The organism is Methylobacterium durans, assembly GCF_003173715.1.
In the GTDB taxonomy this organism is placed as follows: Bacteria; Pseudomonadota; Alphaproteobacteria; order Rhizobiales; family Beijerinckiaceae; genus Methylobacterium; species Methylobacterium durans.
In genome coordinates this window covers 627,696-855,044 of the sequence record NZ_CP029550.1, presented here as the reverse complement: position 1 = coordinate 855,044, position 227,349 = coordinate 627,696, and the positions used below count along the sequence as shown (strand labels likewise).

The 227,349-nt window shown below is 66.9% G+C and carries 207 protein-coding genes, 4 tRNA genes, 1 other RNA gene, 14 pseudogenes and 1 other annotated feature (2 of these 227 running past the window's edge); of the genes and pseudogenes, 96 read left to right on the top strand and 130 right to left on the bottom strand.

What is annotated here, in order from left to right:
• The 5 genes from DK389_RS03995 to DK389_RS03970 all read right to left on the bottom strand — a co-directional run.
• On the bottom strand, positions 1-124 hold the 5' end (the start) of the coding sequence (locus DK389_RS03995) for a hypothetical protein (RefSeq protein WP_109887536.1). It extends 620 nt beyond the left edge of the window; 124 of the gene's 744 nt are visible here — the first part of the coding sequence; the start codon lies at positions 122-124; the stop codon falls past the left edge of the window.
• A gap of 53 nt (positions 125-177) precedes the next feature.
• On the bottom strand, positions 178-816 hold the full coding sequence (locus tag DK389_RS03990; RefSeq protein ID WP_109887535.1) for a hypothetical protein: 639 nt from the start codon (positions 814-816) through the stop codon (positions 178-180).
• 787 nt (positions 817-1,603) lie between these two features.
• The gene (locus DK389_RS03985) at positions 1,604-4,699 is read right to left on the bottom strand and encodes a plasmid replication protein, CyRepA1 family (protein ID WP_109887534.1); all 3,096 of its coding nucleotides are present in this window, start codon (positions 4,697-4,699) and stop codon (positions 1,604-1,606) included.
• A gap of 440 nt (positions 4,700-5,139) precedes the next feature.
• Positions 5,140-6,288 (bottom strand): tyrosine-type recombinase/integrase, encoded by a 1,149-nt coding sequence (locus DK389_RS03980; protein ID WP_109887533.1) that lies wholly within the window; start codon positions 6,286-6,288, stop codon positions 5,140-5,142.
• Positions 6,289-6,878: 590 nt separating this feature from the next.
• Positions 6,879-7,775: a DUF3102 domain-containing protein gene (locus DK389_RS03970; protein ID WP_109887532.1), complete on the bottom strand. Its 897-nt coding sequence runs from the start codon at positions 7,773-7,775 to the stop codon at positions 6,879-6,881.
• An 820-nt stretch (positions 7,776-8,595) separates the two neighbouring features.
• On the opposite strand from DK389_RS03970, the gene DK389_RS33840 reads away from it, so the two are divergent.
• The 3 genes from DK389_RS33840 to DK389_RS31985 all read left to right on the top strand — a co-directional run bounded on the left by DK389_RS33840 (position 8,596) and on the right by DK389_RS31985 (position 9,857).
• Positions 8,596-8,853, top strand: a complete 258-nt coding sequence (locus tag DK389_RS33840; protein WP_335645520.1) for a DUF6522 family protein — start codon at positions 8,596-8,598, stop codon at positions 8,851-8,853.
• A 45-nt stretch (positions 8,854-8,898) separates the two neighbouring features.
• Positions 8,899-9,111, top strand: a complete 213-nt coding sequence (locus DK389_RS33835) for a hypothetical protein (RefSeq protein WP_109887529.1) — start codon at positions 8,899-8,901, stop codon at positions 9,109-9,111.
• A gap of 530 nt (positions 9,112-9,641) precedes the next feature.
• The gene (locus DK389_RS31985) at positions 9,642-9,857 is read left to right on the top strand and encodes a hypothetical protein (RefSeq protein ID WP_162560481.1); all 216 of its coding nucleotides are present in this window, start codon (positions 9,642-9,644) and stop codon (positions 9,855-9,857) included.
• Between the two features lie 937 nt (positions 9,858-10,794).
• Here DK389_RS31985 and DK389_RS03945 read toward each other — a convergent pair.
• A complete protein-coding gene (locus DK389_RS03945) occupies positions 10,795-11,496 on the bottom strand; it encodes a sigma-70 family RNA polymerase sigma factor (protein WP_109887527.1) in 702 nt (233 codons plus the stop codon).
• 167 nt (positions 11,497-11,663) lie between these two features.
• Here DK389_RS03945 and DK389_RS03940 point away from each other — a divergent pair, with 167 nt between their 5' ends.
• On the top strand, positions 11,664-11,900 hold the full coding sequence (locus DK389_RS03940) for a hypothetical protein (protein ID WP_162560391.1): 237 nt from the start codon (positions 11,664-11,666) through the stop codon (positions 11,898-11,900).
• Between the two features lie 211 nt (positions 11,901-12,111).
• Here the strand turns inward: DK389_RS03940 and DK389_RS03935 are convergent, their stop codons facing one another.
• Both DK389_RS03935 and DK389_RS03930 read right to left on the bottom strand, forming a co-directional pair.
• Positions 12,112-12,321, bottom strand: coding sequence for a hypothetical protein (locus tag DK389_RS03935; RefSeq protein ID WP_109887525.1), 210 nt, complete (start codon positions 12,319-12,321; stop codon positions 12,112-12,114).
• A gap of 199 nt (positions 12,322-12,520) precedes the next feature.
• The gene (locus tag DK389_RS03930; protein WP_162560480.1) at positions 12,521-13,921 is read right to left on the bottom strand and encodes a hypothetical protein; all 1,401 of its coding nucleotides are present in this window, start codon (positions 13,919-13,921) and stop codon (positions 12,521-12,523) included.
• Positions 13,922-15,081: 1,160 nt separating this feature from the next.
• On the opposite strand from DK389_RS03930, the gene DK389_RS03925 reads away from it, so the two are divergent.
• From DK389_RS03925 to DK389_RS31980, 7 genes are all read left to right on the top strand, one after another.
• Positions 15,082-16,043, top strand: a protein-coding gene (locus DK389_RS03925; protein WP_109887523.1) for an IS630 family transposase whose coding sequence is annotated in 2 segments (ribosomal slippage) — positions 15,082-15,430 and positions 15,430-16,043 — 963 coding nt in all. Because the reading frame shifts where the segments join, the coding sequence is not laid out codon by codon here.
• Positions 16,044-16,305: 262 nt separating this feature from the next.
• Positions 16,306-16,578, top strand: coding sequence for a hypothetical protein (locus tag DK389_RS03920; RefSeq protein WP_194075157.1), 273 nt, complete (start codon positions 16,306-16,308; stop codon positions 16,576-16,578).
• Positions 16,547-17,730, top strand: a protein-coding gene (locus DK389_RS03915; protein ID WP_418291967.1) for an IS3 family transposase whose coding sequence is annotated in 2 segments (ribosomal slippage) — positions 16,547-16,841 and positions 16,841-17,730 — 1,185 coding nt in all. Because the reading frame shifts where the segments join, the coding sequence is not laid out codon by codon here. Before DK389_RS03920 ends, DK389_RS03915 begins: the two co-directional genes overlap by 32 nt.
• A 5-nt stretch (positions 17,731-17,735) precedes the next feature.
• Positions 17,736-17,882: a hypothetical protein gene (locus DK389_RS03910; RefSeq protein WP_194075156.1), complete on the top strand. Its 147-nt coding sequence runs from the start codon at positions 17,736-17,738 to the stop codon at positions 17,880-17,882.
• 126 nt (positions 17,883-18,008) lie between these two features.
• Complete coding sequence (locus DK389_RS03905; RefSeq protein WP_109887521.1) at positions 18,009-18,251, top strand: hypothetical protein; 243 nt, start codon at positions 18,009-18,011, stop codon at positions 18,249-18,251.
• Positions 18,252-18,468: 217 nt separating this feature from the next.
• Positions 18,469-19,026: a hypothetical protein gene (locus DK389_RS33830; RefSeq protein WP_236960592.1), complete on the top strand. Its 558-nt coding sequence runs from the start codon at positions 18,469-18,471 to the stop codon at positions 19,024-19,026.
• 33 nt (positions 19,027-19,059) lie between these two features.
• Positions 19,060-19,206, top strand: a complete 147-nt coding sequence (locus DK389_RS31980) for a hypothetical protein (RefSeq protein WP_162560479.1) — start codon at positions 19,060-19,062, stop codon at positions 19,204-19,206.
• A 142-nt stretch (positions 19,207-19,348) separates the two neighbouring features.
• Here the strand turns inward: DK389_RS31980 and DK389_RS03890 are convergent, their stop codons facing one another.
• Positions 19,349-19,597, bottom strand: a complete 249-nt coding sequence (locus tag DK389_RS03890) for a hypothetical protein (protein ID WP_109887520.1) — start codon at positions 19,595-19,597, stop codon at positions 19,349-19,351.
• Positions 19,598-20,277: 680 nt separating this feature from the next.
• Here DK389_RS03890 and DK389_RS03885 point away from each other — a divergent pair.
• Together DK389_RS03885 and DK389_RS03880 are read left to right on the top strand one after the other, a co-directional pair.
• On the top strand, positions 20,278-21,078 hold the full coding sequence (locus tag DK389_RS03885) for a hypothetical protein (RefSeq protein WP_109895993.1): 801 nt from the start codon (positions 20,278-20,280) through the stop codon (positions 21,076-21,078).
• A 123-nt stretch (positions 21,079-21,201) separates the two neighbouring features.
• Positions 21,202-22,431: pseudogene (locus DK389_RS03880) on the top strand (IS3 family transposase).
• Positions 21,483-21,600, top strand: a sequence feature (AL1L pseudoknot). Its footprint overlaps the pseudogene before it by 118 nt.
• A gap of 220 nt (positions 22,432-22,651) precedes the next feature.
• Here the strand turns inward: DK389_RS03880 and DK389_RS03875 are convergent.
• The 3 genes from DK389_RS03875 to DK389_RS03865 are packed head-to-tail and all read right to left on the bottom strand — an operon-like array spanning position 22,652 to position 23,907.
• The gene (locus tag DK389_RS03875; RefSeq protein ID WP_109887519.1) at positions 22,652-23,383 is read right to left on the bottom strand and encodes a Crp/Fnr family transcriptional regulator; all 732 of its coding nucleotides are present in this window, start codon (positions 23,381-23,383) and stop codon (positions 22,652-22,654) included.
• 39 nt (positions 23,384-23,422) lie between these two features.
• Complete coding sequence (locus DK389_RS03870; protein ID WP_162560478.1) at positions 23,423-23,653, bottom strand: hypothetical protein; 231 nt, start codon at positions 23,651-23,653, stop codon at positions 23,423-23,425.
• Between the two features lie 17 nt (positions 23,654-23,670).
• A complete protein-coding gene (locus tag DK389_RS03865) occupies positions 23,671-23,907 on the bottom strand; it encodes a DUF6894 family protein (protein WP_162560477.1) in 237 nt (78 codons plus the stop codon).
• Between the two features lie 303 nt (positions 23,908-24,210).
• Between DK389_RS03865 and DK389_RS03860 the strand changes: the two genes are divergently transcribed.
• Entirely contained in the window at positions 24,211-25,347 is a 1,137-nt protein-coding gene (locus DK389_RS03860; RefSeq protein WP_162560476.1) for a DUF2336 domain-containing protein, read from the top strand.
• Positions 25,348-25,815: 468 nt separating this feature from the next.
• Here the strand turns inward: DK389_RS03860 and DK389_RS03855 are convergent, their stop codons facing one another.
• Complete coding sequence (locus DK389_RS03855) at positions 25,816-26,112, bottom strand: hypothetical protein (RefSeq protein WP_109887515.1); 297 nt, start codon at positions 26,110-26,112, stop codon at positions 25,816-25,818.
• A 367-nt stretch (positions 26,113-26,479) separates the two neighbouring features.
• A complete protein-coding gene (locus DK389_RS03850; protein ID WP_109887514.1) occupies positions 26,480-27,133 on the bottom strand; it encodes a hypothetical protein in 654 nt (217 codons plus the stop codon).
• 120 nt (positions 27,134-27,253) lie between these two features.
• Between DK389_RS03850 and DK389_RS03845 the strand changes: the two genes are divergently transcribed.
• Positions 27,254-27,889 carry a hypothetical protein gene (locus DK389_RS03845; RefSeq protein ID WP_109887513.1) on the top strand — a complete coding sequence of 212 codons (636 nt, stop codon included), beginning with the start codon at positions 27,254-27,256 and terminating at the stop codon, positions 27,887-27,889.
• 951 nt (positions 27,890-28,840) lie between these two features.
• Positions 28,841-29,956 (top strand): helix-turn-helix transcriptional regulator, encoded by a 1,116-nt coding sequence (locus DK389_RS03835; RefSeq protein WP_109887511.1) that lies wholly within the window; start codon positions 28,841-28,843, stop codon positions 29,954-29,956.
• A 674-nt stretch (positions 29,957-30,630) separates the two neighbouring features.
• Here the strand turns inward: DK389_RS03835 and DK389_RS31975 are convergent.
• The 7 genes from DK389_RS31975 to DK389_RS03805 form a co-directional block, all read right to left on the bottom strand.
• Positions 30,631-31,071: a hypothetical protein gene (locus DK389_RS31975; RefSeq protein WP_162560475.1), complete on the bottom strand. Its 441-nt coding sequence runs from the start codon at positions 31,069-31,071 to the stop codon at positions 30,631-30,633.
• Between the two features lie 548 nt (positions 31,072-31,619).
• Complete coding sequence (groL, locus tag DK389_RS03830) at positions 31,620-33,269, bottom strand: chaperonin GroEL (protein WP_109887510.1); 1,650 nt, start codon at positions 33,267-33,269, stop codon at positions 31,620-31,622.
• A gap of 91 nt (positions 33,270-33,360) precedes the next feature.
• Positions 33,361-33,648, bottom strand: coding sequence for a co-chaperone GroES (gene groES, locus DK389_RS03825; RefSeq protein ID WP_109887509.1), 288 nt, complete (start codon positions 33,646-33,648; stop codon positions 33,361-33,363).
• Between the two features lie 239 nt (positions 33,649-33,887).
• Positions 33,888-35,147, bottom strand: coding sequence for an extracellular catalytic domain type 1 short-chain-length polyhydroxyalkanoate depolymerase (locus DK389_RS03820; protein WP_109887508.1), 1,260 nt, complete (start codon positions 35,145-35,147; stop codon positions 33,888-33,890).
• Positions 35,148-35,226: 79 nt separating this feature from the next.
• Positions 35,227-35,646: a CopG family transcriptional regulator gene (locus tag DK389_RS03815; protein ID WP_109887507.1), complete on the bottom strand. Its 420-nt coding sequence runs from the start codon at positions 35,644-35,646 to the stop codon at positions 35,227-35,229.
• Between the two features lie 162 nt (positions 35,647-35,808).
• Positions 35,809-36,483, bottom strand: a complete 675-nt coding sequence (locus DK389_RS03810; RefSeq protein ID WP_109887506.1) for a dienelactone hydrolase family protein — start codon at positions 36,481-36,483, stop codon at positions 35,809-35,811.
• Between the two features lie 607 nt (positions 36,484-37,090).
• Positions 37,091-37,342 (bottom strand): hypothetical protein, encoded by a 252-nt coding sequence (locus DK389_RS03805; RefSeq protein ID WP_236960591.1) that lies wholly within the window; start codon positions 37,340-37,342, stop codon positions 37,091-37,093.
• A 163-nt stretch (positions 37,343-37,505) separates the two neighbouring features.
• Between DK389_RS03805 and DK389_RS03800 the strand changes: the two genes are divergently transcribed.
• On the top strand, positions 37,506-37,862 hold the full coding sequence (locus DK389_RS03800) for a hypothetical protein (RefSeq protein WP_236960589.1): 357 nt from the start codon (positions 37,506-37,508) through the stop codon (positions 37,860-37,862).
• Positions 37,863-37,871: 9 nt separating this feature from the next.
• Here DK389_RS03800 and DK389_RS03795 read toward each other — a convergent pair whose 3' ends face one another.
• From DK389_RS03795 to DK389_RS03770, 6 genes are all read right to left on the bottom strand, one after another.
• The gene (locus DK389_RS03795; protein ID WP_109887505.1) at positions 37,872-39,446 is read right to left on the bottom strand and encodes a SpoVR family protein; all 1,575 of its coding nucleotides are present in this window, start codon (positions 39,444-39,446) and stop codon (positions 37,872-37,874) included.
• A gap of 43 nt (positions 39,447-39,489) precedes the next feature.
• Complete coding sequence (locus DK389_RS03790; RefSeq protein WP_109887504.1) at positions 39,490-40,791, bottom strand: YeaH/YhbH family protein; 1,302 nt, start codon at positions 40,789-40,791, stop codon at positions 39,490-39,492.
• 113 nt (positions 40,792-40,904) lie between these two features.
• Positions 40,905-42,857, bottom strand: coding sequence for a PrkA family serine protein kinase (locus tag DK389_RS03785; RefSeq protein WP_109887503.1), 1,953 nt, complete (start codon positions 42,855-42,857; stop codon positions 40,905-40,907).
• Positions 42,858-43,088: 231 nt separating this feature from the next.
• The gene (locus DK389_RS03780; protein WP_109887502.1) at positions 43,089-43,544 is read right to left on the bottom strand and encodes a 4-aminobutyrate aminotransferase; all 456 of its coding nucleotides are present in this window, start codon (positions 43,542-43,544) and stop codon (positions 43,089-43,091) included.
• 126 nt (positions 43,545-43,670) lie between these two features.
• Positions 43,671-44,090, bottom strand: coding sequence for a hypothetical protein (locus DK389_RS03775; RefSeq protein ID WP_236960587.1), 420 nt, complete (start codon positions 44,088-44,090; stop codon positions 43,671-43,673).
• Positions 44,091-44,302: 212 nt separating this feature from the next.
• Entirely contained in the window at positions 44,303-45,010 is a 708-nt protein-coding gene (locus DK389_RS03770; protein ID WP_109887501.1) for a glutathione S-transferase N-terminal domain-containing protein, read from the bottom strand.
• 143 nt (positions 45,011-45,153) lie between these two features.
• On the opposite strand from DK389_RS03770, the gene DK389_RS03765 reads away from it, so the two are divergent.
• The 3 genes and pseudogenes from DK389_RS03765 to DK389_RS03755 all read left to right on the top strand — a co-directional run bounded on the left by DK389_RS03765 (position 45,154) and on the right by DK389_RS03755 (position 46,518).
• The gene (locus DK389_RS03765; RefSeq protein WP_109887500.1) at positions 45,154-46,047 is read left to right on the top strand and encodes an alpha/beta hydrolase; all 894 of its coding nucleotides are present in this window, start codon (positions 45,154-45,156) and stop codon (positions 46,045-46,047) included.
• 58 nt (positions 46,048-46,105) lie between these two features.
• Positions 46,106-46,182, top strand: a tRNA-Pro gene (locus tag DK389_RS03760).
• A 25-nt stretch (positions 46,183-46,207) separates the two neighbouring features.
• Positions 46,208-46,518, top strand: a pseudogene (locus DK389_RS03755) (ETC complex I subunit).
• Between the two features lie 7 nt (positions 46,519-46,525).
• Here DK389_RS03755 and DK389_RS03750 read toward each other — a convergent pair.
• From DK389_RS03750 to DK389_RS03740, 3 genes are all read right to left on the bottom strand, one after another.
• Entirely contained in the window at positions 46,526-46,987 is a 462-nt protein-coding gene (locus DK389_RS03750) for a nucleoside deaminase (protein ID WP_109887499.1), read from the bottom strand.
• A 68-nt stretch (positions 46,988-47,055) separates the two neighbouring features.
• A complete protein-coding gene (locus DK389_RS03745; protein ID WP_109887498.1) occupies positions 47,056-48,123 on the bottom strand; it encodes a spore photoproduct lyase family protein in 1,068 nt (355 codons plus the stop codon).
• A gap of 54 nt (positions 48,124-48,177) precedes the next feature.
• The gene (locus DK389_RS03740; RefSeq protein WP_109887497.1) at positions 48,178-48,906 is read right to left on the bottom strand and encodes an SHOCT domain-containing protein; all 729 of its coding nucleotides are present in this window, start codon (positions 48,904-48,906) and stop codon (positions 48,178-48,180) included.
• Positions 48,907-49,079: 173 nt separating this feature from the next.
• On the opposite strand from DK389_RS03740, the gene DK389_RS03735 reads away from it, so the two are divergent.
• A complete protein-coding gene (locus DK389_RS03735) occupies positions 49,080-49,628 on the top strand; it encodes a DUF533 domain-containing protein (RefSeq protein WP_109887496.1) in 549 nt (182 codons plus the stop codon).
• A gap of 7 nt (positions 49,629-49,635) precedes the next feature.
• Here the strand turns inward: DK389_RS03735 and DK389_RS03730 are convergent, their stop codons facing one another.
• Entirely contained in the window at positions 49,636-50,058 is a 423-nt protein-coding gene (locus DK389_RS03730; RefSeq protein ID WP_109887495.1) for a CBS domain-containing protein, read from the bottom strand.
• A 153-nt stretch (positions 50,059-50,211) separates the two neighbouring features.
• Here DK389_RS03730 and glgX point away from each other — a divergent pair, with 153 nt between their 5' ends.
• The 3 genes from glgX to DK389_RS03715 all read left to right on the top strand — a co-directional run bounded on the left by glgX (position 50,212) and on the right by DK389_RS03715 (position 55,016).
• Positions 50,212-52,491, top strand: a complete 2,280-nt coding sequence (gene glgX, locus DK389_RS03725; RefSeq protein WP_109895986.1) for a glycogen debranching protein GlgX — start codon at positions 50,212-50,214, stop codon at positions 52,489-52,491.
• A gap of 112 nt (positions 52,492-52,603) precedes the next feature.
• A complete protein-coding gene (locus DK389_RS03720) occupies positions 52,604-52,987 on the top strand; it encodes a response regulator (RefSeq protein ID WP_109887494.1) in 384 nt (127 codons plus the stop codon).
• A gap of 61 nt (positions 52,988-53,048) precedes the next feature.
• Entirely contained in the window at positions 53,049-55,016 is a 1,968-nt protein-coding gene (locus tag DK389_RS03715) for an AI-2E family transporter (protein ID WP_109887493.1), read from the top strand.
• Between the two features lie 10 nt (positions 55,017-55,026).
• Here DK389_RS03715 and DK389_RS03710 read toward each other — a convergent pair whose 3' ends face one another.
• Positions 55,027-55,281, bottom strand: a complete 255-nt coding sequence (locus DK389_RS03710; RefSeq protein WP_162560474.1) for a hypothetical protein — start codon at positions 55,279-55,281, stop codon at positions 55,027-55,029.
• A 307-nt stretch (positions 55,282-55,588) separates the two neighbouring features.
• Between DK389_RS03710 and DK389_RS03705 the strand changes: the two genes are divergently transcribed.
• Both DK389_RS03705 and DK389_RS03700 read left to right on the top strand, forming a co-directional pair.
• On the top strand, positions 55,589-57,211 hold the full coding sequence (locus DK389_RS03705; protein ID WP_109887491.1) for a hybrid sensor histidine kinase/response regulator: 1,623 nt from the start codon (positions 55,589-55,591) through the stop codon (positions 57,209-57,211).
• Positions 57,212-57,244: 33 nt separating this feature from the next.
• The gene (locus DK389_RS03700; RefSeq protein ID WP_109887490.1) at positions 57,245-57,565 is read left to right on the top strand and encodes a plasmid stabilization protein; all 321 of its coding nucleotides are present in this window, start codon (positions 57,245-57,247) and stop codon (positions 57,563-57,565) included.
• Between the two features lie 6 nt (positions 57,566-57,571).
• On the opposite strand, the gene DK389_RS03695 is transcribed toward DK389_RS03700, so the two are convergent.
• The 6 genes from DK389_RS03695 to gap all read right to left on the bottom strand — a co-directional run bounded on the left by DK389_RS03695 (position 57,572) and on the right by gap (position 63,357).
• Positions 57,572-58,612, bottom strand: a complete 1,041-nt coding sequence (locus DK389_RS03695) for a tetratricopeptide repeat protein (RefSeq protein WP_236960585.1) — start codon at positions 58,610-58,612, stop codon at positions 57,572-57,574.
• Positions 58,609-59,268 (bottom strand): thiamine phosphate synthase, encoded by a 660-nt coding sequence (locus DK389_RS03690; RefSeq protein WP_109887489.1) that lies wholly within the window; start codon positions 59,266-59,268, stop codon positions 58,609-58,611. Before DK389_RS03690 ends, DK389_RS03695 begins: the two co-directional genes overlap by 4 nt.
• 18 nt (positions 59,269-59,286) lie before the next feature.
• Positions 59,287-60,360 (bottom strand): class II fructose-bisphosphate aldolase, encoded by a 1,074-nt coding sequence (fba, locus tag DK389_RS03685; protein WP_109887488.1) that lies wholly within the window; start codon positions 60,358-60,360, stop codon positions 59,287-59,289.
• Between the two features lie 158 nt (positions 60,361-60,518).
• Positions 60,519-61,718, bottom strand: a complete 1,200-nt coding sequence (locus tag DK389_RS03680) for a phosphoglycerate kinase (protein WP_109887487.1) — start codon at positions 61,716-61,718, stop codon at positions 60,519-60,521.
• Between the two features lie 25 nt (positions 61,719-61,743).
• Positions 61,744-61,935, bottom strand: coding sequence for a hypothetical protein (locus DK389_RS35480; protein ID WP_236960583.1), 192 nt, complete (start codon positions 61,933-61,935; stop codon positions 61,744-61,746).
• Positions 61,936-62,349: 414 nt separating this feature from the next.
• Complete coding sequence (gene gap / locus DK389_RS03670) at positions 62,350-63,357, bottom strand: type I glyceraldehyde-3-phosphate dehydrogenase (protein WP_109887486.1); 1,008 nt, start codon at positions 63,355-63,357, stop codon at positions 62,350-62,352.
• A 383-nt stretch (positions 63,358-63,740) separates the two neighbouring features.
• Here gap and DK389_RS03665 point away from each other — a divergent pair, with 383 nt between their 5' ends.
• The 7 genes from DK389_RS03665 (at position 63,741) to DK389_RS03635 (ending at position 68,309) form a co-directional block, all read left to right on the top strand.
• Positions 63,741-64,034 (top strand): DUF4164 family protein, encoded by a 294-nt coding sequence (locus DK389_RS03665; RefSeq protein ID WP_109887485.1) that lies wholly within the window; start codon positions 63,741-63,743, stop codon positions 64,032-64,034.
• Between the two features lie 148 nt (positions 64,035-64,182).
• Positions 64,183-64,545, top strand: coding sequence for a cell division protein ZapA (locus tag DK389_RS03660; protein WP_109887484.1), 363 nt, complete (start codon positions 64,183-64,185; stop codon positions 64,543-64,545).
• Positions 64,546-64,613: 68 nt separating this feature from the next.
• Positions 64,614-64,771: non-coding RNA, 6S RNA (gene ssrS, locus DK389_RS03655), on the top strand.
• Complete coding sequence (locus DK389_RS03650; RefSeq protein ID WP_109887483.1) at positions 64,761-65,381, top strand: 5-formyltetrahydrofolate cyclo-ligase; 621 nt, start codon at positions 64,761-64,763, stop codon at positions 65,379-65,381. The genes ssrS and DK389_RS03650 overlap by 11 nt, the downstream gene beginning before the upstream one ends.
• Positions 65,359-66,177: a TIGR00282 family metallophosphoesterase gene (locus tag DK389_RS03645; protein WP_109887482.1), complete on the top strand. Its 819-nt coding sequence runs from the start codon at positions 65,359-65,361 to the stop codon at positions 66,175-66,177. Before DK389_RS03650 ends, DK389_RS03645 begins: the two co-directional genes overlap by 23 nt.
• A gap of 137 nt (positions 66,178-66,314) precedes the next feature.
• Positions 66,315-67,292: a MotA/TolQ/ExbB proton channel family protein gene (locus DK389_RS03640; protein ID WP_109887481.1), complete on the top strand. Its 978-nt coding sequence runs from the start codon at positions 66,315-66,317 to the stop codon at positions 67,290-67,292.
• Between the two features lie 3 nt (positions 67,293-67,295).
• Complete coding sequence (locus DK389_RS03635) at positions 67,296-68,309, top strand: peptidoglycan -binding protein (RefSeq protein ID WP_109887480.1); 1,014 nt, start codon at positions 67,296-67,298, stop codon at positions 68,307-68,309.
• A gap of 372 nt (positions 68,310-68,681) precedes the next feature.
• On the opposite strand, the gene DK389_RS03625 is transcribed toward DK389_RS03635, so the two are convergent.
• From DK389_RS03625 to DK389_RS03610, 4 genes are read right to left on the bottom strand one after another with little or no spacing between them, the layout of a single operon-like run.
• Positions 68,682-69,173, bottom strand: a complete 492-nt coding sequence (locus tag DK389_RS03625; protein WP_109887478.1) for a pyridoxal-phosphate dependent enzyme — start codon at positions 69,171-69,173, stop codon at positions 68,682-68,684.
• A 4-nt stretch (positions 69,174-69,177) separates the two neighbouring features.
• On the bottom strand, positions 69,178-70,551 hold the full coding sequence (locus tag DK389_RS03620) for a transposase (RefSeq protein ID WP_109887477.1): 1,374 nt from the start codon (positions 70,549-70,551) through the stop codon (positions 69,178-69,180).
• Between the two features lie 33 nt (positions 70,552-70,584).
• Positions 70,585-71,235, bottom strand: a complete 651-nt coding sequence (locus DK389_RS03615) for a pyridoxal-phosphate dependent enzyme (RefSeq protein WP_109887476.1) — start codon at positions 71,233-71,235, stop codon at positions 70,585-70,587.
• A gap of 10 nt (positions 71,236-71,245) precedes the next feature.
• On the bottom strand, positions 71,246-73,087 hold the full coding sequence (locus DK389_RS03610) for an ABC transporter transmembrane domain-containing protein (RefSeq protein ID WP_109887475.1): 1,842 nt from the start codon (positions 73,085-73,087) through the stop codon (positions 71,246-71,248).
• Between the two features lie 165 nt (positions 73,088-73,252).
• On the opposite strand from DK389_RS03610, the gene rpmE reads away from it, so the two are divergent.
• Positions 73,253-73,507 carry a 50S ribosomal protein L31 gene (gene rpmE / locus DK389_RS03605; protein ID WP_109887474.1) on the top strand — a complete coding sequence of 85 codons (255 nt, stop codon included), beginning with the start codon at positions 73,253-73,255 and terminating at the stop codon, positions 73,505-73,507.
• A gap of 77 nt (positions 73,508-73,584) precedes the next feature.
• Here the strand turns inward: rpmE and rcdA are convergent, their stop codons facing one another.
• The 6 genes from rcdA to DK389_RS03575 form a co-directional block, all read right to left on the bottom strand.
• Positions 73,585-74,112 carry a protease adaptor protein RcdA gene (gene rcdA / locus DK389_RS03600; RefSeq protein ID WP_109887473.1) on the bottom strand — a complete coding sequence of 176 codons (528 nt, stop codon included), beginning with the start codon at positions 74,110-74,112 and terminating at the stop codon, positions 73,585-73,587.
• Between the two features lie 371 nt (positions 74,113-74,483).
• Positions 74,484-75,164: a phosphoribosylformylglycinamidine synthase subunit PurQ gene (purQ, locus tag DK389_RS03595; RefSeq protein ID WP_109887472.1), complete on the bottom strand. Its 681-nt coding sequence runs from the start codon at positions 75,162-75,164 to the stop codon at positions 74,484-74,486.
• A complete protein-coding gene (purS, locus tag DK389_RS03590) occupies positions 75,164-75,403 on the bottom strand; it encodes a phosphoribosylformylglycinamidine synthase subunit PurS (protein WP_109887471.1) in 240 nt (79 codons plus the stop codon). Before purS ends, purQ begins: the two co-directional genes overlap by 1 nt.
• Before the next feature lie 146 nt (positions 75,404-75,549).
• Entirely contained in the window at positions 75,550-75,783 is a 234-nt protein-coding gene (locus DK389_RS03585; RefSeq protein WP_109887470.1) for a hypothetical protein, read from the bottom strand.
• Positions 75,784-75,946: 163 nt separating this feature from the next.
• A complete protein-coding gene (locus DK389_RS03580) occupies positions 75,947-76,549 on the bottom strand; it encodes an ActR/PrrA/RegA family redox response regulator transcription factor (RefSeq protein WP_109887469.1) in 603 nt (200 codons plus the stop codon).
• Between the two features lie 36 nt (positions 76,550-76,585).
• The gene (locus DK389_RS03575) at positions 76,586-77,968 is read right to left on the bottom strand and encodes an ActS/PrrB/RegB family redox-sensitive histidine kinase (RefSeq protein ID WP_109887468.1); all 1,383 of its coding nucleotides are present in this window, start codon (positions 77,966-77,968) and stop codon (positions 76,586-76,588) included.
• A 160-nt stretch (positions 77,969-78,128) separates the two neighbouring features.
• Here DK389_RS03575 and DK389_RS03570 point away from each other — a divergent pair, with 160 nt between their 5' ends.
• Positions 78,129-79,403 carry a polyhydroxyalkanoate depolymerase gene (locus DK389_RS03570; RefSeq protein WP_109887467.1) on the top strand — a complete coding sequence of 425 codons (1,275 nt, stop codon included), beginning with the start codon at positions 78,129-78,131 and terminating at the stop codon, positions 79,401-79,403.
• A gap of 134 nt (positions 79,404-79,537) precedes the next feature.
• Here DK389_RS03570 and DK389_RS03565 read toward each other — a convergent pair whose 3' ends face one another.
• Positions 79,538-82,348, bottom strand: coding sequence for an EAL domain-containing protein (locus DK389_RS03565; RefSeq protein ID WP_236960581.1), 2,811 nt, complete (start codon positions 82,346-82,348; stop codon positions 79,538-79,540).
• Between the two features lie 256 nt (positions 82,349-82,604).
• Here DK389_RS03565 and DK389_RS03560 point away from each other — a divergent pair, with 256 nt between their 5' ends.
• The gene (locus DK389_RS03560; RefSeq protein ID WP_194075155.1) at positions 82,605-82,985 is read left to right on the top strand and encodes a cupredoxin domain-containing protein; all 381 of its coding nucleotides are present in this window, start codon (positions 82,605-82,607) and stop codon (positions 82,983-82,985) included.
• Between the two features lie 18 nt (positions 82,986-83,003).
• On the opposite strand, the gene DK389_RS03555 is transcribed toward DK389_RS03560, so the two are convergent.
• Both DK389_RS03555 and DK389_RS03550 read right to left on the bottom strand, forming a co-directional pair.
• Positions 83,004-84,272: an efflux RND transporter periplasmic adaptor subunit gene (locus DK389_RS03555; RefSeq protein ID WP_109887465.1), complete on the bottom strand. Its 1,269-nt coding sequence runs from the start codon at positions 84,270-84,272 to the stop codon at positions 83,004-83,006.
• A 137-nt stretch (positions 84,273-84,409) separates the two neighbouring features.
• Positions 84,410-84,484, bottom strand: a tRNA-Val gene (locus DK389_RS03550).
• A gap of 141 nt (positions 84,485-84,625) precedes the next feature.
• On the opposite strand from DK389_RS03550, the gene gltX reads away from it, so the two are divergent.
• Positions 84,626-85,957, top strand: coding sequence for a glutamate--tRNA ligase (gene gltX, locus DK389_RS03545; RefSeq protein WP_109887464.1), 1,332 nt, complete (start codon positions 84,626-84,628; stop codon positions 85,955-85,957).
• Positions 85,958-85,975: 18 nt separating this feature from the next.
• Here gltX and DK389_RS03540 read toward each other — a convergent pair whose 3' ends face one another.
• The 4 genes from DK389_RS03540 to DK389_RS03525 all read right to left on the bottom strand — a co-directional run bounded on the left by DK389_RS03540 (position 85,976) and on the right by DK389_RS03525 (position 92,063).
• Positions 85,976-87,265 (bottom strand): hemolysin family protein, encoded by a 1,290-nt coding sequence (locus DK389_RS03540; protein ID WP_109887463.1) that lies wholly within the window; start codon positions 87,263-87,265, stop codon positions 85,976-85,978.
• A 153-nt stretch (positions 87,266-87,418) separates the two neighbouring features.
• Entirely contained in the window at positions 87,419-88,633 is a 1,215-nt protein-coding gene (locus tag DK389_RS03535) for an MFS transporter (RefSeq protein WP_109887462.1), read from the bottom strand.
• A 111-nt stretch (positions 88,634-88,744) separates the two neighbouring features.
• Positions 88,745-90,865, bottom strand: a complete 2,121-nt coding sequence (locus DK389_RS03530) for an OmpA family protein (protein WP_109887461.1) — start codon at positions 90,863-90,865, stop codon at positions 88,745-88,747.
• Positions 90,866-91,040: 175 nt separating this feature from the next.
• On the bottom strand, positions 91,041-92,063 hold the full coding sequence (locus DK389_RS03525) for a DUF2865 domain-containing protein (protein WP_109887460.1): 1,023 nt from the start codon (positions 92,061-92,063) through the stop codon (positions 91,041-91,043).
• Between the two features lie 143 nt (positions 92,064-92,206).
• Here DK389_RS03525 and DK389_RS03520 point away from each other — a divergent pair, with 143 nt between their 5' ends.
• Positions 92,207-92,728, top strand: coding sequence for a CreA family protein (locus DK389_RS03520; protein WP_109887459.1), 522 nt, complete (start codon positions 92,207-92,209; stop codon positions 92,726-92,728).
• A gap of 19 nt (positions 92,729-92,747) precedes the next feature.
• Here the strand turns inward: DK389_RS03520 and DK389_RS03515 are convergent, their stop codons facing one another.
• Positions 92,748-93,077 carry a hypothetical protein gene (locus DK389_RS03515; RefSeq protein ID WP_109887458.1) on the bottom strand — a complete coding sequence of 110 codons (330 nt, stop codon included), beginning with the start codon at positions 93,075-93,077 and terminating at the stop codon, positions 92,748-92,750.
• A gap of 233 nt (positions 93,078-93,310) precedes the next feature.
• Between DK389_RS03515 and cysS the strand changes: the two genes are divergently transcribed.
• Entirely contained in the window at positions 93,311-94,693 is a 1,383-nt protein-coding gene (cysS, locus tag DK389_RS03510) for a cysteine--tRNA ligase (RefSeq protein ID WP_109887457.1), read from the top strand.
• Positions 94,694-94,893: 200 nt separating this feature from the next.
• Here cysS and DK389_RS03505 read toward each other — a convergent pair whose 3' ends face one another.
• On the bottom strand, positions 94,894-95,496 hold the full coding sequence (locus tag DK389_RS03505) for an LOG family protein (RefSeq protein WP_109887456.1): 603 nt from the start codon (positions 95,494-95,496) through the stop codon (positions 94,894-94,896).
• Between the two features lie 234 nt (positions 95,497-95,730).
• Between DK389_RS03505 and DK389_RS03500 the strand changes: the two genes are divergently transcribed.
• The 5 genes from DK389_RS03500 to mscL all read left to right on the top strand — a co-directional run bounded on the left by DK389_RS03500 (position 95,731) and on the right by mscL (position 101,624).
• On the top strand, positions 95,731-97,368 hold the full coding sequence (locus tag DK389_RS03500) for a LysM peptidoglycan-binding domain-containing protein (RefSeq protein ID WP_109887455.1): 1,638 nt from the start codon (positions 95,731-95,733) through the stop codon (positions 97,366-97,368).
• Positions 97,369-97,489: 121 nt separating this feature from the next.
• Positions 97,490-99,409, top strand: coding sequence for an ABCB family ABC transporter ATP-binding protein/permease (locus tag DK389_RS03495; RefSeq protein WP_109887454.1), 1,920 nt, complete (start codon positions 97,490-97,492; stop codon positions 99,407-99,409).
• 106 nt (positions 99,410-99,515) lie between these two features.
• Positions 99,516-100,226: a phosphatidylserine decarboxylase gene (locus DK389_RS03490; protein WP_109887453.1), complete on the top strand. Its 711-nt coding sequence runs from the start codon at positions 99,516-99,518 to the stop codon at positions 100,224-100,226.
• Between the two features lie 12 nt (positions 100,227-100,238).
• Positions 100,239-101,084, top strand: a complete 846-nt coding sequence (locus DK389_RS03485) for a CDP-alcohol phosphatidyltransferase family protein (protein ID WP_109887452.1) — start codon at positions 100,239-100,241, stop codon at positions 101,082-101,084.
• Positions 101,085-101,195: 111 nt separating this feature from the next.
• Positions 101,196-101,624, top strand: a complete 429-nt coding sequence (gene mscL / locus DK389_RS03480; RefSeq protein WP_109887451.1) for a large conductance mechanosensitive channel protein MscL — start codon at positions 101,196-101,198, stop codon at positions 101,622-101,624.
• On the opposite strand, the gene DK389_RS03475 is transcribed toward mscL, so the two are convergent.
• The 4 genes from DK389_RS03475 to DK389_RS03460 form a co-directional block, all read right to left on the bottom strand.
• A complete protein-coding gene (locus DK389_RS03475; RefSeq protein WP_109887450.1) occupies positions 101,598-101,915 on the bottom strand; it encodes a hypothetical protein in 318 nt (105 codons plus the stop codon). The two genes, mscL and DK389_RS03475, sit on opposite strands and share 27 nt — an antisense overlap.
• A gap of 181 nt (positions 101,916-102,096) precedes the next feature.
• The gene (locus tag DK389_RS03470) at positions 102,097-102,510 is read right to left on the bottom strand and encodes a DUF1236 domain-containing protein (protein ID WP_109887449.1); all 414 of its coding nucleotides are present in this window, start codon (positions 102,508-102,510) and stop codon (positions 102,097-102,099) included.
• A 150-nt stretch (positions 102,511-102,660) separates the two neighbouring features.
• Positions 102,661-103,401 carry a NepR family anti-sigma factor gene (locus tag DK389_RS03465; protein ID WP_109887448.1) on the bottom strand — a complete coding sequence of 247 codons (741 nt, stop codon included), beginning with the start codon at positions 103,399-103,401 and terminating at the stop codon, positions 102,661-102,663.
• Positions 103,402-103,527: 126 nt separating this feature from the next.
• A complete protein-coding gene (locus DK389_RS03460) occupies positions 103,528-104,355 on the bottom strand; it encodes a class II glutamine amidotransferase (protein WP_109887447.1) in 828 nt (275 codons plus the stop codon).
• A 223-nt stretch (positions 104,356-104,578) separates the two neighbouring features.
• Here DK389_RS03460 and DK389_RS03455 point away from each other — a divergent pair.
• From DK389_RS03455 to DK389_RS03445, 3 genes and pseudogenes are all read left to right on the top strand, one after another.
• A pseudogene (locus DK389_RS03455) lies at positions 104,579-107,169 on the top strand (P-loop NTPase family protein).
• Positions 107,170-107,280: 111 nt separating this feature from the next.
• The gene (locus DK389_RS03450) at positions 107,281-108,507 is read left to right on the top strand and encodes a L,D-transpeptidase family protein (protein ID WP_236960579.1); all 1,227 of its coding nucleotides are present in this window, start codon (positions 107,281-107,283) and stop codon (positions 108,505-108,507) included.
• Positions 108,508-108,709: 202 nt separating this feature from the next.
• Positions 108,710-109,615, top strand: a complete 906-nt coding sequence (locus DK389_RS03445; RefSeq protein WP_418292004.1) for an MBL fold metallo-hydrolase — start codon at positions 108,710-108,712, stop codon at positions 109,613-109,615.
• A 4-nt stretch (positions 109,616-109,619) separates the two neighbouring features.
• On the opposite strand, the gene DK389_RS03440 is transcribed toward DK389_RS03445, so the two are convergent.
• The 4 genes from DK389_RS03440 to DK389_RS03425 form a co-directional block, all read right to left on the bottom strand.
• Positions 109,620-111,098, bottom strand: a complete 1,479-nt coding sequence (locus DK389_RS03440; protein WP_109887446.1) for an amino acid permease — start codon at positions 111,096-111,098, stop codon at positions 109,620-109,622.
• 134 nt (positions 111,099-111,232) lie between these two features.
• Complete coding sequence (tenA, locus tag DK389_RS03435) at positions 111,233-111,913, bottom strand: thiaminase II (protein WP_236960575.1); 681 nt, start codon at positions 111,911-111,913, stop codon at positions 111,233-111,235.
• Between the two features lie 32 nt (positions 111,914-111,945).
• The gene (locus tag DK389_RS03430) at positions 111,946-112,620 is read right to left on the bottom strand and encodes a response regulator transcription factor (protein WP_109887445.1); all 675 of its coding nucleotides are present in this window, start codon (positions 112,618-112,620) and stop codon (positions 111,946-111,948) included.
• The gene (locus tag DK389_RS03425) at positions 112,617-114,047 is read right to left on the bottom strand and encodes an ATP-binding protein (protein ID WP_236961128.1); all 1,431 of its coding nucleotides are present in this window, start codon (positions 114,045-114,047) and stop codon (positions 112,617-112,619) included. The genes DK389_RS03430 and DK389_RS03425 overlap by 4 nt, the downstream gene beginning before the upstream one ends.
• A 146-nt stretch (positions 114,048-114,193) precedes the next feature.
• Here DK389_RS03425 and DK389_RS03420 point away from each other — a divergent pair, with 146 nt between their 5' ends.
• The 5 genes from DK389_RS03420 (at position 114,194) to DK389_RS03400 (ending at position 118,197) form a co-directional block, all read left to right on the top strand.
• Positions 114,194-115,159 (top strand): DUF6925 family protein, encoded by a 966-nt coding sequence (locus DK389_RS03420; protein ID WP_194075154.1) that lies wholly within the window; start codon positions 114,194-114,196, stop codon positions 115,157-115,159.
• Positions 115,160-115,360: 201 nt separating this feature from the next.
• Positions 115,361-116,224 carry a hypothetical protein gene (locus DK389_RS03415; RefSeq protein WP_109887443.1) on the top strand — a complete coding sequence of 288 codons (864 nt, stop codon included), beginning with the start codon at positions 115,361-115,363 and terminating at the stop codon, positions 116,222-116,224.
• 469 nt (positions 116,225-116,693) lie between these two features.
• Positions 116,694-116,915 carry a hypothetical protein gene (locus tag DK389_RS03410; protein ID WP_162560473.1) on the top strand — a complete coding sequence of 74 codons (222 nt, stop codon included), beginning with the start codon at positions 116,694-116,696 and terminating at the stop codon, positions 116,913-116,915.
• Positions 116,916-117,058: 143 nt separating this feature from the next.
• The gene (locus DK389_RS03405) at positions 117,059-117,871 is read left to right on the top strand and encodes a universal stress protein (RefSeq protein ID WP_109895974.1); all 813 of its coding nucleotides are present in this window, start codon (positions 117,059-117,061) and stop codon (positions 117,869-117,871) included.
• A complete protein-coding gene (locus tag DK389_RS03400) occupies positions 117,871-118,197 on the top strand; it encodes a c-type cytochrome (protein ID WP_109887441.1) in 327 nt (108 codons plus the stop codon). The genes DK389_RS03405 and DK389_RS03400 overlap by 1 nt, the downstream gene beginning before the upstream one ends.
• Before the next feature lie 17 nt (positions 118,198-118,214).
• On the opposite strand, the pseudogene DK389_RS03395 reads toward DK389_RS03400, so the two are convergent.
• The 10 genes and pseudogenes from DK389_RS03395 to DK389_RS35470 all read right to left on the bottom strand — a co-directional run.
• Positions 118,215-118,964 (bottom strand): annotated as a pseudogene (locus DK389_RS03395) (Crp/Fnr family transcriptional regulator).
• 213 nt (positions 118,965-119,177) lie between these two features.
• Positions 119,178-119,990 carry a universal stress protein gene (locus DK389_RS03390; protein ID WP_109887440.1) on the bottom strand — a complete coding sequence of 271 codons (813 nt, stop codon included), beginning with the start codon at positions 119,988-119,990 and terminating at the stop codon, positions 119,178-119,180.
• Between the two features lie 96 nt (positions 119,991-120,086).
• Positions 120,087-120,302, bottom strand: coding sequence for a hypothetical protein (locus DK389_RS03385; RefSeq protein ID WP_109887439.1), 216 nt, complete (start codon positions 120,300-120,302; stop codon positions 120,087-120,089).
• A 240-nt stretch (positions 120,303-120,542) separates the two neighbouring features.
• On the bottom strand, positions 120,543-121,586 hold the full coding sequence (locus DK389_RS03380; protein ID WP_109887438.1) for a ketopantoate reductase family protein: 1,044 nt from the start codon (positions 121,584-121,586) through the stop codon (positions 120,543-120,545).
• 511 nt (positions 121,587-122,097) lie between these two features.
• On the bottom strand, positions 122,098-124,071 hold the full coding sequence (locus DK389_RS03375) for a glycosyltransferase family 2 protein (protein ID WP_109887437.1): 1,974 nt from the start codon (positions 124,069-124,071) through the stop codon (positions 122,098-122,100).
• A gap of 5 nt (positions 124,072-124,076) precedes the next feature.
• Positions 124,077-125,288: a hypothetical protein gene (locus DK389_RS03370; RefSeq protein WP_194075216.1), complete on the bottom strand. Its 1,212-nt coding sequence runs from the start codon at positions 125,286-125,288 to the stop codon at positions 124,077-124,079.
• A 38-nt stretch (positions 125,289-125,326) separates the two neighbouring features.
• On the bottom strand, positions 125,327-126,460 hold the full coding sequence (locus tag DK389_RS03365) for an HlyD family secretion protein (RefSeq protein WP_109887436.1): 1,134 nt from the start codon (positions 126,458-126,460) through the stop codon (positions 125,327-125,329).
• A 12-nt stretch (positions 126,461-126,472) separates the two neighbouring features.
• A complete protein-coding gene (locus DK389_RS03360; RefSeq protein WP_109887435.1) occupies positions 126,473-126,904 on the bottom strand; it encodes a hypothetical protein in 432 nt (143 codons plus the stop codon).
• Positions 126,905-127,443: 539 nt separating this feature from the next.
• Positions 127,444-128,847, bottom strand: coding sequence for a transcriptional regulator (locus DK389_RS35475; RefSeq protein WP_418292003.1), 1,404 nt, complete (start codon positions 128,845-128,847; stop codon positions 127,444-127,446).
• Positions 128,826-129,008 (bottom strand): annotated as a pseudogene (locus tag DK389_RS35470) (winged helix-turn-helix domain-containing protein); the annotation flags it as partial. The pseudogene DK389_RS35470 and the gene DK389_RS35475, both read right to left, overlap by 22 nt.
• Positions 129,009-129,173: 165 nt before the next feature.
• On the opposite strand from DK389_RS35470, the gene DK389_RS03350 reads away from it, so the two are divergent.
• The gene (locus DK389_RS03350; RefSeq protein ID WP_109887434.1) at positions 129,174-129,386 is read left to right on the top strand and encodes a tautomerase family protein; all 213 of its coding nucleotides are present in this window, start codon (positions 129,174-129,176) and stop codon (positions 129,384-129,386) included.
• A gap of 116 nt (positions 129,387-129,502) precedes the next feature.
• Here the strand turns inward: DK389_RS03350 and DK389_RS03345 are convergent, their stop codons facing one another.
• Positions 129,503-130,564 (bottom strand): patatin-like phospholipase family protein, encoded by a 1,062-nt coding sequence (locus DK389_RS03345; RefSeq protein WP_109887433.1) that lies wholly within the window; start codon positions 130,562-130,564, stop codon positions 129,503-129,505.
• 189 nt (positions 130,565-130,753) lie between these two features.
• Here DK389_RS03345 and DK389_RS31970 point away from each other — a divergent pair, with 189 nt between their 5' ends.
• Entirely contained in the window at positions 130,754-130,930 is a 177-nt protein-coding gene (locus DK389_RS31970) for a hypothetical protein (protein WP_162560472.1), read from the top strand.
• A gap of 64 nt (positions 130,931-130,994) precedes the next feature.
• Here DK389_RS31970 and DK389_RS03340 read toward each other — a convergent pair whose 3' ends face one another.
• The 3 genes from DK389_RS03340 to DK389_RS03330 all read right to left on the bottom strand — a co-directional run bounded on the left by DK389_RS03340 (position 130,995) and on the right by DK389_RS03330 (position 135,772).
• Complete coding sequence (locus DK389_RS03340) at positions 130,995-132,731, bottom strand: bifunctional protein-serine/threonine kinase/phosphatase (protein WP_109887432.1); 1,737 nt, start codon at positions 132,729-132,731, stop codon at positions 130,995-130,997.
• Between the two features lie 63 nt (positions 132,732-132,794).
• Positions 132,795-133,631 carry a formate/nitrite transporter family protein gene (locus DK389_RS03335; protein ID WP_109887431.1) on the bottom strand — a complete coding sequence of 279 codons (837 nt, stop codon included), beginning with the start codon at positions 133,629-133,631 and terminating at the stop codon, positions 132,795-132,797.
• A 275-nt stretch (positions 133,632-133,906) separates the two neighbouring features.
• Positions 133,907-135,772 (bottom strand): chloride channel protein, encoded by a 1,866-nt coding sequence (locus tag DK389_RS03330; RefSeq protein WP_109895970.1) that lies wholly within the window; start codon positions 135,770-135,772, stop codon positions 133,907-133,909.
• Between the two features lie 76 nt (positions 135,773-135,848).
• Here DK389_RS03330 and DK389_RS03325 point away from each other — a divergent pair, with 76 nt between their 5' ends.
• Positions 135,849-136,274 (top strand): MarR family winged helix-turn-helix transcriptional regulator, encoded by a 426-nt coding sequence (locus DK389_RS03325; protein WP_109887430.1) that lies wholly within the window; start codon positions 135,849-135,851, stop codon positions 136,272-136,274.
• A 12-nt stretch (positions 136,275-136,286) separates the two neighbouring features.
• On the opposite strand, the gene DK389_RS03320 is transcribed toward DK389_RS03325, so the two are convergent.
• The 4 genes from DK389_RS03320 to DK389_RS03305 form a co-directional block, all read right to left on the bottom strand.
• Positions 136,287-136,565, bottom strand: a complete 279-nt coding sequence (locus DK389_RS03320; protein WP_109887429.1) for a hypothetical protein — start codon at positions 136,563-136,565, stop codon at positions 136,287-136,289.
• A 198-nt stretch (positions 136,566-136,763) separates the two neighbouring features.
• Positions 136,764-138,761: a sensor histidine kinase gene (locus DK389_RS03315; RefSeq protein ID WP_109887428.1), complete on the bottom strand. Its 1,998-nt coding sequence runs from the start codon at positions 138,759-138,761 to the stop codon at positions 136,764-136,766.
• Positions 138,754-140,124 carry a sigma-54-dependent transcriptional regulator gene (locus DK389_RS03310; RefSeq protein WP_109887427.1) on the bottom strand — a complete coding sequence of 457 codons (1,371 nt, stop codon included), beginning with the start codon at positions 140,122-140,124 and terminating at the stop codon, positions 138,754-138,756. Before DK389_RS03310 ends, DK389_RS03315 begins: the two co-directional genes overlap by 8 nt.
• Positions 140,125-140,245: 121 nt before the next feature.
• The gene (locus DK389_RS03305) at positions 140,246-141,883 is read right to left on the bottom strand and encodes an OFA family MFS transporter (RefSeq protein WP_109887426.1); all 1,638 of its coding nucleotides are present in this window, start codon (positions 141,881-141,883) and stop codon (positions 140,246-140,248) included.
• 733 nt (positions 141,884-142,616) lie between these two features.
• On the opposite strand from DK389_RS03305, the gene DK389_RS03300 reads away from it, so the two are divergent.
• Positions 142,617-142,865: a hypothetical protein gene (locus DK389_RS03300; protein ID WP_109887425.1), complete on the top strand. Its 249-nt coding sequence runs from the start codon at positions 142,617-142,619 to the stop codon at positions 142,863-142,865.
• A gap of 232 nt (positions 142,866-143,097) precedes the next feature.
• Here DK389_RS03300 and DK389_RS03295 read toward each other — a convergent pair whose 3' ends face one another.
• Positions 143,098-143,979: an aldo/keto reductase family oxidoreductase gene (locus DK389_RS03295; protein ID WP_109887424.1), complete on the bottom strand. Its 882-nt coding sequence runs from the start codon at positions 143,977-143,979 to the stop codon at positions 143,098-143,100.
• A 93-nt stretch (positions 143,980-144,072) separates the two neighbouring features.
• Between DK389_RS03295 and DK389_RS03290 the strand changes: the two genes are divergently transcribed.
• Positions 144,073-144,981 (top strand): LysR family transcriptional regulator, encoded by a 909-nt coding sequence (locus DK389_RS03290; RefSeq protein ID WP_109887423.1) that lies wholly within the window; start codon positions 144,073-144,075, stop codon positions 144,979-144,981.
• A 164-nt stretch (positions 144,982-145,145) separates the two neighbouring features.
• Here DK389_RS03290 and DK389_RS03285 read toward each other — a convergent pair whose 3' ends face one another.
• The 8 genes from DK389_RS03285 to DK389_RS03255 form a co-directional block, all read right to left on the bottom strand.
• Positions 145,146-145,898, bottom strand: coding sequence for a sulfite exporter TauE/SafE family protein (locus tag DK389_RS03285; RefSeq protein WP_109887422.1), 753 nt, complete (start codon positions 145,896-145,898; stop codon positions 145,146-145,148).
• Positions 145,899-146,096: 198 nt separating this feature from the next.
• On the bottom strand, positions 146,097-146,312 hold the full coding sequence (locus DK389_RS03280) for a hypothetical protein (protein WP_109887421.1): 216 nt from the start codon (positions 146,310-146,312) through the stop codon (positions 146,097-146,099).
• 412 nt (positions 146,313-146,724) lie between these two features.
• Positions 146,725-150,318, bottom strand: coding sequence for a VCBS domain-containing protein (locus tag DK389_RS03275; RefSeq protein WP_109887420.1), 3,594 nt, complete (start codon positions 150,316-150,318; stop codon positions 146,725-146,727).
• 279 nt (positions 150,319-150,597) lie between these two features.
• On the bottom strand, positions 150,598-150,765 hold the full coding sequence (locus DK389_RS31965; protein ID WP_162560471.1) for a hypothetical protein: 168 nt from the start codon (positions 150,763-150,765) through the stop codon (positions 150,598-150,600).
• A 118-nt stretch (positions 150,766-150,883) separates the two neighbouring features.
• Positions 150,884-151,786: a S1C family serine protease gene (locus DK389_RS03270; protein ID WP_236960569.1), complete on the bottom strand. Its 903-nt coding sequence runs from the start codon at positions 151,784-151,786 to the stop codon at positions 150,884-150,886.
• A 9-nt stretch (positions 151,787-151,795) separates the two neighbouring features.
• Positions 151,796-152,173: a response regulator transcription factor gene (locus tag DK389_RS03265; RefSeq protein ID WP_236960567.1), complete on the bottom strand. Its 378-nt coding sequence runs from the start codon at positions 152,171-152,173 to the stop codon at positions 151,796-151,798.
• Positions 152,170-153,051, bottom strand: a complete 882-nt coding sequence (locus DK389_RS03260) for a S1C family serine protease (protein ID WP_109887418.1) — start codon at positions 153,049-153,051, stop codon at positions 152,170-152,172. Before DK389_RS03260 ends, DK389_RS03265 begins: the two co-directional genes overlap by 4 nt.
• Positions 153,052-153,141: 90 nt before the next feature.
• Positions 153,142-153,882: a 3-oxoacyl-ACP reductase family protein gene (locus DK389_RS03255; RefSeq protein WP_109895966.1), complete on the bottom strand. Its 741-nt coding sequence runs from the start codon at positions 153,880-153,882 to the stop codon at positions 153,142-153,144.
• 211 nt (positions 153,883-154,093) lie between these two features.
• Here DK389_RS03255 and DK389_RS03250 point away from each other — a divergent pair, with 211 nt between their 5' ends.
• On the top strand, positions 154,094-154,507 hold the full coding sequence (locus DK389_RS03250) for a VOC family protein (RefSeq protein ID WP_109887417.1): 414 nt from the start codon (positions 154,094-154,096) through the stop codon (positions 154,505-154,507).
• A 181-nt stretch (positions 154,508-154,688) separates the two neighbouring features.
• Here DK389_RS03250 and DK389_RS03245 read toward each other — a convergent pair.
• Positions 154,689-155,335, bottom strand: a pseudogene (locus tag DK389_RS03245) (transposase).
• Between the two features lie 644 nt (positions 155,336-155,979).
• Between DK389_RS03245 and DK389_RS03240 the strand changes: the two are divergent.
• The 3 genes and pseudogenes from DK389_RS03240 to DK389_RS31960 all read left to right on the top strand — a co-directional run bounded on the left by DK389_RS03240 (position 155,980) and on the right by DK389_RS31960 (position 158,039).
• Positions 155,980-157,040 (top strand): IS630 family transposase gene (locus DK389_RS03240; protein WP_109887384.1). Its coding sequence is split into 2 segments (ribosomal slippage): positions 155,980-156,466 and positions 156,466-157,040, totalling 1,062 coding nucleotides; the frame shifts between segments, so codons are not numbered across the junction.
• A gap of 348 nt (positions 157,041-157,388) precedes the next feature.
• A pseudogene (locus tag DK389_RS33815) lies at positions 157,389-157,638 on the top strand (IS3 family transposase); the annotation flags it as partial.
• Positions 157,639-157,793: 155 nt separating this feature from the next.
• On the top strand, positions 157,794-158,039 hold the full coding sequence (locus DK389_RS31960) for a hypothetical protein (protein ID WP_162560470.1): 246 nt from the start codon (positions 157,794-157,796) through the stop codon (positions 158,037-158,039).
• Positions 158,040-158,310: 271 nt separating this feature from the next.
• Here the strand turns inward: DK389_RS31960 and DK389_RS03230 are convergent, their stop codons facing one another.
• The 5 genes and pseudogenes from DK389_RS03230 to DK389_RS03210 all read right to left on the bottom strand — a co-directional run bounded on the left by DK389_RS03230 (position 158,311) and on the right by DK389_RS03210 (position 162,864).
• Positions 158,311-159,240 carry a histone deacetylase family protein gene (locus tag DK389_RS03230; RefSeq protein WP_109887415.1) on the bottom strand — a complete coding sequence of 310 codons (930 nt, stop codon included), beginning with the start codon at positions 159,238-159,240 and terminating at the stop codon, positions 158,311-158,313.
• A gap of 170 nt (positions 159,241-159,410) precedes the next feature.
• Complete coding sequence (locus DK389_RS35465) at positions 159,411-159,788, bottom strand: DUF1810 family protein (RefSeq protein WP_109895964.1); 378 nt, start codon at positions 159,786-159,788, stop codon at positions 159,411-159,413.
• Positions 159,686-160,894, bottom strand: a complete 1,209-nt coding sequence (locus DK389_RS03220; protein ID WP_109890153.1) for an IS256 family transposase — start codon at positions 160,892-160,894, stop codon at positions 159,686-159,688. The genes DK389_RS35465 and DK389_RS03220 overlap by 103 nt, the downstream gene beginning before the upstream one ends.
• A 158-nt stretch (positions 160,895-161,052) precedes the next feature.
• A pseudogene (locus tag DK389_RS35460) lies at positions 161,053-161,788 on the bottom strand (5-formyltetrahydrofolate cyclo-ligase).
• A 335-nt stretch (positions 161,789-162,123) separates the two neighbouring features.
• Positions 162,124-162,864, bottom strand: a complete 741-nt coding sequence (locus DK389_RS03210; protein ID WP_162560469.1) for a class I SAM-dependent methyltransferase — start codon at positions 162,862-162,864, stop codon at positions 162,124-162,126.
• A 339-nt stretch (positions 162,865-163,203) separates the two neighbouring features.
• Here DK389_RS03210 and DK389_RS03205 point away from each other — a divergent pair.
• A pseudogene (locus DK389_RS03205) lies at positions 163,204-163,386 on the top strand (IS3 family transposase); the annotation flags it as partial.
• 77 nt (positions 163,387-163,463) lie between these two features.
• Here DK389_RS03205 and DK389_RS35455 read toward each other — a convergent pair.
• Both DK389_RS35455 and DK389_RS03200 read right to left on the bottom strand, forming a co-directional pair.
• Positions 163,464-163,964: a methyltransferase domain-containing protein gene (locus DK389_RS35455; protein ID WP_418292096.1), complete on the bottom strand. Its 501-nt coding sequence runs from the start codon at positions 163,962-163,964 to the stop codon at positions 163,464-163,466.
• A 643-nt stretch (positions 163,965-164,607) separates the two neighbouring features.
• Positions 164,608-165,318: a hypothetical protein gene (locus tag DK389_RS03200; RefSeq protein ID WP_109887413.1), complete on the bottom strand. Its 711-nt coding sequence runs from the start codon at positions 165,316-165,318 to the stop codon at positions 164,608-164,610.
• 502 nt (positions 165,319-165,820) lie between these two features.
• On the opposite strand from DK389_RS03200, the gene DK389_RS03195 reads away from it, so the two are divergent.
• The 3 genes from DK389_RS03195 (at position 165,821) to DK389_RS03190 (ending at position 167,414) form a co-directional block, all read left to right on the top strand.
• On the top strand, positions 165,821-166,057 hold the full coding sequence (locus DK389_RS03195; RefSeq protein ID WP_109887412.1) for a hypothetical protein: 237 nt from the start codon (positions 165,821-165,823) through the stop codon (positions 166,055-166,057).
• A 174-nt stretch (positions 166,058-166,231) separates the two neighbouring features.
• A complete protein-coding gene (locus DK389_RS31955; RefSeq protein ID WP_162560468.1) occupies positions 166,232-166,423 on the top strand; it encodes a hypothetical protein in 192 nt (63 codons plus the stop codon).
• A 631-nt stretch (positions 166,424-167,054) separates the two neighbouring features.
• Entirely contained in the window at positions 167,055-167,414 is a 360-nt protein-coding gene (locus tag DK389_RS03190) for a hypothetical protein (RefSeq protein WP_109887411.1), read from the top strand.
• A 6-nt stretch (positions 167,415-167,420) separates the two neighbouring features.
• Here the strand turns inward: DK389_RS03190 and DK389_RS03185 are convergent, their stop codons facing one another.
• The 3 genes and pseudogenes from DK389_RS03185 to DK389_RS33805 all read right to left on the bottom strand — a co-directional run.
• Positions 167,421-167,897: a Ros/MucR family transcriptional regulator gene (locus tag DK389_RS03185; protein WP_109887410.1), complete on the bottom strand. Its 477-nt coding sequence runs from the start codon at positions 167,895-167,897 to the stop codon at positions 167,421-167,423.
• A gap of 173 nt (positions 167,898-168,070) precedes the next feature.
• Positions 168,071-168,376, bottom strand: a complete 306-nt coding sequence (locus DK389_RS03180; protein ID WP_109887409.1) for a hypothetical protein — start codon at positions 168,374-168,376, stop codon at positions 168,071-168,073.
• Between the two features lie 139 nt (positions 168,377-168,515).
• Positions 168,516-168,635: pseudogene (locus DK389_RS33805) on the bottom strand (SOS response-associated peptidase); the annotation flags it as partial.
• A 73-nt stretch (positions 168,636-168,708) separates the two neighbouring features.
• Between DK389_RS33805 and DK389_RS35450 the strand changes: the two are divergent.
• Positions 168,709-168,843 (top strand): annotated as a pseudogene (locus DK389_RS35450) (IS3 family transposase); the annotation flags it as partial.
• A 1-nt stretch (position 168,844) separates the two neighbouring features.
• Positions 168,845-169,020, top strand: a pseudogene (locus tag DK389_RS03170) (integrase core domain-containing protein); the annotation flags it as partial.
• A gap of 54 nt (positions 169,021-169,074) precedes the next feature.
• Here the strand turns inward: DK389_RS03170 and DK389_RS03165 are convergent.
• On the bottom strand, positions 169,075-169,284 hold the full coding sequence (locus DK389_RS03165) for a cold-shock protein (protein ID WP_109887408.1): 210 nt from the start codon (positions 169,282-169,284) through the stop codon (positions 169,075-169,077).
• Between the two features lie 242 nt (positions 169,285-169,526).
• Here DK389_RS03165 and DK389_RS03160 point away from each other — a divergent pair, with 242 nt between their 5' ends.
• Positions 169,527-169,742 (top strand): hypothetical protein, encoded by a 216-nt coding sequence (locus tag DK389_RS03160; RefSeq protein WP_162560467.1) that lies wholly within the window; start codon positions 169,527-169,529, stop codon positions 169,740-169,742.
• 122 nt (positions 169,743-169,864) lie between these two features.
• Here the strand turns inward: DK389_RS03160 and DK389_RS03155 are convergent, their stop codons facing one another.
• The 3 genes from DK389_RS03155 to DK389_RS03145 form a co-directional block, all read right to left on the bottom strand.
• Complete coding sequence (locus tag DK389_RS03155; protein ID WP_109887406.1) at positions 169,865-170,617, bottom strand: CDP-diacylglycerol diphosphatase; 753 nt, start codon at positions 170,615-170,617, stop codon at positions 169,865-169,867.
• 606 nt (positions 170,618-171,223) lie between these two features.
• A complete protein-coding gene (locus tag DK389_RS03150) occupies positions 171,224-172,417 on the bottom strand; it encodes a cupin domain-containing protein (RefSeq protein WP_236960565.1) in 1,194 nt (397 codons plus the stop codon).
• A 548-nt stretch (positions 172,418-172,965) separates the two neighbouring features.
• Entirely contained in the window at positions 172,966-174,030 is a 1,065-nt protein-coding gene (locus tag DK389_RS03145) for a c-type cytochrome (RefSeq protein WP_236960563.1), read from the bottom strand.
• Between the two features lie 95 nt (positions 174,031-174,125).
• Between DK389_RS03145 and DK389_RS31950 the strand changes: the two genes are divergently transcribed.
• Positions 174,126-174,380 carry a hypothetical protein gene (locus DK389_RS31950; RefSeq protein WP_162560466.1) on the top strand — a complete coding sequence of 85 codons (255 nt, stop codon included), beginning with the start codon at positions 174,126-174,128 and terminating at the stop codon, positions 174,378-174,380.
• A 531-nt stretch (positions 174,381-174,911) separates the two neighbouring features.
• Here the strand turns inward: DK389_RS31950 and DK389_RS03140 are convergent.
• Positions 174,912-175,106 carry a hypothetical protein gene (locus tag DK389_RS03140; RefSeq protein WP_109887404.1) on the bottom strand — a complete coding sequence of 65 codons (195 nt, stop codon included), beginning with the start codon at positions 175,104-175,106 and terminating at the stop codon, positions 174,912-174,914.
• Between the two features lie 632 nt (positions 175,107-175,738).
• Here DK389_RS03140 and DK389_RS03135 point away from each other — a divergent pair.
• The 3 genes from DK389_RS03135 to DK389_RS03120 all read left to right on the top strand — a co-directional run bounded on the left by DK389_RS03135 (position 175,739) and on the right by DK389_RS03120 (position 178,068).
• Positions 175,739-176,308 carry a sigma-70 family RNA polymerase sigma factor gene (locus tag DK389_RS03135; protein ID WP_109887403.1) on the top strand — a complete coding sequence of 190 codons (570 nt, stop codon included), beginning with the start codon at positions 175,739-175,741 and terminating at the stop codon, positions 176,306-176,308.
• Positions 176,298-177,032 (top strand): anti-sigma factor family protein, encoded by a 735-nt coding sequence (locus DK389_RS03130; RefSeq protein ID WP_109887402.1) that lies wholly within the window; start codon positions 176,298-176,300, stop codon positions 177,030-177,032. The genes DK389_RS03135 and DK389_RS03130 overlap by 11 nt, the downstream gene beginning before the upstream one ends.
• A 661-nt stretch (positions 177,033-177,693) precedes the next feature.
• Positions 177,694-178,068, top strand: coding sequence for a DUF3768 domain-containing protein (locus DK389_RS03120; protein WP_109887400.1), 375 nt, complete (start codon positions 177,694-177,696; stop codon positions 178,066-178,068).
• A gap of 864 nt (positions 178,069-178,932) precedes the next feature.
• On the opposite strand, the gene DK389_RS35105 is transcribed toward DK389_RS03120, so the two are convergent.
• From DK389_RS35105 to DK389_RS03100, 5 genes are all read right to left on the bottom strand, one after another.
• Complete coding sequence (locus DK389_RS35105) at positions 178,933-179,706, bottom strand: calcium-binding protein (RefSeq protein ID WP_269467329.1); 774 nt, start codon at positions 179,704-179,706, stop codon at positions 178,933-178,935.
• A 194-nt stretch (positions 179,707-179,900) separates the two neighbouring features.
• On the bottom strand, positions 179,901-181,421 hold the full coding sequence (locus DK389_RS03110; RefSeq protein WP_109887398.1) for a DUF4214 domain-containing protein: 1,521 nt from the start codon (positions 181,419-181,421) through the stop codon (positions 179,901-179,903).
• A 168-nt stretch (positions 181,422-181,589) separates the two neighbouring features.
• Positions 181,590-181,811 (bottom strand): hypothetical protein, encoded by a 222-nt coding sequence (locus tag DK389_RS31945; protein WP_162560465.1) that lies wholly within the window; start codon positions 181,809-181,811, stop codon positions 181,590-181,592.
• A 283-nt stretch (positions 181,812-182,094) separates the two neighbouring features.
• On the bottom strand, positions 182,095-182,364 hold the full coding sequence (locus DK389_RS35445; RefSeq protein ID WP_162560464.1) for a response regulator transcription factor: 270 nt from the start codon (positions 182,362-182,364) through the stop codon (positions 182,095-182,097).
• A gap of 536 nt (positions 182,365-182,900) precedes the next feature.
• Positions 182,901-190,013 (bottom strand): peroxidase family protein, encoded by a 7,113-nt coding sequence (locus DK389_RS03100; protein ID WP_109887396.1) that lies wholly within the window; start codon positions 190,011-190,013, stop codon positions 182,901-182,903.
• Positions 190,014-190,550: 537 nt separating this feature from the next.
• On the opposite strand from DK389_RS03100, the gene DK389_RS03095 reads away from it, so the two are divergent.
• The 4 genes and pseudogenes from DK389_RS03095 (at position 190,551) to DK389_RS35440 (ending at position 192,291) form a co-directional block, all read left to right on the top strand.
• Positions 190,551-191,231 carry a universal stress protein gene (locus tag DK389_RS03095; RefSeq protein WP_109887395.1) on the top strand — a complete coding sequence of 227 codons (681 nt, stop codon included), beginning with the start codon at positions 190,551-190,553 and terminating at the stop codon, positions 191,229-191,231.
• Entirely contained in the window at positions 191,228-191,368 is a 141-nt protein-coding gene (locus DK389_RS33785; protein ID WP_109887394.1) for a universal stress protein, read from the top strand. Before DK389_RS03095 ends, DK389_RS33785 begins: the two co-directional genes overlap by 4 nt.
• Positions 191,369-191,416: 48 nt before the next feature.
• Positions 191,417-191,605, top strand: a pseudogene (locus DK389_RS03085) (hypothetical protein); the annotation flags it as partial.
• 350 nt (positions 191,606-191,955) lie between these two features.
• Entirely contained in the window at positions 191,956-192,291 is a 336-nt protein-coding gene (locus DK389_RS35440) for a Rap1a/Tai family immunity protein (RefSeq protein ID WP_162560463.1), read from the top strand.
• A gap of 216 nt (positions 192,292-192,507) precedes the next feature.
• Here DK389_RS35440 and DK389_RS03080 read toward each other — a convergent pair whose 3' ends face one another.
• Positions 192,508-193,161, bottom strand: a complete 654-nt coding sequence (locus DK389_RS03080; protein WP_162560462.1) for a LuxR C-terminal-related transcriptional regulator — start codon at positions 193,159-193,161, stop codon at positions 192,508-192,510.
• 654 nt (positions 193,162-193,815) lie between these two features.
• Between DK389_RS03080 and DK389_RS03075 the strand changes: the two genes are divergently transcribed.
• Positions 193,816-194,877, top strand: coding sequence for a polysaccharide deacetylase family protein (locus DK389_RS03075; protein ID WP_109887391.1), 1,062 nt, complete (start codon positions 193,816-193,818; stop codon positions 194,875-194,877).
• Positions 194,878-195,417: 540 nt separating this feature from the next.
• On the opposite strand, the gene DK389_RS03070 is transcribed toward DK389_RS03075, so the two are convergent.
• From DK389_RS03070 to DK389_RS03065, 3 genes are all read right to left on the bottom strand, one after another.
• Positions 195,418-196,284 carry a 3'-5' exonuclease gene (locus DK389_RS03070; protein ID WP_418292095.1) on the bottom strand — a complete coding sequence of 289 codons (867 nt, stop codon included), beginning with the start codon at positions 196,282-196,284 and terminating at the stop codon, positions 195,418-195,420.
• Between the two features lie 213 nt (positions 196,285-196,497).
• The gene (locus DK389_RS31935) at positions 196,498-196,725 is read right to left on the bottom strand and encodes a hypothetical protein (RefSeq protein WP_162560461.1); all 228 of its coding nucleotides are present in this window, start codon (positions 196,723-196,725) and stop codon (positions 196,498-196,500) included.
• A gap of 80 nt (positions 196,726-196,805) precedes the next feature.
• A complete protein-coding gene (locus DK389_RS03065; protein WP_109887390.1) occupies positions 196,806-197,225 on the bottom strand; it encodes a hypothetical protein in 420 nt (139 codons plus the stop codon).
• A 301-nt stretch (positions 197,226-197,526) separates the two neighbouring features.
• Between DK389_RS03065 and DK389_RS03060 the strand changes: the two genes are divergently transcribed.
• From DK389_RS03060 to DK389_RS03050, 3 genes are all read left to right on the top strand, one after another.
• Positions 197,527-197,718, top strand: coding sequence for a hypothetical protein (locus DK389_RS03060; RefSeq protein WP_109887389.1), 192 nt, complete (start codon positions 197,527-197,529; stop codon positions 197,716-197,718).
• A gap of 1,549 nt (positions 197,719-199,267) precedes the next feature.
• On the top strand, positions 199,268-200,485 hold the full coding sequence (locus tag DK389_RS03055; RefSeq protein ID WP_109887388.1) for a hypothetical protein: 1,218 nt from the start codon (positions 199,268-199,270) through the stop codon (positions 200,483-200,485).
• Positions 200,475-202,472, top strand: a complete 1,998-nt coding sequence (locus tag DK389_RS03050) for a plasmid replication protein, CyRepA1 family (protein ID WP_109887387.1) — start codon at positions 200,475-200,477, stop codon at positions 202,470-202,472. The genes DK389_RS03055 and DK389_RS03050 overlap by 11 nt, the downstream gene beginning before the upstream one ends.
• A gap of 604 nt (positions 202,473-203,076) precedes the next feature.
• Here the strand turns inward: DK389_RS03050 and DK389_RS03045 are convergent.
• Together DK389_RS03045 and DK389_RS03040 are read right to left on the bottom strand one after the other, a co-directional pair.
• Positions 203,077-203,370 carry a hypothetical protein gene (locus DK389_RS03045; RefSeq protein ID WP_109887386.1) on the bottom strand — a complete coding sequence of 98 codons (294 nt, stop codon included), beginning with the start codon at positions 203,368-203,370 and terminating at the stop codon, positions 203,077-203,079.
• Positions 203,371-204,013: 643 nt separating this feature from the next.
• On the bottom strand, positions 204,014-204,688 hold the full coding sequence (locus DK389_RS03040) for a hypothetical protein (protein ID WP_162560460.1): 675 nt from the start codon (positions 204,686-204,688) through the stop codon (positions 204,014-204,016).
• Positions 204,689-205,213: 525 nt separating this feature from the next.
• Here DK389_RS03040 and DK389_RS03035 point away from each other — a divergent pair.
• From DK389_RS03035 to DK389_RS03005, 7 genes are all read left to right on the top strand, one after another.
• Positions 205,214-206,274 (top strand): IS630 family transposase gene (locus DK389_RS03035; RefSeq protein WP_109887384.1). Its coding sequence is split into 2 segments (ribosomal slippage): positions 205,214-205,700 and positions 205,700-206,274, totalling 1,062 coding nucleotides; the frame shifts between segments, so codons are not numbered across the junction.
• Positions 206,275-206,284: 10 nt separating this feature from the next.
• Positions 206,285-207,256 (top strand): hypothetical protein, encoded by a 972-nt coding sequence (locus tag DK389_RS03030; protein WP_162560459.1) that lies wholly within the window; start codon positions 206,285-206,287, stop codon positions 207,254-207,256.
• 73 nt (positions 207,257-207,329) lie between these two features.
• Positions 207,330-207,581: a hypothetical protein gene (locus DK389_RS03025; RefSeq protein WP_109887382.1), complete on the top strand. Its 252-nt coding sequence runs from the start codon at positions 207,330-207,332 to the stop codon at positions 207,579-207,581.
• Positions 207,571-208,800, top strand: coding sequence for a site-specific integrase (locus DK389_RS03020; protein WP_109887381.1), 1,230 nt, complete (start codon positions 207,571-207,573; stop codon positions 208,798-208,800). The genes DK389_RS03025 and DK389_RS03020 overlap by 11 nt, the downstream gene beginning before the upstream one ends.
• A gap of 248 nt (positions 208,801-209,048) precedes the next feature.
• Positions 209,049-209,753 (top strand): ParA family protein, encoded by a 705-nt coding sequence (locus DK389_RS03015; RefSeq protein WP_109887380.1) that lies wholly within the window; start codon positions 209,049-209,051, stop codon positions 209,751-209,753.
• A 231-nt stretch (positions 209,754-209,984) separates the two neighbouring features.
• Complete coding sequence (locus DK389_RS03010; RefSeq protein ID WP_236960559.1) at positions 209,985-210,455, top strand: Ros/MucR family transcriptional regulator; 471 nt, start codon at positions 209,985-209,987, stop codon at positions 210,453-210,455.
• Between the two features lie 60 nt (positions 210,456-210,515).
• Positions 210,516-210,752, top strand: a complete 237-nt coding sequence (locus DK389_RS03005) for a hypothetical protein (protein WP_162560458.1) — start codon at positions 210,516-210,518, stop codon at positions 210,750-210,752.
• A 58-nt stretch (positions 210,753-210,810) separates the two neighbouring features.
• Here the strand turns inward: DK389_RS03005 and DK389_RS03000 are convergent, their stop codons facing one another.
• A complete protein-coding gene (locus DK389_RS03000) occupies positions 210,811-211,239 on the bottom strand; it encodes a hypothetical protein (protein WP_109887378.1) in 429 nt (142 codons plus the stop codon).
• Between the two features lie 408 nt (positions 211,240-211,647).
• Here DK389_RS03000 and DK389_RS02995 point away from each other — a divergent pair, with 408 nt between their 5' ends.
• Together DK389_RS02995 and DK389_RS35165 are read left to right on the top strand one after the other, a co-directional pair.
• Complete coding sequence (locus tag DK389_RS02995) at positions 211,648-212,214, top strand: Ros/MucR family transcriptional regulator (protein WP_109887377.1); 567 nt, start codon at positions 211,648-211,650, stop codon at positions 212,212-212,214.
• A 62-nt stretch (positions 212,215-212,276) separates the two neighbouring features.
• Positions 212,277-212,855: a hypothetical protein gene (locus tag DK389_RS35165; RefSeq protein ID WP_335645517.1), complete on the top strand. Its 579-nt coding sequence runs from the start codon at positions 212,277-212,279 to the stop codon at positions 212,853-212,855.
• Between the two features lie 231 nt (positions 212,856-213,086).
• Here the strand turns inward: DK389_RS35165 and DK389_RS02985 are convergent, their stop codons facing one another.
• Positions 213,087-214,151, bottom strand: a complete 1,065-nt coding sequence (locus DK389_RS02985) for a ketopantoate reductase family protein (protein WP_109887376.1) — start codon at positions 214,149-214,151, stop codon at positions 213,087-213,089.
• 249 nt (positions 214,152-214,400) lie between these two features.
• Between DK389_RS02985 and DK389_RS02980 the strand changes: the two genes are divergently transcribed.
• Positions 214,401-215,021, top strand: coding sequence for a class I SAM-dependent methyltransferase (locus DK389_RS02980; protein WP_109887375.1), 621 nt, complete (start codon positions 214,401-214,403; stop codon positions 215,019-215,021).
• Between the two features lie 295 nt (positions 215,022-215,316).
• Here the strand turns inward: DK389_RS02980 and DK389_RS02975 are convergent, their stop codons facing one another.
• The 3 genes from DK389_RS02975 to DK389_RS02965 form a co-directional block, all read right to left on the bottom strand.
• Positions 215,317-216,570 (bottom strand): IS701 family transposase, encoded by a 1,254-nt coding sequence (locus tag DK389_RS02975; RefSeq protein ID WP_109886678.1) that lies wholly within the window; start codon positions 216,568-216,570, stop codon positions 215,317-215,319.
• 466 nt (positions 216,571-217,036) lie between these two features.
• Entirely contained in the window at positions 217,037-217,522 is a 486-nt protein-coding gene (locus DK389_RS02970) for a hypothetical protein (RefSeq protein WP_109887374.1), read from the bottom strand.
• 1,469 nt (positions 217,523-218,991) lie between these two features.
• A tRNA-Gly gene (locus DK389_RS02965) sits at positions 218,992-219,066 on the bottom strand.
• 199 nt (positions 219,067-219,265) lie between these two features.
• Between DK389_RS02965 and DK389_RS02960 the strand changes: the two genes are divergently transcribed.
• From DK389_RS02960 to DK389_RS02950, 3 genes are all read left to right on the top strand, one after another.
• Positions 219,266-219,940, top strand: coding sequence for a Maf-like protein (locus DK389_RS02960; protein WP_109887373.1), 675 nt, complete (start codon positions 219,266-219,268; stop codon positions 219,938-219,940).
• The gene (locus DK389_RS02955) at positions 219,922-220,122 is read left to right on the top strand and encodes a DNA gyrase inhibitor YacG (protein ID WP_109887372.1); all 201 of its coding nucleotides are present in this window, start codon (positions 219,922-219,924) and stop codon (positions 220,120-220,122) included. Before DK389_RS02960 ends, DK389_RS02955 begins: the two co-directional genes overlap by 19 nt.
• A 115-nt stretch (positions 220,123-220,237) precedes the next feature.
• Positions 220,238-220,313 (top strand) — tRNA-Phe (locus DK389_RS02950).
• A 129-nt stretch (positions 220,314-220,442) separates the two neighbouring features.
• On the opposite strand, the gene DK389_RS02945 is transcribed toward DK389_RS02950, so the two are convergent.
• From DK389_RS02945 to DK389_RS02925, 5 genes and pseudogenes are all read right to left on the bottom strand, one after another.
• Entirely contained in the window at positions 220,443-221,006 is a 564-nt protein-coding gene (locus tag DK389_RS02945; protein WP_109887371.1) for a hemerythrin domain-containing protein, read from the bottom strand.
• Positions 221,007-221,149: 143 nt separating this feature from the next.
• Positions 221,150-221,734: an NAD(P)H-dependent oxidoreductase gene (locus DK389_RS02940; protein WP_109887370.1), complete on the bottom strand. Its 585-nt coding sequence runs from the start codon at positions 221,732-221,734 to the stop codon at positions 221,150-221,152.
• A gap of 27 nt (positions 221,735-221,761) precedes the next feature.
• A pseudogene (locus DK389_RS02935) lies at positions 221,762-223,035 on the bottom strand (lytic murein transglycosylase).
• 200 nt (positions 223,036-223,235) lie between these two features.
• Positions 223,236-223,538, bottom strand: a complete 303-nt coding sequence (locus DK389_RS02930; RefSeq protein WP_109887369.1) for a hypothetical protein — start codon at positions 223,536-223,538, stop codon at positions 223,236-223,238.
• A 155-nt stretch (positions 223,539-223,693) separates the two neighbouring features.
• A complete protein-coding gene (locus tag DK389_RS02925; RefSeq protein WP_109887368.1) occupies positions 223,694-224,446 on the bottom strand; it encodes a class I SAM-dependent methyltransferase in 753 nt (250 codons plus the stop codon).
• 139 nt (positions 224,447-224,585) lie between these two features.
• Between DK389_RS02925 and DK389_RS02920 the strand changes: the two genes are divergently transcribed.
• Positions 224,586-225,191 carry a sulfite oxidase-like oxidoreductase gene (locus DK389_RS02920; protein WP_109887367.1) on the top strand — a complete coding sequence of 202 codons (606 nt, stop codon included), beginning with the start codon at positions 224,586-224,588 and terminating at the stop codon, positions 225,189-225,191.
• On the top strand, positions 225,184-225,903 hold the full coding sequence (locus DK389_RS02915) for an FAD-binding oxidoreductase (protein ID WP_236960555.1): 720 nt from the start codon (positions 225,184-225,186) through the stop codon (positions 225,901-225,903). The genes DK389_RS02920 and DK389_RS02915 overlap by 8 nt, the downstream gene beginning before the upstream one ends.
• A gap of 24 nt (positions 225,904-225,927) precedes the next feature.
• Here DK389_RS02915 and DK389_RS02910 read toward each other — a convergent pair whose 3' ends face one another.
• Positions 225,928-227,016 (bottom strand): calcium:cation antiporter, encoded by a 1,089-nt coding sequence (locus DK389_RS02910; protein ID WP_109887365.1) that lies wholly within the window; start codon positions 227,014-227,016, stop codon positions 225,928-225,930.
• 287 nt (positions 227,017-227,303) lie between these two features.
• On the opposite strand from DK389_RS02910, the gene DK389_RS02905 reads away from it, so the two are divergent.
• Positions 227,304-227,349, top strand: partial view of a DEAD/DEAH box helicase gene (locus tag DK389_RS02905; RefSeq protein WP_109887364.1) — the start only. 1,667 nt of this gene lie beyond the right edge of the window; 46 of the gene's 1,713 nt are visible here — the first part of the coding sequence; the start codon lies at positions 227,304-227,306; its stop codon lies beyond the right edge, outside the window.

Genomic DNA, 227,349 nt, shown 5'->3' with positions numbered 1-227,349 from the left:
GGGCGGCACTCGGAATGCCGACGTTCAGTTTATGAAAGATCTTGGCGTTACCGGTCTTGTTGTCGATAACGATCTTGACGTTATCGGTCTGGGGATCAGTTACGAGCAGTGTGGTCTCCTGCATGGTTGGGGAGATGATGGGCCCGACGCCCCGACAGACGTCGGGTCCAAACGGACTTACCGGGACAGCTCGGAGAGAGCCCGGGGCAGGATGACGACGCCGGCGTCGATGCCGATCTGACCCCGGCAGACGGCCTTGAGGCAGTACCGGGCCACCTTCAGGATATCGCCGTGCTGGATCGGCCGAACGTCGATCCGGGCGATGCCCCCACCGCGACGGTAGAGACCGTCGTTCTCGGTGAAGTGCTCGACCGCCGTCTGGCCCTTCAGGCGGGACCGGGGCGGCAGCGCCAGGAGGCCGTGGAAGTGCAGACCACCGTCATTGCCGGAGACCTCGACGGACCGTCCCTTGTAGACGGGGATGTCGACGCCACCGATGAGGATCGGCCTCTGAGTCTTCGGGGTGACCGTGGCTGAGCGGGGTCGACGAACAACCCGAGAGATCAGCCTGGCGTAGGTCCGCGTCACCGGGTCATGAGCGAGGGTGGGAATCAGCCGGATATCGAGGCTGATCTTCTCGGGCATGATGGTGACGAGGTCGACGGACCAACCCTGGTCGGATCGGTCCTGCACGATCTCGGAGAGGGATCGCACGTAGAGGTCGATGTCGAGACGGGGTGGTGGGGAGATCTTGATCTTCCCGGTGATGATCCCGCTCGTGGTGTTCCCATGATGATCGACGGGGGTCTGATTCAATAGGGTATAGGACTCCATATGCGGACCGGGACGATCCACACCGGGTGATGGATGTCGGGACCTGAGACCTCGAGGCTGATCCTCGGAGACCCGCCGGGTCCGTCCTGCCATCACGATCGGTCTGCTTCGCCTCGGGCGGGGTGTCGTTCTCGGACGACCCAAGCAGACTAGAGCAACTCATCCACGAATAGCAATAACTTTCTTCAATATTCTGACGGGCATGCAGTTATGACAAAATGTTGACATTCTTTTCATTCGAAGTATCTGCTTGTGACATCAATGCAATGTACAAGATGATATCAGCAGAGCTGTGGCCATCTCCTATTTAGGTCTGACAGGCCCTCCGACCGCGTGACCCTTCAACCGAGCACAGGCTCTGCGTCGGAGATGCTCGCTCGCACAACTTGAAGAAAATTGATTCGAATCGAATCGACCTTGAGTCGCACTTCAGTCCAATATGGGAATGGAGCTGCTATGGTTCTGCGGCCGATCTCTCGCCCGGATCCTTCCGCGGGCTCCTTCAGGGTTCCTGCCCGCGCCCGACCCTGCCGTTCCAGAAGACCTTTCGATGATCAGGACCGCCTCGTCGCAGCCGTCCTCGCTCGATGATATTTTGGGGGGACCGAGGATCTGAGCTCCTGAAGGCACCCCGACAGGTCGTCGACGAGGAGGACAACGGCCCAGTGATGATAAGAAAGGAATACCGTTGTCCTCTCCTCTTCCTGAGAGTGACTGTCCCTGTGAGTGGTGGCTCGGGGCGTCCGGGCCGCCATCCCGAACGGGGATCTCAGGCGTCGAATTCGTCTTCGCCGTCATCGGCGAAGGGATTCATCCTGGGCCCATAGTGCCCGGTCATGAACTGCCAGGCTTTGATCGCTCCCCGGGTCTCGATGACGCGCTCCATCTCCCCGCAGGCATCAGCATCGATCCCATAGCGTCGAATCTTCTGGCCCGAGAGCGTGACCGACTTCGGCTTCGCGAGGGGCAGACCGACCATCCCGAGAATTCGGCCGAGCTGCTGCATCGGTTTCTTCACTACGTCGGCCTGGATCGGGATACCGAGCTGCGTCTCCAGGGCTGCCTTGTTGGTCTGCACGAACTTGGCGAAGTCCTGCAGGTCGCGTGCGTCGATCACGGCGTCGATAACAAGGCCGCTTAAAGCCGATGCGCCGCCGTCGGCCTGTGCGATCCTCGCGGAGGCGGAAGGTGGGCAGAGCGGCGTCAAGCGCAACAGCCGCGCGATGGCGTAGGCTCCGCCCCCCGCATTGCGCATGAAGCGGAGCTGCTCGGCGAGCGGCTCCGCGGGATCCTGTCCGAACCGGTCCAGATTGATCAGCCCGCGGGTGACCATCGTGAGCAGACGCACCTGTCCGCGATGACGCCCGCGTTGGTCGAGGCGGATCAGTTCCATCGAGGCTGGTTGCCGATACGACAACTCGATACCGGTGCGCTGAAAGGCCCAGAGCTCATCGTCCGGGACCGTGTCGCCGTTCTCCAGCCTCCTTTTCACCGTCTCGAAGGCTGGGCGGGGGAGCACGTCGGCACTCATGATCCGCTCTGCGTATGCCTCGTCGCGGATCTGGGCGCCGACCTGCATTAGCCCGTAGCCGCATGCTGCGGCTCCGAGATCCTTGTTCACGTGGACGATCGTGCAGCCCTGCGCCTCCTTGTGCCGGATGAAGTTCGCCTTGAGCGCATTCTCGGACGCGCGCTCTTCGGCCGTGATCAGGGCCGCCATCCGGATGAGCGGGATGTCCTCACGGTAGATCTCCTGCCCATCGTCGTCGAAGCCGACCAGCTGATCATGGTGCCGACCGAGCCGGCGCAGGTCTGCCCTCACCACGTCGAGGTTCGTCTCGAAGTTGAAGGTCTGCGGTGAGACCCAGACCTTGACCGCGCCCGGGTGACGGACGCGGCCGAGCTGCTGATCGAACTGTGTGTGGGTGATCACCAGCGGCTCGCAGAAGCCGAACACAACGTCGATGAGCTTGGCGTTGTCGGGAAACGTGAAATCGACCCCCGTTCCCACCGCGGGCGAAGTCATGATCGCATCGAATTCGAGGGCATGCACCTTCGGGTGCATCAGGAACTTCTGGACATCCTCGTTCGGGATTGTCTCGGAGGTGATCGCGATGATCCGCTTGTCGGGTGCAATCTCGCGCAGGCCGGCCTCGAGCTTCTCGATCAGGGTGCGGGAGTTCGCCGTCACGAAGACGCGCTTGCCGTCGAGTGCCGCCTGCTTCAACTCGCCGATCAAGTGCTCCTTGGAAGCATGGACCTCGACTTCCTGACGAGCCGGCTGTGCCTCGTTGAGCCAGACCCGCGCGACCTTCTCAGGACTCGTGCGCGCAAGCCATTGATCTGCGATCATGCCGAAGAAGGTGTCGAAGCTGACCCATCCGAGATCGGCATCGAGGGCGACGATGTACGTGGCGTGTCGCACCAGGTGCGTCAGCAGCGTGAAGATGCGGTGCGGCCCCGGCCCGTCCGGGCGTCCCATCGTCTCGGACAGGAAGTGCGCGCAGACCTGCTCGCTTTCATCGAAAACGATGACTTTGTACTCGGCACTCGGGCTGATCTGCATCAGCGAGTCGACGCAGATGGCAAGGCGCTTCTGGTTGAACGTCTGACGGCGGGCATGCCCCTTCTGCGCCTGCAGAACCTCATACAGGAACTCGCCCCCAGGCCAGGGGCCTTCGTCCGGGGACACGTCGCTGGTGTCAGGTGGTTCGGAACGGGAAGCCTTTCCGTCCACCCTACCCGGATCGTCGAGATAGTAGCTGATCCCAAGCCGGCGGCTGGCCTCTGCCAGGAGCGAACGGCGATGACCGACGACGAGAACGGACCGCTTGTCGCGCAGGAACTCGATGAGGCCCTCGGTCTTGCCTGAACCCTTCGGGCTCTTGATGAGCGTCAAGTGCTTGTGGACGAGCGATGGTGTCGCCCGCCCGGACACGATCCGCGTGTCCGGCCCCATGAGGATCCGCTGAGCCGGCGATCCGTTCACCAACCGGTCGGGCGGGCTCGATCCGGTTTGCCGGGCCGCCTGAGCCCCCCGGAGGGTCTTCTCGAAATCCGCGAAGTCGTAATCCGCCTGGTGCCCTTCCGGCCAGAACGTCTTTGCGCAGGCCTTGCAGTGCACACCCTTGGCGCCCCGCCGGCTCACGGTCACGAACGCGCTGGCGTTCCGGTCATCGTGGAACGGACAATGCACTTTCGTGGTTTGCGGGAGATCCCGCAGGCTCGCGGAGTCGCCGTTGGCCACCCGCAGCGCCTGATCGAACATGAGTTCAAGGGCAGATTGGGTGGTTTCGGCCGGTCTCGTGCCGCGCCCGGGATGGGCCGGACCCTTGCCCACCTGGATCAGCTCGCTGAGGACCTCGGGGCTCATCTCGCGGCCGATGGCATGGACGATCGCGCCCGGGTTGCCGAAGGAGATCCGGGTCGGATCGACGGCCGCCAGATCACCGCCGAGCCGGCGGGTGGCGCCGATTGTAGCCGCCCGCATCTCCTGAGCCTTGGTGATGGTGCGCGGAGTGGCGAACACCACGCGGAAGCGATGGTTGTCCTCCGTATGGTTTTCGGTCGTGTAGACACAGAGGGCGTGATCCCGCACGAGCGGGTGGGTCATGGCTGCCTCGAGACGCGTGCCCTGATCGACGTCGACCGCTACGAGGTCGGAGGCGACGAAGTTGGCGCTGCATCGAGGGGTGGTGTGCTGTGCGCAGAAGGCCCAGCCCTCCTCTTGGACGGCTCGGATCAGTTCGGCTAGGACCAACTCGACGTTGACCCAGCCGTGGCTATAGAACCAGTTGTCGGCTACGCTCTTGCCGACGAACCCCGTGTTGAGCGCAGCCTTCAGCGCTCTATCTGAATTGATCATGCCGTGTCCTTGCCGAAGAGCATGTCTCTCCGGGCGATTGCTGGTGATGGGGAAGCACGCGCGTCGGGTCAGCCCGCTCAAGGCATCGAAGGCCGTGGACGGCTGACACTCGGACGAACGGCAATAAGGTTAAACTTGAGCCTTGCCTCACGCAGCTGATGCTCGCGTGAATTACGGTTGCGCACCGACTACGCCGCACTGGATGCGACCGGCCGGAATGGCAAATTCAATGTAAAGTGCTAAATATTCGACGGCAACACATAATTTGTTGTCATTATTGGTCGACGAGGCGGCCATGCTATTTGCTCGGCACGACCATCTCCTGCGCATACTCTGACTTTGGCCCACCCATCTGGGTTCCCCGTAAACCTGCGCTGGGCGCAGACGACCGGAGACAGTACATCTTCTTGGAAGGCTTGCCTTGAGCGACGATCCGGCATTCAGCCGGTACGAGAAGGGGATGCTGCACGGCTTGCTTCCACCGCCTCCAAGCCGGCGCGAATGTCGTCAAGCAGGACGTGCGCGTAGCGGGTGGTCGTCTCCACCCGCTTGTGCCCGAGTAGACGTTGAGCGCCCTTGAGGTTGCCGGTGGCACGCAGGTAGCGCGTGCCCGCGATGTGGCGGGCGTCGTGCCGGCGAAAGCCCTTCGCGATCCCGGCTTCGGTCACACGGCGTCGCCACTGGGTCTTGAAGCCGCCGTCCGTGATCGGGCGGCGCTCGCCCCGACCGACGCTCCCTCGGCTGCGCTTGGCGGCGTAGGTGAACACGTAGACGGGATGATGTCCGGCGCATTCGTCCAGTATGGCGAACTGCGCGTCGGTGAGCGGGATCGTGTACCATTGTGCTTGCCCGGTCCGGGACTTGTTGCGGATCCGCGCCAAACGATTGACGCGGTCCACTTGGGACCAGGTCAGCAGCGCGCCACTCACGCGCGTGCCGGTGCTGATCAGGAAGCGGAACAGGCGACCGTAGTCCGGCCCGAGCGCCCGCACGATTCTGGCTTCCTCGTCACCGACGGCTTCACGAACACGCTCCTGCGGTTCGGGCAGCAGGAGGTTCGCCCATTGCGGATAGGTGACCGGGTAGAGCCAGACGTCCCGCGCGCGCCTGAAGAGCTTGCGCAACGGCTCTGTCGCGTAGCGGTTGACGGTTGCGTTCTGCACGCGATTGCAGGGGATCTCGATGAGGGCCCTTGTCGCTGGATCCCGCCTCACCCGAATGGTGCGCCGATGCGCCACCATGGCAGCGATGCGTTCCGAGGTGATGTCGGTGAGGAGGGTTTCCTCGCCGAAATAATCAACCAGCCACTCGAGCGACCACCACGTCGTCTGCGCCGCGGCGTGGTGCCGACCGACCTCGTTCCAGTAACGCGCGGCGAGGTTCCCAAGAGTGGGCCTCTCCTTGCCACCCCAGGCCGCGCGGCGCTCCTTCTCGGCCCTGGTCTCCGAGCGCGCCTCATCTCTCAGGCGCCGCTGGACGGCTTGGGCGGAGCGCCGGTCAGTCTCGCCCGTAGAGCACCGAATGCGCTGTCCTTCGACCCGGATGTCGCACCAGAGGAACGGCGAACCTTTGCGCGTGTAGAGGGACATTCCCGGCGACGCTCCGATTGGAGGAACTGCACCAGGTCGCAGAGAAGGAACCGCCGCCTCGCGCGCCTCTCGCCCTGTCCGTGGATGAGGTACCCCACACGACCAGCCCTTACGGCCGACCGAAGGTGTCTCTTGTCCATTTCGAGGGCTGCTGCCGCCTCCCTCAGGTTCAGCGTCGTGCGTCCGGTGAAGGCACGCGCGAGGCGATCCGGAATGGGACCGGTCATCGGCTCGCTGTCAGCCATTGTCTGGCTTCCAGCAGGCTCGCGTCAGCACGGTGCTGGTCGGCCTTCTCCCTGCAAACTGGTTTTCCACGCCCGCCGGCGCACGTCCGAGCGCACCGGGGTGTGCGAGGAGGGGGCCGATGTGGCGGCGGACGATGGTCTGGCTTGCCTGCATGATGCCGCAGACGTTTTCATCTGGGAGCCCGCCTCGGGCGGGAAGTGAGGGCATAGCGGCTATCCGTGATGCTCTTACCGGGCGCTCATCGGTGCATACCGAGGCATCGGTGGTAGGCCGGCTGTTATGTCGGCGAGGGCGTGCGATGATGGCCAATCCTGTATGACCATCCACCTCTCGAATTCAGAAATTCAGCGTGGCTTGGGGCAGGCCCCGCGCAAGGCGTCGCAGAATTTCTGTGGATCTACTTCGTTGAGTCCGGTCAGAAGCTTGTCGAATTCGCCGTTGAAATGCTCAACGACGTATTTCGCCAAAAGGAATTCCGGCTCGTCTGTCTCGGCTCTCCCTTCGAAACCATCCCCTGACAGAACCGGGTCCTTCTCTGTTGCTTCTTTGCTTGACGGGCGCTTGGTTCCAGCAGACGGCGTGGGCTCGCTGGAGGATTGGGGGTCGGCTTCCGGTCCAACCACACCTTTCGTATCAAACCCGGCTCCCGGCCGCTCTCCGGCACCCGGCGGATCGTCGGCTCCCGGCCGCTCTCCGGCACCCGGCTGATCGTCCGCTCCCGGCCGCTCTTCGGCACCCAGCTGATCTTCAGCTTGCGACTGCGGCGCAGCGTCTGACGGAGGATTAAACCTAGTTCCCGGTTGGTGAGTGCGCCCTTCAGCATCAATCAGTTGCTTGACCTCTCTGATGCTGAGCCGCTCGCCTTGCTGCAACCGGACCTCAACGCTGTCTCGGACCGTTTGAGGCACTGAAGGGGCAGCCAGCAGGTAAAGTGCAGTCGGCCCGAGAACCGACACGATGTCGGATTTGTCCCTGAAGGTCTCGTGGACGTTCATGAAACGTTGTGCCGTTCGCTCGGTCCATCCGAACTCGCGCTCCAAGTACGAGCCCCACTCCCCATGGCGGACGATGCCCTTGGCGGTTCCGAGCCGTTCGCCGATCTCGAAAATGATCTCTGACGTGGTTCTGGTCAGCTTCCGAATATCGTTAGTGAGCGCCTGCAGTCTCGTGGCTGATTCAGGATCCATCCCGTCATAACTGAACTTGTGGGGGGCCGAGTTTGGCTGATCGTGAGGGTTCATGGTTGGGCCTTTCGACGCACGGCATCAGCGCTGCCCCACGGATTCGCCGGGGGCTGCGTTCGGCGGCTGCCGGTTGATCACAACAATGGGCGCAGGCCGGCGATTAAGCCGCGGTGGCCGCAATCGTCATTGCTTGAAGTATCGTAAACTGACCCGTTCCGAACGCTTGTCAAGAGTAAATCCGCCGCAAATCCGAATAGGATCTCAGACAAATGAAAGGTAAACTCGCTCTCGTTATTACAGAGCCGGAAACAGAGAATCGAAAGCGCCGTGTGAAACAGGCCCTGTTCGAGAAATCGAGAGTCACTACGAACGAGTCAGCGAGCGCACTGCTTCCGCCCGCGCAAGGTACCGTTTCAGCGTGGCCTCGGACGCCCTCACTCACTCCGGAGCCAACTCGGGCTAATGGTGGTTCAGAATGCGCATGCTCTGCCCTCGCTTCCCTGCCGAGGGCGAGAGGCGGAGGCGCATGCGGGAACCCGACGCCTTCGACGTGCTTCGCCGTAAGCAGCATCTGGCCCTACGCTTCGCGGTGCGCGAGGACCGGTCAGTGCCAAGCTTTGTGCAGGGAGGAATCTGGAACTACGGCGCCCCGGTTAGGGGAGGGGAGGCAACGCCGCCCGGCTTCCGCTCAGAGGCTGCGATGAGGGCCACCCGGCAGATCAGGTGGTATCTGCTCCACGCTCTGGATGGCTGAGCGCAACCGACGCGAAGAGACCAGCTGCCGATCAGGCGAGCAAGGCTCCGCCTCCCGATCAGGCTCCGGCTCTCGCACTTTGTGTGGTATAGTCAGCCTTAGCCCGCATCTGCCGCTGAGCTGATGGAGGGACGCCCCATGCACTTGGATCGCAATGGGCAGGGCAGCTGGTTCATCGATCCGGAGCAGCTCGCCGCACGACTAGACATCCTCCCCGGCCACCTGCGGCACAAGATGAGGCTGGGCCTCGTCACGAGCCGCGTCGAGGCTGGGCAGGCGGAGGATGCCGGCCACTGGCGTGTCACGGTTCGCGTCGACCGAAAAGCCTGGCAGGGCATCTTCGATGAGGCTGGCAATCTGGCCAGTGAGCGCATGCTCTAACAGCGAGACCCGTGCGCCCGGGCGGCAGCCTTCCAGGGAGAAGCCATGATCACTCCCGTCAACGAAACCCCGCTCGAAGGGGCGACCCGGCATATCGTCGAGGCTGAGCGGCGCTGGGACCGACAGATCGATCTGGTTGCGAAGCTCGCCGGAAACGAAGCGGCCCGCGCCGCCGCCGAAGAGAAGCTGCTTGAGATCCGAACGACCCTCAGGCTCGCACGGGTTAAGCAGGCGCTTCTCCGCGCTCTTGGGGATTGAAAGCTGCGGGGCAAGGTCCTGCCCCGCCATCAGCTCAAGTGCGCTGATTAGGCGAGGTGGATCTGCCGGGCTCAACGCCCACTTCGCCAGCGTCCTGACCAACTCCGCTAGGCCGTTTCTCGCTCGCCGCAGCAGCCCGCGGTCAACTCTCAGGAGAGCGGTGCTTCGGCGGCTGGATGGTCACGAGCTTTCCGGTGACCGGGTCGAGGATGACTACCGCCATGGCGCACCTCCTCGGGTTCAGTCCTTCTGGGCCACACTCCCAAAGGCATGGCAGAACCTGTGTCCGCACGGCTCCCTTAAGCCGCGATCGGCTTTCGCGCATTCGGCCCCGCATTTGTTAAAGCCACGCTTCCCGACCAAAGAGACGATGCTGTGGTCGATCCCCAATCGACACTGGCCTTGCTAGCGGTTTCGTCCTTCCCAAGGTCGCGCTAGCGATGCCGCCTCGAGACGTACTCGCCCCGCAGCCTCACGGTTTGCGGGGCCTTTCGTTTCGATCGGGGCTGAAAGCCGCGCTCAAGGCACCCGTGAAGCTCCTGCCTGCCAATCGCATCGTCGCCGCTTCCCTGGCTGAGGCGATGGCGGACGAGCTTGCCGCAGTAGCTCACGCTCACCGGCAGGAAGGCCGGCCGGAGACCGCAGATGGGCTTCTCGACCAAGCCCGGCACCATCGTGTGCAGGCGATCCGGCTGCGTGCCCAGGCAGGAGCCGAGGACTACATGCGGGCCGCGAGACCGTGGTAAGGCGCGGCGCCGCGTAAGCCCGCCATACTCGCGTAGCGCGCTCGCTCCCTTCGCGTAAGCGCGTTTATGGGATCGGAAAACGCCCCTCCGAACAGTCTCCGGAAGCTCAATTCGCGCCGCGCGGACCGTGCCAGTAGAGGCATAGAAAAGCCGCCCGCGAAGGGGGACACGCGGGCGGCTTCTACACTCGCGACGACTGCGGGGTCCATCACTCGTATGGGGCCGAGGATAGAACCATTCCGGGCGCCGCGCGAGGTTCAGTACCGCCGCGAACCGGCCCGGTGGAGAATGCCCCGGGGCGAAGCTTGAAGCAGTCGCCCGCCGATTGGGCGTTATGGAGCCTTTTGCCCTTGATGGACTATGGCCCCGGCCGAGGTTGGGAGCGGGTCTGACGAGCCGTCTTCGATAAAGGCGTCACTGGCGCGCTTCGCAGGGTTGATCGGGTTCGACGCTGCGGAGGCTCTGCGCTTGCCGCGTTGAGCACGCGAGCCAGAGCGTCAGCCTCCAACCGTGCGGCTTCCTCGGTGGGATAGGCGTGCGAGGATCGGCTATGCGGGATCCCGGTATCGGACGGGACCAGAACCCAGCAGAAGTAGCGCGGGTCCTTCACGCACCGCTCCGTCGTAACTCTGAGAACGCGGGTCTCTCGGCCGGGCATACGCCATCCTTTCACGGCCGTTTGCTGAGGCCAAGGCGGGGCGCCACCGCGGCGCTGAGCACCAATGGCACCTGCGAGGCCCAGGAAGCGGCGCGCTAGGAGCATCCGGCCGCGGCTGGATCCTGCTTGGTTGGCGAGTGCCCTGCCTGTGCGATCAGGCGGGCCATGGTCAAGCAGACGAGCAAGCAGATCGAGCGACGAGGCCACCGATGAGCAGGTTCCGACTGCACCAAGACTGGCGCGAGGTGGACGGCCTCGTCACCGATCACGTGTCAGCGCCTAGGCGGACACCCGTGTCGCAGGCATCCCGAGCAGGCTCGTTAAAAGCGAACGCGCCCGGCTGACACGGCTCTTCACCGTTCCTGTCTGACAGCCGATCACCTCGGCTGCAGCTTCGTAGGTCAGGCCCTGCGCGCCCACGAGCAGCAGGGCTTCGCGCTGGACCGCTGGCAGCTTGGCGATGTGCGTCCAGATGGTGCGCAGATCCGTGCCATGTTCCTGAGCGGCGGGTGCGGTCAGGGTGCCGGCCATAATGCCGTCCGCGTCCTCGACCTCGCGCTTGGTCTTGCGGCACTCGGTGTAGAACTGGTTGCGCAGGATCGTGAAAGCCCACGCCTTGAGGTTCGAGCCCGGCAGGAAGCGATCCTGAGCTGCCCACGCTCTAACCAGCGTCTCCTGCACGAGGTCGTCGGCGCGTGCCGCGTCCGGGACGAGCGACATCGCGAACGCTCGCAGGTCAGGAAGCATCGCGATCAGGCCGTCGCGGAAGGCTTCTGCGTTCCCACCCTGCACGGCGAGCGCGCTGTCGAGCTGCGCGATCAGGTCGAGCAACCGCTGCGGCGGTTGAGCCTGCATCAGCGCGCCGTAGGCCGCCTGCAGCTCGAAGCCGAGGCGATCGAGGACGGCCACAGACAGGGGAGCCGAAGCTGTTGCGTCCCGCACATCTGGCTGATGCGCACCGAGCCCGCTTGGTATCAGCATGTCCTTCAACCTGCTGTTTTTTCTCAGAGTCATGCGCGGAGGCGTACGCCGAGCACTCTGACTGTACAGTGAACACCTAACTAGGCCGTTGGAGGATCGTTCCGCGTGGCGCTCGCGTTCCTGCCGTCCTCTGCAAGCCAGTGCGATTGGGGTTAATGGCGCGCTCAGTGACCTACAGCATCGTCGACCATCCAGACGGGCGGTTCGCGGTCGTGGCTGCTTCTGCGGCCGGTTCGGTGCACTGGCGCTGCGGGTTCCTGACGCTTGCCGAGGCCGAGCGGTGTGTTGAGGACCTGCGCGCCATAATGGCGGCCTGTGGCGCCGTGCTGGTGCGCTGGGAAGCGGAGCTGCCGGATACGGACCTACGGGCAATGCTCAGAGCACTCAGGCCACCGTTCCAATAGGGCTTGCCCATGTGAGAGGGCCGGAAACCAATCAGTTCGCCTCTCACACACGCCGCTTTCGGCATTTTGATAGCCGAATGCGGCAACATCCTAGACCCTAGTGAGAGATGCCGGGCAGGGCTGGCATGTAGCTCCGGCCGTCTGTTCTCGGCAGTTTTCGCCACCTGCCGAGTGGCCGAGGCACCGCCTCGCCACGCCTATTGAGGATGCCTTACTCCGCTTCCGAGACAAACAGGTACGTCGCAGTCGGGTGGGCCGCCCCGCTTGCGCGATGGGTCACGCTGTCGACCCTGAAATGCTGGTAGCCGTCGCCGCTCTGCTTCGGCACCGAGATGGTGTCGCCGGGTCTCGGAAGGTTGGCGAACTCGTACGGCCCAACCTCGGTCTTCGCATCCTTCCAGACGTCGCACGCGATCGACATTCCGCTCTCCTGATGCACGCGGAGCTGACCCCACCCGCCAGGCCAACCACCCTGCGCGCTCGCAGCTCCGTTGCTTAGCGGCACAAGAATGCCATGCACTGCCGTCGGTTCGGTTTGGGCATGCCGCAACGGACATTTCGTCCTTGGCAGGCAGTATGGGCCTGTCGCAAACGGGATCGCGCGCTTTCCGACACCCGCGTCAGGGGTGCGTGGAGCCGAGTTCGATCGTTGTGCAGTTCAAGTGCATCGGGTTCGTAGTGGCAACCCCCGCATTGCAGCCGCGCTGCTCGCCGATGAAGACGCGTGTTCCTCCCGTCCCGAGCGGGAGGAGAAAGCCGATCGGACGTGTGTCCCCGTTGAGGTGGCGCGGGTTGGTGCTGACCACGCCGGCATTCACGCCCGCCGTCAGACCTACGTACAGTGCCGCTCCTCGCCCCGGATCCGTCTTCACCGTCGAGCCGATCGGGCGGGTGGCGCATTGCATATGCCCCGGATTCGTCGTCACGACGCCCGCATTGCAGCGGGGCTCCGCCCCCACGAAAAGGGCCTCGCCGACGATGGCGGAGGGGGGTGCTTCGCCAGCCCGGCCGGAAGCGGGCGCCGGCTCGACTGGGCGTTCTGCCCGCGGCGTTCGCGTCTCCGCCGCTCCGTGTGCCCGGTGCAGGGCCTCGATGCCGTTGCGCACATCGTCCAGGGTGCCGACCAGCGTGAAGCACCGGAATGTCCGATCGCCGGCCGGGACATCCGACTCGCGGAACACGCAGTTCCACTTGACCGTCGCGTTCCCGGGGCCCGGCAAATCCGCGAAGCTGAAGCGGCCATAGCCGACGGCGGGCTGCCCGCCCCTCGGCGGATCCGGGGTGAAGACACCCATGGCGTGCGTGCCATCCGGCGTGGCCAGGATAACCGGCAGGGGCTGTTCGCCCGGCCCTTCGGACAACGGCGCCATCTGCTGGGTCGCAGGATCGTAGGTCCAGAACTGCGAGAAGTCCGGCGGCATGTAGCCTGTCAACACTTCGAAGGCCCCGGTCGCGTGAGGGCGCGGCAGGTGAAACGTCGCCACGTACTCGATCGCGTTCTCCACGCCGCCGAAACCGAGGGTGACGCGCTTTGTCAGCGTGTAGTCCGAACGGGGACTCGCGTAAGGCCCTGGTCCTCTGGAGCAGGAGCCCAATGTTTCCCGCGGGCCGAGCCAGAACGCCATCTGGCTCTCCGTCTCGAGCGTGCGGGCTGTCATGCGAAGGGTGCGGAGCAGCGTGGTGCTCGCCTGTCCCGCACCGTCGCGGTTGCTGCCTGCCTCCGTGGGGTTCAGGCATTCGCCGTAGCCGTCGAACGACGCCGCCGATTGCAGTTCGCGGCCATGGTCGAAGGCATTGATGAACTGCCGCCCTTCCCAGGTCAGGCTGTCGATGGCGCCCGCCGTCCGAGAGGAGATGCCGAGGACGATCTCGGATCGGCCGAAGGGTTGCCGGATCTCCAGCCGCCGGTCGGCACCGGGCCATCTGACGGACGGCGCATCCTCTGCGCGGAGAGTCATAGGCTGCAGGGCCAGGATCGGGAGCGCAAACATCAGCGCGCGTGCGGCGGTGGAAATGCTCATGGATGCTCGCTTCGCTTTGATCAACGCGTCCTGATTTCGCCAGCTTGCACAGAGCGTAAGGGATAGATGGGCGGTTCCAATAGAGCTTACCTCAGGGGACACTCCATTCCAGGTGAGCCCTCTCACGGCAGCCGTCGATGAGCTTTCGGGGCCTGCTACCTAGTAGCGCGAAGCACATGGCTGCAGAGGGCTGCGCTGCATCAGCTAGCGGCCACGGGTGGCGAGGCTGAACTCGATCGGCTCTGGTTCGAGAGAGGTTGGCGCCGGCTCGCTGACAGCCGCAACGGCCGGTGACTGAGGCGGTTCGCGTCGCCGTCTCTCCCGGGCAGGTGGGAGGGCAACGTAGCGGCTGAGTTGGTGAGGTCGGATCATCTTGGCAGCACGCAGGCCGCGACGATGGGCCTGCTTCTGCGAGGGAGCCGGCGCAAAGACCAGAGGCGGTGTAGCGCTAGCAACCAACTCAGGTGAGGAGCTCCCGGCCTCCACCGTTGCTGCGGCCAGGGCAGGAACGTCCTCGCGTCGTGCCGGCGGGTCAGCCCAGGTGTGAGCCGCTGCCCCGGGCCGACCAGCTTCAAGGCTGATAGTGCCCGTCCGCTCCAGCATAGCCGGGCGCGCAACTGTTTCGCGACGGTTTGGAGCCGCGACGTAGATCCCGATCAGAAGGGCTACAGCCGCCAGGGACATTCCAATGATGGCTGCAAGCTTCATCGTCGAGCAACAGACCGTCGCGGGCTTGCGTTCCCAGCCGCCTTGGTCATGGCCGCGATGGGGTTTTCGAGGGTGTCGCGGAACGAGCGGTCCCGCTACCTCCGCCGAAAATCGGCCGGCAAAGCCGACGGAGCCGCTCTCGATCACCGCGAGTAGCAAGGACCGCCACATAGAGCCGCCGACTGACCCCGCGGTGAGGCTGATCACTGGCGCGTGATTGGCCAGCTCGGTTCCAACATGTCTCTGAAGAACCGCGATACGAGACTATTGTGCAGCGCGGTCAGAAGGTTGTGGCCTGGCTATAACAGATGATGGCGTATGTCATAAATTAATTTGGATCAAATTGGAGCTCTGCGCCTTGAATGGCCGTATTCTGTCGCGACTTAGAGCAGGTCCCGCGCTGCTTGAGACGGTTTTGCGGGCGCGGCGTTGATGGGTGAAGGAGCATGCCCATGCCTTCACCTTTGTCTGTGGACCTGCGCGAGCGGGTCGTGGCTGCCGTGGCGGCAGGTGCCTCCTGCCATCGCGCTGCAGCCCGCTTCGGGGTCAGCGTGTCGAGTGCCAGCCGCTGGTGCGGGCAGTCTGCCCGAGACGGGCACGTCGCGCCAAAGCCGATGGGCGGCGATCACACCTCACAGCGGATCGAGGCGCATGCCGGGCTGATCCTGGCGATCTCTAGCCACGAGCCGCGTCTCTTCCTGCGTGAGTTGCGCGACCGGCTCGCTGAGCAGGGCGTGCAGACCAGCACGAGCGGTCTGTCACGCTTCTTTGCCCGCCACGGGATCAGCTGGAAAAAGGGGCGACGCACGCAGCCGAGCAGGAGCGTGCTGACGTAAGAGCGGCCCGCGAGGCTTGGTTTGAGGCCCAGCCCGAGCTCGACCCGGACCGGCTGGTGTTCCTGGACGAGACGGCCGCGGCCACCAACATGGCGCGCCGCTACGGCTGGGCCCCGCGCGGCGAGCGCTGCCGGCTCGCAGCCCCGCAGGGAGATTACAAAACCACGACCGTCACGGCCGCCCTGCGCACCCGCGGGCTGTGTGCCACCGCGCTGTTGGATGGCCCCACGAACGGCACGCGCTTTCGCAACTACGTCACCGAGACCCTGATCCCGGTGCTGCAGCCTGGTGATATCGTCGTCATGGACAACCTGCCCGCCCACAAGGTTGCCGGCGTGCAGGACGCGATCGAGGCTGCGGGAGCGCGGCTCATGTACCCGCCGTCCTACAGCCCTGATCTCAACCCGATCGAACGAGCCTTCGCCAAGCTCAAGGCCCTGTTGCGCACCGCGGCGGCTCGCACGATCCCAGATCTCTGGGCGGCGATCCGGCAGGCTTTCACCCGCTTCACCCCGCAGGAGTGCCGCAACTACCTCGCCGCAGCTGGGTACGAGGACGACTTGGCCGTCGCTACGTGACCGGGAACAGCTCTAGTTGCGGTGCGTCAGGGGTCGCGAACTCCTTCGCTGCCTAAGGTCAGCGCGTATATATTCTCATAAGTGCTGACTGAATACATAATCCTTACAGGCAGGAGACAACATGGCTCTCGACCAGAACAACGCCCAGGCCAAGTAGCGCGAGCAGAACGAGAAGGCCGCCGATACCGCCAAGGCGAACATCGACCGGACTGCCGAGCAGGGCACGCAGTTTGCGGATGCCGCCCGCGATGGTGTGAACAAGATGGTCGATCTCAGCGAGCGGGCGACCGAGAACACCAAGCAGGTCGTGCAGCGGAGCGTCGAGACCGCTTCGCAGCAAGCGCGGGAGGCGGCCGAGCGCTTCACCAAGACACTTGGCTTCACCGGCGAGGACAGCGAGCGGCTGGCCCGTCAGTCCAAGCAGAACATGGAGGCGGTCACTGATCTTCCTCTGAATGAGTGGACACCTCTGCTACGCTCCTACGGGGGCTGGAAGGTGTCTGATGGGGACAACGAAACGAACGTTCACGCCTGAGTTCAAGCGTGAGGCCGTGGCCCTTCTGGAGAGCAGCGGCCGGCCGCAGATGCAGATCGCAGCCGAGCTTGGCATCCAGCCCTCGATGCTGCGGGCCTGGCGCGCGAGCCTACAGGACAGCCCGCCACGTGTGGTCGGCAGTGGGCCTACGCCTGTGGCGGCTTCGCCTCTGACCTCACCGGCCGATCAGGCCGCCGAGATCGCTCGCCTGCGGCGCGAACTCGATCGCACGCGCATGGAGCGCGACATACTAAAAAAAGCCATCGGCATCTTCGCGGAGGTGCCGAAATGACGTTTCGCTTCATCGAGCAGCATGGAAGCATCTGGCCGGTGCGTCTCATGTGCCGCGTGCTCGGGGTCTCGGCCAGTGGGTATTATGCCTGGCGCTCCCGGCCTGAGAGCCGCCGCGCCCAGGAGAACCGTACCTTGCTGGCGGACGTGCGACGCCTGCAGGAACAGCACAAGAGCCGCTACGGCTCACCGCGGATGCATGCCGCTCTGCGCGCGGAGGGACGCGGCGTCAGCCGAGGCCGCATCGAGCGGCTGATGCGCCGACACGGCATCCGGGCTCTGGCAGGCCGCCGCTATCGCCCGTGCACCACCGACAGCAATCATCCCCTGCCGCTCGCTCCCAACCTCCTGCAGCAGACCTTCGTGGCGGCAGCCCCCAACCGCGTCTGGCTAGCCGACATCACCTACCTGGCGACTGGCGAGGGCTGGCTCTACCTCGCGGCCGTGCTGGATCTGGCCACCCGCAAGCTCGTGGGATGGGCCATGCGCGAGCACATGCGCATCGAGTTGACCCTGGCCGCGTTGATGATGGCCACCCAGCGGCAACGGCCAGCTGCCGGGCTCATCTGTCATTCGGATCGCGGGAGCCAATACGCTGCGGCAGCTTACGGCGAGCAACTCGCCGTCGTAGGGGCGGTCGCCTCGATGAGCCGGACAGGATGCTGCTTCGACAATGCCCCGATGGAAAGCTTCTTCCACACACTCAAGGTCGAACTCGTCCATCAGCGCCGATGGGCAACCCGCGACGAGGCACGTCGCGACCTGTTCGCCTACATCGAGGGCTACTACAACCGACAGCGCCTCCACTCCGCCCTCGGCTACCGTACGCCTGAGCAAGCTGAGCAGCGCTGGGCAACGTAACCTCCGTGTCCACTGAAACAGGGGAGGATCACGAGAGCCTGCAGCACATCGTGCAAGACAGCCGCTCCATCACCGAGACCTCGGCCCGCGCCGTCGAGGAAGCCAGCAAGGCCTTCACCAACGCCACGCAGACCCCGACGCTCGTGCGCTGAGGCGCGGAAGCATCTGAACCCGGGCCACGATCCTGGGTTCACCACAAGCCAGAGGGGCGGTCGTTTCGGCCGCCCTCCTCTTTTGTCTCAGGCGCAGGCCTCGCAGACGCGCCACGTGGAGCATGCATGTACAACCCCTTTGCTGTAGCCCTTCTCGCTCTGGAGGCGCAGAAGGTTGTCGAGCTTCGGCTCATGAAGCTCGCTTGGGGTGGTTCTGAGGGCTGCGCCGAGGCCCAGCAGATGGTGAGCGAGAAGGTCGGCGCCTTCATCGAGGCGTCCGGCACGCTGCTGACGGGCGGCTCCTGCGACATGGTGGTGGCTCGCTACCGTGAGCATGTGGCTGCGAACACCAAGCGCCTGACGAGCTGAGACAAAGCCTAGAACGAGCACAGAGCCTCATAGACGGCCAAGAGTGCCGCGCAGTTGTCAGCCGCCTGCCGCGATGGAGCAGGTGCGCAGCAAACCTGCCACTCTATCGGCTCGAGGATTATTACTGACCTGCTCAGGCTGCCGCTGCGCTCGAGGGTTGGCGCTTTAAAGGGAGTGTCGCAAACTTTTCCGGAGCGCTCCTCTCGAAGGTTTCGATATGCCAGAGCCGTTAATCGTCCGAGTGCCGACCGATGGGGGGAGTCTGTCGGAAGAGTGGACTGAGGCAGCCACCATCGTTGCCCGCAACCTCGGCTTCGACAGGGCGCTGCCCGAGCTTGCCCCCGAGCACTGGCAACTCGTCCTAGCCGGGGTCGCTGATCGCATGCGCCTTCGCGGCGTCGCGCCGCCGCCCGGATGGCGACGTGCCCTTACGCGGCAGGTTGGACGTTCGGACACCAGCAGCGGCGCGGAAGCGCTCGTGCTCGCCATCAAGGCCAAGCGCGAGGAGATCGCCGCCCATGTGGCCCAGGACCTCGGGCTCGGAGATCTGGCGGGGCTCAGCCGTGAGGATCGCGCAGCAGTCGATCAGCAAACCGACGAGACGATCGAGGGATGCACTGCCGACAGCCCAGAGGCAGCTGACTGCTCGGACGCAGATCGAACAATGCGGCGGCTGCTCTCTGAGCATCGTGCCCTGGCAGAGCAACAGGCAGACGAGGACAACACGCGCTTGGCAGAGCAAGGCGAGGTCTTCGCTACAAAGGACGATGCCTGAGATATTCCCCTGCGTGTCATAGGCGCTCTGCCGATGAAGATCCCGGATCGATGGCTTGTCTGGATCGGTGCACTCGCGGGACTGGTGGGGTTCTTCATTCTCAATTTCGCACCGCTCGACGGCTTGCTGCCCATCAACCAAGGGCTGTTCGCAGCCCTCTGCAGCCTTTTGGTGAACTGACTGCTCCTCTTCCTGATCCAGACCATGAGGGACCGGCTTTGACCGCTGCCTGATGATTGCAGGCGGCAGTGTCACGCGCGGCCAGCGCCTGCCGCCCCGTGGCACCTGCCGGAGTGCACATCCCTGGAACTTACCCTCGGCTCTACCGCAGCTGCCTCTTTCTCAGAACCCAGTCGGTCGTTCTGATGCCGCCGTCGTGCTTGGTCCAAGGCAGCCGCCACGTGACTTCGCCAAACCACCACCCGAAGTGGCTGAGCGGGCCGTTGTCCCAGCTCTTCCGGTAGCCCCAGTACCGGCGGCCTTTGAGTAGGCTCTTCCACCAGGACAGCAGGAAGCGATCACCGCGAGAGCCGCCACAGGCAATGCCGCTGAAGCGCAGGTTCAATTGCATGCCCTGTCCTCCGAGGGCGCACGACGCAGCACCCGGCTGCCTGCGGCTTCATCCCCATGGCTCAGGCCGTCCGCCGAAGCGTCAGGTGCGACTCGCAGGATGAGCAGACCGCGCCTGTCTCAGAGTTTCGGCCGCGGCTTCGGCGTCGGCGTCGGAACGTCGAGGAGCTGGCCAGTGAGCGGATTGAGGATCACCATGACGGTCTCCTGAACTCGTGTGAGCTCAAGTTCAGGGAGCTAAACGGGCGAAATCTTGGCGGTTTCCGGAGCGCGCAAAGACTAGGTAAATGGTCTGTAAACCACGGGGCGATGCGCCGGGCTGCACGCTCACAGCCGCAGTCCTGCCATTCAGCCCCTGCCGAGCCGTAGCTGGCCAATGATCAGGCCGGTGAACAGGAAGGTCATGAGGAGCAGCGCGAGGCCGAGGATCGTTCGGAGCGCTCGCTCGTCTCTCATCCCTGTTTGGTCGGGCCAGCAGGATTGCGGTGCGCAAGTATATGGCCACAACGCAACGTCACTTGCTTTCTCCCGCAATGAGCGCCGTCAAATGTGACCCTCGTCACAGCTAAACCACGTTAGTTGATCCACATCTGCTGCCGGTAGCTCTGGACATCGCAAGCACCGAGAGGAGCAGCTCTGCAGGTCCTCTCGTTCAGCTCGCTCCGAACCATGGTGAGGCTCATGCTCGGTTTTTTGAAATCGCGCCTGTCCACTCCCCAGCCGCGCCGGGTCGCGGAAGTCGGCTGGGCGATCGCTGAGGCCAAGGCCGCCCTGATCTGGGACGATCCCGAGCCGTTCCGGCGGGACCTGCCCAAGCCCGCTTCCGCCAAGTCCGTGCAAGGCTGCCCCGCCGCCATCGACTTCGACGCACGCCACATCGTGGTCCGCTGCCCGGTCGACCTGAACCTGCGGATTCGCTTGGAAGAGGGCAAGCCGCCGGCCCTGGAGAATGCGGACGGCCTGCGCAGCACGGTCCGCTCCCGTCACCTCGGCCAGATGGTCAGTGTCGTCAGTCCGGCGGAATGGCGCCATCCGAAGCGGCCGATCATCCAGATCGTCACCCCCTACGTCTTCCTCGCCGACGAAGTCGTCTACCTCAACCAAGTGCCGCCCTACCTCGACTACACGCCGGAGGCTCTGCCCGGCGTGCTGATCAGCGGACGATTTCCGGTTCACGTGTGGCCGCGTCCGCTCATGTGGGCCTTCGAGTGGCACGACACGTCCAAGAACCTTGTGCTGCGTCGCGGGCAGCCGTGGTTCTATGTCCGGTTCGACACACCCGATCCGTCCAAGGCGACCCGGCTCGTGGAAGCGGAGATCACCCCTGCGGTGCAGCGCTACATTGACGAGCTCAGCGGGGTCACGAACTATGTGAACCGCACCTACAGCCTGTTCGAACGCGCCCGCAGACGCCGGCCCGAGCGGCTGCTTGTCCGGCGTGCGGCTCGAGGCGCGGTCTGTCCGATGGCTGCGCAGGCTTGAGCAGATAGCGCAGGTCAGATCCGATTGCTGGACGATCGTCCTTGATCCTCACGCCCAGCCGAAGATGAGGCTCTGAACCACCCCGGGATTTTCGGAGGCTCCAACTCTTGAGAGACTGGAGCCATGACGAAGCATATTCCACCCTTCTCCCCTGAGGTTCGCGAGCGGGCAGTCCGGCTGGTTCGGGAGCATGAGAGCGAGCACGGTTCACAGTGGGCGGCGATCCAATCGATCGCGGCCAAGATCGGCTGCTCGGGTGAGACGCTGCGGAACTGGGTCAGACAGGCCGAACGCGACGGCGGCGTACGAGCCGGGCCGACGACCGATGAGCGCGAACGGATCAAGGCGCTGGAGCGGGAGAACCGCGAGCTCCGGCAGGCCAACGAGATCCTGAGGAAGGCGTCGGCGTATTTTGCTCAGGCGGAGCTCGACCGCCGGTCCCGGTCATGATCGCGGTCACTCGATGAGCACCGCGCCACCTACGGGGTCGAGCCGATCTGCAGGGTCCTGCCGATCGCCCCGTCGACGTACCACGCTCATGCCGCGCGGCGGGCCGATCCCGGCAGACTGCCGGCTCGAGCCAAGCGGGATGCCGTGCTCATGGCCGAGATCCGGCGCGTGTACGAGGCGAACTTCCGCGTCTACGGCGTGCGCAAGGTCTGGCGGCAACTGGCTCGTGAGGGGATCGCGGTGGCCCGGTGTACGGTCGCGCGGCTGATGCGGGCGACGGACTTGGCCGGCGTCGTTCGAGGGCGCAGGGTCCGCACCACCGTCCCCGATCCTGCCGCAGCCTGCCCCCGCGATCGGGTCAACCGCCAGTTCAAGGCAGACCGCCCGAACAGGCTGTGGGTGGCGGATTTCACCTACATCGCCACCTGGGGCGGCTTCGTCTACGCGGCCTTCGTGATCGACGTCTTCGCCCGCCGGATCGTGGGCTGGCGTGTGTCGCGCTCGGCCCGGGCGGACTTCGTGCTCGACGCCCTGGAGCAGGCCCTTCATCAACGTCGGCCCTTCCCCGGCAGCGGCCTTGTGTGTCACTCAGATCGCGAATCGCAGTATGTGAGCATTCGCTACACCGAGCGCCTGGCCGAGGCTGGCATCGAGCCTTCCGTCGGCAGCGTCGGCGATTCCTATGACAATGCTCTCGCCGAGACGGTGATCGGCCTGTTCAAGGCCGAGGTGATCCATCGGCGCGGGCCGTGGCGCTCGTTCGAGGCGGTCGAGTACGCCACGCTCGAATGGGTGGATTGGTTCAATCACCGCCGGCTTCTCGAACCGATCGGCCACATTCCTCCCGCCGAGGCGGAGGCACGCTATTATGCCCAGGCCGAGGTGCAAGCCTTGGCTGCCTGACCCAAACCAAACAGCCTCCGGAAAGCTCGGAGCGGTTCACTCGCACAACGTTCAGCAGTGATCGGCAAGCGCGGAGTTCTGCCTTGGAACATCCTTGAGGACGGGGCAGACCCGTAAGGCCCTTCCGAGCGGAGCGACCCGCCTCACCCAGCCGGGACCGAGCACCTCGTGCAAGGCTCAGGGCGGACGGCATGTCTCCCGACCGGTGCTCTGGGCAGCCTCAGCCACCACCGAGCAGATCGTCCGCCGCGAGCTCAGCCACCCCAGCGGCGAGATAGCCAGGATCGAACCCTGCCAGAGCCCGCAGCCTCGGCACGTCCGTGAGGGTCAGCTTCTGGTGGCCCAGGGACACGAGCCGTTCGCTGAAGAGCGTCTGCAGGACGCGGCTGACGTGCACATGCGAGATCGCCGCGGCGTCGGCCAGATCCGCCTGCGACAGGCTCAACTCGCCTTGTCCGGTGAGCCCGACAGCTTCAAGGCGGGCCTGCAGCTCACACAGAAGGTGCGCCACGCGTTGCAGGGACGGCTGGCTGTCGTTCAAGAGCCAGGCACGGACGCGGTTGAGCTCGTCCTGCATCAGCCACCGAAGGGCGCACCTGATACCAGGATAGGTTCTGGTCAGCGTGCACAGATCGGGTCGGGACAGTTCGGCAACGCTGCATCGGGTCAGGGTGCCGACGTGCCAGGGAAGTCCGGAGGTGAAGCCTGCCGACGATCCGACGAGATCTCCGGGGATGATGAAAGCGGCAATCCGCCGTGTGCCGTCCGGCAGTGTTGCGTAACGGCAGGCAAGGCCGCTCATCAAAAGAAAGACGGGCGCAGCATGCTGGCCGATGATGTCCTGCCGGGCCGCCACGTCCTGCGGATTGACCACGAGCGACAGCAGCACGTCCTGCTCCAGATCCGAGAGCGGGCCCGCCTGTTTGAGCCGGCGGATGAAGGCGCTAGCCAAGGCGCGCCCTCTCTCGACGCGGCGTGAGCGCGTCGTCCTTCATTCCGCGCCTGTCCGAGGCGTCTCAGCCGTTGAGGGAGCCGGCTTCCGATCGCTCTCCGGCGCGATCTCGGCGTCCTGTTCGCTCTCCACCGGCTGGGCGAGCAAGTAGGTGGCCGCTCCGATGGCCGAGATGCTGCCGCCGAGCGGCGCCCACAGGAGCGCGGTCCATTCACCCATGGGCCAGAGCAGGATGATGGTCGCCACACCGCCCAGGATCGCGGCGAACATCAGGAGAAACATCCGACCTAGTCCGGCCATTCCGTCGCGAGTGATAACCTCGCGCGGAAGACGACCATCCCGCTCGCGTCCCTCACGCTGGCCGCCAAATCCCCCTGGTCGCAGTCGCCGAGCGCATCGCGGGAGATCTCAAGCAGGACCCCGATGGCCTCTTTGCGCACGGCGCGAAGGCTGAGGAGCTCCTGCCCGCCGCAGTCGAGGCTGTGCCGGCCCAGGCCGTCCACGTCGATGTAGTAGCGTGCCACGGTGCCTCTCACCCCGACGGGTGAGAGAAACGCAACCCTCACCCTCCCCTCGAGCCCATGATGAGCCACGTTGCTTCGTGGTCGCCGAAGCTATTATCGCACCGGCTGTAAGATTATAACAAGCATTTGTTAAGATTTGTACGTTTGCGATCCGAGGTTGCGCGAATGGTTAACGGATAAATTTGCTATAATTTACTCAAGCATTGCTGGCGCGTGCTCGGTTTATAACTCGCAGAGGCGAAGCGGGAACGAACGTGGGGGTGGATGGCTGTTACCCCTCGCGGAGGGGAGAGGGGCGCCGCTATGGCATCTGCCGCCGACGAGATCGCGGGTCTGAAGACCTTCCTTGCTGAGCTCGCTGTGACCGCGCACGCCTCAGCCGCCTTGAGGCTCGCGGACAGCTTCAGAGGGCCAATGAGCCCGACAGCGGCTCGGGTCTATGACGAAGCCCTCCTGCGCCTGGCTCGAGCGGAGCGCACCGAGCACCGTGTGCAGCTGTCGCGCCGCTTGGCCCCCGTCGAAGCTGGCCCCGTGCGCACCGTCACCGACCTCGCCTATGACCTCGATCCTGAGGTTGCCGCTCCGGTGCTGCGCCACTCCGTTCTTCTACGCGATGAGGATCTGGTCGCGATCGCGCAGACCCGCGGCCAAGGCCACCTCGGTGCGCTCGCGGAGCGGCGCGAGGTCAGCGAGCCTGTGACCGACGTGGTAGGCATCCGCGGCTCCTGGCCCGTGCTGCGCCAACTGGCGGCGAACAGGACGGCTCACCTGTCCGCGCGGGGCCTGGCCCGGCTTACCGTGCTCTCACGCGGAGATGGCCATATCACGGTCGCGCTGACCAAGCGCAGCGATATGCCAGCCGCGGCCAAAGGGGAATTGCGAGCCCAGTTCAAGGAGATGGCGGTAGCCCGGCGCTCCTCGTTTTGCGGCGAGCACTCGGGCGTGAGCCTCGATGCAGCGACCTCGGATGCCGTCCCGAGCTCGGCCGCTCAGGGGAGTACGGACCCGCTCTCGACCGAGAAGCTTCGCGCTGCCGGCATCCGGGTCGATGCGATCGCTCAATCGCGCCCGCTCACATGCGCCGAGGTGTCCCGATCTCTCGCGAGAGGAGAGCTGGCCGAGTCCATCGTCATGGTTGCCCGCCTCGCGGAGCAGGAGCCGGACAGCCTCGTTCAGGCGCTCAGGGGGCTGAGCTCAGTCAAGAACTTTGCCCTGCTGGTGATGCGCAGTGCCGACCTGAGCTGGGCGATGGCCGAGCGGATCCTGCGCGAGGTTGGGAGTAGGACGGATCGCGAGGGCAACCGGCCGGCCCTGAACGTAGTAGGCCAGAGAGAGGCGTATGTCGGTCTATCGAGCCAAGCGGCGCAGCGTGCTCTGCAGGCCGTCCGGCTGCGCACCGGCTTCACGATCCTGGAAGGCGGGCGATCTGAGGCGGGTTGAGAGCTTGGGGCGGCCAGACCCTGCCCGCCTGCCACCGCGGATTGGACGTTAGGGAGCCGCTCGGTTCGCATAAGGTCGCTTTATGGGACGCAAATCCGCCCCTCCGGATAGTCTCCGGAAGTCGAAAATTGCGCTGCGCAGGCCGAGCCAGTAGTGAGCCAGAAAAAACCGCCCGCAGCGGGGCGCGCGCGGACGGTTCTATACTCGCGGGCATTGTCAGGAGAGCGGCCGCGTGTATGCCGCTAGCGTGCGCCTCCGAGCCGAGTCTGTCCACGGTCGCGAGCGCACCGAAATCGGCGGCCGGTCGTGCTCGTCCAGCCGCTGGGGAACGCCGGATGGTTCGGCGCTTTGAATCCGTGCCCGGACTACTCCCCATCCCCACTTCGAGGCCGGGTACCGAACGAGCCACCTGCCCCGGTTAAGGCTGGGGCTTTTCTTTGCGCTCACATGAAGGGCCGGCTGGCTCGTTCAGGGATAGGCGGGTCTGAAGCCGCGTCTGCGGCTCAGGATCGGCCACCAGCGTCGCTTCTCTGGAACAGGAGCGGGGGCGGTCTCGGGCGGCGAATCCATTTCAGCAGCCAAGCGGTCGCGATAGGCCGTCATCCGAAATTGGATGCGCTCCATCGCCATTAGGGTCGTGGCCGCCATCAGCCGGTGCCCCTCAGAGGCGCCGGCCTTGTGCAAGCGGCTCGTGCATTCCTCTGCTTGGCGGAGCAGGTCTGCGCCTTCGGCGAGGTAGGCGTCGATCTCGGCGCGCGTGGACATCTGCAGGCTCCCTGATGCTCCAGGATTGCCAGCCAACACCCTGCTGCCGGCACCCTACTCGCGATCCAGATCGCTTGCACGTCCGATGGTATCGCCGCCCGGACGAACAGCGGCGAGGTTTAATCCGTACCCCCACAGAAGAATAATGGCGGCGTCGGATCTAGGCGTGCTAGCAAGTTGGCGTTCGGATGGTCCACAGCCAGCCGGGCGTTTCATCCAACTGCCTCAGCCTGCCCGGTTCCCCTTCCGTGGCGGGCCTTTCTTTGCCCGCCGGACTCCTGTCCTATCCTTTAGGGTATGCCCTTGTGGACGATCTGTTCGCTGCTGCAGATGCGGGGCCTCAAGGATCGAACCCCTACCTGGTTCCTCACGGCGACATGCTGGTTTGGCTGCTACCGGCCAATCTTGTGAACTCAGGCCCCACCCAAGGATGCTGCGCTTCTTCGATCGAGCAAACTGCCTTGAGGTGTGCAACAGCCGCGTCACCTCGTGCCTTGAGATCAATCCAAGCCATGGCCCAACGCGAAGAGGACGCCCAGTCCGGATCCGCATCCTCTCTGGGTAAGAACTCATAGCCAAGGTCCTGCATGAGGCGCGTCCGCGCGCCGCCCATGACCACGTATCCGTATAGGCGTTCGTAGCCGCTCTTGATCGAAGCCTCGATGAAGCGCAGCCGCAGCAGTGAGTTGAGCCCGCTACCGGCGCGCGACCGCACTGTGGCTCCGCGAGACAAGATCGGCGAAGGCCAGACGGCATGTTGCATAGGCAGAGCCATGCCATCGAAGTGCACCTGGGCATCCGCCTGATCCGTGATGACGTCGCAGCGCATGGTGGCCACGAGCACGCCGTCGCTCCAGAAGCCCAGGACATCGCCTCTCTCGTCCTCCCTGCTCCACGCGAGCTTATCGAGCAGGTCGGTGTTGCAGAGCGTGAAGTCCGGCGAGATTTTATAGGCCGCCTGCCGCAATTCAGAGACCGCTCGCGCGTCCTCGTATGTTGCGCGCCGCATGAAGTGCTGCATCAGGCAGGGAGCGATCCAAGTTTCTGGAGTGGTGAATATCTGGCAGGAGTGCGGCTGAGCCGCTCAACGAGATCTCAACTCGCTTACTGCTACGCTTAGGCAGCGACGGAGGCGATTGTCATGCTGATGAAGGCCGGGCTCACATGTGTCGGTCTAGCCCTCCTTGGCACGGCCACCTTCCAGAACCCGCAGGTGCTCGTTGGCCAGCCCGTGGCCAAGCACAACTGCCTGTTGCGAGGCCAGGAGGTCAACGACAAGCCGTTCGTCTCCTACGGCTGCTTCGAAACCTATCTGGAGGCGAAGGCCGCGTGGAAGCAGAACATCCGCTTCTTGACGGAGGTGTTCCACGCCCTCGACCGGCTGCAGTGCGAGCCCCTGATGCGCTCGGCCGAGGATTTTCGCGACAGTGGGTCAACAGAGAACCGCCTCGCCTTGGTGCGCGACCTTCGCACGCTCTCTGAGCTTCTGCACCTCGCGGCCGAGACGGCGCGCCTGACCGAGGCCTATCTGCCCGAGGCGGCATCAGGAGCGCGGGATCTGGAGCGGAACTACCTCTGGGCCGCCGCCGTGCTGGATGGTCCGCTGCGCTGGACCCTGCCGTCCGAGCCATCCGGCATGGAGAAATGGGCTCTCGCGCTGCGGACACTGATCCATGGCGTTCGCCCGAGCGTCGAGGAGCACTACCGGCTGACCCGGAACGAGTTGGACGAGTGCGACCTGGTCGAGGAGGATACCTTCCAGGTGGCCCTGCGATAGACACGGCTGACGAGATCCGGATGAGAGCGCATCACCTCGGCCTCGCCCTCGGGTTCCTCGTGACGCCAGCCCGAGCTTCCGATCTGATTGAGCTCTACCGCTGCCTGGATAGTCGCGTCGCGTGCCATCGGGAGTGCCCGCGCTGGCCCATCCGGGAGATGCAGGAGCGCTGCTTTGAGACTTGCACCGATCACCTGATGCAGTGTCGGGCGTGGGCACGCGAGGAGCGGTGAGCTCCATAGGACCGCATACGCCCCCCGCCTTCAGCTCTGAGGGCAGGGCATCGGAGTGGAGGCCGGCTCGACTGCCGTGCGCTCAGCTGCAGCCGCTTTCGCATGACGCCTGAGCGGGCGAGGGAACGGTGACAACCGCCATGCCTGCACCGAGCAGGGCCAGCGTGAACAGGGACACGATCAGGACGCGGATCATCGGGCGGTATCCTCTCCAGGTCAGCTGCAGCCGCCGTCGCAGCCCGCCTGAACAGGCGTGTGCGACAGGGTGAGGGCGGCGGCGCCGAGACCGAGCACCGACAGGGCGAGCAGGGCCGCTACAAGCAGACGGGTCATTAGACGTCCCCTCAGTTGCAGCCGCCACATTCGGCGTGGGCCAGCGTGGGAGCAAGCGTGAGAACGGCGACACTCGTGCCGAGCACAGCCAGGGTGAGCACGAGGGCGGCGAGGAAGCGGGTCATAGGGTCCTCTCCTCAGCAGTTCAAGCACTCGGCATGCGCCGGCGTGTGCGAGAGGGTCAGGGTGGCAGTGACACTGGCCCCGAGAAGCAGGGCGGCGAGAAGAACGCGGGAGAGGAAGCGCATCGAGGTTCCCGAGGTTCAGGCCGAGCGCTGATACTCGCCCGTCGCCGCGAAGTTATCAGTGTGCGGCTTTGATGCCATATCCCATTTGAGGTATGCGCAGTTATCGTGGCCCGGCGGCGCCCGGGTATGACTGCACGATGAACTTCTCCGCTTGGAACGATGCGATCGACACTATCTACGCCGCTGCCGCGGCCCCGAACCTCTGGCCGAACACACTCCAGACAATCGCTGAGTTGCTCGATGCGCGCGGCGCCCTTCTGCTCTATCGGCATGACAATGGGCGTTTCGGCGTAATTGTCTCGCCCACTCTCGTGATGATGGCCAAAGAGTATGACGAGCACTGGCAGCATCTCGACGTGCGCGCCGACCGCGTCTTCCAAGCCATCGCCAGTGGATCCCGCGATGTCTGGGCAGACCACACCATCTTCACCGACGAGGAGGTGGCGCGCCTGCCGATCTACCAGCAGTTTCTGCTGCCACACGGCATCTGCTGGGGCATGACGGTGCCGGTGTCGCCCTCTCCGGCTGTCCACGTCATCCTCACGCTGCTGCGGGCCCGAGAGAAGCCCGGCTACTCCGACGCGTTGCAGAATCAGCTTCTGGCGCTCAGCCGCCACGTCGAACGCTCGCTCAGCCTCTCGATCCGTCTGATGGATGCCGAGGCTGAGCGCGTCGGGCTGGCAGCAGCGCTCGACCGAATCGACTGCGGCGTCTTGGTTTTGGGGGCGGACCAGCGCGTGCTGCTTGCAAACCGCATGGCGGATCGGCTGCTCGGCTCAGGGCTCGCGATATCAAGCGGACGTCTGCGCGTCACAGACCGAGCCGCGAACCAAGTCTTTCAGGACCGTCTTGCCGCCGTTGAGAGCGGCACGGTGCCAGGGCCCGAGGCGCAAGAGCCACTGATCGTGCCGAACGGAGAGCGCGGCCTCATCGTGCAGGTCCTGCCGCTGCCTACATCGATCGACGTCCCTGCGCTGCAGACAGCGAGCGCCATCGTTCTGGTGCAGGATCCAGCCCGTGAGCGGCCCTTCGACCCGGCCGTGGTGCGAGACGCGTTCAAGCTGACGTTGGGCGAGGCGCGGCTAGCAGTCCTCGTCGGCGCAGGTGCGGCTCCGGCTGACGCTGCGGAGACCCTCGGCATCGCATTGCCGACGGCGCGGACCGTGCTCAAGCGCGTGTTTGAGAAGACGGGCGTGTCGCGCCAGAGCGAGCTTGCTGCGCTCATGGGCAAGCTGTTCATGCTGCGCCAGTAGTAAGTTCATGCCGCCAACTGACGTCACCAGGGACGAGCCCGCATCGCAGCCAGACTTCCCTCGGTTGCATTGAGGCGTGCCTGTAGCGCGCGTTCGCATAAGTCTGCTTCCCTCACGAGTCTTGCTATCGTTGGCCAATCCTGGGCTGCTTCCTGCCAAACGATGGCGGCCGGGAACGCGAGCTTCATTGAGTTTTAGAGCGCCGCTGGAACACGTATGCGTCTTGTGCATGCTCTAGCTTGTCCATTGAGGTGGCAACGAGAACGTTCCGGCTGCGGCCGCCAAGCTCGCCGCCGAAGCGAGCCCTCGCGCAGCACCGACGCTGCAAGACGATGAGCCCTGCCAGATCCTGATGGGGCTCCTTTTTGCGTCTGCGGGCTGCTCAAGAGCTGCGAGGATCAGGTGATCTGCAGAGCCGTTGATCTGACGCACGGTCCGCTTCCCCCCGCGGCCGTGCTTTTGGTCCCCAGAGACGACCTTTAGCCCCGGCCCCGCCGGGGTTTTTCTTTGCGCGCTAAGCCCAAGGGCGCAGGCTGATCGCCGATTGAGCGTCATGGAGCTCCAAGCTTCCCTCACAGCATGGATCTTCTGGCGCCCCTTCCTGAATGCTGGTCCTCCCAGAAAGAGCCAAGCCCCCGAAGCCGAAGCGACTTGGTCGCGGAACTGCTACCGCTTCACGAACCCGATGTTGGCAGCCACCGCCCCCAACCGATCGGGCTCCCGTTCCTTGCGCGGCTTTCCACCGGTTCCCTCCTGCCGTGCCTGGGCTTGCAGGCGGTCACAGTCCTCATGAGGCCAATTTCGCGAACCGTGCGATGATGGTTGAGCGACAAGAGGAGATTGATCATGGCCTCGGAGAAGAAGCACGGAAACCGCGAAGCTAAGAAGCCGAAGAAGCTAGTACCGAAGACGATCGCGGCAGCGCCATCCACGAAGGACATGGTCAGCGCGGCCGTCAAATCGGCCAACAGGAAATAGGCTTCGTCACTTCGGGCCTGGTCGATGACCTCAGCCCGGTGAAGGGGACGAACATGATGATTTCCGCACCTGCGGACGGTCATCTGCGCCAGGTCCTCAACCGCCGCAGCGAGTGGTGGATGAGGACGCGCGATCACCCGAATTGCTTCTCGCCATCGGCTCAAGCTGGCCCCATGCGGCTCGGAATGCTTGTCATCGCAGCATTCACCTCCCTCTCGATGCTCACCGCAACGCCGGTGGCAGCCACGCCAGGGCTGCCCAGGCTTCAGCCCCGCGCTGCGGCGGTGCTCAACGGACTCGAATGGGGGACGAGCTTAGGTGGAGCCGACTGCAAGCGCCGGGACTGCTCAACGGATTTCGCTCTGTCCATGGAGCTCAAGGAGCGGCCTGCGGGCACGCCCGAGCAGCGCCTGCGCGGTGAAGTCGCTCGGACGGATCATCCTGGCGGCCCTGGGCGGCTCGTGGGGTCGATCCACCGTGCCGGCCGAATCTGGACGGCGCGACGGGACCGCGGCTTCGTCGGCCTCGTGGAGATCGGCGAGCGCGACTTGTGGCTCTGGCTCGTCTCGCCTGCCGATCGCGATAGAGAGGAAGGCGACTGGGAGGAAACCGGCTTTGGGTCCATGCCGGGAGTAGACCGGCCGCCGCGAGGCGGCCGGTCTGGTTGGATTGATGCTGGTCGGCTTCAGAAGTCCATGCCGCCCATGCCACCCATGCCGCCGCCGCCCGGCATCGGGGGAGGCGCGTCCTTCTTCGGGGCATCGGCAACCATCGCCTCGGTGGTGACGAGGAGGCCGGCGACGGAGGCGGCACCCTGGAGCGCCGTGCGCACGACCTTGGCCGGGTCGACGATGCCCGCCTGCAGCATGTCCACGTACTCTTCGGTCTGGGCGTTGAAGCCGTAGGTCTCGGAGCCCTCGTTGTCGGTGATCTTGCCGACCACGATGGAGCCCTCGACGCCCGCGTTCTGGGCGATCTGACGGACCGGAGCCTCAAGCGCCTTGAGGACGATCTTGATGCCGGCCGCCACGTCCGCGTTGTCGCTCGAGAGGGCGGAGACCGCCTTCCTGGCGCGGAGCAGCGCGGTGCCGCCGCCGGGGACGATGCCCTCTTCCACCGCGGCGCGGGTGGCATGCAGCGCATCCTCCACCCGATCCTTCTTCTCCTTGACCTCGACCTCGGTCGAACCACCGACGCGGATGATTGCAACACCGCCCGCGAGCTTGGCCAGACGCTCCTGGAGCTTCTCGCGGTCGTAGTCCGAGGTGGTCTCCTCGATCTGCGCCTTGATCTGCCCGACCCGGGCCTCGATGTCCGCCTTCTCGCCGGCACCGTCGATGATCGTGGTGTTCTCCTTCTCGATACGCACCCGCTTGGCGCGGCCGAGCATGTCGAGCGTGACGTTCTCAAGCTTGATGCCGAGGTCTTCCGAAATTGTTTGTCCCTTGGTTAGCACCGCAATATCTTCCAGCATGGCCTTGCGGCGGTCGCCGAAGCCGGGCGCCTTGACGGCCGCGACCTTGAGGCCGCCGCGCAGCTTGTTCACGACGAGGGTGGCCAGCGCCTCGCCCTCGATGTCCTCGGCGATGATGAGGAGCGGCTTGCCCGTCTGCACCACGGCCTCGAGAATAGGGAGGAGTGCTTGGAGTGAGGACAGCTTCTTCTCGTGGATGAGGATGTAGGGGTCATCCAGATCGGCGACCATCTTCTCCGCGTTCGTGATGAAGTAGGGAGAGAGGTAGCCGCGGTCGAACTGCATGCCCTCGACGACGTCGAGCTCGGTCTCGGCGGTCTTGGCTTCCTCAGCCGTGATCACGCCCTCGTTGCCCACCTTCTGCATGGCCTCGGCGATCATCTCGCCGATCTCCTTGTCGCCGTTCGCCGAGATCGTGCCGACCTGGGCGATTTCCTCGGACGAGGCGACCTTCTTGGCGCGGCCCGTGATGTCCTTGACGGCGGCCTGCGTGGCGAGGTCGATGCCGCGCTTCAGGTCCATCGGGTTCATGCCGGCGGCGACGTACTTGGCGCCCTCACGGACGATCGACGCGGCCAGCACGGTCGCGGTGGTGGTGCCATCGCCCGCCAGATCACTCGATTTCGAAGCCACCTCGCGCACCATCTGCGCGCCCATGTTCTCGAACTTGTCGGCGAGCTCGATCTCCTTGGCGACGGTGACGCCGTCCTTGGTGATGCGGGGAGCGCCGAAGCTCTTCTCGATCACGACGTTGCGGCCCTTCGGGCCGAGCGTCACCTTCACGGCATTGGCGAGAAGCTCGACACCATGCAGCATCTTCTCGCGGGCATCCGACGAGAAGCGTACATCTTTGGCAGCCATAGGGTAGATCCTCTTTGTTAAGTTTCAGCCCCAAGGCACCCAGAGGGGCAGCCTCAAAGGGCAATGGTCACGAGATCGTGGAGCGGCCGCCTCAGGCGACGACGCCCATGATGTCGGATTCCTTCATGATCAGGAAATCCTGGCCGTCGATCTTGACCTCGGTGCCCGACCACTTGCCGAACAGCACGCGGTCGCCGGCCTTCACGTCGAGAGGCGTCACGCGGCCCTGCTCGTCGCGGGCGCCGGGCCCGACGGCGACGATCTCGCCCTCCTGCGGCTTCTCCTTGGCGGTATCCGGGATGATGATGCCGCCCTTGGTCTTCTCCTCGCCCTCGATGCGGCGGACGACAACACGGTCGTGCAACGGACGGAACTTCATGGGGCCTCCGGCTTCCTGCCTGAACGGTGAGCGGCTTGTCAGCGCCGTTTGAGAGGGGCAAACGCCCCTCCTGCGGAGAGCTTAGCACTCGTCGCGGACGAGTGCTAACGATTGTGGGCCGAATTCGCTCACCGTGTCTAAGCTGACCGTTTGCGGCGTCCGCTCAGCGCGCCTCTGATGTGCTCCAGCCAAGACGCGAGATGTGATCTCCTGCTGATCTGACGTGCGCCCTACGGACTTCAGTGCCGTGTCTGGGCAGCTGTGCTTGCGTGAGCCAGGAAGAAGCGCAACATCTCCAGACTCGCATCGGGGCCGCGCGGGTCGGTGTACGTCCCGCTCTCACTGCCCCCCGACCAGGCGTGCCCGGCACCGTGCAGGGTCCACTGCTCCAACAGCGCCGGCTCGCCGCGTTCGCGCTGAACCGTGCATGTGTAGGCCATCCCGCCCTCGGATGTACCCCGAGTGACCGCTGCATCCAGCGTCCTGCCGGGCGCTGCTTGGGCGATGACCCGGTCACCGTTGACGGGATTGACCGTGCGGTCGGCGTCGCCGTGAAAGACAATGGTTGGCACCGTGCGTCGCGTGCCTCTCGGCTGGACCGCACCTCCTCCGTTCATGGCCGCAAACGCGGAGGGCATGTCCTTGGCCGCGCCGGAGGGAAGCCCCGAATGCACCCCGACTGCCGCGAACAGATCGGGGTAGGTCGCCGCCAAGATCGCCGCAGCCGCGCCGCCGGCCGAGAGTCCCGCGGCATAGATCCGAGTCGGATCGGCCGAGAACTCGCGGATGACCTCACGGGCGATGCCGGCGATCAGCGAGGGCTCGCCGGCATCGCGCTGCTGATCAGACACGTTGAACCAGTTCCAGCACTTCTGCATGTTGGCCGACTGTGTTTGGCCTGGGTACACCACCAAGAAGGTTTGCTCCTCGGCAAGCTCATTCATCCGCGTGCCGGCAGCGAAGTCGTCGGGTGACTGGGTGCAGCCGTGCAGCATGATCACGACAGGAAGCGCCTGGCCCGTGTAGCCACTCGGGACGTAGACCTTGTAGGGCCGGCTCCCCGCCCCGTTGGAGAAGCTGCGCTCCTCGAACCGCGCTCCATCCGGTACCGGGATTGGGAGACGTTGCGGCGCTCCGAGGCCGTCCCCGAGGCCGGGCATTGAGCTCATCTTGGGGAAGCGCTCGCGTAAGGATCGTAGTGTCTCCGCGAGCCCCTGCCGTTCTGAGGCGGCCGCTCTGCCAATCGGCGCATCACCGACGCCCGCCTTTCCGGAGCCGGGCGCCGTCCAGGCTCCTCGCGGAGTCGAGGGTGCGACCATGTCGATGGTCGGCCATGAGCGCGCGGCACTGCCTCCGGTGCGGGGCGCTGCCTTTTGCGTGGCTGCTTGTGGGTTGGCGGTTGCCGGGCGCCCCTGAAGCAGTGCCATTGCCTCAGTCAGCTGGCCGGCCCGGGTGAGGCGGGTCACCTCGGCCATGTCGATGGTGGAGAATGCGTTCATGGTCATGATCCTGGATAAGGTGGATGAGCCAGCGCAGGAGGACTGGCCTTCACCGCGAAAGGGCAGGGAGGGTGAGGGGTCAGGCGGTACGGTCGGCCAGCGCCGCCTTGACCGCCGGTGAGGCGTGAAAGGCGCCGAGGACCTCGACCGAGGCGATGGCTTCGCGGGCGAGCTCGGGAGTGACGTCCAGGGCGATGCTGGCGAGGCCGAGAACGTGGATGTGAAGCGGTGTGCCAGCGTCCCTGGCCGCCTCCAGATCCTGCCGCGTGTACTGGGACAGACCGAGAGTTAGCTGCTTGCGGGCCACGGACTGGCGGACAGCGTCGCCCTGGCGCTCGAGCTGGTTGCGCACGGCGGTGCGGATGAAATCGGCTCGGTTGGCGTAGAAGCCGTCGCGAACCATCAGGTCGATACGGCCGAGATCAACGAAGCCGAGATTGATCGTCAGCTTCTCGCTCTCGGGCGCTCTCGGCCGAAGCTCCCGCAAATTGTCTGTCATCCTGCTGCCATCCTTATACCATCCCACTGGATGGTCTAAAGATGGTGCCGCGTACCGGCACCGCAAGGGGCTTCGGATTTTCGCTATCGAATTGTCTCACGCGAGCCCTGAGAACTGACGGCAGATTCAGGCGTGTGAAGGAGCAGTCCCGCCGAAGCGATCTCAGGCATGCTTCAGGCCGAGATGTCGGTCCAAAAAGGTCGTCACCTGGGCAGCCGAACCAAACTGCGCCGTTCCCGTGAAGCCATGCCCTTGCCCAGGGTAGATCTGGATCTCGTAAGGTGTGTCCTGCTGCTTCAGGAGACGCTCGATCGCGTACGCCTGCGCGACGGGCACGATCGGATCCGAGGCGCCGTGCAGGATCAGGGTTGGCGGCAGCCGCGGCCGACGGGCGGCTAGGCCCTCAGGCAGCGGGCCAAAGTAGTCCACGATCGCTTTGACCGGGGCGTCAGATGCAGCAACCTCGAACGCCAGCGCTGCTCCGAGCGAAACTCCTACGATCCCGAGCCGCCGCGCATCGACACTCGGCTGCAGGGCAAGCCAGCTCACGCCATCTCGCACGGTGGTGGCCCAGAGCGGAAATTCCTGGCGCAGCCGCGAGTAGGCGACACGCCGGCCGCCCGTGCGGTCGAGGTAGTGCAAGAAGGCGACGTGATAGCCCGAGGCCGAGATTGTGCGAGCCGCGAGGCGGTAGCCTTCCGCATAGGTCAGCCCGTCTGCACCGTGCAGGAGCAGAACGGCCGGGCCGTTCGTGCCTGTGCCTCCTGCTGCAGAGCCGCCCGAGGCGGCAAACCACTCGACCTCGATGCGCTGGCCGTGACTCGTGAAGCTCTGCATGCCTCGCGCGGTACTCCTGGTGAGGCTGCGCCCGGCCGCCGAGCCGGTGGCGCATGGCCAGCATCAACTCTCACCGCGGATTGAGGATGCATCCGGCTGCCCAATGCCGAGGGTCAGCCGTTCGCGACGCGGCGGCCGGGTCGCGGCAACATCTGCTGCGGGGGGACTGCCAGGACTACGGCCCGGCTATGATAGGAGAATTACGGTGTTGTCTGTCTCCTTCTCCTTCTCGGTCGTGAGTGGTCCCGGGGGAGGGGGCACAGGCCGCCCTGGTGCGGTCTCATGCGCCGACCTTCTCGGCACCATCGGCGTGTCTTCCCTCTGCTGCGTCACTTTACTGCCGATCCGCAGATCCTGCTCGCAATCGGTGTCCGCTTGTGATGGTGACGCACCGACTCCCCGCAATACTACCCACACGAAGCCGTGAGGAGTGAAATAATGCAGCAGATTCAGGCGCTTGCCTGAATGGATGCGTGTTCTGGGGGACTGGGGGTCGGAGGTTCGAATCCTCTCGCTCCGACCATTCGATCCTCCCCGCATCCTTTGGATCGATCGCCGCTCCGCGAAGCGGCCCACCACCTCGCGCTCGGACGGTTCGTTGCCTCCATCACGGCGTCTTGGTGCCGATGGCGACGCAAGCCCTCACCATCTCTTCCAGGCGCAGATCCTTGGTGTCGCCGATATTGGCGGTCTCCTCCAGGCAACGCATGAAGAAGCGGTTGTCGAGTTCCGGCGACAGCGCGACGAACGCCTTGCCCATCCGGTTCGTGAAGTCGATCTTCTCCTGCATGCTGGCTTTCGGCCAAAGCGATGCCTTGTCGTCCATGGTGAGCAGGGCAGATTGCGCAGATGAGGCCACCCAGATCGTCCCTAATAATGATATTATAAACGACCTTATCACATCATTCTCCTCGCATCCGGTCATTTCGACTGATTCGCGTCTGGACGTGAGAAGTCAATCCTGGCTCTATCCGTCCGGATGATCGGTGCCGCACTCGCGCCGATCGGGAGGAAACACGACGATGGCTGTGATGCGTCTGGCGGCTCTGATGTGGCTCGCTGCGACCCTCGGCGGCGCCTCCATGGAAGCGCCGGACGGCGCGGCGGCACCGAAGGGCGAGACCGCGGCGAAGCTCGCCGGCCTCGCCGGCTTCGTGAACCTGTCCTGCCCGGACCTTCGCAGCGATCCGGAGCGCCTCAAGGCCGTCATCCACTCCCTCGGCTACGAGATGACCGATCTGGAGCGGGGGACGATCAGGCTCTCCGCGCACGGCTACATGGAAGCCTACCGGAGGAACGTGCCGGAGAGCTGCGCGCGGGCCGCCGCCTTGTTCGGGCAGACGGGGAGCGTCGTGCCCGGCCTCGTCGTGCCGCGCTGAGGCGCTGCCTCAGAAGAAGATCGGCCGCGCGCTCGCCGTGTGCTCGGCGAGCACCGCGCCGGTCGCCGGATCGACCTCCTTGAGGACCGTGTCGTAGCCCCAGAGGTCGGCGAGGTGCTGCAGGACGCGCCGGGCGTCGTCCTTCTGCAGGGTGATGCGATTGAGCGCCTTGTGATGGAGGATCAGGCGGCGGTCGCCCTCGAGGTCTACGTCGACCACCTCGATATCCGGGTCGAGCCACGCCACGTCGTATTGGCGGGCGAAGGAGCGGCGCAGGCGCCGATAGCCGCGCTCGTCGTGGATCGCCTCGACGCGCAACTCCGGCTCGTCGGGATCGTCGACGACGTGGAAGAGGCGCAGATCCCGGATCAGCTTCGGCGACAGGAACTGCGCGATGAAGCTCTCGTCGCGATAATTCTCCCAGACGTTGCGCAGGACGCCCATGCCGTCGCCGACGCCCGCGATCTCCGGGAACCAGGCCCGGTCCTCGTCGGTGGGATTCTCGGCGATGCGGGCGATGTCCTGCATCATCGCGAAGCCGATCGCATAGGGATTGTGCCCCCCGTAGGACCGGTCGTCGTAATTCGGCTGACGGATGACGTTGGTGTGCGATTGCAGGAATTCGAGGTAGGCGGCCTCGCCGATCTGCCCCTTCTCCGAGAGCGCGTTCATGATCCGGTAATGGACGTAGGTCGCGCAGCCCTCGTTCATCACCTTGGTCTGGCGCTGCGGGTAGAAATACTGCGCCACAAGCCGGACGATGCGCAGGATCTCGCGCTGCCAGGGCCGCAGCCGCGGCGCCACCTTCTCCAGGAAGTAGAGGATGTTCTCCTGCGGCAATTCGAGCAGCGCGCGGCGGCGCTCGGCCGCCGCGTCCGAGCGCGTGGCGCCGGGCTTCGAGGGGAGGGTGCGCCAGAGATCGTTGTAGATCTGCTCGCCGTGCTCGATCCGCTCGCGCTCGCGGCGCTGCTCGGAGGCGAGGTCGGGCCGCTTCTTGCGGGGATAGCGGTGCACCCCCTGGCTCATCAGGGCGTGCGCGGCGTCGAGCACCTGCTCGACCGCCTGATGGCCGTGGCGCTCCTCGCAGCGGCTGATGAAGCCCTTGGCGAAGTCGAGATAGTCGAGGATGCCCTCGGCGTCGGTCCACTGCCGGAACAGGTAATTGTTCTTGAAGAAATGGTTGTGGCCGAAGGCGGCGTGGGCGATCACGAGCGTCTGCATCGTGGCCGTGTTCTCCTCCATCACGTAGGAGATGCACGGGTCGGAATTGATCACGATCTCGTAGGCGAGCCCCATCAGCCCCCGGCGGTAGCCCGCCTCGTGCTGGGCGAAGTGCTTTCCGAACGACCAGTGCTTGTAGAACAGCGGCATGCCGATCGACGCGTAGGCGTCGAGCATCTGCTCGGCCGTGATGATCTCGATCTGGTTCGGGTACCAGGACAAGCCGAGTTCCGGCCCCGCGATCGCCTCGCAGGCATCGTGGATGCGCCGGATCGTGTCGAAATCCCAGTCGTTGCCGGTGAACAGGGGCCCGGTCGATCCCGCGATCGTCCGGGACGTCGAGCGGCTCAGGCTGCCGACCATGAACGGGCCTCTCTCACTGTTACCCCCTCCGGTGAGGAGCGGCTCAAGCCTCGGCCTCCGTGCGCGCGTCCTTGCGCCCGAACAATTCGCGGAAGACCGGGTAGATCTCGCGGCGGTGGTTCACCTTGCGCATCGCGATGGCGCCGCCGGACTTGGCGATGCTCTCGTAGGTCCGCCACAGGGTGGTGCGGTGCTCGACGAAGCCCGCGCGCGGCCCGTTCTCGTCGCCGACCTCCAGGTAGGCGAAGTGCTGGCAGGCCGGCAGGATGTGGCTGCGCAGGAGCTCCGTGGAGGTCGGGCCGTCCGAGGAGACGTTGTCGCCGTCGGATGCCTGGGCGGCGTAGATGTTCCAGTCGTTCGGGTCGTAGCGCTCGGTGATGACGCGCTTCATCTCGACGAGCGCCGAGGAGACCAGGGTGCCCCCTGTCTCGCGGGAGCCGAAGAAGGTCTCCTCGTCGACCTCCGTTGCCCGGTCGGTGTGGCGGATGAAGACGATCTCAACGTGCCGGTAGCGGCGCGTCAGGAAGATGTGCAGCAGAATGTAGAACCGCTTGGCGAGGTCCTTCATATGCTCGGTCATCGAGCCGGACACGTCCATCAGGCAGAACATCACCGCCTGCGCCACGGGCCGCGGATACGGCTCGAAGCGGCGGTAGCGCAGATCGATCGGATCGACGTAGGGGATGCGCTTGGAGCGCTCGCGGAGCAGTTCGAGGCTGAGCTTGAGGTCGGGCAGGGCGGGGTCGCCCTCGCGCAGCCCGGCGATCCGGGCCTCCAGCGCGGCGAGCTCGTCCGGCTTCGGGCGCTTCAGCGCAATGCGGCGCGACATCGAGTTGCGCAGGGTCCGGGTCAGGGCGAGATTCGCGGGCGAGCCGGTTACCGTGTAGCCGGCGCGGCGCAGGCCTTCCGTCTCCACGACGGCGAGGCGCCGCTTGGCGAGGTCCGGCAGTTCCAGATCCTCCAGGAAGAGTTCGAGGAACTCCTCCCGGGTCAGCACGAACTGGAAGGCATCCTCGCTGTTCTCGCCACCCTCGCCGCCCTCTCCGGCGCCGCCCCCGCCGCCGCCACCCGGCGGGCGCTCGATCAGGTCGCCCTCCACGTAGGTCTTGTTGCCGGGCAGGATGTGGTCCTGCAGGCCGCTGCCGGGCTGGCGGGAGAAGCGGGGCTCCCGCACCCCGTCGACGGGCACGGAGACGCGACCGTCCTTGCCGAGGTCCCGGATGTCCTTCTCGCGGGCGGATTCGCGCACCGCGCGTTGGGCGACATCCTTGACCCGGCGCAGGAAGCGCTGCCGATTGGCGAGGCTCTTGCCGCCTGGATTGAGCCGACGGTCGACGATGTGCATCCGGTGTCTACGCCTTCGCCCTCATGTCCCGACCGGTCCGTTCGTCCCGGCCGGTCGCCCGCAACGCTGGCGGCGGAGGGTTCTCCGGAACCGTGCCCCCGACGGGGGCGACCTCACCCCGCCTGCTTGACCCGCATGTACCACTCGACCAGGCGCCGAACCTGCCGCTCGGTGTAGCCGCGATCGACCATGCGCTCCACGAACTCGCCGTGCTTCTTCTCGGTCTCGCCGTCCTTCTTTGAACCAAAGGAGATGACGGGGAGCAGTTCCTCGACCTGGCTGAACATGCGCCGCTCGATCACCTCGCGCAGCTTCTCGTAGCTCGTCCAGCTCGGGTTGCGGCCGCCGTGCTGCGCGCGCGAGCGCAGGGCGAACTTCACGACCTCATTGCGGAAGTCCTTCGGGTTCGCGATGCCGGCCGGCTTCTCGATCTTGGTCAGCTCCTGGTTGAGGAGCTCGCGGTTGAGGAGCTGACCCGTCTCGGCGTCCTTGAAGTCCTGATCCTCGATCCAGGCGTCCGCATAGTCGATGTAGCGGTCGAACAGGTTCTGCCCGTAATCGTGGTAGGATTCGAGGTAGGCTTTCTGGATCTCGTGGCCGATGAACTCCGCGTAGCGCGGGGCGAGCTCGGACTTGATGAACTCCAGGTAGCGCTTCTCGGTCTCCGGCGGCAGCTGCTCGCGGCGGAGCGACTGCTCCAGCACGTACATCAGGTGCACGGGGTCTGCGGAGACCTCGGTGGTGTCGTGGTTGAAGGTCGCCGCGAGCACCTTGAAGGCGAAGCGGGTCGAGATCCCGTCCATGCCCTCGTCGACGCCGGCTGTGTCCTTGTATTCCTGCATCGAGCGGGCGCGCGGATCGACCTCGCGCAGGGACTCGCCGTCGTAGACCCGCATCTTCGAGAACAGATTCGAGTTGGCGTGCTCGCGCAGGCGGGAGAGCACCGAGAAGCGGGCCAGCATCTCGAGCGTGCCCGGGGCGCAGGCGGCGTCCGAGAGTTCCGAGCCCTTGATGAGCTTCTCGTAGATGTGCTGCTCCTCGTTGACGCGGAGGCAGTAGGGCACCTTGATGACGTAGATGCGGTCGATGAAGGCTTCGTTGTTCTTGTTGGTCTTGAAGCTTTGCCACTCGGCCTCGTTCGAGTGGGCGAGGATGACGCCCGTGAACGGGATCGCGCCGATGTTCTCGGTGCCGACGTAGTTGCCCTCCTGCGTCGCCGTGAGCAGCGGGTGCAGCATCTTGATCGGCGCCTTGAACATCTCGACGAATTCGAGGATGCCCTGGTTCGCCCGGTTCAGGCCGCCCGAGTAGGAATAGGCGTCGGGATCAGCCTGGCTCAGGGTCTCGAGGCGGCGGATGTCGACCTTGCCGACGAGCGAGGAGATGTCCTGGTTGTTCTCGTCGCCCGGCTCCGTCTTCGCCACCGCGATCTGGCGGAGCCGCGACGGTCGCACCTTGATGACCGTGAACTTCGAGATGTCGCCATTGAACTCGTCGAGGCGCTTGAGCGCCCAGGGACTCATCAGGCCGGTGAGGCGCCGCCGCGGGATGCCGTAGCGGTTCTGGATCTCCTCGCCCATCGTCTCGGGATCGAACAGGCCGAGCGGGCTCTCGAAGACCGGGGAGACCTCGTTGCCCGCCTTCAGCACGTAGATGGGGTGGACTTCCATCAGCGACTTCAGGCGCTCGGCGAGGGACGACTTGCCGCCGCCGACGGGGCCGAGGAGGTAGAGGATCTGCTTGCGCTCCTCCAAGCCCTGCGCCGCATGCCGGAAGAACGAGACGATCCTCTCGATCGTCTCTTCCATGCCGTAGAACTCGGCGAAGGCGGGGTAGGTGCGGATGGTCCGGTTCATGAAGATCCGGCCGAGGCGGGAATCCTTGGCCGTGTCGATGAACTCCGGCTTGCCGATCGCCGCGAGGATGCGCTCGGCGGCGCTCGCGTACATCAACGGCTCGTCGCGGCAGGCGTCGAGATACTCGGAGAGGCTCATCTCTGTGTCGCGCCGGGCCTCGTACCCGCGGGCGAAGCTCTGAAACAGGTCGTTCGTCGACTGCAACGGCATTCGATAACCCCTTTCACGACGAGGACAGCTTCATCCTGTCTCGCCTCGGATGCAACTGACAGGCCCGCTTTTGTCGCAGTGCGGTCAACACGCCGTGTCGGCGTGTGATGCTTGCAACACCGAGCCCGCCGCTGCCCCGCTCAGACGAAATGTCCGTTCCGGCGCGACACGGAGCTCCGTAGTCCAGCGCGCCGGAAATCTGTGCACAAGCTGAGCGAGCCTGCCCAAAAATCAGAGGTCGGTGCTCTCCTTCTTGGCATCGCCTTCTTTCTTCGATGGAGCCGCCTCGACCGTGATCCTGATATTCTGCTTCTGCACCTGACCGTCCGCGTTCTTGATCTCGAACGTCACCTCGTCCGAACCGGTAAAATTGGGCTTGGCTTGGTAGAACAGGGCCTGAACGGAGGCCTCCTTGTTCGGGCAGCGGAAACTCGCGGGCGTCTTCTGCTTTCCGGTCTTCGAGATCGTGGCGCCGTTCTTCGGGGCCACCGTGATCCGGAATTCCGGCATCGGCCCTTCCGAGCAATCCTTCTTGAGGTTCGGCGCGATGGCGAGGCGCACGGACTTGCCGCTCGCGACGGTCTCGCTCTTGGTGATCGTGGTCTGCGCTGTCGCCGAGGTGGCATGCGACGCGGCGAGGAGCAGGCTCGCGGTCATCAGGGCGACGAGCGGGCGCACGGCTGTCATAGGGCGGGTCTCCCACGCTCAGCTAACGTCCGGTCGGATTCCACCGCCGACGGGATCGATGCTGGCCCTTTCGATGTGGGGATGGCGCCGTCGGGCGTCGAGGTGAGGCCGCGGAATTCGGGCGGTCTATTCCTGAAGCACCGCCGCGACCGCCCCGGTCACGCGGGCGATCTGCGCGGCGTTGAACTCCCCGGCGAGGGCGAGGGCGAGACCCCGCTCGATCCGCTCGCGCTCCCCCACGTCGGCGATGGGTGTCGATGGGATCTCGCTCTCCTTGAGCCGGCACGCCTTCCGGATCGTCTCCGCGGCCCTGAGGAGGGTCTCGCGCTCGGCCGGGCTCAGGTCCCAAAGGGGGTTGCGCAGGCGGCTGATCACGCGGCGCGCGTCGCGGTACTCGCGGTCGACGGTGGTCAGGGCCTCGATCTGGCTGACGAGGAACATCAGCTCCAGCACCTCGGCCGCCGCGTCCGGGCAGATCCGGACGATCCGCATGACGCGGCTGATGAGCTCCTGGGTCGGCGACATCGGGCGACGGGGCGCGGTCATGGGCCGGTAACGCCGACGCAACCGCAAAGTTCGATCGACCGAGCCGCGAAAAGCGCGTCGGGGAAAGGAGATACGGCGCCGAGGGCCGTGACGGCCCTCGTTCGCGAGGGGGACCGCCCCCTGTCCCCGGTGCCGACGCGGATGCTCCGGCGCCGGGGATGTGTGATCTGAGAACGTCCGTTGTGGATGCCCGGGTCCCGCGGGGCGGCCGGTCAGCGGAGCGTGTTCGCGGCGGTCTGTCCGAACATCACCTTCTTGGCGTCCGCGCTCATCGGCTGGCCGTAGTTCGGATTCACCTCCACGGCGCGGGCATAAGCCGCCTTGGTGGCCGGCCGCTCCTCGATCGCCTCGAACCAGCGCTTCAGGTTCCGGTGATCGTCGAGATTCTGTCCCTGCTTCTCCCAGGGCACGATCCACGGATAGGCCGCCATGTCGGCGATGGTATAGTCCGCGCCCGCCACGAAGGGCCGGTCGGCGAGACGGCGGTCGAGGACGCCATAGAGGCGGTTGGTCTCGTTGAGGTAGCGGTCGATCGCGTAGGGCACCTTCTCGGGCGCGTACTGGGTGAAATGGTGGTTCTGGCCGAGCATCGGCCCGAGGCCGCCCATCTGCCAGAACAGCCATTGCAGCGTCTCGGCCCGGCCGCGCAGGTCCGCGGGCAGGAAGCGCCCGGTCTTCTCGGCGAGGTAGAGAAGGATCGCGCCCGACTCGAAGAGCGACAGCGGCGCTCCACCACCGTCCGGCTCGTGGTCGATGATGGCCGGCATGCGATTGTTCGGCGCGATCTTCAGGAAGTCGGGCTGGAACTGCTCGCCCTGGCCGATATTCACCGGCCGGATCCTGTAGGGAAGGCCCGTCTCCTCCAGGAACAGCGTCACCTTATGACCGTTCGGCGTCGGCCAGTAATAGAGATCGATCATCGGGACTCCCGGACTCTCGCGTCGCGCCCTCGCGGCGCAGGTGGGACGCATCCGTACCGAGGTCAAGCCGGCGCCGCGCCTCCCTTGGACCGACCCGCGTCCCGTGACAGCCTCGGCGGCCGCGTCTGGCGGGGAGAAGCGAGATGGCGTCATCCGAGATCGACCGCGTGCGCGCACTCCTCGTGTCGCGCCCGCGCCCGAGTGACCTCGCCGAGCGCCGCGAGAGGCTCGACTGGCTCGGAAGCCTCTCGACGATGCCCGGGGACGTGCGGGTCGAGCCGGCGGAAGCCGGCGGGGTCCCCGCGGAGTGGACCTCCACGCCCGGCGCGGACCCCGCCCGGGTGCTCCTGTTCCTGCACGGCGGCGGATACGTCTCGGGCTCGCTCGCGAGCCACCGGGTCATGGTCGCCGAGGCCGGCCGCGAGGCCCGGGCGCGGACGCTCGCACTCGCCTACCGGCTCGCCCCCGAGCACCCGTTCCCGGCAGCGCTCGAGGACGCCCTCGCGGCGTACCGGTTCCTTCTTGGCTCTGGCATCGCGGCGGAGCGCATCTGCCTCGGTGGCGAGAGCGCGGGCGGCGGCCTCGCGCTCGCGACCCTGATCCGCCTCCGGGAGGCGGGGGAGCCACTGCCGGGCTGCCTCTGGTGCGCCTCGCCTTGGGCCGACTTGGAGATGAGCGGCGCCAGCATCGAGACGAAGGACGCGGTCGACCCGATCATCCACCGCCCCTATCTCGCCGAACTGGCCACCGCCTACCTGAACGGAGCCGACCCGCGCGGGCCCCTCGTCTCGCCGCTCCATGCCGACTTGGCGCGCCTCCCACCGACGCTGATCCAGGTCGGCTCGGCCGAGACCCTCCTCGACGATTCCGTTCGCCTCGCGGGTGCGCTGGCGGCAGCCGACGTCGCCGTGACCCTCTCGGTCTGGCCGCACATGATCCACGCCTGGCACCTGTTCCACCAACAGCTCGCGCAGGGACGCGCCTCGCTCGCGCAGCTCGGCCGTTTCGTCCGGAACCATCTGGCCGAAGAGGTTTGAGACTCGCCGAAACCCGACTTGCCGGGTCGCCGGCGAGTCCCTAGAAACCGTCAGATGTCGGGGTGTAGCGCAGTCTGGTAGCGCACCTGGTTTGGGACCAGGGGGTCGTAGGTTCGAATCCTATCGCCCCGACCATCAGCTTCGGAGCCTGTCAGTCCCCATGTCGAGCGCCCGCATCTTCCAGCCCTCGAAGGATGCCTCGCAATCGGGCCTCGCCCGGACGAAGGCGTGGCTACTCGAATTCGACCAGACGAGCCCCGCGAGACCGACCCCCTGATGGGATGGACCGGCTCGTCCGACATGCTGCAGCAGGTCAGGTTGGAATTCGAGACGCGGGAGGAGGCGGTGGCCTACGCCAAGCGCGCGGGCATCGCCTACCGGGTCGAGGAGCCGCACAAGCCGATCATGCGCAAGGGCCTCTCCTACTCGGACAATTTCAAGTTCAACCGGACCGGGCCCTGGACCCACTGAGCGCGCCTCAGGACGACCTTCGGTCGCGCCAGACCGCGTAGGGCGGCGTCTCGTCCGCGGGCCGGAGCTGGGCGAGATGCATCGGCTGCTCGGCCAGCGGCCGGCAGAGCTCCGCGTAGAGCCCGGCCGTTTCGAGCCCGTAGGTGTCGGCCTCCTCCGCCGCGTAGGCGAAGTAGCCCTCGCGGATTCCGGACAGACGCATCGCCGCGTGGCACATCGGGCAGGGCTGGCCGCTCGCGTAGACGATGCAGCCGGCGAGGTCCCGGCTGCCGAGCCGCCGGCTGACCTCGCGCAGCGCCACCATCTCCGCGTGCTCGGTCGGGTCGTTGGTGCGGTGGACATTGTTGACCGAGCGCGCGAGCACCGTGCCGTCCCGCACGACGACAGCGCCGTAGGGCGAGCCGCCCGCCGCCGCGTTGTCGCGGGCCAGGGCGACGGCGTCGCGGATATGCGTCTCGTGGTCGGTCATGGGAACTCCCGGGCAGGCACGCGCTCGGCAACGCGCGCCGCGCCGGCCGGGTTCGTCAGCTCGGTTCGTCAGAACGCGTAGCGCACCGTGCAATAGGGCATTCGCTGGGCCAGCAACGTCTTGAAGCGGGCGAGCCAGCGGCCCTTCCAGCCGCTGCGGTAGCGGAGGTTGTCGCCCCCGCCCTCGGAGCGCTTGGCCTCCTGGATGTCGGGGCGCCAGAGTAGCGCCTCGGCCTTCGGGTGCCAGCCCAGATTGACCTCGTGCAGGGCGGCGTTGTGCGTGAGCAGGATGATCTCGCACTTCAGCTGCGCCTTGGCATTGGGCGAGAGGGCGTCGTCGACCGCCTCGAACAGGGCCCGCCAGTCGGCCTCCCAGCCCTCGTAGAGGATGACCGGCGAGAAATTGACGTGGACCTCGTAGCCGGCCGCCACGAAATCGTCGATCGCGGCGATGCGCTCGGGGATCGGCGAGGTCCGCACGTCCACGATCCGGGCGATGCGCTCCGGCATCAGGGAGAAGCGGATCCGGGTGCGTCCGCGCGGCTCGTAGGCGAGAAGGTCGCGGTTCACAGCCTTCGTGGCGAAGGAAGCCTTGGCGTTCGGGATCGTCCGGAACTGCGCGACGAGGTCGCGCGGGCCGCTGCCAATCATCGCGTCCACCGAGAGATCGCCGTTCTCGCCGATGTCGTAGACCCAGGATTGTCCGTCGATCTGGTCGGGCTCCGGCAGCGGACCCTGGCGCTCCGCGTGGCGCCGGATTGCCGCCCCGATCGCGTCGGTGTTGACGAACAGCGAGATCGGGTTGGCGTAGCCCTTCCGGCGCGGCACGTAGCAATAGGCGCAGGCCATCGCGCAGCCATTGGACGAGGAGGGCGCGATGAAGTGGGCGCTGCGGCCGTTCGGGCGCATCGCGAGTCCCTTCTTGATGCCGAGGACGAGGACGGAGCGCTTGATGCGGGTCCAGTCCTCGACCGAGCCGGCATTGCCGTGCAGCGTCGGGATGTTCCAGTGGGAGGGGACGACGATCCGCTCGGCCTTCGGATAGCGGTCCAGGATCTCGCGCCCGAGCGGGAAATCGGTGGCCGCGGGCTCGTGGTAGATCGTGCGGATGTCGATGAGGTCGCGGATGTCGGCCATGCGGAGCCCGGCGCGGCGGGCAGCGGCCGCATCGTCCCATATGGGGCCGCCGCCTCAGAGGCGGGAGAGCAGGTCGGCCTTCTTCCCCGTGAATTCCGCTTCCGTGAGCACGCCCTTGCGGTGGAGTTCGGCCAGGGCCTCGATCGTGCGCAGGATCTCCGAGGCGCCCTCCGCAGGACTTGAATCGGCACACTCCGCCGGACTTGGCTCCGCAGCTTCCGGCTCCGATCTCGCCTCGGAGTCCGGGCCGTCGACGCGCCTCAGATCCGCCAGATCGACGGCGCCGAGCGCGGTCGTGAAGCGAACGAGCCCATTCGCCTGTGAGACGCCGGAGATCGCGTGCTCGCCGGTGTCGTAGAGGCTGATCCCGTCCCGCGACGCGACGGCGAGGCGGCGCGCGAGCGGGAAGTAGGCGTAGCGCAATCCGTCCTGGGACCCGGTGATCGACGGCGCGCCGAGATCGTTGGGCCACCAAGAGCCGGCGCTCGCCGTGCTCGCGGTGGTAAACGCGCTCCAGCCGCCGGGCGGTAGTGAGCGCGCGAGTTCCGCGCAGAGGGCGGCGACGCGGGCCTTGAGCTCGTCGTCGAACATCCGGCCGACCATCACCATGCCGCCCGCGAACCACTGCCCCATCCCGCCGAGCTCCGGGTGGTCGAACTGCGCCATCGTGCCGTGGCCGGCCTCGAGCGCCCGCATCAGGTGGCGGACCGCGTCGAGGCTGACCCCGTGCCGGTCGGCGATACCCTGAAGGCCGGATCGCTTCTCGGCGCCCTCGTCGTTCATGTCTCGGCTCCGTCGGACCGCGTCCGGCCCTGGTCCGGCCGCGTTCCACACCCTATCACGGGCGGACCGCGCCGCGGACAAGGGTGCCGGGAGCAAGGGCGCCGGGAACATGGATACCGAGGTCCGGGCGTCCGCGGGGCGGACCGGCCGTTCCGGCGCGGCGGGAGATGACGATGTTCGGCGAGAGGATCCAGAGCCTGTTCCGCAGCGCGGCGCCGCCGGAGATGGAGCCTCCTCCGACGCCGAGCCGCGGCGTGCCCGGCGGGAGACGGCCGGACGCCCGAACGGCTCTGATCGGCAGCCTCGGGCAGAAGGTTCTGCACGCGTGGCTGCAGAACCGCCATCAGACGCTCGTGCCGCTCACCCTCGACCTTCGGTCGCTCAAGCCGGAGGAGCGCCTCCTCGTCCTGCGGGTCGTGGCCGCCTCCGTCGCGGCGTCCGGCAGGGCGCCGGATCTCGGCCTCGCCGACGCCGCGCTCGAGCGGATCGGCGCGGGCGATGACGGTCGACGCGTCCTGCGCGAACTCTTGGAGCGCGGCGACGGGCCGGCGCCGTTCGCGGAGGTCCAGGCCGCGGGGCTCGGCACCGTGGCCTACGGCGCCTCGCTGCTCGCCATCGATCAGCGCAGCAGGATCAACCAGCTCTATCTCGCCTATCTCGCGGCGCGCCTCGCGGTCTCGGACGACGCCGCGTCGAGCCTGCACCGGCGTTACCGGATGTGAGCGGGCCTCACGCCTCCTCGGTCATCGCCTTGAGCGAGGTCTGCAGGGCATCGCTGCCGAGGAGTAGCGCCCGGGAGAGGTCCGCCAGGGTGATCCAGCCCGTCACCGCCCCGGCCGCGTCGCGCACCGGCATCCGCCTGACGTTGTGGGTCGCCATCATGTCCATCACCGCGCGCACCGTATCGGCCTCGCTGCAGGCGACGACCGGGCGCGAGAGCACCGCGCCGACGCGCGTCTCATTCGGGTCGAGCCCCGCCGCCACCACGCGGTAGAGCAGGTCGCGATCGGTGACGACGCCCTCGATCTCGGCGGCGCTCCCGACCGGCAGGGCGCCGACGTCGAGCTCGCCCATCAGGATCGCCGCGTCCCGCGCGCTGGCATCCGGCCCGATGAACTCGACGTCCCGGCTCATCACCTCCGACACCCGCATTCCCGACCTCCTGTGCGCCTGTTGTGCAGCGCGAAATTTTCCACGGCCGACGGAGCTTCACCGCGACCGGCACGTTCTGTTCGGGTTCGGGCGCCTCGCCTGCGATGCGAGGGCGGCCTCGCCGCCGGGCCGAACCGATCCTCCGGAGTGATCATGGTCGAGCATACCAGAAACGGGTCGGCGCAGGCTGCCTCCCAGCGCGCCGCCCGGTCCCGCATTCGCGAGGGACTGCCCTATCCGCTTGGGGCGACCTGGGACGGGCTCGGCGTGAACTTCGCTCTCTTCTCGGCCCATGCCACCAAGGTCGAGATCTGCCTGTTCGACGACGCGGGCGAGAAGGAACTCGAGCGGATCGAGCTGCCCGAGTACACGGACGAGGTCTGGCACGGCTACCTGCCCGACGCCCGCCCCGGCACCATCTACGGCTATCGCGTCCACGGCCCCTACGAGCCCGATGCCGGCCACCGCTTCAACCCGAACAAGCTGCTGATCGACCCCTACGCCCTGGGGCTCGTCGGCTCGATCGAGTGGAACCCGGCCCTGTTCGGCTACAAGATGGAGACCGGCGACGACCTCAGCTTCGACGACCGCGACAGCGCGCCCTACACCCGTCGCTCCCGCGTGATCGATCCGGCCTTCACCTGGGGGCGTGATCGCAAGCCCAACGTGCCGTGGGACAAGACGATCATCTACGAGGCCCACGTGAAGGGCCTCACCAAGCTGCATCCGCAGGTGCCCGAGCGCCTGCGCGGTACCTATGCCGGCCTCGGAAACCCGGCCGTGCTCGACTACATCAGGAGCCTCGGCGTCACCTCGGTCGAGCTGCTGCCCGTGCATTCCTTCGTGCAGGACGATTACCTGCAGCAGAAGGATCTGGTGAATTACTGGGGCTACAACACGATCTCGTTCTTCACGCCCGCGCGCCGCTACGCCGCGGTGCCGGATTTCGCCTTCTCCGAGTTCAAGGAGATGGTGGCCCGCCTGCACGGCGCCGGCCTCGAGGTGATCCTCGACGTCGTCTACAACCACACCGCGGAGGGCAACGAGAAGGGGCCGACCCTCTCGTTCAAGGGCATCGACAACGCCTCCTACTACCGGCTGCTGCCCGGCCAGCAGCGCTACTACATCAACGACACCGGCACTGGGAACACCCTGAACCTGTCGCATCCGCGGGTGCTGCAGCTCGTCACCGATTCCCTGCGCTACTGGGCGACGGAGATGCGCGTCGACGGCTTCCGCTTCGACCTCGCGACGATCCTCGGCCGTGAGCCCTACGGCTTCGACGAGGGCGGGGGCTTCCTCGATACCTGCCGGCAGGATCCGGTGCTCAATTCCGTCAAGCTCATCGCCGAGCCCTGGGATTGCGGGCCGGGCGGCTATCAGGTCGGAGGCTTCCCGCCCGGCTGGGCGGAGTGGAACGACCGCTTCCGCGACGACGTGCGCGGCTTCTGGAGGGGCGACGAGGGCCTCCTGCCGACGCTCGCCTCCCGGATCACCGGCTCGGCCGACAAGTTCAACAAGCGCGGGCGTCGCTCGTGGGCCTCGGTGAACTTCCTCACGGCCCATGACGGGTTCACGCTGAACGACACGGTCTCGTACAACGAGAAGCACAATGAGGCGAACGGCGAGGGCAACCGCGACGGCCACTCGCACAACCTCTCCTACAATCACGGCGTCGAGGGTCCGACGGACGATCCGGACATCCGCACCGTCCGCCTTCGCCAGATGCGCAACATGCTGGCGACCCTGTTCCTGTCTCGCGGCACGCCGATGCTGCTCGCGGGCGACGAGTTCGCCCGCACGCAACGGGGCAACAACAACGCCTATTGCCAGGACAACGAGGTCTCTTGGATCGACTGGGGCGCGATCGGGGCCGAGGAGCGCGATCTCGCCGAGTTCGCGCAGCGCCTGATGCTGCTGCGGAACGCCCTGCCGATCCTCACCCGCGGCCGCTTCCTGACCGGCGCCTATGACGAGGATCTCGGCGTCAAGGACGTCACCTGGCTCCGCCCGGACGGTGCCGAGATGTCCTCCGAGAACTGGAGCGACGGAGGGGCACGCTCGATCGCCGTTCTCCTCGACGGCCGCGCACAGGCGACCGGCATCCATCGGCGGGGCGGCGACGCGACCCTGCTCCTCCTTTACAACGCCTATCACGACCTCGTCTCGTTCACCTTGCCCGAATCCGTCGGCGGCAGCGCCTGGACGCGCCTCCTCGACACGAATCTGCCCGACGGTCAGGCGGCGGAGAGCTTCGCGGTCGGCGGCCGCTACGACGTCACCGGCCGCTCGATGCTGATGTTCGTGCTGAAGCCCGAGGACACGCCCGGCGACGAGCCGACCGAGATGGAGCGCTCCTACCAGCACGTCCTGCAGGCCTACGAGCGCGCGAACATCGAGACGGTACGCTTCCATCTCGACGCGGAGTCGTGAGACCGGCCCTGCCGGAGGGGATCCGGATTCGCTCTCGGATATGCGACGTTTGCAAGCCGCCGCGCGTTGGGTTTCGGCGCGCGGCGGCTCGCGCGAAAGGGGTTACCGCGTCATGGCCAAGATTTTGCTGGTCGAGGATCACGAGGAGATCTGGGATTTCCTGTCCCGCCGCCTGAAGCGGCGCGGACACGAGGTCGTGCTCGCCCATGACGGGGAAGCCGGCGTGCAGCAGGCGCGGGCCGCCCGGCCCGACGTCATCCTCCTCGACATGAATCTTCCGGTGCTCGACGGCTGGTCCGCCGCGCGGGCCCTGAAATCGGGCAGCGACACGCAGCGCATTCCGATCATCGCGCTCACCGCGCACGCCATGTCGGGCGATCGCGACAAGGCGATCCAGGCCGGCTGCGACGATTACCACCCGAAGCCCGTCGACTTCTCCAAGCTCCTGAGCCAGATCAGCGCCGCCCTCGGGGAGGCGGCTCCAGCCGCCGACTGACCGGCCCGCTCGGGGCAGACCGCTCCGCTGTAACGAGGCGTACCGAGGTGAGGCGTGACCCATGACCGATGATCCCGTCACGGCCCAGCGCCTCCGGCGGGCCCTGCCGCTCTTTGCCGCGCTCGCGTCATTCCTTCTCGTCGTCGCCGTGATGGCCGCCCTCTATTTCGGGCGGGAAATCCTCGTTCCGGTCACGCTGGCGATCCTCCTCAGCTTCGTCCTCGTTCCGGCGGTGCGCGCGCTGCGGCGCATCGGCCTGCCCCGGATCCCGGCGGTGATGCTGGTCGTGACGGTGGCGTTCGGGGCGCTCGTCGGCGTCGGCGTCCTGATCGCCAATGAGGGCGCCCAGCTCGCCTCCGACCTACCGCGCTACCAGATCACCATGCGCGAAAAGATCTCGTCGCTGCGCGGTGCCACCGAGAGCCAGGGCACGCTCTCGCGCTTCATCGACATGGTGCAGGACCTCGGCGCTGAATTGCAGCCGGATAAGACGGCCGGGGAGGCGAAGAACGGCGAGAAGCCGCTCACCGTCGAGATCCGCCAGCCGAAGGCGGGCCTCATCGAGACTCTGGGCACCTTCGCGGCACCTGTCCTGCACCCGCTCGCCACGACCGGCCTGATCCTGATCTTCACGATCTTCATCCTCCTGCAACGGGAGGATCTGCGGAACCGGATGATCCGGCTGGCCGGTTCGGGCGACCTGCGCCGGACGACCGCCGCCATCGACGACGCGGTGAGCCGGCTGAGCCGGTTCTTCCTGGCACAACTCGCCCTCAACGTCGCCTTCGGCGTGGTGATCGGCGCCGGATTATGGCTGATCGGCGTGCCGAGCCCCACCCTGTTCGGCGTCCTCGCCGCGATTCTCCGCTTCGTGCCCTATATCGGCGGCGCGATCAGCGCCCTCCTGCCGCTCGTCCTCGCCGCCGCCGTCGATCCGGGCTGGAGCATGGTGATCGCCACCGCTGCCCTGTTCCTCGTGGTCGAGCCGATCTGCGGCCACGTCATTGAGCCTCTGCTCTACGGGCACTCGACCGGCCTCTCGCCCGTCGCCGTCATCCTCGCCGCGACGATCTGGACCTATCTGTGGGGCCCGATCGGGCTCGTTCTCGCGACCCCGCTGACGGTTTGCCTCGTGGTGCTCGGCCGCCATGTCGAGCGGCTCTGGTACCTCGACGTGCTCCTCGGCGACCAGCCGGCGCTCGAACCTGCGGCGATCTTCTACCAGCGCATGCTCGCGGGCGATCCGGCCGAGGCAATCGACCAGGGCCGCGAATTCCTACGGGAGCGGGCGCTTGTCACCTACTACGACGAGGTCGCCCTCGCGGGTCTCCTGCTGGCGCAGGACGATCTGTCCCGCGGCTCGCTCGACCGCACCCGCCAGGACGAGGTCGGATCGGCGATCCGGACGGTGGTCGACAGGCTCGGCGCCGTGCCGGTCGCCCGCCGCACACGCCGCGGATCGTCGCGCTCCGGAAGCTCCGAGACGGCCGCCGCCGTCGCTGCGGCCGGTCCCGACAGGCAGGCCGCCGGCATCCTGCTCCGGCCCGAGGATCTCGCGCCCCGTTGGCGCACCGAGACGCCGGTGCTCTGCGTGTCGAGCCGAGGCCCCTTCGACGAGGCCGCGACCCTGATGCTGAGCCAGATCCTCGGGCGCCACGGCCTCGCCTCCGAGGTGATTTCGATGAGCGCCCTGCGGGAGGGCGAGCGCCCGCGCGGCAGATCCTTCGCGCTGATCTGCTTCTCCTATCTCGAGCCCGTGAGTCTCTCCCAGATCCGCTTCACGGTCCGTCAGGCCCGGGCCGCGGTGCCGGGCGTGCGCATCCTCGTGGGATTCTGGCGCGAGCGGGACCCGGCAACCCTGGAAAGGCTGCGGCGCGCGACCTCCGCCGACATCCTCGTGACCTCGCTGAACGACGCGCTCGCCGCCTCGATCGAGGAGGCGCGCGGGCCGGTGGCGCCGGCCTCGGCCGGGCGCGCTGCCGGTTCCTCCGCCTTCGCGCCGGAGCCTGCCGCCGCCTCGCTTGCGTGAAGGCGCGCGCTCAATCGATGGGCTGCATCAGCTTGATGGCGACCCCGTGCGACTCGCTCTCGAAGACGTGAGCGACGTCCTGCACCTGCCAGCGCGCGGGCTCGGCCCCGAAGGCCAGGATGACGCACTCGCCCACGCGAGGAATCGGCTGTCCGGGCTGGAACACGATCGTTCTACGATAGGTTGTGGCACCGGCGCCCAAGTTGCCAGTACCGGCGATGAAGACGACGTCGATTCCGGACATGCTGAAACTTGCGCGTGTCATGTCATCCATGTCCGCACCGGAAAGTGTACCATCGACGACCAAGGTCCGACGCCCTCGAAACGCGATTTGTCTGACTAGGGCGGCCCCTGTTCAAAATAAAGCCTTCCCGCGCCGAGCCAGGCCAATTTGTCGAGGGCGCGGGGTCGGCGCACGCCTTCCGCCCAGCACGGTCCCGAGTTTCCGGGCGCCGCACTCCAGGACTCGGCCGGGGACCCGTCGACAGCGAAGCCCGTGCCCCGTAAAACCGCCCCGTCGCAGCTCAACGCCTCGGGCAGAGCGTATCGGATCAGGTCAGACGCGCCCCAGCATGTCAGAGTTGCCCGAAAAGCCCCCCGTCAACGTCTCATTCCGGATCTCGTCGGCCGGTGCCGACGATATGGAGGATCCCCGGCACGACATTTTCTTCGCGGCGGTCGAGACCACGCGGATGCCGATGATCGTCACGAATCCTCGCCAGCCGGACAACCCGATCGTCTTCGCCAACCGGGCCTTCATCGCGATGACGGGTTACGCGAAGCACGAACTGCTGGGGCGGAATTGCCGCTTCCTGCAGGGGCCGGAGACGGATTCTCGGACGATCGCGGAGTTGCGCGCGGCGATCGCCGAGCGGCGGGATTTCGCCGCCGAGATCCTCAACTACCGCAAGAACGGCTCGACCTTCTGGAATGCCCTGTTCGTCTCGCCGGTCTTCGACGCGAAGGGGGAGCTCGTCTACTTCTTCGGCTCGCAGCTCGACGTGTCGCGCCGCCGCGACGCGGAGGATGCGCTGGGCCAGTCTCAGAAGATGGAGGCCCTCGGCCAGCTCACCGGCGGCATCGCCCACGATTTCAACAACCTGCTCCAAGTCATCGTCGGCTACGTGGACATCCTCGCCGCGGGCCTGGAGAACCCGAACGCCGATCGCGGGCGCCTTGGGAGGGCCACCGAGAACATCCGGCAGGCCGCCGACCGGGCGACCACGCTGACGCAGCAGCTCCTCGCCTTCGCCCGCAAGCAGCGCCTTGAAGGGCGGGCGGTGAACCTCAACGCGCTCGTCGACGGCATGAGCGAGATGGTCGAGCGCGCGCTCGGGGAGGCCGTCACCGTCGAGAAGCACCTTGCCGAAGGGCTCTGGAACTGCCGGGTCGACCCGACCCAGGCGGAGGTCGCGATCCTCAACGTGCTCATCAACGCGCGGGACGCGATGCCAGAGGGCGGCAAGGTGACCATCGTGACGGAGAACCGGGAGGTCGAGGCGAGCGAGATCACCGGCGTCGGGCCGCTTCGATCCGGCCGCTACGTCACGATCAGCATCATGGACAAGGGGTCCGGCATACCGCCGAACGTCCTCGCCCGCGTGATGGACCCCTTCTTCACGACGAAGGAGGAGGGCAAGGGCACGGGCCTCGGCCTATCCATGGTCTACGGCTTCGCCAAGCAATCGGGCGGCGCGGCGCAGATCGAGTCGACGTTGGGGGAGGGCACGACGGTGCGGCTGTCGTTCCCGGCGACCTCGGGCACCGAGCGCGAGCCGAAGCGGGCGGGCCAGCAAGCCTTCGACAGGCCCGGCACGGAGACGATCCTCATCGTCGACGACCGCGAAGACGTGGCGGAACTCGCCCGCACCATCCTGCGCGATTACGGCTACACGACGCTGATCGCGCGCAACGGACGCGAAGCGCTCGACGTGCTCGACAACCACGAGACGGTCGACCTTCTCTTCACGGACCTGATCATGCCGGGCGGCATGAACGGCGTGGTTCTGGCCCGGGAGGCGCGGAGGCGCAGGCCCCGCCTCAAGGTTCTGCTCACCACGGGCTACGCGGAGGCGAGCCTGGAGCGAACCGATGTCGGGGGTTCGGAGTTCGACCTCCTGAACAAGCCCTACCGGCGCTCCGAGCTCATCCGCCGCGTGCGCGCGGTCCTCGACGGGCCGAGCGGCGTCGACTGAGCGCTGGCGGGGCGATCGATCAGGAGTCGAGCCATGTCCCGAGGCGACAAGTCGAAATACACCGACAAGCAGATCCGCAAGGCCGAGCACATCGCGGATTGCTACATGGACCGAGGCGTCCCCGAGAAGGACGCGGAGGCGCGCGCCTGGGCCACCGTCAACAAGGACGACGGCGGCGGCAAGAAGGCCGGCGGTTCCGGGCGCGGGCGCGAGACGGGCCGCCCGGCCGCGCATAAGGGCGGCGCCACGGGCGGCAAGGCCTCCGCCTCGCGCACGGCGGCCGAGCGCTCCGCCTCGGCCAAGAAGGGCGCCGAGACGCGCAAGCGCAATGCCGCCGCCCACGCGCCGCACTGAGCCGGCCTATTTCACGTTCGCCCGGTCGTTCGCGAGGCGTTCGGCACGGGCGCGCTCGTCGGCGTTCAATCCGGTCAGCGCCTGATCGAGCCACGCATCCGACAGGCCCTGGGCGGCCGCCGCGAGGTTCCAGGCGGCGGCCTCCACGAGGTTCTTCGGCACGCCGCGGCCGACCGCGTAGAGCCGGGCGATCCGGTTCTGCGCGATCGCGTTCCCGCGCGAGGCCGCGTGCAGGAAGTAGCGGGCGGCCCGCGCCTCGTCCTTCGGCAGCCCGGTCCCGTTGAACAGCAGGATCGCGAACTCGAGCTCGCCCGCGAGATCGCCGTTGTCCGCTGCGCGCCGAAACCACTCGGCCGCCTTCGAGGGGTCCTTGGGGACGCCGCGTCCCTGCAGGTAAAGCACGCCGAGCCCGTGCTGGGCGGGCCCGATCTCGCCATCCGCGGCCTTGCGGAACAGGGCGGCGGCGCGGGCCTGGTCGGCCTCGGTGCCGGTGCCGATGAGGATGAGCGCCAGATTGTAGGCCGCGGTCGGCTGCCCCTTCTCGGCCGCCTGTTCCAGCCAGCGGCGGCCCGCCTTGGGATCCTTGGCGATGCCCCGCCCGTCCATCGCCATCAGGCCGAGGGAGGCCATGGCGGCCGATTCGCCCTGCGCCGCCGCGAGCCGGTACCATTCGGCCGCCTTGACCGGATCCTGCTTGGTGCCCAGCCCCTGATTGTAGAGCTCGCCGAGCAGCGTCATCGCAGCGCCGTCCTTGCTGTCGGCTTCGATCCGCTTCGTCGCCTCGCGGAAGGCGGTGACGTACTGGCCGCGCTGATAGGCACCGTAGGCGAAATCCGGCGGCTGGCCGGTCGCGGGCGGCCGCGCACCGCCGACATAGTTCGGCGTGTAGGGGCTCGGCAATTCGCGGGCCGGGGCTTTCAGCACCTCCGGCGACCCCGACGGACGCGGCGTCTGCGGAGCGTTGGCGGCCGGGCTCGGCGCGGCCAGCGCCGGCAGGGGCGCGACGAGGCCGGCCGCGACCGCCGCGACCCCGGCGATCCGCCTCAAGAAGAGGCTCCTGCGCGGCCGACGAGGGCCTGCGCCCGCTCGACGACCTCGAGCCCCGCCATCCAGATGGCGCTCTCGAGCCCGACGAATTCCGCGCCCGTGCCCGCGAGGCCGGCGATCTCCGCCTCCGACGCGGCCACGGCGATGCAGGGCGTCTCGAAGATCTCGGCCCACCATGCGGCGCGCTCCCGCACGTCTTCCGGGTCCGGGGCGGCGCCGTCCGCATAGAGGCCGCCCACCATCAGGTAGTCGATGCCGACCTCGCCCGCCTCCATCGCCGCGTGCCGGCTCTCGATGCCGCCGGCTCCGAGGATGCGCCCGTCGCGCAGGCGGTCGCGGAGGTCGCGCAGGGCATCCGTGCCCGCTTTGTCGAGATGCACCCCGTCCGCCCCGCCGCGCGCGGCGACACTCACGATGTCGCCCGCGAGGCCCGGACAGGCGACGACGAGCGCCGCGCCGTGCGTCTGGGTCACCCCGACGACGCGTTTCACCAGCCCGACGAGGCCGCGCTCGTCCGCCGGCGCGAGCCGGAGGATAACGGCCGCGACGTCGCCGACGCCGCAGGCCGCCTCCAGGCCGGGAAGAAGCGCGTCGAGTGCGTCCGCCTCGACGCGGTGCGGCGTGAGAAGGGCGAGCCGGGTTTGCGTGTCCGTCATGTCGCCTTTGCCCTGCCGTCAGCGGGCCGAGTCGATCTTCTGAGCGAGCGAGCCGTCGGCGTATCGCTTGGCCATGGCGGCGGTCGAGAGCGGGCGGATCTTCGAGCCCTGTCCGGCCGTGTTGAACTCCTCGAAGCGCTGCTTGCAAAGCTTCGTCATCGCGTCCATCGCGGGCTTGAGGTACTTGCGCGGGTCGAACTCGGCCTTGTTCTCGGTCAGGACCTTCCGGATCTGGCCGGTCATCGCCATCCGGTTGTCGGTGTCGATGTTGATCTTGCGCACGCCGTGCTTGATGCCGCGCTGGATCTCCTCCACCGGCACACCCCAGGTCGGCTTCATCTCGCCGCCGTACTGGTTGATGATATCCTGCAGGTCCTGCGGCACCGACGAGGAGCCGTGCATGACGAGGTGGGTCGTCGGCAGGCGGCGATGGATCTCCTCAATGACGTTCATGGCGAGAACCGCGCCGTCGGGCTTGCGGGTAAACTTGTAGGCGCCGTGGCTCGTGCCCATCGCGACTGCCAGGGCGTCGACCTGGGTGGCGGCGACGAATTTTACGGCCTCCTCCGGGTCGGTCAGCAACTGGTCGTGGGAGAGTTCGCCCTCGGCGCCGTGGCCGTCCTCGGCTTCGCCCTTGCCGCTCTCCAGCGAGCCGAGCACGCCGAGCTCGCCCTCGACGGAAACGCCGGCCCAGTGCGCCATCTCGGAGACATTGCGGGTGATCTCGACATTGTAGGCGTAGTCGGCCGGGGTCTTGCCGTCGGCCTTCAGGGAGCCGTCCATCATCACCGAGGTGAAGCCGTACTGGATCGCGGTTGCGCAGGTGGCTTCGTTGTTGCCGTGGTCGAGATGCATGCAGACGGGGATGTGCGGATAGATCTCGACGAGCCCGTCGATCATCTTCGCGAGCAGGATGTCGTTGGCGTAGGCGCGCGCACCGCGGCTCGCCTGCAGGATCACGGGGCTGTCGGTCGCATCCGCCGCCGCCATGATGGCGAGGCCCTGCTCCATGTTGTTCATGTTGAAGGCCGGGACGCCGTACTCGTACTCGGCCGCATGATCGAGAAGCTGCCTCAACGTGATCCGTGCCATCTCACAACTCCTCGTCGACGAAAGACCTGCCGTCAGGCCGTATATAGGCGCGGCGGCGCTCCGGACGGAGCATGCCGCGCGATCTTTTCTGGGCGTGCCTCGCCCTGCGTGGGACGAGGCGAGCAGGTCGCGGAAAGCGGCCGCGTTGGGGGCGACGCCTATCGGGCGCGCAAAGCCTCGACGCCGGGAAGCGCCTTGCCTTCCAGCCATTCCAGGAAGGCGCCGCCGGCCGTCGAGATGTAGGAGAAGTCCTCGCCCACGCCTGCGTGGTTGAGGGCCGCGACCGTGTCGCCGCCGCCCGCCACCGAGACGAGCTTGCCGGCCTTGGTGCGCTCGGCCGCGTGGCGCGCGGCTGCCACCGTCGCGGCGTCGAACGGTGCCAGTTCGAAGGCGCCGAGGGGACCGTTCCAGACGAGGGTCGCGGCCGCGTCGATCGCCGCGTCGATCTCCGTCACCGAATCCGGACCGGCGTCCAGGATCATGCCGGATTCCGGCACGTGATCGACGCCGACCGTCTCGTGGCTGGCATTGGCCTTGAATTCGGAGGCCACCACAGCGTCCACCGGCAGGATGATCCGGCACTTCGCCGCCTTGGCCGCTTCGAGGATGCGGGTCGCGGTCTCGGCGAGGTCGCGCTCGCAGAGCGACTTGCCGACCGCCTTGCCCTGGGCGTGCAGGAAGGTGTTGGCCATGCCGCCGCCGATCACCAGCATGTCGACCTTCGAGACGAGGTTCTGCAGGAGGTCGATCTTCGAAGAGACCTTGGCGCCACCGACGAGGGCGATGACCGGGCGGCTCGGCGCCTCCAGTCCCTTCGTCAGCGCGTCGAGCTCGGCCTGCATCAGCCGACCCGCATAGGATGGGAGGCGGTGGGCGAGGCCCTCCGTCGAGGCATGCGCCCGGTGGGCGGCCGAGAAGGCTTCGTTGACGTAGATGTCGCCGTTCTTCGCGAGCGCGTCCGTGAAGGCCGGATCGTTCTTCTCCTCGCCCGCGTGATAGCGGGTGTTCTCAAGGAGCAGCACGTCGCCGTCCTTGAGCGCAGCGACGGCCTTCTCCGCGACCTCGCCCACGCAATCCTCCGCGAAGGCGACCGGGCGCCCGAGATGGCGGCCCAGGGTCTTGACCACCGGCCTCAGCGAGTCCTTCGGATCGGGCTTGCCCTTCGGCCGGCCGAAATGGGCGAGCAGGATCACCTTTCCGCCGCCGTCGGCGATCTCGCGGATCGTCGGCACCACGCGCTCGATGCGGGTGGCGTCGGTGACGCGGCCATTCTCCATCGGCACGTTGAGATCGACCCGCAGCAGGACGCGCTTGCCCTTGAGCGAGCCGGCATCGTCGAGGGTTCGGAATGCGTTCATGGAATCCTGCGTCGGTCGGCGGCGCTCAGCGCTGCGGAATCAGGGCGTCGAGATGGAGGCGCTGCACCGCGATCATCAGCACCACAGTCACGACCGCCGTGATGATGGCGGTCAGCACGAGGGCGCCGGCGCCGGGCAGGCGTTTCGTCCGGTCTGAGACGGCACGCACCTCCGTGCGGAGCGCGGCGAGGTCCGATTGGCGGGCGGCCTCGTTCATGCGGGATGAGGCACTCTCGACCTTGTCCTCGACGCGGGTGAGCAGCGCCTCGGAGCGGGCGTACTTGTCCTCGATGCGCGAGCACTTGTCCTCGATCCGCGCGAGCTGATCGATGAGCTGGGACGCGGAGAGGGGCCTCCCGCCATCGGCCGGCCGGGCGCGGGCGAGGCCTGTGCCGGCCGCGCCTCGGGAGCCGGCGCGGGCTTCGCCTCGGCGCCCGGGGGCGGTGAGGGGGGCGAGGTCGGCGGCGTCGGCGGGATGAAGTTCGGTCCGGTCGGGGAGTTCGGCGAGGCTTCGGTCATCGCGCGCGCACCTTCCTGTCGCGTGGGTCCTTCGATGTTCGGGTCGACGGGGCGACCGTGCGCGGGAGGCGGACGGAGCCGCCCGGCCGCCCGCGCACGGTCCTTCCGCCGATCAGATCAGCTTCGCCATCGCCACGGCGGTGTCCGCCATGCGGTTCGAGAAGCCCCACTCGTTGTCGTACCAGGACAGGATGCGCACGAAGGTGCCGTCCATGACCTTGGTCTGGTCGAGGTGGAAGGTCGAAGAGTGCGGATCGTGGTTGAAGTCGATCGACACGTTCGGCCGGTCGGTCACGCCGAGGACGCCCTTGAGCGGGCCGTTCGCGGCCGCCTTGATCGCCTCGTTGATCTCCTCGACCGAGGTGGCGCGCTTTGCGGTGAAGACGAGGTCCACCGCCGAGACGTTCGGGGTCGGCACACGGATCGCGGTGCCGTCGAGCTTGCCCTTCAGCTCCGGCAGCACGAGGCCGACGGCCTTGGCGGCACCCGTCGAGGTCGGGATCATCGAGAGCGCGGCGGCGCGGGCCCGGTAGAGATCCTTGTGCATCTGGTCGAGCGACGGCTGGTCGTTCGTGTAGGAGTGGATCGTCGTCATGAAGCCGCGCTCGATGCCGACGGTCTCGTTGAGGACCTTGGCGACCGGCGCGAGGCAGTTCGTGGTGCAAGAGGCGTTCGAGACGACGAGGTGCTCGCCCGTCAGCTTGTCGTGGTTCACGCCGTAGACGACGGTGAGGTCCGCGCCGTCGCCGGGCGCGGAGACGAGCACCCGCTTGGCGCCGGCGTCGAGATGGGCCTTCGCCTTGTCCTTGGCCGTGAAGATGCCCGTGCACTCGAGCGCGATGTCGACGCCGAGGTCGCGGTGGGGCAGTTCGGCCGGGTTGCGCACGGCCGTGACCTTGATGCGCTTGCCGTCGATGATGAGGCTGTCGCCCTCGACGCCGACCTCGCCCGGGTAGCGGCCGTGAACGGAATCGTAGCGCAGCAGGTGGGCGTTCGTCTCGACCGGCCCGAGATCGTTGATCGCGACGACCTCGATGTCGCTGCGGCCGGCTTCGTGGATCGCGCGCAGCACGTTGCGGCCGATGCGCCCGAACCCATTGATGGCAACCTTCACCGTCACGGCGTGACTCCTTCCTGTAGGGGGGCGCCGGTCAGCGGCGCGCTCCGGTCTTGCGAGCGTCGCGGCCCGGCCGCCCGGCCGTGCCTGCTCTGTGCGAAACGGGGGTGAACCTGCGATGAACCGGGGCCGTGCCGGGCCCCGCGCCAGCGCGGGATCGCATCCGGTCGACGGATGACGCGCGCGGGGGCCTCGGGTCTGTCACGGGATCAAGTTCCGGCTCTGCGCCGCCTCGCGGCTTCGCTGTCAGCGGCGGCTGTCTAGCATGCACCCCCACCTAGTCAAAGGTTGCGGTGTGACAATCCCTCGGCGATGAACAGGAGGCATGCACGGCGCGGGCGCGCCGCCGGTTGGAGAGCGCCCGAAGCGTACCGGGAGTCCCGCTGATGACCGTCTCGATCGACGACGCCCTCGCGCGCCTCGACAGCGCCCTGAACCGGCTGGAGGCAACGGTGACGCGCCGGCTGGAGGCGGCGCGCAGCCCGGACGACCGCGACGTCGAACTCGCCATCATGGGCGAGGACCGGGCGCGGCTCGCCGCGGCCCTCGACGCCGCCCAGGCCCGGCTGGCGCAGGTGACGGCGACGGCCGACGACATCGGCGAGCGGCTCGACCGGGTGATCGACACGGTCGAGGGGGTGATGGCGGATCAGGACGGGGCCGCCCGCCCGCACCGGTGAGCGCTCTTCGGGACGGCCGGAGCGATCATCGCGGCGACCAGGGCGCGTTGATCGCGATCATCGGCCCGCCGCGGCCTTGACCCGCCCCGCGCCGCCGCCCAATCCCGTCTTCCCGCCGATATCCCCGCAACGGACCGCCAGGACACCGATGCCCCAGATCAACGTCACCATCGACGGCAAGAACTACCGGATGGCCTGCGGCGAGGGCGAGCAGGAGCATCTGGCCGAGCTCGCCGCCACCTTCGACGCGCGCATCGGCGACATGCGCCGGGCCTTCGGCGAGATCGGCGACATGCGCCTCCACGTCATGGCGGCGCTCACGGTGACGGACGAACTCGCCGAGCTGAAGCGGCGGATGAGCGCGCTGGAGGCCGAGACCGCGGGGCTTCGCGCCCTGACCGAGGGCGCCGAAGCGGAGCGCTCGGAGCGGGAGGCGCGCCTCGCCGACGGCGTTAACCGGGCGGCCGAGCGCATCGAGCGCCTGTCGCAGGCGCTCGTGGCCGGCCCGTGAAATCGTGGCCGTGAAATCGTCCCTCCGCGCCCCTGGCGCCGCCCCGCGGCGAACGCTACATGAGGTGGGCGGGGCTGCAGGGTTCGTCAGGAGAACTTTTCCCCGGGGCCTTATCGACTCCCTCGGGAGCTGTCCCTGGCCTCGTCCCTGGACTTGGCCAACACGGCGCCCACCTACGCTGTAGGTTTCCCGGGATCGACACTCCAACGGCTCACGTGGCTCCGCACTCCTCCTCCCCGACCTCCGCCCTGAAGGCCGACCTCCGCAACGGGGCGCTCGCCCGGCGCGACGCCCTCGATCCGGACGCGCGCAAACGCGGGTCGCTAAGCATCGCCGAGGCGGTGCTGCGGATCCCAGCCCTCGCCGACGCGCCGATCGTCGGCGCCTTCTGGCCGATCCGCAGCGAGGTCGATCCCCGCCCGATCATCGAGCGCCTGTTCGCCCGCGGCCAGCGCGTGGCCCTGCCCAAGGTGACGCCCGACGGCCTCGTCTTCCGCGAGTGGAAGGCTGGCGAGGCGCTGGTGCGCGGCGGCTTCGGCCTCAGCGAGCCGCGCGACGAACTCCCGCCCCTCGATCCCACCGCCCTGATCGTGCCGCTCGCCGCCTTCGACCGGCGCGGCCAGCGCATCGGCTACGGCCGCGGCTACTACGACCACGCCATCGCGCGCCTGTCCGGCAACGGCCCGGTGCTGACGATCGGCATCGCCTACGCGGTCCAGGAGATCGACACGGTGCCGGCCGAGCCGCACGACCGGCCCCTGGACCACCTCGTGACCGAGGCCGGCCCCGTTCCTCTCGTCAAGACAGCGACCGATGCGCCTCCTCTTCCTCGGTGACGTCGTCGGGCGGCCCGGCCGCCTCGCGGTGGCGGACCGCCTGCCCGCCCTGCGCGAGCGCTGGCGGCTCAATTGCGTCGTCGTCAACGGCGAGAACGCCGCCGGCGGCTTCGGCATCACCGAGACGATCTGCGACGAGATCCTGCAGGCCGGCGCCGACGCCGTGACGCTCGGCAACCATTCCTTCGACCAGCGCGAGGCCCTGGTCTTCATCGCCCGCCAGCCGCGCCTCATCCGGCCGGCCAATTACCCGCCGGGGACGCCGGGGCGCGGCGCCACCGTCGTCGAGACCCGCGACGGCGCCCGGATCCTCGTCGTGAGCGTGATGGGCCGCCTCTATATGGACGCGCTGGACGATCCCTTCGCGGCGGCCGAGCGGGAACTTTCGGCCTGCCCGCTCGGGGACGCGGCCGACGCGGTCATCGTCGACGTCCACGCCGAGGCGACGAGCGAGAAGCAGGCGCTCGCCCATTTCCTCGACGGGCGGGCGAGCCTCGTCGTCGGCACCCACACGCACGTGCCGACCGGCGACCACCGCATCCTGCCGGGCGGCACGGCCTACCTGTCGGATGCCGGGATGTGCGGCGACTACGATTCTGTGCTGGGCATGCAGAAGGACGAGCCCCTGCGCCGGTTCCTCCAGAAGACGCCGGGCTCGCGCCTGGAGGCGGCCACGGGGGAGGGGACGCTCTGCGGCCTCGCCGTCGAGACCGACGCGCGCGGCCTCGCCACCCTCGTCGCGCCTGTGCGTTTCGGGCCGCACCTCGAGGAAACCTGGCCCCGCGCCTGGGATTGAGGCCGGCCTGCCGCCGGGACCGTACGCGCCGCGACTTGATCGGGTGCGCCCCTGCCGCCAGAGTGACGGCAGCATCGATCCGGCACGCCGTTTAACCTTCAAGCGGTCCTGAGCCACCCATCAGAGAGTTGCGACCGATGGCGGCCCGTCCCGCGTCCCCTCCGCTGGCCAAGCCCGGCATCTACCTCGTGCGGATGCTGGTCTTCCTGATCCTGATCGGGTTCCTGGCCTTCGTCCTGTTCAAGCAGATCACCCCGGCCTTCCTCGCCAATCCGGGGCTCAACGGGCTCATCCTCGGCGTCCTCCTCATCGCGACGCTGCTCGCCTTCGGGCAGGTCTTCCGCCTGTTCCGGGAGGTCTCCTACGTCAACGCGGTGGCGGCCGGCGAGACGGTGCCGAAGGCGCCGAACCTCCTCGCCCCCCTCGTCCCGGCCATCGAGGCCCGGCGCGCGGGCGCGACGCTGCCCGGCACGCGCTCCTTCCTCGACACGGTCGACGCCCGCCTCGACGAGGGCCGCGACATCCTCCGCTACGTCGCCGGGCTCCTGATCCTGCTCGGCCTGCTCGGCACGTTCTGGGGCCTCATCGACACGCTCTCGGCAGTCGGCTCGGTCATCAGGTCGATGCGCGGCGGCGGCGGCGAGGCGAGCGTGATGTTCGACGAGCTGAAGAACGGGCTCGCGGTGCCGCTCGGCGGCATCGGCCTCGCCTTCTCGGCCTCGCTGTTCGGCCTCGCGAGCTCGCTGGTCGTCGGCTTCCTCGACCTGCAGGCGGGCCAGGCCCATGCCCGCTTCCACAACGAGTTGGAGGATTGGCTGACCTCGGGCGTGGTCGAGGCGGCGGGCGCCCCAGTCGGCGTGCTGCCCGCGCCCCAGGATCCGGCGGCCGCCAGGGAGCTGAAGGAGGCGGTCGACCGGCTCACCACCATCATTTCGGAAGGGGCCAACAGCCGGGCCGCGACCCAGGCCATGACGAACCTCGCCGAGGGCATCCAGGGCCTCGTCCAGCACATGCGGGCCGAGCAGCAGATGATCCGCGACTGGGTCGAGGCGCAGGCGAGCCGCGAGCGCGAGCTGAAGCAGGTGCTCGACCGGCTCGGCCGCGAGCGGGTCTGAGCCGTGGCCTCCCGCACGGCCCGGCGCGAGCGCGCCCTCAACGTCTGGCCGGGCTACGTCGACGCCCTCGCGACGTTGCTGCTCTCGGTGGTGTTCCTGCTCACGATCTTCGTCGTCGGGCAGTTCTTCCTGTCGCAGGAGATCACCGGCCGCGACACGGTGCTGGACAAGCTGAACCGCCAGATCGCCGACCTCACCGACCTCCTGGCCCTGGAGCGCTCGAACCGGCGTGCGCAGGAGGAGGGCGCGCAGAATCTGCGCACCACGTTGCTCACGGCGGAGGCCGACCGCGACCGGCTGAAGGCGGAGGTGGAGGCGGGCGCCGCGGCGCAGGGCCAGACGGGCGCCCTCGACAAGCAGCTCCAGGCCGAGCGCGGCGCGACCTCCCGCGCCCTCAACCAGATCGACCTCCTGAACCAGCAGATCAGCGCCATGCGGCGCCAGCTCGCGGCGCTGGAGGACGCGCTCGCCGCCTCCGAGACGCGCGACCGCGAGAGCCAGGCCCGCATCGCCGATCTCGGCAGCCGCCTCAACGTGGCGCTCGCGCAGAAGGTCCAGGAACTCGCCCGCTATCGCTCGGACTTCTTCGGGCGCCTGCGCCAGATCCTCGGCAACCGCAGCGACATACGCGTGGTCGGCGACCGCTTCGTGCTGCAATCCGAGGTGCTGTTCCCGGCGGGCTCGGCCGCCCTCAAGGCGGAGGCGGGGCCGGAGCTCGACCGGATCGCCGGCGCGATCCTCGATCTCGCCAAGCAGATCCCGGCGGATCTGCCCTGGGTGCTGCGTGTCGACGGCCACACCGATGCGCGCCCGATCGCGAGTTCTCAGTTCCCGTCGAACTGGTCGCTCTCGGCGGCCCGCGCCATCGCGGTGGTCCAGTACCTCGCGGGAAGGGGCATCCCGCCCCAGCGGCTCCTCGCCGGCGCCTTCGGCGAGTTCCAGCCCCTCGACGCGGGCACGACCGAGGAATCCTACGCGCGCAACCGGCGCATCGAGCTCAAGCTGACGGAGCGGTAGGGTGTCTCACCTCTCCCGTTCGGGAGAGGTCGAGTCGGCGTCAGCCGACCGGGTGAGGGGTGCGACCTATCCGGAGAGGTCGCACCCCTCACCCTGTCCCTCTCCCGAAAGGGAGAGGGGACCCGCGACCCACCTCTCCCGTTCGGGAGAGGTCGAGTGCGCGTCAGCGCACCGGGTGAGGGATGCGCGTTATCCGGAGAAATCGCACCCCTCACCCTGTCCCTCTCCCGAACGGGAGATGGGACCCGCGACACCACCTCTCCCGTTCGGGAGAGGTCGAGTGCGCGTCGGCGCACCGGGTGAGGGGTGCGCGTCATCCGGAGAGATCGCACCCCTCGCCCTGTCCCTCTCGGAACGAGAGGACACCCGCGCCTATTCGTCCTCGAAGGCGCCGCGGTAGGCGAAGAGGCCCGGGACGCCGCCCGTCATGACGTAGAGCACGGTCGAACCCGCCGGGTAGCGGCCGGACCGGATGTCGTGCAGGAGGCCGGCGAAGGCTTTGCCGCTGTAGACCGGATCGAGGAGGAGACCCTCCGTTCGGGCCATCAGGCGGACCGCCTCGCGCATGGCGTCGGTCGGGATGCCGTAATCCGCGCCGCGATGGGCGCCGTCCACATCGATCGCGCCGGGCTCGAGGCGCGTGCCCGGCGCCACGAGGTCGAGGGTGGCGTTCGCCTTCGCCAGGGTCGTCGCCGCCGCCTGCTCGGCCGGGGCGAGCACCGTGTGGGAGCGCGCGAGCCGGGGGTTCCGGCCGGCCGCCTTGAGGCCCGCGGCGAGGCCCGCGTGGGTCCGATTTCGTTGAAAAACTCGCGGTTGGCCTGGATTGAGATTTGACCGGGTGCTTGGCCGGGGGGCTCCCGCCAGCCGGTCAGGCTAGGCTCGGCTGCCCCAGCGGGATCAGCTTGGCCAGCTTCCATAGGTTCTGGGCGGCGGCCGCGAGGTGGAACTCGTCTCGGGCCCCGTCTGGCCCCCGCAACCGAAGCCGATCCAGCCGCAGGATCCGCTTAAGGTGGGCAAACAGCATCTCGACCTTCTTGCGCTCACGCCGCGAGGTACGGCCCGCCTCCGAGGCGCAGATGTCGCGCGCCATCTGCCGGGCGCCCTCGTGGATCGAGCGTGGGATCTTGCGGGCGGATGCGTTGGGGCAGCATCGTGGCTTCAGCGCGCAAGCTTCGCAGTCGTACTTGCTCGCGCGGTAGCGCAGCATCCCGTCTGCGTCGACGAGCGGGGGCGGTGACCGATAGACCTTCTGGCGTTGCCGCAGGTGCTTGCCGGCCGGGCAGGTGTAGGCGTCGGCGCCAGGGTCGTAGGTGAAGGCCGACCGGCTGAAGGTGCCGTCGCGGCGCTCGGACTTATCGAAGACGGGGATGTGCGGCTCGATGCCCTGCTCGTGGGCGAGCCAGCCCAGCATCGCGGCCGAGCCGTAACCGCTGTCACCGGCGAGCCGGGCCGGGTAGAGGTCGAAGCGCTCGCGCGAGCGCACGATCATGCGCTTGGCGGCCGTGACCTCGGCCTGCCGGATCGCGGTGGTCGGCTCGACGTCCACGATGACCGCGTGGTCGAGGTCGATCAGGTAGTTGGCCGCGTAGGCGAAGTAGGCCAGCCCACCGTCCGCACCCGTCCAGCGCGCGGCCGGGTCGGCGGGGGAAACGAGCTTAGGCACGACCGGCGTCGCAGCTCCGAACGCGGCGTCGTCGAGCACAGCCAGGTACTCCCGGGCGGCGCGGCTGACGCTCTCGGGTGGCAGGCCGTTCGTACCCTCAACACCCTTCTGCCGGTTGGCATCAGCCTTGATAAGGCTGGCGTCGACCGCGAAGCCCTCGCCGCCCACGAGCCCCTCGGCGATGCAGCGGGCGAGCACGGTCTCGAACAAGCAGCGCAGCAGGTCGCTGTCGCGGAAGCGGCCATGGCGGTTCTTGGAGAAGGTCGAATGGTCCGGCACCCGGCCGTCGAGCCCGAGCCGGCAGAACCAGCGATAGGCGAGATTGAGGTGGACCTCGTCGCACAGGCGGCGCTCGGATCGGATGCCGAAGCAGTAGCCGATGAGCAGCATGCGGATCATCAACTCGGGGTCGACCGAGGGCCGGCCCGTCGAGCTGTAGAACGGCTGCAGGTGCGCGCGTAGACCCGACAGGTCAACGAAGCGGTCGATGGCGCGCAGCAGATGGTCGGCTGGGATATGTGTATCGAGCGAGAACTCGTAGAACAGGGCACCCTGCTCGACTTGCCGAGGTCCCATCATCTGCTTCGGTCTCCGTCTCTCGACAGAAGTGAATCACCTCACGACTACCGCCGCAACACCCGAGTTTTTCAACACAATCGTCCCGCTGCTGCCGTTCGGCACCACGATGTTCGCGAGGGCGAGGCCCATCGCGTCCGCCTGCCGCAGGATCTCGTCGGCGCAGGCCGCGTAGCCGAGGCAGCCGACCGCGCTCGATCCGCCGGAGGGGAAGACGTAGACCCGGCGGCCCTGCTCGCGCAGCCGGGTGGCCCGCTCCTCGGCGGCGGCGAGCGCGTCGGCCTCGCCGGGCAGAACGTGGACGCGGGCGCCGAACAGGTCGTCCAGGAAGCGGTTGCCGGAGCCGGTGTAGTCGGCATCCTCCCGCTTCACGGTGCGGGTCAGGACAAGCTCGCAGGCGAAGCCCGAGCGCGCCGCGGCGGCGGCCGTGAGCCGCGCGTGATTCGACTGGAGGGCGCCGACCGTGATCACCGTGTCGGCTCCCTCCCGGCGGGCGGCGCCGAGCAGGAATTCGAGCTTGCGCAGCTTGTTGCCGCCGCCGCCGAAGCCCGCGAGATCGTCGCGCTTCACGAGGAGCCGCACGCCGGACAGGGCCGACCCGAGGTGGCGGCTCAGGCCCTCCAGCGGCTCGATCGGCGTCGGCAGGCCGATGAGCGGCAGGCGCGGGAAGCGGGACAGGTCGGCCAAGGCGGGCGCTCTACTCCGCGGCCGGCAGCGCCGCGCGCAGGCGCGGCTCCTTGCCCCGGGCGGTCTCGTCGAGGGCGTCCGTGAACTGGAGCGCGGCGAGCTGCGCGTAGAGCGCGCCCTGCGCCAGCAGGCTCTCGTGGGTGCCCTCCTCGACGATCCGCCCCTCGTCGAGGACGAGGATGCGGTCGGCGGCGCGGATCGTGGCGAGGCGGTGGGCGATCACCAGGGTGGTGCGGCCCTGCATCAGCGTGTCGAGGGCCGATTGCACCGCGCGCTCGCTCTCGGCGTCGAGGGCCGAGGTCGCCTCGTCGAGGAGCAGGATCGGTGCGTCCTTGAGGATCGCCCGGGCGATCGCGATGCGCTGGCGCTGACCGCCCGACAGGGTGACGCCGCGCTCGCCGACGCGGGTCTCGTAGCCCTCGGGCAGCGCTGCGATGAAGCCCGCCGCGTTGGCGAGCGCGGCCGCCCGGCGCACCTCGTCCTCGCTCGCCTCGGGCCGGCCGTAGCGGATGTTCTCCAGCACCGAGCCCGAGAACACGGTCGGGTCCTGGGGGACGAGGGACAGGCGCGTCCGCACCGCGTCCGGATCGGCCTGCGCGATGTCGATTCCGTCGATCCGCACCGTGCCGGATTGCGGATCGTAGAACCGGAGCAGCAATTGCAGCACCGTCGTCTTTCCGGCGCCGGAGGGGCCGACGATGGCGATGCGCTCGCCCGGCGCCGCCGTGAAGCTGATGCCGTTCAGCGAGGCGTATTCGGGCCGCGTCGGGTAGGCGAAGCGGACGGCGTCGAAGGCGATCTCGCCGCGCGGGGGCTGCGGCAGCGGACGCGGGGCGGCGGGCGCGCGGATGGCGGGCTCGGCGGCCAGGATCTCGCCGAGGCGCTCGGCGGCGCCGGCGGCCTGCGAGAGTTCGCCGTAGACCTCCGAGAGCTGGCCGAGCGCGCTCGCGCCGAAGACGGCGTAGAGCACGAACTGGGAGAGCTGGCCCGCCGTCATCGTGTGGCTGAGCACCCCTTGGGCGCCGTACCACATCACCCCGACGACGCTCGCCGAGATGAGGAAGATGGCGACGCCCGTGAGCAGCGCGCGGGCCGTGATGGAGGCGCGGGCGGCGCCGTAGGCGTTCTCGGAGGCCGTGGCGAAGCGCTTGGCGGTCGCCGGGCCCATCCCGAAGGCCTGCATCGTGCGTACGGCGCCGACCGCCTCCGCCGCGTAGGCCGAGGCGTCGGCCAGCCGATCCTGCGCGGCGCGGGAGCGGCGGCGCACGCCCCGCCCGGACAGGATCAGCGGAAAGACGATGAGCGGGATCGCCGCGAGGACCAGAACGGAGAGCTGCGGGCTCGTGATCACCATCATGGTGACCGCGCCGACGAACAGGAAGGCGTTGCGCAGGAGGATCGAGATCGAGACGCCGAAGACGGATTTGACCTGGGTCGCGTCCGCGGTCAGGCGCGAGACGATCTCGCCGGACTGCGCTTTGTCGAAGAAGGCGGGGTCGAGGATCGTCAGCTGCCGGAACACGGCCGAGCGCAGATCGGCGACGACGCGCTCGCCGAGGCTCACCACGGTGTAGTAGCGCGCGGCGCTCGACAGGGCGAGGACGGCCACGACCCCGAGCAGCGCCATGAAATAGGCGTCGATGACGCTGTGGCCCTCCGGCGAGAAGCCGTGGTCGATGACGCGCCGCATGGCGATCGGCACCACGAGCGTCGCGCCCGAGGCGAAGACGAGGGAGACGAAGGCGGCCAGGATCCGCCCGCGATAGGCCGCGGCGAAGGGCACGAGCGGTCGCAGCGCGCTCAAGGACGCCTTGCTGCGGTCGGCGCCGCGATTCGTCTCAGGGGCGGCCATCGTGCCTCGCCATCATCGTCGCACACTCACTCAAACTCGGGTTTCGTCCACGCTTGTTCGCCGGAACCGGCTGCGGTATACGCGCGCCTTCATCCGATTGCGCGTGTTCAATGGCCGCGGGCCGCCGAAACGGGCCGGTCGGCGTGGCTATTCGAGGACTTCGTCATGGCAAAGAATGCGGCCGCCAAGGCCAAGGGGACCGAGCATCCCGACTACCACTTCATCAAGGTCGTGATGACCGATGGGTCCGAGTACACGACCCGCTCGACCTACGGCAAGGAAGGCGACACGCTCAACCTCGACATCGACCCGCTCACCCACCCGGCCTGGACCGGCGGCGAGCAGAAGATGCTCGATCGCGGCGGCCGCGTCTCGCGCTTCAACTCGCGCTTCGGCAGCCTCAGCTTCGGCAAGAAGTAAGCGCCGCGGACCAGCGCGGGCGAATCGGCGGGCGGCTCCGGACGGGGCCGCCCGTTCTCGTTTCGGGGTGCCTCGGCTCAGTGCGGGCCGGCGAAGGCGGAGCGCAGCAGCCCCTGCTGGGCGGCGACGGGGCTCTCGCGCGATTCGGGGGTCGGCCGGTCCTCCGAGATCAGACCGTCGAGATGCAGGATGCGGTCGTGCAGGCGGCGCGCGCGGCGGGTCAGCTCCTGCAGGCGCAGCGGCAGCAGGGAGAGGGTGTCCGCCCGCGGCGCGTCGAGGGTGCTGAGCCGGACGCGTGTCTTCTCCTCCACCGCCTGGACGGCGGTGATCTCGCCCTCGGCCACCGCGCGCTGCACGAGGAGCCAGGAGGCGATCTGCATCAGGAGCGTGGTCAGCCGCATGCTCTCGGCCGCGTAGCCGAGGGTGGCGTCCCGCGAGATGAGCCGCGATTCCGCGCGGCCCTCGCCGTCGAGATAGGCCGCCGTCTCCTCGACGAGGGCCATGCCGTCGCGGAACAGGGACCGGAAGGCTTCCGAGGCGACGTAGGTCTCGCCGAAGCTCACCCAGTCCCGCTCGTCCCGGAACGTGACGTCGTACCCGTTCATCGTGCCTCCTGTGCCGCGGCCGGCTCGTTCCGTCCCGAAATGGGACGCGTCCGGCGCCTCCGACATGCTTCGGCGCAAATCTAGCGCCCCGCACGAAACTCCGCTGGGTTAACCGGTCGGTAAGGTTAACGCGCGAGAAGGCGTCCCGGCTTCTCAAGAACGCGAGATGGCGGGCCGGGCGGCAGGGCGCTCCCTCGCCTCAGGCAGAAACAAAGGTCAGAGCCCAAGAAAAAAGCCGCCCGAAGGCGGCTTGAGAAGAGTCTACAGGGAGGCATCAAACAGAGTGGACGGAGGTCCCACTCGACATCCAGATCACTGGATGCCTCCTTTATGCGGCGGAAAGGTTAACGAAGCGTTAAGGCCGTTGACGATTAGGCCGCGAGGCTCTGGAACAGGCCGCGCCCGTCGGTGCCGCCGACGAGCCCTTCGACGAAATTCTCAGGATGCGGCATCAGCCCGAGGACGTTGCGATTGTCCGAGTAGATGCCCGCGATCGCGTTCAGCGACCCGTTGCGATTCGCGTCGACGGTGAGTTCGCCCGAGGCGTCGCAATAGCGGAAGGCGACGCGCCCCTCGCCCTCGATCCGCGCGAGCGTCTCGGGATCGGCGAAGTAATTGCCCTCGCCATGCGCCACGCAGACGTCGATCACCTGTCCCTTGGCGTAGGCCGAGGTGAAGCGGGTGTCGTTGCGCTCGACCCGCAGGGTCTGCCGGTGGCAGATGAAGCGGCGGTTCACGTTGCGCATCAGCACACCGGGCAGGAGCCCCGATTCGCAGAGGATCTGGAAGCCGTTGCAGATGCCGAGCACGAGGCCGCCCCGCGCCGCGTGGGCGCGCACCGCGTCCATCGCCGCCGCGCGGCCCGCGATGGCACCGCAGCGCAGGTAGTCGCCGTAGGAGAAGCCGCCCGGCAGGACGGCGAGGTCGGTCCCCTCCGGCAGCGCGGTGTCGGCGTGCCAGACCTTGCTCACCTGCGCCCCGGCGAGCCTGAGCGCGCGCGCGACGTCCCCGTCGCGGTTCGAGCCCGGGAAGACGACGATCGCCGCGCGCATCAGGCGATCTCGATCGCGTAGTTCTCGACGACCGTGTTCGCGAGAAGCTTCTCGCAGGCCGTCTTCAGGGTCGCCTCGGCGGCGGCCCGGTCGGTGCCCTCGACCTCGATGTCGAAGACCTTGCCCTGCCGGACGCCCCCGACATCCTGGATGCCGAAGGATTTCAGCGCCGACTCGATCGCCTTGCCCTGGGGATCCAGCACACCGGTCTTCAGGGTGACGATGATGCGGGCTTTCATGATCGGGGACTCACCTGGGGACGGGGCGAACAGCGGATAGGGGGTATTCGATGCGGTGGCAACGGACGCCGCGCGCGGCACGCATCCGCCCCGTGGGCGCTCGGTGGGAGGGCCCGCCGCGCACGCCCCTCGCGATGCGGCTGCGATCAGCGCCGCACGGCTCTCGGGCGGATCGGTTCGATGCTGACAGCGCGCCGCCAGAGCTGCAGCATGATCCAGGCGGCGAGCAGGCTGAACAGGCCCATCAGGACGTGACCGACTCGGTCGCCAAGCTCGAACAGGCCGGCGAGCGCCCAGCCCGACGCGATGGCCGCGGCGAAGACCTCGGTCCCGACGAGCACCATCATGCTCACGATGGTGATGAGGTTGCGCGTGTTCACTGGCAGAAGCTTCCCGTCGCGATGCCACGTTCGAGCCACGTCCGAACGAGCCGAAGGGTGGTCCCGCGCAGTAGCGCGATTGCTCCCCTGGGCGCAACCGGGCCGCGTTCCTTTCGGGGGAGGAGCAGCCGAACCGCGGCGGGCCCCGGGCCCGCCGCGATCCTCAGCGCGGCGCGCGCTTGGCGAGGATGCGCTGGAGCGTGCGCCGGTGCATGTTGAGCCGCCGCGCCGTCTCGGAGACGTTGCGTCCGCACAATTCGTAGACGCGCTGGATGTGCTCCCAGCGGACGCGGTCGGCCGACATCGGATTTTCGGGCGGATCGGCCCGCTCCCCCGGCTGCGCCATCAGCGTGCCGTGGATCTCGTCGGCGTCGGCGGGCTTGGCGAGGTAGTCGAACGCCCCGAGCTTCACGGCCGTGACGGCGGTCGCGATGTTGCCGTAGCCCGTCAGGATCACGCCGCGGGCCTCCGGACGGCGCTCCTTCAGTCGCGCGATCACGTCGAGCCCGTTGCCGTCGGCGAGCCGCATGTCGATGACCGCGAAGGCCGGGGCCCGGCTCTCCACGGCGGAGACGCCCTCGGCCACGCTCTCGGCGACCTGCACCGCGTAGCCCCGGGCCTCCATGGCGCGGGCGAGGCGGGTCGAGAAGGGCTTGTCGTCGTCCACGATGAGGAGGCTGCGATCGGAGAAAGCCGCCAGCGGATCGTTCTCCGAGAGAGTCACCCCCTCCGGCGCGGGCGCCGAGGTCCCCGTTTGCGTCAGCATGCGACGCTCCTTGTTTCGTCGTGGTGGATCAGAGGTTTATATAGGTGTCACGCTGGGTTCCGTTAGGGGTTCGGCTGCAACTTCCGGGACGAGTCGGGGGGCTGCACCGCGCTCGAAGATGTGGCGTGCCCAGGACACGCGGACGGCCGCGCCGGTCGTGCCCGGCGCGGAGGCGTTCGACAGGGTCAGCTGCGCACCCGAGCGCTCGATCAGGGTCTTGGCGATGAACAGGCCGAGGCCGAGGCCGGCGCCGACGGTGTCGCCCTGAACCGGCCGCTCGGGACTGCGCGTGGTCACGTAGGGCTCGCCCGCCCGCAGCAGCACCTCGCTGGAGAAGCCCGGACCGTCGTCGCGGATCTCCAGCGAGACGCGGTCGAGGGTCCAGCGGGCCTCGATGACGACGCGGGCATCCGCGAAGTCGACCGCGTTGTCGACGATGTTGGCAAGTCCGAACATGACGCCGGGGTTGCGCCGGCAGACGGGCTCGGGCCCGTCGCCTTGGCTGGACACCGCGAGGTCGATCCCGAGGGAGCGCTGGGGCGCGGCGAGCTCCTCGACGAGGTGGCTGAAGGTGACGGTCGCCAGGAAGCCGGTCTCGTCGCTATCGAGCGAGGTGAGCTTCTGCAGGATGCCGCGGCAGCGGTCGACCTGCTCGCGGAGCAGGTGCAGGTCCTCCGCCACGCCCGGCGAGGCGTTCGGCCCGAGCTGGCGCACGAGTTCCTTCGTGACGACCATGATGGTGCCGAGCGGCGTGCCGAGCTCGTGGGCGGCCGCTGCAGCGAGGCCGTCGAGCTGCGACAGGTGCTGCTCGCGGGCGAGGACTAGCTCGGTCGCCGCGAGCGCCTGGGCGAGCTGGCGCGTTTCCTCGGCGACCCGCCACGCGTAGACACCAGTGAAGGCGGTTCCGAGCAGGATCGCGGTCCAGACGCCGGAGATGTAGAGGAACGGAAGCTCGATCCGCCCATCCGCGAACCAGGGCAGGGGGCGGTGGACGAGGGCGAGCAGCGTCGCGAGGCCGATCGCGAGGAGCCCGAGCGCGAGCGTCCGCTCCGGCGGCAGCGCGGTCGCCGAGATCAGCACGGGGGCCAGGAACAGCAGGGAGAACGGGTTCTGCAGGCCCCCCGTCAGGAACAGGAGGGCGGCGAGCTGGATGATGTCGAAGGCGAGCAGCAAGGCCGCGGAATCGTCGCTGAGCCGGTAGCTCGCCGGAAACCGGATGCGCAGCGCCAGATTCAGCCAGGACGAGGCCGCGATGACGAGGAAGCACCAGCCGAATGGCAGCGCCAATCCGAGCCCGAACTGCGCGCCGACCACGGCCGCGCTCTGGCCGGTGATCGCGAGCCAGCGCAGGCGCACGAAGGTGTCGAGTCGGAGATGGCGGGCGTCGCGGACGAATCCGCTCGTACTCGTGTCGGACATCGCGTGGAAACGATAGGGCCGGGCATCGCACCGTCCAGGGCGCCCCGCACGTCGTTATGCGACGATTCATCCAGGAACGTGTAGGCTCCCCTTCCGTTGCCGAAGGCGTGGCACGGGGGTGCGCGACGGGGTCGCGCGACGCGCGGCAGGGACGACGGTCATGGACCTCGCATATTTCTGGTACGAGGGCGCCCGCCTGATGCTGTCGCCTGCCCGCGTCGCCGCCGACGTGACGCGCCACAGCCTGCGCCACCCGGGCAACCCGGCCGCCTACACGCCCTACGCCCGCTCCATCGCAGCCGGCTGCGAGATGTTCGAGCGGGTGACACGCCGCTACGGCAAGCCCGCCTTCGGGCTCGACGAGACGGTCGTCGAGGGCGAGCGCGTGCCGGTCACGGAGCGGATCGTCTGGGAGCGGCCGTTCTGCCGGGTCATCGCCTTCGACCGGGGCTTCCTGCGCCGCCCGGCGGAGCCGCAGCCGAAGCTCTTGATCGTCGCGCCGATGTCCGGCCACTACGCGACGCTCCTGCGCGGCACCGTCGAGGCGATGCTGCCGAGCCACGAAGTCTACATCACCGACTGGACGGATGCCCGGATGGTGCCGCTCACCGCCGGCGGCTTCGACCTCGACACCTACATCGACTACCTGATGGAGATGTTCCGCGATCTCGGTCCGGACCTGCACGTGATGGCGGTCTGCCAGCCTGCGGTGCCGGTCATCGCGGCGGTCGCGGTCATGGAGGCGCAGAACAGCCCCGGCCTGCCGGTCTCGATCACGCTGATGGGCGGGCCGATCGACACCCGCCGCTCGCCGACGGCGGTGAATTGCCTGGCCCAGGAGCGCGGCGCCGGCTGGTTCGAACGCAACTGCATCACCTTCGTGCCGCCGATCTACCCGGGCGCGTGGCGCCGCGTCTATCCAGGCTTCTTCCAGCTGTCCGGCTTCATGGCGATGAACCTCGACAGGCACGTCACGGCCCATGCCGACATGTTCGACCACTTGGTGAAGGGCGACGGCGACTCGGCCGAGAAGCACCGCGAGTTCTACGACGAGTACCTAGCCGTGATGGACCTCACGGCGGAATTCTACCTGCAGACCGTGCGCACGGTCTTCGTCGACCACGCCCTGCCGCAGGGCACGATGATGCATCGGGGCGCGCCGGTGGACCTCTCCGCGATCCGGCGCTGCGCGATCCTCGCGGTCGAGGGCGAGAACGACGACATTTCCGGCGTCGGCCAGACCCGCGCCGCCCTCGACCTGACGCCGAACCTGCCCGAGGCGCGCAAGGCCTACCATCTGCAGACAGGCGTCGGGCATTACGGCGTCTTCAACGGCAAGCGCTACCGCGCCGTGATCGCACCGCGGATCGCCGCCTTCATCCGCGAGATGGCGGGCAAGACCGCGACCGTGCCGCACCTGAGGCGGGTGGTCTGAACCGTCCGGACGGGAGATCCGAGGGGCCATCTTTCCCGAACGGGAGAGGGGACCTGCGCTCCTCATCCCAGCGCCGAGACATCCCCGGAACGACGTGTGAATCCTTCGGTCCACAAGGTGGAAGGGGCCGCCCCTCACGCGATGGCGCGCCGCTCTCCGTTCAAGCGGCGGAGGAGGGCGGGCAGGTCGCCGGCCGGGACGGGGCGGCTGATCAGGTAGCCCTGCACCTCGTCGCAGCCCTCCGCCCGAAGGCGCTGAAGCTGGTCCGGGGTCTCGACGCCCTCGGCCGTCGTCGTCATGCCGAGGCTGGCACCGAGACCGATCACCGCCCGCACGATGTAGCCCGAGCCCTCGGAGGCGTTGAGGTCGCGCACGAAGGACTGGTCGATCTTGATCTTGTCGAAGGGGAAGCTGCGGAGGTAGCTGAGCGAGGAGTAGCCGGTCCCGAAATCGTCCATCGAGACGCGCACGCCCAGGCTCTTCAGGCTGTGCAGGATGGCGGTCGTGGAGCCCGGATTCGCGACGAGAACCGATTCGGTGATCTCGAGCTCGAGGCGGCGCCCTGGCAGGCCGGCCGTCTGGAGCGCCTCGCGGACGGCGGTGATCAGCCGGGCCGAGGTGAATTGCACCGCCGACACGTTGACCGCGACCTTCAGCTCGTCGGGCCACGCGCTCGCCTGCCGGCAGGCGGCCCGCAGCACCCACTCCCCGAGCGGGATGATCAGCCCCAGCTCCTCGGCGAGCGGGATGAACTCCGCCGGCGAGACGGTGCCCCGCTTCGGGTGCTTCCAGCGGAGCAGGGCCTCGAAGCCGCAGACGCGCTCGACGGACAGATCGTAGATCGGCTGGTAATGTAGCTCGAACGCCTCGTCCGCCACAGCCTCGCGAAGGTCGCGCTCCAGTTCCCGGCGGGCCTGCAGCCGCGCGTCCATCTCCGGCTCGAAGAAGCGGAAGGAGCCGCGCGCCTCGGCCTTCGCCCGGTCGAGGGCGACGTCGGCGTGCTTGAGGAGCTTCTCGCAGAGCATGCCGTCGCCGGGCGCCAGCGAGATGCCGATGCTGACCCCGATCGAGACGGTGTGTTCGGAGAGGGCGTAGGGGGCGCTCAGGACGTCGACGATGCGGCGCGCCAGCACGCCCACGTCCTCGGGCCGCTCGATCCCGCGCTGGATCACGGCGAACTCGTCCCCGCCGAGGCGGGCGACGGTGTCGATCTCGCGTACGCAGGCGGAGAGCCGGTGCGCGACGGCGCGGATGAGCTCGTCGCCGGCGGCGTGGCCGAGGGTGTCGTTGACCGGCTTGAAATCGTCGAGGTCGAGGCAGAGCACCGCGAAGCCGCCCTCGCGCCCGGCCTGGGCGATCGCCATCTCGATCTGCTCGCCGAGCAGCACTCGGTTGGGCAATTCGGTGAGGGCGTCATGGCGGGCCATGAAGGCGATCCGCTCCTCGGCGAGGCGCCGTTCGGTCACGTCCTCGTAGGTCGCGACGAGGCCGCCATGCGCGGTCACCCGGGTCTCGATGGCGACGAGGCGGCCGTCCCCGAGCTCCTGCACGAGGCGATGGTGCGGCTTGCCGACCGAATCCGCGCCCTCGGCGAGGAGGTCCGCAAGGCTGCGCCCCGGATGGTTGCCGGCCGCGAGGCAGACGCCGATGACCTCGGTGGCGCTCATGCCGACGGCGAGCGAGCCCGGCGCGAGGTCGTAGATCTCGTAGTAGCGCCGGTTGACCACCATCAGGCGGTGCTCCGCGTCGTAGAGGCACAGGCCCTGAGACATGTTGTCGAGGGCCGCATCGAGGCGCAGGTTCGTCTGCGTGAGGCGGGCTTCCTGCTCCTTCAGCACGCTGATGTCGCTGCACACCGCCACGAAGCCGCCCTCGCGCGTGGCGCTGCGGCTGACCCGGAGCCAGCGCCCGTCGGCGAGGCGGATCTCGCCGCCCTGCGCCAGGCTCCGGGCATCGTCGAGGACGGAGGCGGCCGGGTCCGCGCCGCGCTCGGGCAGCCCCGCCACAGGGGTGCCGCAGGCGATCTGACCGGAGGCCCCGTCGAAGAAATCCGCGGCCTGCGCGTTGGCGAGCGCGATGCGGCCTTCCGCGTCCACCACCACGACGCCCTCGCGGGAGCTCTCCAGGGCGTCGGCGAGCAGGACCTGCGCCGAGCGGCGTTGGCTCACCTCGCGCTCCATCATGGCGCGGATGTTGTCGCGCATCGTCGCCATCGCGCGCAGGAGCGCGCCGAGTTCGTCGCGGCCGCCGACCGGCACGGCGTCGTCGAGGCGGCCCGCGGCGATCCGCTCGGCCACCGCCGAGGCCGCCGCCACCGGGCCGATGATGCGCCGGTTCAGGAACCACGCGACGAGCCCGGAGAGCAGGAGGGCGACGAACGTCGCGACGGCGTAGAAGCGGATCTCGTCCGCCACGATCGTGCGGGCGGTCTGCCGATAGGTGAAGCCGTCGCCCGCCGTGTAGTTCACCAGGATGTCGATCTGGCCGTCGACCGCCGCCGCCTGCCGGTCGAGGGCTTCCCAGGCCGGGCCGGCGCTGATGGCGGCGTCGAGCCCGCGCCGGATCTCGTCCCAGTTCTGCACGGCCGCCTGCACGCCGATGCCCGCGCGCGCCGCGCGGTCGGACTGGGAGCGCTCGACCGCGATGGTGAGATCCTCGAGCAGCGTCGTGAGGAGCTCCGCGATCTCCTCGTCGAGCTTGGCCCGCGCCGCCGGATCTGTCGCGAGCGCGCGTCGCGCGAAGGCGGCGCGCATCTTGGCGAAATCCGCCGCGGCCGCCCGCGCGTAGTTGATCGACATCAGGGACTGGTCGTAGGTGCGCTGGACGAGGTCGCCCGCCTGCCGAATCCCGAGCGTCGCGAAGATGCCGAGCGCCGCGGTGATCAGGCTCATGATCAGGAAGGCGACGAAGATCCGGCCGCGGATGGAGGCGACCTGAACTGACATGCGCCGCGGCAGCGCTGCCGATGCCGGCCCCTGCCACGGTTTTGTGCGGTCCCGTCGCATCGGATCGAAGCTGCACTCTCCCTCGGATACCCCGAAGGCTAGGCCCCACATGTTAAGACGTACTTAGCCCACAGGGGACGAATTCGTACCGATCTCCCGGTCCGCGCTCGCCAATCCCCGCCCTGCACCGAGCGCTTCGGGAATTTGTTAAGACTTTTCGGGCTCTCTGGCGCGACGGCATCCGCCGGAGATTGCCATGCACGCCGCCCTCCACCTGCCCGCGCTTCCCGGCCTGTCGCGACGCCTCGTCCTGACCCTCGGAGCCGCGCTCGCTGCGGGATGCCTGACGGGCGCGCTCCTCGTCACCGGCGTCCAGGCGACCGGGCACCTCGTGTCGCAGAAGGGCCGCGCCTTCCAGCCCGGCAGCCTGACGATCCAGCGGGGCGAGACCGTCGTGATCGTCAACGACGACAGCGACCTCCTCCACCACCTCTACGTGGAATCGGAGGCGTTCAGCTACGATTCGGGCGATCAGGTCCCGGGCAGCCGCACGGCGGTGACCTTCCCGCAGACGGGTATGTTCCAGGTGCTCTGCGGCATTCACCCGAAGATGAAGCTCAACGTCCGGGTGAATTGAGGCGCCCTGGCCCCGCGCTCAGCGGGAGGCGGCCTGCACCGCGTTGCGCCCGTCCGGCTCCCGCTCGATCGGCTGGCCGTCGAGGAGATCGGCCGGCGGGCTCAGCACAACACGCTCGTGGCCGGACAGCCCCTGGTCGAGCTCGACGCTCCGGCCGAAATCGCGCCGGATATGCACCTTGCGCCACTCGGCCCGGCCGTCGTCGCGGGCCACCGCCACCTGCGTGCCGCCCTGGTTGAAGACGAGGGCCTCGGCGGGGACGATCATGGCGGGCTCGGGCCGCGGGATCTTGAGCGTCACGTAGACGTAGAGGCCGGCGCGCAGCGTTCCCTCCGGATTCGGCACATCGACCTGGGTCGTCAGGGTCCGCGAGGCGCTGAGCAGTGCCACCGACGAGCGCTCGACCCGCCCGACGAAGGTGCGGTCGGGCATCTGCGGCACGCGGATCGAGGCCTCGACGCCGGGCGCCACGCCGACAGCGGCGTTCTGGGGCACGTTGACCGAGATGCGCAGGATGTCGTCCCTGTCCATCGTCAGGAGCGGTGTGCCGCCACCGTCCGCCTTCACGAGATCGCCGACATCGACGCTGCGGGTCGTCACCACGCCGTCGAAGGGGGCGACCACGTCCTTGAAGCCCGTCAGCGCCTTGAGGCGATCGACGGTCGCGCCCTGCGCCTTGATGTTGGCCTCCGCCACCTTCACGCCTGCCTCGGCCGAGGCGAGGTTGGCCGCCTGGCTCAGCACCCCGGCCTGAGAGGTGTCGGCATTCTGCTTCGAGGCCCAGCCCTGGACCGCGAGGGTCGAGGTGCGGCTGTTCGTGACGTTGGCGAGGTTCACGTTGGCGCGGGCCTGATCGACCATCGCCCGCGCTTGAAGGAGCTGTGCCTCGAGCTGCCCGAGCTGCGCCTCGGCCTGGGCGAGCTGCTGGTCGAGATCGGGCGCCGCGACCTTCAGGAGGATGTCTCCGGCCTTGACGCGGGTGCCGATGTCGACGCGCCGCTCGGCGATGTAGCCGGTGGCCCGCGCCGAGATCGCCGCCTTGGCGAAGGCCTGGGTCTCGCCGGGCAGCGTGAGGTCGACGGGCTTGTCGGACCGCTCGACCGCGATCGTGCGAAGGCGGGGCACGAAGTCCTTCGTCCTGCGCTGCGTCTCGGTGGCCGCTGCCCGCTGCTGCCAATGACCGTATCCGCCCCAGCCGAGGAGGCCGAGGGCCACGAGCCCGACCAGGATGAACGGACCCTTGCGCGGCGGCGGCGGGATCTCGTGCGCGTCACCGTGCGCCTTCATGGGCCTCATTCTCGCTGGGGAGAGCCGGTCTCTGGCAGACCATATACCGCAAGGCCGCGCGCGTCACAGGGCACCCGATTGCCGCAGCAGGGCCGCGGGCAGAGCCTGTGGACGAAGGACATGGCCGAGGGATGGGATGGTGGGCGCGACAGGGATCGAACCTGTGACCCTTCGCGTGTGAAGCGAATGCTCTCCCGCTGAGCTACGCACCCGGACCGAGGGCCTTCTAGGTCCACGCGCGCTCGCCCGTCAAGGCCCCCGAGGACCGAAGGCGGGACGCCGACAGGAAATCACCCGGCCGTCGCGCGCGTGAACATTCCCAACGGCCCGGGTTTTCCAGTAGGAGTGCCGGCATGGCTCCCCTGGTCCGTTTCGCTCCGTCGCCGACGGGCTATCTCCACATCGGCAATGCCCGGCCGGCTCTGCTCAACGCGCTCTATGCCCGCGCGACCGGTGGGCGCTTCCTGCTGCGCCTCGACGACACCGACCGTGAGCGCTCGACCGAGACCTTCGCGGCGGCCATCGCGGAGGATCTCGCCTGGCTCGGGATTGTGCCCGACCTCCACGCCCGCCAATCCGAGCGGGCGGACCGGCACGACGCAGCGGCCGAGCGGTTGCGGGCCCTCGGGCGGCTCTACCCCTGCTACGAGACGCCGGACGAGCTGGAGCGGCGGCGCAAGCGCCAGCTCGGCCGCGGCCTGCCGCCGATCTACGACCGGGCGGCGCTGAGCCTCTCGGCCGAGCAGCGCGCGGCGCTGGAGGCCGAGGGGCGGCGCCCGCACTGGCGCTTCAAGCTCGATCACCGGATCGTGGCGTGGCACGACCTCGTGCGCGGTGAGGCGCATGTCGATTGCGCATCCCTGTCCGACCCGGTCCTCGTGCGGGCGGACGGAAGCTACCTCTACACGCTGCCGTCCGTCGTCGACGACGCGGAACTCGGCGTCACCCACGTCATCCGCGGCGAGGATCACGTCACCAATACCGGCGTGCAGGTCCAGATCTTCGAGGCGCTCGGCCACCGCGTCCCGGTCTTCGGCCACCACAACCTCCTCACCACCGCGGACGGTGAGGGGCTCTCGAAGCGCCTCGGCCACCTGTCGCTGCGGGGCCTGCGCGAGGCCGGCTACGAGCCGGCGGCCGTGCGCTCGCTCGCCGTGCTGACCGGCTCGGCCGAGTCCGTGCGGGCCGTGGCCGGGCTCGACGAGCTCGCCGCCCTCGTCGATCTGTCGCATATCTCGCGAGCCCCCGCGAAGTTCGACCCGCATGAGCTCGACACGCTCAACGCGCGCCTCGTCCACGAGATGCCGCCGGAGGCCGTGCGGGACCGGCTTGCCGGCCTCGGCGTCCCGCCGGACGCGGCCGAGCGGTTCTGGCTCGCGGTGCGGGCGAACCTCGTGAAGGTCGACGACGCGAGGACATGGTGGCGGGTGGTCGCCGGTCCGGTCGAGCCCGTCAGCGCCGACGCGGGCATCGTGGCGGCGGCGGCCGAGACACTGCCGCCCGAGCCCTGGGGGCCGGAGACCTGGAAGGCGTGGACGAGCGCCGTGAAGGATCGGACGGGCGCGAAGGGCAAGGCGCTCTTCATGCCCCTGCGCCTCGCCCTCACCGGTCTCGACCACGGGCCGGACCTCTCCGCGCTGCTGCCACTGATCGGGCGGGAGCGGGCGGCGCAGAGGTTGAAATAGAAGGCACTCCCCGGCGCGTCAGGCCGCCGAGGCGTCCTCCGTCAGGCGGGTCACCAGGATCTTGTCGACGCGCCGCCCATCGAGATCCACCACCTCGAAGCGCCACCCCGAGATGTCGCAGGTCTCGCCCGTCTCGGGCAGACGCTGCAGGCGCTCGATGACGAGGCCGGCCGCGGTCTCGTAGTCGCGGGAGGCTTCGAGCCTGATGCCGAGCTGGTCGGCCATCTCGTCGACCGGCATCCAGCCGGCGATCAGCCAGGACCCGTCCGCGCGCTGCACCGCCTCCGGCTCCGGATCCTCGGAGTGGAAGGCCCCCGCGATGGCGTCGAGGATGTCGGCCGGCGTCACCAGCCCATCGAAATGGCCGTACTCGTCGTGGACGAGGGCCATCGGCACCTCGGCCGCCTGCAGGGCGTTCAGCGCGTCGAGTGCGTCGAGGGTGTCGGGCAGGACCGGCGCGCGCCGGACGTGACGGCGCAGGTCGATGCCCTCGCCCGCCATCAGCGGCTTCACGAGGTCGCGCACCTGCACCACGCCGATCATGTTGTCGGCCCCGCCCTCCGCCACCGGCAGGCGCGAATGCGGGCTCGCCAGGATCGCGGCGCGGATCTCGTCGTCGTCGCGGTGAAGGTCGATCCAGTCGACGTCGGTGCGCGGGGTCATCACGCCGCGCACCGCCCGGTCGCCGAGGCGGAGCACGCCCGCGATCATCTTGCGCTCGCCGGTCTCGATCACGCCCGCGGTCTCGGCCTCGGCGACGAGGTGGCGGATCTCTTCCTCGGTGACGGCGCTCGCGCTCTCGGTCTCCTGGCCGATCAGGCGGAACACCGCCCGTGTCGAGGCATCGAGCAGCCAGACCGCGGGCTTGGCCACCCGCGAGACGAGGCGCATCGACGGGCTGACGAGGCAGGCGACGCCCTCGGGATCGCGCAGGGCGAGGTGCTTCGGCACGAGTTCGCCGATGATCACCGACAGGTAGGTGATGATCCCGATGACGAGGCCGTAGCCGATCGTGTCGGCCCAGCCCTTGGCGAGGCCCGCATCGACCAGAATGCCGGTCAGCCGCTCGCCGAGGGCCGCGCCCGAGACGGCGCCGGACAGGATGCCGACCAGGGTGATGCCGATCTGGACGGTGGAGAGGAAGCGTCCCGGCTCCTCCGCGAGCGCGAGGGCGGCGTGGGCGCCGCGGCGGCGCTCTTCGACCATCGAGCGCAGGCGGCTCTTGCGGGACGAGACGACGGCGAGTTCGGAGAGGGCGAACACGCCGTTGAGGGCGATGAGGGCAACGGCGACGGCAAGCTCGAGCACGGCTGCGGAACATCAAGCCGGAGCCGCCGATCGGGCGCGCCGGGCTTCCTCTGTTGATGACGGGCGGCGCTCTTGATGGAGGCCGCGCCCTGCCGGGTCAACCGGCCGAGCCGCGTTCCGATCCGCGGCCAACCGGAAACTGGCGCGTGCCGCTCACCCGGCCGGCCTCTGCAGCGGCGGCAGCCGCGAGAGGCGCAGGGCGACGGCGAGGGCGATCCCGTAGAGGCCGCCCACATACGCGACGACGCCCGGCCAGCCGGCATGGGCGAAGAACCAGCCGCCGGCCGTGCCGAGCACCGACGAGCCGAGATAGTAGAGGCTGAGATAGACCGAGGAGGCCTGCGCCCGGTCGCGCAGCGCGCGCCGGCCGATCCAGCTGCTCGCCACCGAATGCGCGCCGAAGAAGCCGATCGTGACGACGGCGATGCCGGCGATGATGACGGCGAGGTTGTCCGAGAGCGTCATCAGGATGCCGACGAGAGCGAAGGTGATGGCGAGCCACAGCACCTTGCGCCGGCCGAGCCGGCTCGCGATCTCGCCCGTCACGGCCGAACTCGCCGTGCCTGCGAGATACACGACGAAGATCGCGCCGATCGCCGCCTGGCTCAGGGAGAAGGGCGGGTCGAGCAGCCGGAAGCCGATGTAATTATAGACGCAGACGAAGCCGCCCATCAGCAGGAAGGCTTCCGAGAACAGCCACGGCAGGCCGGCATCCCGGAAATGCTGGGCGAAGGTCCCGGGCACCTCGCCCCACCGCATCCGGTGGGGCGTGAAGTGGCGCGATTCGGGGAGCGCCCGCCAGAAGGTGATGGCGGCGATGAGCGCCAGCACGCCGATCGTTCCGAGGCCGAGCCGCCAGGAGCCGAAATCGGCGATGACGCCCGCGATCAGCCGCCCGACCATGCCCCCGAGGGCGTTGCCGCCGATGAGCAGCCCCATCGACAGCCCGATCGCCCGGCCGTGCATCTCCTCGCTCAGATACGCCATCGCGACGGCCGGCAGGCCGCTCGCGGTGAGGCCGGTGAGCGCCCGCAGGATGAGGAATCCGTGCCAGCTCGGCACGAGGCAGGCGACGATGGTGAGGATCGCCGAGGCGAACAACGAGATCGTCATCACGGGCTTGCGCCCCCAGACCTCGGACAGCGGGCTGACGATGAGGAGGGCGATGGCGAGCGTCGCGCAGGGGAGTGAGAGGGCGAGGCTGCTCTCGGCGGGCGAGACGTGGAAATCATCCGCGTATACCGGCAGCAGGGGCTGCACCCCGTAGAGGACGGCGAAGGTCGAGAACCCGGCGGCGGCCAGCGCCACGGTGGTGCGCCGGAAGACCGGCGTCCCGGCCTCGATCAACCGGTCGTCCGGCTCCGACATGGTTCCTCGCTGGCGCTGTCCCGAGAGCGGCCCCGTTTGGTCGCCGCGGGCGGGCGCGTCAACCGCGGACGGGAGGCGCGCCCCTCCCGCGCGGGGAGGGGCGCGCGAGCCTCAGCGCGGGGGCTCGCCCTGGGCCTGACCCTGCTGGATCAGCGGCGTGATCCGCCGGACGGTCACGCGCCGGTTCTCCCGAGAGGCCCCTTGCGTGTTCACCTTCAGGTACTGCTCGCCGTAGCCCTGCGTGGTCAGGTTCTCCGGCGGCACCTGGAATTGCTGGGTCAGCACGGTCGCCACCGATTGCGCCCGGCGGTCCGACAGGGACAGGTTGTCGACGTCGGCCCCGACTGCGTCGGTGTAGCCCTCGATCAGGAACACCTCCTGCGGGTTGTTGCGGATCGCCTGGTTGATCGCCTGCGCGATCGTGGAGAGGCGCGCCGCCTGGTCCGGCGTCACCGTGAACGAGCCGGTGTCGAAGTTGATCGTGTCGATGTCGACGCTGCGCATGCGGGCACGCAATTGCGGGCTGTAGCGCACCTGATCGAGCGTGTAGCGCCCCTCGATCGGCACCACCGGCGGCGCGGTCAGGGCCTCGTAGACAGATCGCTCGTCCGCGCCCTCGTAATCCACCACGTAGCGCTCGCGGGGGATGCGGATGTCCGGCGGCGGCAGCACGACGACGTCCTCGTAGATCGGGCGCGGGCGCCCGCCGAAGGCATTGTCGATGATCACCACCTCGCGCCCGTCGCGGAAGCGGCGGGAGCGGCGCAGGAGCCGCCCGTCGTCGTCGACCACCGTGACGATCTGCTCGCCGCCCGGCCGGTCGAGGTAGGTCACGGTCTCGCTGCCGCGCCGCTCGCTGCGGTAGCGGCCGCGGTCGAGATCGCGGAAGCGCTCGTTCTCGTCGTGGCGGATGAAGTAGCCGTCGCGGTCGCGCACGATGATGCGGCCGGGCTCGCGGATGTAGGTGCGCCCGCCCTCGTTGAACTCGCGCCGGTCTCGCCGGATGCGCTCGTAATCGCGGACGTCCTCGTCCTCCTGGCGGAAGCCGCCCGGCACGTAGCCGGGGCGGCCCGGCTGGTTGAAGCTGTCGCGCCGGTCGCGGTCGCGGTCGCGGTCGCGCTCGTCGAGGCGGGCGCCGCCGGGCTGGTCGGGCGCCACACCCTGCGGCGGGACCGGGCGGCCCGGCAGACCGGGCTGGGCGTTCGGCGCGGTGGCGGGTGCGCCGCGATTCTGCGCGCCGTCCGGCGGCGCGGCACCGGGCTGACCGGGCTGCACGGGACGCCCCGGCACGCCCGGCTGGGCGTTGGGGGCGGGCGGCTGCGCGCTGGGAGGCGGGGTGCCGGGCTGGCCGGGCGCCACGCCCTGCGGTTGGACCGGCCGACCCGGCACGCCGGGCTGGGCATTCGGGGCGGCGCCGGGGCCGCCGGGCGGCGCGGACGGTTGGCCGGGCGCTGGGGACGGATTCCCGGGCTGGACGGGTCGTCCCGGCACGCCGGGCTGGGCGTTCGGGGCGGCGCCGGGACCGCCCTCGCGGCGTCCGCCCGGCTGCGCCGGGGCGTCCGGTGCCGCGTTCGGCTGGACCGGTCGGCCGGGCGTTCCGGGCTGCGCGTTCGGCACGGCCGCCGGCGGTTGGCCGGGCGTGCGCTGGGCCGGCGGCTCGGCACCCGGCGCGCGGCGTCCGGGCTCGGGCGTTTCGCGGCGCTCCTCGTTGCGCTCCTGGCGGCGCTCGGTCGGCGCGGCGGGGCGCTCCGGTGCGCGCTCGCGCTGGGCTGGCGGCGCGGCGCGCTCGGCGGGGGCCCGCTCCGGCGTCCTCTCGGGCGCGCGCTCGCGCTGGGCAGGCGCCTCCCGCGGCTCGGGCCGCTCTTGGCGTTCCTGACGCTCAGGACGTTCCTGGCGCGGCTGCGGCCGCTCCGGCGCCGCACGCTCCGGCCGGGGCTCGGGCCGCTCGGGTCGTTCCGGACGCTCGGGCCGCTCGCGCGCGGCGGGCGGGGCGGCGCGTTCCGCCGGGGCGCGCTCGGGGCGGCCGCCGCCGGGCGGACCACCCCGCGGACCCTCGCCGCCGCCGCGGGGACCACCCTCTCCGCCGCCGCGCGGCCCGCCCTCGCCGGGCCCGGGCTGGCCGCTCTGGGCGAGTTGCAGGATCCCGTCCGCCGCCCGCGAGACCTCCGGACCCGCCAGGAGCAGGCCGGGCAGAACGGTGCCGGTCAGGAGCAGGAGTCGGGTCTTCCGCATCGGAACAATCTCACGCTTCGGGTTCGGACGGCGCCGAACGGGGTCGGGCGCGATATGGTTCCCGGGAGCGCGAGGTCAAATTTCCGGAGCGCGAAACGGGCCCCTGAGAGAGTCCTTTCGCCTGTGATCACAAAGTCTTGCGCGAGACCTCCCTGGGTTCCCGCGCGGGCCGCCGCTAGGGCGTGCCGGTCCGGGTCGGGACCGCGATCACGTTGGGGGCGATCACCCGGATGGCGGGCTTGGTATCCGCGGCGGCTGAATCCGTCGAGGCGGTGGTGGCCGGCGCGCCGTCCGCGGCGCTCCCCTCCGCGCCCGGCGCCCCCGTCCGGCCGGCCGCGTCCGCCGCGAGTCCGGCAGCGGTCTTGTCGGCGCGCCCGACTAGCGTCAGGCGCACCTTCGGCCGGGACAGCGCCTCGGCCTGCATCGGCGTGACGAAGATGTCGCCCTTGTGCCGCACGAGCATGCTCTCGGCCTTCACGAGGGATTGCGCCCAGGTCTGCCCCTCCTTCTTGCAGGAGCAGTTCGGCACGAAGGCCTTCTGAAACTTGAAGGCGTTCGGCAGCGAGGCGTAGGAGCGCCGGCCCTGGATGGTGGCGGCGTGCTTCAGGGCGTCGTCGCCGTGCGGCATCGAGTAGGCGGCGGATTCGGTGCCGGGGCAGAGCGCCTGGCACATCTCGTTCGCGCCCTCGCGCCCGTCCGGCAGGTTCGGCATCGGGAAATAGGCGCCGTCGCAGGTGCGCACGCAGATCACCTGCGCGCCGCCCCGGGCGTACTGGCCGGCCGGCGACCCGTCGGGGTTGGTCGGCAGGTCGCCGCAGGAACTCGCCACCGCCGCCTGGAGCTGGCGCCGGCGCGCGGCGACCACCTCGCCGTTCTCGCCCCCGTAGCCGGCGTTCAGGGCGCGGATCCGCTGCTCGACGGCGCCGCATTGCGGGGGCCGCGTGTCGAAGAACAGGAACCGGCCGCCCTCGCAATTGAGCGTGCGGTAATAGGCTTCGAGGCGGGAGATCTCACCCTGCAGTGCGCGGGCGACGTTCGCATTGTTGCTCAGGCTCGTCAGCTCGGCGCGATAGCGCTGGCAGGCCGGGTTCGGGGCCTGCTGCTGCGCGCTCGCCGGCAGCGGCGCGAGCAGCGCGGCGAGGACGCTGGCGGCGAGCGTGCGGGCGAGCTGACGAATCTGAGATCGGATCAGCGGCATGGCTCTGTCGATGACGGGTCCGGCCCGAACGCCGGATACGGAACGCGGGCGTTCGAGGCTTAACATATTTTTACGCGGCCTCGCGGCTCAGGGACACCCTCCCTACATGCGCCACGGTGCATCAGCGGGGGAAAGGTTGAACCATGTGGCTTCGGAGTCTCACAGGCGCGGTCGGCGCGGGCCTCGTCGCGCTCGCTAGCCTCTCTGCGCCGGCGATGGCGGCCGACGATCCCGACCGGATCTTCGACAAGTCGACTGTGTGGCGGCCGCTGACGCCGAACGACAAGCTCGTCGTCTACGGCATCGACGACCCGATCGTCGGCGGCGTCGCCTGCCACTACACGCAGCCCGAGAAGGGCGGCATCAAGGGCACGCTCGGCCTCGCCGAGGACGTCTCGGACATCTCGCTGGCCTGCCGGCAGGTCGGCCCGGTCCAGTTCAAGGACAAGTTCAAGCAGGGCGAGGTGGTGTTCAGCGAGCGGCGCTCGCTGATCTTCAAGTCGATGCAGATCGTGCGCGGATGCGACGCCAAGCGCAACACGCTGATCTACATGGTCTACTCGGACAAGGTCATCCAGGGATCGCCGAAGAACTCGACCTCGACGGTCCCGCTGATGCCCTGGGGGACGGAGCCGCCGCCGAAATGCGCCGACTTCCTGAAGTGAGGCCGCGCGGCGGCCGCCCTCAATCCTGGCAGGTGATGCGGATCGGGCGCTCGTCGCGCTTCGGGGAGGGCACGGTGTCGATGGCGCCGGTGTAATCCTCCTGCGCGGCGATGCCGTAGGAGGCCGCCGCGGCGAAGCCCTGCGACTCGCACCACGCGTTGGCGACGACCTGGCCGCACTCGCTCTGGCCCCCGGTCAGGCAGTCGCCGACGCCGTAGCCCTCGCTCGACGGGATCAGGAAGGTGCGCTCGACGGGGGCGGCCTCGGTTCCGGCGCGCGCGGGCTGCGCGACAGCGGTGAGAAGAAGAGCGCCGAGAAGAGCGCTGAGGCCGGCAGCCGTGCGACGCATGAAGGTCTCTCCTGACCAAATCATCCACAATTGCGCTGAAGGTCCGACGGGACGGTAAACAAAGGCTTTCGATCGTCGGTCGCGCATCTCTTCGAGCGGCCGGGCCCGAGGCCCGTCGTCGTTCTCGAAAAGCTCACCGTTTTGGGTTAGCGCAGGAGAGCCGGCAGGGCCGTCGCTCCCGCGCAACAGGGGCGGGCGACCGGCCGGCGACCGAAGGGACGAGAGTGGGTTTCATGGCCTCGATGTTGCGGCTCTACAACACGCTGACCCGCGAGAAGGCGGTCTTCGTGCCGATCGATCCCGCCCATGTGCGCATGTACGCCTGCGGGCCCACGGTCTACGACGCGGCCCATATCGGCAACGCGCGCCCGATCATCGTCTTCGACCTGCTGTTCCGGCTGCTGCGCCATCTCTACGGCGCTGCGCAGGTGACCTACGCCCGCAACGTTACGGACGTGGACGACAAGATCAACGCGCGGGCCCTGGAGCGGGGCGTCACGATCCGCGAATTGACGGACGGCACCCTCGCCGCCTTTCACAAGGACATCCGCGCCCTCGGCGTCCTGATGCCGGAGGATGTGAACCGGCCGGGAGAGCGCCCCAGCTTCATCGAGCCGCGCGCCACCGACCACATCGTCGAGATGGTGAACCTGATCGAGGGTCTGGTCGCGGCCGGTCACGCCTACGTGGCGGAGGATCACGTCCTGTTCGACGTGCCCTCGATGCCCGATTACGGCGCGCTCTCGAAGCGTCCTCTCGACGAGATGGAGGCCGGCGCCCGTGTCGAGGTCGCGCCCTACAAGCGCTCGCCCCTCGATTTCGTGCTCTGGAAGCCCTCCAAGGCGGGCGAGCCCTCCTGGCCGTCACCCTCGGGGATCGCGGCGCCAGGCCGGCCGGGCTGGCACATCGAGTGCTCGGCGATGTCCTGGAAGCATCTCGGGACCACCTTCGACATCCATGCCGGCGGGATCGACCTGATCTTCCCCCACCACGAGAACGAGGTCGCGCAGTCGCGCTGCTGCTTCGGCACCGACGTGATGGCCAATGTCTGGCTGCACAACGGCTTCCTGCAGGTCGAGGGCGAGAAGATGTCGAAGTCGCTCGGCAACTTCGTGACGCTCCGCGAGGTGCTGAACGACTGGCCCGGCGAGGTGGTGCGACTCGCGATGCTCAAGACGCATTATCGTCAGCCGATCGACTGGACGCTGCGGGGCCTCGAAGACGCCGCCCGGATGCTGGAGCGCTGGTACGGCCTGGTCGGCGATGCCCAGGCCGTCGCCGTGCCGCCCGATGCGGTCCTCGAGCCTCTGCTCGACGATCTGAACACCGCCGCGGCCCTGGCCGAGATCCACCGCCTCGACGATCCGGCCACGCTGAAGGCCGGCGCCAACCTGCTCGGCTTCCTGGCGCAGACCCGCTCGGAGCGCGAGGCGGCGAGCGTGCGTGCCTCCGGCGTCGACGTCTCGGCCGTGGAGAGCCTGATCGAGGCCCGCCGCGCCGCCCGCGCCGCCCGGAACTGGCCGGAATCGGACCGCGTCCGGGATGCGCTCGCCGCAATGGGCGTGACCGTGAAGGACAACAAGGACGGGACGACGACCTGGAGCGTCGTACCGTGACGGGCACGGCCGACCGGCCGCCGATGCGAGAGAGCTGCCGACACGCCGCTCGGAGATCCACCGGCCGGCGCGACCGGCCCCCTCTCCCGTTCGGGAGAGGGCTGGGGTGAGGGGTGCGACCGCTCCGGAGTTGTCGCATTCCTCACACGGTCGGCTCACACCGCGTCGACCTCTCCCGAACGGGAGAGGTGCGGCAGTAATCAGAACCGCTCCTTGATGAACTCCTCGGCCTCCGGTGCCGGCTCGCGGCGGGCGGCTTCCCGGCGCAGCATCGGCACGACATCGGCCGCGTCCTTCGCCACGAGGTAGTTCAGGTCGAGGCCCTCGCGGATGAAGCCGTGGCCGCGCATGTGGTCGAACAGCGTCAGGAGCGGGCGCCAGAATTCGGCGATCGAGACGAGCAGGATCGGCTTGGCGTGCTGGCCGAGCTGCGCCCAGGTCAGCTGCTCGACGAGTTCCTCCAGCGTGCCGATGCCACCGGGCAGCGCCACGAAGGCGTCCGAGCGGTCGAACATCATGCGCTTGCGGGTGTGCATGTCGCCGACCACGACTGTCTCCTGGATGTCGTCGAGCATGCGCTCGCGCGACTTCAGGAAGTCCGGGATGATGCCGGTGACATGGCCGCCGCCGTCGAGGACGGCGCGGGCGACCGTGCCCATCAGGCCGACATTGCCGCCACCGTAGACGAGGCCGATTCCGGCCGCGGCCAGCGAGCGGCCGAGCGTCTCGGCGGCCTGCCGAAATGCCGGATTCTCGCCGAATCCCGAGCCGCAATACACGCAGACCGTCTTCACCGGCGCCATCCGGCGTCCTCCTGTCTCAGTTCGCCGCGCCTCCGCCGGCCCGTGCGCGTTCCTCGCGTCCGGCTGTGCCAAACTGCTGAATATGCGCGGGATTCACCCCTACCTGGGCGTCGGCGGCTTGGTGTCTCGGTCATGTACGTTAATATGCCGCGACCAGTCGACGGTTTTGTCAGTGCCCCGCGCGTGTCCGCGGCAGGCCGCCCGGCCCCGTCGACGCCACGGGAGTAGGACGCCATGACGGCGGAGTTGCGGCGGAGTCTCGGTCTCGCGGGCATCGGCCTGCTGGGCGGGTTCCTGCTCGTGGTCGGCCTGTTCGGAGCCGGCGAGTTCATGAAGCGGGCGACAGAGCCGGCACGCGCGCCGCAAACGGACGCGCGCCCGCCGGTCGCCGCGCTGGAGACGCCCGCGGGCCGCGGCACCGCCAGCGAGCCCGATGCGGCCTCCGAGGCCTCAGGCAAGGCTCGGGCCGGTTCCGCTGGCGCGGCACCGGACGCGAAGCCTCTCGCGAACCTCTCGCCCGATGCGATGCCGGGCATCGCGCCCGAGGCGAAGGGGGAGCCGCGCAAGCCCGCGGCCGCCGGCCCGGAGAGCGGCCCGAGCTTCGACCTGATCCGCGTGGAGCCGGACGGCGAGGCCGTGGTCGCTGGGCGCGGGTTGCCGAACACCTCGGTCGAGATGCTCGTCAACGGCAAGATCGTGGCCCGGGCCCTCGCCGATCCCAACGGGCAGTTCGCCATCGTGCCGCCCGCGCTCCCGCCGGGCAACAGCGAGATCGTCCTGCGCTCGACCGGGTCGGAGGGTCGCGAGACGCGCTCGAAGCAGAGCGTGGCCGTCGTGGTGGCGCCGACGCGCGACACCAAGCCCCTCGTCGCCCTGACCTCGCCCGATCAGCCGACCGTCGTGCTCTCGCAGCCCGAGGCCAAGAACGAGGTGGCGGAAGCCCGGCCCGGAGCAGAGCGCGCGCCTGCCGGCGCGCCGCGCGGTGATCCCCGCGCCGCCGAAGCGAGGGCGAAGACAGAGGCGCAGGGCGCCAACCCGGTCAAGATCGTCAGCGTCGACGCGCAGGAGAACGGGCGGCTGTTCATCACGAGCCGGGCGACGCCGGGCTCGACCGTGCGCCTCTACCTCAACGACACGCTGGTCGCACCGGGCAGTGTCGGCCACGACGGGACCGTGACCTTCACGATCGGCCGCGGCGTGCGCCCGGGCGATTACAAGATCCGCATCGATCAGGTCGATACCGTCACCGGCAAGGTCCGGGCACGCTCCGAGGTCGCCTTCAACTACCCGGTTCCCGCCCGGGTCGCGAGCCGGGAGCCCGAGGCTGCGGGCCTGCCCGCACCGGCCTCGCGGCCCGCCGCCGAGCCGCCCGGCCCGACGGCCGCCGCGGAGCCGAAGCCGCCTTCCGCCACGGCGAGCGGCCCCCACACGCCCGCTCCGCCCGGCCCGCGGGAGAGGCCACACGCACAGGCAGGGCCGCAGGCGGATGCGGGGCCGCAGGCGCATGCACGGGCGGACGCGACGCCGCGGGCCGAGGCGGCGCCGGGTGCGGCCGCGCCCGAGGACCGGGCCGCCGTCGCCACCGCCCCGGCGCAGGGGGGCGTGCAGATGTCCGCGCAGGTCGAGACGCCGGCGGCGCGGTCCGAGGGGACGCCGGGCGTGTTCGTCGCCGAGATCAGCACCGCCCGGATCACCCGCGGCGACAGCCTTTGGCAGATCAGCCGTCGCACCTACGGCAAGGGCGACCGCTACACGGTGATCTACGACGCCAACCAGCAGCAGATCCGCGATCCCGACCTGATCTACCCAGGACAGATCTTCGTCCTGCCGACCGACGACGGCACGGCGCAGCGGCAGAAGAAGCGCGGCTGAGCATGGGCGGGGCCCACGCCCCGTCCTGCCCGCAGGGCGGCCCTGCCGGGACGGAGCGTGCATGCGGGGGCGGGCGCGCCTATATGCCGGCCGAGCACCCGCATTCCCGGACATGTCACCCATGAGTTCCGATTCTGGCCCGGCCGCGCCGCCCGAGCGCCCCGGCCTCGTCACCACCTATCGCCGGCTCTGGCCCTATCTCTGGCCCCACGGCCGGCTCGACCTGCAGCGGCGCGTCTTTCTCGCCTTCGGCCTCCTGCTCGTCGCCAAGCTCGCGACGATGGTGGCGCCCTTCACCTTCAAATGGGCGACCGACGCCCTCGTCGCCGCTGCCAATGCCAAGCCCGGCGAGGCCCTGCCCACCGGCCTCTTCGCCGCGCCGGTGCTGATGATCGCGCTCTACGGTCTGGCGCGCATCGTGATGAGCGCATTGACGCAGGTGCGGGACGGGCTCTTCGCCAAGGTCGCGATGCATGCCGTGCGCCGGCTCGCGCTGGAGACCTTCGAGCACATGCACCGCCTGTCCCTGCGCTTCCACCTGGAGCGCAAGACCGGCGGGCTGACGCGCGTTCTGGAGCGGGGCCGCGGCGGCATCGAGGAATTGTCGCGGCTGATGGTGCTCACCCTGGTGCCGACCATCGTCGAGTTCGTGCTCGTGATCGGCGTCCTCGCCTACGAGTTCGACTGGACATACTCGGCCGTCGTGCTGGTGACGGTGCTCGCCTATCTCGGCTTCACCTACAAGGCGACGGAGTGGCGGATCGCGATCCGGCGCCGGATGAACAATTCCGACACCGAGGCCAATACCAAGGCGGTCGACTCCCTCCTGAACTTCGAGACGGTGAAGTATTTCGGCGCGGAGCGGCGCGAGACCGAGCGATACGACGCCTCGATGGCGAAGTACGAAAAAGCCTCGACCCAGACCTACGTCTCGCTCGCCGTGCTGAATGCGGGTCAGGCCGTCATCTTCACCATCGGCATGACGATCGTGATGTGGCTGTCCGCGCGCGACATCATGGCCGGGCGGACCACGATCGGCGGGTTCGTGCTCGTCAACACGATGCTGATCCAACTCTCGATGCCGCTCAACTTCATGGGCATGATCTACCGCGAGATCAAACAGGCCCTGATCGACATCGACGACATGTTCCGGATCCTGCACCGCAACCCCGAGATCGCGGACCGCCCGGGCGCACCGGCCCTGCGCGTCGCGGAAGCTGCCGTGCGCTTCGAGGACGTGCGCTTTGCCTACAACCCGGACCGGCCGATCCTGCGCGGGGTCACCTTCTCGGTCGCCCCCGGCAGGACGGTCGCCATCGTCGGTCCCTCGGGGGCCGGCAAGTCGACCCTGTCGCGGCTGCTGTTCCGGTTCTACGAGACGCAGGGCGGCCGCATCACGATCGACGGGCAGGACATCGCGCAGGTCCGGCAGGACAGCCTGCGCGCCGCCATCGGCATGGTTCCGCAGGACACGGTCCTGTTCAACGACACGATCGGCTACAACATCCGCTACGGCCGCTGGGACGCGAGCCTCGAGGAGGTTCGCGAGGCCGCCCGCCTCGCCCAGATCGACCGCTTCATCTCCGGCCTGCCGGAGGGCTACGACACGCCGGTCGGCGAGCGCGGGCTGAAGCTGTCGGGCGGCGAGAAGCAGCGGGTCGCGATCGCCCGCACCATCCTGAAGGGGCCGCCGATCCTCGTCCTCGATGAGGCGACCTCAGCGCTCGATTCCTTCACCGAGCGCGAGATCCAGGACGCCCTCGAACGGGTGTCGCGGGGACGCACCACCCTCGTCATCGCGCACCGCCTGTCCACCGTCGTCAACGCCGACGAGATCATCGTGCTCGACCGCGGCCTCGTCGTGGAGCGGGGCGACCACCCGAGCCTGCTGGCGAGGGGCGGCGTCTACGCGGCCCTGTGGAGCCGCCAGCGCGAGGCCGACGAGGCCCGCGAGGCCCTCAAGCGCGCGGAGGACGAGGACGACCTTCCGGGTGCCGCGGAGCCCCGCATGCGCGCGCCCGAGCCGCTGCCCGCCGAGTAGGGGGCGGGGCCCCGGCCCGGCGTGGCGGTTGACGGAATCCCCGGGGCTGCCATCCGGCCCCGCCGGGGCGCGTGCTGCCGGCGAGAGCAGGAGTGCCTGAACCTCCATGACCGATCTCTTCGAGACGATCCGCCGCGTCCTCGTGCCGATCCACAAGGAGGGCTATCCCTTCATCCTGATCGGCATCGTGCTGACGGTGCTGGCGGGCTACTTCTCGCAGTTCTTCGGCTGGATCTTCCTGATCCTCACCCTCTGGGTCTGCTACTTCTTCCGCGATCCGGAGCGCGTCACGCCGGTGGCCGAGGGCCTCGTGGTCTCGCCGGCGGACGGGCGCGTGAACCTGATCGCGACCGTGCTGCCGCCGCCGGAACTCGACCTGCCGCAGGTGCCGATGACCCGGGTCTCGGTTTTCATGAACGTGTTCGACTGCCACGTGAACCGGGTGCCTGTGACGGGCCGGATCGGGCAGATCCACTACACGCCGGGCCTGTTCCTCAACGCCGAGCTCGACAAGGCGAGCGAGGACAACGAGCGCAACGGCCTCGTGATGGAGACCCTGCACAAGGGCGCGCCGGTGCGCATCGGCGTGGTGCAGATCGCCGGCCTCGTCGCACGCCGCATCGTCGGTTTCGTGGCGGCGGGCGATTCGCTCCAGGTCGGCGAGCGCTTCGGGCTCATCCGGTTCGGATCGCGGGTCGACGTCTACCTGCCGGCCGGAACCCGCGTCCTCGTCGGGCTCGGCCAGAAGGCGGTCGCGGGCGAGACGGTGCTCGCCGATCTCTCGGGTGGTCCCGAGCGGACCTTCCGCCGGATCTGAGGGGAGGCCCCGATGGACGATCTGTTCCCGCCCTTCGCGCCGGACCCGAACGAGCCGAAGCCGCGCCGCTTCAAGCCGGTGCCGTTCCGGATGATCGCGCCGAACATGATCACCCTGATGGCGCTTTGCCTCGGGCTCACCGCGATTCGCCTCGCCTTCGAGGGCAAGTTCGAGCCGGCCGTGATCGCTATCGTGGTGGCAGCGCTCCTCGACGGCGTCGACGGGCGCGTCGCCCGTCTCCTCAAGGGCACGTCGCGCTTCGGGGCCGAACTCGATTCGCTGGCCGACTTCGTCAATTTCGGCTGCGCGCCGGCCTTGATCCTCTACGGCTTCGCGCTCTTCCACTTGCGCTCGGTCGGCTGGATCGTGGCGCTGATCTTCGCGATCGCCATGGGCCTGCGGCTCGCCCGCTTCAACGCGATGCTAGACGATCCCGACCGGCCCGAGTGGAAGAAGGACTATTTCGTCGGTATGCCGGCGCCTGCCGGCGCGCTGACGGCGATGCTGCCGCTCTACCTGCACTTCCTCGGCTTCTCGTTCGAGAAATGGGCGGCGCCGCTGGTCCTCGTCTACCTGCTCGCCATCGCCCTCCTCGTCGTCTCAACAGTGCCGACCTTCTCCGGCAAGACCATGGGCAAGCGGGTGCCGCGCGGGTGGGTTCTGCCGATCTTCCTTCTCGGCGTCGCGATCTTCGGCATCGCCATCAGCTTCCCCTTCGAGGTGATGGTCGCCGTCAGCCTCGCCTATCTCGCGGTGATTCCAGTCGGCGCGATCCAATATCGTCGCCGGGCGAAACTGGAATCGCTGAGCCGCCCGGTCCTGCCGGACGAGCCGACAACCGGTCCTCAGGCTCCGTGACCGGGCCGCGATTGGGCGTGGATGGAATGTCCACGGCCTGTTGCGGTGCGATCATCTTGCCTAAGCTCGCATGGGTCGCGAGAAGTGGCCCTGTCGATGCGGAGGGGTGCGATGCTGGAGGAATTCAAAAAGTTCGCGCTGCGCGGGAACGTGGTCGATCTCGCCGTTGGCGTGATCATCGGCGCGGCCTTCGGGGCGATCGTCACCTCCGCCGTGCAGGACGTGTTCATGCCGGTCATCGGAGCGATCACCGGCGGTCTCGACTTCTCGAACTACTACGTTCCGCTCTCGTCGAAGGTGCAGAGCGGCCTCGCCTATGCCGAGGCCAAGAAGCAGGGCGCGGTTCTCGGCTATGGGCAGTTCGTCACCGTCGCCATCAATTTCACCATCGTCGCCTTCGTGCTGTTCCTCGTCATCCGCGCCATGAACAAGCTGCAGACCCGTGAGGAGCAGAAGCCCGAGGCCGTCGCCGAGGTGCCGGCGGACGTGAAGATCCTCGGCGAGATCCGCGACCTACTTGCCACTCGCCCGCGCCCCTGACGCGGCCGGGTCCGGCACGCGGCCGCCGGCCTTGGCATCGGGGTCGAGGCCGAAGGCGTCGAGGATACGCTCGAGGGCGCCTTCGACCGCGATCGTTCCTTCCTCGTGCGTCTTCAGGCGCGTCTCGAGGCGCTTGATCTGCGGCTCGAACGCCTGCGGCACCGCCTCGTCGCCGAGATATTGCGGCTTGCCGGCATCGACATTGTAGACCGTCCGCAACTGCTGGCCGAGGTGATCCCGGACCGGCTCCGGCAGGACGGGATCCGAAGCAGCGTCCTCGTCGTCACGCATCGTCTGGATCTCCCGTTACTTGACGACAGAAACGTGTCGGCAAGGTCAGGCGTTGCGCAGCGGCGACAAAGAAAAGCTCAGACCGAGCCTCTGCTCACGGCCTCGTGTAAACGACGAAGGCCCCGGCGCGGCGCGCCGGGGCCTCCAGTCCGGACGGCGCCCGGTGGGCGCCGCGATCCGGTCAGTCGATGACTTCGACGATGCGGTGGCCGCGATCGACCAGCACCGGGCGATCGTTCACGACCGTATAGCGGTAGCCGGGCTTCACGCGATAATCGTCCGGCACCTCGTAGTAGGTCACGCCGCTGCTCGGCAGCGTGGTGCCGACCGCCACGCGTCCATCGTAATCGTAGGAGCGGACGCGACGCTCGTTGACGTAGCTGCGGAAGCGCGGACGGTCATCGACACCGAGGATGCCGCCGACCGTGCCCGTCGCGGCACCGACCGCACCACCGACGATCGCACCCACCGGGCCCGCCGCGTCGCCGCCGTCGCGAGCGCCCTGCTCGGCACCGCGCACGAGGCCCTGGGCCTGGGCCGCCATCGGCAGCGCGAGGGCGATCGCGGAAGCCGCGAGAAGGGTCTTGACGTTCATAGAAAACTCTCCGTTTCCAAGGGACCGCCGCGCCAGGGTACGAACCCGTCTGCACAGCGGAGCTTGGGCCGGTAACGCGCGATCCTTCGAAAGGGATGCGTCGAAATTTCCTATGCCTAAAATTTGGTCAAGCCGATCCGCGGGCCGCGTTCAGGCCTCCTTCGGCATCGCCGACTGGATGAACCGGTCGGAGCCGAGATCCTCTTCGTCGTAGCCGAGAAGCTCCGCGAGACGACCGCGCGCGCGGCTGACGCGGCTCTTCACCGTCCCGACCTTGCAGCCCATGATGGTCGCCGCCTCCTCGTAGGAGACGCCCTCCGCGCCGACGAGGACGAGGGCCTCGCGCTGGTCCGGCGGCAGCTTGGCGAGCGCGCTCTGCAGATCCTCGACGTCGAGGCGGTCGCCCTGGTGCGGGGCCGTCGCGAGCCGGGCGGCGTAGGAGCCGTCCTGATCCTCGACCTCGCGCACGCGCTTGCGATGATCCGAGTAGAAGATATTGCGCAGGATCGTGAACAGCCACGCATTGAGGTTCGTGCCCGGCTGGAAGCGAGCCCGGTGCTGCCAGCCCTTCAGCAGCGTGTCCTGCACGAGATCGTCCGAGCGGGCGGGATTCGAGGTCAGCGAGAGCGCGAAGGCGCGCAGGCTCGGCACGGCCGCGAGCAGCCCGTCGCGGAAATCGGGCTCGACGGCCTCGCCCTGCGCACGCAGGGCCGCTTCGAGCTTGTCGATCAGCTCCACGAACCGGTTCGGCATCTCCGCCTGTCCGATCGCCTCGTAGGCGGTGCGCAGGTGGTCGCCGAGATGGGTGCGGATGCTCGCCGACAGGTTGGGCCGCGCGTCCGCGTCCCGGTCCGGGTGGTCGGGGATTGTCTGAATCTCGTCGCTTCGCATGGCTCGTCTGGGAATGTTTGATCTTGGGCGCCGTCCGGTGGTCCTGGTCCGGAAGGCCTCTGGTTGACGTCTTTGTAGCGCATCGTGCCCCTGCGCGCACCTTCCGGAGGTCCGCGCCGGGGGCGATCAACAGGCGTGCGGCGCGCTTAAGGGGGCCGCGAGCGTGCGGGCTGGCGCGTGGCCGGGCTTGATGAGGCGGATGCCGCCGTCGCGCAGGACGAGCACGTCGCCCTTGTCGAGGTCGGTCCAGGTCTCGTCACGGGTCAGGGCCTGCGTGGCGATCACGGTGACGATGTCGCGCTCCGTCGTCTCCTGCGCGAAATCGACCCGCCAATCCTCGTCGACGAGGGTCGCCGTGCCGAAGGGCGCGCAGCGCGTCAAGTAACAGAGGCGCTTGCCGCAATGGGCGTAGAGGGAGCGGCTGTCGGACAGGAGCATGTTGAAGACGCCGCGCCCGTGCAGCTCGGCACACAGGTCGGCGACCGCCCGGTCGAGGGCGGCGGGCTTCGGCAGGGCGCGCCAGCGACACTGGAGCTGGCCCATCATCCAGCAGAAGGCGTGCTCGCTGTCGGTCGTCCCGATCGGGTGGAAGCCCGTCAGCGGCAGCCGTTTCACGCCCTTCAACTGCCCGTTGTGCGCGAAGGTCCAGCGGCGGCCCCAGAGTTCGCGGGCGAAGGGATGCGTGTTCTCCAGCGAAACCCGCCCGCGATTCGCCTTGCGCACGTGCGCCACCACGATGCGGCTCTTGATCGGGTAGTTGCGCAGGAGCTTGGCGAGTTCCGACCGGGCGCTCGGCTCCGGATCGTGGAAGGTCCGGCAGCCCCGTCCCTCGTAGAAGCTGATGCCCCAGCCATCCGCGTGCGGGCCGGTCTCGCCGCCGCGTCGCGCCAGCGCGGCAAACGAGAAGCGGATATCGGTTGGCACGTTCGCGCTCATGCCGAGCAATTCGCACATCGTGGGGTGTCGGAGATCGGGTGAAGGACAGCGGACAGCGAGATGTAGAAGTCTCGGCGCCTCCGAACAACCGCCGCGCTTCACCGCGCGACGACTTCGCTCGGCGTGATGCCGATCAACCGAGGCGATGCTCGAAACGCCGGCGGGTGCGCCGCCGCGCTTTGCGAGCTCCCACCTGCACCATTAAGACCGCCCTGGACCCGAGCTCGATCCACGGACGGCGATGGAACGCGATCCGATCCTCTACGCGTGGCGCGCGGCGCCCCGCCGCCACGCAGCCGCGGTCGCCCTCGCGCTCGGACTCGGGGGCCGCTCGCCGCGCTAGCGCTCCTCTGCCTTCGCGACCTCGCCGACACGCTGGGCCGCGACACGGCCGCGATCCTGCCCTACCTCCGGTTGTCCATCCCGACCCTGAGCGGCGAGGTTCTGCTCGCGGAGGGCTGGTCGCTGACGCCGGTCGCCCTCGAACTTGCCGCCTTCCTGACGCTCGCCGGTACCGCCCTCGCGCTCGCCGCTCTCGGCTGGGTGGTGGCGCGACTGTGCTTCTCCGCCGAGGCGCGGGCCGCCTGGCACCTCCGCCGGTCGGCGACCGACGCGATCCTGCACGCGCCCGTCGGCGCCCGCGACGAGGCGCGCAACCTCGCGCATCTCGTCGGCGACCTGCTCGGGCGGATCGATGGGCTTCTGGCGGTCGGGATCCTGGTTCCCGCGCTGACGCTCGGGGCGATTCTGATGGCGGGGCTGGCGGCGCTTCTCGCGGCGCCCCGCCTCCTGCCGGTCGCCGTCGTCGGCCTCCTCGCCTCGGGCCTCGCCGGCGCCCTCATCCTGCGGAGCGGGCGGGCTCGGGCGGCACTGCGGCGGAACGTGAGCGGGCTCGCGGAGCGAGCCCTGGTCGATCTCGTGCGCCGTCTCCCCGCCGTGCGCAGGCACGGGGCCGCCGCGCAGGAGCGCGCGCGGCTCCGCGCGAAGGCGGTGGCGAGCCGCGGCGCGCTCGGTCGGGCGGAGGCGCGCCTCGCCTACGCGCGGGCGCCCGCCGCGGCGCTCGCCGTGCTGCTGCCGGCGCTGGCGCTCGGCGCGGCCATGTGGCGAGGCGGCGGGGCGCCGGGCTCCGCCCCCGCTTCGCCCGTGACGCCGGGCGCCCTCGCTGCCGCGGGCGGCGCCTTCGGCCTCGCCGCCCTGCTGGTCGCGGTGTCGCTCCGGCTCTGGTTCCTGAGGGCCGACGTCGCTCCGGCCTTCCGCGAGATCGCGCGGGCGCTGAGCGATCTGGAGCGACGCCGGCCGCGCGGCACCGCCCACCCCGTCGCCGTACCGGAAGCCGGCCCGCTCGCGCTTTCGGGCGTGAGCGCCTACGAGCCGACCTCGGGCGAGCGCCTCGTCGGCGCCGATCTCGTCCTGCCGATGCCGGCGCATACCGCCGTCACGGGCGGGCGCGGCAGCGGGGCGCGGGTGCTCGCCGGCGTTCTCGCGGGCCAGCTCGAGCCGACGGTCGGCTCGGTCACCTTCGACGGGCTCGACATGCGGACCTTCGACCCGGCCGAGCGCGCCCGCCGGATCGCCTTCGCGTCGGGCGAGGCGATCCTCATAGAGGGCACGCTGCGCCAGAACATCCTCTACGGCACCGACCCAGCCGCGGCGATCCAGGAGCCCGTCTTCGTCGAGACGCTGCGCATCACGGGCCTCGACAGCTTCGTCTACGCACGCGGCCTCGTCGGCCGCATCGATCCGGCCGCGGATCCGGACCTCGCCGGCGCCGTCGTCGCCGCCCGCCAGGCCGTGCGAGCGGCGCTTGCCGCAGACAACGCGGAGCGCCTCGTCGAGCCCTTCGATCCCGACCGCTACAACCACCAGGCGACGGTGGGCGAGAACATCCTGTTCGGCGAGGCGGTCGGCACAGCCTTCGCGTCAGGCAACCTCGGCCGCCACCCCTACCTGCGGGCCGTGCTGGAGGCGGAGGACCTGACCCGCCCCCTCGTCGAGATCGGCCTTCAGGTCGCGCGGAGCACGGTGGAGATCTTCGCCGACCTCCCGAACGACCATCCGCTCTTCGATGCCTTCTCGCTCTTCCCGGCCGCCGAGCGGGCCTATTTCGAGGATCTCGTCGCCCGTCAGTCGGAGGCGAGCGGCTGGCGCCGCGGTCCGGCCGGGCAGCGCGACCGGGAGCGGCTCATCGGCCTGTCACTCCGCTACAGCGAGACGCGCCACCGCTTCGGGCTGATCGACCCGCCCTTCGAGGAGCGTCTCGTCGCGGCGCGCCGCTCCTTCGCGGCGATGCTCCCCATTCACTTGACGGGCCAAGTGGAATTCTACGATCCCGCCCACGTCAATTCCGCGGCGAGCCTGGAGGAGAACCTTCTTTTCGGCCGCATCGCCTACGGCGAGGCCGGCGCCGAGGCCCGCGTGCGCGCCCTCGTGCGGCAGGTGCTGGCCGACGAGGGTTTGGAGCGGGCGGTCTACCGGCTCGGCCTCGAGAGCAGCGTCGAGCCCGGCCTTCCAGGCACGGGCAGCAGCCTTGGGGAAGGGGCCATCGGTCCGCGCGAGCGAATCGCGATCGACCTCGCGCGCTGCCTGATCCGGGACCCGGACATCCTCGTGGTCGCAATCCTCCTCGACGAGCGCAAGGCCGAGGATTTCCGCGAGCGGCTCGCCCGGCTGCGCGCCGCCCGCGCCGGCCGCGGCCTCGTCGTCTGCCTGCCCGAGGCCGCGGATCTCGCCGCGCTGCCCCCGTTTCACGCGGTGGCGCGGATGGCCCGCAACACGGTGTCGATGGAAGACGAGCCGCACAGGACGGATTTGGCCGCCGTGCCAGTCATTTGACGTGGGCGGGCGGCCTCAACCGCGCCGCATTGCGCCGCCACGCTCTCGAATCGTGCGCGCTTCGCGCCGCACCGCCGGGCCGCCCGGTGCCTTCGTCTCCTCGGGCCGCTCATGCTTCCTGCCAAAGCCGGACAGCTTCTTCGCGCCGAAAGCCTTCTCGTGCTGTGCGTGTGGCTGCATGCGGGGGATGCGCGGGCGCAGAACGCCAAGGCCGAGGCGCCGATCCCGGCGGCGACCCTCGCGTTGATGGCCGCCAAGGGCACCAGCGCCTCCGCGCCCGTGCTGTTTCGCGCCTTCAAGAAGGAATCCGAGATCGAGGTCTGGAAGAAGACGGCCGGCGGCCGCTTCGTCCACCTGAAGACCTTTCCGATCTGCCGCTGGTCCGGCCAGCTGGGGCCGAAGCGCAAGAACGGGGACCGGCAGACGCCGGAAGGGTTCTACAGCGTGGCCAAGGGCCAGATGAACCCGAATTCCCGCTACTACCTGTCCTTCGATGTCGGCTACCCCAACGCCTTCGACCGCGCCCATGGCGGCACCGGCTCCGCCGTGATGGTCCACGGCGTCTGCTCCTCGATGGGGTGCTTCGCCATGACCGATCAGGTTGTGGGCGAGATCTACGCCATCGCCCGCGACGCGTTGGCCGGCGGGCAAGCGGCGTTCCAATTTCAATCCTACCCGTTCCGGATGACGGCCTCGAACATGGCGCGCCACCGCACGGACCCGAACATCGCGTTCTGGCGGCAGTTGAAGGAAGGCTTCGACCGGTTCGAGGCGACGGGAGACGAGGTTCAGGTGAGCGTCGAGGGTGGCCGCTACGCGTTCGCACCGGTGAAGGATCCGGCCAAGGAACGCGCCGTCGCGATCCGGCGCGCGGCTGAGGAGGCGCGCATCGCCGCCCTCGTCGACGATGGCGCGGCGGCGGTCCGGACGACCTATTCGGACGGCGGGCAGAACGCCTTCTGGGCGGCGCTCGCCTCGAAGGGCGTCTCGCTCGGGGAGGTCAGCCGGCCGGAAGCGCTCGCCTATGCGGGGCAGGAGGTCGTGGTGATCCCAGCGCGCCGGCCGACTGCGCCGATCCCGGAAGCGACCTGGGCCGCCTGGATCGCGCCCGGCACCGGCCTATCGTTCGATCGGGCCTCGGCCCGGTTCGTCGCGGCCTACGAGCGCGCGCCGGACCCTTTCGCACCGGTCGCCGCGACCTACGCGGAGACGCTGCCCCTGCTGGTCCGCCTCGCGCTCGACGCCGCCCCGAGCGCCGATCGCGCCGGTCATTCGAGCGGCGCCTGGGCGGGAATGGCCAATCCGCTCGGGGCGTCCGGGCGACTGGCGCAGCGCTGAGACGAGGCGGGAAAACCGGAATGAAGAGCCAGCGTCGTGTGCGCGCACGCACATCCGGGACGAACCGGAATTCCCACCTCAAAGGGCATCGAGAGCGCGAGGCGCTACCCACCCGCCGGCCGAGCCGTCCAAGTGCATTGACGCCGTCGCGTCGAATGGGTCCTGATCGTGAGGGATCAGGAGAGTTGGTAAAACGACCCCGATGATGATGTCGAAACGTCCTACCCCAGACAGCGCCCTGACGCTGCGATTCTGGGGTGTCCGCGGCTCCACCCCGGTCAGCGGACCCGATTACGTCGAGTTCGGCGGCAGCACTCCGTGCCTGGAGATCCGCTGCGGCGAGCGCCTGTTCCTGATCGACGCTGGATCGGGCCTGTACAATTGCGGCCAGTTCCATCGGGAAACGCTTCCGAAGTCGGTCGACCTCCTGTTCAGCCACCTGCATCTCGACCACACCGGCGGCCTGCCCTTCTTCAAGCCCGCGGTGTTCGATCCGGAACGGACCGTCCACACCTATTGCGGCAATCTCGACGGCGCGTCCGCCGAGGAAGCCCTCGGGCGCCTGTTCGCGCCGCCGCTCTTCCCGGTTACACTCGACGTGCTGCCCTGTACGCTCAAGCACCACGGCTTCAAGGCTGGCGAGACGCTGACCTTCCCGGACGGCATGCAGGTCGACACGATCCTCCTCAATCATCCGCAGGGCTCGGTCGGCTATCGCTTCCAGCACGGCGGCAAGCGCCTCTGCGTGATCAGCGACATCGAGCACAGCGATCCCTGGCCCGACCCGGCGCTCAAGGCGTTCGTCGCGGGTGCCGACCTGATGGTCTACGACGGCATGTTCACGGATTGCGAGTATCCGACCTGCCGGGGCTGGGGCCATTCTACCTGGCAGAAGGGCGTCGAGCTCGCCCGCGCGGCGAACGTGAAGGCGCTCGGGATCATCCACCTGCATCCCTGCCATTCGGACGCCCGTCTGCGGAGCGTCGAGGCCGAGATGCAGGCCGAGATGCCCGCCGCCTTCATCGCCCGCGAGCGTCAGGTGGTCGAGGTGGGCGCGCCGGTGCGCAAGGTCCGCAGCAAGGGCCTCGCGCTCGCGGCGATCGCCTGACGCGTCACGCCTTCCCGGCCGCTTCCTCGCGGCCGATGCGGCTGTGGCGGCGGCTCCAGGCGAAGTAGATCACGAGCCCGATCCCGAGCCAGACGACCAGGCGGATCCAGGTCTCGCCGTCGAGGGAGACCATCATCGCCCCGCAGCTCACGATGCCGAGGATCGGCACCAGCGGCACGAGGGGCGTCCGGTACTCGCGCTTCGCGTCGGGCTGGGTGCGCCGGAGGATGATCACGCCAAGGCAGACGAGGACGAAGGCCAGCAGGGTGCCGATGCTCGTCATGTGGCCGAGCTGGCTGATCGGCAGGAAGCCGCCGAGGGCGCCGGTGAAGACCATGAAGAACAGGTTCGAGCGGTAGGGCGTCTTCCATTCCGGGTGAATGCGCGAGAACAGGCCGGGCAGCAGCCGGTCCTGGGACATCGTGTAGAAGACCCGGCTCTGGCCGAGCAGCAGCACGAGGATCACGGTCGAGAAGCCGGCGATGATGCCCAGCGTCACGAGGTTCTTGAGCCAGGGAAACGGCGTCTGCGCAATCGCGGTGTTCACCGGCGCCGCGTCGCCGCGCATCGCGTCGTAGTGGACGAGGCCGGTGAGCACGCCCGCGAACAGGATGTAGATGACCGTGCAGATCGCGAGCGACCCGAGGATGCCGATCATCATGTTCCGCTGTGGGTTCTTGGCCTCCTGCGCCGCGGTCGAAACCGCGTCGAAGCCGATATAGGCGAAGAACACCACGCCAGCGGCACGCATGATCCCGCTCCAGCCGTACTCGCCGAAGGTCCCGGTGTTGTCGGGGATGAAGGGCACGTAATTGGCGGGCTTGATGTAGAACACGCCGACGCCGATCACCGCCGCCACGACGGCGAGCTTCACCATCACGATCACCGCGTTCACCCGCGCCGATTCCCGGATGCCGATCATCAGGAGGTAGGAGCAGGCGCAGATGATGAGGATCGCCGGCAGGTTGACGAGGCCGTGCGCGGTGCTGCCGTCCGCGAGCTGATAGGTCTCGAAGGGCGAGTGGACGAGGTTGCCCGGCAGGTCGATCCCGAACTCGTGCAGGAAGCGCACGACGTATTTCGACCAGCTGACCGACACCGTCGCGGCGCCGACCGCGTATTCGAGCACGAGGTCCCAGCCGATGATCCAGGCGACGAACTCGCCCATCGTTGCGTAGGCGTAGGTGTAGGCCGAGCCCGCCACCGGGATCATGCCCGCGAGCTCGCTGTAGCACATGCCGGCGAACGCGCAGCCGATTGCCGCGATGGCGAAAGAGATCACGACTGCCGGTCCGGCATGCTCGGCCGCGGCGATGCCGGTGAGCGAGAACAGGCCCGCCCCGATCACGGCGCCGATCCCGAGGCCGATCAGGCTCCACGGCCCCAGGGTCCGCTGCAGCTTGTGCTCGCCGGCCTCCGCATCCGCGTTGAGACGGTCCAGGGATTTCGTTCGCAGGAGGTCGCTCGTCAGGCCGGCCGTCATTCCGTCTGTCCCTTGCTTCGCATGCGGGCCTGCGCCCTCGCCGCCGATCGGCCGTCTCCGTCAAGCTAGCAGCGCGGAGCCGGCCGACCAGCCCGAGGCGGAATGCGATCCGAGGATTTGATCGGACCGGCGCGTCACACGGGCCAGGCCGTTTCCCGGTAGGCGCCGTCCCAGAACATCCATTCGAGGCGGGTGGCGTGCGTGAAGGCCCGGAGCATCCGCGCGAGGAGCGCCGGCGCGGCGGACGCCGCTGCTTCGTCCGTCGCCGCGATCATCTCGGCAACGGCCCGGGCGAAATCCTCGCCCGCATAGGTGTCGATCCAGGCTTGGTACGGGTTGTCGGGCACGGCCCGGGCGTGAATGTCGCGGCCGACCTCGGCGTAGATCCAGAAGCAGGGCAGGAGGGCGGCGAGCACGACCTCGTAAGGCTCGGCGTAGGCCGTCGCCAGGAGGTAGCTGACGTAATGGTCGCAGGACGGCGAGAGCGGCGTGCCGGCGAAGGTCGCGGCGTCGATCCCGTAGTCGCGGAAGAAGCCGCCGTGCAGGGCGCGCTCGACCACGATCGCGGTCTCGGCCGCACGGGCGAACTGCACCATCCGGTCTGGATCCGGCGCCTTCGCGGCCGCGAGGCTCAGGGCGCGCCCGAAGCCGACGAGGTAATGCGCGTCCTGCAGGATGTAGTGCTGGAACCGGGCCCGGCCGAGGGTGCCTGCGGCGAGCTCGGCGTTGAAGGGCATGGTGCGGATGGTCTCGTAGGTTTCCGCATTGCGGGCCCAGGCCTCCGCCGAGAAGGGAGCAGCGACGTTCCGATCCAAACCCGTTCTCCCAGCGCCGACGCGGCGACGGTTCAGCCCTGCCGCTGCGCCTGCGTCACCGCCACGTGGATCAGCTCCGCGAGCGTGCGCACGCCGAGCTTCTGGCGCATCTGCGAGCAGGCGTTGGTGATCGTCTTGTAGCTGACCGACAGGTCGGTCGCGATCGCCCCGTAGGATTTGCCCTGGGCGAGCCGCGCCAGGATCTGCTGTTCGCGCGGCGTCAGCTGCGATTCCGGCGTGCGCCGCGCATCGGTGCGCAGCATCGCGACCTCGGTGGCAAGGCGCCGGTCGAGGTAGACCTCGCCGACCCGCACCCGCTCGAAGGCGTCGTACAGCTCGGCCGAGGCGTGGTCCTTCAGCACGTAGCCGAGGGCGCCGGCTTCGAGCGCGCGCGCGACGATGACCGGATCGTTGTGCATGCTGAAGACGAGGATACGGGTCCGCGGCTCCACCGCCTTCATGCGGCGGATCAGGCCGAGCCCGGCCAGACCGCTGCCCTGAAAGGTGAGGTCGCAGATCACCACCGGGGGGCGCAGGCGGTGGAACAGGCGGTAGCCCGCCACCACGCTCGTCGCTTCCGCGACGGTCTCGATGCCTGCATCCTCCAGCACCCGGCGGCATCCCTGCAGGACGATCGGATGGTCATCGATCACCAGCACCGGCAGGCGCGTGGAGATTGCGGTGGCGTTGGTCGCGATGGCGTTCATGGCGGCACGCTGGCCCCTGCTTCTTCACCCCGCTCGGCATCTGCGGGTATGGTGATCCGGACAACCGTGCCCGGAGCTGCGTTGTCAAGTTCAAATGTCCCGTCAAGCGCTTCCACGCGCTCGCGCATCCCCGAGAGTCCGAGACCGATCCGGTGATCGGGCGCCAGTCCGGCCCCGTCGTCCCGCACCGTCACCTCGATCGTGTGCCGGACGGTCTCCCGCGCCTGTGCCGTCACGTGGGCGGCCTGCCCGTGGCGGACGGCGTTCGTCATGCTCTCCTGGATGCAACGGAAGAGGGTCAGGTCGACGAGGTCGCCGTATCCCCGCGCGAGATCCTCGAACTGTCCGGTGAAAGCGGTCGCGGGGTGGCGACGGGCGAAGTCGCGCAGCAGCAGGTTCAGGCACTCGTTGAGCGGCACTTCACCGAGCGCGTGCGGGCGGAGCCTGTTGAGGAGATCGCGGTTCAGCGTCTGGACCTGCCCGACGATCATGCTGATGTCGGCCGCGCGCGCCGCGAGCTTCTCGGGGTCGGGGCCGTGCGGGCTCCGGGCGAGACGACCGACGGAGGCCGCATTCGCTTCGAGCGCGAACAGGCAGGGCCCGAACTCGTCGTGCAATTCGAGCGCGGTGCGCCGCCGCTCGTCGTCCTGCGCGGTCAGGAGCTGGCGGTTGAGGCGCCCGTTCGCCGAGCGCGCCTCGGTCAGCGCCTCGGCGACACCGTTGAAGCGGTCGGCGATCACCGCGAGCTCGCGGGAATTGGGCGGCTCCAGCCGCGCCGTGTAATCGTGCCGCTCGAGCTGCGTCAGGCCCTCGGCGAGGCTGCCGAGCGGGGCGAGGACGCGGCCCAGCGCCAGGAAGAGGGCTGCCAGCATCGCGGCGTTGATGCAGAACGTGGTCACCGAGAGTGCGACCGCGTAACCCCAGACCTCGTCGATCTCGTCGAGGGGTTCGGTGACGATCTGGGCGGTTCCGATCCGCTGGCCGGCGACTGAGATCGGCAGCACGTGCTCCTGGATCTCGGGGGCGATCAGCCACGCGAACCATGACGGCGCCATGTGCTTGTCCGAGCGGATCCGCGTCAGAGCGACGCCGACCTTGCGCCCGGCCTCGTCGAAGACCGAGACGCGCACGTGCCGCAGGGCTTGAAAACGCAGGTCGAGCGTCTGCAGGACGCGCTCCGACGGGGAATCTTCGGCCAGCCGGATCGTGTCGGCCACGAGGAGTTCGACCGTGGCGAGCGAGGCGCGCGTCTCCACCGTCACGGCCGAGCGCGCGTTCAGCACGATCACGGCGCACGAGACGAGGGCGGCGATGACGTCGATCGCCAGCACGACGGCGATGAGGCGCGTCCGCGTCGGCAGGCTGGCCCAGAAGGCGCGGTGCCGCAGTACGGGGGTCGTCGGAGCCGTGTGGGCGGTGTGCGTCATCGTCATGGGGCAGGGCACCTGCGCCCAGGGACGCAGAATCGCCGAGGGCGCCTGGGAAGTCCACGCACCGGGCGCAGGGGTCCACAGCCGGTGCCGCTCCGCGAGAGCTTGTCGAGTGGCCGCCCGCCCGTTAGCCCAAAGCGGTCATGTGCGACAGCAGCGCGATCGCCGATCTCCTGCGCGCGGGACTCGCGGACGCGGGCACCGCGTGGAGCCTCGGCACCTTCGGCGCCGCGGCGGAATTCCGGCGCTCGGACGACGAGGATGTCGCGCCGCTCGATGGCGGGCGCCTCGGCCTCGTCTCGCCGCGCGGCGGCATCGGCCTGCGCCTATCCGAGGCGCTTGTGCCCTTCGCCTACGAGACCGCCCTCGGCGAGACTTGGAGCCACGCCGTCGCCCTCTGCCTGCCCGATGCGGAGGAGATTGCCGAGGCCCGGTCCACCGTCACGGCGCTCGGCGCGGATTCGGAGGCCCTTCGCGGCGAGGACAGGGACGCGCTCATGTTCGATCTCGGGTTCGGCCTCCGAACCTGCGTCGTCGGCCTGCGCACGCGACACCCGGACGCGGTCGATGTCTTGCGCGCGGCCTGCGGGACGCCGGCCCTGGACCCGCAGGATCCGCGCCTCGCCGCGCTCCCCCGGAGTGCCCTGACGCTCGTCTTCGACGGCCCAATCGGCCGGATCGAGGTAGCGGGCGACGCGGGTGCCGGCGGGCCGCGCGCCCACGTTGTGGCGAGCGTGCTCCGGCTCGGGCGCACTCACCCGGCTACCGCGCCGATCCCGGCAGGACTCGTTCCGCACGCGCACATGCTGCCGCCGCATCCCTGCAAGAACGCGTCCGGCACCGCGATCCCCTTCGATCCGGCCCGCCACGACGCTTTCCAGGCGCTGCTCGGCCGCTGGGGAGATCCCGCGCTCTTCGCCCTGAAGCAGCACGGGCTTGGCCAGGGTGAGCGGCCCGATCGGATGCCGGACCGGTGGTCGCGCAGCGTCGAGAAGGTAGCGCAGGCGCAGGCGGAACGGCTCCGAGCCTGTTGTCCACAGGCCGAAGAAGTGGCTCAGGATCAGTCCGGGACAGGGCAAGTCGTGAGCGGACACCAAGCCTTAAGCTGATCGGGGTTAATCCGCAGGTCATGAACCCTGCTGGCACGATGACTGCCGAGGAGCGTGCGGACATCTTTGCGCCGTATTGTCACCCTCAGGTCTTGGACCGCGGCTCGCGTCAGGCGGCCGACGGCGCCGCAGCGCCGGGATCGGTGAAGGGGAGCGCCGATCCGCTTACCGTGCGTAGCGTGTAGGAAGAGACCTCGCCCGATGATGAACGTCGCGATCGATCCGTCGGAAGCCCGGACGTCCCAGGCACCGGGCCCATCGCCCACCAAGTCCAAGCTCAAGTCCAAGCTGCGGCTCGTCCTCGTGGGCGGCCTCGCAGTCAGTGGCGTTGCCGCTTTCTCCACAGCCTCGATGTCGCTGCTCGGCAGCCTCGCCGGACCGCCGCCGAAGCCGATCGCGCGCGTCAGTTCCGCGGCGAGCTGGCCCGACCTGAAGGATGGAGTGCCGGCGCTCGCCACTGGCAGTGTGGCCCGCGACACCGCGCCGTCGCCTGCCCCCGCCCCAGCGACGCTGATCGCACCCACGCCTGAGGCGCCGGCACCGCTACGCGCCGCCCTAGACACGGAGGCCCAGCCGGTCATGCCCTCGCCCGTGCCGAGCCAAAGAGCGAGCGCGGCTCCGGCGAAGCGGGCGCCGATGATCGAGAACGTCGCGACACTCAAGCCCACCCGCGAGGCCGCGCTGGTGTCCACGGTCAGGACTATTCACGCCCTGGGCCCGACCCGGGCGGAAACGGTGAAGGCCCGCTCGACCGACGCGACCTTTGCAGCCCTGCCGGCGGCCCCTGCCGCGGTGGCGGAGAAGGAGGTCGCGAAGGATCCGGCGAGAGAGCCGGCGAAGGAGGCTGCGAAGCCGCGCCCCAAAATTGTCGCCGCGAAGCCTATCGCCGCGAAGAAGGCTGAGGTCGCCTCCGCGGAGGCAGTTCCCGCGGCCACGGCCGAGGAGCCCGAGACCACCGAGGTGTTCGGCCTGAAGGTCCCGTCGCTCGCCCCGGCTGGCCGCAGGATCCGCGAGAGCGTCGAGGCGTTGGGCGACGCCGTGAAGGGCCTGCCTGAGAAGTTCTGAGGCGCCGAGCGCGCCTCGACATGGCGTCGCGCGTTCGAGCAGCACCTGGTCTGAGCGGCGGCGCCCGGAAGACCCATGGCGGTATTGGCCGCCGTCCAGCCATCGGCGCCCGCCTGGACGGGCCGCCGATGGCAGCAGGCCAGCAGCGCGACCGCCGTGCCGACGCGGTGCGTTAAGCTACGGCGGTTCAGCGAGACGCGCGTCCATCCCATTGCAGGCAAGCTCCGTGACGCTTGGCGAACTGCTGAAACGCTGCGCCTGAGCCGAGAGGGCGGACCTGGCCGCGGCGCGCCAGCGACGCCGCCTTCAGGGGCTGCGCCGGGCTTTCGGGGCATCGGGCCGTGATCGCCGCGCCATCGCCCGATCCGGAACCGCTCCGCACCCGTCGCGGACGCCGCATTGCGCTGAATCAAGGCGTGTCCGTTCGCGCTCGGCACCATGGCTCCCGTATCGAGCACGGGAGACGACGATGAGATCGACGGCGGGGATCCATCCCATGGTGGCGGAGGGTGTCGAGGCTGCGCCTCCGCGCGTCTTCGCGAGGGCAGCGCGAGGCTCGGGCCAAGCGGTCCACTCCGAAACCTTCATCCGTGACGGATATCGTCACCGCAGCATCGCCAGCGTCCATGCGCTCGCCCTGGCGGCAGCATCCGCCTGCGTCACGACGCTCGCGATGTGGGCGGCGCTCTGACGCTCATGGATTGAGCCGCGATCGGCCTTCCCGCACGGTGGTCAACTGAGCGCTCCCGCATCATTGCGCTGGATCAAGGTTTCGGACGCGGGCGCACGGGACGATGGACACCGGTCCGGCACGTCCGACCGATGGAGGCAATCATGACCTACGCAAGCTTCGCGGTATCCCTCGACCCGGGTGCGACCACCGCCGACCGCGTCCAGCTCGCCGCAGACCTCGCACGCCGTTTCGAGGTGACGTTGACCGGCGTCGCCGCCCGGTGCCTGCCGGCCCCGATCGCCGTCAGCGACATCCGCCAAGCGGAGGCGCTCTACGCCGAGGAAGAGGCACGTCTGCGCGAGGAACTGGCCCGGGTGAAGGCCGCTTTCGAGACGAATGCCGCGGGCGCGGAGACGGATTGGCGCTCCGCCGCTGGAGGCCCGCTCACCCTTCTCATCGAGTGCGCCCGCGCCTCCGACCTGATCCTGATCGGCCGAAGGGGCGCAGAGGACCCCGATCCCGGCGACATGGGCGTGATGCCGGGTCCCGTGCTGATGGAGGCCGGGCGGCCGGTCCTGATTGTGCCGCCGGGACTTGAGCGTCTGGAAGCGGCGCGGATCGTGGTGGCCTGGAAAGACACGGTGGAAGCCCGTCGCGCGATCTCCGGCGCCCTTCCGTTCATCCGGCGCGCCGACCGCGTCTTCGTCGCGACGGCCGGAAGCGGCGCCCGTTTCGAGGGGGCGGAGGACGTCGCGCGGTTCCTCGCCCGGCACGGCGCTCACGCGACGACGCACCTGCTCGCCCGACCAGCCGTGAGCGACGCCGACGAGATCCTGCGCTTCGCGCAACGCCAGGATGCCGACCTCCTTGTCATGGGCGCATACGGCCACTCACGTCTGCGCGAGTGGATCTTCGGCGGCGCGACGCGCGACATCCTGCAGACGACGCCGATCTGCAGCCTGATGGCGCATTGATGCGCGGGCTCGCACGCGCACTGGTCGCGGGGGCCGTGGTGATCCTGTGGGCGGCTCCAGCCCCGGCGCAGGAGGCCCGGGTCAGGCGCGGGGAGACCATCGCCCTGACGACCTGCGCCCGTTGCCACGCGGTGGGGCGCGTCGGCGTGAGTCCTCTCGCCGAGGCGCCCACGTTCCGCACGCTCCACCGGCGCTACCCCGTCGAGGATCTCGGCGAGGCTCTGGCCGAGGGCATCGCGTCGGGGCACCCCGCGATGCCGGAGTTCCGCTTCGATGCGGACGAGGCGGACGCGCTCATCGCCTATCTCAAGTCTCTCGAACGATGAGGTCACGCCCGGCGTCGTCAAGCTGCGGCGAGACGCTCCAGTCGGCCGAGATCGAGGAAGCGCACGCCGCCCGGCACGATCAGGATGATCCGCTCCCGGTCGAGGCGGGTCAGCATCCGGCTCACCGTCTCGATCGTAAGCCCGAGATGGTCGGCGATGTCCTGGCGCCCCATCGGCAGTTCGAGGGTCACGGAGGTTCGCCCGATCCGCGCACAGCGCTCCCGCAGGGCGAGGAGGAAGCTGGCGACCTTCTCCTCGGCTGTGCGGCGACCGAGGAGAAGCATCTGATCCTAAGCCAGGGTGAGTTCATGGCCCGCGCGTTCGTGGAGGCGGCGTAGCAGATGCGGCTTCTCATCGATGAGAGCGGTGAAGGCTCGCCTCTCAAAACGGCAGACCGTGACTGGGGTCAGTGCCTCGGCCGAGACCGAGAAATGCGTCGGTAGCGAGAGGCCGAGAAAATCGCCCAGGAGCGCGAAGCCCATGACGTGCCGCCGGCCATCCGGCAGGAGGCGCGTGAGGCGCAGGACGCCCTCGGTGACGTTGAAGAGGGCCTTCGTCGCGTCGCCCTGCCCGAACAGGGTCTGGCGCGCGTCGAGGGCGACATGCTGACTCAGGGCCTCAAGCGTGTCGAGCTCCTCGTCCGTGAGCGCGGCGCAGACGCTGATCAGGCGCACCTTGCACTCGGCACAGCCGCTCTCGGCGCGCCCGTGCTCGCAGGATCGCCGACGGGCGTCGTCATGTTCGGAGACGATTGAGGTTGGCAGCATGCCGCCGCTCCTGGAAGGCCCATGCGCGAGGGTACGGACGGGCGGACACCGGCCGCGATCGGCGAGGCCGCCCGTCGAGGCGGCCGTGACGGCGACCGCCCGGCCAGGATCGATCATAGGCGATTTGGCAGCGCGGGGGGAGCCGCGCGTCGAGGATCAAGAGCGATCTGATCGCCATTTTCGGGCCGGTGCGGTCCCGCTCAGGATCATCCGTCAATGGCTCATCAGGCAGCAGATCGGACAAGTCGCCAGGAGATCGCGCGTGACGCCGCCGAAGGCCCACTCGCTCAGGCGGGAATGTCCGTAGGCGCCCGTGACGAGAAGGTCGGCCGCGTTCTCGCAGGCCGCGTCGATGAGGGCGTCCGCCGTATCGACCCCCTCGGCGTCCACGCCGATGGCGGTCGCGTCGATTCCGTGCGCCGCGAGATACGCGACGAGCGTCGGGACCCGGTCGGCCGCGTCACCGACCGACAGGATCAGGATATGCTCGGCCCTTCGCAGGAAGGGCAGGGCGTCTGAGACCGCCCGTCGCGCCTCGCGGGTGTTCGTCCAGCCGATCGCGATGTAGCTGGCTTCCAAGTGCTCGACGCCGGTCGGCGTGATCAGGAGCGGGCGCCCGAGGCCGAGAACAATCCCGGATGGATCGATAGGTGACGCGAGGGTCGATGCGTCCGCGAGGCTGGGGCGGCCGATGACGACGAGATCGGCCGCCGCGGCCTGCGCGAGGAGGAAGTGGACGGGAGAATCGACGCCGTCGCACCATTCTCTGCGGCTGCGGCCGGCGGACTCCACTTCGAACAATGTGCGTGCCCGCAGCAATCCGTCCCTCGTGGCTTCGTGGAGCCTCGCCAGGACGTAGCTGCTTCCGGGCGTCGGGCCGAACGAGACGTTCGCGTCATTCGGCTGGTCGACGTCGATGCCGATCAGGCGAGCCCGGAACTCATCGGCGAGCCAACCCGCGAGGCGGACGCGCGCCCGCGCACCCTCGTCCGCGTCGACCACCACCATGATGCTCGCGCAGGTCATCGGATGCCCCCTCCCGTCTGAGGTGACGAGGTCAGCGAGAGCCGTTACGCGAGTGCCGATTCCTGCGGGTGATCACGAAGCCGGGGATGCCCGTGCTCAGGCCGCCAGATCCGCGATCTCGGCGATGTCGCAGGTGTCGGCCCGCAGGCTCCAGTCTCCGATGCCTCTTTGCCGGCAGAAGAGCGTTTTCGCCTCGACGAGGGCGGCGGCATTCGAATCTGCGCGCACCAGCACGCTCTGCTGGAGCACCCTGTGATCGTGCCCGGTATCGTCGCTGACGACCTTGTGGAAGGAGACGAGGAATTCTCGCATCGCGCCGGCTCCCGCTGAAAGGGACCGGGCCAGCATAGAGGCGACGGGCGCCGCTGCCTTGATCCAACGCAAAGACGGCGCGTCACCGGGGCCTGACCGGACAGCGTCCGCCCTGCGCCGGATCCCGTCCGGGAACGGAGAACGGACCGCAAGCCCGTTGTATCGCGGTCACGCGCGTCGGGTTCACCGATGCGGCCCGCGACCGGCTCGGCGGAGAGCGCCGAGCCGGTCGGTCCCGTCCTACAGGATCCTGTCGCCAAGCTTCCGATCGACGACCTCGACCGTCCGGTCGATCTCGGCATTCGGCATCTCGATCTGATGCGCGATCAACTTCACCAAGAGGTCCACCCGCTCGATGAACGGCGCTCCGCTCGCGACGGCCCGAGCCGCCGACGACGGCTTGAGAAGCCCCTCTGCCGCCTTGGCGTATTTCTCGAAGGGGACCTGATCCTGCGGATCGGCGCCGAGGCGCCGGGCGACCGCATCGACATGCTCGTAGATCGACTGCGACAGAGCGAGATCGTTGTGCACGGCCTCGCGGATCGATTGCGGGTCCTCAGGGGTGATGCAGCGGTAATTGCCCGTCAGGAGCATCGACCACTTCGCCAGCGGGACGAACAGCGAATCGAATACCTTCAGCTTCACCGGCACGTCCTGTCCATCGAGCTTGACCGCATCGATGTCGGCTTCCAGCTCGCGCAGGAGGCGGTTGTGCGCCTCGTCCTCGAACGTCGCTGCCTTGAAGTTCGTCGGCAGGCCGACATGGAGGACGTTCGCTTCCTCGTCCGGCGGGCGGAAGGCCTGCGGGTCGGGCGAGCAGAGCGACATCAGCCCCGGCTCGAATCGCTCCCAGACACCGGCGTTCGTGTAGGCCTCTTCCAAGTCCATCCCCGCCAGCCCGGGGATCCGCTTCAGGTAGGGCAGGGGCGGCATGTTCATGATCGAGAGGCACGGCAGCCGCGCCGCGGCGATCTTGATCATCAGGACCCGGATCGTGTGGTTCGTGTACTGGGGCTCCTGCATCGCCAGACCGACGAGGTCGTATCGGGAGACGTCGACGTTCTCGGGCGGCGTCGCATCCAGCTTGCCGGGTAGGTCGCGCGACAGGATGGACCGGTGTGTCGGCTCGCCGCGCAGCTGGATGCGGACCTCGGTCCCCTCGCGATTAATCAGATCCGCTGTCTTCTTCCGGCAGACCAGGGTCACGTTGTGACCGGCCATCAGCAGCTTGGTCGCGAGCAAGGAGCCGTACGACGCTCCGAGAATCAGAATGTTGCGCGCCACACTCTCTCTCCCTTGGGTGATGTCACGTTGTTTGTTTTAGCCCCAGGCCGAGCGAGTTCGGTGACCTGTGAAGGTATTCGCTCGGGCTGAGGCGCGGAATCGGTCGGGTCTTACATCGTGCGGGGCCGACCCGCTGGGGTGCAGAATGCCACCATTTACCGCCCGTCAGCCGGCGTTACAATCACAGAGTGGTTCTCACCTTCACTCTCCGCAGCGGATCAATTTATTTTTGTTCGACTGACAATTTTTTCTTGGGTTAGCCACTACGCGAAAGCGATCGGACGCCCGTCTCGTCAGAGAGAGCCACTTGGTCGCCGGCGAGAAATCTTCAAGGGTTCGCGCATCAAGTACGAAGACGAAAGACCGTGATCAACGTCCCTCGACTTGCTGCGCGCGTGTATCCGGCCGCCGGCCGGCAGTGAAGATCCGGTTCGCGACCCGCAGTTGCTGGTTCATGGAAACGGGCGCAGACGATCGCCGCCGCCACGCATGGTCTGGCAGTTAACCGGGCTCACGCTGCCCGGAAGCAGCGCCGGGCGAGCCCCCGCAGAGCCACGCCGAGGCTTGCCGTTCTGGCGATCGGGTCGACCGCCGTGGTGAACAGGCGAAGGATGAGGGCTTTGCGCTGGGCCGGTTCCGGTTGGAGGGCGAGGCTTACCGCGTTGCCGCCCAGGCGCTCGACCCGGGCTGCGATCCAGCCGGCCCCCTTGACATAGAGATGCAGGGGCATGCCGGCCGCGAGGGCCGGGACTGCGGACGGAAGAAGCAGGAGCGCGGATTCCATGCCGATGCGGTCGATGGTGCAGGCCTGCGCCGTGCCCTCCAGGCCGATCCAGCTCGCCTCGTCGATGCGGAAGGCCTCGGGTTCCCGGGGCCGCTCGAAGCAGACCAGGAACGCGACGAAAGTGAAGAGCATCGCCACTCCGGCCCAGAGCAGGTTGAAATAGTCGAGCGGCGAGATCTCGCTGGCGCTGGAGGGTGAGACGAACGACCAGACGATCGAGCCGGCCGACAGGAGCGAGATGGCGCCGAACCCGGCAGCCATCCGCCAGCGCACCATCGAGACGGACCGGTCCCCGCCCTTGTCGGTGACCTTGAACGGCCGCCCGAAGGGCCGGATCGCCGCGGAGATCAACGTCAGGGTGATGGCGAGCGCCGTCATGGTGTGGGTGACCTCCATGAACAGGGGCAGCGTCCGCCCTCCCGAGACCCAGCCGCTGTAGATCCAGAGCGCCATCAGGGCGGGCAGGCCGTAGCGCAGGAAGGAGAGGTAGTCGGCGTGGAAGGCCGGCATGTCGAGGAACCAGTAAATCGACGGCGCCACCAGCATCAGGACGATGAATGGCTTGCACAGCCAGTTCAGGACGCCGTGCAGGTAGTGTAGGCGCTGCATCAGCGTGTAGTTGCGGCCGAGAAACGGGCCCACCCGCAGGAGCGCCACCTGCATGGTACCGAGGCACCAGCGGGTGCGCTGGGTAATGTATTCCGGCAATCCCTCCGCCGAGAGGCCGGCGCTCAGGCGCTCGTTGAGCCAGTGCGTCTCGTAGCCGTCGCGCATCAGCGTGTAGGTGAGGTTGATGTCCTCGCAGATCGCATCGTGCGGGAACCCGCCCGCGTCCGTTACCCGATCGCGCCGCACCAGGAAGGACGTGCCGACGCAGAATGCGCAGCCCCAGGCGTCCTTGGCCGGCTGGAACACGTCGAAGAAGATGCGCTGGTCGTCGACCCAGGCCTCCGCCGCCATCAGGTTGTGCTGGATGGGGTCCGCATTGAAGAAGAATTGCGGCGTCTGCACCACGGCCGCCCGCTCGTCGTGGAAGAGACCGACGGTGCGGCGCAGGATGTTCGGCGCGACGGCGAAATCCGCGTCGAGGACGAGGATGATCGGCGCGTTCGTGAGGCCCGCCGTATGGGCGAGCGCGTTGTTGAGGTTACCGGCCTTCGCGCCCTTGTTGTCGGGGCGCGTGATGTAGTTCGCACCGACCCGCTCGCAATACTCCTTCAGCCAGCCGCGGCGGGTGTCGTCGCAGACCCAGACCGTCGCGTTCGGATAATCGACCGCGAGAGCCGGGATAATCGATTTCTCGACCACCTCCTGCGGCTCGTTGTAGGTGCAGATGAAGATGTCGACAGCCGGCCACGCGCCGCTCACGTGCAGCCGAGCCTCCTCGCGGTCGGCCTCCGGCGCGCGATCCTTGAAGCGGAACAGGATCACGATCGACATCAGCGTGTAGAGGATGGCCACCATCTCGAATGAGAAGAACAGGTAGGGCCAAAGGTGGTCGAGGCCGGGCTCGAAGCGCGGCAGGGTGTCATGCCAGCGCCACGCCGCATAGCAGAGGATCAGGGTCGCGGTGGCGGATCCGAACAGGATGCGGGACGCCGCGCTCGCACGGTCGAGCAGACCTGCCATGACGAGGAGGCCGAGCAGGATGCCGAGGTCTGTCGTCAGGACGGCAGAGACGTCGGGGGACGAGGGAAACATGCGGGCTAATCCACGCTCCGTCCGGTGAAGGGGTTCCAGCCCAGGGCCGCGAGCGCTCCCCAGGCGGTGGCGCCGAGATGCGGGCGCCGGTAATAGAAGAAGTCCGGCTCGGTGCTCGCGGGCCCGATCGCGATGCCGGTGGTGATGCGGGGCTCGCGCGCCGCGAACAGGTATCCGGACGGAGAGATCTGGCCAGCCAGCGTGGCGAGGAGAGCGCGGGCTTCCTCACCGCGTCCGAGTGCCTTCAGGATCAGGGCGGCCTGTGCCGTGCCCTCCACCCAGAGCCCGTCGCGATCCTCGTTGAAGTCGAAGCCGCCCGGGACGGCGAGGCGCTCGTGCGCGCCCGCAATCGCGCGACGCCAGGCGTCCGGCGGGCTCGCCACGCCGAGAAGCGGCCAGAGTTGCGTGTCGAGGGCGAGGTGCTCCAGATTCTGGAGGCCGCCGTCCGGCCGGGTGCCGAGCCGGAACAGGCCGGGCCCCTCCGCGAACGCGGCGTCGAGGAAGCCCCGGGCGATCTTGGCCGCCTCGGCACTCGCACCGTCGCCGGTCACGCGCGCCAGCCAGGTGGCGACAGCGTGAACGTCGAGGTTGTGCTCCGTCGACTTCCACCGGAGCTTCGTCTGGGACGGGTCGAATCCATCGACCCCGCCCGAGAAGCCTGCGGGCTCGCGGTCGTCGCGCGTGTTGGCGGTGATCCATCCGAGCATCCGCTCCGCCCCCGCGCGGTAGCGCCGGTCCGGCGTGCCCTGGTCGAGCGTCAGCAGCGCGAGCGCCGACCAGGCGACGTTTCCGGTGGCTGTACCGTCCTGATAGGGATCTTCGGCCCAGAGGTTCTGCCGGGCGTCCCACCAGCCTGGCAGCGCCGGGTGGCCTGCTTCGAGGGGGCCTGCCCGGTAGGCGTTCCGGATGCGACCGTCCTGGAAGGTCCGATCGCGATCGAGGGCCTGCAGCAACCCATCCCCGATCCGCCGGGCTTGCTCGCGTGCGCCACACGCCGTCAACGCGATGGCGGCGAGCGCATTGTCGTAGGTAAAGGCCGATTGGCGCAGGGCCGGCGGCAGTTCCTGGCCGTCTGGCCCGGGTGCGTAGCTCACCAGGAAGACGGGGCCGCCCCTCTCGCCCCCCGCCGCATCGACAGCGGACCCGAGCGCGGTGCAGAGCCGGTGCGCCAGGGCCTCGCGCGGGGGCGTCGGCTCGGCGTCGGCCGCCCGCGTCACCGCGACGAGCGCGAGACAGCCGAGTGCGATGCGGCCGATCAATGGGCGTTCTCCGCGCGACGCCGATCCTGCTCATCGGCCTGTGCCGGGCCCGTGACCTTCGGCGGCGAGACACTCTCGACCAGCGCCGAGGCACCATTCGTGACGAGATTCGCGGTGCGGCGCGCGCCGCTATAGACGGCACCCCACGCCTCCTTCGCCTCCGGCGAGGTGACGCCCCTCATCACGGCCGCCGATGCGCTGGACACACCCCCGGCGACCGCGCTGAGGGCGTTGCCGATCTCCTTGCCTGACACACCGTCCGCGACCGCCTTCCAAGCCACCGAGGCGGAGGGCAGCCAGCTGTTCTCGCGGGTGATCGTCACCCACTGGCCGACCGAGCAGGGGCTGCTCTGGGTCGGCGCGAGCACACTCGCGGCCGGACGGGCTGCCCCGTCGCGGTCCAGGCTCACGAGGACGTACATCTCGCGCCGCTCCGTCTGCGGGAACGGGACGGCGTACTGCTCGTCGGTCTTGTCGCTCGTCTTCGGCAGGATCTCGCTGACCGTGCCCCGGCGCGGACCGTCCGGATCCGATCCCGAGATCCGCACCGGCGTGCCGACTGCGAGGTCCTGCGCCTGCCGGTACGAGAAGATTCCGACGACGAAGGCCTGGTCGCAATCGATCAGCGTCGCCACCGAGTCGCCGGGATTGACGTGCCGGCCCGGCGCAACCCCAAGATTCATCACGACGCCGCCATTCATGGCGCGCATCTGCGCATCGGTGAGGCTGTCCAGCCGCTTCTTCTCCGCGCCGAGGAGCATCTTCTGCGCCTTGTGGCTCGCGGCGAGCTGGCTCTCCTCGATCGCGAGGCGCTGCGCATCGAAGGCGAGATCACGGCGCTTCTGGGCGAGCACCGCGAGGCTGTTGAGTTCGTTGCCGACGAAGACGCCCTTCTTCACGCCGTCAAGCTGCGAAAGCTTCTGGTTCAGCTTGGCCGTCTCGGCGTCCTTGTCGAAGCGGGCGGCCTCCAGCTTGTGCTGGGTCGGGCGAAGGAGGTCGATGCTGGCGGTGTTCCGATCGACCATCGACTGCTGACGATCAACGACGGCCTTCGTCGACTGTCCCTCCGCATCGGCCGACGAGACGCGAGCGCGGGCTTCGGCGACCTCGCCCTGGAGACGGGCGACCATCTGCTCGGTCTGCTAGCGGATCTCGCCGTCCAGAGCCGCGATGTAGCGGAGGTCGGACTCCTTCTTCTCGCGCGCTGCGACGAGGGAGCCCTGCAGTTCGTCGACCTTGCTGTCGAGGCCGATCAACGTGCTGCGGTCGACGCGTCCGTTGTGGAGGTAGGCGACCGCTTGCCCCGGTTCGAGCCGCTGCCCCACACGGCCCAGGAGGTCGGTGACCTCGCCGGCGATGGGTGCCGTGAGAAGCGTGATCGGCGCGTTGATGACGGCGCGGTCCGACTGATCGGCGAGGAGCGGAGGCAGCGTCGCCGTGGTCATCAGGACCGCGAGCACACCCGCGACGGAGTACGAGGAGATCCGCACGATGCGCGTGTGCGCCCGCTGGCGGTTCGCTTTCGCCGCGTCTTCGGATGCAGACCCGGCGTCTGCGGCAAGCTTCTGCGGCATCGAAAGCTCCGATACGATGTGTCTTGAGACCGGCGCGGGGCCGATTGATCAGTCGAAGATTGGGTTTCTCAGTAAATCAGCGCAGAGAAACCGCTCGACAGTTGCACCCGTGCGGTGGCTGCCGGTGATCGTGGATCGCGAGTTTGATAAACAATTTTGCTGCAGTGCACAACCGCGTCAAATGTACACGGCTGATAAAAGGTCGATAAGTTTCAGTATGGAAAGCAGGCGCCACGATTAGACGGAGCCCGTGTCGATGACACGCAGCAGGCGCGAAATGCCGGGGATTTGATCTGTGTTTAATGGATATCTTTGAAATTACATGAATATCTTTGCTTTCAACCCGCCTCCGGCAATCGAGGGATTCGAGCCGGAGCGAAAATTTCGAGCGCGTTGCGTTGGCACGGTCGAGGCCGAGGAACGGCGGTGCACCAACGACCGTTCCGAAATTTCTTGGCATCGCGTCGCGGCCGGTGCCCACTCCCTGTGGGTGGGCGGATGGTCCGGACGGTGGAATTGGCCTTCGGATCGTCGCGCGGTCAGGAAAATCCGTTGTCGGCCAGCGCCTTCGCGATCCGGCGCCGCACCGCGCCGTCCCGGAAGGGGAACGATGCGAAGAAATGGGCCTGAGTGACATCGCCGCGCCGCCCGATCACGTCGGCGAGCCAGATCGCGGCCCGCTGCGGATCCCCGTTGAGGGTGTGGGCGATCACGGCGATCAGCGAGATCATCACATGCGCGCCAGGAGACCGGGCCGCCTTGTCGGCCCAGGCTGCGGCCTGCTCGGCGTCGCCAGTGATCAGGCACGCGAGGGCACGGGTCGCCAACATGGCGTAGAGAAAGGGATCGAGCGGGCTGAGGGCGATCGCCGCGTCGACGTTCTCGCATCCATCCCGGTCCCGCTCGGCGACCGTGTCGGCCCAGGCGCGGGCATAGAAGCCATGCGCGTAGCTCGGGCTGAGCTCCGTCGAGCGCTCCAGCCAGGGGAGACTGCGATCGACCTCGCCGGATAGCCAGAACGCGCGCCCCAGCGTGACGTTAGCGAAGGGATCGAGTGGGTCGAGTTCGACGCCGCGTTCGGCGTGACGCCGTGCGGCCCGCGCCTCTCGGTCGGGATCTCCGGAATAGCGCAGGAAGGCGCTCTGGAAATGCGTCGCTGAGAGGCCGGCATTGGCCCGTGCGAAGCTCGGGTCCAGAGTGACGGCGCGCGCGAACAGGGCAGCCGCCGCCGCATTGTCGTCGGGGTTGAACCGGTACAGGTGCCTCAGGCCGAGGTGGTAGGCGGACCACGCATCGAGGCTGTTCGGGACGGCAAGCGCTGCCCGCGCAGCCTCGTGCAGGGGGACCCGGATCTCGAGCGCCGCGATGATGCTCGCGGCGATGCGGGCGCGCAGGTCGTGAATGTCGTCGATCGCGCTGGCGAAGCGATCGCCCCAGAGGACTCCGCCCGTCCGCGTCTCGGCGAGTTCGACGGTGATGGTCACCCTGTTCGCGAAGGCCTCGATGAAGCCGGACAGCGCGTAGCGCACGTGGAGCGAACGGCCGACGCGGACGGCGTCGACGTCGTCCTGCCGGAAGCGGAACGATGACCCACGCGCGATGACGAACAGCCAGCGCAACCGGGACAGGGCGGTGATCAGATCGTGGGCGATCGCCTCGCCGGTGGCAGGGTGCAGGGGTGACAGCGCGGCGAGCCGGAAGGGGAGGATCGCGATCGACGGCCGGTCCGCGTCGGCCGATCCGGCCGTATCCTCCACGACAGCCTGAGGGGTTGCGTGGACGATCCGTTCCGGAGCGTCGATCCGGACGTCGGCGACGAAGCGAAAACCCTGGCCGTGCAGGGTGCGGATGAACCGCTGCCCCTCCCGTCGTCCCCGAGGATGCGGCGGGCCGACTTGACGCGGCTGGAAATGGCGGCATCCGAGATGACGCGCCCGCGCCACACCTTCTCGACGACCTCGTCCTTGGAGACCACGCGGTCCCGGTTTTCGACGAGGAGACGGAGCAGGGCGAAGACCTGCCGCTCGACCGGAACGACGGTTCCGCTCAGGCGCAGCTCGATCTGGTTGACATCGAGCTCGAACGCGTCGAACCGATAGAGCATCGCCGGCGCTCCGTGGACGAGCCCATGCGGCGCTGGGATCCTAGCACATCTCCAGAAAATCTCCCCGATCCCTGCAGGCCAGCTCCAAGCGCGGGCCGGATGAAGCGGCTAGACCTGGGCTCGCAGGCCACGGAGGCATTCCGGGCCAGACACGGGAGAACGGCCATGCCGCTCGTCGACATTCAGCTCATCGAAGGCGTTTTCACACCGGCCCAGAAGAAGGAGATGATCACGAAGGTGACCGACGCCATGGTGGCGATCGAGGGCGAGGCCATGCGCGGCGTCACCTGGGTACGGGTGCAGGAACTCCGCAGCGGCGACTGGGGCATCGGCGGCAAGGGCCTGACGACCGAGGACGTGAAGGCCCTGCGCGCCTGATCGGAACGACGCCCTCCCGGCGCGGCGCGTGCTTCGCGGCAGGCCACACGCCTGCGTCCCGCTGAGCCCGCACCCGCGTCGCGCGGTCCATTCCGTCGGGCTTTCCCGCGCCCGCGTCACAGGTAGCGGTCCTGCAGATCGACGGTGGAGCGCCGGCCAACCTCAGCGAAGGCGCCCGCGAGCCACGCTTCAGCGCTCGCACGCCCGATCGCGTGCAGGTGCAACAGGAAGTCGAGGTCCGCATTGAGCTTCGAGGCGACGCCGAGCGTCTGCATGACGCTCTCGGCATCGATCGCGTGCATGCGCATCAGCTTCATGTCGTTGCTGCACAGCGTCCCGTTCTCGATCAGCCTGTTGACGAAGCCGATTGCGCGCATCTCGCGCATGAGCGACGAGTTGAAGCTGATCTCGTTGATCCGGTTCATGATTTCCGGTGCGGTCGTCGGCACGTCCGGGCGGTAGATCGGGTTGATGTGCACGACGACGACATCCGCGCATTCGCACTCGTAGATCAGTGGAAAGACGGCGGGATTGCCCATGTAGCCGCCGTCCCAGTAATGCTCGCCGTCGATCTCGACCGCTTGGTACAGGAACGGCAGGCAGGCCGAGGCCAGGACGGCGTCGGCGCTGATCTCGTCGGCGCCGAAGACCCGGACCTTGCCCGTCCGCACGTTGGTGGCCGAGAGGAAGAGCTTGACGGCGGAGCCGCTCCGCAAAGCGGCGAAATCAACGCTGCTCTCCAGGAGTTGCCGCAGCGGGTTGAAGTTCAGCGGATTCGATTGATAGGGCGAGACGATGCGCGTCAGAGCGTCGAAGAGCGGAAAGGCGATCGAGGTTTCCAACCCGTAATTGCCAGTGAACCGATCCCACGGCGAGGGCTGGAGGGGGCTGAACAGGGCCACCTGCGCGATCCGTCGCCAGAACAGGTCGAGAGCCTGCCGCGCGCCCGCGCGGCCTCCGACCGTCAGTCCGTAGGCGAGGATCGCGGCGTTCATCGCGCCGGCGCTCGTCGCGCTGATACCCTCGATGGCGAGTCCATCCTCTTCGAGCAGGCGGTCGAGAACGCCCCATGCGAAGGCGCCGTGGGCGCCCCCGCCCTGAAGGGCAAGATTGATCGGTTTGACCCCGTCCCCGCTGTTGCCGGCCGCGACTTGGGTCCCGTCCAAGTGCTCGGCCATGGCGTGGGCTCCCCTCTGCGGATCGAACAGGAGGATAACGTCACCGAAACAGGAGCGAATCCGCAATCTCTGCCCGGTCTCTCTGTCCGCGCGATATCGGATTGAACCCTCCGCGACTTGACCGGTTGGTCGGCAAAGCGCTCGCGATCCGCGGCAGGCTCCTCGCGAGCGCGGGCCCAAGGAGGCGGCATGTCGAAGATCTGCGTGAAGCTCGGGTGCGACGGCACCCATTCCGTGATCCAGGGACGCGAGCCGGTCGTGACCGGCCTCAGCCTCGACGATGCGGAGAATTACGCGACCTTCATGCGGGCTTCGGCGCGCGTCCGGAAGACGCGGCGGATTCCCGAGCTCCTGCGCTCGCGCTGAGACGACGCTTCGGCCAAGGGCACCGTCCAGAACGGCGACCGGATCCGCGCGATCACCTGATCGTTCAGGCCGCGCGCGTCACCAGAAGATAGAGCACGGCCAAGCCGAGCATCAGCGAGACGAGCTTCCAGAACAGGACCGGATTGCGCTTCAGAAGCGCGCCTCGCCGCACACCCGGCAGCGACGGATTCGCGTGGCGCAGATCCTCCACGAAGGCGGAGAGAGCGTCGTAGCGCAGTGCCGGGTTGGGATGCACCGCCTTGCGCAGGGCCGCGTCGACGTAGAGCGGCAGGCCTGGGCGCGCGGCAGCGACGGAGACGTAGTGCATTCGGCGTCGGCGCGCCTCGCTGAAGGCTCGCGCGGCTTCCGCGCCGTAGGGCAGGCGCCCGGTCAGCATCTGGTAGGCGATGACGCCTACCGAGAAGATGTCCGAGACCGGCGTCGCCGGGTGGCCCGCCAGGCATTCCGGCGCGGTGTACTGGAGGGTGCCGAGCAACGGCTCGTCGGCCACGCTCTCCTCCGCGATGCCGGCCACGCGCGTCGAGCCGAAATCGATGATGCGCACGGTCCCGGCAGCGTCGATCAGGATGTTCTGCGGGCGCAGATCCTGATGCACCATCTCGCGCCGGTGGAAGGCCCTCACGCCGCGGGCGATCTGCTCGACGAGGCGGCGCACCTCCTCGATCGCAGGCTCCGGATTGTCACGCAGCCACTGCGCCAGCGTCTGGCCCTCGACGTAGTCCAGCACGGTGTAGAGATGGCTGCGCCGCCGCGTCTGCGGCGGAGCCTTCAGTACGTGCGGGCTGTCGATGCGCCGCGCGATCCATTCCTCCATCATCAGCCGGCGCAGGGCCGCGGGATCCGCCTGCAACTCCGTCGATGGCACCTTGAGCGCAACCGTGCTTCCGGTGTCCTCGTCGCGGGCGAGATAGACGTGGCTGCGGTGGCTCGCGTGCAGGACGCGCAAGACGCGATAGCCGTCGAAGAGCGCCGGTGGTTCGAGCAGGGGCGCCGGGGGCAGTTCCTCGATCCGGCCCGCGAGCTCCGCCGCCTCTCCGTCCGGGACATTGTCGATGCGCACGATCTGGACAGTCAGGTTGTCGGCGCTGCCATTCTCGTAGGCACGCCTGACGATCTCGCGGGCGGCCTGGCCGAGATCGTCGCCGTGCCGGGCGATCTCCCCGACGATGGATTCCGCGCGCACATGCTCGTGCACGCCGTCCGTCGTGAGGACGAGGACGTCGCCGCGCTCGACAGCGACCGCGATGTGGTCGATCTCCACATGGGCCGCGGCCCCGAGCGCCCGTCCGAGATACGATTCGGTGGCGGATAGGGAGACGCGGTGATCCTCGGTGAGCGCTTCGAGCGAGCGCCCGACCACGCGCGCGACGCGGGCATCGCCCACGTGGAAGATGTGGGCCGTCCGCGACTTCAGGACGAGCGCGCTGAACGTCGTGACGTAGCCTCTGTCGCGGCCACCGTCGGGATCCTGGAGGTCGCGGTTGCGCCGGGTCTCGGCATGGAGCCAGGAATTGGTCGCGGCGATGACGCGGCGCGCCGACGTCTTCACCGACCACGTGTCCGGCGTGTCGTAATAGTCGGTGAGGAAGCTCTTGACCGCCGTCTCGCTGGCGACGTGGCTGACGGCGCTGCTGCCGATGCCGTCGGCGATGGCGATCACGGCGCCCTTCAGCGCGAGCGCGGGACGCTCGGGGATGAGGGCACCGTGAAAGTCCTGGTTGGCCTCCTTGCGGCCGCGCTCGCTGTGCTGGCCGAGGGAGAGCGTCAGGTCTGATGGCATGAGCGGGCCCCGGCTGGACGGGACCCGGCCTTGCGGCGCGAGGCCCGTCCGGTCAAGCCGGGTTTAGGCCGCGAGACGGCGCTCGGACCGAAGCGCGGTCCGCTTCGGCGCGGTGCGGACGTGGGTCGTGTAGAGGGTCAGGCCGGTGAAGGCGAGGCCGCCGACGAGGTTGCCGAGCACGGTCGGAACCTCGTTCCAGAAGAAGTAATCCGCGATCGAGAACTGACCACCCATGAGCAGGCCGAAGGGGAACAGGAACATGTTCACCACCGAGTGCTCGAAGGTCATGTAGAAGAACACCATGATCGGCATCCACATGGCGATCACCTTGCCGCTCACGGTGGTCGAGATCATCGCACCGACGACGCCGGTGGAGACCATCCAGTTGCACAGCATGCCGCGCATGAAGATCGTGAACCAGCCGCCGACGCCGTGCGCGGCGTAGCCGACCGTCCGACGCTCGCCGATATGGGCGATGTACTCGCCGACCTTATCGGCTGGTGCCGTGAAGCCGAAGGTGAACACGAAGCCCATCATGAAGGCGACCGTGAGCGCGCCCAGGAAATTGCCAACGAAGACGAGGCCCCAGTTGCGGAGCACGCCGCTCCACGTGACGCCCGGCCGACCGTCGAGGAGGGCGAGGGGAGCCAGCACGAACACACCGGTGAGCAGGTCGAAGCCCAGCAGGTAGAGCATGCAGAAGCCGACCGGAAAGAGGGCCGCGCCGAGGATCGGGATGCCGGTCTGCTGATTGATGCTCACGGCGAAGACCGCGGCCAGGGCCAGGATCGCGCCGGCCATGTAGGCCCGAATCACGGTGTCTCGGGTCGACATGAAGATTTTGGACTCACCGGCGTCGACCATCTTGGTGGCGAATTCTGCAGGCGCGAGATAGGCCATGTATCGTCCTTGTCGGTTCGAAGTTCCTGCAAAGCTGACCGGCGTGGACGGGACTGATCCCGGCATCCGGCCGCGCTCCTTTGCGCGGCTTGCAGCAGGCGTGCTGAGCGGGACGCTCGCGCGACGCCTGTCGGCAGCGGGCAAGGCAAGATCCGGGCCTCTCGAATATCGGTGACTTCAGCTGTCTTGCTGACGGCGCGCCGCCGACCCTCGCAGCGGGCACGGCCTGCCCGCCGCCGCAAACTTCATCAGGCGCCGCGGCCGCGCTGGACGGCCTATCGGCCGGGCGCGTCGGCCGACAGGATGCGCCGTCGCGCCTGATATCTCCGCCGAGCCCTGCGGATGCGGCGATGCACGAAATAGGCGTCGCGCTGCCGCTCGGATCGGACGAATGTCGCCCGCACCTGAAGCAGATCCCGGCGGGTGACCAGGCCCACCAGGGCGCCGGTCATCGGGTCGGCGACGGGGACACGGCCCTGGCCGGCGGCCAACATGATATCGAGCACGCGTGCCACGACATCGTCGGGATGCGCCACGGCCAGCGACGCGTCGGAGATCCGCTCCTCCAGGCATTCCGCCGCATGCCCACCCTCGGCCTTCCAGCGCAGCGCGTCGCCGCGCGTGACGATTCCGATGGGTCGGCGCTGGCGATCGACGACGGGGTAGGCATGATGCCGGCCCGCCTCGATGGCGGTCACGGCCTCCTCAATCGACAAGCTTGCATCGAGCACGTCGACCTCCCGGACCATCACCTCCGAGACGCGGGTCAGTTCGTAGGGGTCGATGCCGTACTCGCGCGTGATGTGCTGCCCGCGGCGCGCGATCTTCTCGGTCAGGATCGAGCGCTTCATCAGGAGCACCGTCACGGCGTAGGCAGCGACTGTCGCGGCGAGCAGAGGCGCGAGGGCGTGAACATCGCCCGTCAGTTCCACCGCGAAGAGCGCGCCGGTGAGGGGGGCCCGCATGGTGCCGCCCAGCATCGCCGCCATGCCCAGCAGGGCCCAGAAGCCTGGCGCACCCGGCAGGACGAGACCGACCAGCCATCCCATCGCTCCGCCGAGGATCAGCAACGGCGCCAAGACGCCGCCCGAGGTGCCGGATGACAGGGCGACCAGCCAGATCGCCGCCTTGACGAGGAGCAGGATCAGCACCGCCTGCGCAACGAGGTGGCCCGTGAGAAGATCGCCGATCACGTCGTAGCCGACGCCGAGCGCGCGCGGCTCGATCAGACCGCCCAGGCCAACCACCAGGCCCCCGAGAGCGGGCCACCACATCCAGTGGATCGGCAGGCGCTCGAACGCGTCCTCAAGGGTGTAGAGAAGCTTCGTCAGGAGACCCGACAGCATCCCGGCCAGAGATCCGAGCCCAACACAGGCGATGAGGCCCCACCACGGAAGCGCAGGATCATCGGCGAACGGAAACAGGGGGCCGGTGCCGAACAGCAGCGGCCGCCAGCAGAATGCCGTCACGACGGCAGCGGCGACGGGGATGAAACTCCGCGGCCGCCATTCGAACAGCAGCAATTCGACTGCCAGGAGCACTGCCGCGATCGGCGTGCCGAAAATCGCCGTCATGCCGGCCGCCGCGCCGGCGACGAGGAGCGTCTTCCGCTCGGCGGCGCTCAGATGGAAGAACTGGGCGAACAGGGACCCGATCGCACCCCCTGTCATGATGATCGGCCCTTCCGCACCGAAGGGGCCACCGGTGCCGATCGAGATGGCAGACGAGATCGGCTTCAGCACGGCGACCTTGGCCGACATCCGGCTGCCGCCGATGAGGATCGCCTCGATGGCCTCCGGGATGCCGTGACCGCGGATCTTCTCCGAGCCGAAACGCGCCATCACGCCGATGACGAGGCCGCCCAGCGCCGGGATCGCGACCATCCAAGGCGTCCGCGCCGCGTCGGCGAGCGAGGTCGGAGCCGCATCCAGGCGGCCAAACCAGACAACGTTCGTGACGAGGGCGATCAGTTCGATGAGGAGCCACGCCGCCAAAGCGCCGCCCGTTCCGATCACGAGCGACATCGCGATGAGGATCAGAACACGCCGATCGGTCGTGAAGTCGCCGAGGGCGCGCTTGCGGACACCGCCGAGCACTGCGTCCCGGCTGTTATCGACATGGCTCGAACGGACTCGCTGCATCACCATCCCTACTTGCGCGGGCGCTTATATGTATCGCACTACGATATAGTCCAGCGCGAAAGGTGATGGGGTCAGGATGACGGCGAGACAGAGCGCGCGGCAAAGATTGTCGCGCCAGCAGTATGCGGCAATCGCGGCCTTCCGCTTCCAACTCAGGCGCTTCCTCGTCTTCAGCGAGGCCGCCGCGTTGGCGGCAGGCATTCCGCCCCAGCAACATCAGGCCCTCCTCTCGATCGCAGGGCATCTGGCGCCGGAGGCCCCCACGGTGGGGATGCTGGCCGAGCAGCTCCTGATCGCCCCGCACACGGCCGCCGAGCTGGTCTCGCGCATGGTCGACGCAGGGCTGCTGACGAAGACTCGCGGCGCGCAGGACCGTCGGCGCATGGAACTCGCTCTCACGCCGAAAGCGGAAGCCCTCCTGGGCGCCCTGACGGCGGCGCACCTGGAAGAGTTGCGGACGCTGAAGCTTGACCTGATCGGTCTTCCGGGACGGCCCGAATGAGGGGGCCTGTCCTCATCGCTCGCACTGATCGACGTAGCTGATGCTGAGCGGGACGCGGATGATCTGCCCGCCCGAGGCTTCGCAGGTCGCTCTGAACGTCTCCTCCGCCCTGCTCATCGCCCAGGCGACAGGGAAGGACGAGATCAGCAAGAGGATGACGAAGGCGGTGAGTGGACCGGCAGCCCGGCCACCCGGCTTCTCGAGCATCGGGCCCTCGGGCGGCCGCTCCGATCCCGGCGGCAGCGCCGCCAGGAAGGCCGCGGTGAAGCCCAGCCAGTCGAGCACGTGCATGGTTTGCTCCTCGCAGGAGGTGCGGGCATCGGCGCGTCCGCATGCCGCCTGCGAGCGCCGCGTCCTTCACTATAGCAAGCTGCAGCAACTCCACCCACGCATGTGTGGCGCAGCTCGACCCCCGAGGCCCCCTTCGGCACGCGGGTCGGTCGTCTCCTGTGATCGGTTCCCGCGCGATGTAGGGGAGCGGGCGCACCTTCATTCGCTCGATCGTTGGCCGGATGGCAGCCAGATCGTGAAGGCCGATCCGTGGCCGACCGCGCTGTCGACGCTGATCGTGCCGCTGTAGCGCGCGATCAGCGTGTAGCTGATTGAGAGGCCCAGTCCCGTGCCGCCGTGGGTGCGGGTGGTGAAGAAGGGGTCGAAGATCTTCCGCAGCTGGTCAGGCGGGATGCCGACGCCCGTATCGGCCACCGTGATCACTACTCCCTCGGCCTCCGAGCGATCCTCGTCCGCAGTCCCGAGGCGGAGTACTCCGCCCTCGGGCATGGCGTGGATAGCGTTCACCAAGAGATTGATCACGACCTGCTGCAGTTCCGTCCGGCTGACCTCGACCGTGCGGGTTGCCGTGTCGGAGCGAGCGAGGGTGATGTCGGCACGGTCGAGGAGATGGCGGACGAGCACCAGACAATCGGCGACGACGTCGGCCGGCGTCACCGCGTCGATGTATCCGGCAAATTCCTCCGGACGCGCAAATTGCAGCAGCCGGGTGACGATCATGTTCACTCGGTGAACCTGCTGATCGATCAGATCGAACTCGACCTTGACCTCATTCGCCGCCGGTCCCAGCGCCTCGCGTGCAACTTCGAGGTTGCCCTGAATCACGGCGATCGGATTGTTGATTTCATGGGCGACACCGGCCGTGATCTCGCCGATCGATGCGAGCTTCTCGGACATGACGAGCTGTCGCCGGGTGTCTTCGAGCTGGCGCGTGCGCTCCTCGACCCGCGCGTCGAGTTCGCGGGCAAAGGCGCGCAGCTCCGTGTCCCGCGCCTCCAGGCGGTCGAGCAGCTCGTCGAAGCGGCGCGCGACGAGCCCGATCTCGTCGTCGCAGGAGACGGTTCCGGTGCGCGCGCCGAGATCGCCGGCATCGACGGCAGCGATGGTCCGGTTCATGCGCTCGAGCGGCTGGAAAATCGCGCGGGCGAGCCTGAGCAGGAAAGGCACCGTCACGGCGGCCGCAACCGCGAAGGTGGCCAGGACCGCCGCTACCATAGCCCAGCGTGCTAGGCGGAACGGCTGTTCGAGGAAGCCGACGTAGAGCATGCCGACTCGGCGGCCGGTGCTGTCCGCGATCGGCTCGTAGGCCGAGAGGTATCGGTCGTTCACCACGAAGGCGCTGTCGAGCCAGGTGCGGCCCTCGCCGAGCACGGCGTCGCGCACCTCGCGCGAGACCCGTGTGCCGAGCGCGCGTCGATCCCCGAACAGGCGCACATTCGTCGCGACGCGGACGTCGTCGAGGAACAGCGTCGCCGTGCCCTGGCTGCCGGCCGGCAGGTCGGCATGGGCGTAGATCAGGTCGTTGATCGTGTCGACGAACCCGAGATTGCCGTTGAGGAGCGATCCGCCGACCAGCGCGCCGACGCGGCCATCGGCCAGCGCCGCAGGGCCGGCCGAGTGGATGATGAGGCCCCGCGGCTCGACCGTGCGGTCGGTCTCGGCAGCGGCCGGCGTCGGCACGAGATCGAGCCGCGCACGCGCTGCCATGCCGGGCGAGAGCGACGCCATCGCGCCTTCGTCGAACACGTCGATCGCCGTTTCCGACCGACCCTTGAGTGCCGCGCCGATGATCCGCCATTCAGCCGTGAGCGAAGGCTTCGCGCCGGCCGGTGCTGCGGCCAGAAGTCGACCGTCCGCGGCTGTCAGGTAGAGGAAGTCGAGGCCGAGCTCCGTCCGGCGCGCTTCGAGCAGCGCGTCGAGTCCGCCCGCACGCTCCGCCTCGGCGAACGCCGCCGACTGGCCGAGTGCCGTGATCTGCTCACCGCCGCGCTCCATGATGCGGCGCAGGTACTGGCGGGCGATGATCAGGTCATCGTGTGCCTTTGAGACGAGCAAAGCGTCGAACTGCGCGAGCCACCAGAACAGGGCGAAGCCGAGGACGATGGGGAGCACCGCCACCATCGGCAGCAGGGCGATGGCGAGGAGTCGCGCGCGGACCGAGCGCAGCCGCCAGCCGCCTGACGGTCGCTCAGACATTCCATTCCGCGCATTTGCGGTCGAGCGTCTTGCGCGACACGCCGAGGCGGCGAGCGGCTTCCGCCCGATTTCCGTCCGATGCGGACAGAACGCGCAGGATGTGACGCTTCTCGACCTCGGCGAGGTCATCCGTCCTCGCCTCCGCCGGCGCGTTGAGGCCGGGCTCGTCGAAAGCGCCGAGGATCAGCGCGCGCTCGATCCGGTTCCGAAGCTCGCGGGCATTGCCCGGCCAGGAATAGGCTTCGAAACGCTGCAGCACGCTCGGCCTGATCGGCAGCGGCGGCAGGCCGAGCTGCAAGGAGATCTGCTCCATGAACATCCGCGCGAGCGGCTCGACGTCCTCGACCCGTTCTCGCAGCGGCGGCAGATGGATGCGAAAGACGTCGAGCCGGTAGTAGAGGTCGGCGCGGAACCGCCCGGCGGCGACCGCCTCGGCGAGGTCGGCATTGGTGGCCGCGATCAGGCGGACGTCGATCGGGATCTCACGGTCCGAGCCGACCGGGCGAATCCTGCGCTCCTCGATGACCCGCAGGAGCTTCGCCTGCAGCGCGAGCGGAAGCTCGGCGACCTCGTCGAGGAAGAGCGTGCCGCCCTGGGCATAGAAGAACAGCCCTTCGCGGGAGGACGCTGCGCCCGTGAAGGCGCCCTTCACATGACCGAACAGCTCGCTCTCGATGATCTCGGCGGCGATCGCTCCGCAATTCACCGGCACGAAGGGTCTGTCGGCGACGGAGGATTGCTCGTGGAGCGCCCGCGCCGTGACCTCCTTCGCCGTGCCGGATTCACCGGTGATCAGCACGGTGCTGGGTGTCGCGGCGGCCCGGGCGACCAACGCGCGGATCCGGACCATCTGCTGAGACGTGCCGACGATGCGGCCGGTCGCCTCGGATTTCGCAGGCGTCCCGAGCTGACGGCGCAGCACGAAGTTCTCCCGCCGCAATGCCGCGCGGTCGAGGCAGCGCATGACGGCGTTGAGGATCTGCTTCGTGCGGAACGGCTTCAGGACGAAATCGGCCGCCCCCGCCCGTACCGCCTCGATCGCGGTCTCAAGATCCGCGAACGCGGTGATCAGGATGACTTCCGTGAACAGGCCGTCCCGGCGCAGCTCCGCGAGCCAGGCCAGCCCCGTGCGGCCGCCCAGGATGTTGTCGAGGATGATCAGATCGAAATGGCTCGAATCGAGCAACTGGCCGGCAGCGATCGTGTCGCCGACCGCCTCGACCCTCGCGCAACGCGGCGCCAGCGTGCGGACCAGAAAATTCCGCATCCCCGGCTCGTCGTCGACGACGAGGACATGAGCCTTGGCGAGCCAGGGGTCGGCGGGCGCCTCCGGAGCGGCTGTCGCGTCTGGGCCAGTGGACATGGAACCGCCATCGGTCCAGCGGAGAGGTCTGCCGCGAGCGGGCTCCGGCCAAGCGTGCTTAGACGATTTGCCGAATTCTGGCGATGCGCCGGCCCACCACGCGGCGGGCCGGGATCAGGCATCAGTGTAGCAGGATCGCCGCCTTCTGAAGCGTGATCAGCACGCCGGCGAGAAGCGGCAGGCCGACCGCCGCCCAGGCGACGGCGACAAGAACCGGCGCCGTCGTCGGTTCGGCGGTCGGAGTATCGGCCAGGGAGGCATGAGACTCCGGGCGCACCGCCACCTGTGCCCCCTTCACCTCCGCCATGTGATGGCGCGACGCGACGGGCCGGACCAGAAGGTTGCAGACCATGCCGAGGACCAGCAACCCGGCCAGGATGTACATGGTCTGGTTGTACGCCTGGGCGTTCGGCAGGCCCGAGGCGAGCTGATACTCGCGCAGGTAGTTCACCAAGACCGGTCCGAGGATGCCGGCCGTCGCCCAGGCGGTCAGGAGCCGGCCGTGGATCGCGCCGACCATCTTGGTGCCGAACATGTCGGCGAGATAGGCGGGCACCGTCGCGAAGCCGCCGCCATACATCGAGATGATGACGCCGATTGCGAGCACGAAGAACACGGTCGTGCTGAAGCCCGCGAGCGTCGGGACCGCGGCGTAGAGCGCGAAGCCGAGCGTGAAGAAGATTGCGAAGGTGAGCTTCCGGCCGAGCTTGTCGGACGAGGTCGCCCACAGGAATCGGCCGCCGATGTTGCAGAGACTGAGCAGTCCCGTGAATCCGGCTGCAATCGCGGCGATCTGGGCCTTCTGGGCAGCGTCGAGCGATCCGAATGGGATGTCGAGCCCGATCAGCTTGCCGCCGAACACCTCCTGCAGCATCGGAGAGGCCATGCCGATGACGCCGATGCCCGCGGACACGTTGAGGCAGAGCGCCGCCCAGATCAGCCAGAATTGCGGCGTCCGGCTCGCAACTTCGAGATCGACGTTCCGGGAGGAGACCATCGCGCTCTTGCTCGTCGCCGGCGGCGTCCAGCCACCCGGCTTCCAGTCCTCGCGGGGAACACGGTAGCCGAGCGCGCCCGCGACCATGAAGACGGCGTAGATGACGGCCATCGCCACAAAGGTCTGCCAGACCCCGACGGAGGTGGCGGTGGCGAACTGGCGCATCAGCCAGTCGGCGAGGGGCGCACCAATCATCGCGCCGCCGCCGAAGCCCATGATCGCCATGCCAGTGGCCATCCCGCGCCGATCGGGAAACCACTTGATCAGCGTCGAGACCGGCGAGATGTAGCCGAGGCCGAGTCCAATGCCGCCGATGACGCCCGAGCCGAGCCACAGCATCCATAGCTGGTGCAGGTGGACCCCGAGCGCGGAAATCAGCAGGCCGCCACACCAGCAGAACGCCGAGACCAAGCCGGCCTTGCGTGGCCCGGCGCGCTCAAGCCAGCCGCCCCAGATTGCCGCGGAGCAGCCGAGCAGCACGAAGAACAGCGTGTACATCCAGCCGAGCTGGCTGATCTTCCAGTCGCACCCCGTCGCGACCAGCGAAGCCAGGAAGCCCATGTCGGCCGGGCAGGCGATCGACTGCGTGATGCCCACGGCCCGCGAGAGCGGCAGCCAGAACACGCTGAAGCCGTAGGCCATGCCGATGCAGAGGTGGATCGCGAGGGCCGCTGGTGGCACCAGCCAGCGGTTGAAGGTCGGTGTCGCGATCGTGCGCTCGCGACTGAAGAAGCCGGGTTCGGCTGCGATGCTGGCGGACATGGCGTCTCCTGGCGCGTTTCCACAAAACGCGGTCTCCGCCGCGTTTCGGTACGTGCGTCAGCAATGTCCGAGCCAGACGTCCGATCGCCAGGATTCGTCTTTATTTTCAATGACCCGATAAATTCGCGACGTGGATCGCATGGACATTTTGTCCACCTGCCCATTCACCCGACAGAGCGGAAGTAGACAAGTTGTCCACACCCATACGTCAAGCAGGTCCGGCACTATCCGGGTGCGACATGCGCCCGTGACCTTTGGCTCGATCGTCACCGGATTTGCCGTTCGCTGAGCGGGCGCGCCCCGGGGACGGCGCGGAAGCGAGCCGGACCGCTGAGGACCGACGCGCGGGGCGGTCATTTCCTCTATCACACATCTCCGGCCCGCAGTGCCGGCGGATCTGCAGGATCACGACTGCCAATGGGGAGAGGCCGCACCGGCCATTCACTGGAACGGCTTGTTCTGGAGCGGGCGATCGGGATCGAACCGACGGCATTCAGATTGGGTGTCCGTGGCATGTCATTGATTTTTCTGGAAAGTTTTCCCGTCGATCATGCTGCCGTAGAGCGCGTGGCGACCTTCGCCCATCAGCGCGAGACGGCTCGTGTCAGCGGTGGCAAAACCGAACATCGAGCCCTCACGGCGCCGCCGTAGCCGCGGCCCCGTTGAGAGATCACGAGCGGGTTCTATCCTTCCTCACTGGCGCTCAGGCATTGCTGCACGTGAGGACAGGGCGATGGCGTTCTTTCTTGGCATCGGTGGACCTTGGATCGTCCTCATGATCCTAGACCTCTTCTGGACCAAGCAGAGCTTGGAACACTCGCCCTCTGAGCAGTTCGACGGATGGCAAGAGCGGTTGGAGCGGCTTCTGCAAAAACGAGAGGGGCGGCCGGTTCCGATCCCTGTGCGACAGCCGCTGCAGGGCGACCAAAGCGACGAGCAGCTTTCGCGATCAGAATGCTACCTCTTCCGCAAACCGGCGTAGGTGTTTCAAACCCATGCCGTCGATTTCGTCTGGCAGCCGAGACGCTTGGCCTTCTCCCGCATCGACAGTGGGTCCGCTCCGCGGGAGCCTCATCCGCTCGCTACCGACGGCGGCACTGGAAGCCGCTGCGCCGGCCCCGCCAACTGCCAAGTCTCCCACCAAACCAGCTCCTCGCCGTGGTTCGATGTCGTCGTGGACGCACGGGTCGCGGCGCAGGCTACCAGTCTGCGCCTCAGCTTTCCGCGGAAGCCGTCGCAAGCTGATCCAGCTCAGCCATTACGTCGTCCGGCAACATCAGGGCCGCTGCGGCCAAGTTCTCGCGCAGGTGCTCGACCGATGACGTGCCCGGGATCAGCAGGATGTTGGGCGCGCGGCGAAGAAGCCAGGCGAGCGCCACTTGCATCGGTGTTGCGCCAAGTCGCTCGGCGACGCGAAAGAGTGTGGTCGACTGGAGTGGCTTGAAGCCGCCGAGCGGAAAGAACGGCACGTAGGCCGTACCGGCCGCTGCGAGTTCATCGACGAGTGCCTCATCAACCCGATGAGCGAGATTGTACGCGTTCTGCACGCAGACGATGTCGGCGATGGATCGACCCTCGGCGACCTGTGAAGCCGTCACGTTGCTGAGCCCGATATGGCGCACGAGCCCCCGACGCTGGAGGTTTGCCAAGACCGCGAGCGGCTCCTCAATGAAGCCTTCGGCAGGACCATGCACGTCGAACATGATGCGCAGGTTGACGACGTCGAGGACGTCGACGCCGAGATTATGCAGGTTGTCTTCAATTGCGCGTGTAAGTTCCTCGGGCGAGAAGGCTGGGTTCCATGATGCGTCCGCCCCCCTTTTCGCACCGATCTTGGTGACGATGACGAGATCGTCCGGATAGGGATGAAGCGCCTCTTTGATGAGCTGGTTGGTGACGTGAGGCCCGTAGAAGTCGCTCGTGTCGATGTGGTTGACGCCGCTCGCGACCGCTTCGCGCAGGACGTTTATGGCGCACGTTCGGTCCTTCGGTGGACCGAACACATGCGGTCCGGCCAGCTGCATCGCGCCATAGCCCAGGCGCTTCACTGTACGATCGCCCAAGGCGTAGGTTCCGGCCCTGCTCACGTCATTCATGTATCTCTCCTGGTTGCCGCTCGTGAATCTAGACGCTGGCGCATTGCGCGATAATACGTCTCAATCGGCACAGGTTGTGCGACAGGGCGAACAATGGATGCTAATCTCGGAGACCTTGCCGCGTTCGTCGCCGTCGCGGAGGCAGGCGGCTTCCGCGACGGCGCTCGCGCCAGCGGCATGAGTGCATCCGGTCTGAGTGAGGCCGTCCGGAGGCTGGAGACGAGGCTCGGTGTCCGGCTGCTGAATCGCACCACGCGCAGCGTCGCCCCTACCGAGGCAGGCATGCGTCTCTTGGAGCGCTTGACGCCGGCCTTGAGTGAGGTCGAGGCAGCGCTCGACGTAATCAACGGCTATCGCGACCGTCCGGCCGGCACGCTCCGGCTCAACGTGCCGGTCAGCGCAGCCCGGCTGATTCTGCCCAGGATCGTTCCGCCTTTCCTGGCGGCTTACCCTGACATCCGCCTCGACGTGATCGCCGAGGACAGCTTCGTCGATGTGCTGGCTGCAGGCTGCGATGCCGGCATCCGCTACGACGAGCGGCTGGAGCAAGATATGATCGCAGTCCCGATCGGCCCGCGGGAGCAGCGCTTCGCCACGGTTGCCTCGCCGGCCTACCTCGATCGTCGCGGTCGGCCTGAGCATCCGCGCGATCTGCTCGATCACGCCTGTATCCGCGGCCGTTTCGCAAGTGGCGCGATGACGGCTTGGGAATTTGCGCGGGACGGGGATATCGTGCGCATCGATCCCAGCGGACCGCTGATCGTGCGCGTCGGCACCGCCACCGATCTTGCGGTCGACGCAGCAGTTGCGGGCGTCGGCATCATCACCCTGTTCGAAGACTGGCTCCAGCCTTACCTCGACAGCGGTGCATTGGAGCCAGTGCTGGAGCCGTGGTGGCAGCGGTTTTCTGGCCCGTTCCTGTATTATCCCGGCCGCCGTTACCTTCCAGCGCCGCTTCGGGCGTTTGTCGGTTTCATCGGGATGCAGCGTCTCCCACCCTGACTACCGTTCCGAAGGATGTCGTTTCGAAGATGCCGTCGAGACGCCAGGGTAGCTAGATGGGCGCGAGTCGGACGGCCGACGGTGGCGGGGAACCGCTCATCTACTTCGAAGCTCAATCCCTTTGTAGGCGCACATCCTGCCGGAACCGAAGGCAATCGTTTCAATCAGATCAGGGCCCGCGAGGCGAGATGAAGCCCAAGCCCCAGAAGCCCTAGGAAAAAGCAGCGCCGGAAGACCGACTCGCTGACCCGACCGCGCACCCAGCCGCCGAGCCTCATGCCGAGGAGTGCGGGCACGAGCGCCAGGACCGAAAGCCCGGCGGTGCCGACGCCCAGGACCCCTCCCATGGTCAGGGCGACGGCGAGCGCGATGGTGGACACCGTGAACGACAGCCCGAGCGCCTGGATGAGATCCTCTCGGTTGAAGCCGAGAGCTCCCAGGAACGGCGCGGCCGGGATCGAGGACACTCCGGTGGCGGCGGTCACGAGCCCTGTGGCCGCGCCGGCCAGGGGGGCCAGCCAACGCTCGGCGCCCGGTGGTACGACGAGGCGGGGGGCAGCAAGCCCGAGAACGGCGGACGCGATCAGAGCGAAGCCCAGGGCGACGATGGCCTGGCCACCGAACGAGCCGTGCAGGTAGGCGGCTGCGCCAAGGGTTCCGACCACGCTCGCTGCCAGCATCGGCCAAAGCCGGCTCACGATCGCTCCGAACCGCGGCCCGGCCGCGAGCTGCCAGACATTGGTGACGAAGGCCGGCACGACGAGGAGCGCGGCGGCCTGGCTGGGCATCATGACCAGGGTGAGCAGCCCCATGGCGACGGGTGGCAGTCCGAGCCCGACCACACCTTTGACGAAGCCGGCGAGGAAGAAGGCGAAGGCCGCAACGGCAAGCGGCAGCGGTGCGAGAGAAAAAGGCATGGAGATCGAGGTATTCGGAGTCCGGTCGGTTCAGCGCCGTGTGCACGCCGAACAAGCTGAGCACAATCTCGGAGTCTAGCTTGTCGCGGCGCCTCCGTGTCTGCTGCGCAGCTCAGGTGCGCCAACGGCGACCTGCCGAACACGCGCTTGAACAAGATCGTTAAAACGGCTGGGTTCTCATAACCGGGGCGGGCGCCGTCAGTCGTGCCTCAGCATGTCGTGGATGCGCACATCGTCCTCGACGCTGTGGGCCGCGGGCACGCACGCCGCTGCCAGGGTCACAGCCCCGGTCCCACGCGGGACAGGGTCGGCGTCGTGCGAGCGGGTCGGCAGCGCCTGGGCGGTGGCGACCAACGCGACCAGGACCGCAAGGCGGAAGGCCACGATACTCAAGAGGGTTTCGGAGACACTCATGGCGCGCTCCATCACTGCGGATGCCTGAGCCATGATGCGGAGCCTTACTCACGAAGCACAATGCGGAAGTTACAAGGGCAGCCTTCGCCTAAAACGAAGCCTGGAGGGCCGGCCTGGGTAGGCGAACACGATGCGGATTGATCTGGCCGACCGGCGCTTTTGTTTTCACCTCTCGAACGCCGAGAGCATCCTGTGCCGTCTCTGCGGCTGCCTTCGTGCGCGATGCTTCAAATGGGTCTGGAACGTCAGCGTGTCCGCTGTCCACCTCGCGGTTCGGAAGCTCGTCCCACGGCACTCCTTTCCGAGCCGTCAGGACATCGGACATGTACTCGCGAAGGGCGATGGCGAGGACAACCTCGCACATTGCAACGCTTGGCGGTGCCGGCTGAGTCGGTGAGCCGTTTCAGGCAGATCAAGCCAAGTCAGCCACGCCAGACAGACATTGGTCCACGAGGTGGTCGAGCCAGCTGGCCTTGACGAAGCCCTGCAGTGCGGCGTTCGGATTGAGGTGCATCATCGTGGCGCCAATGCTCTCATCGGCCGACAGATCGTAATCGTGGGGCGGCGCCGCCGCGAGGCCGACGACGATGGGCTCACCCTGAGCGCCGCCCGAATGGGCACAGCCAATCCCGTTTTGCGCAGCATCGACGTCCACGACCGCGTGGATATGTCCTGCCCGCGCGCCTCTGTCTGTGAAAACAAAGGTGGCATGGCCCGCTTCGCTGATCATCGGCATGATGCAGTCGCTCGCTGGAGCCGCGACGGCATGGCCGCATTCGCCAGCGGATGGCGCCTTGCCGACCGCGTCATCACTCCGTGCGAAGTGAGCTTCGACCGACCCCGTGGGGCAGCTCGTTGAACCGAAGGCGTCGTGTGCCACATGTCCGACCGCAGGTTCCTCGTGCGCTAAGGCGCTGAAGACGATCGAGCGGCTGACGGCGTCCAAAACTACCCCGCTCGGCTGCGGGTCCGTGGCGTCGCCTAAGTCGGATGCCGTGAGGGGGGCCGCGTCGTCGGAGTGAAGTGTCTCCTCAGGATTCGCGGACAGTCCGGAAGCGCCAACGGAGCGCACCCTGTGATCAGCCGTCGCAACCTCCGCCCCGTCGGTGGCCACGTTGCCATTCGCAGTTTGATGGGCCGCGTCGCTCAGCGCCATGTCGGCCGACGGCAGCACATTGGCTGCCCCCGCCGGCTTGGCGGTCGGACGCAGCAGAGCTTCATTCGAGCCGGCGACCGTGAAGGTGACGGGCTGGGTCGAGGCGGCCCCATGATCGTCCGTGACCGTGACCTCGTAGGTGACCGTCAGGGAGTCGCACGCTCCCAGAAATTCAAAGACCTCCTCGGGGGCCGAAAAGGTAAGGTCCACCGAGCCGGAGCCTGCACCGACCGAGTCCGTCAGCGTGAAGCTCAAGGCGTGGTTGAGCGCGTCGGTTAGAGCGTTCGCTTCGGCGACCGGCAAGCAGGTCAGAGGTCCTGCTGACCAAATCGCGCCTGCCGACCCCAGCTGCACCGTGTGCGTGTCTGAAAGGTCCGCGTCCGCAAAGCCCAGCATCGCGTTCACCAGATCGATTGCGGTGCAGCCGGTTCCGTCAGTGACCCTTGTTACGGTGTGGCTCCCCGCCGAATCGGCTGCCAGCACCGGCGCATCGTTCACGCCGGCGACTGCGAAGGTAACGGGCTGGCTCGAGGCGGCCCCGTGATTGTCCGTGACGGTGACGGTGTACGTCGCCGTCAACGTCTCACCCTCGGCGAGAAAGGCGGTCAGCTTGTCGGCGAGCCCGAAGCTCGCGGTCACCGAGCCGGCGCCGGTGCCGGTCGCGTCGCTCCCGGTCAGCGTCAGGGCGCGGGAAAGAGCCGAGACCGTGTCGGCGAGAACCGCGGAGCCCACCGACCACACCGCGGCGTTTAACGAGCCCGATATCGCGTGCGTATCGTTGAGATCCGCATCGGTGAAGCCGAGCGTTGCGTCGGCTCGCGTGCCGCTGCCAGCGACGCCGGTCCCGGCATGGCTTGCTGCGGTGTCGGCTGCCAGCACGGGCACGTCGTTCACGCCGGCGATCGTAAAAGTGACGGGCTGGGTCGAGGCGGCCCCGTGATTGTCCGTGACGGTGACGGTGTACGTCGCCGTCAGCGTCTCACCTGCAGACAGAAAGGCGGTCCACTTGTCGGCGAGCGAGAAGCTGGCTGTCACCGAGCCGGTGCCGGTGCCGGTCGCGTCGTTCTCGGTTAGCGTCAGGGCGCGGGACAAAGCGGAGATCAATTCAGCCGGGATCGCCGGGCCACCCGACCAAGTCGCAGGCTCTGCCGCATAAGCCACGGTGTGCGTGTCGGAGAGATCCACGTCAGTGAAGCTGAGCGTGGTTCTGGCGGCCGTCGTGCTGCTGCCGGCTGGCACGCCCGAGATCTCGGTCGCGACATGGCTCCCCGCATTGTTGGCCGCCAGCACTGGCATGTCGTTCACGCCGGTCACATCAACCGTGAGCGTCGCTGTGGCCGAGGTGCCCGCGTCGTCCTGAACTTGGAAACTGAAAGTGTCGGTCCCGTGCTGGCCCTCAGCGAGAGCCGCCGCTTGGTCAGCACGGTAAAGATAGGTTCCATCCTGATGAAGGATCAGCGTGCCATAGCGCCCCGCGAGCACGACCGTTCCATCGGCGAGCGCGACACCATCGGAGGCGGTATCGGGTCCCACACGAGCGGCCACGATCCGAAGGCCTTGCGCGCCTGCGCCGGCAGACGGGGCGAGCACACCCTGTCCCGCGTTCGCGGCAACGAGTGCGCTGTCCTGCAGGACGGCAACGTTCTGTGATGCGAGTACGAGATGCGGGGTCTCCTCGCCGGAGCCCTGCGGGTGCTCGGTATTCCTGTCCGCATGCGGGATTACGATGCCATCCGGTCGGTCGCCCCGATCCGGCGCCCTGTCAGTAGGCGCTACCTCGCGCGGATCTGATGGGGTACCGCCCGGCCGAGGTCCTTCTTGAGGGCCGGCGTCAGGCTGCAGGATGTTCGGCTCGGTACCGGATCCCGGGCCGCCCCTCGCCGGTCCCTGGGGCACTGGCAGGCGCGGCACATCGGCCAGTGTCTTGAAGATCGTTTGGACGATGCCCGCCTCGGTCTGAAGGTCGAAGGGGGTCTTTGCGAGCTGGTCGATTTTGACCTGTTGCGGACCGGTCGGCTGCACCAGGAACGCCTGCCCGGAATCCGAGACCGTAAAGAGCAGTCGGGTCGAATCGTCGCGATCGTAGACGTCGAAGCGTCCCGTATGGCCGTCGGGCTCTGTCATCAAGGAGAAGCGCGTGGCGCCATTGTCGGCGTCGATCTGTACCTGGACCGCGGTGCCCCGGATGCCCATGACCGCCACGGGCGTGCCGACCTTCATGTCTCCGGTCTTGGCGACCTGGCCGGCCACGAAGGAGATCGAGCCCTGCACGAGATTGAACAGGGTGGAGTTGGCGACCCCATCGGCCTTGTAGACCATGTCGTTCAGGATCATCCGGGCGCTGGCGGAGAGACTGAACAGGGTGCCATCGAGGAATGCGATGGCGAGCGCGGAGGCGCGATCGGTCTGGACGATGTCGCCCTTGTAGACGAGATCGCCCGCATGAGCGTCCACTGAGATGCCGTTGCGGACGATCGTGGCGCTGCCGGTGACGGTCTGAACGCGTCCGATGATGGGCGTGGCGTCCGAGACAGGGCTTTGCCCGTTCTGAGCATGCAGCTCGGTCGCGATCGAGCGGCTGAGGGCCACAATCACGTCGTCTCGCAGCGATGCACCGTTCGGCGCGACGAGCGCCGGGCGCTTCTCCACGGTGAAGTAATCGTGGATGCGGAGCCGGTGCGTCGCGTCGCTGATCACGAGATCGGCACCCACGCGCTCGTAGTGGCCTTGGAAGAGGAGTGCCGCGTTCTCGACGCGGATCGTGTCGCCGACCGCCCAAACTTCGCGCACGACCTCGATGCCGAAGCTCGGCCCGAGCGGTTGCTCGTCGAACTCGTCGATCGTCTTCACGGAGGTTGCTCCGCGCCAGTGCGGATGCGCTGAGCATCCGATGTTCGAGCGTTATGTGACGAGCAGCGTCGTGTTGATGCGCTCGGTCAAACGCAAGTAGGCGATCGCGCGTAGCCGGTGCCTTCGGCGCGACCGCCGGTCAGCACCATCATTACCATGATGCTGGTTTGCATGAGCGGGGAGGTTTCCGACCGTACGGGTGCGGAAGGTCGAGCGTCGGGTCTGCAGGTGATCGCGATTTGGAGCCGCGGAGCACGGACCTGAGCCTCGGAGATCCAGTCACAGCGTCATGCCGATATGCCGGACGGCGTGATCGATCTCGCGGTTCTCAGCGGCGTATAGGCTTTTGGCTCCGGAAACGCTGACTGAGACAATGACGAGGAGAAGCGCTGCTGCGAGACCCGCCAGGACGGCGCTATCAATGTGTAGGCGATTGATGATCTGCATGACCACCTCCCACCCCCCGGTAGGTGGGATGTGTGCACCGACTGTCGGAGCAAATCTGTGTCGCGACGCACATGGCCATTCAGTCGGATATTCCCAGCTTGACTGTATTTGGCCAACTTTAGCGGATGCGCTGTAATGGCCAAGTTTCGGCGTCAAGCAGGCGGATGAGCACGTCGGCCCCGCCTACGGCATGGCCGTACAGGCCCACGATGACGTCGCCGGCGCGCAACCCGCCGGCCGGAGCCGAGCCGCCCAGTTCAACTTCGCCGATCCGCACGGCCCAAGGCTCCGCCCCAATCGCGACCGCTAGGCTGCGTGGCAGCGGGATGGTCTGAGCCACAATACCGAGATGGGCTCGGCGCACCCGACCGTGGTGCAGAAACGCCGCGAGCACGAACCGCGCCGTGTTGCTGGGGACGGCAAAACACAGGCCCTGCGCACGCCCGACCATAGCTGTGTTGACGCCAACCACTTCGCCGGAGGGAGACACGAGCGGTCCGCCGGAACTGCCAGGGTTCACCGCCGCATCCGTCTGGATCACGTCATCGATCAGTCGGCCGTTGCGTCCGCGAAGGGAGCGGCCGAGCGCCGAGACGACTCCGGCCGTGACGGTGGACTCGAAGCCGAGCGGATTGCCGATCGCAACGACGAGGTGGCCGCGGCGCAAAGACTTCGAATCGCCGAGGGAGGCCGCCTTGGTGCCTGGTGGCAGCCCCGCCCGCAGCAGCGCCAGATCCGTATCGGGATCGTCCCCGATGACCTCAGCCTCGGCTTCGGTGCCATCCGAGAGAGTGATACGGACGCGGCGAGCCGCTGAGACGACGTGGCTGTTGGTGAGGATGAGCCCATCGCCAGCCAGGATCATGCCCGAGCCGAAGCCGCCTCGCGGGCCAACGCGGTTCTCGACCTGAATTTCGGCGGGGCCGACGCGGTCCGCAGCCTCCGCGACAACGCGCGAGTAGGCATCGAGCGGGAGCTCGGATCGGCGGCGGTCCGCAAGCTGGTCCGTCACCACCCGCACGGTCCGTTCCTAGAGATGAATGACGCCGAGCCGGGCCGCATGTGCGACCGCTCCGGTCCGCCCGTCCGCGTCGAGCTTGTCGAGCAGAGCACCGACGTGAAACTTGGCCGTGTGCACCGAGATGCAGAGCTGACGCGCGATGGCTTTGTTCGAGGCGCCTTCGGCCAGGAGCGCCAGCACCTCCAGCTCTCGCGGCGTGAGCTCAGCACCCGGGCGCGGGCCGGCCTCTGGCTCGACCGGGACCACAGAGACGTCGGCCTGTTCACCGGCGCCCGCAAGGCGCAGCCCCGGCAGATCCGCCAGCAGGGCAGCGAGGCGGTCGGCCAGCGCTGGATCCGGCACGGCGAGCGCGACGACGATCGGACGGGGCAGATCCGGTCCGGTCACGGTGAAGGTCGCTCCGCGACGGTGAGCGTTACCTGCAGATCGGCTCCGGCACGCCGCAGCGACAGCGCGACAGTCCTGCCGATGCTGTCGGACCCAAGGTCTTGCTGCACGGCCCTGAGGGTCTCGATCGACCTTCCGTTCCAGCCCGTGATGACGTCGCCCTGCAGCAAGCCGGCCGCCGCGCCCGGACCATCCGCGGCGACGCTCATGATCATCACACCGGTCCCGCCATCGGGCAACGAAATCGGGTGCAAGCCCAGACCGAGATAGCCGCGTGCGATCCGACCATCGATCCGCAGCATGGCCGCGACACGCTCGATCGTGCCGGTCGGTATGACGAGCACGCGTCGACTCGGTCCGAAGACCACCATCCCGAAGGCATGGCCGTTTGCGTCAACGACGAGACCGCCTTCGGCTTCGCGTCGCAGCGTCAGGCCGAGTTCGATCCGCGCATCGATGCTGCCGCCGCGCAGCGACCGCCAAGCTGGTCCAGACTGCGCGACCGTACCGAGCGCGGCGAGCGGCTGGCCCTGGGCGCTCCCAACGGCAACCACGAGGCCGCCGGCTGCGAGGGCGGGCGCCGACAGCGTCGCCGGCTGAAGGGCGGCCTCGACGCGCAGGAGCGCGATGTCCGTCGAGGGATCGCGTCCGACGATGGCTGCCGCCGCGGTCGAGCCGTCAGGCAGGTCGACGCTGATCTCGCCATCGTCGGCTAGCGCCTCCTCTGCGGTGACGATCAGATGGGGCTGCCATGTGAAGCCGCTCGCCCGGGAGCGGGGCGAGCGGACCGCGACGAGGCTTGGTGCAACACGGCCGACGAGATCCGAGAGTTCGGCGGAGAGGCCGACGAGAAGGGAGGGCGTGGCGGCAGCGGACATGAAGACCTCCTGGTTGAGGCTCCATGTGCGACCGGCTGAAGCTCCGTTCCACTGACCAGATGGGCAGGTCAGCTCGCGGCACCTGCGCCCTCAGGCATTCACGCCGCCATCGACCACAATGCCGGTACCGGTGATTTGCCCCGCGGCGGGACTGGCCAGGAAAGCGACCGCGGCGGCAACGTCCTCCGGCTTGCCGTAATGGCCGAGCGCAATCGTCGCGCGCTGGCCCTCCGCCTGATCGCCCGTCGCCGGGTTCATGTCGGTGTCGGTCGGCCCCGGATGAACGAGGTTCACGGTGATGCCGCGCGACCCGAGTTCGCGGGCCAGACCGCGGGTGAAGGCGAGCAGAGCGGACTTCGACATGGAGTAGACCGTCATGCCCGGAGACGCGACGCGCTCGGCCAGGCAGGAGCCGATGGATATGATTCGACCACCCTCTTTCAGATGCGGGATGGCGGCCTGCGAGGCGAGCACGACAGACCGGACGTTCACGTCGAGGATGGCGTCGATGTCGGCGAGGCTCATGTCCGCCAGCGGACCGCCCCGAGCGATGCCGGCGTTGTTGACGAGGATGTCGAGGCCGCCGAGCCCGTCGATTGCGGCCTCGATCGAGCGCTTCACGGCGGCCGCGTCGGCGCTGTCGGCCTGGATGGCGAAGCTTCGCCCGCCTTTCGTTTCGATGGCGCGCACGACCTCGGCGGCGCGCTCGGCCGAGCGCTCGTAGGTGACGGCGACATCCGCGCCCTTCTCGGTGAGTGCCAAGGCGATGGCAGCACCAATGCCGCGAGAGGCGCCCGTCACGAGGGCGCGTTTACCTGCCAATTCGCTCATCATCCTGACCTTCCTGCGGTTGGCGACCTGTCGGGAATGAAGGAAGCGCGTACGGCGATCTGCCGCTGAGCCCCACCCTCGCAAACGCGCGTCGAACGCAGATCGAGCCCCAGCTTCAAATACGCTCGGAACCAGTTCATTCTTCCCTTCTGTGGCGGCCAACAGGGCTGGTGGTCGCAATGAGCGACACGGAAGAGAAAGGATTGGCGCGGTGCGCAGCTTTTTCCACCTAGCCTACAATGTCCGCAATCTCGACGAGGCGCGTGAGTTCTATGGTGACGTCCTCGGCTGCCGCGAGGGCCGGAGTGCTTCGACGTGGGTCGATTTCGATTTTTTCGGCCATGAAATCTCGCTGCACCTGGGTGAGCCCTTCAAGGTCGAGAATACCGGTCACGTCGGCGAGCATCTGGTTCCGATGCCTCATCTGGGCGTTGCTCTGGAACTCGACGACTGGCGAGCCTTGGCCGAGCGCCTGAATGCGAAGAATCTCCAATTCGTCCTCAAGCCGATGGCGCGGTTCGAAGGTCAACCGGGGGAGCAATGGACGATGTTCTTTCTCGACCCATCCGGCAATCCGATCGAGATCAAAGGATTCCGGTCGTTCGATGGCCTGTTCGAGGCGTGAGAGCGCGTCATGACGATCGACCCGATCGGCGGCACAGCCAATCTTCACGCTGTTCTCACAAGGCTGAAACTCGGTCAGAGCACAAAGCCGAGCAGTTTACCCGCGCAAGGGCTGCTCTCCAGTTGTAATCATCTCAGCCAGTTGTAATCATCTCAGAATGTGTAACAAAATTACCATTCGATCAGACGAAGGCGATGAGGGCTGCGGCCGGTGTCGTGAAGGCGGGAGGGATATCGCGCCGCCGCTCGTAGCGGATGGCGAGGCGCTCGAATTCGGCAAACCAGACCAGCGACCGCTCTGCGATCCACCTGTGCCGGGCCAGACCCTGACTGCTCTCGATCCCGCAGCGGGCGACGCGGTGCTGGATGCGGCGGCGGGTGAGAGCCCGACGACAGCGGCGGTGATCGCGGGCCTTGTCGGCGTACAGCCAGGCAGGGTGTTCGCGCGGCCGTTCTCAGCACTGGCGGATCGGCGGGACGACATCCGCGACCGTCTCCAGCATCCGGCTGTCGTGCACGTGGTCACCCGTCAGCTTCAGAGCGAGGGGGATGCCCTTCACGGCGGTCAGGCAGCGCCTGCTGCAGGCGGCCCCACACCCCAGGTTTCCGCCAGTTGCGCAGTCTCCGCCAGCCCGTCATGCCTGAGCCGCAGCCCATCTCGCGCGGAAGCAACTCCCAGGGCGTGCCCGAGCGTGAGCCGAAACAGGAAGCCCGTCAGCATCGCACGGGCGGATGTTCGAGGGCGACCGCTCCTTGGGCTTGGCCGGTTCAGGCGGCAGCAGCGGTGCGATCTCGGCCGCAGGCCGTGGTGAGGGCGTGGTCGCGCCATCTCCTCTCGATGCGCCGCGACCGGATTTGTTAGAGGCTCTCAGACTGATCCGGGGCGAAAAGCCGCGAGCCTCGACCTTAATCAGGGGCGGCCTCCCGAAGATCCAAGCTTTCGACCGAGAACTGTCCCCCTGAAGTCGCGAACATGAATGCAGGACGCGCGCCCGATTCGGTCTGCGCTCGCATTGCCATCCAGCAATCGAGAAAATACCGGCGCCGATATCTTCCCCAGCGTCAAGGGCGCCCCCTGAGCCGGCCAGAGGAACGCTGAGGCACACGACGGGGTAGATGGCAGACACCTGGACCGCTGTCGATCCGGAAATGCGAGCGGGACCAAAGAATTTGGTGGAGCGGGCGATCGGGATCGAACCGACGACATTCAGCTTGGGAAGCTGTGGCAGGCCATTGATTTTGCTGCAAGGTGTTCCCGGCGGGCGTGCTGCAGCAGAGCGCCAGATGAAACCCTGGGACCAGTGTCGGCAGGCTCGCGTGTCGCAGTTGGTAAAACCCGTACATCGAGCCCTCAGCGCGCCACTGAAGCCGCGGCACCGTTGAGGAATAATACCGGTCGACGGTGATAGCGACTCACGAGGTTTCGTATCGGCGGCGGATCTGGTTCGATGAGGCAAACCGGGAGGGTTTGCCATGTCCGCTGCGGTTGCTCTGCGTGAGGATTTCAACGCCGACGATCTTCGACGTCTGGCCAAGGCCAGCCGAGACGCGGGCCAGAGCCGCCGGCTGCTGGCGCTGGCCGAGATCTACGAGGGCGGCAGCCGCACGGATGCGGCTCGGATCGGGGTGGTAGGGTTGCAGACGGTGCGCGATTGGGTGCTCGCCTTCAACGCAGCTGGCCCGGCCGGGCTGATCAACCGCAAGGCCCCGGGCAACCCAGCCAAGTTGAGCGATGCGCAGCGTCAAGCGCTGGCGCAGATCGTCGAGAGCGGGCCGGACCCGGATCGACACGGCGTGGTGCGCTGGCGGCTGAAGGATCTCGCCGCCTGGATCTACGCCAGCTTCGGCGTGAGCCTGGACGAGAGCACGGTGGGCCGCACGGTGAAACAACTCGGCTTCCGCAAGCTGTCGGCACGCCCGCGCCATCATGAGCAGGACCCGGCCGCACTGGCAGCCTTCAAAAAAACTTGCCAGCCGAGGTGAGGGCGATCCGAGCCCGGCTGCCGGCTGGCGCGGCCATCGAGGTGTGGTGGTCAGACGAGGCTCGGGTCGGCCAGAAGAACACGCTGCCCCGCCGCTGGGCGCGCCGCGGCAGCCGGCCCTCGGCGCCCAAGGACCAACGTACGGCCCACGCCTACATCTTCGGAGCGATCTGTCCCGAGAAGGGCAAGGGTGCCGGCCTCATCATGCCGAGATGCGATACCGCGGCGATGAACGAGCACCTCAGGGAGATCAGCTGCAGCGTCGAGGAAGGCGCCCACGCCGTGCTGATCCTCGATGGGGCGGGCTGGCACGTCGCCCACGACCTCGTCGTGCCCGCCAACATCACCCTGCTGCCGCTGCCAGCCTGCGCCCCGGAACTCAACCCGGTCGAGAATGTCTGGCAGTTCCTGCGCGACAACTGGCTCGGCGACCGCGTCTTCTCGTCCTACGAGGACATTGTCGAGCAGTGCTGTCAGGTCTGGAACCGGTTCATCGACCAGCCTTGGAAGATCATGTCCATCGGCCTGCGTGACTGGGCCTATCAGTTATGATCACCACCGATTGGTATAAGGGGCGGGTTCTATCCTTCGCCACTGACGCTCGGGCATTCTGCTGCACGTGAGGGCAGGGCGATGGCGTTCTTTCTCGGCATCGGCGGACCGTGAATCGTTCTCATAATCCTGGACCTTTTCTGGACCAAGCAGGGCCTGGAGCTCTCGCACTCTGAGCGGTCCCGTGGCTGGCAGGAGCGCCTCGAGCGCCTGCTACAGAAGCGAGAGGGGAGGCCGGTTCCGATCCCGGTGCGAGAGCCGCTGCCGCGGAGCGAGCACGGAGACGCGCAGACCTCACGCTCCGAGAGCTACCTCTTCCGCAAACCGGCTTGAGCAAGTCGGATCTACGGCTCTGCCAACACTGCCAAAGAGACCGCTTGAACGGCCTTGGCACTTGGCCTGCAGTTGCGGTTAATGCCAATGCGCTCTCCTCAGAACAACGGCATCGCGAAGTCCCTCAAGCGCGATTATGCCAACCTCACCTTCGTCTGTCCGACGCGAAAACCGTGATGCGGCTTCTGCCGGGCTGGTTTCAAGACTACCACGCCACCCGCACTCCGGCCTGCAAATGCCAGCAATCCTAAAGTTCATCAGCCGGAGGTTTCGACCCGCCTCGCAGCTTGTCCGGGCGGGTAGGGTGTACTTACCTAGCCGAAGCACCGCGGTCGCGTGGCTTTCTCGGCCCATCGACTGGCACTCAGCACCGACCACTCAGCCGACATGTCCACTCCGGCTAAGTGCCGCCGAGACGGCGTGACGGGCGCGAAGCTCGTCAGAGCGATCAGCCTCAAAGGCCGTCACGGCATCGATGTACCGGTCACCGCGGGCGAGTGCCTCAGCCAGAAGCTGCAGGTCAGCGTGGGCCATGATCGCCGCCTTCAGGAAGTCCGGTGGTATGTAGATCACCTGCCCCGTGACAGCGGCCACGATGCAGAACCGGCCGCCGCGCTGCTCAACCCTATGGCTGGCCAGCCTAGCCTCAGCTCGGGCAGCCGGTGAAAACATAAAACTCATCGCACTCATGTCTGTGTCGCGGGCAGCTCACGAAGATCGGCGCCGCACTACCATCATATGGTGCACCGCACACCAAATTGCAGGTCATGGCTGCTCATGAGGGACGCGGCGACTAAGACGTGATGCAAGCTGAGTGCTCCGGCGCAGGCGCGTGCGTCGCAGCCGTTCGGCCAAGCCAACACAGAACCCTCGCGATCCCATCACGACGAGACCGCCGTTCGTTGTACTGGAAAGCGCGGCCTCTGCGAGCGCGCCATCACCCCTCCATCAACGCGGAAACGTGCGCTGTCACGGACGTGGACAAGCCGATCAGGTCGTATCCGCCTTCGAGGATGGATACGATGCGCCCACCGCAGGTCCGCGCCGCAATCTCCATCAGCTGTCGCGTCGCCCAACCGAAATCGCGCTCGGTCAGGTTGAGATTGGCCAGCGGATCACGCCAGTGCGCATCGAAGCCAGCCGAGATCAGGATGAGGTCGGGGCCATATGCCTCCAGCCGCGGAAGCACGGCAGCGTCGAGCGCCTCGCGGAACACCGCTCCGTCGTCGCCGGCGGCGAGCGGCACGTTCAGGATCGTGCCGTGCTCACCTTGCTCCGTCGCAGCTCCGGTCCCGGGGTAAAGCGGCATCTCGTGGGTGGAGCAGTAGAGCACGCCGGCGTCGTTCCAGAAGATGTCCTGCGTGCCATTGCCGTGGTGAGCATCCCAGTCGAGGATCGCGATCCGCCCAGCTCCGTGAACGGCCTGAGCGTGGCGCGCCGCTATGGCAACGGTGTTGAAGAAACAGAAGCCTGTGGCTCTGGCCCGCTCGGCATGATGGCCGGGCGGCCGCATGGCCGAGAAGGCATTCTGCACCCGGCCCGTCATGACCTCGTCCACGGCCTGCAGGGCGCCTCCGATGCTGCGAAGCACTGCCTCGAGGGTTCCCATCGACAGAGGCGTGTCGACGTCTGCGCGAAGTGGTCCGCCTCGGCGCAGATCCTCAATCACCATCTGGACATAGCGCTCCTCATGGGCCCGGAGGATGGGCTCGACAGGGGCTGAGGGCGCTTGCTCGCGGACCAGCGCGGTGAAGCGTTCCTGCTCGAGGCTGCGCTCGATCACCCGGATGCGATCTGCCCGCTCCGGGTGACCGGGCTCGGCCAAGTGATTTAGGGCTGCAGCGTGGTGAAGGTACAGGGTGGTCATGGCTGTGCGGCGTCGTGCGTCTGTGAGCCGGCTGCGGCAGTTCGACGAACCCTCAGGCCCACTTCCGGCGGCGATGGCAATTTCCTTCCCCTGCAGAAGGTTACCACGCTGGATTGTTACCGAGTGGGTGATGGTAGGCCCCTTTTTCGACTGATCGGAGGAGCGCGTCGTCAGGATCGCTGCAGCTTTTCCAGCGTGCGCGGATCCTCCTGCCCACCGAAGTACCGCACGAGCGCTGTCTCAAAGGGTGAAGCATCGGACGCGGCGCGTACGAACAAGGTTATGCTCGAGCGGAACTTCATGTCGTCGGGAGAGCCGAAAATGGCATGCGCCGAGCGCCCTGACACCCGGTTCACAGCCTCTGTGCAGCGCTCCAGGCGAGGTCCGAGCAGGTTACGTCCGTCAATGAGGTGGACTTTCGGGGTGGAATTGGAGCCGCCATCGGTCAGGCAGCCTGTGGTGGAAGTGTCGTGACGCTCTCCTCGATCAACGCCGAAGCAAACCCGGCCATGCCCTCGATCTGCATATAGCGGTGCTGAAGCTGCCACTCGTCGTTGGCCTCCAGAAGCACCGCACCGATCAGGCGTTGGATCGAGTCCGTGTTGGGGAAGATGCCGACCACATCGGCGCGCCGCTTGATCTCCTTGTTGAGGCGTTCCAGCGGGTTCGTGCTGTGAAGCTTGGCCCGATGCTGGAGCGGGAAAGTCAGGTAGGCCAGCACGTCCTCGCACGTGGCCTCGATGAAGACCTTCAGCTTCGGCCAGCGGTTGTGCAGTTGCTCGCCCAGGTGCTGAAGGGCGGCCCGGGCGGCGTCCTGATCGGGCTGCTGGAAGGCGTGGCGCAGGCCGGCAGCCACCATGGTCTGCTGGGTGCGCGGCACGTAAGCCAGCGCGTTCCGGGTCCAATGAACGCGGCAGCGTTGCCAGGTCGCCTTCAGCATCCGGCGGATGGCCGCCTTGAGCCCCTCGTGGGCATCCGAGATGACGAGCTGCACGCCCGAGAGCCCGCGCTTGACCAAGCTCCGCAGAAAGTCTGTCCAGAACACCTCGGCCTCGGAGGGACCGATGTGCAGGCCGACGATCTCGCGCCGGCCTTCGGTGTCCACCGCGACGGCGACTATGGCAGCGACAGAGACGATGCGACCGCCCTCGCGCACCTTCAGGTAGGTGGCATCGAGCCAGAGATAGGGCCACGCACCCGAGAGCGGACGCGTCAGGAAGGCTCCGACGCGCTCGTCGATCTCCTTGCACAGCTTCGACACCGAGGACTTGGAGATGCCCGACAGGCCCATGGCCTGCACCAAGTCGTCCACGCGCCGGGTCGAGACGCCGGCGATCCACGCCTCCTGGATCACGGCGACCAGCGCCTTCTCGACCGTGCGGCGCGGCTCCAGGAAGCCGGGGAAGTAGCTGCCGGTCCGCAGCTTGGGGATCTTCAGGTTGAGCGAGCCAAGCCGCGTGTCGAGGCTGCGTTCGCGATAGCCGTTGCGGTACGTGCTGCGCTCACCCGTGCGCTCGTAGCGACCGGCGCCGATCAGGCCCTCCACGTCGGCCTCCATCAGGATCTGCAGGACCGTCTCGGCCAACGAGCGCAGGAAGTTGCCGTCGTCAGCCTTCTGCAGCGCCTCGATCAGTGCCACTCTGTCGTCGGTCATCGGGTGCTCCCGGCTCAGGTTGAAGTCCGCAAACTCCACCTTAGCCGCCGGCCCCGATGGCCACCCCAATCCCCACCGAAACGGTCCCGGAAATTACACCTCGTCCGTGGACGCTACCGTCCGAGCAGGGCATGGGCGAGCTTGAACGGGTCGTTCGCCTACCCCGCAGAGATGCGAGCCGTATGACGCTCGGTGACGATGACATCCATCCGCATGTCTTGCGGTTGCGAATGGATGGTGTCCAGGCGCGACAGTTCAAAGCCGACGCCGATCGCCTGCGGCTTGGATGGCATCGCCGCGAGGGTCCGGTCATAGAAGCCGCCGCCGTATCCCAAACGAAAGCCTGCAGTGTCGAAGCCCACCAACGGCGCGAGCAGGATGTCGGGGAAAAGTGGCTCGCCCTCAGCTGGAATCGGGATGTTCCACACGCCACGGGTCATCCGCACACCTGGCCACCACTCACGAAACTGGATTGGCTGCGCCTTCGCGACCACCACGGGCAGCGCGAGGCGTACCCCATCCGTACGCAGGCCGGTGAGAAGCGCGCGCGTCGTACTCGCCCTTGAAGGGCCAGTAGAACCCGACGAGCTTGCCTGAGACCGAGGAGAGTACCTCCGCCAGTGCCTCGTCGATGCGGGCGCTCCAATCCGTGCGGTCTGCGGGTGTGATCTGAAGCCGACGCTCGATCAGCTGAGCACGCTTTTCCTTCCGCCATTGCTTGATCGCCGGCCAATCGAGGGGGCCGGCAGGTCACGGTGGGCTCGCCACCTGCTCTGAGCCGCCGGGGAGTCCGACGAAACTCGGATCGAGCTCGTGCATGAAACAAGGCGGCGAGCTGTAGGGGCCGAACGCCATCGAACCCTCGGCGGGGTGGGGAGGGTCGCTCTCTGGCATCTTTGACGAACTGCCCATGACACCACTCCGCCCGAACGGGCCACTCAATGGCAGTGACAGTCCAGACCAAATCCCAGAGGTCGCGCTGCCAGGCCCTTCTATCTGTCCGGGCTCGATCGCCGTCCATGAACCAATGGCATCATCGCCGGGCCTGCCGCAACATCGCGCGCGATCACCTCGACACCCGTCATCTGCTCAGCTTCGCCCGAGAAGGGCATGATCGTAGACGGCCCTTGAACGCAGGCGCATTCGCGATTGCTCTAAGCTCGGTCTTGTTAGCGCGGCATTGCGCGTCCGATATTGCCGCGGCCTGCGTGGCGAACAACGACATCAATTCAACGTTGCTTCATAGCCTCAAGCCAGACGTGCTTCCGCCAAGTTGGCGGTAACAAGAGATCACCCAATCCATAGCGCTCTTCTAGATTAATCAAGAAGTGCTGTGCCGCCGTCTTACGCTTGCGACTCTCATAGGTGACGTTTGCCGCGAACACGGCAACGGCTTTCAGCCCCAGCAGGTCGGGCAGCGCTTCGAACTCGTTCAGCGTATACTCCCGATGGTGGCCGAGAAACGGGTTGCCATCGTGAAAGAAGGGCACGAGCCGCTCGTGGACGGTGCGACCGGCAAGAAGGCGCAAGCGCATTTCGATGCGGGCGATATTCGGCGTGGACAGGCAAAGCCGGCCGCCGGGGTGCAGGCTTTTCACCATCGCCTCGAGCACCGGCTTCGGCGAATGCGCGAAGTGCTCAATCGTCTCAAACGCCACTGCCACGTCGAAATGATCCGCCGGCAAGCCTGTCTCGAACACGTCGGTCCGCCGAACCGCTAGCCCTAGCTTTTCAAAGAGCGTGAGGCGCCGCCGAACCTCGGCTTCAAATCCCGGAACCGCGCCGGGACCTCCGTCCACGTAAGGCATTGTGTCGACGATCGTAACGTGTGTGCCGAGCACGTGCGCTACCAGGAGGTAGGCGGAAGTGCTGCCACCGACATCGCACAGCTTGCCGCCCGGCACGGTCGCTAATGCAGCCGCGAGTTGCATTCTGGCGCTGATGCTCGGCTGATCTCCAAGCAGGCGCACCGCTTCCTGGCACGCCGCACGGAAGTCGGATGGAGATATGCCTCTCCGGCGAAGAATGTGTGCAACGGTCGGGTGCATGGAAGGGACGTTGGAGGGGGCATACGAGCCCCAGGGAGCAAACGCTGACGCCTAACCAAGGAAGCTAAGCAATTCAATGCTCGGCGGTCTACGGCTCACCTGAGCGGCTGGCCTTTGGACCGGGCTGCTTGCGAGGATCAGCCCGGACCGGAGGAGCTGGAGACGAGGCGAGGACAGAGGCCGAGTGTCGCGCAGGTAGTGCTGACGCTGCGCCAGATCGAGGTGCAGACAGCCCAGGGCTGAGCATCGGTTGCGTGCAAAGAAGCGGCCATCTGCGAGCAGCTGAAGGACGAGCGCCTACGCTACGAGATCTTCTACTCGCTCAAAGAGGCACAGGTTGTGATCGGACCTTGGCAAGCCACTTACAACCGCGTCCGGCCGCCCGCGCCCGTCAGCTTCCCGGATCTCGCCTTCCGCCTACCCATGGCCGCTACCATGCAGTAGTCTCGCAATTGGCTCGGTTCAAAATACTGGTCAGGTCACCTCGCGAGAGCGTTCTGACACGGGGACTAAGCGAAACTCTATACGCTAAGCCGTGCCTGGACGTATAGCGATGCGGAATCCACGGCCTTAGTCTGCCATGGGCGGGCTAGGCGCTCGCGAGAAAGGCCATCGGTCCGTTTCAAATGTAGCTCCATCTCGATGCGGAAGCCGTGCGCGCGCAAGCATTCGACCATGACGTCTGCGGGAACCCGATTGATAAGGTACGGTCGGCCGCCGAGCACTAACCGCCAAGCCCATTGCGGGTACTCCCAATGGCCGTTCCACTCTTTCGTGACGTCGTGAGAACTGAAATCAACTTGGTGTGATACCCAACCGTCAGGCTGAAGCCAAGCAGCACAAGCTCGCATCGTGTGGTCGACGTCGGCGACGTGCTCTAGCACCGAATGCGAGAGGATAAGACCTACACTCCCCTTATCTATTAGAGCTTCATCGTTCCACGGAGCTATATACCTGACGATTATGTCACTTGGCCGCCCACGCAAAGCGTCGCGTATGCTAGCGATGCGCGGACGGGTCATGGTGCGGCTCAGTAAATCGCGAGGTAAGGCGGACGGAAAACGATCAGCGTCTAGGTAATTCGAGAAATCAGGCCACCCTCCTATATTGATCGGAGCACGACTTATGAAAAGCTCAACCAACTCGTCCAAAAGCCTGAGATTCTCGTTAACCTCGCTGTATCGATCAACGTCGAGAGCGTAGTACGAGGATGCGCCGGAGAGTAACGCACAGATGCCTACCCCAAGCGTATTACCTGGCCCGAGTTCTGCAATCGACGCTGGCACATCTCTCATGCCATTTGCGCGCAGTAGGCTCAAATGTTTCGCCCAAATTCCGAAGCAGTAGCTCGCCGACGACGTGCCGCCGCCATTGCTGCCGGAAAGGAGCCGGTACAATCCCGGCACCATCGTTGCCACCCCCTTGGCGACTGGCTTCCAATACATCAGAGACAATTTCGATGACTCACAAGGTTCTATGGCATCTTAAGGCAGATGGTCGAGCGCGCAAGCTGTTATCATATTTTGCGCAGGATATCGGTATTTTACATCGCCCAGGCTATGTGGTGATTGTGCAAACGTTCTAAATCGTCACACGAGGCCGTGTGCTACGCTCAGGATGAGCGCCAGTCACCAAGGGTGTTTCTGTCCTGAAAGCCACGAGAGGCTATTGATGAAGAAGGCAGCGCTCCTGCTCGTCGTGCTCGCAGTTCCGGCGGAGGCCAGAACCATCCAGGGTGGCATCTGGGAGCGCCGCGTCAAAGGCAGAACTAGAATCTGAACGACAACTTCGGCTGGTGGTACGCCGAGGTGTGGGTCGGTCTTGCTGCGCCCGATCCGGACGAGCAGGCCGCGGCGGTGGCGCTCCAGTTCGGCGACGTCGAGAGCGACGAGCTCGGAGCGCCGCGCCGAAGCAGAGCAGGATCAGCGCGCGGTCGCGTACACTGGCGAGGTCCTTGCCGCGGATCCGCTTGACCACCTTCGCGACCAGGTCGGCCGTGAGGGCCTGCTTCTTCTCGGGCCGGCGGCCCAGCGTGTTGCGGATGCCGGTCAGGATCGACCGGACCTCTTCGAGCGCCGTCGGCGCCGTGTGGCCAGCGGCGCGGTGCACGGCGGCCCGGCGATCGATCGTCGAGACGGACCGGCCGAGGCCGGCGAGGTGGGTCAGGTAGCGCCCGACCGTGCGGCCTGTGGCGGAAAGAGTGTCGACACCCTCGTCGACACACCAGCCGGCGAAGTCGCCCGAGTCGGCGGCGTAGGCCCGGCGGGTGGCTGCCGACTTCGAGGCAGCCGCGAACCCAGCCGCAGCGGTGTCGAGCGCATCGGGCTGGGTCGCGACGCCCGCCTCCGGACACACGATATTGGTGCCTCCGGACATGCTCGGAAAACCTCGTTCGGGTGCACGAGAAGGGCGATTATCGTGCGCCCGGCTCATGATGGCCGGGCGCGGGTCAGGCCCTGAGTTTGAGGACCACTCTGAAGCCGGGTTGAGACTGGCTTTCGAGTGGTTCGGCCCAGATCGAAATTACTGCTACGGTTGCGCGTCGAACCGCTTTCACGCCGACGGTGGGGAGACCAGCGGGCCGGGGCCATCCGAACCACACCCGGCCTGCTGCCTTAAGATTTCGTTAACCCGCCAGCGGGACGCTCAGGAACCGCACCGGCGATTCCTCCTCTGAACCCTGCGCGGTGCAGCGGGCCGAGCCAACCCCGATCGCAACGCTCGGCCCGCTGCCTTAAGCGCCCGCTAACCCTTCCGCGCAATCGTGAGGCGTCGCGGCGCCTCCCCCAGAGCCACGGCACGGCGGACCGGGCTTCTCCGACAGCTAGTTCGGTCCGCCGCTCTACGCGCTCGCCGCGACCCGCCGGGACCGAGCGCGATGCTGCACGACGGCGCGCGTCTCGAACTTCTCCGCACCAGCGTGCTGACGTCCTCCGACCTCGATCGCCTCGTCGCAGAGCTCGCCAAGATCTTCGGAGAGGGCAGGGAGGTCTGGCAGCCGGCTGCACCAGAACTCGCCGAGACGCCGGAGGCCGCGGCGCGACGAGCGCAGGCGAACCGCGCCGCAATGCTCGCCAAATGGGACCGCGAGTGGGAGGCGGCCGCCCCCGCGTGAACCGATCGTCGGGCCGGCCTTGCCTGACCGCGCGGCAGGGATCGCAGGCCGATCCGGAAGCATGACGCCGCGCCTCGCCGAACAGATCCGGCCCGGCGTGAGATTCCGCACCGCTTCCTGCAGCGCCCTGCATCTAGACAGTAAGTGCTGAGGAGACGCATTCAGCCGAGCGGCGTGGAAGAGAATCAACCTTTGACAGACCAGCGCGACGCCGCCCTTCATGACATCTGGAACGCCAGCCGGATCGGCAGCGGGCCTGACCTGCGGGCCACGCTCATCTGGGCTCTGCCCGCCTTTGCGGCGGCGCTCGGGATCACTTGGGGCAACACCCTGACTACTGCGGTAGGGAAGTTGCTCGCTCTGTGATGCCGGTGTGGCTCTCGTCATATGGGGCCACCGCGTTTTTGCCGTCCACATCGATTGCGCAGTTCCACCCCAGAGCCGACCATTGACCTGATGGTTAAACATCACGGGCAAGGCTGCTGAGATCCACTGAGCCGGGCAGCCCGATGAAGCCCTCAGCGCGCCGCCAGTCGGCATGCTCGGCGGTGTCGCGCAGCTCCGGTGCCGTGTAGCTGCTAACGGTTCGATGCGGGGTTGAGCGCTACCAGCGGAAGTTGATCTATGTTGGCCGAGAAGCCGCCAGCCGTGCGCTTCCGAACTATCGCCTAAATCTGCAACAGACGCAGCAAAATCAACCACAGTGATGACATGATTTGCGCTGTTAACTACTCGTTAACCAGAGGCTCTGACGATGTAGTTCTCCATCGGAGGCAGCGATGACGCGGTCTCAGAAACTACGTGTGAAGCGCTGGCTCATGCGCGAGCTCGACCGGAGCTTAGCGAAGCAGCCAAGCGGACAAGAGCTCGCCTGCCACAGCGCAGTGCCCGACGGCTCAATCCTGAAGCCGAAATAGCACCCGCCGTTCGGCACATTGCCAAGCGGGTGTTGCCGTTTCGTTCTATCCAAGCTTGGCTGCTTGGGCGATAAGGCGGCATGCGGCTGATGCTCTCCCTTCTCGTCCTGCTCGTGGCTTGGTTGCCTTCAGCGGCAGACGAGAAGGCAACAGCTGGCCTGAGCAGTCTTGAGTCGCGCTGGCATGGCTGCGTCCGCGATGTCTACGATCGCGAGCGCTCCAGCCAAAGCAAAGCAGCCTCTCAGCTCAGCGCACTCGACGCGTGCAAAGAGCACGAGGACGCCTACGTAGCCGCCATCTTGGAAGCGCAGGCAGCCGAGGAGAAGGCGGCGCGGCGCGAGGGCCGAACCCTCACGGCGCGAGCGAAAGCGTGGGCCGCCTCCGTCCTCGGCTACGTTGTCGATCCGGTGTCGTCCTGGCTCGACGCCGTGACGCACTGAGGCGCGTCAGGCGGCCTTGCGACGCCCGCGGCCCTTCGGAGCTTCCGCAGCCTCTTCCTCGGTAGCGCGAGCGCCCGGGCGACCGAGGCCAATCGCCTTGGCGAGTTCGGAACGCTGCGCGGCGTAGCTGGCCGCGACAATCGGGTAGTCGCTCGGCAGGCCGTAGCGCTGGCGGTAGGTGTGCGGATCGAGCCCGTGCGTCGAGAGGTGGCGCTTGAGCGTCTTGTAAGGCTTGCCGTCGATGAACGAGATCAGCAAGTCCGGCGTGATCGACTTGCGAACCTGCGCCGGCGTCGCCTTCTCGACCACTTCCTCAGCGACCTGCGACGCGCCGCTCGTGAGGCCGTTCAGTGCCGTGTGCACGCCAGCGAGCAGAGCCGGCAGTTCGGCGATCGGCAGAGAGTTGTTGGACACGTAGGCCGAGACGATGTCGGCTGCGAGTTCAACGAAGTTGGGGCTCTGCCCCTGCGTTTCTTCTGTCACGTTTCAAGTCCATGGTTCGCGCACCCTCACGCAGCGTAGATCATCATTTTGGCAAGCAGATCAAGAGCGCTCAGTCAGAAAACATCGGGCAACCAGAAACAATCTGCAACGCAGCATATGCTTAGGTCTGTAGTCGAGCCTTCTCCAAGCTGAACGGAAGGCATCCTTGACCTTCAATGGCCGCCGCACACTGCGTTGAGACGGCCATGCCACCAAGCATGATGCGCCTTGAAATCACCAGCACCCTCTCGGTAGGTCGAGCCGACGTGCACACGAAGGGCCGCGCAGGTTTGCGGTGGCATGCTGTTGAAGTCGGTGAGCAGCGCCTGACTGACGGTGTCCAACGCGTGCAGCAGGCTCTTCGAACTTGCGCCTGAGACCTCCTCATCTGAGGGGTACGCGACGAGGGCGCGAAAGGCGCGCTCGATTTCGTTGAGGTCGCCACTGGCAACCATGTCGGAAACATCCTTGATGTGCACGGCCGTGCCTCCTGAGACGCCCGAGCATCGGCCGAGGGCTAATGGGCCGACTACACATCAACGCGGAACTTGTCGCCCAGATCACGTCCACTCAGAGACTGTCTGAGCGCTCGATCCCAGGCAGGATTGTTCAAGGCATCGCCATCTGGTCGGGGAAAATCCCAGGCAGCGGCGGTAGGTTGCCGGTCTGATCGTGCGTGATGCCGAAGGCGGGCCGGATCGCGTCTTGACTCTTGTTGAGGCCGTAGAGATTGCAGATGTGGACGTGACCTGACCGGCTGGCTTTGGACCGGGCTGCTTGCGAGCATCAGCCAGGACCGGAGGAGCTGGAAATGAGGAGAGGACAGAGGCCGAGTGCCGAGCAGGTGGTGCTGACGCTGCGCCAGATCGAGGTGCAGCCAGCTCAGGGCAAGACCATCGCCATTGCGTGCAAAGAGGCGGGCATCTCCGAGCAGAGCTACGAACGGCGAGTGCCTACGCCAGGAGATCTTCTCCTCGCTGAAGGAGGCACAGGCTGTGATTGGCATCTGGCAAAACACCTACATCGCGTCCGGCCGCACTCGTCCTTGGGCTACCGGTCACCCGCACCCGTCAGCTTCCCGGATCTGGCCTTCCGCCTACCCATGGCCGCTACCATGCAGTAGCCTCGCAAGTGGCTCGGCCCAAATTACCGGTCAGGTCACGCCCACGGGCGCCGCTTACCCGGCCTTCAGGTTCGCCGCGCTCTCCTTTCCCGACCGCCGGTCAGCCTCCACGTCATAGGAGACCGTCTGGCCCTCAGCGAGGGTGCGCAGACCCGCGCGCTCGACCGCCGAGATATGGACGAACACGTCCTTGCCGCCGTCATCTGGCTGGATGAAGCCGTAGCCCTTGGTCTCGTTGAACCACTTCACAGTGCCGGTACTCATAGTCGGTATCCTCGCCGTCTCGAGCGGCCATATCTGGATGCCTCGACCGCCCTGGCAAGCGAGAAACGCGTGCAGCCCCAGGCGCGAGATCTCCTGGCTGGGACGTGCGCGTCGGAGGTCCTTGAAGGTTTGCGCGCCTCCAGCTCGCCGGCGTGACGTTCATCACGGCAGCCCCGCGGCCGCTGAGCCATAAGCGGCCTAGAGGCTGCGGATGCCCGTGGCTCATGATCCTTGAGGCTCCTGTGAAGATCGCGTCTGCCAATCGCATCGTCGTCGCCTCCCTGGCTGAGGCGATGGCGGACGAGCTCACCGCAGCGGCTCACGCTCACCGGCAGGAAGGCTGGCCGGAGACCGCAGATGGGCTTCTCGACCAAGCCCGGCACCATCGTGTGCAGGCGATCCGGTTGCGTGCTCAGGCGGGAGCCGAGGACTACATGCGGGCCGCGAGACCGCGGTAAGGCGCGGCGCCACGTAAGCCCAGCACGATCGCATAATCTGCACCTCTCCCTTCGCGTAGGCACCGAAATCAATCCGCCCGGCTGACTGCCCGCTGCGCCGTCCGCCCGGCACTCCTCGATGTTCAACGGGCGGCAGCCTTAGCGACGGTCGAGCATGAATGGTCCAGCAGCATCTCAGCATTGGCGTTCGGGGCCCGATAGGCCAACAGGGAGAAGCCCCTCTCCGGGTCATCGGCAGGCGTGCTGATCGCCCCGAAGCTGGTTTGAAGCAGATTAGGCCGCCGGCCCGGCAGGCGCGCGAGTGCAGCAAATGGGTTGAAGCTCTCAACGTCAGCTGCCTTGAACCGCATCGCGAAGAAGCGGCTGCCTTGAAGAGCAATCGGCATCGGAGCCCAGCTCTCGTGTATGCTGGGCGCGTAAACTCGCAGCGCTGCCCGGACGCTTGATTTCACGCAGTCGAGGTGGATGTGCAGCTGATCTTGGCTGCGGCCGCCCTCCGAGTTCACTGCTAGGCCCACATCCTCGGATGGTATCGCACCTTTCAGGGCATCGGTGACGAAGTGCCGGGCCGCCAGCGCAGCGCGCCAGTAGGCAATGCCGCTCGCATGCTGCAACTCAGGCGCCTCAAGCCCCACGACGCGCTCGGTCGGCATCACGACGGTATGGGTCGGCTGCCCTGGTGCTCTCAGAACAGCCGTGCCTGACCGATCTGCGCTGCCGAGGTCGACTGCAAGGCAAGGAAATGTGCGGCCGGTGGCTTTCTTAGCAAGGATGCAGGTCTGCAGGGCGATCCAGAGCACCTGACGAGCCGGCTCGGCGGGGACAGGGACCGATACGATCGTGAGAAGGAATGCGATCACTAAAGCGAAGCGCATCGAGAATCCTTACAACGGAATGCGCAAGCGCCTGCAGTGTGATCGCCTTGGCGCTCAAGGATAGCCGGCATCCCAACCGGGACAACCGGCCTTCTGAACTACCAAGGTCGAGCTAAGGCGAGCAGGACATGCGCGAGGTCGCGCAATTCTCATCATCAGCACGCCTCTCTTCGCGTAAGCGCATGTATGGAGCGGGGGCACGGGCCGCGATGCGATCGGGATTGAATGCAGCCCGTGACTGCCGTCCAACCTTAAGGCCCGCGGTGAAATCGACCGCATGCTCAACGACGCGCTTGCAAGCCTCGCTCGCCGCTAAGCGACGTGATCGGCCGCTCGGGGCGGTGTTGCCGAGTCCTCTTTGTTTCTGAACGCCGCCTCCAACACCTTCACCGTTCCTCGCCACTTCGTCTCCGCTTGAGCCCACCGGATCTTCCGAGCCGGAGCGTTCGAGGCCTGATGGGAAGCGGCCGGCGTCGCGGCGTGAAACGGGCCAGCCAGGCCTTGTCACGGTCACACGCGCCAACGTGCCGAGGCCGTCGATGATGTGCCGATAATGCGTAGTAAGGCTGGACTGCCGCAGACATGGCCGGCGGTTGATCGGCCAGTTCAAACCGGCACGACTCCCACGCTGGCCTTCGTGAACTTGGCGATCGTATCAGCCGGCACGTTGAGATGGGCCGTAACCATCTGGGTGGGCGTGTGCGTGAGCCAGTCTGATAGCGCTACGTCCTGATATTCAGGCGCGCGGAACACTTCTAGGAAGACGAGGTCGTCGCTGCCGACGTTCTTGATGTAGTGGCCGAGATTGCGCTTGATATAACCGACGTCGCCCGGGTTGAAATTTGTAGTCACCGCGTTCGGGCCGGTCTGGAAAACGCCCATCTGCGCCGTGCCCTTGATGTAGTACTGCCATTCGTCGGCGTTCGGGTGCCAGTGCATCTCGCGCATGCCGCTGGGATGAACGGTCACGAGCGCAGCCGCTATCGTGGTCGCTACCTTGAAGTTGGTACTGTCGGCGATCTGGACCTTGCCGCCCTTGGTCTGCTTGGTCGCGGGGCCATCGGCGAGCGTGAAGACGAACGGGTTGGGCGGCGGCCCGAGCGGGTTCTCGACCTGCTTCTGGTCGGCCGCGAGCGACTGCGGCAGATCGCTTGGGAAGATGTAGAGGTCGTGCAATGGGATGTTCTTGAACGTTTCGGCCGGCACGCCGAAGTTGAGCGCGAGCACGTCAGGCGGCGTGTGGGCGAACCACTCGTTGACCAGCAGCGTGCTGTACTCGGACTGCTTACCGTCGTCGAAGCAGAGCAGGAACTGCGTGCCGTCCGGGCCGAGGCCCTGAAGGGAATGCGGGTAGCCGGCCGGGAAGTACCAGAGGTCACCTGCCTTCACGTCGGCTACGGACGCGCGGCCTTGCGGATCAAGGACGGTGATGCGGCAGGAGCCATAAGTCACGTAGGCCCATTCGGCAGCCTGATGCCAGTGCATCTCGCGGATCGCGCCAGCTCCGAGGCGCATGTCGACCCCAGAGATCGTCGTGGAGATCGGGAAGTTCTCCTGCGTGACCTGGCGCGCCCAGCCGCCGTTTTGGATGCGTCGCTGCGCGTTGTTGAACGAGGCCCAAAACTGCGGCAGCGAGCCGACGTCAGTAGCGGGCGGACTGAGAGAGGTCGGAAACTGCCCTGAAATCGCGTCGCTGTGCGGACCTGGGATGGTGAGGTCGGCGGGTCTGGTGATGTTGATCGTTCCCTGAGGCGGCTCATCAGGGTTGCCAAAGCTCGCGGCCCGGGCCGAGGTGGCCATGCCTGCAAATCCGAAGGCGGTGCCAGCTGTCAGGATGCCGCGTCGGGATAACCTGTCTGACATGGAGCATCTCGCCTTTAAGAGGGACGTAATAGATGTCAGGGACGCGACCCTTCGAACATAGAGTAGACTAAAGATCCGTGAGCGCCATCAAATTTGCGCCCCGCCCACCGAAGGTGCGTCAAGAAACATTACCGGAACGGCGAGAGTTTCCGGTGGAGCTGATTATGACACGTGGCGCGATGCTGCAGAAGATGAACCTGAATGCTCGGACCGCAGCCTGCGATGCGTTGTCAAGAATAGTCGCATTTCTGGCGACAGACGCCCGGGAGCTCTCGCTCATTTCGGCCCAATCACACCTCGAGTTTATTTGTGTGAAATGCAATATATACGTATCTGCTCCGCAGAAATTATGAAACATAGTCATGGAGATCTGGAAACCGGATAGAGATTCCGCGCCACAAAAACCAATCCTGTATCATTCAACCCAGCTCGGCGCGCAAGACAATCAGTCCCGGCTCTGCAATTCAAATGACTGAGGAGTAGGATCAACGCTGGAGAGTTTGAGGATAAGCCGTTTCAGCTTGCAGCAGCTTCAACGCCTCGCGAATGGGTCCGAACGGTCCGAACTTGTGCTGCTGCTCGGAGTATCCGTCGAGGTATGGGCCGTAAGGCGTGTCGACGGGCTTGGTCGCACGATCGGGAAAATCCAACGCCAAATCGGCCTTCTGCGGCCGTGGCTGCGCCACCACGAAGGCTGCAACGTCCCAGGCCTCCTCGACGGAGAGTTGCGGATGATCGTAGCTCGTCCCATCCGGCATGTTGGCGTGAATAAAATTCGCCGCAGTGATCAGCCGGTTCATGCCGGCCCCATCGTTGAAGCTCTGCGGTCCCCAAAGGGGCGGAAATGCGAAGCCCTCGGCCATCGAGGGTAGACCCTGGCGGATGCCACCGCCATCCAAGCCGTGACACAGGGCGCAAGTTGCCGCGTAGATCAGACGTCCCCGCGCGGGATCGGCGGCGCGATCAAGCTCAGGCATGTTGCCAGCACCCTTTCCGGTCAATGGCGCGCCCGCGGTCACGCCCGTCGACAGGAACCCGAGATAGGCCACGATGGCCTTCATCTCCGGCGCGTTCGTCGGCATCGCGCGCCCGTTCATGCTCCGCTTCATGCAGCCGTTCACGCGCTGCTCAATGGAGATGTCTTGTCCGACCTCGGCATCGTAACGCGGATATTCCTCGGACACGCCCCAGAGCGGCAGGCCGAAGCGCTTAATCCCGGCATCCAGGTGGCAGTTGCGGCACGCGAGATTGTTGCCAGCGTATCGCTTGGCCGGGTCCGAAACTTCCGGGCCGATATGGGCGTAGGTTGCTGTGACGAGATCCCGCCCGCGCCGGACAAGCCGGCCCTGTGCGTCGTCGGGCAGCGAGCCGAGATCGGGGACGGCGTAGTTGGTCTCGCTGCGCGTGTCGGCTTGTTGGGCGGTGACGTCACATATCGCGAGCGTCAACACCATCACGAGGGCCAAAGGCAAAGGCGCTGCCGGGCGAAGGGCACGCACGAGGTCGACGGCGGCCGATCGACGTTCCATCATCTGCAGGCGCTCGCTCAAGTGAAGGATCTACCTCCGCGTTATGGATCGTCGGCAGTGCGCCAAAGATCTGGCCGGACCGGCATCTTGGACCAGGCTAGATAGAAGGCTACTTCATGGTATCGGCCATGGGTAGGCAGAAGGCCGGATCTGGGAACTGGGAAGTACAAGAGGGCGGGCACCCACTGCCGCGCAAGGCCGATCAGGTTCAGGAACTGGTAGCGCGTGACATGAAGAAGGCCGCGATTGCCAAGGAGTTGGGCATCGGAGTGCGCAGCGTGTTTCGCGTCCCCAATGACGGCAAAGCTTGCGGCCAACAGCGCGCCTGCAGGCCGGCATCTGCCGGCTATGGAGCCGATGCGAAAGTGTGACCGGTAGCCGACCCTCGGAGCGTCTGCTTCCGAGCAGTTCGCATCAGTGCCTCGGATGACCGATGGTGGCCGATTGTGTTGAAAAACTCCGCGGCGCGATCAAAGTCCTCTATAGCTAGTATTTGTCGCTCGATACGAACCCAGGTGTTGTAGGTTGATGTCCTCGAAAGGGGGGCAAACGGAGTTTTTCAACACAATCGGCCGATTGCGGCCTGTCCGTTCCGGGGTGCAAGATGTCGATAACCGGACATTCTGCGGTGGCAAGGTGAAGGCCCCGGAGTGACACCGTGCAGACTTTGCGGTTGCAGCCACGGGCGTCCGCAACTCCGTCGGAAGCGGATGCCCAGAGGAGTTCAGGTCGCAGCAGCTTCTGACAACGCATCAAACCGGCGTGGTCTTGCCACCAAACATCTTGATGGTTCCCCGCGGCGCTGGCACTGCGGGTGCCCCGAGCCTGCGCACTGTTGTAGGCGTTCAGCCCTTCTTGTTCTGCTTGTAGCTCTTGATGGCACTCTGACATCCAGGCGACAGCTACGACATGTTTTTCTCGAAACAGGCCTGCGTCTCCGGACCGTCCTCGGGCGGGAGACCCGCGCAGAAGGTGGTGAAGTCGCCCATGCATTGCTGCTGCAGCACCGCCTTGTCATCGGCGGACATAGGGGCCGAGAGCGCGGCGTTCGCCGCCCCCGCGAGTAGCGCAACGGATGTCACAAGGCGTATCAGCATGGCTCGTTCCTGGGTCGTTCGAGAAAACCGGAAGGAAAGCCGCGACGGGGGCAGACCGTTGAAGGCGGCGCGGCCGTTTTCGAGCGGTGCGGCCCCGGAAAGGCCGGCGCCGCACCGCTGGAGTTGGGCGTGACTAAAGCATCATCGCGAGTGCTTCGCCGATTTGATTAACCCACTGCGTGTTGCGGCGCGTAGCTGATCGGGCAGATGTCACTGATTTCACCGTTCTGCGCCGAGAAGGCATTGCGCCTTGCTGCGTCCTATCGACTGGCTGATCTCAAGCCCTTGGCGCTTTCTGGTAGACAAGTATGATTCAGGCGAACGCCCTGCGTCGAGCCTCCCTAAGCACGCCGTGAATAAATGCTTCTCGCACTTGGTCTTTGCCTCAAATGGACCCGAGTGCGCAGGTTGACGATCCGTTCCGAGCGCCTGGCGAGAGAGACAGGCCGAGATGTGGCATGAGACGACAACAGGAGCCTTGTCAGCTCTGCTGCGGCTTCAACCAGGTGCTTGGCTTGGCGGCTCCGCTCGGTATGCTCAGGCACTCAGGAAGGCACCGACCTCGGAGCGTCGGAGGTTTCGCTGTGCGTGTCGTCAGCTTGCTTCATCTGGTTTTCGGCTGAGGTGCAGGCGTGAGATGGCGTCGACCTCCGGAGTCTGCGGCGTCCCCGGAGGACAGCCGAGCGAGCTTCGAACAGGTCGTGCTCCCCAATCTCGACGCGGCCTACAACCTCGCGCGTTGGATTGTGCGCGACACGCACCTGGCGGACGATGTTGTGCAGGACGCAGTGGTCCGAGGCCTGACCTACTTCGCTTCGTTCCGCGGGGGCGACGCGCGCGCTTGGCTCATGCGCATCGTGCGCAACACTGCCCATTCAGCGCTCGCAGACCGTCAGCGGGTGCTCCGGCACTTGGACACGCGGGACGGTGCAGACGAAGTGGTCCTGAGCATCCCCGACCCGGGAGCGAGCCCAGAGGCCGCGCTCTCCAGCGTGCAGGACGCGGAGCGCCTAGCGAAGGTCCTCGCTGCGCTGCCGCCGGAGCTGCGCGAGTGCCTCGTGCTCAAGGAACTGGAGGAGCTCTCCTACAAGGAGATCGCGCAGGTCACGGGTGTGCCGGTCGGTACGGTGATGTCCCGCTTGTGGCGTGCCCGGCAGATGCTGTTTGGTTCGGCCGTCCAGGAGGACGATCATGAGTCCTGAGCCTTGCGAGGTCATGCATCTCCTGATCCAGGCCGACGTCGACGGCGAACTGGAACCGGCCGAGGCCGCGCGGGTCGCCGCACACCTGGACGCCTGCCCAGCCTGCACGCGCATGCAGACGCGCCTTCTCGACTTGTCATCACGGGTGCGGGCGATGCCGCGTCACCCTGCGCCCGCACCGTTGCGGGCTGCGGTCCGAGCGAAGATTGCAGGTAGTTCTGCCCATTACGGCCTCGCGGCGAGGCATTGGCGCCCAACCTTGGGCGCCACGGGCCTAGCGCTTGCCGCAAGCTTGGCGGTGTTTGCCGTCCTGCCCCGAGGCGACACGATGCCGGATTGGATCGTGGCTGCGCACATCCGGGCGCTCCAGCCCAATCACCTGACGGACGTGGTCTCGAGCGAACAGCACACGGTCAAGCCGTGGTTCGGGGGACGTCTGCCCTTCGCTCCACCCGTCAAGGATCTCGCAGGTGACGGCTTTCCACTCGTGGGCGGACGTCTCGATTACTTGCCGGGCAACCCGGCGGCGGCCCTCGTCTACAAGCGCCGCCAGCACGTGATCGACCTCTTCATCTGGCCCGCAGGCGAGGAGGATTACGCCAGCGGAGCCGGCGCGCGCGATGGCTACAACTACGTGCGTTGGCAGGGGAACGGCATGGCGTTCTGGGCCGTGTCCGACCTAAACCCCAAGGAACTCGGTGAGTTCGCCACCCTGTGGCGCTGAGAACCGTCATGCTGACGGCAGCTCCGACCGCCCTCGTGGCGAAAAAAGTTGTCGGCCCGTGAATAAACGAGGGCTTCCGCAGGTCTCCTGAATACGACCGGCTGCCGCATTGCCGTGTTCGATGTGCCAGCCTGCCGATGGAGGCATCCATGCGAAAGACATCCATATTCGCAGCGGCATTCGCTCTAGCGGCCGCCGCTTTCACGATGACGATGCTCACAAAGCCACCAGTGAGCGAAGCACAGCCGGCTGCTCACATTGACACCTACGCTCTCACGATCAAAGCAGAGCCACTGGGGACTTCAGCCTTCGACGCGCACTGAAGAGGATCGACCACGCGCCGGGCGCTTGTCGGTCCAGGCAGACATGCGGCTGGGTGTGCTGCGCTCAATCTCCAGTTTGCGCGACACGCCCGCTGCTCGATCTCACCCCTGCCAGCGTAGCTGGGAACGAAACTCACGAGCCGATCTGTGGCGATCTGTGCGTGCTTGATCCAGACGAAGCTTGCGGGTCCCAGGAATTTGCCGCGGGGACTGGCGAAGTCAGTTGGCCAATCAGGCTCACCCGCGGATTGGCGGACCGAACGGCTGCGTAGCGCCCGATCAGCGAGCGGCGAGTCAATCCTGCTCAAGCCCAACTCCGCAGCGGAGAGGGGCGAGGTATGAGCAACGTCGTCTTCTTCGACACGGCCGCCAAGCGGCGAGTCGAGCCGGCGCGTTCGGTGACGATCCGCACGTTCAACGATGCTTTCCGGCGCAGCTTCATCGGCGGCATCGTGGTCGAGACAGCGGCTGTGCTTGCCCTCTCCGAACCAGATCGCATGGCCCTGATCCGGGCGGTGCGCCGCTTCGAGCGCTTCCACGCCGGCAACGATCCTCGGGGCGAGCGCGATTTCGGGGCTGTCGAGGCCGCAGGCGAGCGTTGGTTTTGGAAGATCGACGCCTACGACCGCACGATGCGCAGCTATTCACCAGACCCCACCGATCCAGGCGTCACAATACGTGTGCTCACCGTTATGCGAGCCGACGAGTACTGATTAGACCGCGCGGGACTCTGTCGTGCTAGTTATTACTGCTGTTGAGTGATTTAAACGTTGTCTCGGCAGTCGAGTGGCAGGCAGGGCAACCTCGATGTCGAGTTCGCTGACCCTGTGTGTGGCTCGAGGATATCCCTCCAAACGTCTGTTGCATGTTATCAGCGCTTACCGATCCAAATGACTGTTGTAGGGCCGAAATCCGCTGGTCTGCTTTCGGCACCAGAGCAGCGGAAGCGGACCTCCGCGTGACTCACGGGGGTGTCTCACAGCAGCCCGAAATGGTCCCCCGGCGCACGTGAGGAAGGTCATCTCCCCAGTGGGCACAGCTGCCAGAGGCAAGCTCGTCAACATCGCTTCAGCAATCTCGGCGGCGACGGCGCTGCTTTCAGTCAAAAGGAATCTCGCGGAGGCATTGAGATGACGAGCTACGGACATCCGCGGCCTCAGATGCGCCTTATGCTTCGAGGCCACGCGGTGATCGGTACGGGCGCCACATGACCGATGGTTCACATCGATGTCCGCTGGGCTGGTGCACGCAAATCGATGCGTCCGTTGAACTAAAGGTGCCCTAGCGGACGCGCTTTTGACCCGCTTTCAATGTGTCTGCTGGGGCATACCCCAACGAACAAGCCGAGACCTGCGCCAAGTGCATGATCGTTCCAGTAGGTTCTGAGATGCCGGGCAAGCTCACGCTCCAGACCGCTCGGTTGAAGCGTGCTCTCGGCTGATCTGGAACGTTCCGCTGGGGCAAGCCCTATTGGAACGACACTAGCCGGGAGTGACCCCTGCTCGCTGCTGTGAAAGCGAAAGGGCGCGCCGGGTTTCCCCGGCGAGCCAGTCCGAGATTGGGCCGAGCGGCGGGTCTCACACGAAGGCGATGTGCCCGGTCGGATCCGCGCCATCGACGTGGATGTCGTGGTACCCATCGGCCCCGTGGAAGGACACGGTCCACTCGGAGCCGCTTCCCGTCACGCTATACTGGCCCACCGCCGCGTTCCCGCCGGCGGCGTAGTCGTAGTGCCCTTCCATCTTGATCGTGTCGTTGGCCGAGAAGTCGTGGATCGTGTCGGCCTTGCTCTGGTGGGCGTCCCCAGTATCGGTCTTGCCGAAGTAGTAGGTGTCCGCGCCATCACCCCCGTAGAGATGGTCGACGCCTGCGCCGCCCTTGAGCGTATCGTTGCCGAGCCCGCCCTTGAGGGTGTCATTACCGGCTCCGCCGTCGAGGAGGTCATTGCCCTTGCCACCGTCGAGGAGGTCGATGCCCTTGTCGCCATACAGCTTGTCGTTACCGGCACCACCATAAAGCTTGTCGTTACCGGCCCCGCCGTGAAGGTAGTCGTTACCGCCATCGCCGTGGAGGTAGTCGTTACCCCCTCCACCGTCGAGGCGATCATTGCCGCTCCCACCGTGGAGGCGGTCATTGCCGATCCCACCGTCAAGGTGATCCCTGCCCGCCCCTCCGGAGAGGTAGTCGTTGCCCTTGCCGCCATCGAGGTGATCGTTACCCTTGCCGCCGTCGAGGTGATCGTTGCCGACGCCGCCATTGATCTTATCGTTTCCACCAAGACCACTGATCTTGTCGTTGAACCTAGTGCCGTTCAGGACCTCAGAAGAGCTTGTGCCGGTAATGGCTGGCATAGCGCATTTCTCCATGTGGGTTTTGATAGCAATTTCAGCACACCGGGAGAGCGTAACGAAGGGCGTTTCTGTAAACTTTCAGATTTTTAGCAGTCATATGCTTCAAATGACGACATAAAACATGCGCAAGCCTCGTGCTCATTCCAGTAGGGTCTGAGACGCTGGACAAGCCCGCGCTCCGGACGGCTCGGACATCACAGCACACTCCCACCGTAGTCGCCGCCGTGGAAGCGGAAGGCGGCCTCGGTGATGGTGGTGACGTCCGCCAGATGGATGATCGCGTCGGCCGCGCCGTTGACATCGACATCCACGTAGAGGTTGCTGTGCGACTTGTCGAAGACAGTGAAGGCGGTGTTCGAGTGCCCCAACTCGACATCAGCTCTCATGACCTCCAGAGCGGCCCCCTCACTCGACACGGCACGTAGCTGAATTGCGCTCGCCTTGCCGGTGAACAGCCCTGTGAAGTCGAGCACGTCGCCATTGTAGGCGGCCGTGAGCTGGCCGGCGCCCTGGTTGGCCGGCGCTCCCGGCGTGCCGATCGTGTTGGGGTGGAAGTCGGTAATCGTGTCCATGTGGGCCGCCGTCGACTGATTGAGCTCGCCGAACACGAACACATCGTTGCCCGCCCCGCCGGTGAACGTATCGGCTCCATAGCCGCCGGCGAACGCGTCATTACCCGCTCCACCCTTGATCGTCAGACTTTGCGCCACATCGTGATGCGCCGACCCATCGAAGCGGACGGCGCCGGCCGCCCCCGTACCGGTGACGCCGGACGCATCGAACGTGGTCACATTGGGCAGGCTGCTTTCGTCGAAATTCACGCCGTGGCTGCCTCTGACCGTGAGGGTCGTGGCGGCCGCAGCGTTCAGGGGCACAGCCAGGGCGGCACCTCCTGAGCTGACCGAGGTGTCGAGGTTGATCGTCTCCACCCCGGCGACGTTCACCAGCGCCCTGCTGCCGCTGCTGTGAACAATCAGGTTCAGGGTGTCGGAGCCGCCCTGGTCCTGGATCGCGTCGCCCGCGGTTAGGGTCGCGTCGAAGCCGGCGCTGACGACGGCGTTGTAGGTGTCGTTGCCGCCCGTGCCGGACAGCGTGTCTGCGCCGCCCGTGAGGGTGAAGAAGTGCTCGGAACCGCCGAGGAGCGGGTGGGCCCCGTACATGTCCTGTCCCTGCGCCGCCTTGAACAGAAAGTCGTTCACCGCGGCATCTGAGCGGGCGATGAACTCGACCGATTGCGCAAAGCCGTTGAGCACGTCGGCGCGCGACGCGACGCCGGAGCCCGGCGTGTTGGCTGCCTCGAGCCAGGAATGCAGCTCGACGGCCGAGGCGCTCCGGCCGAGCACGTTCGCGTAGAGCGATTGGAGGTAGTTCTCGGTGACGGTCTCGGCGGCGCCGTACAGGGCCGTGAATTCCGCCGCGTGCGTGAAGGTCTCGGCGATCGCCTTGAGGTTCTGCCCGGACGCCTCGAAGGCGCCGACGTTGAAGTGCAGCCCGCCCTTGTCCGGCACGCGGCCGAACGCGCCTTGGTAGAGGCGCACGATCGGATCGACGTTGCCGTTGGCCTCCGGCGAATTCACGATCGAGTCGTAGATCTGCGCGTCGGTGAAGAAGCCGGATTGCGAGGCGGCCGTGAACGCGTTCACGTCGTCGGCGCTCGCCGCGCGCTGGAGGACGTTCTCGAACGCCGTGGTGATCTGCGCAGCTGTCAGAGCCATGGACGCCTCCTCATCAGGGTGATGGGTCACCGAGCGATGAGGCGTTGTGGCAAGAGCGTGCCGGGCGGACTGTGACCGCGATCACGATTGGGTCAGCCTGGAGGCCAATTTGAAGCGGGGATCGGGCGGACGCTCCATAACGCCCAGCCGGCGAATTACGAGGTATCCCTAGCCGGGTAGAATCTCGGGCGCGTTTGCTCGTCCTGCCGAGAAGATGACCCCAGCCATGCCGGGCTGCTGCCACACGGTCTTGGCTCGGTGCGGGCCGCTCTGGCCGATGTAGAGGTCAAAGTAGGCCGGCACCCGCGTGGCAGCTGCGAACACCACGCGGGCGCCAGAGGGCGAGAGATCGCGGATGAGGCACGACACCGTAGCGGATGAGCTGCGCACGAACGCGGCGCGTCCTGGAATGCCGGTGTGAGCGCGTGGGGTGGTGCGATGTTCAAGCATGGGCAGGACCGTTCAAGTCAAGCCCGAGCGTTGCCTGGTGCCGGTTAAGGATCCACTGCGAAGGGACACCGCCCGCGAAGAGCGAAATGTTCGCTGAGGCATTCCCCAACGGACAAGCCGAGATATGCGCCTGCTGCATAATCCTGCTGATCGCACGCTCAGTTGCCCTAGCTCAACTGACGGTCAGGTTAGATCAAGCCTGACCATGAGGCACGATTTGTCGCTAGCAATGAACAAAATCGATACGCTTCAGCGCGCCCAATTTCCGATATATCACCCTATTTTGCGATTTTATTGCAGTTTCTGAAACATTGATTCTCTGCGCGATCTCCTTATTGCTTAGGCCGCCACGCAGAAGGGCAAATATTTCCTGTTGTTTCCGCGAAAGAAGCGCGTAGGGCTGTTCGGAGACTATGTTTACACTCTCTTCTTTGATGATCTCTGCATTGGCGATTGAAGCTGGTACGTATATTTGACCATTCCAGACCGCCAAAACCGCCCGATTAATTCGGCAGGATCGAGATGCGTTGGGATATACCCGTGCATGCCAGCTTGCACTGCTGCTAGAACATGTCGTTGGCGATCGCTATCTGCGATAATAACGAGACGTATGTGTCCGTACAGTGCTCTGATTGTCCTCAGATCATTCAATTGCCTTATTGTCGGTTCCGTCAAACGAAAGAAAATGACCGACAGATTGCTTCTGTCTCTCAATTTATTCATCGTGGAGAGAATAGACTGGTACTCAATTATCTCCAGACAGGCACAATCACCACAAAGTATTTCTCGAATCCTGTTTAGGTGTTGATCTGATGCATTTGCGACAACGGCAACGCTCGAATGAGTACGCATTGTCACATTCTCCAGCGGAGATAGTATAAGTACCAGATTTGATTGATGCGGTCGAGGACGAACTTAGGATAGTGTGACTCGAAAGGTAACATTTCCCTTTCGCGATGAAAGCAGGGAGTGACCAGCTCTCGCCGACCACTCCCTTCCTCAAGGTACCAATGATCCGAGGCTGTCAGATCAGGCGAGGTGCCAGCCCTCCTCGATCTGCGAGATCAGGCAGCTCTGAGCTTCCTGGCTGAGGGCGATACCCGTAGCCACCGCGGCGCGGGAGGCTCCGCTCTCGAGGGCCGCAGTCCAGCTTTCTAAGCCCTCGTCCTCAGCGTCGCGGCCGAGCGCGTTCTTGTAGAGCATCTCGACGTAATCGTTGTTCGAGAGGTCCGCGTACTTCGCCTTATACTCCATCGAGGCGAGGAAGCTCTGTGCCGCGGCGGTATCGGACAGACCCGACTTCATTGCGGATGTCCAAGCCGCAAGGCCCTCTGCATCGGGCGCTCGGTCGAGGAGGCCGTAGTAGAGCCGAGCTGCGTCGCTCGCATCCTTGTCGGCCGTGAACACGCCGAACTCGAAGTCCGCCCGAAGTTGTGCGAGGTTCTCCTCCGAGAAGGCGAAACCGAGAGCCACATCGGCGCGCGAAGTGCCGTGGTGGAGGGCCTCCGTCCAGCTGTCGACGCCTGCGTCCTCGCCTTCACGTCCAAGCGCGACCCGATAGAGCGACTCCACGAACGACCGGTCGTCCTCCATGCCGTGGTGCCCCTTGCCCTCGTCGGAGCCGAGGAAGCTCTCGGCCATGTCGTGCAGGGACATTCCGGCAGCCCGCGCTGCCGTCCAGTGCTGCTGCCCGTCGACGTCGGAGATGCGACCGAGCAGGGCGTCGTAGAGGGCGTAGACCTCGCCCCCGGCGCTGTGCCCGTCGTGGCTGACGCTGCCGAAGTGTTCGCGGTGGTGCGCCATCGATCCGTGACCCAGATCAGGGGTCCCGGGCTCCTCCGTACCCGGATCGGTGGTCCCAGGCTGCTCCGCACCCGGATTGTGGGTCACTGGGCCGGAGTTGTGACCACGCGAGTAGGTGACGCTGTGCCCGCCGCCAGACATCGTGGTGGTGCCATCCGCGTTCTCGACGATCGCGCACTCTTCGGGCGTCAGACCCGCCGGCAGTTCGATCACGTCCTGAGGGCGAAGCGCACCGAGGACAGTGTCGTGGCCGCCATTCGAGGTGAACACGATCCGGTGCGCCGACTGAAGCGATGAGATGTCGACCGTGTCGTCGCCGTCGGAGCCGTTGATCGTGATCGTGTTGAAGTTCAGGCTGGTCGGGTTGAAGTTACCGACCGCCAGCACCGTGTCGTTGCCCGCACCGGTGTTGATTGTGATCTCCTCGATATCGGTGAGTTCGGAGATGATGTTGTTCGCCGTCACCGCGCCGTTCACACCGTTGGTGTTGCGGGTCACGATGATCTCGGCCGTGCCCGCAGCCGCGTAGATGCCGGCGGCGACTGCGTCCGCCTTGGCATAGACCCGGAAGACCTCCGCGCCGATCGAGCCGTTGACGACGAACCTGTCGCCTCCCGCGCCTTCCGTTCCGCCGTTGACCACGTCGCGGCCGTCAGGCGTGAGCCCGAGGAGGCTCGCGTTCCAGGTGATCACGTCGTCACCGTCGCCGCCGTTGACGGTGTCGTTGCCGGTGCCTCCCGCGAGCGAGTCATTGCCGGCGTCGCCGTTCAGCGTGTCATTGCCTGTGCCGCCGGTGAGCGTGTCGTTGTCGGCCCCCGCGTTCAGCGTGTCGTTGCCGTCACCACCGTCGAGCGTGTCATTTCCGGCCCCGCCCAGGAGGGTGTCGTTGCCGCCGTTGCCGTCGAGGATATCGTTGCCGGCGTCGCCGCTGAGGGTGTCGCCAACAGCTGCATTGCCGCCTGTGAGCACGTTGTTCAGCGTGTTGCCGGTGCCGGAGAAGGCAGCGTTCCCGGTATAGGTCAGGTTCTCGACATTCGCTCCGAGCGTGTAACTCGCGAGAGCCGTCCGCACCGTGTCGGTGCCGGACGATCCGGCCGAGGTCTCGTCGACCACGTCGCCCGCTGCATCGACCACATAGGTGTCGTTGTCCGCTCCACCCCGCATGATGTCGGCGCCCGTGCCACCGTCGAGCGTGTCGTTTCCGGCGCCGCCCAGGAGCGTGTCGGCTTCGGTGCCGCCGTTCAGCGTGTCATTCCCGGCGCCGCCATCGAGCGTGTCCGCTCCGGCACCGCCTGTGAGCACGTTGGCCACCGCGTTGCCCGTGATCGTGTCGGCATTGTTCGTGCCCGTCACGTTCTCGATCCCGGCGATTGAGGCAAAGCCCGAGGCGGTACCGGTTGCGAGATTGACTGTCACAGCCGAGCTTGTGGCCGAGTAGACCAGGCCGTCGCCGGTCCCCGCCCCGAGATCGGCGCGAACCTGCTCGATATCGGCGTTGATCGTCCCGCCGGCCTCGATCTGGGTGATCCGGGTTCCGAAGACGATGTTCAGGTCCTCGTTTCCGGCGCCCGTGTCGACGATCAAGAGCGTGTCGAGATCCGCGCCGCCAGAGAGCGTGTCGGCCCCGTCACCCGTGCCGTCGATGTCGATGATGATCGTGTCGCCGCCGGCCCCGCCATTGACGATGTCGTTGCCGTCGCCGCCCGTAAGGGTGTCGTTGCCGAGATCGCCATTCAGCGTATCGTTGCCGGCCCCGCCGTTGATGATGTCGTTTCCATCCGACCCGTTCAGGGTGTCGTTGGCGCCCCGGCCGTTGATCAGGTTCGGGCCGGTCGAGCCGGTGATCGTATCACCGACCGTGTTGCTGCCGACCCGAGCCGTGATGTTCGAGGTCAGGCTTTCGGCAAAGCCGGATTGGTCGGTGTAGCGCGCGATCACCTGGAAGAAGCGAGGATCGCCGGCATTCCCGATCGTGAGATTCGGGTTGGCCGTCGGAGCGCCGAAATTCGTCCAGTTCGTGAGCCCGTCGGCCGAGACCTGCCACTGGAAGGAGAAGGTGCCGAGACCGTTCGGATCGGCGATGCTGGCCGTGTTGGCGGTGAGCACGTTCTCCGAGCCGGTGATGGTCAGCTGGCCCGTCGGCGGCCGGTTGACGATCAGGACGTCGCGGTCGGAGAACCGCAGCGTCTCGATGTTCCAGAGCTTGTCCGTGCCCTCGTCACCGTCCGTCGCGTCGGTGTCGGTCACCGTCCAGCTGCCGTCGGTGTTCCTGCCGAAGGTGTAGCCGGCCCGGACGCCAGCGTAGACCGCGACGTCGTTCGCGGCATCCGTCGGATCCCCGTCGAGGATCTCGCGCACCATCTCGAGCTGGCCAGGATTGAGCGTGCGATCGAGCATCAAGGCGGAGAGCGCCTTGCCGCCGAAAAGCACGTTGCCGGCAAGGTCGGTCACGACAGACGACATACCCTCGGCCGTCATGGTCGGCGTGCCGCTGCGGCTCTTGTCCGCATAGAGCGCGATCCGGACGTTCAGCCAGGAATCACCGTCGATGATGTCGTTGCCGGCCCGGCCACGGATTGTGTCGCTGCCGCCGCCGCCAAGCAGGATGTTCGCACCGGTGCTCGTGTTCAGGATGATGCCGGGATGCGTCACTCCGAACTCGTCGACGTCGCTGTCGTCGATGCCGTTGAGGAGCGCCGCGAGGCCGTGGATCCGGGCGACCCCCTCCACGGTGAGGGCGCTGTCGAAGATCGTGCCGCCGATGACCTCGGCACCGCCGGCACCGACCGCGCCGATCGGCGCATCCGATCCTTTCAGGTCGTCGTCGAACTTCCAGCCTGACAGCCCCTCGGTCGAGTCGAAGCGGTCACGCAGCGTCAGGTCCTGCTGCTGATCAAACCCGGCCGCGGCCGGGATGCCTGCCGCCACGATGCCGAGCGCGAGGTCGGAGCGAGCCGCGTTCGGGTCGAACTTATGGATGCCCCAGTCGAAGCCGAGCATGCCGTTGTTGCGCTGGATGCCGGCGCCCTCGAACATGATGTCGTCACCGGACTCGCCGTCATAGTCGGTGTCGTTGTTCTGGCCGTTCAGGATGTCGTGGCCGATGATGGTCGAGTTGAAGAAGAGTTGCGAGTTCTCGCCCGAGAGCGAGTCGAACCCATCGCCTCCCTCGATCCAGTCGTCACCCTCATTGCCCATGAGGTTCTCGTTGCCGTTTCCGCCCATGACGAAGTCGTTGTCGCGGCCGGCGAACACCTCCGAGCCATCGAGCCCGGCCATGATGAAGTCCTGGCCCTCGCCCCCGAAGATGACGTTGAGGCCGGCGCCGACGCTGATCACGTCGTTGCCCGCATCACCGCGCAGGAAGTTGTCACCGAACGGGTCGACGATGATGTCGTCACCGTCACCGCCGAAGACCTGGTCGGACTCGGTCTGGGCATTGAGGTAGTCGTCGCCGCCGTCGCCCCAGAGCGTGTCGATGCCGCGATCACCGATCAGCGTGTCGTTGCCCTCGGTGCCGCCGAGAACGACGTGCTCGCCGCCCGAGAACCGGATGTAACCGCCATCCGCGTGACCGTCGCCGTCGACGTCGGCACCGGGCGTATGCCGGGTGACCTTCGGGTCGATCGCCTGCAGGATCGCGTTGGCCTGGACCGGATCGATGTTGATCTGCTTCGTCTGGTCGATCTCAAGCGTGAGATCGGGTGTGTCGAAGAGGTTGCCCGCCACGTGCGACGAGGTCGTGTCGCCGAGATCGGAGTTGCGCATGGCGAGCGCCGAGAAGGTGTTCGCCTCAAGCTCGTTCAGGAGGTTCAGGCCCTGCAGGCGGCTGAGGTAGTAGAGCCGGTCGCCGTTCTGGAGGTTCTCCATCTGGCTCTCGAAGACGTAGTTGAACGTCGAGCCCAGCATGCCGCCGAATTCGGTCTTGCGCTCCGCAAGCCCGCCGATCCAGAGGTCGACGAGGTTGAGGCCGGATTCGTGACCAGCCCATGCACCGGTCGAGTTGAGGAAGTCGAGCCGATCACTGACCTCAGCACCATTGATCACGCGGTCATCGGCCGTGGTGGTCGGATCGCCCAGAACAGTCTCCTGGCTCCCGATGACGAGGGCGAGCGCCACCGCGCGCTTGCCCTCGATCGTGGTCTCGGCCTGGAGCAGCGGATGCGTGCCGTAAGCCGCAATGAAGTTCACAATCGAGAGCGGGTTCTTGAGGTTCTGGGCGAGCGCCAGCCAGTTGTCGTAGGGCTTCAGATCGATGTTGCCGGTATCCTCGAAGAACTGCGCCCTGGCGACATTGAAGGCCGGCACGCCGGTTTCGCGACCACGGGCGAGGTTGAGTGCCGCGAGGTCGAGCGGCAGGCCGAGGAGATTGTTGCGCAGCGAGCTCACCACGAACTCGTCGATCTCGTTGCCGGCCTGGCGCGACATGCCGCGCACGATCGCACCGGTCGCCTCGGCCGCGGTGAGGCCGCTCGCGGTGAACGCCTGCGGGTTGAGGAAGGCATCGAAGAGCTCGATGTCGCTCTTGCTCATGTTCAGGTCGAGCCGGTCGATCTTGTCGGTCAGCATGGAGTGGCCGAACCGGTAGACGACGTGCGCGAACTCGGCCGTGATCGCCGGATTGATGTCGGGCGTGTTCGTGAACACGAACGGGTTCACAGCCGGCTGAACCTTGCGGGCGAACTCCTCGAAGACGAGGTGCTGGTACTGCATCTCGGTCACGAACTTCGCGGCCTGGAACAGACGCTCGCCGTCCCAGACGAGCGTGGACGTGTCGGCCGGAACGGAGGTCACGTCGTTCACGAGCCACTCGTTCAGGAACGAGACGTCGCCGTTCGCCGCGGAGGCGAGGATTGTCTGCTTGTTCGCCTCGACGAGCCGGTTGTGCTCGGAATGGAAGATCGTGTGGACCGCGGTGAGGCCGATATTCTCGTTGCCGCGGCCATCACCGGTCACGAAATGCGAGTCCAGCATCTCGTTGTCGTAGGTGAGGGCGTTGTTGTCGTCGACGAGGTCGGAGTCGAGGTCGGCGGTCTGGCGGATCGCAGGGGTCGCCGGGTTGTGGTCGTGATCGACCATCACCGGCTCGGCGTGGTGCGCGATGTCGTTCAGGAAGGCGTGGCCAGTGCGAATGGCGTTCGCCGGCACGGAGAGGCCCTCAGCCGTGCCTTCGACGAAGCCGTCCGGCGTCGCGATCTGGGCATAGCCATGCGCACCGGGGATGAAGTTGCCATAGGCATCGGTCCGGAGCAGCGGCACGTCGAGGACATCATAGTCGTCGAGCTTGATGCCTAGCATCAGGAGCGCCTGGGCCTTGGTCTCGCCCCAGGTCGCGATACCGCCCTTGGCGCCGTCGAGGAGGCGACCGGTCGCGACAGCGTGCGAGTCGTTGATCCCGTCGCCGTCGGAGTCGACGGAGAACGCGTATTGCCGCAGAAACACCTGGTGCGACGCGTGCGAGGTGTAGGTCTGGTTCTGGTCGATCCACGGCGTCGTCGTGTTGATCGTCTCGTGGTTCGTGTCGTCCGCCGTGCCCATCACGCCATCGGCGCCGGGGCCGGCAACGGGGGTCGAGCGCGTCAGCGCCATGAAATTCGTGTGGCTGCCCTCAACGTAGAGCGGGTCGTCCTTCTGCAGCGGGATGTAGACCGTCCCATTGTTGCCCTTCGTGATGAGGTCGAGACCGTGGTCGAAGAACTGGCCGAAGAAGGTCATCCAGCCGTTGAACTGCGGCGAGAGGCCGATGTCCGGCGACTGGTTCGGGATCACCGACAGGTCTTCGTTGGTGAGCGCGATCTCGTTCGCCCCGAGCGTCTCACCGGGCTTCGGCGGGGCGACCGCCGTCTTGCCAGGATGCGCCTCTTCCCAGGCTGCAACCGCGAGCGGATTGCCGAACCAGGCAGCGATCGCGGCCGGGTTGTTCACCGACATGTCGACGATGAGGTTCGAGATGATGCGGGGATCCGCGTCCGCCACGTTGCCCGTGTGGCCACCGTTCACTGTCGGCGCTGACGGCGCGCCGACCGAACCATAATCGGTATTGTCGACAGCCATGCCGGGCCCGAACGGCATCGTGTCCCCATCCTGATCATTCAGGAAGTTGGGATCGAGCAGGCGCGGGAGGATCTGATCGGCGGCGCCGACGAACTGGCCGCCAGGCAGGAGGTTGTTGTTCGATCCGTCGACGTGGCGCAGGCCCCAGGGCAGGATTGCCGCATTCGGCCCGATGATCTGCTGCAAGGTTTCGCCGGCGGTTTCCCGCTCAGCGATCACGATTTGCTTCAGGATATAGGCCAGATCGTCCTGGTTGACCGTAAAGTTCGGGTTCTGGGTGGCCATGATTATTACCCCCGTCCAATTTTGGATTGGTCGCGAAGCGGGAGCTACTACCGCTCCTCACGCTAGGTCAGTAAACACTTTTTTAATCCCGCCGATAGAGAAAATATTTGCGTAGAACTACATGTCTACCTGTGATTAGCGACGGTACTAATCATAAGTTTTGAGCGTGTTAGCCGGTTAATTTTAGGTTTTATACGCAATTTCTACTTGACATTCATGATAGCAAGCAATGTGTTCGTTTTGATTGGTTATTACTCAAGTTTTATCTTGTAAATCGTTAGGTTCGGGCCAGCGTTGCTTGCCGGCCGAGAATTGCCTCTCGGTTCTGGGACTACGCAGGCACACGCTTGTGCTCGGCCTCATGCTGGACGTTGCCGCAGCTTGACAACGATCTCCACCCTGTAGCGCGTACAATGCAGCGTGCTAGCCGAAGCAACTAGCCGAGTGCGTCACTAAGGAGTACTCTAGCGAATACGGAATGTAGGAGGCAGAATACAAGTTGCCTCATTCGATTGCAGGGGCATATGGAGCTTTGCCGTGACGCTCGCGAGCGTGATGGTGCCCCTGGACCCGGGACCCTACACCATCAGCCGACTCAACTTGGCTCAAAGCTTAGCCAAACGCTTCAAAGCCCGGCTTTTGGGCATAGCCGCGCGGGAAGCCCTAACGATGCAGCTCTACGGCCGGGGTGCTTACATCAACGAGCGAGTTGCGATCACCGCCACCGACTCCTTGGTGGAGGAAATGGTGCAGGTGGAGACCGAGTTTCGCCGCGCAACCAGCGATTTCGGGCGCGCGCACTGGCGCTCGGCCCACGCAGATCCGTTCACGTTCCTCGTCAGCCAAGCCAGTTCTGCCGATCTCATCGTCGTCAACCGCTACCATGAAGAGAGTTTGCATGATTGGTGTTGCCGCATCGATCCCGGCGAATTGATCTTGCATCTCGGCCGCCCGGTGCTTGTAGCACCTCCCTTCGTCAACGAGATCGCTCTGCAACGGATCGTGATTGCCTGGAAGGACACACGCGAGGCCCGCCGCGCAGTCAGGGATGGCTTGCCCTTTCTCAAGGAGGCGGAGGAAGTCATCATCGCTACCGTTGGTGGCGAGGCGGGCTCCGACGGCCAACACCAGCTGAACGAGTACCTTGCAGAGCATGGCATAACTCGCATTAGGCAGGTGCGCCCGGCTCCGCGCGGGGGATCGCTTCCGAAATCATGACCGTAGCGAGACAAGAGGCAGCCGAGCTGATCATCGCCGGCGCCTACGGGCACTCCCGCATGCGCGAGGTGATCTTTGGGAGCGTCACACGCGATCTGCTAGAGGCAGCTCCGGTGTGTTGCATGATGAGCCACTAAGAGGCGCATTTCACGGAATCACTTGGGCCTCTCGAGCCTGTCTGTACGATGGGTCGCGCCTGTACCAGCGAGGACGAAGCCGAACGCCTTCGCGCTCTCGGCCGCTACCACCTGCTCGACACCCCGCGCGAGCAGGACTTCGACGAGATCGCGGAGGCTGCCGCCGAGCTGTGCGAGACCCCGATCGCCGTGGTCAACCTGGTCAGTGACGGGCGCCAATTCTTCAAGGCCGAGGTCGTGACCTGACCGGCTGGCTTTGGACCGGGCTGATTGCGAGGATCAGCCGGGACCGAAGGAGCTGGAGATGGGGCGAGGCAGCGCCTTGATCCGATCGGGCTGGGACCGCGCCGTCATCCGAGACCTCGCATCGACCTTTTCGTGAGTCGACACCTGTACGGTTGAGAAAATTTCGCGCATCTCGGCAGGCTTCCTCGGCTATGCACCTGCTTCCATGCTCGGGGAGCTGTGGATCTTTGCCTCAATTCGAAGTCCAAGCAATGGTTCGTTCGGTTGTTCGGCCGTCGTTAACCCTTAAGGTGGTGTGATGCCCGTGTCGTAGAGAGCGCCCTCCAGGAGTACAGGGTGGCATGATGACACGATTGGCGCTGATCCTAGTGCTCGCCTGTATACCCGCTTGCGCCCATGCCTTCTACCTAAGTGGCGTCAGGCTGCAGGAACTTTGCTCTCAAAAAAACATGTCGCTAGAGTTGGACAGTATGCTCAACGTTTACATGATGGGCATTGTTGACTCGACAGCACCCGCCGCCGAAGAACTGAGGCCGTTCTGCATTCCTGACGGAGTTTCCGCTAAGCAAGTGACAGAAGCTGTTTGCAAGCACCTCACTGATCATCCGGAGGGCCGGCGCCACCGAGCGGGCGATCTTGCTGCGACCGCGCTACTCAAGGCGTGGCCCTGTCGTTGATCGCATACAGGCGTGTCTGCCTCCGTCGGGGTGGCGCTACCCTGAGGAACCGGGCCCTCAGCGCGTTTTCGCAATCGGGATTAGACGTACGATAGCAGCGGCCCGCTCAATCAGTGCGGCTGAGAGGATCGCTCAGATCGAAGTGCCTCCTGCGGTCACGAGCCTCCACGGTGCGGCCGCCATGATCCTCATCCGACCCTGTGCGCGCTCTATGGATTATCGGACGGCCTCTAAGCTCAGGTGACTGGAGGCGACGAGGGCGGCCTGGACGCGGTTTCGGACGTTGAGCTTGTCGAGGATGATGGTCAGGTAATGCTTGACCGTCTTCTCGCTGATCTCGAGGCGCCCGCCGATCTCCTTGTTGCTCAGCCCCTCCGCCAGCAGCGTCAGGATCTGCTCCTCGCGGCCGGTCAGGCTCGAGAACAGGGTCTGCTCGGGCCTCGGGGCCGGGTTCCGCGGCTTGGCGAAGAGGCGGGCGGCCAGCGCCGGCGTGACGTAGCGCTCGCCACGGTGAATCACCCGCACGGATTGCACCAGCTCCGGGCCGCTGACGCCCTTGAGCACGTAGCCCCAGGCGCCGCCCTGCATCGCGGCGCAGACCTGCTGGTCGTCCACGATGCTCGTCAGCATCAGGATCTTCACGTCGGCGCAATGGGCGACGAGGGTCTCGACCGCCTCCGCGCCGCCGCCGAGTATCCCGATGTCGAGGACGATGACGCTCGGCTTCAGGTCGGCCGCGAGGCGGAACGCGTCGGACGCCGACGCGCCCTCTCCGACGACCGCGATGTCGGCCTCGCCGTTCAGGGTGTAGGCGACGCCGGTGCGGAACAGCGGATCGCTATCGATGACGACGGCACGGATCTCGTTCACCTTGGGCCCCCTCAGATAATTAGTTTTATTTCGATAAAGGATCCGGCACCCCGCCTTAGCTCTCCAAGCATCGCCACTAGCAAACACCCGTACCTCTCCCGATCAGACTACGTAAGTAGCTTATAAGCGCCGCAGGAGCAGCGTGATCAGGAAGCATCGATGGTGTACGTTTTCCTTTCACGTTCGGAGGGATGAAATAATCCAGCATGATTTGCAATAATTTTAAGGCGCTAGATACGGATTAGTACCACCTGTCCCGACCCGATGCTTCCGGTGCCGTAGCGTACTCATCCGATAGTGAAATGGACTGTGTGCAATTGGCTGAATATAGTGTTTGGTCTTCAAGCTCGGATTAGGTGGGTGCGCGTAAGATTAACGTCGCCGAAATTCTTATCTATCTGATCACGCTGCGCTCTCTCGTGAAAATTTAGGGTCCTCATGTGATGGCAGGCGATTTGTGCGACGGTGACACCCTGTTTAGCGAGGCGTTGCGCTTTCTTGCCGCCCGAGGCTTTTTCCTTCAGGTGCTCGAAGAAAATAACAAGATATGGTTCAGGTTCGAAGGCCGGCAAAGCTCAAAACCCCATCTGAGCCGTGCATACTCAGGCGGCTGACCGGAAACGTGAGCTGTTTTCGCAGATCAAGGAGCCCTGGATGGGCGGAACGTTCGTCATCTCGTTGGATTTTGAGCTGTTCTGGGGCGTTCGCGACAAGCGCATCCTCGCGCACGATCAGGCGAACCTTCTCGGAGGCCGCCGCGCAGTCGGCGAGATGCTCGACAGGTTTGCTGCCCAGGGTATTCGAGCAACTTGGGCGACCGTCGGCCTGCTGTTCTTCGACGCGAAGGACGAGATGATGGCAGCCGTGCCGGCTGCGAAGCCGCGCTACGAGAATGCGCATCTCTCGCCCTATCCCACGCTCGACGCGATCGGCTCGACGGAGCAGGACGATCCTTACCACTTCGCCGGATCGCTCGTGCGCCGGATCCAGGATTGCCCGGGACAGGAGATCGGAACCCACACGTTCTCCCACTACTACGCCCTGGAGGCTGGGCAGACCGCCGATGAGTTCCGGGACGATCTCAGGGCTGCCGTACAGGCCGCCTCGTCCTTCGACATCACCTTGACGTCCCTGGTCTTTCCGAGAAATCAGTACAACCCGGCCTACCTGTCGATCTGCCGCGAATTCGGGCTGACTGTTTATCGCAGCAATCAGCGCGGCTGGATGTATCGCGCCCGCCCGGATGGACGGCAGAGGATATGGATCCGCGCCGCCCGACTGGCCGACGCGTATCTCAACCTGTCCGGACACCAGAGCTACGTGATTTCGGCGGATGATGACGGCCGTCTCCCGGTCGCGGTGCCGGCGAGCATGTTCCTGCGGCCTTGGTCGCGGCGCCTGCGGCTCTTGGAGCCTCTGCGCCTTCGCCGGATCAGGCAGGCAATGACAAACGCCGCGCGCCGCGACGAAATCTTCCATCTTTGGTGGCATCCCGAGAATTTCGGCACGGACCTCGCGGAGAATCTGGCTGTGCTGGATCAAATCCTCTCGCATTTCGCGAGATTGCGGGACACTTACGGGATGGAAAGCCGCACCATGGCAGAGACCGCGTCGCTGGCGCGGTTGCCGGCGCCTCAGCCGGTGCAGCGTGTGGTCCGAAAAGGCGGAGAGGCGTTGGGCCACCAAGGTGAGTCGGCACCCCGCCCGCTGTCGTGATCCTGCGGTAAGAGCGGCGAAGGAAGGCTCCGTAAACGCGTTCACGCGACATTCGCGCACTCTTGCGGGCGCACAGGAGGTCCTGCACTTGTCCGGTGCCGGGTCCTAAAGTCCGCCCAGACCGGGTCCGGCTCGGCAGCGTACTGCTCTTCATGAGCAGGCGTTGCCGGTTATGGATCCACTCACTGGCTTCATCACGCCCAGTCGACGAATGCCCGCTTTCGAGAAGCCGTTCGGAGCGGCCAGATGGCGGCTTTGGGCGGATTGTGTTGAAAAACTCCGTTTGCCCCCTTTCGAGGACATCAACCTACAACACCTGGGTTCGTATCGAGCGACAAATACTAGCTATAGAGGACTTTGATCGCGCCGCGGAGTTTTTCAACACAATCGGCGCAATTCCGACGGTCCGCTTTCCCGCAGGGAACTGACCTCACCTGCAACCCCGAGCCGAACTTGCATGTGAAAAGGGAAGGGGCGGGCGAAGGCCGAGCGGTCTGACGGACCGCTAAGCACCCTTCCAGATTGAGAACTTCTCCGTCCTCAGAGCTCCGGGTTCACCCGCGCCGAGAAGCGGTCGCGGGCCGTGAACCGATCCGCAGGCAGGTGCACCACAGGGCGCCGGAAGATCGCCTCGCTCAGGAACGTGCGCTCGATCTCGATCTGCGCCTCGTCCAGATCGATGTACCAGCTACGTCGACGCTGGCTCCAGCGATAGCTGCGCGCCTTCAGGTCCTTGGTCTCGATCGGTGACCCTTCCGCCCACAGCCGCACCGTCGGCTTGCGCGCCGTCTCCAGCAGGCAGGAAAGGGCCAAGCGGCCGGATGTCTTCAGCGGTCGTGCCAGCAGCTGGAGCAAGGCGTGGCAGTCGTCGATCGCCCGATGGCCCTGGTGGAAGTAGCCGCAGTCGATCAGCAGGTAGCCGAGCTTCAGCCCCTCGTGACCTTCCTCGCGCCAGGGCACTTGGTTGAGGGAGCATGCCCAGTTCCGCTCGGCGAACACGGGCCAGCGCCGCTCGCACATCTGCCGGTCGAAGCTGGCGTTGTGGGCGATCACCACCGCCGCATCGGCCGCGAGCCTCTCCACCGCCGCATCGTCGATCCGCTGCCCGGCGACATCGCCATCGGTGATGCCGGTCAGCCGGGCGATCTCGGGCGGGATCGGCCGGCTGGGCTGATGGAGTTGGTTGAAGCTCTCCAGCACGCGGTAGATCCGACCGCTGGCACCGTACTCGAACTTGATGACGCCGAGCTCGATCACCTCGTCCTGCCCGAAATCGACGCCGGTGGTCTCGGTGTCGAGGATCAGGCCGAAGAAGGTCGGCTCGTCGGGCTGAACAGGACAGGGGACGAACGGCGGAACTCGGCGCAGCACCCGGTACTCGCCCGTCTCTTCGAGCACGCTGGCGATGCTGTCGAGGGGCTAGCTCACGGCGCCGCTTGGTCCAAATCCGCTACTTCCGACCGCCAGCACCTTTGCCGGCAGACAAGGACGGAAGCCTAACGGTGGCGCGGAGGGATCGAACAGCCGTGGCTCCGGCATTTCCACAGAAGGATCTGACCACGGTAGCGAGGAGCAGCTTGGAACCGCGCCTCGCGGATTGAGACCGTCTCCCGCACTGGCTCAGACCAAAACGTGGTTGATGACGACCTCACTGCCACCCTGAGGAGCCGGCTTGGCAATCGCATCCGAGGCGCGCGGAAATCCGCTGCCCGAAGTCCCATGTTCCTGAGAGCTTTTGCCGTCGCGCTCCGCCGCGTGCAGATCACGAAAGGTGAGCGCTTTTGCGGGACGGGTGCGCCGCCTCTTGATGAGCCGAGCGGAACGGCCGCCATCCTTGATCCGCCCCATCCAGCACTCCTCCCATCCGCGTTCCCGCTACTTAGGCGAAGCGCTCCCGGCCTACGGTCACCGGAGACGCGCTACCACCATCACGCCAGCTCGCTCGGCCACAGCGGAGGCGGATCATTTGGGTCGAGGGAAGAGACGTAGGCGCAGAACCGACGCACCCGCTCGCCGTCGAGCCGGCCATCCAGGAAGCAGGCGTCATAGCCGAGCTGCAAGGATGCGAGCGCCTCGACCGTTCGGAGGTTGGCGTGGGTGAAGTAGCCGGCCCGCACCAGCGCCAGCCAGGTCAGCCGCTCGTCGCCGTTCATCAGAATGGCCTCCAAGACCGATACCGAGAGCGCCGCCCCGATCGCACAAACCGCACCGTCCTCGTCGACGAAGAGGGGCTCGGTCGCGCCGCGCTGGATGCCGAGACGGTGCTCGGCGATCGCTGCCTGTGCGCTGCGGATGAGGTGCGCTTCGGTCAGGACGGGCAACGTCGCAGCAGGCAGGATGCACTCCATGGCAGGTCGGGTTGGTGAGCCTATCGGCCCGGGCGGGATGAGAGGGATCGTCCTCCTCGCCACCGTCTTACCGCCCCGATGACGCTTGAGGAGCCGCACAACCCCGCAGGCTGAACACGACGAATCCTCATGGTCTCATCCCCTCATGGAGGCGTTCATGGCTAAGCGTGAGGTGACTGACCTGCTCGAGCGCGATCCCGAGTAAGAGGAACGGGCGGGTGTCCGTCTCGGAGGACTGCTCGCTCTGCTTGATGAGACGGGGTACAGGGGCGAGCCGCGCCTCGAGGTCCTGGGAGAGATCGTGTCGAGCCGAGGTAATCGATTCGCGAGCGATGTCCGCATTCAGATCGTCGCCCTGAACGACAAGGGTCAGGTAATCGGCCTCGCGGGCACCTCGGTCTCGCAGAATGACTCAGGGTACGAGGCGTTCGCGGAGATGAGCGAGTTGCAGGGCTGGCCGAGCCGGATCAGGATCGTCGTCTCTTGCCGCTGAGTGTACCGGGTCGGCAGGTGTCCTGAAGCTGACTGCTGTCACTGCGCGCGACCTGCGCAATCGGCGCGGGCGGTCCTCGGGAGGAGAAGTGACGCCCCGGCGGCCACCAGAGCAGCATGACGTCACGGCTTCCCTCGCTCCGGCCGCTGATCGGATCGCTGCCTCGGGTTCAGGTCGGTACCGGCCCCGCTCTCCTCATTCGCGCAAAAGTTATTTTGTACTCTCGAATCGAAAACTGCGACCAACGCGCGGTGGAGATTCGTGTTTGGCGCGATGCAGAGCCCGCTGCTCAGCTCAACGATGGATAGCCGAGTGACACCGCTCCGGGATCTGCAATCATTGCGTGACTTCCTGCGCGAGATGGAGTGGCAAGCGGAGCGAGCCCGAGCGGAGCGGAGCGACGCACAGCAAGGGTCAGCTCGGCCGCTCAACTCGCGTACCGCGTCAGCGGCGGTCCGATCTATTGAGGTCACCGGGTCGGCCTCGCTGCGCTCGGCCGACGCTTCGCAGTCTCGATTTAGAGTCTCGATCCGGATCTCTGTTTGTGATCTCGACCGAGGATCTGCCGGGTGTTCGGAGGGTACAGTTCACCCTGCCGGGGCGAACTGTCGATCTGAGAACCTGCCTGGCGTCCCGGAGCGATACACTCGATCAGCACACCTTGCGGTCAGGACAGGCCGTACGTGTTGCCCTGTTACGTGCTCGTTCACTCGACCGATGAGGTCGATACGGCGGCGGTCACCCCCGGCTGATCGGGGAACGCGGGGGTGACGCGCTGGTCTGATGCCAGCATCTTGGTCCCGTGGGGACCTTCTTGTGATGATGAAGCCAGACACCCCGGCCTCTCTGTGCAGGCCGACGAGACGGTGGACTGAGTGGAGCCGCCACAAGCCCCGGGGATCGGACCCGGTTTGTATGGGCATGACGAGCCGGATCGAGTGATCCGTGCTTCTATTTATCCCGGTCCGCCGTTCACCTGCTCATGCGCAGTGATGGGATGGACAGGAATGTCCCTCTGCGATCCCATCCTTCCTGCAGGTTCTGGATACCCGCTCGCGCCCAAAGGCGAAGCTGGATCTGGCCTGGACGCTGTGGTTATGGGCGCTCTTCTGAAGGAGAGCCTTCGAGGGTTTCTTCGCCTGTGACTCCTAGAGTCCGCCTCGAAGGCGTTCTTTGTCCTCGAGCGTGTTTTTCTCAAAAACAGGCTTTCTATCCCTCACACGCTTCGTCAGATATGCAGTTTTTCGATATCCCTCTATTGCTGTTGCCGGCCACAATCCTGCAAAATCATTCATCTGTACTTGACACCCCTGCCGCTCCATGCCAACTCTCGCGCGTCCTCGCACGGCCCGCGCCATCAAGGCCGGGCGGCTGAGGGCATGCCCTGAATGCCCACCGCGCCGCCTCGACGGCGAGCGGCTACCTGAGGCGGTTCGGCTTGCGAGCTGACGCAGATCGGCAAGTCGGGATCCGCGCTCAACGGACCTGACGCGCCGCGTGTCCGTCCGACACAGGAACCCAAAGAGCCCTTCGCAGGGGAGGATGACGCATGTCCCTGTCACAGCGGAAGCTGAAGATCGCCCTCAACCCGAAGCTCGTCGACAAGAACACGACCAAGAAGAAATCGCTGTTCGCCGAAGGCTGGTACAACGCGGAGGTTAGTGTTGACGAATTCACGGCCGCGACGACCCAGCACGGTTGGGCATACTGCGCGCAGCTTCACGGCCGTCGGAAGGGTGAAAACTTCCAGGCGTGCAATATCGCCTCGGTGGATGTCGATCACGGACCCACGATCGAGGAGGCGCTCGCCAGCCCGCTGATCCAGCAGCACGCCCTGCTGATCTACACGACGGCGCGGCACAAGCCGGAAGCCCACCGCTTCCGCGTGGTCTACCTCCTGCCTGAGACGATCACCTGCCCGAAGCGGATGCGGAAGCTCAACCGTGGCCTTACCCGCAGCCTCGGAGGCGACATGGCGGCGACAGACGCTGCTCGTATCAGCTTCGGCAACAGCAAGGCACAGGTGCACCACATCGGCGGCGAGCTCAGCCCCGCGCTGCTGCGCGAGTTGATCGCCGATGCCGCTCTTCCGGACAACACCGACCTCACGATGAAGGAGATCGTCAGCCGCCGATCCGCGATCACGCTCGCCCGCAACCAGGTGCTGCGGGCGGCTGACGGACGGCAGTTGTTGCTGTGCGAGGTCCAACAAAAGACGGCGGTGCACTGCCCTGTCCACCCGGACGAGAACCCGAGCGCCGTCACGCTCCAGAGCGGCCGCGGCGTATGGGGCGTCTACTGCTCAACCTGCAGGAAGACCTACTGGCCGGCTGACCAGCGGCAGCCCGAGTGCGATCCGGAGGCCTTTGTCAGAGCGGCCCAGGAAGTCGCGAATGCCGGCAACGCCGCGCAGATTGAGCTGTGCGACTGGCCCTATCAGAGCGTGGTCGATCGCGAGGCCATCACGGGGTGCAGGGTGCACATCGTCTCCGGCCAGGCGGCTCCTCCCGAGCTGCTGCCCGGCATCACGCTCGTGAGGAGCGGCAAGGGCACCAGCAAGACCGAGGCCTTGAAGCGGCTGGGGGCGGGGGCAAATTCGGTCCTGCTCTTCGGCCATCGGCGTACGCTGATCCGGGGCAGCTGCCGGCGGCTGAACCTCACCTGCTACCTCGACCTGAACAAGAAGGCGGCCAAGGCGGGCTCGAAGCAGGCGGCCGATACGGCCTCCTTGGAAAGCTTTTTCTGGAGGGAGGAAGATGTCGGCTAAGCCGAAGACCCCCGCTAAGAGGAGGCCTAGCCGCAAGCCCCGGAAGTCGCCGAAGCGCCTCGGCGTCTGCCTCGACAGCCTGCCGCAGGTTCCGCTTCAGGATGGCTACGAACTCGTCATCATCGATGAATCCCAGCAAGTATTCGGTCACCTGTTCTCCGAGACGATCGTCTCACGCGGCAAGGAAGAGCGCATCTACAAGCTCCTTCGAGATCGGGTGCGACGGGCAAGGTACGTGATCGCACTCGACGCCGACCTCGACTTCCTCACCCACACCACGTTGGCTCGGATGGTGAGCGAGCCGGATGCGAATGGGATCCTGCAGCCGCAGAAGCCCGTGCATCTCTGGGTCAACCAGCAGCCTGCGGCCGGGGGGCGGACGATCGAGCTCTACGAGAACAAGAAGCACCTCACCGGCGACCTCATGAGGGCGATCGCGGAGGGCAAGCGCTGCTTCGTCACCGCCAACTCGAAGAAGCTGATCGGCAAGATCGAGGCGATCATCCGCCAACGGTTCGGCAAGACCCGGCGGCTCATCACGATCACGGCCGACACCGGCTCCCGGCCCGAGGTGCAGGACTTCGTGGCCAACGCCGCCGCCCGGGCGGCCACCTACGACGTCGTCCTGTGCTCGCCCTCGCTCGGCACGGGCGTGGACATCACCTTCCCCCACAACGCCAAGCTCTTGGATGTCGTGTTCGGCTTCTGCGAGCCGGGCATCAACACGCATCTCGACTTCGACCAGCAGCTCGCCCGCGTCCGTCATCCCGGCTCGGTCAAGGTCTGGATCACGCCGCGCCGCTTCACCTACGAGACCCATGTGGACGTGGTGCGCCAGGACATCCTGCGGGCCGGGCTGTACAAGGACATGCTCGACAGTTTCGACGATGACGGGAAGCCGCGCTTCCTCGAGGAGGACCCGCTGATCGAGATGGCGGTTCTCGTCAAATCGGCCGAGCGTGCCTCCAAGAACAACCTCCGGGGCAATTTTGTCCTCTACAAGCAAGCGCAGGGCTGCACAATCGTCCACGTCGGCAAGGACATCGAGCGGAGTGTCGACGGTCACATAGCCCTGAAGCGCGGAGAGGAGCTGGCGGGCGAGGAGCTCGTCGCCAGCATCATGGGCGCGTCAGTTCTGACACGGGCCGACTTCGAGAAGGTCCGAAGGGCTCTTGAGGCAGGCGACGTCGTCGACGAGGCAACGCGCGCATCCTACGAGCGCACGCGTTTGGAGCTGTTCTACCGCGCCGAGGCAACACCGGACCTGATCCGGCTCGATAACGGTGGTCGACGCCGGCGAGAGGTGAGCTTGTTCCGGGATGTGGTTCGCCTGCCGCCGGAGGCCGTCCCGGCTGATCGGCTTGCACCTCTGCACCGCGACCTGAGCTTTCTGGGCGACGCCCAGCAGGACCTCGCTCCCGCCCTCGCGCGGCTTCTCCGGCTGACGCCGTTGTGGCGAGAGCGACCGTACGATCCGCTCCCCGGTGCGGTGACCGAGGTCGAACGAGGCCGCGTTTTTCTGCCCGGCGATGCGTGGCGACTCGCGCAGGAGGGGCGCGTTGCGGGCTCGTTCAACGCTGAAGCGGTGTTCGAGACGCGTGACCTCGAGGCCTTCGCGCGCTTCATGATCGACAACAAGGCGCCGCTGGAGAACCTGCTCAGGCTCGAGATCCGCTCCGACGTCCTGAAGAAGCCGATCCAGCAGCTGGGGCAAGTGCTCAGCCTCCTCGGCCTCGCAATCACATTGGCCGTCACGCAGAAGATCTCAGGCCGGAAGATCCGCCGCTACAGCCTCGACGCGACCGTCCTGTCCACGTTGGAGGAGATCGCGGATCGCCGGGAGCGCAAGCAGGCCTGGGCGTTCCTCGTCGACCTCTACGGCCTGCATATGGACCCGTCGGACGACGATGACGGGAGCGAGACCGATGCGCAGATCGAGCGCGCTATCGAGTTTGTTCAGGGGACAACGAGGGACATTACAAGGTGAGGAAAAGATCATTTCTATAAGAAAGGCCCTGTTGTCACCTTCAGGACGCGGGAGGGGGGAAGGGGACAACGAGGGACACTACAAGGAGAGGAGAGAGAATCAGCTCTATAAGAACTGCCCTGTTGTTCCCGCCGACGGGGTTTGGGACGCGGTCAGGAGCGCGGAGGAGAGCGTTCCGCTCCTCGGGTCGCGCGATGAGCCTGGGGCGCAATCCAGCGGCCGAGGCTGCAAGGCGGCTAAGCCAGACGGCTCAAAAGCGGGCTGCCAAGATCAAGGTGCCTGAGCGTGACGGATAGCCTCGCGTCGGCCCCTCGATGGGCAGCCGGTCCTGTCCGACGGCCCGCGCATGCTTTCCGAAGTGGCATGACGTGACCGGTCGTTTGGATCAGGCCGATTGCGCGGCTTCTGTCTGGAACGGCGGTGGGTAGGCGGAAGGCCTGACGCCTTGATCGAGAAGGACCAGATCGTCGGCCGCACGGAGGTCGCCGCCTTGCCGGGCGATCCAGGATTTAGGCCTTCGAGGATGGCGCCGGGCTGCGGGAAGTGCCGAGTCGGATCGAGCTCGCGACCTCATCCGGTTGAGCGCCGGCGGGCGGACGGCCTACTATTCGGTCGGCGGAGGCTCCTCGTCCTCCTCGTCGACTGCGGCCTCGGCCTCCCGCGCCCACTTCTCGAAGAAGGGCAGGGTCGAGGCCTCCTTGAGCAGGCCCGTCTCGGGATCGTAGGCGTCCTCGTTATCGGCATCGGTGGCCGGCGGCTGCTGGGCCTCCCAGAGCAGGTGGGCGTAGACCTCCCGGATCTCCGCCTCGACCATCAGGCGCGTCTTCCCCTTCATCGGCATGAAGGTTGTCACGAGGTCTCTCGCCAACTGTAGCGTCATCTGGTCTTCATCGAGCATCGGTCATCCTCAGTATCATGGGATCAGGGGCAGGATCGTCTCGATCACAGCCAGAATGTGCGTCGACAGGGCGCCTTCGATGAGGGCGCCTCATAACGAAGAGCCGTATCCCCCGGGCACTGAACCACGAAGTCCAAGCCACATCGGGCGGTGGACGTCGGAGCAAGAGATCTCAAGGCTGATCCCATGAGATCTGCGGGGCCGGTTCTGGCATCATGAGCGATATACTCAGTTCGCACTGAGGATCGCTGCCGCTTCGATCGATCGGGTAACTTGATTCGAGCCGATTTCTCGAAGGCAACACTTAATTCGCCACGAAAGAATTATCATCACGGATGCCAGTGTTGATATAGTTTTTTATAAAGCAGGCCCGATGGAGCCCAACCGAACGTGACTTCCCCCAACTGCACTGGCACCCGCGGGAGGAGGCATTCTGCACGCTGCCTCACGTGCACACAGACGTGCAACGATAAACAGGGGCCCAAACATGAGGCCAAAAGCGACAAGGTTGTCGCTTTTGGCCGACACCGCCCTGTTTCCACCCGTTCCGTCACCGGTCTCATAACTCCGAGGCTGCCTCATATTCGCTTGCCGAGTACCACGGCGCCCAAGGCACCATGCGCTGTCTCCGCCTGCGGTCCGCTCATGTGTCGAGACTGATATGCCGAGCAATGGTCCTTATCAGGCGGCTCGCCCGCGTCTCACTGATCTTGTCGTCCGCGACCTCGAAGATTTTCTGCAGAAATTCGGTTCGGCGTGTTTTCTTTCCGGTTCTTACATCCGTGGACAGCAATGATCGCTTATGACGCAGGAGGATCCTCTGCAGGGTAGCGACAAACATCTGCTGATGCCGCCAGTCCGGCCCGGTTTGACCCCGCACGGCCGCCAACTCGCCGACGTATCCTTGCACCCTATCAGCTGCAGCAACGAGCATTTCTTTCAAGTGCTGCCAGGTATGCGGTTCGCGGGTAAAGTACGGACGGGCGGCATCGTTCATTATATGACCATCGATGTCACCGGCGGTCTGACGCAGTTTTTTGCTGAACTCGGCAAGATTCTTACGCGTGTCTGCCGGGCGTCGATTGCACCGTCGCTCCTCTACGATCGCACGGTGGATCGAAATCGCCGCTCCAACATCAGCCCAAATCTCGTCGGGCAGGTATTCGTCCGCTGCCGCATCGCCTAACCTGTAGGCCGCCTTGAGCTCTTGCTGCTTCTCTTCACTCACAGGATAAACCGCAGCCTCAGCTGCGGGATGCGGCCGAGCTCCGTCCCACCCGTCCACTAGGAACGACGGGAACTCATCCTCATCGGGCATGACGCAGCGCTCCTTGCTGTGGACCATGGGCGCCGGGGGCATTTACCGCGCCTGCCGCTGTTTTCAATCTGAATTGGGGCGATTTTTGAATAGCCAGAACAGACCTGCCCGTCCGTCTTTATAGGAATAAAAGTTAGGTGTTAGAAATAGGTACAAATATTTTGGGCTTGAATACTCTGATTGTGCGGAGCACCTACTCGTCGGCGCCGGCGCGTTCGCAATTCTCTTGAATTCACGGCGCCATAACGGCCCGCCAACCGCAGCGAAGCAGATTTTGTCGCTGGCTGGGCGGAGCTAACGCAGTTCTTTCGTGCCGGAGATTGCATTCATGGAACATCTGCAAGCGATATCTGAAGCCGATCCTCCGGCCGGAGGTGAGGCTCCGCCGCTCGCCCCCATGTCGGATGCCGACTCACAGCCAAATGCCGCGTCGGACGTCTTATACCGGTCGACGGTGATAGCGACTCACGAGGTTTCGTATCGGCGGCGGATCTGGTTCGATGAGGCAAACCGGGAGGGTTTGCCATGTCCGCTGCGGTTGCTCTGCGTGAGGATTTCAACGCCGACGATCTTCGACGTCTGGCCAAGGCCAGCCGAGACGCGGGCCAGAGCCGCCGGCTGCTGGCGCTGGCCGAGATCTACGAGGGCGGCAGCCGCACGGATGCGGCTCGGATCGGGGTGGTAGGGTTGCAGACGGTGCGCGATTGGGTGCTCGCCTTCAACGCAGCTGGCCCGGCCGGGCTGATCAACCGCAAGGCCCCGGGCAACCCAGCCAAGTTGAGCGATGCGCAGCGTCAAGCGCTGGCGCAGATCGTCGAGAGCGGGCCGGACCCGGATCGACACGGCGTGGTGCGCTGGCGGCTGAAGGATCTCGCCGCCTGGATCTACGCCAGCTTCGGCGTGAGCCTGGACGAGAGCACGGTGGGCCGCACGGTGAAACAACTCGGCTTCCGCAAGCTGTCGGCACGCCCGCGCCATCATGAGCAGGACCCGGCCGCACTGGCAGCCTTCAAAAAAACTTGCCAGCCGAGGTGAGGGCGATCCGAGCCCGGCTGCCGGCTGGCGCGGCCATCGAGGTGTGGTGGTCAGACGAGGCTCGGGTCGGCCAGAAGAACACGCTGCCCCGCCGCTGGGCGCGCCGCGGCAGCCGGCCCTCGGCGCCCAAGGACCAACGCACGGCCCACGCCTACATCTTCGGAGCGATCTGTCCCGAGAAGGGCAAGGGTGCCGGCCTCATCATGCCGAGATGCGATACCGCGGCGATGAACGAGCACCTCAGGGAGATCAGCTGCAGCGTCGAGGAAGGCGCCCACGCCGTGCTGATCCTCGATGGGGCGGGCTGGCACGTCGCCCACGACCTCGTCGTGCCCGCCAACATCACCCTGCTGCCGCTGCCAGCCTGCGCCCCGGAACTCAACCCGGTCGAGAATGTCTGGCAGTTCCTGCGCGACAACTGGCTCGGCGACCGCGTCTTCTCGTCCTACGAGGACATTGTCGAGCAGTGCTGTCAGGTCTGGAACCGGTTCATCGACCAGCCTTGGAAGATCATGTCCATCGGCCTGCGTGACTGGGCCTATCAGTTATGATCACCACCGATTGGTATTAGACACCGTTACCCTGCCGCCGGATGCCGAAATCCTCCTTGAGCGGCTTGAGTCGGTAGATGTGGCTGATCGTTGCCGCCGGAGTGGCCGTATCATCCTACAAACCGAGATGAAAACCTCAGCCGGTCGGATCGGCAGTGGGCGTGAACTCGTCGCGCGCAAAGCTGAGCTGCCGCACGGGACCTTCGAGCTGTATTGCGAATCTCTGGGAATCGAGAAGAGGTTCGCCGAGCGCTGCATGCTTGTCTTCGACAAGTTCGGGCGCGATCCAAATACGGCTTCCAAGCTGAGCTTCAGCCTCCTCTGCGACCTGTCGGCCCAGTCTGTGCCCCAGCGCGTCCGAGACGAGATCATCGTTAGGCTCAAGGGAGGCGAGCACCTCGCACCGAAAGTGGTTCGCCAGACGATCGAGGAAGCAACAAAGGCGGATGCCGGCGGGGGAGCCTCGAAGGTCGACAGAAAGCATTGCCAGAAAGCTGAAGAGGTCGCGCCGCCGGATGAGGGGAAGAACGCCCGGCAAGCCGTCGAGGACGCCTCGCAGGAGGATCGAAGTTACGCCGCTCAGACCAGCGAGGTTGCCACGCAGGTGGACGGAGACGGCGGCGAGGAGAACCGCGGAAACGCCGCGCAGAACGAGAACGTGGATGCTGGCGAGAGCGGCAGCGCCACCTCGCGCGGCACTGCGAAGGACACCACGGAAACCAGCGTGGGCGACTCGCAGGAGGCTGACGCGCAGGCGAGCGAATTGAGCCATGGTTCTCAATACGCCGCCGCCGATACGCGTGCGCTCGCCCGTAGTGCTGTACGCGACGATTCTTTAGGTCGCTCGAATGCGGAATGCGCGATCGCGATCATCGGCGAGCTGGGACACGAGAAGATGCTCGAGCTCGGGCAGGCGCTGAAGGGCGTGGATGACACCAAGTTCATGCGCCTCCTCCGGGAGCGCTGCACGCCCGCAGAATGAAATTGCGCACGACCGGCGAGGTCTCGACCTCGCCGGCATTCAACCTCGGTGCACATCAGAGCTCCCGAAAACCATGAGGCGCCTTCCCACTCGCGAGGAGGGGCTGTTCCCGTCCGAGGCCGAGATCGCGCGGCGGCTCAGCCAGACGCCACAAGAATGGGCCGCCAAGGCCAAGCTGCTGGAGCGTGACGGACTGCCACGCATCGACCCTCTGATGGGTGGCAGGTTCTGGCCGGCGGTCCGCGCGTACTTCCTAACGCGGTACGGTCTTGCCGGTGCCGAGGCGCTCGCGCCCGACGGCCCGGAGAACCTCGATGCCCTATGACCTCAAGGCGCCCGGCTGCAAGGTCCGGAAGAACCCGGGCGGCACCATCCGACTCGGCTGGTTCGCGACCCACCAGGCCGTGCAGGCGGGCTTCCGGCCGTCCGTGGTGCGGCTGCCGTACTCGCCCGACAATCCTGAGCACCGAAAGCTCATCGAGGCCACCTGCCTTCGGCTGCAGGCCGAGATGCTGGCGTTCCTAGCCAATGGCCGCCGTGAGCAGCCCCGCTTCGACGGCACCGTCCTGAGCCTGTCGCGCCGCTACCAGACCGATCCCGCAAGCCCCTTCCGCCGGCTGAAGCACAACAGCCAGCGGGCCGATACCTACACACTGAACCTGATCGAGGCCGCCTTCGGTAAGCGCTCGCTCCAAGCCCTGAAGCTCGCCGACTTCTACCGCTGGTACGACGAGGCCAAGAAGCCGCGCTCACCCGGCAAGCCGGAGCGGGTGCGCCGCGCCTGGGGCATCATCAAGAAGCTGCGCGAATTGTTCGCCTACGGCGTCATGGCGGAACTCCCCGAGTGCGAGCGGCTCTACGCGATCCTGCGGCACGCCCGCTTCGCGCAGCCGGCACGCCGCCGCGTCGCGATGGAGCTCGCCCATGTCGAGGCCTTCATCCCGCAGGCCATCGCTATGGGCCGCCTCTCGCTCGCGCTCGGCACCGCGCTGCAGTTCGAGACGGCCATGCGGCAGAGGGACGTCATCGGCGAGTGGGCGCCGATCCCAAACGGCGCGGCCGCGAAGCCGGGCGAGTTTGCCCTGAACGGCCGCCGCTGGGGGAGGGGGCTCACCTGGGAGGACCTCTCACGCGACCTCGTGATCCGGAAGGCCACGACCAAGACCGGCGCGTTTGCCGCGCACGACCTGAAGCTCTGCCCGCTGGTGCTCGACCTGCTGGAGCAGATCCCGCCCGAGCAGCGCACCGGCCCGCTGATCATCGACGAGGCAGCCAGTCGCCCCTACGCCGAATCCGCTTACGGCCGCGAGTGGCGGATCGTGGCGCGCGCGGCCGGCATCCCGAACCACGTCTGGAACATGGACGCGCGCGCCGGCGCGATCACGGAAGCCGAGGATGCCGGTGCTGATCTCGACCACATCCGCTCGGCCGCAGCTCATTCGCAGACTTCGACGACGCAGCGCTACTCGCGCGGTGCGGTCGGCAAGTCGCGGCGGGTGGCGGAGATGCGTCTGGCGTACCGGTGCCTCCGGAACGGCTCCTGAATGAGAAGGAACGAGGCGGGCAAATTTCGACGAAACTGGAAGTCGTAGCGACAGCCAGCGTATAAAAATTACATTTTGCATTGCAAAACAGATTATATTCCGAGGGCTGCTCATCTCCCATTTTTCCGATCCGCCGATTTATCGGTTTGTTAACCAGCTAAAGCTTCACTGATCACACGCCGCGTCTCAATGGGGGCGTCTTCGATCCCTTCGAGATTGCTTGCGGCCGTTCTGCCGAGGAGTGCACCGTGCATACGATCCTGATCGCAGCTCAGAAGGGTGGAGCCGGCAAGAGCACCCTGGCGGTGCACCTCGGAGCCTTGGCTCAACAGACCGGCAAGACCCTCCTCATCGATGCCGACCCGCAGGGCTCCTTGTCCTTCTGGCACCGTCGGCGCTCCGCTCCGACGCCGCACCTGGCAAAGGCGAGCGCCGCAGACGTGCCCGAGATCCTGAATCGGGCTGAGCAGCAGGGCGTGAACTGGGTCGTGATCGACAGCCCACCTCACAATGGCAGCCTGATCGGATCCCTGATGAGCCGGGCGACCCTGACGCTGATCCCGGTCCGGCCGGGGCCCTTTGACTTGGACGCGGTCGGTGCCACGCTGGCGATGGCGCGCAGCCTCAAGGCACCGCTGGCCTGCATCATCAACGCCGCGCCGCCCATCAAGCGCGGCGACACGCAGGTGAGCACGGTGGCCGAGACCCGGGCCGTCCTGATGAGCATGGGTGCGCCCGTGCTGCCGGGGCAGGTTTCGCAGCGCGTCAGCCTGTCATACGCCCTGATTGGCGGCCAGTCGGTCGATGAGTACGAGCCTGAGGGTCGCGCCTGTGCAGAGGTTGGCGCGATGTGGGCGACGATCAGCGATTTGGCGCACACCTTCCCGCGCCAGGCTCGCTCCTCCTGGCAGGCGAGTTCGGTCCCAGCATGGGGTGTGATGGGTCGGGCCTGAAGCGTTCGGGCTGGTACCAGCCGCTCTGGTCGTTGGCGTGCCGGCTCACGGCTGTGAGAACGCGCGATCGACGCTTCTCGGAGGTGGCGCAGCAGACGCTAAACAGTTCGGGCTGAACCGGTGGTCAGCGCAAGCCGGTCCGTACCTTCCGTACGTTTCGTTCAGCCCGTCTTGCGTTCTCGGCGTAACGCTTTACTCCGCCACGTCCACTCACGGCAGAGGATATGTTCCGTGTCAGACACGAAGGCGGACGAGAGAAGCGAAATCGACCTGACCGCCGAGATTGTCTCGGCGTTCGTCTCCAACAACTCAGTGCCTGCGGCAGAGCTGCCTGCTCTGCTGGCGAGCGTGCACGGCACGCTGAAAGGTCTTGCGAGGGGCACGTCTCAAGCCTCTGCGGACGAGGTGGAGAAGCCGACGCCAGCGCAGATCCGCAAGTCGGTCACGCCGGACGCGCTGATCAGCTTCATCGACGGCAAACCCTACAAGGCTCTCAAGCGCCACCTGACGCGGCACGGGCTCGACCCCTACAGCTACCGCCAGCGCTACGGCCTGCCTGCCGACTACCCGATGGTGGCAGCAAGCTACGCCGCGCAACGCTCCGAACTCGCCAGGGCCACAGGTCTGGGCCGCGGCGGAGCACGCGACGCAGACGAGGAGCAGGCCCACACGTCGGGCACCCGGCCCGAGGCCGCGGAGTAGCCGAACGACTCAGCGGCAACTCGCCGGGCATTATCGCGTTCGAGAGCGGATATGGATGTGGTGGTGCGACCGCTCGGATCGAGCGGCACCGAGTGGCTCCTGCAGGATCGGTTCAGCTACCCGCTTGGTCGGCTCCGCCAGACGACCGTACCGGTCGACCCGTTCACCATCCTGCCGGAGCGGGGAAGCCCGCTCGACGGCATCTACGTCTTTCATCCCACGCTCGATGCCGCCCTGACTGCGATCGAGAAGCGCCTGGGCGGGATCTGCGAGCTGATCGACCTCCCGGAGCCCTGACCTCTGCGTTCGCCTGAGCGAGCCGCCGAGGTCAGTGGCCCGATCCAGCAAGGCGCGGCTACCAGAAGCCCCGGCCGTACCCGAACCGAGGACCGAACCCGAAGCCGACCGGGCGGATCGGCCCATAGAAGCCAGGGCCGTAGGCAAAGCGGCGGCGGAAGGGCGGACCATAGGCGTAGGGCGGCGGAGCATAGCCGAAAGGCTCAACGACTACCTCCCGCACCACCGGTGGCGGTCGGTAGATCACAGGCCGCTCCACCACGACCTCGCGAACGATCTGACGCGTCCGGTAGACGGGCCGCTCGACGATGACCTCACGCACGAGGCGGCGAGGGCGACGGGCTGCACGGTATCGCAACACCGGCCGGCCCTGGTAGGCCCTGTGGCTGTAGCCAGCCGGTTCATCGGCGCTCGCCGGCGCAGTGCCGATGACCCATCCTGCGCTGAGGGTCAGAGCACCCGCGAGCATGTACGCAATCGGCTTCATCTTGGTCCCCTGTGAAGCGCAGGGTCATGCCGTCCGACGCCTGCGTATGGTTCAACGCTCAAGCTTACCCAGAAAGGTGGCAGAGGGTTCCCTCGTTCGGCAAAAGGTCCGCAACTCACTGCAAGGTGGGTTGATGTTCCGCTATCGCGCAGCTGCCGCTGCGGCTGCCAAGCGGCAATCTGGATTCGAAGCTCTGCGAGTAACATTGCCCGTCCAGAAGACCTTCAAGGGTGCGGCCTTCGTCCAGAAACCGGTAAACGGATGGGGCTCTTGGCGGCTGCCGTGCCTTGATGCGGTCAGACTGGATCAATGCGCCTGTGGGAAAGCAGACTTTTTCTGCCAGCGCCAATTGCCGGCAAGTACGATTTTTGCAGGTGTGCAGGCAAGAGAACGAAGAAGGAGATCTTTATGTCTGACACTGCCGAAGCATCAAGCAGCAACCACCTCGACCAGACGGTCGACATCGTCTCGTCGTACTTGTCCAACAATCATGCATCCATGGCCGATCTGCCTGGCCTAATCGCGAGCGTGCATGCAGCCGTGGCGGGCTTGAGCCTGAGCGCCCCTGCGAGCGAGCCGGAGATCAAGCTGACGCCGGGGCAGATCAAAAAGTCGGTCAGGCCGGACGCGCTGATCAGCTTCGAGGATGGCAAGTCCTACAAGACGCTGCGCCGCCACCTCGCGATCCGCGGGCTCACACCCGAAAGCTACCGGGAGAAATGGGGTCTGCCGCGCGACTACCCGATGGTGTCGGCCTCCTACTCGGAGGCGCGCTCCTCGCTCGCCAAGAGTCTCGGGCTTGGTCAGCAGCGCCGCAAACCCGCGACCAAGGCCACAGCAGCGGCCGAGAAGGTCACAGAACCGGCGCCGGCGATCAAGGCTCCAAAAGCCCAGAGCACGCGCAAGAAGGCGGCCGAGGTGCCGGCAAAGCCGCGCAGCCGGCGGAAGGCTGCGGAACCGGCTCTGGCGGAGTAGGATGCAGGCCGGCGCAGGCGAGGCCTGTGCAGGCATCTCCGACCCTTGAGGCCGAGCACGTGATGCGCTGGGAAGTTGCACCGGTCGACACCGGCCCTGATCCGCAAACTGGTCAGCTGGTCTACCTCATCGCGGCGCACTCCGAGCTGTTTGCCGAGTGGCTCTCGCTGACCGTCATGGTCGAGGATGCGGGCAGCGAGGCGGCCAACGATGCTGCCGCGCTCGCGAAAGCCGTCGAGTTCGCCGGTCAGTTCGCCGCGAACGCAAAGAACTCACAACAGCCGATCAGGCCGGGTTCGGTGCGAAGCGCGGACCACGCTGGAGAAGCTCCACGAGAGCCTGCTGGCGCAACCCATGCGCTCGAAAACCGTTCTACGGCCTCTACCACAGCTCAGGAGGCAGGCATGACGGACCGCGTGACACGCGCCGAAGCTGCGGCAGTCCTTGGCAATGTCGATGAGAAGGTGCTCGTCGATGTGATCGCAACGGGAGCGACCAAGGCGGAGGTCGCGGAAGCGTTTGCCTGGGTCGAGAACGACGAAGCCATGCTGAACGAGGGACGCCCGCTGCCCGGCGGCCGCGCAGCTCAGGTAATCGCCATCCTGCAGGCGCAGCTGGAGAGCGAGACGTCAGAACCGTAAGAGCAATGCTCACACCGTCGCGCTTCCGGTGACTTGCCGCAGAACCACGCGGAGCCCTCAGGCACGCCCGTGAATGGGCTCCGCGCGTCATGAAACCCCGGATTAGGCAGCGCCACGGGCGCGTCTAACGAACAGTTTCTACAGGCTTCGATAACATGCACTCAGCTCGTTCCCTCACCGGGGTGGACTCTTCTTTCTGACAACCATTGCCGAGGCGCGACGATCGCACCTTCAATCCGTGCCGAACCCGCCCGCGACAACCCGTTCGCCAAGCCTACGATCCACCGTCCGAACCGTCTGGTCGATCTCGGGGTTGGGCGTGCCGAGTTGCTGCGAGATCAGGTTGACCAGCACGTCGACGCGTTCGATGTACGGCGCCCCGCTCGCCACTGCCCGGGCGGCCGACGAGGGGTTGAGCAGGCTCTCGGCCGCCTTGGCGTACTTCGCGAACGGCACCTGATCCTTCAGGTCGGCTCCGAGCCGCTGGGCGATCGCGTCCACGTGCTCGTAGATGGCGCGGGAGCGCTCCAGGTCGCTGTGTACTGCGTCGCGGATCGACTGCGGCTCCTGCAGGGTGATGCAGCGATAGTTGCCCGTCAGCAGCATCGACCACTTGGCCAGCGGCACGAACAGCGAGTCGAACACCTTCAGCTTCACCGGCACGTCCTGGCCGTCGAGGCGCACCGCGTCGATGTCAGCCTCCAGCTCGCGCAGGAGTTGGTTGTGGGTCTCGTCCTCGAACGGCGCCGCCTTGAAGTTCGTCGGCAGCCCGACATGGAGAACGTTCGCGCCCTCGCCCGGCGGGCGGTAGGCCTGCGGATCGGGCGAGCAGAGCGAGACCAGCCCCGGCTCGAACCGGTCCCAGACGCCGGCATTGGTGTAGGCGTCCTCGAGGTCCATCTCCGCCAGCGCCGGGATCCGCTTGAGGTAGGGCAGGGGCGGCATGTTTATGAGCGAGAGGCAGGGCAGCCTCGCCTCGGCGATCTTGATCATCAGGACGCGGATCGTGTGGTCGTTGTACTGCGGCTCCTGCATAGCGAGGACGACGAGATCGTAGCGGGACACCTCGACGTCTTCGGGCGGCAACGCATCTAGGGTGCCCGGTAAATCGCGCGAGCGGATCGCGCGGTGCTCAGGCTCGTCGCGCAGCTTGATGCGGACCTCGGTGCCCTCGCGATTGATCAGGTCGGCGGTCTTCTGCCGGCAGACCAGGGTCACGTTGTGACCCGCCATCAGCAGCTTCGTGCCGAGCAGCGAGCCGTACGAGGCTCCCAGGATCAGGATGTTGCGTGGCACGCGTTCCTCCCTCAGGCTTTTCCTGCGAATTTCCTGAAGCTCCGAGGCCCGTCCAGTTTGTATTTTTTATGCAGACGTTCAGAAAAATTGATGGACCGTCGCTGGTGCCAAAGCGTGACTAGGACTTTCAGCGGCACTGTTCTTGAAATGCGCGAATGTGCCCATCGGAGCCAGCTGCTAGGCCTGGCGCTGATCTACAGCAGGTCGAGCACAACGCTTCCGCAGACCAATTCGTCGTGGGAGGGATAGATGGGCTTCTACGAGCGGCACATCGGACCGCGCCTCGTGCGCTGCGTCTGCGGCATGGCCGACATCAGCGCCGAGCGCAAGAAGGTCGTGCCGAAGGCGACCGGGACAGTCTTGGAGATCGGGTTTGGGCCTGGACTGAACCTGCCCTTCTACGACCCTGCGCGCGTCACCCGCGTCATCGGCGTCGATCCTAACGAGCCGTTCCTGAAGCTGGGCGAGGCACAGCAGCGCGCGGCCCGTGTGCCCCTCGAGATCAGGCAAGCGCCAGCGGAACAGCTGCCGCTCGACGCGACCTCTGTGGACACGGCTGTGGTCACGTTCACTCTGTGCTCTGTCCAGGATCCGATGCAGTCGCTCTCGGAGCTGCGACGCGTACTGCGGCCCGAAGGCCAGGTTCTGTTCCTGGAGCACGGCCTGTCCCACGAGGAATCCGTAGCGCGGTGGCAGCGCCGGCTGAACCCATTGTGGAGGCCGCTTGCAGTCGGCTGTAACCTCATCCGCCCTGTCCTGAGCTCGTTCCAGACAGCAGGGTTCAGGATCACCGAGTGCGAGGAGTACTACCTGCCGCGTACGCCCAGGCCGCTGGGCTTTCTTAGCCGGGGCAGAGCGCAGCCTGCTTAAGGGAGGCATCTTCACAGAGAGGCAGAGCTGTCCGCTGATTTCTCATTGCCATGCAGGCAGTGCCGGCCACGACGATGCGTACCTCATCACCAAGCAGTACACCGTGCGGCATCGCCCGGAGTCATCGTCAGACAGGATCGGCGAACATCCCACATGCCGGCACGGGCTGTGCAAAAGTCGACAGGCAGCGCGCATGAGCTAACATTACAGTTGCAGTTTCGTTCTGAGGTGCGCCTGTCGGGCGGCAGCTTGGTGGGCGCGCCGCCAGGCTGACCAAGCGAGCACGAGCGCGGGCTCAATGCGCCGCTGCGCCAGCCGCATCGCCACGCGCCGGATCTCCTGAATGGACCACGGCACCGGCGAGCTTGGCGATGAGCGGCGTTTTTGGGGGCGTTCCGTTGGCCAACCGGCGCACCCGCGCCAACATCGCAAAAGCCAGCATCACCAAGCTGACGTGCCGGTGCCAGCCGTGCCACGAACGGCTCTCGTTGTGGGCCAGCCCGAGCTCCGTCTTGGCGGTCTCGAACGCGTCCTCGATGGCCCAGCGTCGCCCCTCCACGGCCACCAGCGTCTGCACCGGCGTGCCGGCCGGGCACCAAGTGGTGAAGTAGGAGAAGCTCCCGTCCGACAGGCTGCGCCGCACGAGCAGGCCGCGCGTCCACACGCTCTGATCAAGAGCGGCGTCGAGCGCATCCGCCGGCAGCGTGGCCAGCGGCAGGTAGGCCCAGTCGAACAGGCGCGGTCCCTTCGTGCCAGATCCGGCCGAGAGCCGGATCCAGTCTGTCTTGGAGAGATCCTTGGCGATCTCCTCGGCGGTGCCCGCGACGTCGAGGTTTTGGTCCCAGGACCAGAACCGATGCTGACCCGTGACACCGAGCACGTAGCCCTTGTACGCACGGCGCAGCGCCAGCTCGATCTCGCCAACCCCGTAGATGCTGTCAGCCGCAACCCACGCAAACGGCACCTCTGCCTTTATCGCCCGCTCGATCATGGCCAGCGCCAGCTGCGGCTTGGTGGCAAAGGTGATGGCCTCCGGCACATGCGCCGTCCGCCTTCGAGCCGGGTCTCCGGCCCAGGCTTTGGGCAGGTACAGCTGACGATCGATGAAGGCGTGGCCCTGATCCGAGACGTAGGCGGCAAACACCCCGATCTGGCAGTTGGTGATCTTGCCAGCTGAGCCTGTGTACTGCCGGCCCACACCGCACGAGGCTCTGCCCTGCTTCAAGAAGCCGGTCTCGTCGATCACCACCACCGCGTCAGGTGAGCCGAGCGTCTCGAGGACGTAGTCACGCACCACGTCCCGCAGCGCCTCCGCGTCCCAGTGCGTGCGACCGAGGACAGCCTGCTGGCGCCAGGGGCCTGGATCACCAGCAGCTTCAGCCCGCATCCAGCCGGTCTTGCGCCGCTCACCCCCAAGCAAGCCCTCCAGGAAGGCGTTGGCGGAGGCGGCGACGCTCGGGGCGGCAAACAGCGGGCGGATGCGCTGCTTGGCCTGCCGCAGTGTCGTCGACCAGAGCTCCAGCGTGGATTCGAGCGAGGTTGAGGACATCGCGCTCTCCCATCCGAAACCACTCAGATAGGAGCCTCACCCTGCAACTGTAATGCTAAGCTGCTTCGTGCTGCTGCCCTGGCGTTTGCTGCGCGCAGTTCAGCCTTCGGCGCCCCATCTCGTAGAGCACTTTGAGCAAGAGCTCGGAAACGATGAGCGTCTTCTATCGCTCTGCTGCGCGTGGCCACAAGCAGATTTTTGTCACGGAACGAAATACTGGCTTGAGATGCGGCCATAGCCGTGGCTCCGAGGCGGCACATCGATGATTGTTCCACCTTGAGACAAGGAATGGCACCGATAACAAATCGTGGCAAGAAAGTGATCGCAGCTTTTCGGCGTTAGCACTGAGGATTTAGTACGCCGCCTGCGTGAATTACGCTCTCGCGCCGCCACACGCCCTGAGCAACTCGAAACCCCGAAAGAATTCCCGGCGTGCAGACGCCTAGCTACGTACAGAACTTTGGAATCAGAAGTTCCGATCAGCCCGTCTGTTGTTCAAGCTACCGCCCTCGTAGAGGATGCGGGGCTGGCGATCGGCGAAGCTGATGCCGAGGTCGAACTTGGCAGATCCATGCTTCGCGGTTCCATGACGCGGGTTGCTGACTTCAAAGTCAATGATGGAGCGAGCCGCACATTTCTGGGCAGGCACGTTGCAGCTGATCTGCATGGTGCCCGGCCGATGGACGTACCGCCGTGAAGGCCATTGCTGGATCGCTCTGCGCTTCTCAGCCATCAGCTGCTCTTGGCTATAACGCTGCCCGTAGAAGGTAACGGTTGGGCCGTACATATACGGCACCCCATCGACAGGGCTGACATTGCTCGACGACCAGATCTGAAGATACCGCTCCGCGATGAACGCAGTGCGCCGCTTCATCTCGGTGAGCCCAAGCGCCTGAGCCGAGCTTGCAACAGTCATGAGCGCGACCGGAAGCAGGAGGAAGGGCAGCTTCATTCAACGCGCTCCTCACGTACATCAGCAGGCCACCGGGCGAGCACAGGCCTGCCTTCAGCTCAGCCGGGCTATCTCGATCTCTAGTCGCGCCCTCAGGGCTCCATGAGCCATCGCATCACCCCACCGGCATCTGCCGATGTAATCCGCCGGCTGGGCTCTCGCGCTGCGCGTTCCGGAACACGGCGACGCAATCCAGCACTCGACTCAAGTGCCTCGTCATCAAGCTGAGCATCCGCATAAGCAGGAACCGGCGGGGTCACGATGCGACGCGCACGCTTGGAAGCTGCAATGCTCTCGCGTCGGCTCTCGGTTGCGCCGACGCCACGCACGCTCGACGCCGCTCGGTCGAAACCGCGCTCAACTGTGGCTGGCACCTGCGATCGGGCGATCGTGTCTCGTGCCACGTTGGTTCGCGAACCTCCGGCCACTCCACTGACCTCCGTCTTCCCTGCTTGCCCCAGCACCGCCCGGTCTGCCCGCTTCCGATCGGCCTTCAGCATCTCAGCCTGAGACTGGTCAGCCCGCGCTACATCCTTCTTTGACGGCTCGGACCGAGTCGCGACTGCCCCGTCTCGGTCAGGTCTAACCGCCTGCCGAGCTATGTCCGTCTTTCCTGCGCCAAGTCGATCCGGGCGTGCCTGAACCCCGTTCGATGCTGCGGCTTCAGCCTTCGTGGATTGTTCAGCCGTTCGCTGCTCCTGCGCTCCGTCCACGTGGAAGGTGAGCGGCGAACGCGTTCCCTGACGGCTCGGTGACGATGCGTCTTCTGTCTTCACCGGATCGGCCCAGGGCTGATTGGCAGGCGGTGACGAGGCAAGTCTCGACCCTGGTTGGGCTGGTGGTGCGCTGGGAGCACCGCCGGTGTTCAAGCTGACGAAGGCAACAGTCGCTAAAACACCGCCAGCGAACGCAGCCCCCACCGCAAAGAGAGTCGGAGCAGGGGAGCCCATCTGCGCTCTTTCACGACGTTTGGATTTGATCCCAAGAAACCTTGGGGCGCAGCATCGGTTCCGTAGATCACCGCCAACAGGCTCTTACCTTCATCGGCAAGCTGCTGCCTTCGGGCTGGTTGTCACCCGTGAGAGCGTCGAGGGCTGCGCGTAAGCTCGCTGCCTCGAATTCCTGTCTCTGGGCAGAGGCCTGTGGCCGCCAGCAACGGATGCTCAGGGAACAAGCCTAACACCACGCATCACGCGAACTGGCCGATCGGAGCGCCAGAATCAGGTCGCGCGGTCTCGCGTCAGATCCGGAGCAGGGTCATCCTTAGTGGCGATCCTTGAACCATAGATCGTGAGCTGGTGTCAGATGGCGGCGGGTCAAAGAAGGCCCTGCGCAGCTGGGTCATGCGACCGTGATCCGCAGAGTGGAGCCCGAACATCGAAGGGGAACGGCGAGGAACACCACGGGGAACATGGGGAACATCTCGGCCGGTCGCGACACGAGAACATTAGCAGGATCAGGGAGTTAGGTGGAGCGGGCGATCGGGATCGAACCGACGACATTCAGCTTGGGAAGCTGACGTTCTACCACTGAACTACGCCCGCACGCGCGAGTGCCGCATCGGCAGCGACCGCGCGGCCACCCCGAGGGCGGCGCGGGCTGGACCATAACAGAGCCGATCGCATTGTCCACGCCCGCCTCGCGCGTCGCGGATCAAGCCTTCGCGCCGCGTTCACATCGGTGGGGCTTTCCAGTAGTGGTCGCCGGGTCGGGCGCCGCGCGGCGCGATCTCGTTGGAAAGACATGGATACCAGCCCTGCGCTCGAGGCTTCCGCTGCGACCGCTGCCGCCGGAACGGCGAAGGCGGCCCGCCTGATCCTGGCCTCCGCCTCGCCGCGCCGCCTCGCGCTGCTCCAGCAGATCGGCATTGAGCCGGACGGGCTCCTGCCTGCCGACATCGACGAGGCGCCGCGCAAATCGGAATCGCCGCGCGAACTCGCCCGGCGCCTCGCGCGGGAGAAACTCGCCGCCGCTCAGGACGCGGCCCGCCGCCGCGACGACATGCGCCATGCCTGGATCCTGTCTGCGGACACGGTGGTCGCCGTGGGGCGCCGGATCCTTCCCAAGGCGGAGATCCCCGACGAGGCCGCCGATTGCCTGCGCCTCCTTTCGGGCCGGCAACACCGGGTCTACACCGCGATCGCGCTGCTCTCGCCGAAGGACGGGCGCCGGGAACGGATCGTCGAGAGCCGGGTCCGATTCAAGCGGCTCTCCGGCCGCGAGATCCAAGCCTACCTCGCCTCCGGCGAGTGGCGCGGCAAGGCGGGCGGCTACGCGATCCAGGGCCTCGCCGGTGCTTTCGTGGTGAAGCTCGTCGGCTCCCACAGCGCCGTCGTCGGCCTGCCCTTGTACGAGACCAGCAACCTTCTGGACGGCGAGGGATTTCCAGTCCGTGAGCGATGGGGAGGGATGGCGTGAACTCCCTGCCGAAGAAGCCTGCTCCCTGTCCGATCTGCGGCCGGCCGTCGGAGGCCGCGTTCACACCCTTCTGCTCGGCGCGCTGCGCCGACATCGACCTCGGCCGCTGGCTCAGCGACCGCTACGTCATCCCGGGCGAGGACGAGGAGGAAATCGATCCGCCGCGGCGGCGCGAGGAATAGGCCCGTCGCCGCCGTGTAAAAAACCCACGCTTTCGCCGCGCGACGAGGCTGGACAGGGGCGGCGGCACTCACTATACCCCCGCTCCAGCCGGCGCCGCTCAGCGGACCGGCGGTCGCCCAGGTAGCTCAGTTGGTAGAGCATGCGACTGAAAATCGCAGTGTCGGTGGTTCGATTCCGCCCCTGGGCACCATTTTCCTGACTTTCGTCTCCCCTCGGTGGACATCTCCCGATGCGGCGTTGCGCGCCGCACCGGATGTCCCTGCGTCTCTACCTTCCGGCGCCGCAACCCGCGTTCCGGATGGGACAGGGATGGCGGGGCCTAGCGGCGGGCCCCGGCGCCGATGAGTCCGCGCTGCCAGGCCAGATAGGCGATGCCGGCTGCCGCCGCGCCGACGGCCGCGGTCAGCATCCATTCGCTCGATCCGAACGTCCCGCGGCGCTGCGCGCGCAGAGCCTTCAGCTTCGCCTGCACGAAGGCTCGCGTCGCCATCTCGATCTCCTCAGAGGAGAGCAGGGCACGGGCCGGCGGAATCAGCTCGTGCAGGTGCCGATGCAGGTGCTGATCCACTAGGAAGGTCGTGTCCTCGAACCGGTCGAGCCAGCCGGCCCGCCGCACCTTCGCCAGGACCGCGAGCTGCTGCATGAAAGTGGCATGCGCGCGTCGCAGATCCTCGACGAGGGCTGCGGTCTTCTCGTGCCGGCTGAGAGGCGCGTAGAGCGCGGGCTCCAGGGCAGCCGCATGCATCTTGAGTTCGTCGCTGAGGTTTCCGAGAAGCCGCGCCCGGTTGCGGATGAGCCGCGGATCGGTCGAGGCATAGGGAATGTCCCGAATGAGCTGCGCGATCGTCTCGTGATCGCGTCCGATGAGTTGCCAGAGGTCCATACGCAAACTCCTGAAAGTAGCGTCTCCTAACTACTGCAGCCGAAAGCTGTTCCAGTGCTGCGAGAACGGGCATGCGGAGCCGGGCGGAGAGCCGACCGGGCAACGGCGACGCGTCCGCTTCGCGCGCCGCGAATGGGATCGCCTCAGATCTTCGCGAGCTTGGCCTTGATCATCGCGATGAAGCGAAGCCGTCGCTCTGGTGGGCAGGAATCCATGCCCGTCAGAGCGAGCCAGTCGAGCCGGCAGCGCGGGGCGCAGAGCGGCCGGATCCCCTGGCGGAACACGCGCCAATCCGGCCAGCCAATCAGCCAGAGGAGCCAGCGCGGCGAACCGTAGGTCGTGACGACGACGAGTCGGCGAATGTTGGTGAGCCGGGGCTGCAGGTCCCCGGGGCCCGCGAGGTGGAAGGCGATCCCGGGCAGCCAGACCCGGTCGATCCAGCCCTTGAGCATGGCTGGCAGGCCGAACCACCAGGTCGGATAGACGAGGACGAGGGCGTCGGTCGCCTGCAACGCGGCAATATGGTCGGCGACCGCGCCTCGATCCGAATCCTCCGCGTAATAGCGGCCGCGCTCGGTCTCGGAGAGAACCGGCTCGAACCCTTCGGCGTAGAGGTCGCGCAGCGTCACGGCGTGACCCGAGTTCGTGAGAGCCTCGATCGCCGCATCGCGCAGGGCCGCGCTGAAGCTGTCCGGCCGCGGATGGCAGTAGATCAGCAGGACCTTCATGCGACGCCTCTCCGCAGCCGCTCCGCCTCAAGGCTGCGCGACGAGGCGCGCGAGCAGCGCGGCGTCGGCAAACCCGTCCGGTGTCAGGTCAGCCGAGGCCTGGAACGAGCGGATCGCGGCGCGGGTCTTCGGGCCCATCTTGCCATCGATGCCGCCGGCATCGAAGCCGCGCTCCGTCAGCTTGCCTTGGAGATCCCGGATTTCGTCCGGCGTCAGCGGCCGCTTCTGACGCGGCCAGTCCCGGGCGTAGCCGCCCAGGCCCCGAAGCCGGTCCGACAAATGGGCGACCGTCAGCGCGTAGGAGAGCGCCGTGTTGTAGCGCAGGATCATCCGGAAGTTCGGCTGGAGCAGGAAGGCCGGCCCATCGGCGCCCGCCGGCACCGCCAGGGCAGCGCGCACCTGCGTGTCCGCGAGCGTGCGCCCGTCGCCGGCGCGCAGACCGAGCTCAAGCCATTCCGAGAGCGGCCGCTCCGTGCTCTCGTCCGCGAGCCGATAGTCGAACCCTGACGGCAGCAGGACCTCGAACCCCCAGCCCTCGCCCGCGCGCCAGCCGACGTTGCGGAGATAGCTCGCCGTCGAGGCGAGGGCGTCGGGGATGGAGGCCCAGATGTCGCGCCGGCCGTCGCCGTCGAAGTCGACCGCGTGATCGCGATAGGTCATCGGCATGAACTGAGTGTGGCTCATCGCTCCGGCCCACGACCCGGTCATGCGCTCGGGGTGATGTCGCCCTTGGCGAGGATCGCGAGGGCGGCCATCAACTCGTCACGCCAGTAAGCCGCGCGCTTCGTGTCGCCACAGGCCAGCGTCGCGAGGGAGCGGATGACGGGCTTCACGATCGCCGTATCGTCGAGAACGGCCCCGTAGGTCGATTCGACGCCCCAGATCGCCACGAGGATGTGACGGTCGACGCCGTAGGCCCGCTCGATCGCATCGAGACTCGGCGCCCATTCGGCGAGCTTCGCTTGGCCGGCGGCGATGCGGGCGTCGGTGACCGTGGCCTCGATGTACTCCCAGATCGGCCGGACGAATTCGGCCTGACGGTTCGCGGCCGCGAGCACGGCCGGATCCGGCTGGAGCTTGTCGAGCTGCGCGCCGGTGAGGCCGCGGTCGATGCCGCGTGTCGCGGCGAGTGCGGCGAGGTCATCGGAACAGGCCGCGAAAGCCTCCGGTCCGGGGACGCCCGGCGAGTTGTCGGGGGAGAGGGCCTGACCGAGCGCCGGCACGGTCAACGCGAGAGAAAGGAATAGTGTGAGGTGCGCGGCACCGATCCGGGCACCCGGGCGAGCGCGCCGCGGCGCCATCATCGAAATACGCTCAATGGACCGCGTGGGACCGACGAAACTCTCGATCGTCTCGGGCAAGGGTGCGGCCTCTTGATCGATTGCGGGATCAGATCCCGCCGACTTGGCCGCTTCCCGTTGCTTCGCGCAAGGGGACCGATCGCCGGACGCTCACTCGGTTCGGGTTTCCGGCGATCGGTCGCGCCGCGATCAGCGTGCGATCACTCGCAGACGCGGACGCGGCGGAAGAAGACGTCGCCGTAGCCGTCGACGTAGCGGCGGCGCTCGAAGTGGCAGACCGGACCCTCGTCCTCGACGTAGACCGGCGGCGGGGCGCGGTAGACGGGACGGCCGGGATAATAGCCGTTCTGCGACGAGGCGATGGCGCCGCCGACCGCGAGGCCGCCGAGCACGCCGAGCGCCGCGGCACCGCCGGGGCTGATTCCGTCGCGGGCCTGAGCGGCCGGCACCGCGGCGACGGCGAGGCCAGCGGCCACAAGCGCCGTGGTGAGAAGCCTGATCATGGTTCGATCTCTCCTGTGATGCGAACGCCGGTGAGGCCCGGCCGACCGCGAAGACTGAACAGAACAGCAATGCTATTGGGGCGATAGTTCGGCACCGGATGAACGCGACCGACAAAACGTACGGCGCCAGCACCATCAACCTTGGCTGGACGAGCCTACAACCGCCCGATGCGTGCGGACAGGCGCCAGCGCACATCGCGGCGGAGCTGTGGATCGCCCCATTCGGCCGAGAGCGCGTGCCGGAATGTCTCGACGGGTTTCGTCCCGAGCGCGCGCTCGGCCGCCCGCACGGCGGACCACGTGCTGACGTAACCGAGGAGGTCGGGAAGCGCCCAGGAGACCGCGATCCAGAGGTCCGGTGCGTGGCATTCCGGGAAGGGGAACGGCAGGTTCGCGTAGCCCTCCTCGACGTGCCGGCGCTCCGGCGGCCAGTATGGGTCGAGCACGGACGCGTAAAAATCCTGAACGACGGGATTCGCGGCTCCCTCGACCTCCAGCACGCCGTAGCTGATCAGGGCGAGGACGCCGCCGGGCCGCCCGACGCGACGCACCTCTGCGTAGAAGGCGTCCAGATCGAGCCAATGGGCGGCCTGGGCCACGGTGACGAGATCGACGCTTGCTCCGGGCAAGCCGCTGCGCTCGGCCGGCGCAACCGCGTACCGCACGCCGGGATGGGGCGCCGCGTTCGCGATCTGCGCCGCGCTCGCGTCGGTCGCGACGACCTCGCGGAACCGGCCAGCGAGCAGCGTCGAGAGTTGCCCAGTTCCGCAGGCGGTATCGAGGGCGCGCTCGAGCCGATGCGTCAGACCCGCCAGATGGTCTACGAGGGCCGCCGGGTAGGTCGGCCGGTGAGCCGCGTAATCGGCGGAGCCGACCGAGAAATGATCCTTGAAGCCGGGCTCCCGCATACTCGCCGCTCCTCCGCCACGGCGGCAGCATAGGGGAGGGGAGTCCGAATGCGAGCTTGACCTCGCACCCGGTTTGCGGCTCGAACCGAACGGCGCCGGCGGCGTTCGCGCAGAGGACGTGTTTCGGAGAGAGGCTCGAATGGCCACACGCGGCTTCACAGGGCGCAGGCCGCCCGACGCGACGCGAGACCGGCTGCCGCCGGGGCAGTACCTCACCGAGGATTTCCCCGTTCTCCAGCTCGGTCCGACGCCTCGCATCGACCTCGCCACCTGGCGATTCACCCTCCGCGAGGGTGCGAAGCCCCTGAAGAGCTGGGACTGGCCCGCGTTCGAGGCCTTGCCGCGGACCCGATGGACCGGCGACATCCACTGCGTCACCAAGTGGTCGAAGTTCGACACCCTCTGGGAGGGCGTCAGCGTCGATGACCTCCTCGCGGATGCCGGCATTGCCGCGCCGACGGAATTCCTGCTGGCCGAGGGCTACGACGACTACACCACGAACGTTCCCGTGGCCGACCTGACGGGCGGCAAGGCCATGGTGGCGACGCATTACGCCGGCGCACCGATCCCGCCGGACCATGGCGGTCCGGCCCGCCTCCTCGTGCCGCATCTCTACTTCTGGAAGAGCGCTAAGTGGTTGAACGGCCTACGCTTCACCAGGAAAGATGAAGCCGGGTTCTGGGAACTCCTCGGCTATCACATGTACGGCGATCCGTGGCTGGAGCAGCGCTTCACCGGTGACTGAGCGGGAGAAGCTGCGCTGGCAGGAGGCGGAGATCGTCGCTGTCGAGGCGATCACCGAGCGGGTGAAGAGCTTCCGCTTCCGGGTGGATTTCGCCGGCCGATTCCGCCCCGGCCAGCACGTGGACGTGCGGCTGACGGCGCCCGACGGCTATCAGGCCCAGCGCAGCTACTCGATCGCCTCGGCACCCGACGCCTCCGGGACCATCGAGCTGATGATCGAGCGACTGGACGAGGGGGAGGTCTCCGGCTTCTTCGCGAGCGTGGCCGAAATCGGCGACCGGATCGAATTGCGCGGGCCGATCGGCGGTTCTTTCGTCTGGGACGAGAGCGAGGGCGGCCCGCTCCTCCTCGTCGGCGGCGGGTCGGGGGTCGTGCCGCTTCTCGCGATGCTGCGGCACAGGTCGGTCGCGGCGCCGCAGATCCCGGCACTCCTCGTCTACTCGGCTCGCAACCGCGCGGAGGTGATCGTGCGCGACGAGCTCGAGGCCAGCGCCCGCGACGATTCCGGCTTCTCGCTGATGCTCGTCCTGACGCGGGAGGCGGCCGGACGCCGCATCGACCGCACCCGGATCGATGCGGCCCTGGGGCAGATCGGAACGCCGGCGCACGCCTTCGTCTGCGGCAGCAACCCGTTCGTGTCGGCGGCTTCGAACCTCCTGCTCGATGCCGGCGTCGCGCCCGCCTCGATCCGCACAGAGCGCTTCGGCGGGTAGGCGGTCGCGATCAGGGGTGCACCCTCACGGGCTGAAGATCAGCACGAGGTAGACGAAGAACACGATCAGGTGCACCGCACCCTCCAGCACCGTGGTGCGCAGGCCTGAGAAGGTCAGCGTGCTCAGGATCAGCGTGATGGTGAGGAGGGTCATCTCCGTCGGCTTCAGGCCCAGCACGACGGTCTGGCCTGTCAGCAGGCCGACCGCCAGGATCGCCGGTACCGTGAGCCCGATCGTCGAGGTCGCGGCGCCGAGGCAGAGGTTGATCGCGCGTTGAAGCTCGTTGCGGGCCACCGCCTTGAGGGCCGATATCGCCTCCGGCGTGAACACGATGGCGGCGATCAGCACGCCGCCGAGCGCGGAGGGCGCGCCGAGCGCGGCGATACCGTGATCGAGGATCGCGGCGAGGCTCTTCGAGAGCAGGACGATCGGCAGGATGTTGGCGAGGAGAAGGAACGTGTGGCGCAGGATCGGGCCGGCGCCCGGCCGCTCGGTCGCCTCCGTCTCCTTCCGCGCGGCCGCATCCATGAAGAAGTCGCGGTGCCGCCCGGTCTGGATCAGCAGGAAGACGGCGTAGAGGGCGACGGTGAAAACCGAGAAGGTGATCGCCTGGAAACGCGTCAGGGTGCCGTCCGTGGTCGAGGTCGTGAAGTTCGGGATGATGAGCGCGATCGTGCTGAGCGGAATCAGCACCGCGAGGAAAGCGGACGCCCCCTGGAGGTTGTAGGTTTGCTGGTGGTGGCGCAGGCCGCCGATGAGGAGGCCGAGCCCGACCACGCCGTTGAGCACGATCATCAGGACGGCGAACATGGTGTCGCGCCCGAGCGTCGGCGCATCCTTGGCCGACAGCATCACCGCCGAGACGAGGGCCACCTCGATGATCACGATCGAGAGCGTCAGGATCAGCGTGCCGAGCGGCTCGCCCAGCATCTCGGCGAGTTCCTCCGCCTCGTGCACCACGCCGAAGGCCGACCAGACGATGGCGCCGAGGAGCCACAGGAACAGCCCCGTGGCCCAGAGCGGCGAGCCGAGATCGCCGAGCCAGTCCTTGCCGAACCACGCGAAGGCGCCGACCGTCGCCCAGGCCACCGCCAACCGCAAGATTCCACCCATCAGCCCGTCCGTCTTCCAAGTTTTGAGTCCGTCCGTATCGTGACGGCCTGCGCCTTCTGCCATCGGGACGCCCGAGGCGACAGGTGCGGCCCTGAGAAAATCTGCGCCGGCGCAGACCGCTCACGAAAGCGTGCTTGTGCGTTGCAACCGGCCCATGCAGCACCGACTCTGGCGCGCGGGGCCCACTGCAGGTAGAAGCGCGGGTTCCGCAACCGATTCGAGACCGGCCCTCCGCCCCGCTCCGCGCTCTGCGCCGGACGGGCGCCGCCGATGCTGAAAGTTCGACCTTGCCTTTCCCGACCCTGCCCGCCCCGATCGCGCGGGCGCTCACCG

Coding starts and splice junctions, on each gene's coding strand:
- DK389_RS03985 (WP_109887534.1), bottom strand. CDS start 4,699: ATGATCAATTCAGATAGAGCGCTGAAGGCTGCGCTCAACACGGGGTTC.
- DK389_RS03980 (WP_109887533.1), bottom strand. CDS start 6,288: ATGTCCCTCTACACGCGCAAAGGTTCGCCGTTCCTCTGGTGCGACATC.
- DK389_RS03970 (WP_109887532.1), bottom strand. CDS start 7,775: ATGAACCCTCACGATCAGCCAAACTCGGCCCCCCACAAGTTCAGTTAT.
- DK389_RS33840 (WP_335645520.1), top strand. CDS start 8,596: ATGGAGGGACGCCCCATGCACTTGGATCGCAATGGGCAGGGCAGCTGG.
- DK389_RS33835 (WP_109887529.1), top strand. CDS start 8,899: ATGATCACTCCCGTCAACGAAACCCCGCTCGAAGGGGCGACCCGGCAT.
- DK389_RS03945 (WP_109887527.1), bottom strand. CDS start 11,496: ATGCTGATACCAAGCGGGCTCGGTGCGCATCAGCCAGATGTGCGGGAC.
- DK389_RS03935 (WP_109887525.1), bottom strand. CDS start 12,321: ATGTCGATCGCGTGCGACGTCTGGAAGGATGCGAAGACCGAGGTTGGG.
- DK389_RS03930 (WP_162560480.1), bottom strand. CDS start 13,921: ATGAGCATTTCCACCGCCGCACGCGCGCTGATGTTTGCGCTCCCGATC.
- DK389_RS03920 (WP_194075157.1), top strand. CDS start 16,306: ATGGTCGATCTCAGCGAGCGGGCGACCGAGAACACCAAGCAGGTCGTG.
- DK389_RS03905 (WP_109887521.1), top strand. CDS start 18,009: ATGTACAACCCCTTTGCTGTAGCCCTTCTCGCTCTGGAGGCGCAGAAG.
- DK389_RS33830 (WP_236960592.1), top strand. CDS start 18,469: ATGCCAGAGCCGTTAATCGTCCGAGTGCCGACCGATGGGGGGAGTCTG.
- DK389_RS31980 (WP_162560479.1), top strand. CDS start 19,060: ATGAAGATCCCGGATCGATGGCTTGTCTGGATCGGTGCACTCGCGGGA.
- DK389_RS03890 (WP_109887520.1), bottom strand. CDS start 19,597: ATGCAATTGAACCTGCGCTTCAGCGGCATTGCCTGTGGCGGCTCTCGC.
- DK389_RS03885 (WP_109895993.1), top strand. CDS start 20,278: ATGCTCGGTTTTTTGAAATCGCGCCTGTCCACTCCCCAGCCGCGCCGG.
- DK389_RS03870 (WP_162560478.1), bottom strand. CDS start 23,653: ATGTTCGCCGCGATCCTGGGCGGTGTGGCGACCATCATCCTGCTCTGG.
- DK389_RS03860 (WP_162560476.1), top strand. CDS start 24,211: ATGGCATCTGCCGCCGACGAGATCGCGGGTCTGAAGACCTTCCTTGCT.
- DK389_RS03855 (WP_109887515.1), bottom strand. CDS start 26,112: ATGTCCACGCGCGCCGAGATCGACGCCTACCTCGCCGAAGGCGCAGAC.
- DK389_RS03850 (WP_109887514.1), bottom strand. CDS start 27,133: ATGCAGCACTTCATGCGGCGCGCAACATACGAGGACGCGCGAGCGGTC.
- DK389_RS03845 (WP_109887513.1), top strand. CDS start 27,254: ATGCTGATGAAGGCCGGGCTCACATGTGTCGGTCTAGCCCTCCTTGGC.
- DK389_RS03835 (WP_109887511.1), top strand. CDS start 28,841: ATGAACTTCTCCGCTTGGAACGATGCGATCGACACTATCTACGCCGCT.
- groL (WP_109887510.1), bottom strand. CDS start 33,269: ATGGCTGCCAAAGATGTACGCTTCTCGTCGGATGCCCGCGAGAAGATG.
- groES (WP_109887509.1), bottom strand. CDS start 33,648: ATGAAGTTCCGTCCGTTGCACGACCGTGTTGTCGTCCGCCGCATCGAG.
- DK389_RS03820 (WP_109887508.1), bottom strand. CDS start 35,147: ATGAACGCATTCTCCACCATCGACATGGCCGAGGTGACCCGCCTCACC.
- DK389_RS03815 (WP_109887507.1), bottom strand. CDS start 35,646: ATGACAGACAATTTGCGGGAGCTTCGGCCGAGAGCGCCCGAGAGCGAG.
- DK389_RS03810 (WP_109887506.1), bottom strand. CDS start 36,483: ATGCAGAGCTTCACGAGTCACGGCCAGCGCATCGAGGTCGAGTGGTTT.
- DK389_RS03800 (WP_236960589.1), top strand. CDS start 37,506: ATGGCTGTGATGCGTCTGGCGGCTCTGATGTGGCTCGCTGCGACCCTC.
- DK389_RS03795 (WP_109887505.1), bottom strand. CDS start 39,446: ATGGTCGGCAGCCTGAGCCGCTCGACGTCCCGGACGATCGCGGGATCG.
- DK389_RS03790 (WP_109887504.1), bottom strand. CDS start 40,791: ATGCACATCGTCGACCGTCGGCTCAATCCAGGCGGCAAGAGCCTCGCC.
- DK389_RS03785 (WP_109887503.1), bottom strand. CDS start 42,857: ATGCCGTTGCAGTCGACGAACGACCTGTTTCAGAGCTTCGCCCGCGGG.
- DK389_RS03780 (WP_109887502.1), bottom strand. CDS start 43,544: ATGACAGCCGTGCGCCCGCTCGTCGCCCTGATGACCGCGAGCCTGCTC.
- DK389_RS03775 (WP_236960587.1), bottom strand. CDS start 44,090: ATGACCGCGCCCCGTCGCCCGATGTCGCCGACCCAGGAGCTCATCAGC.
- DK389_RS03770 (WP_109887501.1), bottom strand. CDS start 45,010: ATGATCGATCTCTATTACTGGCCGACGCCGAACGGTCATAAGGTGACG.
- DK389_RS03765 (WP_109887500.1), top strand. CDS start 45,154: ATGGCGTCATCCGAGATCGACCGCGTGCGCGCACTCCTCGTGTCGCGC.
- DK389_RS03750 (WP_109887499.1), bottom strand. CDS start 46,987: ATGACCGACCACGAGACGCATATCCGCGACGCCGTCGCCCTGGCCCGC.
- DK389_RS03745 (WP_109887498.1), bottom strand. CDS start 48,123: ATGGCCGACATCCGCGACCTCATCGACATCCGCACGATCTACCACGAG.
- DK389_RS03740 (WP_109887497.1), bottom strand. CDS start 48,906: ATGAACGACGAGGGCGCCGAGAAGCGATCCGGCCTTCAGGGTATCGCC.
- DK389_RS03735 (WP_109887496.1), top strand. CDS start 49,080: ATGTTCGGCGAGAGGATCCAGAGCCTGTTCCGCAGCGCGGCGCCGCCG.
- DK389_RS03730 (WP_109887495.1), bottom strand. CDS start 50,058: ATGCGGGTGTCGGAGGTGATGAGCCGGGACGTCGAGTTCATCGGGCCG.
- glgX (WP_109895986.1), top strand. CDS start 50,212: ATGGTCGAGCATACCAGAAACGGGTCGGCGCAGGCTGCCTCCCAGCGC.
- DK389_RS03720 (WP_109887494.1), top strand. CDS start 52,604: ATGGCCAAGATTTTGCTGGTCGAGGATCACGAGGAGATCTGGGATTTC.
- DK389_RS03715 (WP_109887493.1), top strand. CDS start 53,049: ATGACCGATGATCCCGTCACGGCCCAGCGCCTCCGGCGGGCCCTGCCG.
- DK389_RS03710 (WP_162560474.1), bottom strand. CDS start 55,281: ATGACACGCGCAAGTTTCAGCATGTCCGGAATCGACGTCGTCTTCATC.
- DK389_RS03705 (WP_109887491.1), top strand. CDS start 55,589: ATGTCAGAGTTGCCCGAAAAGCCCCCCGTCAACGTCTCATTCCGGATC.
- DK389_RS03700 (WP_109887490.1), top strand. CDS start 57,245: ATGTCCCGAGGCGACAAGTCGAAATACACCGACAAGCAGATCCGCAAG.
- DK389_RS03690 (WP_109887489.1), bottom strand. CDS start 59,268: ATGACGGACACGCAAACCCGGCTCGCCCTTCTCACGCCGCACCGCGTC.
- fba (WP_109887488.1), bottom strand. CDS start 60,360: ATGGCACGGATCACGTTGAGGCAGCTTCTCGATCATGCGGCCGAGTAC.
- DK389_RS03680 (WP_109887487.1), bottom strand. CDS start 61,718: ATGAACGCATTCCGAACCCTCGACGATGCCGGCTCGCTCAAGGGCAAG.
- DK389_RS35480 (WP_236960583.1), bottom strand. CDS start 61,935: ATGAACGAGGCCGCCCGCCAATCGGACCTCGCCGCGCTCCGCACGGAG.
- DK389_RS03665 (WP_109887485.1), top strand. CDS start 63,741: ATGACCGTCTCGATCGACGACGCCCTCGCGCGCCTCGACAGCGCCCTG.
- DK389_RS03660 (WP_109887484.1), top strand. CDS start 64,183: ATGCCCCAGATCAACGTCACCATCGACGGCAAGAACTACCGGATGGCC.
- DK389_RS03645 (WP_109887482.1), top strand. CDS start 65,359: ATGCGCCTCCTCTTCCTCGGTGACGTCGTCGGGCGGCCCGGCCGCCTC.
- DK389_RS03640 (WP_109887481.1), top strand. CDS start 66,315: ATGGCGGCCCGTCCCGCGTCCCCTCCGCTGGCCAAGCCCGGCATCTAC.
- DK389_RS03620 (WP_109887477.1), bottom strand. CDS start 70,551: ATGATGGGACCTCGGCAAGTCGAGCAGGGTGCCCTGTTCTACGAGTTC.
- DK389_RS03610 (WP_109887475.1), bottom strand. CDS start 73,087: ATGGCCGCCCCTGAGACGAATCGCGGCGCCGACCGCAGCAAGGCGTCC.
- rpmE (WP_109887474.1), top strand. CDS start 73,253: ATGGCAAAGAATGCGGCCGCCAAGGCCAAGGGGACCGAGCATCCCGAC.
- rcdA (WP_109887473.1), bottom strand. CDS start 74,112: ATGAACGGGTACGACGTCACGTTCCGGGACGAGCGGGACTGGGTGAGC.
- purQ (WP_109887472.1), bottom strand. CDS start 75,164: ATGCGCGCGGCGATCGTCGTCTTCCCGGGCTCGAACCGCGACGGGGAC.
- purS (WP_109887471.1), bottom strand. CDS start 75,403: ATGAAAGCCCGCATCATCGTCACCCTGAAGACCGGTGTGCTGGATCCC.
- DK389_RS03580 (WP_109887469.1), bottom strand. CDS start 76,549: ATGCTGACGCAAACGGGGACCTCGGCGCCCGCGCCGGAGGGGGTGACT.
- DK389_RS03575 (WP_109887468.1), bottom strand. CDS start 77,968: ATGTCCGACACGAGTACGAGCGGATTCGTCCGCGACGCCCGCCATCTC.
- DK389_RS03570 (WP_109887467.1), top strand. CDS start 78,129: ATGGACCTCGCATATTTCTGGTACGAGGGCGCCCGCCTGATGCTGTCG.
- DK389_RS03565 (WP_236960581.1), bottom strand. CDS start 82,348: ATGTCAGTTCAGGTCGCCTCCATCCGCGGCCGGATCTTCGTCGCCTTC.
- DK389_RS03560 (WP_194075155.1), top strand. CDS start 82,605: ATGCACGCCGCCCTCCACCTGCCCGCGCTTCCCGGCCTGTCGCGACGC.
- DK389_RS03555 (WP_109887465.1), bottom strand. CDS start 84,272: ATGAAGGCGCACGGTGACGCGCACGAGATCCCGCCGCCGCCGCGCAAG.
- gltX (WP_109887464.1), top strand. CDS start 84,626: ATGGCTCCCCTGGTCCGTTTCGCTCCGTCGCCGACGGGCTATCTCCAC.
- DK389_RS03535 (WP_109887462.1), bottom strand. CDS start 88,633: ATGTCGGAGCCGGACGACCGGTTGATCGAGGCCGGGACGCCGGTCTTC.
- DK389_RS03530 (WP_109887461.1), bottom strand. CDS start 90,865: ATGCGGAAGACCCGACTCCTGCTCCTGACCGGCACCGTTCTGCCCGGC.
- DK389_RS03525 (WP_109887460.1), bottom strand. CDS start 92,063: ATGCCGCTGATCCGATCTCAGATTCGTCAGCTCGCCCGCACGCTCGCC.
- DK389_RS03520 (WP_109887459.1), top strand. CDS start 92,207: ATGTGGCTTCGGAGTCTCACAGGCGCGGTCGGCGCGGGCCTCGTCGCG.
- DK389_RS03515 (WP_109887458.1), bottom strand. CDS start 93,077: ATGCGTCGCACGGCTGCCGGCCTCAGCGCTCTTCTCGGCGCTCTTCTT.
- cysS (WP_109887457.1), top strand. CDS start 93,311: ATGGCCTCGATGTTGCGGCTCTACAACACGCTGACCCGCGAGAAGGCG.
- DK389_RS03505 (WP_109887456.1), bottom strand. CDS start 95,496: ATGGCGCCGGTGAAGACGGTCTGCGTGTATTGCGGCTCGGGATTCGGC.
- DK389_RS03500 (WP_109887455.1), top strand. CDS start 95,731: ATGACGGCGGAGTTGCGGCGGAGTCTCGGTCTCGCGGGCATCGGCCTG.
- DK389_RS03495 (WP_109887454.1), top strand. CDS start 97,490: ATGAGTTCCGATTCTGGCCCGGCCGCGCCGCCCGAGCGCCCCGGCCTC.
- DK389_RS03490 (WP_109887453.1), top strand. CDS start 99,516: ATGACCGATCTCTTCGAGACGATCCGCCGCGTCCTCGTGCCGATCCAC.
- DK389_RS03485 (WP_109887452.1), top strand. CDS start 100,239: ATGGACGATCTGTTCCCGCCCTTCGCGCCGGACCCGAACGAGCCGAAG.
- mscL (WP_109887451.1), top strand. CDS start 101,196: ATGCTGGAGGAATTCAAAAAGTTCGCGCTGCGCGGGAACGTGGTCGAT.
- DK389_RS03475 (WP_109887450.1), bottom strand. CDS start 101,915: ATGCGTGACGACGAGGACGCTGCTTCGGATCCCGTCCTGCCGGAGCCG.
- DK389_RS03470 (WP_109887449.1), bottom strand. CDS start 102,510: ATGAACGTCAAGACCCTTCTCGCGGCTTCCGCGATCGCCCTCGCGCTG.
- DK389_RS03465 (WP_109887448.1), bottom strand. CDS start 103,401: ATGCGAAGCGACGAGATTCAGACAATCCCCGACCACCCGGACCGGGAC.
- DK389_RS03460 (WP_109887447.1), bottom strand. CDS start 104,355: ATGTGCGAATTGCTCGGCATGAGCGCGAACGTGCCAACCGATATCCGC.
- DK389_RS03450 (WP_236960579.1), top strand. CDS start 107,281: ATGCTTCCTGCCAAAGCCGGACAGCTTCTTCGCGCCGAAAGCCTTCTC.
- DK389_RS03445 (WP_418292004.1), top strand. CDS start 108,710: ATGATGATGTCGAAACGTCCTACCCCAGACAGCGCCCTGACGCTGCGA.
- DK389_RS03440 (WP_109887446.1), bottom strand. CDS start 111,098: ATGACGGCCGGCCTGACGAGCGACCTCCTGCGAACGAAATCCCTGGAC.
- DK389_RS03430 (WP_109887445.1), bottom strand. CDS start 112,620: ATGAACGCCATCGCGACCAACGCCACCGCAATCTCCACGCGCCTGCCG.
- DK389_RS03425 (WP_236961128.1), bottom strand. CDS start 114,047: ATGACGCACACCGCCCACACGGCTCCGACGACCCCCGTACTGCGGCAC.
- DK389_RS03420 (WP_194075154.1), top strand. CDS start 114,194: ATGTGCGACAGCAGCGCGATCGCCGATCTCCTGCGCGCGGGACTCGCG.
- DK389_RS03415 (WP_109887443.1), top strand. CDS start 115,361: ATGATGAACGTCGCGATCGATCCGTCGGAAGCCCGGACGTCCCAGGCA.
- DK389_RS03410 (WP_162560473.1), top strand. CDS start 116,694: ATGAGATCGACGGCGGGGATCCATCCCATGGTGGCGGAGGGTGTCGAG.
- DK389_RS03405 (WP_109895974.1), top strand. CDS start 117,059: ATGACCTACGCAAGCTTCGCGGTATCCCTCGACCCGGGTGCGACCACC.
- DK389_RS03400 (WP_109887441.1), top strand. CDS start 117,871: ATGCGCGGGCTCGCACGCGCACTGGTCGCGGGGGCCGTGGTGATCCTG.
- DK389_RS03390 (WP_109887440.1), bottom strand. CDS start 119,990: ATGACCTGCGCGAGCATCATGGTGGTGGTCGACGCGGACGAGGGTGCG.
- DK389_RS03385 (WP_109887439.1), bottom strand. CDS start 120,302: ATGCGAGAATTCCTCGTCTCCTTCCACAAGGTCGTCAGCGACGATACC.
- DK389_RS03375 (WP_109887437.1), bottom strand. CDS start 124,071: ATGTTTCCCTCGTCCCCCGACGTCTCTGCCGTCCTGACGACAGACCTC.
- DK389_RS03365 (WP_109887436.1), bottom strand. CDS start 126,460: ATGGTCGCCCGTCTCCAGGGCGAGGTCGCCGAAGCCCGCGCTCGCGTC.
- DK389_RS03360 (WP_109887435.1), bottom strand. CDS start 126,904: ATGCCGCAGAAGCTTGCCGCAGACGCCGGGTCTGCATCCGAAGACGCG.
- DK389_RS03350 (WP_109887434.1), top strand. CDS start 129,174: ATGCCGCTCGTCGACATTCAGCTCATCGAAGGCGTTTTCACACCGGCC.
- DK389_RS03345 (WP_109887433.1), bottom strand. CDS start 130,564: ATGGCCGAGCACTTGGACGGGACCCAAGTCGCGGCCGGCAACAGCGGG.
- DK389_RS31970 (WP_162560472.1), top strand. CDS start 130,754: ATGTCGAAGATCTGCGTGAAGCTCGGGTGCGACGGCACCCATTCCGTG.
- DK389_RS03340 (WP_109887432.1), bottom strand. CDS start 132,731: ATGCCATCAGACCTGACGCTCTCCCTCGGCCAGCACAGCGAGCGCGGC.
- DK389_RS03335 (WP_109887431.1), bottom strand. CDS start 133,631: ATGGCCTATCTCGCGCCTGCAGAATTCGCCACCAAGATGGTCGACGCC.
- DK389_RS03330 (WP_109895970.1), bottom strand. CDS start 135,772: ATGCAGCGAGTCCGTTCGAGCCATGTCGATAACAGCCGGGACGCAGTG.
- DK389_RS03325 (WP_109887430.1), top strand. CDS start 135,849: ATGACGGCGAGACAGAGCGCGCGGCAAAGATTGTCGCGCCAGCAGTAT.
- DK389_RS03320 (WP_109887429.1), bottom strand. CDS start 136,565: ATGCACGTGCTCGACTGGCTGGGCTTCACCGCGGCCTTCCTGGCGGCG.
- DK389_RS03315 (WP_109887428.1), bottom strand. CDS start 138,761: ATGTCTGAGCGACCGTCAGGCGGCTGGCGGCTGCGCTCGGTCCGCGCG.
- DK389_RS03310 (WP_109887427.1), bottom strand. CDS start 140,124: ATGTCCACTGGCCCAGACGCGACAGCCGCTCCGGAGGCGCCCGCCGAC.
- DK389_RS03305 (WP_109887426.1), bottom strand. CDS start 141,883: ATGTCCGCCAGCATCGCAGCCGAACCCGGCTTCTTCAGTCGCGAGCGC.
- DK389_RS03300 (WP_109887425.1), top strand. CDS start 142,617: ATGGCGTTCTTTCTTGGCATCGGTGGACCTTGGATCGTCCTCATGATC.
- DK389_RS03295 (WP_109887424.1), bottom strand. CDS start 143,979: ATGAATGACGTGAGCAGGGCCGGAACCTACGCCTTGGGCGATCGTACA.
- DK389_RS03290 (WP_109887423.1), top strand. CDS start 144,073: ATGGATGCTAATCTCGGAGACCTTGCCGCGTTCGTCGCCGTCGCGGAG.
- DK389_RS03285 (WP_109887422.1), bottom strand. CDS start 145,898: ATGCCTTTTTCTCTCGCACCGCTGCCGCTTGCCGTTGCGGCCTTCGCC.
- DK389_RS03280 (WP_109887421.1), bottom strand. CDS start 146,312: ATGAGTGTCTCCGAAACCCTCTTGAGTATCGTGGCCTTCCGCCTTGCG.
- DK389_RS31965 (WP_162560471.1), bottom strand. CDS start 150,765: ATGCAGATCATCAATCGCCTACACATTGATAGCGCCGTCCTGGCGGGT.
- DK389_RS03260 (WP_109887418.1), bottom strand. CDS start 153,051: ATGTCCGCTGCCGCCACGCCCTCCCTTCTCGTCGGCCTCTCCGCCGAA.
- DK389_RS03255 (WP_109895966.1), bottom strand. CDS start 153,882: ATGAGCGAATTGGCAGGTAAACGCGCCCTCGTGACGGGCGCCTCTCGC.
- DK389_RS03230 (WP_109887415.1), bottom strand. CDS start 159,240: ATGACCACCCTGTACCTTCACCACGCTGCAGCCCTAAATCACTTGGCC.
- DK389_RS03220 (WP_109890153.1), bottom strand. CDS start 160,894: ATGACCGACGACAGAGTGGCACTGATCGAGGCGCTGCAGAAGGCTGAC.
- DK389_RS35455 (WP_418292096.1), bottom strand. CDS start 163,964: ATGACCCGTCCGCGCATCGCTAGCATACGCGACGCTTTGCGTGGGCGG.
- DK389_RS03200 (WP_109887413.1), bottom strand. CDS start 165,318: ATGTCCGGAGGCACCAATATCGTGTGTCCGGAGGCGGGCGTCGCGACC.
- DK389_RS03195 (WP_109887412.1), top strand. CDS start 165,821: ATGCTGCACGACGGCGCGCGTCTCGAACTTCTCCGCACCAGCGTGCTG.
- DK389_RS03190 (WP_109887411.1), top strand. CDS start 167,055: ATGCGGCTGATGCTCTCCCTTCTCGTCCTGCTCGTGGCTTGGTTGCCT.
- DK389_RS03165 (WP_109887408.1), bottom strand. CDS start 169,284: ATGAGTACCGGCACTGTGAAGTGGTTCAACGAGACCAAGGGCTACGGC.
- DK389_RS03155 (WP_109887406.1), bottom strand. CDS start 170,617: ATGCGCTTCGCTTTAGTGATCGCATTCCTTCTCACGATCGTATCGGTC.
- DK389_RS03150 (WP_236960565.1), bottom strand. CDS start 172,417: ATGGCCACCTCGGCCCGGGCCGCGAGCTTTGGCAACCCTGATGAGCCG.
- DK389_RS31950 (WP_162560466.1), top strand. CDS start 174,126: ATGGTATCGGCCATGGGTAGGCAGAAGGCCGGATCTGGGAACTGGGAA.
- DK389_RS03140 (WP_109887404.1), bottom strand. CDS start 175,106: ATGCTGATACGCCTTGTGACATCCGTTGCGCTACTCGCGGGGGCGGCG.
- DK389_RS03130 (WP_109887402.1), top strand. CDS start 176,298: ATGAGTCCTGAGCCTTGCGAGGTCATGCATCTCCTGATCCAGGCCGAC.
- DK389_RS03120 (WP_109887400.1), top strand. CDS start 177,694: ATGAGCAACGTCGTCTTCTTCGACACGGCCGCCAAGCGGCGAGTCGAG.
- DK389_RS35105 (WP_269467329.1), bottom strand. CDS start 179,706: ATGCCAGCCATTACCGGCACAAGCTCTTCTGAGGTCCTGAACGGCACT.
- DK389_RS03110 (WP_109887398.1), bottom strand. CDS start 181,421: ATGGCTCTGACAGCTGCGCAGATCACCACGGCGTTCGAGAACGTCCTC.
- DK389_RS03100 (WP_109887396.1), bottom strand. CDS start 190,013: ATGGCCACCCAGAACCCGAACTTTACGGTCAACCAGGACGATCTGGCC.
- DK389_RS33785 (WP_109887394.1), top strand. CDS start 191,228: ATGACCGTAGCGAGACAAGAGGCAGCCGAGCTGATCATCGCCGGCGCC.
- DK389_RS35440 (WP_162560463.1), top strand. CDS start 191,956: ATGATGACACGATTGGCGCTGATCCTAGTGCTCGCCTGTATACCCGCT.
- DK389_RS03075 (WP_109887391.1), top strand. CDS start 193,816: ATGGGCGGAACGTTCGTCATCTCGTTGGATTTTGAGCTGTTCTGGGGC.
- DK389_RS31935 (WP_162560461.1), bottom strand. CDS start 196,725: ATGGGGCGGATCAAGGATGGCGGCCGTTCCGCTCGGCTCATCAAGAGG.
- DK389_RS03065 (WP_109887390.1), bottom strand. CDS start 197,225: ATGGAGTGCATCCTGCCTGCTGCGACGTTGCCCGTCCTGACCGAAGCG.
- DK389_RS03055 (WP_109887388.1), top strand. CDS start 199,268: ATGTCCCTGTCACAGCGGAAGCTGAAGATCGCCCTCAACCCGAAGCTC.
- DK389_RS03050 (WP_109887387.1), top strand. CDS start 200,475: ATGTCGGCTAAGCCGAAGACCCCCGCTAAGAGGAGGCCTAGCCGCAAG.
- DK389_RS03045 (WP_109887386.1), bottom strand. CDS start 203,370: ATGCTCGATGAAGACCAGATGACGCTACAGTTGGCGAGAGACCTCGTG.
- DK389_RS03040 (WP_162560460.1), bottom strand. CDS start 204,688: ATGCCCGATGAGGATGAGTTCCCGTCGTTCCTAGTGGACGGGTGGGAC.
- DK389_RS03025 (WP_109887382.1), top strand. CDS start 207,330: ATGAGGCGCCTTCCCACTCGCGAGGAGGGGCTGTTCCCGTCCGAGGCC.
- DK389_RS03020 (WP_109887381.1), top strand. CDS start 207,571: ATGCCCTATGACCTCAAGGCGCCCGGCTGCAAGGTCCGGAAGAACCCG.
- DK389_RS03000 (WP_109887378.1), bottom strand. CDS start 211,239: ATGAAGCCGATTGCGTACATGCTCGCGGGTGCTCTGACCCTCAGCGCA.
- DK389_RS02995 (WP_109887377.1), top strand. CDS start 211,648: ATGTCTGACACTGCCGAAGCATCAAGCAGCAACCACCTCGACCAGACG.
- DK389_RS35165 (WP_335645517.1), top strand. CDS start 212,277: ATGCGCTGGGAAGTTGCACCGGTCGACACCGGCCCTGATCCGCAAACT.
- DK389_RS02980 (WP_109887375.1), top strand. CDS start 214,401: ATGGGCTTCTACGAGCGGCACATCGGACCGCGCCTCGTGCGCTGCGTC.
- DK389_RS02975 (WP_109886678.1), bottom strand. CDS start 216,570: ATGTCCTCAACCTCGCTCGAATCCACGCTGGAGCTCTGGTCGACGACA.
- DK389_RS02970 (WP_109887374.1), bottom strand. CDS start 217,522: ATGAAGCTGCCCTTCCTCCTGCTTCCGGTCGCGCTCATGACTGTTGCA.
- DK389_RS02960 (WP_109887373.1), top strand. CDS start 219,266: ATGGATACCAGCCCTGCGCTCGAGGCTTCCGCTGCGACCGCTGCCGCC.
- DK389_RS02955 (WP_109887372.1), top strand. CDS start 219,922: ATGGGGAGGGATGGCGTGAACTCCCTGCCGAAGAAGCCTGCTCCCTGT.
- DK389_RS02945 (WP_109887371.1), bottom strand. CDS start 221,006: ATGGACCTCTGGCAACTCATCGGACGCGATCACGAGACGATCGCGCAG.
- DK389_RS02940 (WP_109887370.1), bottom strand. CDS start 221,734: ATGAAGGTCCTGCTGATCTACTGCCATCCGCGGCCGGACAGCTTCAGC.
- DK389_RS02930 (WP_109887369.1), bottom strand. CDS start 223,538: ATGATCAGGCTTCTCACCACGGCGCTTGTGGCCGCTGGCCTCGCCGTC.
- DK389_RS02925 (WP_109887368.1), bottom strand. CDS start 224,446: ATGCGGGAGCCCGGCTTCAAGGATCATTTCTCGGTCGGCTCCGCCGAT.
- DK389_RS02920 (WP_109887367.1), top strand. CDS start 224,586: ATGGCCACACGCGGCTTCACAGGGCGCAGGCCGCCCGACGCGACGCGA.
- DK389_RS02910 (WP_109887365.1), bottom strand. CDS start 227,016: ATGGGTGGAATCTTGCGGTTGGCGGTGGCCTGGGCGACGGTCGGCGCC.